Origin of the sequence: Lactococcus formosensis (assembly GCF_018403745.1) — a bacterium.
GTDB classification, from domain to species: Bacteria; Bacillota; Bacilli; order Lactobacillales; family Streptococcaceae; genus Lactococcus; species Lactococcus formosensis.
In genome coordinates, this window is the sequence record NZ_BOVP01000003.1 from 1 (window position 1) to 230,686 (window position 230,686).

Below are 230,686 nucleotides of genomic sequence, written 5' to 3' on the forward strand. Positions count from 1 at the left end.
AGCAGAGCAGAGCAGAGCAGAGCAGAGCAGAGCAGAGCAGAGCAGAGCAGAGCAGAGCAGAGCAGAGCAGAGCAGAGCAGAGCAGAGCAGAGCAGAGCAGAGCAGAGCAGAGCAGAGCAGAGCAGAGCAGGCGGTAGATTTCCGCCTTTTTCACTATGCACTCAATAGACGTCCTGGGTAAAAGGGCGTTTTTTGGCATTTTTTAATAATAAATGAAGTAGGGAGAATTAAATGAATAAAGAACAAAAAAGAAAATTGCGGAATATTTCGCTCTTAGCTCTTGTGGGCTTAATCGGTGGCACTTTTGCCTTCACAGCTTTCAACCAACAAGCCATTAACGATCGCTTGCGAGAGAATGAAGTGGATGTCGGAGGACGTGTCCACGACTACTACAACCGAGACACGGAGAACAAAGATGTCTTTGTCGAAAACTATGGGCAAGAGCCCATCATGGCACGTATTAGACTTTCAGAGTTTATGGAAATTCAAGGGCGTGGACAAAGTAGCTTTGAACCTGTCGTCCCTGATACTGAGCGAGAAACTCTAAGTACTTGGACCACTTATATCCCAAGTGCAGGTAGCATTGGAACACGTACAGGTGCTGGAGCAGCCTTTAACCAATATTCTAACCTGACCTTTGGTTGGACACGTGGTGGACAGACAGCACCTTGGTATCTGCCGACCTTTAATCACAATGATGAAGATCTTCGCACAGCTGCCGCAGGTGATGCCCGTGACTATCTTGAAGAAGGAGCCACACATCCGGGAGACGGTACAGACGCTTACTGGTCTGAAGGTGAAAGTCACGACAACAGCACGGGCACTTGGCCGGGTTCAATGGTGACACGAGAAACCGCACAAAACCTCTCGCAAGACCGTGCACCGATTACTCTTCAAACTTGGGCTGGGCTTGAAGAAGAGGAGCAAATCGGTAATTTCTGGGTCATTGACCACGAAACAGGTTGGGCCTATTGGGCTAATCAGCTTAATGGAGGACGTGCAACATCCTACTTGCTTGATGCGGCAGAAATGACTCCAGCAGCGGATGCCATCAACGGTTCATACTATTATGGTATCCATGTGGACAGTCAACTGATCAGTCCAGACCGAGAGTTTGAGGACGAGGCGGGAGCTTCTAGTAACCTGTCTGACCTCCTTGCAAGTATCAGAAACGATGGCGATGGCAATCCTTCTCCTGCAGCAGACGCTCCTGTACATGCTTTTGATTTTAATGTGATGTCTTCTGGTCGTATCTTTACTATGGCAGGCGAGCAATATCGCTACCTTGAGGATATGGGGGAGGGGAATCATATGATTATAAAAAATGATGGTAGTGCTTCAACAGGTTTTGGTGCTTCAGTAGAAATGCACGCTCATCAAGATTGGTATGATACCCTTGATGATACGGTCAAGTCTATTGTTCAACCTGTGGCAAATCCGCTTATGACAAATGTGTTTGATGCTAGAGGACTCACTTGGGAACAAAAAGACGGCAACGATTGGATACCGACTAATCTAGAGGATTTCTCGACTCAAGCAGAAGATTTGACGGTAGTGAGTCCTGAAGGACGAAGGGGAGCATTTTCTCTTTCTTTGGCAGATGTGACTCACTTATCACAAAATGGTGCCTTCAGTAACCTTGCAGACCGTACGACTTCTTCTAGCGCATCTTGGTGGCTACGTACTGGCGGAAATCCTGGACAGATGGGGCCTCCTAGTCATTTTTTGATAACTAACACAGGAGGTATAATTACTTCATATCCCGCGGTTTTTGCCTTTCGCCCTGCCCTCATCATTAACACAGAAAAATAAATAATCAAATGAAAACCGACTGAGTTGTAAATACTTGGTTTGTTTTTTCTATACGTAAGGTTACGCTATGATAGAAACAGACAATTATGGAGAAGTAGAGTAGAGCACTGACAAAGAGTCAGCGCTTTTTTTGAAAGAACTTAGTGATTTAGGAATTTAATTGGAGAATAAATGGATTTAAAAAAAGAACGACTGATAGAACGTTGGATTGGAAAAAACGTTGTACTGGACAAGTGGGAAAAAGTTTGGAAAATCAGCCGCTACCAACCCTTTGATAGATATAATGTTGAGGAACGTCAACCAATAGAGGAGCTCAATGAAGTGGAATATAAGGTGGTTATTTCTGGAAGTGCTGTCGAAGGCACAAAAAGAGTGGTAGACTACCTACTTGGTAATGATTTATCTCTCTTGCCTTCTGAAATTCTTGAGGAGATGGGACTCGAACAAATAGAAGTTTTACAAGAAATAGATGATTGGTGGCGTTAACTCTTCTATTAAAAATAAATAAAACTGTTTGAGAAAGTGATGAAAACAGATGCTCTGGGGCAGTTAACCAGAGCATTTTTTTGCGTTAAAGGAGAAAATTTTGAAGAAAACAATCGTTTGGGCACTTTTTGACTCGGGCAATGGCTGTTATAAGCAAGCCATAGAACGTTATTTTGCGGAGACTTGTGAGGTCTACTGTGTGGGTATGGATAAGGAAAATAAGCACGATCACTTTATCCATCTGAACTTGGCAGATTCCAGTGAACTTTTTGGAAATTGTTACCTGTTTGAAAAACTGGACCAACTGCCAAAGCCAGACATTATACTAGCCTCGCCGCCGTGTGAGTGCTGGTCGACTTCAACCAACATCAAGGATGGCTCTATTTACTGGAAGCGACCGGTGGTGCGTACACTTTTTGGAGAGGATCAGACAGATGACTTCGCTTTGGTTCCTCAGCGGGAGATGTGCACAAAGACATGTAATTGGGCTGCGCATCCTAAGTACAGCAAACTTGTCTATTCTCGCATCAATGGGGAGCTTTGTGCTTACAATACGACACGCATTATCAAGCGCTATAAACCTAGAGTTTTTGTGATTGAGAATCCCGCCAATGGCAAGTTGTGGCGCTATTATCGTCATATCCTCAACTTCTCAGGCATTAAAAATATCGTCTGTTATAACGATTACGAACAGGAATTTTCACAAAAGCCGACTTGTTTCTATTCCAACCTTAAGCTGAATTTGAAATTGCCACAATATTCAGAATACACCATTGGAAATACACGAACGGGGAAGAAAGCTATCTCAGGTTATAACAAAAGGAGTAATATTCCCTTGAGTTTGATTCGAGATATTCTCAGTCAATGCTTGTGAGGCTCACATTTTTAAGTTTGCAGCAGCTTAACATTGAATAAGAAATTTCACACTATATTTTGAAGGAGGTAGTGAATGGTTGAAAAACGTTATGGAAATAAAGAAGAAATCTGTCAAATTTTTGGAGTTGCAAAGGGCACACTTTCAAATGATTTAACACTGATGAGACGCTCTTCGGAATTCTCGAAATATATTCTGCGTCCTACTCATGGGCGAGTAAATATTTCAATCAATGGTTATGAAAAATTTTTGAAATCACGGTCAGAAGCACGACAAAAAAGTTTGTAAATATGTTAAAATAGAGAGAATTCTGTTTACTCTCTATTTTATTTTGATAAAAGAAAGTAGAAAGTAAAAAATGTATAAAAAACAAAAAAGCAATGGTAAATGGCGTTTTTTTGAGAAGTATCAAGATGATACGGGAAGATGGAAACAGGTATCTGTTACCAAAAACACATGTGGTCGCGAAGCTCAAAGACAAGCACGTATAGAACTTGAACTAAAAATCGAGGAAAAACTTGGAAAGAGTCAGGATCCTGTAGAGAAGCCAAAAACGGTCAACGCATGTTATGAGGAATCCAAAAAAATCCGAAAAGCAGAGTTAGCTGAAAGTACTTATTTATCTGAAACTTACAGTTTGAAAGATTTTATAAGTAAGTTTGGGGAGCGTGAAATAGCAAATGTTGCAGCAAAAGAAATGCAAGAATATCTCTTTTCAAATGAATATTCGAACACAACACGGCGCACTTTGGCTCTGCGTATAGGACATGTTTTCCAATATGCTTATTCTATGGGATTTACTCAAGAAAATATCATGAACCGTATCATGTTACCAAGGCAAAAGAAAACAGCGGCCAGTTTTGCCAAGTGGAAAGAGAAATTCTTTACCATGGATGAGATGCGCCAGTTTCTTAAAAGCTGGCGAAAATATGCGGTTGAAGAGGATGATTTTAGGCGAGCAGATTTTGTGGAATTTCTTTTTCTTACAGGTTTGAGAATTGGAGAAGCAACTGCTCTCCAATGGTCCCATGTTGATATTTTGAAGCGTGTGATTTATATTGAATACAGCTGGAATAATAATCTAAAAAAACTAGGGCCGACGAAAAATCCACAATCTGTACGTTACGTGACTTTAAATGAACGTTGTCTTCAACTTCTTGAAAATTTTCGAAATATCAAGCAAAACTCAAGGTTTGTGTTTGTGAAAACAAATGGCTATCAAATCCGTAATGCAGATGTCAATCATTATATGAAGTTAGAAGGTGCGCGAGCTGATCTGTTTGGAAAAGACTACAAACGTTTTTCTGCTCATATGTTGAGGCATTCGCATATTACCATGTTGGCTTTTCTAGGGGTACCACAGAAAGCTGTGATGGAACGTGTTGGACATTCCGATGCGCGAATTACAAACGGCGTATACACGCACGTGTTACCAGAGAATCGTCAAGATTTGCAGATTAAACTGGAAAATATGGATGTTTTAAATAAAAGGCACCAAAAAGGCACCAAAAAGGCACCATGGAAAATGAATTGGCACCATAAAAAGCACCATAACGAAGTGAATTTAGGGAATTTCTGGGAAATGAAAGTCCTCAGACAAACCCTCACAAATCCTTTAGTGGTGCGGACTGGGAAGATTTAGGAAAAATAGGGAAATTAAGGGGATAGAAATGGCACAATTGTACTTCAAATACGGCAGTATGAATTCAGGCAAAAGTATCGAAATCTTGAAAGTTGCCCATAATTATGAAGAGCAGGGGAAGCCTGTTTTGATTATGACTTCTAGTTTAGATACACGTGCTGGTGTTGGGATAGTCGCCAGTCGTATTGGTATGAGTAGCGAAGCTGTAGCGATTGACGAGACCATGAATGTCTATGAATATATCGAAAGCTTGCCGATAAGGCCTTTTTGTGTTCTGATTGATGAAGCTCAATTTCTTAATAAACAAAACATTTATGATCTGGCACGCGTGGTTGATGATTTAAATGTCCCTGTGATGGCTTTTGGCTTAAAAAATGATTTCAGAAATGAACTTTTTGAAGGCTCAAAATACTTATTGCTTCTGGCTGATAAAATCGAAGAAATTAAAACGATTTGCTGGTATTGCAGTAAAAAAGCAACGATGGTTTTACGCATGGTTGAAGGCGAACCTGTCTATGAAGGCGAGCAACTTCAGATTGGTGGTAATGAGAGTTATATTCCAGTGTGCCGTAAGCACTATTTTCACCCTTTGAAAAAGATGGATAGTAATCGTATAAAAGAAGAGATATAAAAAAGAAGTAAGGAAAAATAAAAAATGTTTGATCAACTTGAAACGATGGTAGGACGATATGAGGAGCTGGGCGAATTACTCAGTGATCCACAGGTTGTCAATGATACAAAGCGCTTTATGGAACTTTCACGTGAAGAAGCGAATCTGCGAGATACTGTAGCTACTTATAATGAATATAAAAAAGTGCTTGAAACTATTTCTGACAGTGAAGAAATGCTTGGTGAAGGTGGCCTTGATGAGGACATGAAAGAGATGCTCAAAGAGGAGCTTTCAGAAGCAAAAGCAGCTAAAGAAGAACTGGAAGAAAAGATTAAAATTCTCTTGCTTCCTAAAGACCCAAATGATGATAAAAATATCATCTTAGAAATTCGCGGCGCAGCAGGTGGTGATGAAGCAGCTCTTTTCGCTGGCGATTTGTTAAATATGTACCAACATTATGCAGAGTCACAAGGTTGGAAATTTGAAATCATGGAAGCCAGTGTGACAAGCATTGGGGGTTATAAAGAAGTTTCAGCTCTTGTTTCGGGAACTTCTGTTTACAGCAAACTAAAATATGAATCTGGCGCTCACCGCGTCCAGCGCGTGCCATCAACAGAAACACAAGGTCGTGTACATACTTCAACAGCAACAGTTCTTGTCATGCCTGAAGTTGAAGAATTCGAGATGAAAATTGAGCAAAAAGATCTCCGTGTTGATATCTACCACGCCTCAGGTGCTGGTGGACAAAATGTCAATAAGGTTGCGACAGCTGTACGTATGGTTCACTTGCCTACAGGTATCAAAGTCGAAATGCAAGAAGAACGTACGCAGCAAAAAAACCGTGACAAGGCTATCAAGTTGCTTAACACAAAGGTATTTGATTACTATCAACAAATTGAGTTGGATAAACAAAACGCCGAACGCAAGTCTACTGTCGGAACAGGTGACCGTTCAGAACGTATCCGTACCTATAATTTCCCACAAAACCGTGTGACAGATCACCGTATCGGACTGACTTTACAAAAGTTAGATACGATTCTTTCTGGTAAAATGGATGAAGTCATTGATGCACTCGTGGTTTATGATCAAACCGAAAAATTGGCGGAGCTTAACAAGTAATGACTGTATTTCAATTTGAAGGGTTTACTATTCAGCTACGGTCAGAAGAACAAAGACGTATGGAAACGGCGAAGAGAGCGAAGGACGTTGAGACAAAAGTCCTTGTCTTTGAAGTTAGTAACCAAGAAACGCACTTTGATTTGCTCTATTGCCAAGCCGTTAACCAAGATTATTGGATTACCATTGAAAATGTTGAGAGTCCTTCAAAGCATCTTCAGAGGTTGGATAGACGCGTACGGATGAGCATTGACTTTTATAAGGACAATGCTTATTGTCGTCTTTGGCAAGAGCTCAAAGAAGGAGACAATTGGAGCAAACGTAAAAAAGTTCTTTCTCTTACAGAATTTGGCAAATACAGCAGTCAATCAGTGACGGAAATTATGAAAAGCTTTGATGCACTGGCTCTAGGAAGATTGGAAAATATTGTCAATGAGAAAAATAGGACACGGAATGAAAATGGTGTCCTTTTTGAAAAAGATAATCTGAAAATCCCCATCATCATTTATTTATTGGGGCGTGTTTTCCCTCTCCTTTAAAATGAGAGGAAAGTGAGGAAAGAAAAAATGTTATGGATTGAGGCTGTGCGCCAATTATCTCAAGATTTGGAAGAGCCTTTCGCTCTGGAATTCGTCTGGAGAAATTTACACGAGATTACAAAATTACAGTGGTTAAATTTACAAAGAGAAACGATTTCAGATACGGATTTAGCTGTACTTACATCTGTCGCGCAGCGTTTAAAAAATAATGAACCGCCACAATATATTGTGGGATGGGCTGAATTCTGTGATTTAAAACTTGCTGTGGATGAGCGTGTTCTGATTCCACGTCCAGAAACAGAAGAGCTGGTGCAGATGATTCTCGCTGAAAATGAGCAAGATAAACGCGCGGTTTTAGATATTGGTACAGGATCGGGAGCTATTGCTCTAGCGCTCGCTCAGAAAAGAAAACAGTGGGACATTACTGCATCGGATCTTTCAGAAAAAGCACTTGAACTTGCTCAATTGAATGCAAAAACACATCAACTTTCTCTTAATTTCATTCTCTCTGATGTCTTTGAAAATATCCCAGGTCAGTACGATATTATTGTGTCCAACCCTCCCTATATTGCCTTTGATGAAACATATGAAATGGATCAATCCGTCATTCGCTTTGAACCGGATAGTGCACTCTTTGCTGAAAAGCAAGGTCTGGCAATTTATCAGAAAATTGCTGAAGCAGCTCGCCAATTTTTAAAGCCAGAAGGAAAAATATATCTAGAAATTGGGTATAAGCAAGGTTCAGCAGTGAAGGACTTGTTTGAGAAAGCTTTTCCCACTAAAAAAGTTCGTGTGCACCGCGATATATTTGAAAAAGACCGTATGATAAGTGTGACATAGATGGAAATAAAACGTATAGAAGTAGAGAAAGATAGATATCTTCCTTTACTTCTTTTAGCAGACGATTATGAGCATATTATGACGTATCTTGCAAAGGGTGAACTTTTTGTATTGATGAATCAGGCCGAAGTTAGGGCAGTGTGTGTGGTCAGCTCAACTCTCGAAATCGAAAATCTAGCTGTAGCTACTGCAGCACAGGGTCAGGGCTATGGCAGAGCACTTTTAGATTACCTTTTTAAAAAGTACAAAGGCCAAGGCGTTATGACCGTTGGAACCGACGAGGAATCTGGAAATGTTCTTTTTTATGAAGCTTGTGGTTTTACATACACCCATAAGATAAAAAATTATTTTATTGACCATTATAGTTTTCCTATTTACGAAAATGGGAAATTACTTAAAGATAAATGCTACTTAAGAAAGGAGCTATAAAATGACAGTTGAAAAAGCAATAGCAGCTTTAAAAGCAGGAGAATTAGCAGTATTACCAACAGAAACAGTATATGGTATTTTTGCGGATGCCACCAACGAGGCAGCGGTCCAAAAACTTTATGCTGTAAAAGGAAGGCCTGTTGAAAAAGCGTTAAATATGAACGTGTCAGACTATGATACAATTTTAAAATTTTCAGTGCATCAGCCTGCTTATCTTGAAAAACTCGTACAAACTTTTCTACCTGGACCACTGACAATTATTTTAGAAGCCAGTCCTGAAGTTCCTGAGTGGATTCATGTTGGGAAAACCACTGTTGGATTCCGTATGCCGTCTATTTCAGCTACGCAAGAAGTAATTAAAGCTTTAGGGGTTTTAGTTGGTCCATCTGCTAATCTTACGGGCTCACCAAGTCCACGTTTCTATGAGGATTTAACATCAGCTATCCTTGATAAAGCAGCTGTTGCACTTCAAGATGATAGTGTTTCTGGCCTAGATACGACGATTCTAGACCTTTCAGGTGAAAAGCCCAAAATTTTACGTCAAGGGGCAATTACAGCCCAACAGCTTCTTGATGCTGTTCCAGAATTATCTGAAATTGTCTGAACAAATAATTTGGTTCGACACTTTGCTTTAGATATAATGGAAGATGTACAAAAGCTACCCACGCAATCAAAAAAAGCTTGAGGTAAGCATCGTATAAGGCAAAGGAGACACACATGGAAATTTATAATTTTGAAGCGTTTGATCCAGAACTTTGGGCTGCTATACATGCCGAAGAAGTTCGACAACAAGAAACAATTGAGTTAATTGCCTCAGAAAATATCGTATCCCCAGCGGTACGTGCAGCTCAGGGATCTGTCCTAACTAATAAATACGCAGAAGGTTATCCTGAAAAACGTTATTACGGCGGAACTGAAGCTGTAGATGTGGTAGAAAACTTGGCCATAGAGCGCGCCAAAGAACTCTTCCATGCAGACTTTGCTAATGTGCAGCCACATTCTGGCTCACAAGCCAATGCAGCAGCTTACATGGCACTGATTGAGCCCGGAGATACTGTACTCGGTATGGACTTGAATTCTGGTGGGCATTTGACTCATGGTTCTCAAGTCAACTTCTCAGGCAAGATGTATAATTTTGTTTCTTACGGTCTTAATCCAGAAACAGAGTTGCTTGATTTTGACGAAATTGCAGAACAAGCTGAAAAGCATCACCCAGCACTTATTGTTGCTGGAGCATCAGCTTATTCGCGTATTATTGATTTTTCAAAATTCCGTGAGATTGCAGATCGTGTTGGAGCAAAACTAATGGTAGATATGGCTCATATCGCTGGTCTTGTAGCTACAGGCCATCATCCAAGTCCTTTCCCTTATGCAGATGTAGTAACCTCTACAACGCATAAAACGTTGCGTGGCCCACGTGGTGGTCTTATTTTGACAAATGATGAAGAGCTAGCTAAAAAAATCAACAGTGCTATTTTCCCAGGGTTACAAGGTGGTCCCTTGGAGCACGTTATTGCTGCTAAAGCAGTTGCTTTTAAAGAAGCTCTGTCACCAGATTTTTCAACTTATATTGACCAAGTAGTGAAAAATACTGCAGCTATGGCTGATGAATTTAGTAGAGCTGGTTTGCACGTTATCTCAGATGGCACAGATAATCATTTGTTCCTTGTTAAAGTAACAGAGCTTGGGATCAACGGTAAAGAAGCACAAAATCTACTCGATACAGTTAACATCACACTCAATAAAAACTCTGTTCCTGGTGAGGAGCTTAGTCCTTTTAAAACAAGTGGCGTACGTATCGGTGCAGCAGCAATCACTAGTCGCGGTATGAAAGAAGAAGAAAGCCGTAAGATTGCACAAGCAATTATTAAAGCGTTATCGAATAAAGATGACGAATTTGCCCTTCAAGAGGTTCGCCAATTTGCATTAGATTTGACAAAAGGGTTTCCATTAGTCTAGAATATAGGTACGACTTTTTTAACAAAATTTCCACCAACCCGAATAAAAATGATCAGTGATCAGTGATAAGTAAATAAAGGTGGAAATGCTAGAGAAGTTTTTAACATGAGATGGCATAAAATAACAACTGGAATTGAGACACGAGCCGTCGAAAAAATGATTAGGAATAGATAAATGTTGAAAATTTTGAAGCTATTCATCAAGCTTGCGCTACTGGCAGCAGTGGTTGGAGCAGGTTTTTACGTGCACAGAACTTATAAAAACGTAAAAAACGTGATGCAATATGAAAAATCGGTTGATGCAACCCTTAAAGCTCAAGGCTTGGAGGGAGATACAAAACTTGCATTAGCTATTATTTATACAGAGACAAAAGGAAATGCTGCGGATGTTATGCAGTCGAGCGAGAGTTTGAATGGCAATCAAAACAGTATTTCAGATGAAGATAAGAGTATCGAGCAAGGGGTTTCCAATCTTTGTAAAGTTTTAGAGTACGCTGAAGATAAAAAAGTTGATATTTGGACAGGGGTTCAAGCATATAACTTTGGTCAAGCATACATAGATTATGTTGCGAAAAATGGTGGAAAAAATAATTTAGAACTGGCTGAAAAATATTCGCGTACAGTTGTAGCACCTAGTTTGGGAAATACGACAAGCGCAACGTACTATCATGTCACTGTTGATTCTTTGATGAATAGCAGAGGAAAACTCTACGTTAATGGTGGAAATATGTACTATGCTGATGAAGTCAAATGGCATCTGATGCTTCTTAATCTTTTTAATTGGTAATAAAAAGACTGTTTCAGACAGTCTTTTTTTATTAATATTTAATATCGAAATTTTTAAAGTCTGGGAATTCGTCCGGATATATTTCGAGATTTGTGACTGAGGCAAAAGGAGTTGGTCCTTTACGAAGTTTATCTTCAAAATCTGATAAAGCTTTCTGGCTATTTGATTGGACATAAAGGCCCACAGTGCCATCGGAATTATTCCAAACACGACCTTTAAGATTGAGCTGACGTGCGATTTGGACTGTACCATAGCGGAAACCCACACCTTGTACTTGACCATGGGCTACCATTTTAATCTTATACATATATACCTCCTTATAGGAAAATAAAAAATCTTCATATATTCTATGTTATAATTATAGCAAATGGAAATTATTACAGCAAAAGACAATAAAAAAATAAAAGAAGCACGTAAGCTGCTGACAAAGAAAAAATACCGCAAAAATTCTTATCTTATTGAGGGCTTTCATTTGCTAGAAGAAGCTGTCAATTCAGGAGCAAAAATTTTACAAATCTTTGTGGAAGAAAACAAATATCACCAAGTTGCACATCTGGAAGAAGTTATCGCAGTGAGTTCAGAAGTTCTCAAAAGCCTATCGGATGCTGGAACACCGCAAGGTGTTGTCGCTGAGGTAGCTTTCGAAGAAGTGAAAGTTGAGTTGAAGCACGGTAAGTACTTAGTACTTGAAAATGTCCAAGATCCCGGCAATGTCGGGACGATGATTCGGACAGCTGATGCTGCAGGATTTTCAGCAGTACTTTGTCTGGGAGATACGGCAGATGTTTATGCTCCAAAAGTGATGCGAAGTATGCAAGGGAGTAACTTTCACATTCCTATTTTGTCTGTGGCAGATTTTACGGAATTGCAAAAAGCGCACATTCCTCTTTATGTTACCACTTTATCTAACCAGTCCATCAGTCATAAAGAACTTGTAGCAGAAAAGGATTTTGCCTTAGTTATGGGGAATGAAGGCGCAGGTGTCTCTGCTCAGGCAGTCGCGGTGGCCGATCAACTGGTCCATATAGAGATGCCTGGACGTGCAGAGTCTTTGAATGTCGCCGTTGCGGCGGGAATTTTGATGTTTAGTCTATAAAAAAACTGCTCATGAGCAGTTTTTTATTTTATTGAACTTTGGCTGCTAAAGTTTCTGCAAAAGCCTCAAGATTTGTAATATCTTCATCCTCAGCATTCAAGTCAACTTTGACAGAGTCTGCCCCTTTTTCAGCTCCAGTAAGTGCAAATTGTTCCTCAAACATGTCGACACAAATACAGAAATCATCATAGAAAGTATCTCCTGAACCACAAACACCGAAAGTTTTTCCGGAAAGATCAACATCTTGCAAGTCTTCATAGAAATCAACGATTTCATCTGGCAATTCCCCATCACCATAAGTATAAGTGGCAACGATACAAAGATCCGCATCTTCAAATTCGTCAGCATCAACTGAAGTACATTCGTCCAAATCTACATCAAGACCTAAATCTTCCAATTTATCAGCGACGATTTCCGCGATTTCTTGCGTATTACCTGTCATACTTGCATAAACTACTTTTGCTAAAGCCATTTTTTGCTCCCTTGTGAAATTTATATAACAGAATTATATCAAGAAATTCCAGAAAAATCAGCTCCCATGCATTTTTCGGGGCTTTCTACCACAGTATTTTTATGATAAAATAGGAGTATCATTACGATTAAAGAAATATTTAGAAGAAGGTAAAAATAGTGATTACATTAAAATCTCAACGTGAAATAGATCAAATGGATCGTGCTGGCTCTTTGTTGGCAAGCATCCATATCGGTTTGCGCGATTTGATAAAACCAGGTATCGACATGTGGGAAATTGAAGAATATGTACGAAAAGTTTGTAAAGAAAATAATACTCTTCCTCTCCAAATCGGTGTGGATGGTTCAATTATGGATTACCCCTATGCAACATGTTGTTCACTGAATGATGAGGTTGCGCACAGCTTCCCTCGTCACATGAAATTAAAAGATGGCGACCTTATCAAAGTAGATATGGTTTTAGGCATGGTTGAAGACGGCTCTATTGACGTTTCAAAACTTGATTTTGATAATGTTCCTGAGATGAAGAAATATACCGAAGGTTTCAGCGGAGCTATTGCAGATAGCTGCTGGGCTTATGCTGTTGGCACACCATCAGAAGAAGTTAAGAACCTTATGGATGTGACACGTGAGTGTCTCTATCTTGGAATCGAGCAAGCTGTCGTTGGTAACCGTATCGGGGACATTGGAGCAGCTATTCAAGAACATGCAGAAAGTCGTGGTTATGGCGTGGTTCGTGACCTTGTCGGTCATGGGATGGGCCCAACTTTCCACGAAGATCCACTTGTGCCTCATTACGGAAAAGCTGGACGTGGTTTGCGTTTGCGTGAGGGCATGGTTTTGACCGTTGAACCAATGATTTCGACAGGAACTTGGGAAATTGATACGGATATGGAAACAGGCTGGATGCATAAGACATTGGATGGTGGTTTATCATGTCAATATGAACATCAGTTTGTCATTACCAAAGATGGTCCAGTAATTTTGACAAGCCAAGGAGAAGAAGGCACTTACTAATAAGTTTCTCCTATTTATTAAGACGTAAAAATGAAAGGAGGAGAAGACCAGATGAAAGCTCTTTTTCAACGTGTGTCGTCTTGGCAAACTTTGAAGGACTTTATGAACTTTTATAAAAGTTCAGAGATGTCCTTATCAAGTATTGCTGTGGCTTATTACTTGCTTTTATCAATTTTCCCGCTGCTTTTGATTTTTGCCAACATTCTCCCCTTCTTAAATCTTGATATTGATATGATTTTGGATGTGCTTCATGATCAGATTCCGGATCAGATTTATGATATGAGTGTTGGATTTATCCGAAATGTCTTGGAAAATCCCAATACAGGATTACTTTCGATTTCCGTTTTGGCTGGTTTCTGGACATTTTCCCGTGCACTTGCGACCTTACAGATGGCTATGAATAAAGCTTATGAGGTTTCAGAACATCGAGACTTCATTCTCAGCCGAATTATTGGTTTAGTTGTTGGCTTAGGGCTTATGGTTATGCTCTCTTTAACCATCTTAATTTCAACATTTGGTCAGGTGATTTTGACCTATGTGCATGAGAATCTCTTTGCCTTTGATGATCGACTGTACCGGACTTTGCAAACAGCTACCTTACCCGTTGTCATCATTGTTGTGCTTATTTCTTTGATTTTACTGTACTTTGTCTTACCCAATGTCAAAATACATAAACTCCGCTATATTATGCCGGGGACCATTTTCTCTACCTTGGTCCTTGTGGCACTGCCTCATTTTTTTGGGGCCTATTTAAGTCGAGCTTTAGGGCAAATGCGTGACTTTAAACTGGTTGGTTCCTTGCTTATTTTTGGTTTAATGATTTGGTTTATTTTTATTGCTAAAGTTATTATCATCGGAGCAGTATTCAATGCTACTTATCAGAAAAAGTCCTTTGGTCAAATCGAAACCCGACGTGGTGAGATTGTTGCATTTATTAAAGAAATTAGAAAATAAAAAAACGCTCTGTTTTGGCAGACGTTTTTTTATTATACATTTATACTTTCGCTTTTTTACGGAAAACAATAAATTTAGAATAGAAGTAGTTCAAGACAATATTCAATACTTGGATTGCAAGTGAGAGGGCGAGAACGACTACAGGTTTTTTCAAGTGTAAGAGGTTCATCAAAATTTCCGGATGACTATCGATAAACCACCATTTCAAAACAATGGCTAAAAGCATGAAGAACAAGCGTCCAGCAGCAAAGTTAAGGAAATCACGGAAAATGTGCGTGGACTTATGTTTGAAAACCCAAATCTTATTAGTAAAGAAAGCAAAGATAATACTGATAATTTGTCCAATAGCCTCTGAAATCGCCCCAGCGTTTATTCCAGGGTGATTAAGCAGATAAAAACTCGACTGCATAAAAATGTAATAGACAAGTGTTGTCAAGACACCGAAGACAAGATAAGTAAATGCTTCGGTCTTAGCAAAGTTTTTTATTTTTTCCATAGCACCTCATTTTACCAAAATTGTAGCTTTTTTGCTAGACGATACAGGAGAATAAGATTTGTTTACCTTATATTTTTAACTCCTTAATCTTAGCAACTTTTAGTTTATCTCCGTTTGTGATAAAAGTCCAGCGTTGCTTGAAGGCATCACGTGTCATATTGTTCCCCTTAATGATACGCTGTGTATTGAGTTCAACAAGAAAATCAATAGCTACAAACGAAATATCTATTTCAAATTGAGAGCTATTTTTTTGTTTTAACCTGCTTAGACCATCAATCACAATGCTATGTGTATGATTCAGGAGTCCCTTCTGTGCCATTTTAGTTAACATCTTTTGATGTTTAGCATAGAGTGCTTCACTGTAAAGGTGTTCGACAGGTTTTAGATTTTGATGATCCCAAGCATCTTGAATAAGCAAAAAATTTGTTTCGACTTGCTCTGCAAGCGTCTCGTCGACTAGTGTTTTGTCGTGGACATAGCTTTGTCGTCCTATCATTGGTTTCTTTGATTTCAACACTATCCCACCAACTACTAAAACACCAAGGATTAGGCTAAAAGGTGAAAAACCATAAGCAGTCGAGTTGTTATAATAATGTCCTGTAGAATGATAATAAGAATTGTTATAAGTATATCTCTGATAACTTGTATGTTCATCAGACCACTGACTGGTGCGACGACCGATAGAGCTACGCGATCCTCTGCTACTGTGAAATCCACCAGCAGTTGCAAAAACATGTGGTGTAAAGGTAAAAAGAGCAAAGGAAGTAAGGATGATGATGAAGGTTTTTTGTTTTGGTTTCATATTTTAAATTTAGTCGGATGTAATGATGATTTAATTAATGAGGCTTATTTTACTGTTTGTAACACGTGTGGCAATTTTTTCACGTAAGATGTCAATCTCATCTTGAGGTTGCGGCACCCAATCGGTCACTTCAGCAATTATTTTTAGTGGTGCAGTAGAACGATAAGAACGAGTTGGATTACCAGGGAATTTTTTATCGGTCACATTGGGATCATTTTCATAAGGGCCTATTGGCTCCACTAGATAGACATGTGGCACTTCATCTTTTCCAGCAGCTATTTGTGCAGCAAAGCCAGCACCATCTTTTAAAGCTGTAAAATAGATGTGATTCATAATAACACGTGAATCATAATTAGAGGCAAAACCTGCCCTTAAATAATCGTCTACTTTGAGTTTGAATTTTGTTCCGTGATAGAAAGGACCTCGATCAATAACTTTTGCCATGGGTAATTTCCTTTCGTAAGTTGGTCTGAAATCTAGTGCGCTGCTATGACAATAATGTATTATACAGTATCTCCAACTTTTTTTCTATCAGGAAGTGAAGGAAAAAAGTAAAGTTATAGAATAAGTTTCGTTTAGCATATTTGACCTCAGTTCTTGTGTATGATATAGTTAATCTATGTTAAAGTCACGATTTTACTCTTTTATACTTGGCACAATCATTGAAGCATGGATTTTTTCTATCGCCTTTTTTCAGGCACAATGGTTTTGGCTTTTTATCGCAAGCTTCCTTTTAGGCCGCAGAATTTACGTCGCTTATAAAGTAGATAAGTTTGTAAAACTCAGCAAGATCAAATAATGGATGTTCTCCATTATTTTTTTATCGCCTATTTATAGGAGTGAGATAAGCCAGCATACTGAGTTATACCTTTAGCTACTGAATTGGAATAAAATATTACGCTCTCTTAGCTAAAGCAAAAAGGATTATTGTTTATATTTTGATATAATAAGTAGAGAAAAAGACGATAGGAGACGGTTATGACAGTCACAGTGCAAGATCTCATCAAAAAAATAAAATTTAATGTTATCTACTCGACAGAAACAGCACTTCAAAAAGAAATTACCACCTCAGATATTTTACGCCCAGGTTTAGAGATGTCTGGTTATTTTGAATACTTTACCCCTGAACGTATACAACTTTTCGGGATGAAGGAATGGTCCTACATGATGAACGAGGTAGGCGATGCGCGTTATGATATTCTTAAAAAAGTAATGACAGAGATAACTCCTGTCGTTATCGTGGCACGCAATCTTGAAATTCCGGAAGAGATGGTGAATGCTGCACGTAAGCATGATATTGTCTTATTGCAATCACGTGAGACAACTAGCCGTCTGAACAGTATTCTGACCTCTTACTTAGATGAAGAGTTGGCAGAGCGTGTCAGTGTACACGGTGTACTGATGGATATTTATGGTGTTGGCGTTTTGATTCAGGGAGCAAGTGGAATCGGGAAATCAGAGACGGCTTTGGACTTGGTAGCGCGTAATCACCGTCTCGTTGCTGATGATCGTGTCGATGTTTTCCAAAGAGATGCTTTTACTTTAGCAGGGGAACCTGCGCCAGTCTTACAAAATTTCTTGGAGCTTCGCGGTGTCGGGATTATTGATGTTATGAGCTTGTACGGTGCGCGTGCAGTCAAGGATCAGACGGATATTGATTTAACAATCTACCTTGAACCTTACGAAGTAGGCGGCGAATTTGACCGGTTGGGTAATGGTGTGAAAAATATTATCCTCGCCGATGTTGAGGTGCCACAAATCAAGATTCCTGTAAAAACAGGGCGGAATGTTTCGACTATCATTGAAGCTGCCGTGATGAACTATCGTGCCAAAGACATGGGCTATGATGCAACTGCGCTTTTTGAAGATCGTTTGACACATTTGATTGAGAACAATAGCTAAGGAGTTAAAGTGAACAATTTTCCATATTTAGCAATGAATAAGATTGCTTTAGAGTTGGGGCCTTTTTCCATTCATTGGTATGCGATTTTCATTGTGACAGGTGCTGCCCTTGGTGTCTGGCTTGCTTGTAAAGAAGCACCTCGGCGAGGATTGACCACAGATGATGTAATTGATTTTATCCTCTGGGCCTTCCCCGTCGGTCTTATCGGTGTGCGGGCATATTACGTTGCTTTCCAATGGGATTATTATAGTCAACATCCAAGTGAAATTATCGCTCTTTGGGACGGCGGTGGTGCCATATATGGGGGACTGATTGCGGGAGCAATTGTCCTGTTTGTCTTCTCTTATTATCGGATGATTAATCCTCTGGATTTATTGGATGTGAGTATTCCGGGTGTCCTTATTGGCCAAGCTTTCGGACGTTGGGGAAATTTTGTCAATCAGGAAGCCTATGGTGATGCAGTGAGCAACTTAAATTACCTGCCAACCTTTATTCGGGAGCAAATGTTTATTGATGGAGCTTATCGAATACCAACTTTCCTTTATGAGAGTATCGGAACCTTTTCGGGATTCCTCCTCATTATGATTTTTCGTCATCGTATTCCAGGGCTCAAGCGTGGGGAAATTTTTGCCTTCTATCTTATCTGGTATGGAGCAGTTCGTTTTATTGTGGAAGGTATGCGGACAGACAGTCTGATGTGGGGAGCATTCCGAGTATCACAGGTCTTTTCAGCTTTAATGATTATTGCAGGAATAGCGTTTGTACTTATCAGACGTTTAAAAAAAATTGACTAAGAAAAGAATGTAAAAGTGTATCTTTTGTAGCAAGGCAAAAGATACGCTTTTTTATATTACAAAAAAGTAAGTTTAACTTCATACCAGTACGCGTAAAATAGAAGTACTAAGAGGAGAAGAGGAGCGAAAAATGAAACGTACACTTGCACTTGTGACAACTGTTGGGCTCATCACATTTGGTATTTTTAATATACTCCATCAGCAAACAACGAAGACCGTCCGTACCATTCCCTCGGATACTCTCAGCATCCACAAAACAACTATTCCACTGAAAAAGACAAATAGAGATACACTTGACATTTATACCCCAAATATAACAAAACGAAGCGTTTCACTATATAAAGATAAAGCGCTTGACGAAAGAGGACAAAAAGAAGCGTCTATACAAAAAGGCAAAGATTCCGCAAAATTTTACAGCAAAAGCTACACTTTCATCACTGATCTTGTCAAAGAAGCTGGCAATCTCTCACATAAACTTTTACGATAAAGACGAGTTTTTTCTGAGGAAAAAATAAACAAGGGATAAAGCTAAAAATCCTCCAACACACTGATATGAGTTCCCTAATGACCTAAGGAAAAATTATGTGCCAAATTAGTTTATAAAAAATATTAATTTTGCTATAATAAAGTAAAATTACCGTTTGAATTTAAGCGGTTTCGGAGGTGAAGTATGGGAGAAATTAGTGTACAAAATATAGCCTGGCTGATCATTGCAATTGCTTTTGCAGCTTTAGTTATTTTCTTAATTGTACTTTTAGTTAAAGTTTCAAAAGTTGTTGAGGAGGCCAATCGTACGGTGAAACTCGTTTCTAGTGATGTCGATGTTTTGCTTCACCAAGCGGATGGCTTGATGGCAAAAGCCAATGTTCTTTTAGATGATGTTAATGGAAAAGTTGCAACAATTGACCCTCTCTTCGTTGCAGTAGCAGAGCTTTCAGAGAGCGTTACCGCGGTGAATAAGAGCAGTCGCGACATGGTTGAACGTTTTTCAAGAAAATCGGGAACCGTTGGTCGTTCAGCTTCAACTTTAGTATTGGCTAAAACAGCAAATAAATTTATGAAGAAGAACAAGAAAAAGAAAGTGGAGGATAAATAATATGTCTAAAAAATCAGGATTTTTAGCAGGAGCTTTGATTGGTGCCGCTGCAGCTTTGTTTTTCGCCCCTAAAAAAGGAAGCGAAATGCGTGAAGATGCGAGCAAGATGTACGACGACTTTAAAGATGATCCAGAAGCCGCATTGAACAACTTACGCGATTTTTCGACAGAAAAATTCAATGAAATTAAAGAACGTTTTGATTCAGGTGAAATTTCTGCAGATTCAGCAAAAGATTATTTGACAAGCAAACGTGATTTGATTAAAGAAAAAGTTGACTCAGGTGAACTTTCAAAAGACTCTGTTATTGAATTTTTCAACAGTACGCGCGATGCAATTGTTGATAAAATCAATCAAGCCAAGGAAGACACCGAAGAACTTTTCGATGAAAACGAATCAGAAATTACTGACGAAGTAGTGGAAAAAACTGCTGAGTTTAAAGAAAAGTTGGATGACAGTGCGGATGCAGTCGCGGACAAGGTCGAAGATGTTAAAGAAGATGCTGCAGAAGTAGTGGAAGATAATGTTGACTTTGGTAAAATTTCTGAAGAAGCTGAAGAGCTTGAAAAAAAAGCTAAAGACCTCTCAGGTACAGAGTGGTAAAAGAGATACTGTCTACGGGCAGTTTTTCTTTTTGTAAAAATGTTACAGTGTTTATTTGAGCTTTTGTAAAGAAATTGCGTTATAATAGTTTTATCAAAAATAAAAAATCGGAGGATTTACAATGACTCAAGCTAACTTTGGCGTAGTCGGTATGGCCGTAATGGGTAAAAACTTAGCCCTCAATGTTGAATCACGTGGATATACGGTTGCCTTATTTAATCGTACGACTGCAAAAACAGAAGAAGTTGTAGCTGAACATCCAGATAAAAATTTTGTCTTGACAAAAACAATTGAAGAATTCGTAGCTGCGATTGAAAAACCACGTCGTATCATGCTTATGGTACAAGCTGGTCCAGCAACTGATGCGACAATTCAAGCACTTTTACCACATTTGGATAAAGGGGACATCTTGATTGATGGTGGAAATACACATTTCCCAGATACAATGCGTCGTAATGCAGAGCTTGCAGACTCAGGTATTAACTTTATCGGTACAGGTGTTTCAGGTGGTGAAAAGGGTGCTCTTGAAGGTCCTTCAATCATGCCTGGCGGACAAAAAGAAGCTTATGATTTGATTGCACCAATCTTTGAACAAATCGCAGGTAAAGCACCTCAAGATGGTAAACCATGTGTGGCTTATATGGGTCCTAATGGTGCAGGTCACTATGTGAAAATGGTCCACAATGGTATCGAGTATGGCGATATGCAACTCATTGCGGAATCTTATGATCTTTTGAAACGTGTACTTGGTCTTGATAATGTTGAAATCCAATCGATCTTTGAAGAGTGGAATGAAGGCGAGTTAGACAGCTACCTTATCGAAATCACAAAAGAAGTCCTTAAACGTAAAGATGATCAAGGTACAGACGGTTATATTGTGGATAAAATCCTTGATAAAGCCGGTAATAAAGGTACAGGTAAATGGACGTCACAAAGTTCACTCGACTTGGGTGTTCCATTGCCATTGATTACTGAATCAGTGTTTGCCCGTTTCATCTCAACTTATAAAGACGAACGTGTGAAAGCAAGCTCTATCTTATCAGGTCCAGAAGTGAAATTCTCAGGCGACAAAGCTGAAATTGTCGAAAAAATCCGTCAAGCGCTCTATTTCTCAAAAATTATGAGCTATGCCCAAGGTTTTGCTCAACTTCGTCAAGCTTCTAAGGAATACGATTGGGATCTTCCTTACGGTACAATCGCTCAAATCTGGCGTGCAGGATGTATCATTCGTGCGGAATTCTTGCAAAACATTACAGATGCTTTTGACAAAGATGCTGACCTTGAAAATCTTCTCTTGGATGAATACTTTATCGATATTACAAAACGTTACCAAGCAGCAGTACGTGATGTTGTAAGCCTTGCTGTTCAAGCAGGTATCCCAGTACCAACATTCACAAGTGCAATCAGCTACTATGATAGCTACCGCTCAGCAAACTTGCCAGCGAACCTTATCCAAGCACAACGTGATTACTTCGGTGCCCACACATACGAACGTACAGATATGGATGGAATCTTCCACTATGATTGGTATACAGAAGACTAAGAGGGAAAACCTTGCTGAGTTAAAGTTCATGCTTTTGCAAGAACGAATCAAAAAACTACCAATGTCTTGGTAGTTTTTTAATATTCTTAAGAAAATGACGATTACTTACCACTCAACCCATCGGTAATATGCTCAATATTCCATTGGAGCATATCGTAGTAGGTATCCCCTTTCTGACCTTCGTCAGCAAGAGAGTCAGTAAAAATTTTTGAGTAGATTTTTACACCAGTTTGTCTAGAGACAGATTCCATCGTTTTTGGTGAAACGCTGGTTTCCACAAAGAGTGCTTTGACATTTTTGTCTTTGACAATCGTGTTAATGCGGTTGAGTTGGGCTGGTGTACCTTGGTTATCCGTATTGATTTCCCAGATATATTCAGCTGTCAGGCCATATTGTTTTGAGAAATATTTAAAAGCACCTTCGCTGGTCACTAAGATTCGGTCTTCCTGCGGAATGGTTGCAATCTTAGCTTTTGCTTCTGTGTCAAGCTGTTGCAATTTATCTGTATATGCTTTGAGATTTTTTTGATAATCCTCTTTATGTTGCGGATCTTTCTTTGAAAGCTCTTTTTCGATATTTTGGGCATAGATAATACCATTTTGAATGTCTAGCCAAGCATGCGGGTCTTCTTCACTTTCTTTGCCTTTTTCACTTAAGTGTATGGGGGTAACACCTTGGCTGACCATAAAGGTCGAATCTTCTTTCCGACTGTTTTTAACCAGTTTATCAAACCAGCCCTTTCCAGTTTCCAGATTGAGCCCATTGTAAAAGACAATATCGGCTTTTTCGACAGCTTGAGTGTCATTGGGTTTCGGATCGTACTGATGGGGATCAGTACCACGTGGAACCATGCTATAAACATCAACATGGTCTTTCCCGATATTTTCAGCAATATCGGCAATAATGGAATAAGTGGTTACAACCTTAAGTTTATCTGATGCCTTACTTTCTTCTTTTTTGGGCGAGCATGCTGTAAGAAGTAACAAAAGTGAGGCTAAAATGGTAATTAAAGAGAGTTGTTTGCGGTTCATGATTGAGGTCCTTTCTTAGGATAGCGGATAAATCCGTTGCGAGGGCTGAGGAAGAAGGAGAGAGCAAAGGTGAGTGCTCCAACGATTACAATAGTTGCGCTTGTAGGCAAATCATATTGGAAACTGATAATAACGCCCAAAATACCAAAGAGTACACCTAAGATAGAAGACATCGCGATCATATGTGGCAATTTATTCACCCACAGATAAGAGATTGATGCAGGTATAATAAGCATAGCAACTACAAGTACAATCCCGACTTGTGACAAGGCAGAAATTGTGAAAAGCGTCAGTAAAATCATCAATAAATAGTGATAAAAAGTATTGTTTAAACCATAAGCTTTAGACATAGTTGGATCAAAGGAAGTAATAAGCAACTCCTTGAAGAAGAGTTTGACTATCAGAACAACAGCAACTAATAATACGAGAGACTGAATAAGCTCTTGTGGTGTAACGGCAAGGATATTTCCAAAAAGTATATGGTTAAGATCTGCACCACTTTCAGCTTTTGTAATTAATATGATTCCTAGAGCAAAGAAGCTACTTAGGATGATACCAATCGAAGCATCTGTCTTCAAATTACTGTGTTTGATGATAAATTGAATCAGAATTGCGCCTAAAATTCCAGATACTGTTGCGCCAATCAAAACATTTATCCCTAGCATATAAGAAATAGCAACACCTGGTAAGACAGCATGAGATAAAGCATCACCCATGAGAGAAAGACGTCTTAAAACGATAAAACTTCCTAAAATCCCAGAGATGATTCCGAGTAAAATCGAAGCGATAAAAGCACTTAGCATAGTTACAGTAAGGCCGGTTACATCTGAAAGAAAAAATAAAATATCCACTGTGACTTAGCCCTCACTTTCCTTGATGATGATATCGCCTAGGGCTTCACCGTAAGCTTTTTGCAGATTTTCATTAGTGAAACATTGGGCTGTATAGTCAGCGCCAACTAGTTTTTTATTAAGAATAATTAGATAATCAAAATACGCTTTAACATTATGAAGATTGTGGTGAACGATGATAATCGTTTTACCGTCCCGTCGTAACTCCTCAAGTATATTAATAATGATTTTTTCGCTCATCATATCGATACCAACGAAAGGTTCGTCTAAAAAGTAATAGTCAGCTTCTTGCGCCAATGCACGAGCGATGAAAACACGTTGCAACTGCCCACCAGACAAAGCGCTAAGCTGACGATCTTTAAAATCGTCCAACCCAAGTTTATGAAGTGCATGTTCCGCTTTTTGTCTTTCTTTTTTACGGGGCTTTTGAAAGAGTTTTAAGTTGGGATACGTACCTGTCAAAACCGTATCAAAGACCGTGATTGGAAAACTGAGATCAATTTCACTACGTTGTGCAACATAAGCAATCTTTCTCTTGAAATTCTTGAGTGGAGTTTCATTGATGGTGACAGTACCGGATCTAGTCGGGATCATCTCTAAGATGCTTTTCATCAAAGTTGACTTGCCCGCACCATTAGGTCCGATAACTCCTGTACAGGAGCCTTCAGGTATGAGCAGTGATATATTTTCTAAGGCAAGGTTGCCTTTATACTCGACGGATAAATTTGAAATTTTTAACATTATTTCCCTTGTTTTTAAAGTTCACAGTAAGCTACTGTTGGCGCCCAAAATTTAGTTTGGTGTCGATAGCGTTATTTGAGTTTTGAAAATTTGGGTATATAAAAATAAGCTTCATACTGAGAGGAGTGTGAGAGATATATAGGATAACATTTCTTTCTATAAATTTTGTTTTCTTCCTGCTCTGTCTTAGCACTCAACGGAAGGGCATTAATTCTAAAAAGTAAAAAAGAATTTGTTGTATGAAGTGTTAGTTATTATTTTACAGTATGGGCTAAATAAAGTCAAATTATTTATAGGGCGACCTATAAAAATACAAAATAAAAAACTAAGGCTTGCCTTAGTTCTATTATTTGTATTTAAAGACTTTTGAGCTTACCGCGGAATTCATCAATAGATTTATAGCCTTTTTTATCCATGATTTCTTGAAGTTCTCTAATGATTCTTGGGAAAATCTCTGGACCTTCTTTGTGGAGGGCGGTCCCAATTTGGAGCATGCTTGCACCACAGAGAAGATGTTCAAAAGCATCTTGTCCTGTTTCGATACCACCTGTTCCGATGATTTGTATTTCTGGTTTAAGACGAGTATAGAAGGCACGGACATTCGCCAGGGCAGTTGGTTTGATGTATTGACCTCCAAGACCACCGAACCCTTCTTTGGGTTTAATTACAACAGCCTCCTCTTCCGTATCGATATAGAGGGCATTTCCGACACTATTGACAGAATTGACGTATGTGAGGGGGAACTTATTAAGAATCTCAGCCATTTGATCGAAATGTGCTAAGTCAAAGTATGGAGGAAGCTTTACACCCAAAGGTTTCTTGAAGAAAGCAAATACTTTTTCTAAGAGTTGCTCTGTTGCTTGGAAATCATAGGCTAGTTGAGGTTTACCAGGTACATTTGGACATGAGAGGTTCAGTTCAGTAATACCTGAAAATGCGCTTTTTTGAATGTTACCCAACATTTCAAGATTCTCTTCAGGGCTCATACCAGCAATAGAGAAAAAGATTGGGGTGTCTTGATTTTGTTGCACTTCCAAAACATAATCTAAGTAATAGCGGAAGCCTAGATTAGGAAGACCCATAGAGTTTATACTCCCCAAAGCTAAGTCGACATAACGAGGAGAAGGATTACCTTCTCTTTTTTCCAAGGTACAGCTTTTAGTGATGTAAGCTCCTGCATCAGATTTTTCTAAGTCTTGCAAATCCTTGATAGACATACAATGCACCCCCGATGCATTCATAAAAGGATTGGCAAATTTAGCGTTAGCAAAAGTTGTTTCTTGTTTCAAGTCTTTAAAACCTCTTTCATAATTTTTACTATTCTACCACGATTAGAGGAGAAGTCAAATGATTAAGCTTAAATATCATGAAAAGTATTTTATTTTGTTTTACAACTAATATGTGTTACTATATAGTTGTACTTAGTAATACATATTAGGAGTTGTAATGGAAAACAATACAGAGATGCTCAAGGGCGTTTTAGAAGGCTGTGTCTTACAAATCATCAGCCAAGGTGAAACATATGGCTATGCTATCACACAACAATTAAAAGAGTTGGGATTTACTGATGTCGCAGAAGGCACAGTATATACGATAACTTCTCGGCTTGAGCGCCAAAACTTACTGGAGACAGAAAAAAAAGCCTCAGAAAAAGGCCCGGCACGTAAGTTTTTTAAGTTGAATACTGCGGGAAAAGAGGAACTGGCAGCTTTTTGGTTACGTTGGGATTTTATCTCAGAAAAGCTTTATGAGATAAGGAATAAGGAGAAATGATGAATTTTTGGGAGAGAATAACAGGAAGAGATATGACTGTGGCAAGGGCAGACTTTGCAGAAAGAGTGAAACGTCTGCCAGAGAGTTACCAAAGCATATGGGCAGAGCTTGACGAAGAAATCCAGAGATATAGTGATTTGACAGGGAGAAATCTAATCCCTATCATGAGTAGCTTACTTGAATTTTTTGAAGAAACGTCATTCGATTACGAAGATGTATCAGCTGTGATTGGGGACGATAAGGAAGCTTTTGTTGCAGAACTGTTTGATCAGCGACGTCCTATACCCAATAAATCCTACCGGGACAAGTGCCGCGAGCAACTTAATCGTAATGTAGCGAAAAAATTAGGGAGACAATAGAATGAAACTCAAGGAGATCATTGAAGAAAAAAAAGAATGGCACGCTCTGCAAAATGCAGTGAAAGAACTACCGAAAGATTATGGGCTTGTTTATAAGGAGATTCAGAGATACTTTTTGAAGATTGGTGTATCTGATCTTCAGATTTTTGGAGAATTACTTGAAATTTTCGAAGACGGGGTGATGCGTAACCAAAAAGTTCTTGACGTTACAGGAAAAGATGTTGCTGCTTTTAGTGACAGTTTGCTCGACCAAGAAGAGAATTTTGAGCAATAAAAAATGCGTGCTACTTAAGGGTAGGACGCATTTTTTATTAATGAGCGATACGTTTACGGTTTGCTTTTTTACGACTTTCTTGTGCAAATTCCCATTTGTGTTCAATAGGATCAACAACACGTTTTTTATAGATTGCACCTGCAGTAAACAAAGCAGCCAAAGTTACAATGTTACCAGCAACGAAACCTGTGATGAGATTTTTATTCATAGATACACCTCCAAGAGTAAATTTAGTATGTTTTAACGTGCAAGGCGTTTACGTTTTGCACGTTTTTGGTTTTCTGTAAATGTGTCTTCTTTGAAGTTAGGATGCATTTCAGCATCAATCAATCCTTTATGTTTAGCAACCATGACGGCAGTACCGGCAACAGTAATTTCAATGGCTTTACCTATAAGATAGCCCTTAAGATATTTATTCATGCTTTCCTCCTTATTGTCTACAATAATCCTATGTTACTTTGATAAACTTATAAAATTATTATAACACTTGTAGGGCTTTATACCCAATATTTTAAGTTTCTTTTATTAGAAAGTATACTAAATATTTGAAAGTGTCAAAAATTATTGTTATCTTAACAGTAGAGACAATAAAGGTGAAAATATAGAGAAAAAGAGGCAATCATGAATAAGAAATGGCTGAAGACAGGAAGTGCTTTACTTGCGCTTGGAATAGTTTTCGGAGCAGCCAGCCTACTGGTGAACACAACAGAAAAAGAAAATACGACGACTTCAATGAATACTTATATTCGAAGTACAGCTGCTAAAGAAATAGAGATTGAGACAAAGAAGGAGGAGCAAGGCTATCATATCCTGATGAATTATCCCAAAACAAAAAATGCAGCGATTAATCAAAAGTTGGAAGCATTTTCTAATGAAGAAGTGTCTTCTTTTAAAGAACGTACGCCAGAGAATGATACCGCTGAGAAGGGGGCCTTATTTCAATCCTTTGAAACTTATCGGTTTTCCCCAGATATCGTGAGTTTTAAATTTAATGTGATGCGAAAAACCAATGCGCGTGTCCAAGCAGAAAACCTAGTCGTCACTAAAACTTATGATTTGAAAGAAAATAAAGAGTTACAGCTCTCTGATTTATTTCAAGATAAGGAAGATCTCAGCAGTATCGCACAAAATATATATGAGAAGATGTTGAAGATCCAAGAGAATTCAAGTCAAAGAACCAAGCAAGTATTAAGTGCAGGTTTGAGACCGACAGAGAAAAATTTTGATGCCTTTGTTTTGGATAAAAAATGTCTGGATTTCTTTTTGAGACCTGGTCAAGTCAACAGTAGCAGAGACTTATATACCAAGGTTTCAGTGCCACTGAGTGAGCTCGGAGAGATTATCAAACCACAATTTTTAGTGGGAGATTTAAAAGAAGAAGCTCAAAATTCGAAAGTAAAAATACCTTCCGCTCAGCAAGTGAAAAGCAAGTCACTGGCTCATAAGAAATTAGTTGCTTTAACTTTTGATGATGGACCAGATCCACAAACGACACCACGTTTGCTTTCCATTTTAAAGAATGAAAATGTACCTGCAACATTTTTTGTCCTGGGAAACCGTCTTGAACTGTATCCAGAATTAGTTAAAAAGGAACATGCTTTAGGATATCAAGTAGGTTCTCATACTTATAATCATGAGAATTTACCTCAGTTGCCAGTAAAACAAGCACAAGATGAAATCACAAAGACTTCAGATTTGATGCAAAAGACAGTGGGCATTCGGCCTCAGGGCTTACGTCCCCCTTATGGAGCTACAACTCCTCAAATCAATGAAATGGCACAAACTCCTATTATTCAGTGGAGCGTGGATTCTCTAGATTGGGAAAGTAAAAATGTAGACCAAATTGAGCAAGTTGTTATGAGCGAAGTTTATGACGGTTCCATTATTCTTATGCATGACATTTACGATACATCCGTCGATGGAGCAGCGAGAGTTATTCAAAAATTAAAAAGTCAAGGCTATACATTCGTCACAGTCAATCAACTGCTTCAAGCAAGGGGACATCTTGAAGATTCACACGTTTATTATAATGCAACACGATAAATAAAATCCTCATGTATAAGATGAGGATTTTTATATAGATTTATATAGATAAGAGAGTTCTTAAACGGAAAAATGTTATAATAGGAAAATATACTTTTATACATAGGAAAAGAAAGATATAAAATCAATAGAAAACAATATATGAAAAAAAATAAGGTAATAGTTGTGGTTGGACCAACAGCTGTAGGTAAAACAGCTTTGGGGATTCAGTTGGCTCAAGTTTTTGATGGTGAGATTATTTCAGGCGATTCGCAACAAGTATATCGTGGGCTTGATATTGGTACGGCTAAAGCAAGCCCAGAAGAACAGGCTGCAGCAGTGCATCATTTAATTGATGTACGAGATGTAAACGAGAATTATTCTGCCTTTGACTTTGTTCAAGAAGCTACCGTTTGTATAGAAAAAATTATTTCTCGAGGTAAGCTTCCAATTATTGTTGGTGGAACGGGACTTTATATTCAGAGTCTTGTTGAGGGCTATCACCTGGGAGGGCAAGAAAATCATGAGGCAATGATGGAACTTCGTCGAAGTTTAGAAGAGCTTTCTGATGAAGAGCTGTTTGCGCGTGTGCCACAAAATATTCCAGAAATTAATCGGAGAAGAGCGATGCGCTTTCTTGAGCTAGAAACTTTTGGTACAGGTGAAAATCAAGCATCTGACTATGAGTTTTGTATCCTCGGCCTGAATGCTGAAAGAACAACACTCTATGATCGAATAAATTACCGAGTGGATAATATGTTGAATTATGGACTACTTGAAGAAGCAAAAGGTTTATTTGAAAAATACCCAGAGGTTCAAGCTGCAAAAGGAATTGGCTATAAAGAATTTTTCCCGTATTTCTCAGGGGAAATTTCACTTGAAGAGGCAGTGGAGCTTGTAAAAAGAAATTCACGAAGATATGCTAAACGTCAATTGACTTGGTTCCGCAACCGGATGAATGTCAATTTTTATGATGTCTTTGCTGAAGATTATCCAGAAAATGCTATAATATGTGCAAAAGAATTTTTAAATATGGAGGAAAAAAGTGAAAAATAAGGAATATATTGATTTAGGTTTGAAATACGGAGGCTATATGGCTCAAGACCGTGTCTTTTTAGAAAATCGTTTAGCAAATTTAAACGATGAAAAAGAAAAAATGCTGTTGGTTACTCCACCTTCAAGTGTAATCAATGCTTATTTTGCAGAACTTTATCAAAAACGCTCTCCACAAGATGCTACAGACTATTTCTTTGCTCTGTCACGTGATTTGGATATGTTTCAAACTCAGCCGAATTTTCACCTTGAAGGAAAAGAAGGAACAGAAAACTTCCGATTCATGCGCTTAAATATTTCAGGGAAAGCTTTTGGCTTTTGCTACCGTAATGCAGAGGAAGAAGCAATTGTCTTTAGTGAGTTTCCTTTGAAAATTACAACACAAATTATTTATGAAGTTGCACAGATTTTTCCACATTATGTTTTGAAACAAGAAGACAATTATATCATCATGAAAAAAGCGAATTTTGAAGGTGCATTCACTGATGTACAAGAATTATCCGACTTAACAACTGCTGACGAAAATGATGATTATATTCGTTTGACAGGCTATAATTTTGAAGATTTAGTCCTTCAAGCTGAAAAAATTCGTTATATTCACCCTCTCCTTTATCAAGCAGAACAAAATAAATGCTTTATGTACATTTCTAAAGGACTTTGATTGGAATATTCTAAAGAATAAAGTATAATTAAAGGAAAGGAGAGTTTTATGTTAACAGTTTCACTTATTATTACAGTCCTCGTTATTATCATCATCTTGGCGAGTGCAGGAACATTGTTTTATGTTATTAAACAACAAACGGTTGCAATCATAGAACGCTTTGGGAAGTACCAAACGACTTCTTCAGCGGGTTTCCATGTAAAATTACCTTGGGGAATTGATCGTGTTGCCGCACGTATTCAACTGCGTCTTTTGCAAAACGAAATGACTGTTGAAACGAAAACAAAAGATAATGTTTTTGTGACCATGAACATTGCAACGCAATATCGTGTCAATGAAGAAAACATTAAAGATGCTTACTATAAACTGATGAACCCTTCTGAGCAAATTCAAGCTTATATTGAGGATGCCCTTCGTTCTGCTGTGCCTAAGTTGACTTTGGATGAAGTTTTCGAGAAGAAAGATGAAATTGCTTTGGAAGTGCAACATCAAGTGGCTGAGGAAATGACAACTTACGGTTATATTATTGTCAAAACCTTGATCACACGTGTAGAGCCTGATGCCGAAGTTAAGCAATCAATGAATGAAATTAATGCAGCTCAACGTAAGCAAGATGCATCACAGATGCTTGCAAATGCTGAAAAAATAAAAATCGTAACTTCTGCAGAAGCCGAAGCAGAAAAAGATCGCTTGCGTGGTGTGGGTATTGCTGAGCAACGTAAAGCCATCGTTGACGGGCTTGCCCAACAAATTATCGAAATTAAGAATACTGGGGCAAGCTTAACAGAAGACCAAATTATGTCTATTCTTTTAACTAACCAATACCTTGATACGCTTAATCAATTTGCTGATGCCGGAAATTCTACGATTTTCCTTCCAGCCAGTGCAGATGGTATAGAAGATATGCGTACACAAATCTTGAGCGCATTGAAAGCAAAATAAAAAAGTCGTCTGCGGACGACTTTTTTGTTACAACTATAGCCTTAATGATTTAGTGACAAATTGGAATCTTTCAAAACTTGAGTTCAACAGTCGAAAGCAACGCCACTCAATTCAACAGGAAATCTTATAGCTCATCACTTACTTTTTTCGGTGAAGAAGTTGGAGATTATACAGATGGTTAAAACTAACAAAAATACAATGTTTTATGCAAGTATCTCAAGAAAAAGGATGAATGAAGTTGAACAATCAGTAAATACAAAACTCAGTTAAAAAATAAATTATTGTTGACATAAGAAATATTTGTGGTATAATAGAGAAGTTGAAAAGCAGAAGCACCCGCTTCTCGCCTGAGTGGTAATAGCCCTGGGCAACAAAATGGAATTATTCACAAAACGAATGTTTTCATTAGCGGGGCGCATTATGCGTTCCGCTTTTGTTTTTCTAAAAAATTTTTTAGAAGGAGAATAGACATAGCAAAGCAAGACAACAGAAAACCTTTGATGAACGGTCAAATCCGTTCACGCGAAGTACGTCTTATCGGTGCTGAAGGCGAACAACTTGGTGTTACACCTACAGCTGTTGCACTTACTCAGGCCGAGGACCTTAACATGGATTTGGTTTTGATTTCAAATCAAGAACCACCAGTTGCCAAAATCATGGATTACACTAAATTCATGTTTGAGCAAAAGAAAAAGCAAAAAGAAGCTAAGAAGAAACAGGCAACTGTTACTTTGAAAGAAGTTCGTTTGAGTCCAGTCATTGATAAAAATGACTTCAATACAAAACTTCGTCAAGCAACTAAGTTCCTTGAAAAAGGAGACAAAGTTAAAGTTTCGATTCGCTTTAAAGGTCGTATGATTACTCACCAAGATGTGGGTCGTCAAGTAATGGATGAATTTGCTGAAGCAGTGAAAGACATCGCTGTGGTAGAGCAAAAAGCCAAAATGGATGGTCGTCAAATGTTCTTACAATTGGCACCAATCAAAAAGAACTAAGTTCTTATTATTAACCAAGGAGAATTAAAATGCCAAAACAAAAAACTCACCGCGCATCAGCTAAACGTTTCAAACGTACTGGTAATGGCGGTCTTAAACGCTTCCGCGCTTACACTTCACACCGTATGCACGGTAAAACTGTAAAACAACGTCGTCAACTCCGTAAAGGCCGTATGGTTTCAGCAGGTGACTTCAAACGTATCCGTCGTATGGTTGCGAACATGCGTTAATAACAGTCCTGTGGACTGTTATGTATGAGAGCAATTGACGCGTAGGCGGAAGCCGTACAAGGAAGAACATGCGTTAATAACAGTCCTGTGGACTGTTATGCATGAGAGCAATTGACGCGTAGGCGGAAGCCGTACAAGGAAGAACATGCGTTAATAACAGTCCTGTGGACTGTTAGGCATGAGAGCAATTGTTATCCCCAATAACTTTCCACGACTGATTAACTCATAAGCACTATATAAGACTTATAGGATTTCACTCGAAATCAATCAACCATTTAAATTAACTGTCGATGACAGGATAAAAATTTTCTAAGAAACAAGGAGAACACACATGGCACGTGTTAAAAATAGCGTTGCAACTCGCAAACGCCGTAAACGTATTTTAAAACTCGCTAAAGGTTACTACGGTTCTAAACACCGTCTTTTCAAGACAGCTAAAGAACAAGTAATGAACTCATACTACTACGCATTCCGCGACCGTCGTCAAAAGAAACGCGACTTCCGTAAATTGTGGATTGCACGTATCAATGCAGCTGCTCGTATGAACGGTCTTTCATACAGCAAAATGATGCACGGTTTGAAATTGGCTGAAATCGAAATCAACCGTAAAATGCTTGCTGACATCGCTATTGCAGATGCAGCTGCTTTCACAGCTCTTGCTGAAGAAGCTAAAAAAGCATTGGCTAAATAATTTAAAAAAACTTCCTTTTGGAAGTTTTTTTGTTTATAAAATAGAAGACAATCTGTTATACTATGGCTATGAAGTTAATCGCTTACAATGATACCTATAAACAAGCAGTTATTGATTTGATACTTTCTATTCAGAAGGATGAATTTGGAGTCGGTGTTGACTTGGCAGATCAACCCGACTTGCAAGATATTCATGCACATTACAGCCAATTTTGGCTTGCTGTTGATGAAGAGAAGGGAGTTGTTGGGACACTTGGTATTGTCAAGTTTAATGCACAGCAAGCTGTTCTGAAAAAAATGTTTGTCAATGTTGAATATAGAGGGAAGTCTGTTGCACAGCTTCTTTTGGATAATTTGTTTGAATATTGTCGCATAGAGGATATCAAAGAAATTTATCTTGGAACTGTTGAACAATTCAAAGCGGCACATCGTTTTTATGAAAAAAATGACTTTATATTAATCAATGAAAAAATGCTGCCTGAGGACATGCCAAGAATGGAGGTGGACACGATATTTTATGAAAAAATATCACGAAATTAAAAAATCGAAATGTAACCGCATACCTTGTGTAAAAAGCCTTTTAGCTTGTTTTTCACTTGAAATAAGGGCGGAAAAATAGTAAAATCATAGTGTATTAAAAAGTGCAAAAAGCACTTAAAACAATAAGGAGATAAAAATGTCAATTATTACTGATGTTTATGCTCGCGAAGTCCTTGACTCACGCGGTAACCCAACAATCGAAGTTGAAGTTTACACTGAAGACGGTGCATTCGGACGCGGTATGGTACCTTCAGGTGCTTCAACTGGTGAACACGAAGCTGTTGAACTCCGTGACGGTGACAAATCTCGTTACCTCGGTCTTGGTACTCAAAAAGCTGTTGACAACGTAAACAACGTAATCGCTGAAGCTATCATCGGCTACGAAGTTACTGAACAACAAGCTATCGACCGTGCAATGATCGCTCTTGACGGTACAGAAAACAAAGGTAAATTGGGCGCTAACGCTATCCTTGGTGTTTCTATCGCTGTTGCTCGTGCAGCTGCTGATGAACTTGGCGTTCCACTTTACAACTACCTTGGCGGATTCAACGCTAAAGTATTGCCAACACCAATGATGAACATCATCAATGGTGGTTCTCACTCAGACGCTCCAATCGCTTTCCAAGAATTCATGATCGTACCAGTTGGTGCACCTACATTCAAAGAAGCGCTTCGTTGGGGTGCTGAAATCTTCCACGCATTGAAGAAAATCCTTAAAGCTCGTGGTCTTGAAACTTCAGTTGGTGACGAAGGTGGATTTGCTCCACGTTTCGAAGGTACTGAAGATGGTGTAGAAACTATCCTTAAAGCTATCGAAGCTGCTGGCTACGAAGCTGGTGAAAACGGCGTTATGATCGGTTTCGACTGTGCTTCTTCAGAATTCTACGAAGATGGCGTTTACAACTACGCTAAATTCGAAGGTGAAGGTGGTGCTAAACGTACTGCTGCAGAACAAATCGATTACCTTGAAGAATTGGTTAACAAATACCCAATCATCACTATCGAAGATGGTATGGACGAAAACGACTGGGATGGTTGGAAAGCCCTCACAGAACGTTTGGGTAACAAAGTTCAACTCGTTGGTGACGACTTCTTCGTTACAAACACTTCTTACTTGGCACGTGGTATCAAAGAAGAAGCTGCGAACGCTATCTTGATCAAAGTTAACCAAATCGGTACTTTGACTGAAACATTTGAAGCAATTGAAATGGCTAAAGAAGCTGGTTACACAGCTATCGTTTCTCACCGTTCAGGTGAAACTGAAGATTCAACAATCTCAGATATCGCCGTTGCTACAAATGCTGGCCAAATCAAAACTGGTTCACTTTCACGTACAGACCGTATGGCTAAATACAACCAATTGCTTCGTATCGAAGATCAATTGGGTGAAGTTGCCGTTTACAAAGGTCTTAACGCATTCTACAACCTTAAAAAATAAGGTTTAGATGGTTCTATTTAGTAAAATATTACCTTGATAGATGCCTCTCTTATGTTTAAACACAAACATAAGAGAGGCATTTTTTTGTGCAATAGAACTGATGAAGCAACTGAAAGCATTACAACATAAATGTGATTTTGGTGAAGTAAAAGCTAATGCTATTGATTATGTATTGTATGTACTATAATATCTTTATTTGTGTCAAGAGGATCTTGTTCGATTTTATTTTTAGTGTTGGAAACATTGAGGAGATGTATAAAAATCTTCTCAATTGAGTTTAACGCTTCCTATTAATCTATTTACAAGTGCAGAAATGGAGAGATTATTCATCAAAAAAGAGCTAAATTATTTTAGCTCTTTTTTATATGTTAATAATTATTTTAATCACGAACTACAATAATTAGTTTGAAGTTGATCAACCAATAACTTTTTTTACTATTATCTATAATTCCGCAATACTTCGAATCTTAATATTCTACTATTGGTATAGATAATTGTAAAACATTTAATAATTTTTTAGAGAGTTATTTTACCCTAATTTTCTATAAAAAGAGGGGAGAAACTGTCGAATGTTATCAGAATTAAATCCTATAAGTAATTTAGAATCATCTATAATAATAGGGGACTTGAGCAACCCAGGGTTTCCAATGATGTAATTTATATATTCATCAAATGTCATATTATATATTGTGTCATCACTCTCACCAGATATAGTTCCTTTTTTAACTATGTCCATAAACCCTTGATCAGATAATTTTAAGATATGAAGTAATTCTTGTTTGGAGATATATCTTATGTTTTTTAAATGAACTTCAATACCTCTAGATGTAAACCAGCTAGCTGCTTTCTTATTAGTTAAATCAGTTTTATCATAAAAAAGTGTGATCATATTATACCTGTTAATCTGTAACTTATATTTATTTTTCTTTATATGGGTATTCAAAAATATTTTAACATTTATGAAGTGTGCTTAGGTATCACAAATGCGTTTGTTTTCTACCTAAAAAAAATATTTAGGTTATTATATTTTTTTTATAATGAATAAAGTACAAAAAAGAAAGGAGTTTTAGCATGAAAATTTCTCAAAAATTTGTTTGTATCTTACTTTTGGGATTATTAATATTTGCATCTGCAAATACAGTTTCCTCAGATCAAAATAAAGGAGATATAGGAAAGGATAGCATATTAAATAATGATTCTGAACTCTGTAAATTTCTTTTTTATGATAATAAAGGTACCTCTATAAAGGTAGTTTTTCCAGAAGAATTAATAAATATAATTGATATTGAAAAAACAGTTGAAAGTAATAATGAAGTAAGTTGGAGTGATACAGAGCAGATCTTTATTTTAAATGAAGAACATAATGGGACTTTTAAAATATGGTTTAAAGAAAGAATAACAAAAGACTATATAATACAAGTTATTGATAAAGAGAATAAGGAATCTTTTAAGTTAAAAAAAGACGAAGTTCAAATATGTAAGGATGTATTAGACACGGAAGAGCTTAAAGATAAGAAAACTGATAGTGATACAGCGTTAGAAGAAATAAATAGTGAAACCTCAGATAATTCTAAGTCCACAGGCAAGCAAGAAGATGGAGTTTCAGAAGTACAAGAAAATAAAAAAAGAGAACACACTGTTTCTCAAAATAAAGAAATAACATCCACTGATCGAAAAAGTCAGAACTTATCAAGTCTTATTGAGAGTGATGAAAGAAATGGCTGGTCAATAAAGAAAACAGGATTAAATAATTGGAAGCTCAAGTCTGGTAGTACATTAGAATATGGATTTGGTAAATCTTCTAATATATTTACTAATACAGTCCAATTGAAAGATAGTAATGGAAATATAATAAACTATAGGTCAACTAATGATACAGGAAATTATAAGGGAATCAGAATATACACCAATCAAGCAGATTTAATTGGTAGTAGTATTAAGGAACTACCTACAGTAAAAATTAATACAGTATTGGAAAAAAATGGAGAAGTTAGAGCATATGGTGAAATGTCACTAAAAACGAATGCTGTATGGACATACCAATTTTTAGTTACCGTAACACTTACTCCCAACAATGAGAAACAGAATATTAATATTAATTATAATTTTATTCGAGTAGATCAACCAATTTCAGATTTAAAGCCCTTTAAAGAACCATTTTATATATTGACAGATATAGAACTCAATAATCATTCAATAGGGAAGGGCTATTATATTGGTGAAAATAAAGGAATCTTCTTTAGAGATGAGAGCTATCAAGTTAATTTAACACCAAGTGGTTCAAATTCATTTCAAAGTTGGGATGTTGGGGAGGATAGTCACATTGATTGGAGTATTGGTATTCATTGGCCCTTGAGGCCGTCTGATCCTTCGGACTTTTTTAAAGGTGGTGTAGGAAAAGAAAAAGAGAATGGAAACCCGAGTCAATTAATTGGGAATTATAATGCAACTGTTGCAATGAAATGGGACTCAGAAAAAATTCAGCCAGGTAAAAATAGAGAAATATCATATGATATTATGCTGGATTCTCTTGTTAAACCAGAAATAAAAGTTAATAGTTACAAGAATATCTTAAGAAAAAATGAAAATTTAGATTTATCTGGGGCTGCAAAGGGAAGTGTTTCTCTTTTTTATAGAATAGACGATGGAAAAAGTCAAAAAATTAATATAAACTCTGATAAAGATTGGTTGCTTAGTTTACCAGTAGGCGACTTAGATCGTGGAAAACATTATATTACGTTAGTATCTCAAAATGAAAGAGATATAAATAGTGACGAAGTAAAATTACCTTTTAGAATAGTAGATGAGGAAGATAAGTGGATTATTGATACAGAGGTTCAAGCTATCAAAGGGGACTTGGATAATCTTCACTTAGGAGATGAGCTTCAATATACAATTACCTTGGAAACTTTAAATCTAGATAACGACATTATTAATCATATCAATTGGGAATATGATATATCAAACTCTTTAGAAGTAGTTAATAACCAAGTGCTATTTTCAGATAGGGTAAGTAAAGATAAGGTACTCTCCTTACAAAACAATAAAATAAATACAGGCGACTTTGTAATTGGTAGGACTGACACTGCAAAGTTAAAGTTTAATGCAGTTCTAGGTAAAAAAGCTTACGGAGTAAGAGTTAGTGATATAAGTAATTACTCTATAGTTAAAAATAGAGAAAATAAAAAAATTACAGAAGATACGTATGCTTTAACTGGTAATCAAATAATAAAAAACCATCCCCAACTCAGTTCCGTAACTGAAATAAGTAGTTCAAATAAAGATAATAGTTTAGAACAAGATAAAGAGTTTTATTTAACTACAAAAATAAAAAATAATGCTATTAATTATAACTTGGAAGATGATGAATCAGGAAATGTTGAAAACCTCATATATACAATAGATAAATTAGAAGGCCTTCAATATAATGAAGTTCAGATAAGTAAAAATGGAAAAATTGTCGGAGACGATGTCGCCTCTGTTGAAATACAAACATCCGCTACTAAACAAGAAGGAAATGAAGTATATATAAAATTTAATAAACCATTTACTCCTCAAGATGAGTTTGATATTAAGATAACAGGAAAAATTTCTGATATAGAGTCTCTTTCACCCAAAGATATAATCAATTTAAAATTAAATGGAAGAGTTGGTGCAACAAATAATGAAGAAACGATAAATTATACTGAGAAGATTCATTTACCTAAATTAGTTCCTAAGGGGAAAGTATGGATAGATTCTGTTAAAGATTCTATTAATTTAGGAGAAATAAAAAGGAGGAAAGAAGAACAAAAAGTATACACTAATGAATTAAAGGTAGATATTAAAGATACAAGATCAGATAATCAGAATTGGAAGTTATCTGTGAGTGCCCATCTCACTTCTGTAAGTAATAGTCAGGATGAGCTTCCTATATATTATGAGAACAATTCATTAAAAAATAGTGTTGAGATTATGGGTAAGGGAGATCAACATTTAGACTTTAGTAAAAAAATATACACAATCATTAGTCCAGGTAGTGCTAATGGTAGGTATGAAGGTGTAATAAACTGGGAATTGAAGGATACACCCTAAAAACGATAAATATTGTGTCGGACAGACATAATTTTATATAAAACAAAAAGAAGGATGGTTTGATTATGAAATCAAATAAATTTATGAAAATTAGTAGTGTAGCAGCTTTAGCTTTGGTATTTGGAGGAACATATTACCAAGTTTCTGCTGAAGAAAATGAGGAAGCGCCAAATGTATTAACAACTAAACAAACAGTTATTGGTACAGATATAAAGGGAGGTGATATCACGCTTGACGCCTTTGGGTCTGCTTTTACATTTGAGTTTAATCTAAATGATGCAAAAACCGGTGCAAAAAGTGAGAAAGAACTACAAGCCATTGCAGGGAATTCAAGTGACCCAGAGTCAAAAGGAAGAGATAGTTTTTCAGGACAAATTACTGACTTGAGAGGAGTAGACAGTAAATGGAAATTAGTTGCTTCATTAGATAAGTTTAAAGAATTTGGGAATAAAGATAGTATCAACTCAAGCAACGTTTCTTTTAAACTTAACGGAGAAGTGAAGACATTAAAACCAGATGGACAAAGTGTAGAGATGCTTAATGGTGGTGGTGAAGGAGCTCTCGATACGGAGGTAAATGTTACCAACACTACAATGAATATAGTTGTGGAACATGCACACAAAAATTTCTACCAATCAAATATTAATTGGGAACTTCAAGATACTCCAGAAGTATAAAAATTTCCTATACCTATATAAGAAGTAAAAATAAAAGTAAATCAGTTTTATTATTGATTTATTTTTATTTATAGAAAGATGTTAATAATGTTAAATAGCAAATCGAATAGAATATCTATGTTAATTATATTAATAATAATTGGATCTTTTGTTTTTAATAGTCAAGAAGTAAAAGCAGACGGGATGAACTTTACTGTAAACGCGCTTTTGCCTGAAAACCAAATGAGTGAGGCAACGTATTTTGATTTACTGGTTATTCCGAAGCAGGAGCAAGATATTCAGATTGAGTTAGAAAATAGTACAGATCAACTTATTGATATTGAAGTAACTCCTAGAAATGCATATACAAATGATAACGGTGTGATAAGTTATGATAAAGACAATATTAAGTTGTCTAATGATGCTCCACTTAAATTTACAGACTTAGTATCAGGAAAGCAGACTGTAAAATTAAAGCCTTTCGAAAAAACAATAGCTTCGTTTAATCTAAAAATTCCTGATATAAAATATAAAGGATATGTTTTAGGAGCTTTCTCTATAAAAGAAAAAGAAGAACACACAGGGGAAAATAAGGGTCAATCCGTTTCTATAAGCAATAAGTTTTCTTACACATTAGGTGTAAAGTTAAGTGAAGAGAGGCAAAATGTAGTTCCTCAACTAAGTTTTACAAGCGTAAGTCCCGAAAATTATCTTAATAAACCCAGCATTGTAAATACAGTATTAAATAATACTCCTGTAATTGCTAAAAATTTAGATTTTGATATAAATATTTATAAAAATAATAAAATTTTTTACCACACAGAAGAAAAAGGGAAGTCAATGGCTCCATATTCGTATTATAATATACATACGAGCACTCAAAACAAAGAATTAAAACCAGGAAAATACATGGTTGATATGAAGGTTGAAGGAGAAGGTATTTCTTTTAAAACACTAAAATATTTTATAGTTGAAAAAGAACAAGCAAAAGTAATCAATGAAAAAGCTATTGGACTAGATAAAAAGCCATTTAATCTCTTATATATAGTAGTAATTATTATGATTCTCTGTACATTGTTAGTCATACTTTTTGTTTTATTTATTAGAAAAAATAAGATATCAAAGAGTAAAAAATGATATTTTTTCAAATTAGCACTATGATATAATAAATTTATTAGGAGAATAGAGATGCTACCAAAGGATATATTATTATTGTTTGTTAATAAAAATGATGTTCGAAAATTAGTGATATTCGAATTACTAATTAAGAATAAATTTATATCATTTTCTAAAGTGAGAGAAGAATTTGATCTATCAGATAGGAATGTAAAAAAAGCGATCACCATGCTAGTAAGTGATATAGAGCAATACGATTCTCAGATGACAATTAAGTATAGCTCACAAATAATGTATTTAGTACATTCAAGAACATTTAGAGAAAACATATTAATATATGAAAAATTAAAAAAAGATTATTTAAAAGGATCAACATTACTTACTTTATTTTATAAAATATTATCAAAAAAAGAATATAAAGTTTATGACCTTTCTATAGATTTAAACTATAGCATTTCTTATTGTTATAAACTTATAAATCAATGTAATATGATATTTCGTTTGCTTAAATTGGATGTTGAATTCATAGTGCAAGAAAACAGTGTCTATGTTGAAGGTCATACTATTGATATTATTCTGTTTCGCTATTATACTTATATATTATCTGGAATCGAAGGAAATTTAGATTCGAAAGATTACAAGTATATTAGCTTAAAAAATAATGATGTTCTTTCAAAAAGTAATAAGTTTAAGATAAACAGCTTTATGTATTTTATTATAGATACAATCAATAAATATCCATTAAGGCAAGCATTAGTAGAAGAACTTTTTTATATAGGGAAGATTGGTAGTAAGTATTCAAACTCTATATGGAAAGTTCAAAGTTTATTTCCTAATTTAGAGATAGAAGGTTTTTGCTTTTTACTTATATTACATATAGCTCCTGAAGTGATATCTCTTAATGAAAAAATATCTATTGCTAAAAATATAAAAGAGAACTATATAGAGAAGCCACTTATTTATAGAGTAATTAAAATTATTGATTGTGCAAATCGGTTAGAACAATATAGTGAAGAACAATATTATCTTATTTTATTTGAGATGGTTGTTAAATTAGAAGCTGTAAGATTCTTTAAGCTTGGGAGGTTTACAACTATATCCCAAATCTATCTTCCAGATAGAAAATATCCTCAATCTATTGTAAAGTTGATTGATACAGAACTTTTAGAGGGGTTTCAAGAAGAAGAAAGAGAATTTGCAAATAGATATGTTCTAAATCTTCTGTTCGATCAATTCCATCAAGAAAATTTAAATTCTGTAAAAATATATATAGAATTCTATATAGAAACAATGTATGTTGATGTAGTAAAAAAATATATAACAGATATCTATAATCAAAATTTTGTGATGTTTACTACTAATATATATGAGGCTGATATAATTATTTCCGATATGATTCATACTGATTTCATATTAACAACACCAGTAGTTTTATTTGGAGATTTATTTGATAAACATGCTTGGAAACTGTTATCTGAATATATCCAAGATGTGTTATTTACCAATAAAGGTACTTATCTAAAATAATTTTATTACATTATCCTTGTTGAATAAAAAGAACGGTATATAATGACACAAGACAACATAGTAGAAATGCTCTGCAATATATGTTTTTTTAGACAAAAAATATTTACTTGGAGTAAATGTGGACAAGAAGAGTATGAATTACTACTTAGAGGGAAGATTAAAGGGAAGTATATATTTCCAGAGCAACTTTTTGAAGAAGTGATGGTAAATCAAGAATTTCACACGTTATACATTCGAAAAATTAGTAAAATTCTACATGAACTATGTGAAAAAGATAATGCTATATACTCGTTAAATATTGATTATCAAGAGTTGTTTTATCCAGAAACAATTGAATTTCTCAAAGCGTTTAAGTATGATGATTTTTTATTAGGGATTAATTCTTTAGGGAGTTTAATTGTTTTAGTACCTTTTATAACTAGAATTAAATTATCAGTATTAGAAATTAAGGACTTCGTTGAATCGGAAAAACTCTTTGACTACTTATTATCTATCGAAGCTATTGTTAAGCAGTTTGAGAAAGAAATTGTTATTGAAGGGATAGAAGATAAAGGTTTGTTACAGAGTTTTCCTAAAGAATGGAAACAACAAAGTTATTATTACAGTCTTCCTCATAAATTTTATTGAAAGACTAGGGTTGATGAGTTATATTAAAAATATAAAATATATATTTAGTGTTAATTATTTTTAGATAGATATCAGTAACAATAATGTTAATGATTTATGTGCAACACAAAAATACAAAGCTTTGTGAAACAAGTAAGTTTATATCCTAAATAAAGAGTCTAATTAGGATTTAGTAATTTATTTTTATATGATAATTGTTTATTTTTCTTTGAGAGAGAATATTGAATATCTAGTATTTATTAAAATAGAAGTCAACAATTTTCTAATATAAGAGATAGATATCGACGAATCCTTTTATTCTAAACAAATATGCTCTCTTTTTTTATAAAAATCTAAAAATCAGATCTTTATAAGATTTTAACGCATTCCACAACCTTAAACAATAAGGCTTAGAGAGCAACTAATGATTAAAGAAACATTTTTTCTATGTTTAATCTTTAAACACGGAAGGGGTGTTTTTTTGATTGCAAATTGAGAGGCAAGAAGCAATAGTGTGAAGGCTAGCTTATGCTATAATGAGTACATGAATAAGGTAAACGAAGAACGTGTACACGAAATATTTAATAATATATCCACTGATTATGACAAAATGAATGCAATCATAAGTTTCAAACAACATGATATATGGCGAGATAAAACCATGAAAAAAATGGGAAATTTATCCGGAATGACCGTTTTGGATTTGTGTTGTGGAACAGGAGATTGGACATTCGACCTTTCAAAAGCTGTGGGCAAGAGTGGTAAGGTTGTGGGCTTAGACTTTTCTGAAAATATGTTGGAAGTTGCTCGAAATAAACTTGACAAAAAGGGCAATACAAATATTGAATTTATTCAAGGAAATGCTATGGCTATTCCTTTTGAAAAGGAAATGTTTGATGCAGTTACGATTGGTTACGGCTTGAGAAATACTCCTGACTATCTCACAGTACTACGAGAAATTTTCCGTGTCTTAAAACCTGGAGGCCAAGTAGTTTGTATTGAAACTTCTCATCCGACTTTTCCCATTTACAAGCAAGCATTTGAACTTTACTTTAAAAAAGTGATGCCTTTTCTGGGGAAAATATTTGCCAAGTCTTTGAAAGAATATCAATGGCTTCAAAAATCTGCAGAGAATTTTCCTGATGCGAAAGCTTTGGCTCTGCTCTTTAGTGAGGCTGGATTTTCTGCTGTAAATTATCAAAAACATGGTGGCGGAGCAATTGCTACACATTTTGGGACAAAAGGCTCCGCTGGGGTAAAAGAAGAATCACAATAACTTTTAAAGCGACAAAAGACTTTGTTTACATTTGTAAACAAAGTCTTTTGCTTTCTGAATTTTAAGTGATATACTAACAACATATAAAGAACGAAGTAAAATTCAAAAGAAATGAGAATAAGTATGTACACCCAACCCTTTAAGATTAAAAATATTACTTTGAAAGCATCTAATCGACAAGTTATGCGCTATTTTTATGAAGAATTATTAGGACTTTATCCTACTGAGGAAACAGAAGATATAATTTCTTACGCGTTTAGGAAAGGAGAAGTTCCTTTTTTGCATCTTGAGTTTGGTGGAATGACACGTACAGAGAAATCGACTGGGCTTTTTCATTATGCTATTCTTTTCCCCGACCGTGCCTCAAAAGCTGGACTTATTGAACGACTCATTAAGGCAAAATATCCGATAGGAGCGGGGGATCATCTCGTAAGTGAGTCTTTCTATCTTAGTGATCCTGAAGGAAATGGAATAGAGCTCTATCATGACCGCGATTCGAAAAATTGGAACTGGGATGATGAGGGGCAGGTAGAAATGGGGACCTTTTCTGTAGATGTTGAGGCTGTTTTAGCAACAAAAAAAGTTGGAGATTTTAGTTATCCGGCAAAAATGAGTATTGGTCATCTTCATTTCACGGGAAATTCTCTCGCACTAGCTGATAAACTTTTTATTGATATGCTTCAGACGGATTTAGTTGCACGAGTAGGTAATACGGCTCATTTTTACTCGCAAAATCATTACCACCATCACTTTGCGACAAATCTCTGGGAAGGGACAAGGTTGAAAAAACGTAACTTGCAGGAAAATGGTATTTTAGCCTGGGAGATTGAAGTTGGGAGAGAATATTATGAAGCAGTTTTGGAAAGAGTAGTGGCAACGGGAAGGACCTATGAAGTTAGAAGTAAGAGCATTATCTTGGAGGATCATGTCGGTGCCCAGCTCGTTATAACTGAGATATAAAAAAATCTTGCTGGCTCATAAGAGGGGCAAGATTTTTTGTGTTCGCCTCTTAGGAAGCATTGTTGGTCTGATTCAGTGCAAAAGTATTTTTTTCTTGAATCAATAATTCAAGCAACTGAAGCACTTGGAAAAGACCAGCACGATTTTCAAACTCTTCACGCGTTTGAGGCAAGTCCATCTGACGATAATGAGAATAGGCGCTCTCTATTTTCTTTAAGAGCTCACTGCCGTCATTATGTGCAGCGTAGGTGAGTGACAGAGTTTCAAAAATATTGGAAATTTCAGCGATATGTGTGCTGTCCACATCTATTTCTTCTAGTTTCATAATAATATCTTTGAGAAGAGTAATTTGGATATGGCGCATATCGAAATAGCGTTGATAAAATGTATTATTTCTTAAAAGATTATTCTCTGATTTTTCAGTGGCGATTTTGCTGCTTGCTTCGATGAGGTCAAGCAGGTTGTCACACTGTGCAACGAGATCTTTTAAATCTTGTTTTTGATTTAAACAAATGACGAGGTGTGCTGAAATATTTTTGAATTCTTTTTCTAAAATATTGAGATTGTTTTCTAATAATCTTTCGTTGCTTGGCATATATATGTTTGCCAAAAGTGCTAAACCAACCCCAATAAACATTAATGAAAACTCATTGCCTACAAGAGGAAAAGTTATTTCTTGGGCTAAGAGGTAGTGGGAAAAAAGTACGGAGTTTACGACGATACCTTCGCTAGTATTGGTGGCGACAGAGATAGGAATAAACAAAAGTAAGAAAATACCAAAAGATAAAGGTGTAAAATTAAATAAGTTTAAAACGATGAAGGCGAGTAAAGTAGCGATGATAAGTCCTAAAACACGCATAAAGCCTAAACGTAAGGTGCTTTTCTGCGTGTTCGTAATGGAGAGAATGGCAATGATTCCTGCACTGGTCGCAGATTCTAAGTGGAAAAATTGTGCAATAATAATAGCTAGTGTTGCACAAATTGCTGTTTTGATTGTTCTTTGCCCTATTTTAATATGGCTGTAATTCACATTTTGTCTCCTTGTGATAGTATATAAGCAGTGAAAGACACATCTCAAAGACATAATGTATTTCGAGAGCTTTCTTAACTAGAGTAATTATACCAAAAAATAGGATAGAAACAGACGCAACGCTTTCAAAATTTTAGCTAAGAAGAGATTATCTTGTGTTTCAGAGCAAATGAGACGAGTGGAATTAAAAAACTGTGTATAATAGAATAAAGGAGAAAAAACAGATGAAAAAGTATATTATTGTAGGGATGTTTTCGTTCTTACTTGGAGCAATAGTTGCCTTAGGGATATCTAATATTACTCAATCACCTGCTACACCGATGGCAAAGGAAAGTTCTAGTTCTTCGACGTCCAAAACAGAGAGGAGCACTACAAATAGCTCCTCTGAAGTTAAAACAACTTCATCTTCAACTTCAACAAGCAGTAGTGAACAGTCTATCTCTTCTCTCTATCATCTTGTCCCGCCTCAAAGTACCTATAAGAACTTAATTGTAGCTAAGACAGCGGAAGCAGAGGCTTATATTCAAACCAATGGTTACAACCTCGTCAGCAAAACGAATAATGATTTGAATGAAAAATCGCTCATTAGTGAACCTTCAACAGAGTTGCCGAATCCAGTTGACATCTCCGGTAAAGAAAGCTATCTTTACTTTTGGGCAAATGATGTACAAGCAAACGAGCTTGGCGCTGTTCGAATGGATAATAAAGTTGTATTCTTTAAAGCTACAGATGATTACTTAAGTCGTTTGAATTAAAAAAGACAGGAATAAAAACCTGTCTTTTTGTAGAAAGAGAATTGATTTACATAGCCATCCAGACGGGCTCTAAGCAGTTCCCATCTGGATCTTGGACTTCCAGGCCATACATGACGTCCTCAGGAATGCCATTTTCCAAATGAAGAGATTGTCCGCCATTTTCATTGGCGAGCTTGCCAAATTCTTTAACGGCATCTGCACTAGGAAGAGTAAATGCAGCAAGGGCACCACTAACTTTATGCGTATCAGCAATTGTTTTATCACCAATAAATGTTTGGTAGCGCTCATGCGAAAGCAGCATGATATAGAAATTTTCATCCCAAACCATACAACTTACCAAATCATCAGAAAAATCGGGATTTTTCTTGAAGCCAATTTTTTCATAAAAGGCTGTAGAGACTTGGATATCAGTAACGGGGAAGTTGACGAAAACCATTGTCGACATATGAAATCCTCCTTAAAATATATTTTATGTCAGAACATTCTTAACTTTAAGCTAATTGTAGCATAAATCATATTTTTCATGGCTTGATTGGTTTGGAAAATGCTTTCAAAAAAGTAAGGTGAAAATCAGAGGGTAAAACAGCGTTTGAGACGTTTATTTAAGAGATTTTCTGTTAAAATATAATTATGATTAAAAACTACGAATTGTCAGCTGAACATCGGCTAGTCTCTACGGCAGAGATGAGGAATTTCACATATGTACTCAATCCGACACGCGAAGAAATTGGTAGTGTCTCGGAGTACTTTCAACTGCCCTTTGACTACCTTAGCGGCATTCTCGATGATTATGAAAATGCCCGTTTTGAAACGGATGATATCGATAATAATCTGATACTTTTACAATATCCAGCCTCATCAAGTTATGGCGAGGTGGGCACATTTCCTTATTCTTTGATTTGGACAAAAAATGAAGCTGTTATTTTGGCTCTGAATCACGACATTAAGGGAGAACATATATTTGGTAGAGAATATAGCTCTACGCGCTATAAGCATGAAATCATTTATCAGGTGATGTACCAAATGACACATGACTTCCATGATTATTTAAGAGAGTTCCGTCTCCGTCGTCGTCGTCTTGAAGTGGGAATTAAGAACTCAACAAAAAATGATCAAATCGTTGATATGATTGGTATTCAAGCCAGCCTGATTTATTTTGAAGATGCTTTGAACAATAATCTCGAAGTGTTGAAGAAATTTATTGATTATCTGCGTGAAGAAGATGAAGATGGCTTTGCTGATAAGATTTATGATATTTATATTGAAACAGATCAGGCCTACACAGAAACACGTATTCAGCTTAAACTTTTACAAAATCTACGTGATTTGTTCTCAAATATTGTGTCCAATAACCTGAATATTGTCATGAAGATTATGACTTCAGCAACCTTTGTTCTGGGGATTCCAGGCGTTGTTGTCGGCTTTTACGGGATGAATGTCCCCATACCTGGGCAGGAAATTAGTTGGGTCATGTGGGCCATACTGGGTTTAACGCTTATATTTTGTGGCATTGTCGTTTGGGCTTTACGCAAAAAGGACATGTTGTGATTATTTAATAATCACAAGTTATCAAAAAGGAACATTTATTCATGTATAGATTACGTATTTTTGCGCAAAATTTAGCAATCTTCCTGTCCGTAGTGATTGATATTGGAGCAATTTTAGCTTTTTATTTGCATCGCTCACCTGTTTTGAGAGAGTATTTTCCTTCCTATAGTTTCATGCCGCATTATATTTTAGGCTTTGCTTTAGGACTTTTGGGGCTTTTGGTCTCTCTCAATCTCTACCGGCGGGTAAGATCAGCTTGGATTATTACGATTGTTGTTCAATTTGTTATTTTACGGTTGAACTTTATTTCTACTCAGAGATTTTTTAGTATTGGTTCACTCCTTTCGCTCATCATTCTGGTTATTCTTGGATTAACTTATCGTGATTTTAGCCGAACAATAGACCGTAATTATGCAAAAAAAGCAGTGTTTCTCGGTTTTATTCCACTTATTTTGGCATTCTTTAATACCTTATTGAGTTTAAGTTTTTTGAAACGCGATTATTTAGGAAATCCAGATGTTTATTCTATCTTTAAACAATCCTTACATTTTCTTTTTACGATGGATATTCGACAAGCACACTTCAATTCTCATGTGCATGGCTTTTATATGGTGGGGCTTATTATCATCACTTGGATTTGTGTGATGTTGGCGCTATATTATATCTTAAAGCCATTGGTTTATTACCCGATATTAAGTGGTCGTGAAAAAGAAAAAGCAATCGCCCTTGTTGAAAAATATGGTCAAAATCCAATGGCCTATATGACTATTGATGGTCAGAAATCTTATTTCTTCAGTGTTACGGTTGAGGGGATGTTGGCGTACACTGTTGTAAACAATGTGCTCGTTGGTTGTGGAGATATCGTTTGTGCCCCTAAAGATGCTGCACGTTTTATGGGAGAACTGGTGCACTTTTCTCGCCGTAATGGGTGGAAGATTTTGTTTATGGATATTACAGAAACGATGCGCTCTGCCTATGAGTCTTATGGTTTTTCAATGATTAAGATTGGTGAGGATGCTTGTTTGCATCTAGAAGACTTTAGTCTTAAAGGGAAGAAAACAGCAAAAGTTCGTGCCAACATCAATCACGCACATCGTTTAGGCATTACTGTTGAAGAATACAAACCAACTGAAAAGCGAGATATAAAAATTGAAAATGAACTTCAAGAAATCTCAGACGAATGGTTTGGCTCTAAAGGCCCTGAACTTGGCTTCATGTTGGGAGGGTTAGCTTTAGAAAATCCTCTCGGACGCCGTTACTTTTACAGTCGTGATGCAGCAGGGAAAATGTTGGCTTTCGTAATTTTCGTTCCTTATGCTGAAGGCGAGGAAAGAGGTTATATGGCTGATGTTACGCGCCGCCGTGCGCAAGTGCCTAATGGCTCTATGGAAGTGTGCCTTCTTCAAGCCTTTGAAACAATGCGCGAGGAGGGAGTGACTTGGGGTAATCTCGGCCTCTGCCCCTTGGCAAATATTCAAGACGACGAGGACAGTAGCAAAGTTACAACACAGCTCTTCCAGTTTATTTATGAAAATATGAATGGCGTATATGGCTTCAAAGGGCTTTATCAAGCCAAGAAAAAATGGAATCCAAGTGATTGGCAAGCGCGTTATATTGCTTATGCGCCCAAACCTTTCAGTTTCAGCTATGCATACGCTATGTTGAAGGCTCAAAATCCTGAAGGGATAAACAAACTAATCCTTGAGAAACTCCGGACAAAGATTGAAAAATAAAAGCACCGCAAAAGCTGCGGTGCTTTTTCTTAATAAAAAACCTCTCAACGAGAGGACGAACGATAACAATTATTTACGGACGACAAGAGTATCACATGGTGCATTTTTAATGATATAGTCAGCAACAGAACCGATAAATATACGTTCAATGTAGCTCAAACCAGTTGCACCAAGAACGATAAGGTCAATATTTTCTTCTTTTGGAAGTGTTTGTCCCAACATAACTTTTGGTGAGCCGAATTCGACACGAGTAGTTACTGTTTTTACACCAGCGTTTTTTGCTTCATTTGCAAAGTCATTAATGAGGTTTTCAGCACCTTTATGTGTGTCATCAGCTACAACAGAATCATAAGCAGAGATGGACTGAAATGCACGTAAATCAATGACGTTAGCGATGACTAATTCGGCATCGTTACGAAGGGCAGTGGCAACAGCTTTATCAAAGGCCTTTGTTGATTCTACAGAACCGTCAAGACCAACGAGGATTTTTTTGTAATTATCGAGCATAGTGGGACTCCTTTTCTTTTTTTTACTATACTCTAATTTTACTCTAATTTGAAGCATTTGTAAAAGAAAAACTATTTTTAAGGTCTAAATACACTGTCAGATGCTCATGACCGGATAGACGATGATGATGACGAGGGAGAGGGAGAGGGAGATATAAATAGTAGTTTTAATGAAAAATTATCTTTTGATGTAGCAGACAGTCTTGAAAAGCTAATGGATGACGAGAAGAACAACTATGTGCTGTCCTCATTGCGTCTAATTTGATATAATTATAAAGATCTATTTTTAAACGGCCGAGTAAAGCAAAGCCTTATAAAAATAAATAGAAGTTGAAAGGTAAAAAAATGACTCGATATGCTGTGGTAGATTTAGAAGCCACCGATGCGCACAGCTCGCAGAATAAAATTATCCAAATTGGTATTGCGCTAGTCGAGGGTGGAGAAGTGGTAGACACTTATACGACAGATGTCAATCCACATGAGTCACTTTTGCCGAGGATTGCTAACCTTACGGGCTTGTCAGACCGCCGCTTGTCAAAGGCGCCAGACTTTTCAGAAGTCGCAGAAGAAGTGCGTCAAAAATTGGAAGGTACAGTTTTTGTGGCTCACAATGCGCGTTTTGATTATTCTTTATTAATGAAAAGTCTCTTTCCTTTAGGATTGGACTTGGAGTTACCACGTGTAGATACAGTTGAACTTGCGCGTGTTATTTTTCCTACTTTTGAAAAATACGGAATGGAAGCTCTGAGTGAGCGATTGCACTTGCAACACGACCAACCTCATGCAGCTTTATCAGATGCTTTAGCTACAGCGGAATTACTGCTTAAGATGCAAGAGAGGATCCGTAAACTCCCTCGTGCCGTTTTGGAGGAACTCATTCGCCATTCGGACAGTTTGCTCTATGAAACAAAAGAGTTCTTAAAAGAGCAGCTGCCCTATACCTCCCTCAAGGTTAATCAGCTTTATGTGGTTCACAATATTGCAACACGTAGAGAAAAAGTTAAAGATAACAGACAGCCTCTTGCCAATTCTTTTGCTAAAAATATCTCTCGTTTAGGTCTTAAAGTCCGGAAAAATCAAGAAAAGATTGCTGAGAAAATCAAAGAAGAACTGGCACAAAGTCGTCCTTCTTTCATTGAAGCACCCACTGGCATCGGTAAGACATATGCTTATCTCCTCCCCTTACTTGCAGAAGGACGGGAAATTGTTGTGTCAACGCCGACAAAAGTTCTACAAAATCAGATGATTCATGGTGTGGCACCAATTCTTAAAGAAAAATTTGGTGTGAATTTCTCCAAGATTTTAGGTACGAAGAATTATATTTCATTGGAAAAATTTTCGCGGCTTTTACTTGCAAATACGGAGGGCAAAAATTTCGAAATTTTTAAGATGAAAATTTTGGTTTGGTTGACGGAGACACTTACAGGGGAGCTAGATGAGCTCTCAAAAGTGATGACCAACGAGGAGTATTTTGCTCAGATTGCACATGATGGATATGTTAACACTAAACAGTTGCATTATGAACAGGACTTCTGGCTGAAAGCACAACGCAGGTCTGAAATTTCGCAAGTCAAAGTTGTCAATCATGCTTACCTGATTGAACGTCTTGCAGATTATCCTGAGACTTTCTTGCAGAATCGGGTATTAGTTGTGGATGAAGCACAGCAACTTTTCACTACACTGGAAAGAGCCAATCAGAAATCAGTCAAAATCTCGGAACAATTGGAAACCGTAGATACAGAAAATTCGCATTTAAATAAACGTCTTGTAGAAAGTTTGACTTTCCAGCTCAAAAATAAAAAGCTGGACAGTGAGAAAATTGCTCTTGATGCGAGAGAACTCGGCTTAAAAGAATTGGCTGATATTTTTGAACATCCTGAGCAGAACTTTATTTGGCGTGATGGGGATATTGTTCACGCTTCAAGTACAGACTTTTATAACTTTGAAAAGCTAGTGCCTTCAGAAACTAAAATATATATGTTGGGGGCAACCTTATCTCTGACGGAAGATAAGCCCATTTTCCCAGAGCTTTTGGGCTTTAAGGATTATCGTTTCTTCAAATTTGACAGTCATCCCGCTGAAAACCAAGAAATATTTATCGTGTCTGATGGGCCGCATATCAAAAATACAGGTGTTATGGCTTACGCGCATTATGTTGCGGATAGAGTTTCTGAGGTCGCTGAGCTGGGTGCTCAAGTTGTCGTTCTCTTTACGGCAAAAGTGTCCTTAACTTTTGTAGCAGAACAACTGTCCGCTGAAGGTTGGGATGTATTGGCTCAAGATATTAATGGGACCGCTGCACAAATCAAGAAAAAATTTGATAAAGGAGAAGGGCAGATCCTTCTAGGATTAGCTTCCTTCTGGGAAGGTGTGGATTTTGAGAAGCAAGATCATCTTGTTTTGATGATTCCCCGTCTGCCCTTTGCTACGCCGGATGATATTTTAACGAAAAAGTATGCAAAACGTTTTAATAATCCTTTTTACGATTTCAATGTTCCTATGGCAACTTTGAAATTGCAACAAGCTCTTGGGCGCGTCAACCGCCGTCATAATCAGTATTCTAAAGTTGTGATTCTTGATAATCGATTGGCAGGGAAGTCATACGCAAAAAGAATGCGTAAAAATCTCGCACAATCTGCGCCGCTTAAAACACTTGAAAATAGTGAATTAGTGGAAAAAATTCTTGAATTCTTGATGTAAAGTGATACCTGATACAGATAAGTCCAAGAAGAAGTTAAGAAAAGGCACCGAAATTCTTCAGTGACAAGACTTGGAAATTATGGATTTAACTTTTTCCGGCAGAAGACCTTTGTAGAGAAGCAATTTCGTTGCTTTTTTGCTATAATTAAATAGATTATCTAAAGGACAGAAAGGTAGGCTATGAGAAGAAGACGAATGACTCTGCATACACAGATTATTATCGGTATTTTAACGGTAATTCTGGCAGGTTTTATTGCGATAAGCCTCTTTATCTGGAGAGCAATCCGCCCTTATAATACAGCAAGAAGCGCTGCAATTGCTATAGCAAAGGATAAAACTGAGCTGAAAACTCCAACAGCTTTTGACATTGCAACTACAGATAGCACAGATTATTCTTTACTTGGCAAAACTGAGAAAGGCAAAGAGATAGGTGTTTTAATCCCTGAAAAAGGGGGAAATTTAACAGTTATTGACATGGCAACAGGTGTTAAGCCCGAAACGCTTCAGGCGGATACTACGACATCGATTGTCTTGGCCCTTTATAAAAATCAGCCAGTATGGCAAGTAAATAGTCGTGAAGGTTTTAAACTTTATGATTTCAAGACGGGTAAGGAGCTGTTGTAATTTATGAAAAAACTATCTGATTTTGTTTTAAATATTGAAGAGTCTGTGACTCTAGCTGCTGCTAAGCGTGCTAAAGATCTTGCAAGCCAAGGAAAAAACATTATTGACTTAACTTTAGGGCAGCCAGATTTTTCCACCCCAGAATTAATCGGTGAAGCAGCTATTGATTCTATTCATTCAGGCAAGGCAAGTTTCTATACACAAGCTTCTGGCTTACCTGAGTTGAAAAGCGCTGTGCGTAATTATTGGGATAAATATTATGGTTATGCCATTGAAGATAAGGAGATTTTAGTTACCACGGGTGCTAAATTTGCGCTTTATGCCTTCTTCCAAAGTGTTTTAGATAAAGGTGATGAAGTCATCATCCCAGCTCCGTATTGGGTGAGTTATGTGGATCAAGTCAAAATGTCAGGAGGCCAACCTGTTGTCGTCTCGACTTTGCAAGAAAATGATTTTAAAATCACAGTTGAGCAACTCGAGGCAGTAAAAACCGAAAAGACGAAGGTGCTTTTATTAAATAGTCCATCCAATCCAACAGGAATGATTTATTCAAAAGAAGAATTACTGGCTCTGGGAAATTGGGCTGTAGCTAACGATCTTTTAATCTTAGCAGACGATATTTATCACCGATTAGTTTATAATCAAAGCGAATTTACAGCTATTTCATCCTTATCAGAAGCGATTCGTCAACGCACAATTGTCATTAATGGTGTCTCGAAGACCTTTGCAATGACCGGGTGGCGTATTGGACTTGCAGTAGGGGACAGTGAAATTATTGCAGCAATGACAAAGATTGCAGGTCAAACAACCTCAAACCCAAGTACAGTTGCTCAATATGCAGCCATCGAAGCTTTTAATTCTGATGAAACGGCAGTTGAAAAAATGCGTATAGCTTTTGAAGCACGGCTAAACTTGATACACCCTATGATTAATCAAATTCCTGGCTTTGAGGCGATTAAGCCTAATGGTGCTTTCTATCTCTTCCCTAAAGTTGAGAAAGCCATGGCACTGAAAGGGTATGACAACGTTACGGATTTTGCGACAGCGATTCTTGAAGAAACTGGTGTGGCTCTTGTGACAGGTGAAGGATTTGGATCACCTGTGCATGTAAGATTGAGTTATGCTACTGACCTTGAAAGTTTAACAGAAGCTGTGCAACGGCTTAAAGACTGGATGGAACAGACAAATGATAGATAAAAAAGAAGCGAAATCAGCTTACAAGCTTCAAGAAAAGCTTGGGGCTGTTGTAGCTTATAAAAATATTTCAAAAAACAAGTTTTATCTTGATATAGCGCCAGATTTACCTGGCTTAAAAAATCGCTTTGAGTTTTCCCAAAAAACAGGTATTGGTGTTCCACTAGCTATTGACAAAGATTGGAAATCGGATGACTTTGAACTTCTAGTGCTTGAGGAGCTCAAGAAAGATGAATTACAGACACCGCAAGCTTTTAAAGAAGATTTGAAAACTTTGAGGGAAATCTGGTTAGAGAAATTTGCAGACAAAGATTTATATTAAAAAAAAAGAGAAGGAATTATTTATGAAAGACTTAGTATCAATCATCGATGTGAAAGATCACGTTGGTGAAGAAATCAAAATTGGCGCTTGGGTTGCAGACAAATCAGGAAAAGGAAAATTGCAATTTCTCCAACTCCGTGATGGTACAGCTTATTTCCAAGCTGTCGTTTTCAAACCAAACATGATTGAAAAATTTGGTGAAGAAGCGGGAGTAGAAAAATTCACTGAAATCAAACACTTGGCTCAGGAAACATCAGTAATCGTAACAGGTGTTGTAAAAGAAGATTCACGTTCAAAATTTGGTTACGAGCTTGATGTCACAGATCTTGAAGTTATCGGTGCATCTGTGGATTATCCTATCACACCAAAAGAGCACGGTACAGACTTCTTGATGGATAACCGTCACTTGTGGTTACGTAGCCGCAAGCAACATGCGGTTATGCTTGTGCGTAACGAAATTATCCGCGCGACGTATGAGTTTTACAATGCCAACGGTTTTGTAAAAATTGATAGCCCAATCTTGACAGGTTCAGCACCAGAAGGAACAACAGAACTTTTCGAAACAGACTACTTCGGTCAACCTGCTTTCCTGTCACAAACAGGTCAACTCTATGCTGAAGCGGGTGCGATGGCATTTGGTAAAGTCTTTACCTTTGGGCCAACTTTCCGTGCTGAAAAATCAAAAACACGTCGTCATTTGACAGAATTCTGGATGATTGAGCCAGAAATGGCCTTCACAACGCATGAAGAGTCTTTGGATATTCAAGAAGCATATGTCAAACACTTAATCAAATCAGTCTTGGAAAACCAACGTTACGCTTTAGAAACTTTGGAACGTGACATTGATTTGTTGGAAAAATATGTTAATGAACCCTTCAAACGTGTCACTTACGATGACGCGATTGAGCTCCTTCAAAAAGAAGAAGCGAACAATGATTACGATCATATCGAGTGGGGCGATGACTTTGGTTCACCACATGAAACATTTGTTTCTAACTATTATGGTATGCCAACGTTTATCATCAACTACCCTAAAGCGATTAAAGCTTTCTACATGAAACCACATCCAACACGTGAAGATGTTGTGATTTGTGCTGACCTCATCGCGCCAGAAGGTTATGGAGAAATCATCGGTGGTTCTGAACGTGCGACAGATTACGATTACTTGGTAGAAAAAGTTAAAGAGTTTGGTCTCTCAGAAGAAGAATATAGCTGGTACCTTGATTTACGTAAATTCGGTTCTGTGCCACATTCTGGATTTGGACTTGGATTGGAACGTGCGGTAACCTTTATTACAGGTAACCAACACATCCGCGAAGCCATTCCATTCCCACGTATGCTTGGACGTATCCGCCCTTAAGACTTAAATAAAAGTTCTCAACTTGCTTGAGGGCTTTTTTGCATAAAATCACGGGATGAAACATCCTTTTTCAGGTGAGTTTTTGATATAATAAGAGGGAGAAATAAAGGAGGAACCTTATCTATGGAACTTAAGGATTATCAAAAGGAGATAATAAAATTTGATGTCAATGGCTCTTTAGCGGACATTGAGCAGGTAAATTTTGCTTTTTTAGATAAGGTACTCGGTTTAGCGGGTGAATCAGGAGAAGTAGCGGATAAGATTAAAAAAATCATCCGGGACCAAGATGGCATAATTCGAGAGAATGACAAAAGCGCTTTGGAAAAAGAGTTAGGCGATGTCTTATGGCATGTGGCAACATGCGCGCGCTATCTGGGACTTGATTTGGAACAGGTCGCTCAAGCCAACTTAAATAAACTGGAAAGTCGTCAGCTCCGAGGTAAAATAGCGGGCAGCGGGGACGAGCGATGAGAGTACTTATTCATGCGGGCCGGCCCGCAAGCTTACCTGATGAAAGTTATGATTATTATGTCGGAATTGATCGTGGATCTTTATTTTTAATTGAAGAACAGCAAGATTTAGACTTAGCGGTTGGCGATTTTGACTCTGTAAGTCAGGAAGAATTCGACAAAATATCAGACGCTGCTTGTGAACTTGTTAAGCTGCCGGCAGAGAAGGATCAGACGGATTTGGAAGCTGGTTTAGATCAGGTGCTTTCTCGTTTTCCAGATGCGGAAATCATGATCGTTGGAGCCCTTGGTGGAAGGCTCGATCATCATTTGACCAATGTATATCTACCTCTAAATTTTGCTTTTCCCGAAAACATTACTTTAAGGGATGAGCAAAATTTTGTAAAATACCTCACTCAAGGTCAGCATAAAATCCGAAGAATTGAGAACTATCCGTACTTGGGAATTGTTCAGGTTGGTACAAAAAGAAGTTTAGAGATAAAAAACGCAAAATATCCACTTAAAGCTGAGGATAACTTTGCTGACATTTACGCAAGTAATGCTTTTATCAGTGAGACGATGGAGTTAAAAATTGATCAAGGGAAACTTATCGTCATTTATTCAAAAGACAGTTAGAGAGATTATATGATTATTGGAATAATTGGTGCAACATCAAATATCGCAGGTAAGGCCTACCTGCCCGTTTATGCAAAAATGCAAGCCGAACATCGTTTTATTTTGCATTCGCGAACTTGGGAAAAAGCGGAGGAGATTCGAAAAAAATACAAGTTTGAATATGCGACAACGGATTTAGGCGCTTTAGAAACTTGTGATATGGTCGTCATCCATGCAGCAACTGCTCAACATTTTGACCTTGCAAAACGCTATTTGAGTGCAGGCACACATGTAATGATGGATAAGCCGATTTCTGAAAACTTTGAGGAGGTCCAAGAACTTCATCGCTTGGCTGAGGAAAATAATGTCCTCTTTGTTATCGGCTTTAATCGCCGTTTTGCCCCAATGACAGACAAACTTAAAGAGGTCAACCAAAAAAACTTTATTAAGGTAAGTAAAAATTTAGCAAATAATGCCGACGAAGTACAATTTAGTTTGTATGACATCTTTATTCATCCCTTGGATACCTTGATTTACTTGCTTGATGATGAAATCGAACGTTACAGTTATCAATTAGCCATGACACCTGACAAAAAGCTTTCACGTGTGCTTGTTACACTTAGAACACAATCTTGTATGGGAATTGCCAGCATGAACTTGACTTCAGGTGCTTTTTCTGAGGAATTTACGGTTGAAGCAGGCAGTGGAACCTATCGTTTATCAGAACTTACGGAGTTAGAAATCCTTACTGGACTAGACAAGCAAAAAGTCGGAATTAATGGTTGGCAAAGTGCTACATATAATCGTGGTTTTGAGAGTTTAGTTTTTGGCATGGTTGGAGCAGTAGCTGAGTTTGACGGTCACAATAGAGACGAACTTATGAAGCAGATGAAACAAACAAATGTTTTGGATTCGCATGAAATCATCCATGAAATTTTAGATAAAATGTAAGCTATAAAGGATTGTGATGCTAAAAAAAATATTACCTTTTGCGCTGATATTTATTATTATCGTCGCAATTGCTGGCTTTGCCATTTATAATGGTTTGTCTTTGAGACATGAAAATGAAGAACGTATTACGCTACATGAGGCTAAACAAGCTGGCTTAACACTAGATATTTCTAGAAAGTACTATTCGACAGATACAATTAAAGACTTTATTGATGATATATCTGGCATCCCACACGCTTTTGTGCAACTTCACATGAGTGATGATCACGCTCTTGGAGTGGAGTTGGAGACGGTTGGACAGACAGAAGAGCAAGCAGAAATACGTGATGGCATTGCTTATAATCCTGATACAAATCTCCCATTTTTGACGAAAAATGAATTACGGGATTTGGTTGATTATGCAATAGAACATCGAGTTTTGCTTATTCCAGAGCTAGGGACGCCATCTCGTATGGGAGCTGTTCTTGAGCGCCTTGAAGCACATAGTCCTCAAAAGCGTGAAGTGGTGCGATTAGCTGAGTCTGACCCAAGAAGTTTATATATGATGGATCCTGCTAAACCAGCCAGCTTGGAGTTAGCCAAAGCTATGATTGAGGAGTATTTACCAATTTTTGCTCAACAGTCAGAGAAATATTTTCATATTGGAGGTGGCGAAGCTCAGACAACGCCCCAATCTAGTCATCCCGACTTGGTAAATTATGTGAATCAACTCAATGATTTTTTAAAGAAGCGTGGTTTTACGATGAGAATGTGGAATGATAGTATCGGAAATGGAGATGTCACACATCTCGATAAGGATATTCAGATTGCTTATTGGACGCCGAATAGTCGCGTGAACTTCTTTAGCCAGGTTCCTGCAGCGAGTTTAGGTTTTGAACATATCGCACCAGCTCAGCAACTTTTGAACAAGGGGTTTAAGTTGCTTAATTATAATGCGTACTATCTTTATCTTTTACCTTCAGAGGAGACGTTGAAAGAGGATAATTTGGCTTACTCTATTGATAGTTTGAAAAATCACTGGACCTTAGCACATTTGACCCTGAACTCCGGCATCAAAGTAAGTTCAATAGATAGTGTAATAGGCTCTTCGATTTCGATTTGGAGTGAAAACGTTGGGCAACTTATAGATAAAGAAGTTCAGCAAGGTATTCAGCCGTTTGTTGGGGCTTATCTAGAAAGTGCCAAAGGCCGTGTAAGGCCTAAAGAATAACTATTTTGTTAATAAATAAAAAGGAGCAAAGAAATGAAAGATATTTTAATTTTAACTACAAATGATGCCCCAGGCTATCGTGTTGTTGAAGTCTATGGTGAAGTTTTTGGCTTAACTACTCGTTCACGTAACGTGTTTTCAAGTACAGGTCAACAATTAAAAACGATTGTTGGAGGTGAAATCGCGGGGTATACAAAGCTTCAACATGAAACGCGTGAGAGTGCTATTGAACGTCTCGCAGAAGAAGCAAGAGATAAAGGTGCCAATGCAATTTTGGCAATGCGTTTTGACTCTTCAACGTTTGGCAATGTGGACTCAGTAGCTGCATATGGTACAGCTGTTAAATTAGAAAAATTATAAAAATGCAAACTATAGTTTGCTTTTTTATAATTAAACTGCAAAAAGGGATATTTTATCCTTTTTCTTTTGCTGCAAGTTCTTTTTCAAAGGTTTCTTTGATTGTTTTTTCTTCAATTAATTTTAATTTTTGTGGTCGCTTGAGTTTATGCTTGAACCACCATTCACATTTTAAGGCTGCTTTCTTATCTGAAAATTCAACGGCAGTAAGAAGTTGGAGCGGGCGGCGTGCTTTGGTATATTTAGCACCTTTACCTGCATTATGTGTTTCGAGACGCTTAGCAACATCATCGGTGTAGCCACAGTAAAGCGTACCGTCAGCACAATGCAAAACATAGACAAAATAAGATTTCATGATAAGGCTATTGTACCTTAAAATGTAGTATAATTGAAGTATCTTTATCGAAAATAAGAAATTCGGTCCCAGTTCTATGGGAGAGAAGTAAGAAGGGAAAAACAAATGCCCCAAGATAAAATTGTGATACATGGTGCGCGTGAGCACAACTTAAAAAATATAGATGTTACTATTCCACGTGATAAGTTGGTTGTTGTTACAGGTGTTTCAGGTTCAGGGAAATCTTCTCTGGCTTTTGAGACTTTATATGCTGAAGGACAACGTCGTTATGTCGAATCATTATCTGCTTATGCTCGTCAGTTTTTAGGTAATATGGATAAACCAGATGTGGACAGTATTGACGGATTGTCGCCAGCCATCTCTATCGACCAGAAAACAACCAGTAAAAATCCACGCTCTACTGTCGGAACAGTAACGGAGATTAACGATTATCTCCGTCTACTTTTTGCGCGTGTCGGAAAACCTTTCTGTATCAATGGACACGGAGAAATTTCAGCACAATCGGTTGAAGAAATTGTGGATCAAATCCTTGAATTGCCAGAAAAAACACGCCTACAGATTTTAGCACCAATTGTGCGTGGTAAAAAAGGACAACACGTTAAAGTTTTTGAGCGGGTGCAAAAAGAAGGCTATGTCCGTGTCCGCGCAGATGGTGAAGTTTACGATGTGACAGAAGCACCAGAGCTTGATAAAAATAAAAAGCACAATATCGAAGTCGTTATTGACCGTATCGTCGTAAAAGAAGGCATTCGTTCACGTTTGTTTGACTCTGTCGAAGCAGCACTTCGTATTGCTGAAGGCTATGTTATTGTGGATAAGATGGATGGGGAGGAACTCCTTTTTAGCGAGTTCTATGCCTGTCCTGTTTGTGGCTTTACAGTTCCTGAGTTAGAACCACGTCTTTTTTCATTTAATGCACCTTTTGGTTCTTGTCCGGACTGTGATGGTCTCGGAATGAAAAACGAAGTCGATCCTGACTTGGTTATTCCTGATGACAGCAAGACCTTACGTGAAGGCGCTATAGTTGCATGGAATCCCATATCCTCAAATTACTACCCAACCATGCTAGAGTGTGCTTGCCGAGATTTTGGGATTGACATGGATACGCCATGGGCAGACTTACCTGAGGAACACAAAGACCTTATCCTTAACGGTTCAGGTAAACGAGAGTTTCATTTTCATTATGTCGGTGATTTTGGTAATGTGTCTGATAAAGACATGGTTTTCCCTGGTATTATTAATAATATCAACCGTCGTTTCCGCGAAACTTCAAGTGACTATACACGTGAGTACTTGCGCGGCTACATGACTGAGCTGACTTGTACGACTTGTCATGGCTATCGTTTGAACGATCAAGCCCTTTCCGTTAAGGTTGATGGAAAACATATTGGCGAACTTTCTAATTTAGCTATCGGTGACGAGTTAGAGTTCGTAGCTGCACTTACTTTATCTGCAAACGATGAAATGATTGCCCAACCCATTGTGAAAGAAATCAAGGATCGCTTATCTTTCTTAAAAAATGTAGGGCTAGACTATCTGACACTTTCACGGGCTTCAGGGACCCTATCGGGTGGAGAATCGCAACGTATTCGTTTAGCGACACAGATAGGTTCTAACCTTTCAGGTGTTCTTTATATTCTTGATGAGCCATCAATTGGTCTACATCAAAGAGACAATGACCGCTTGATTGAATCCCTCCAAAAAATGCGTGATTTAGGCAATACACTTATCGTGGTTGAGCATGATGAAGATACGATGAAAGCAGCAGATTGGCTGATTGATGTCGGACCAGGCGCTGGAGATTTAGGTGGTGAAATCATCGCTGCTGGAACGCCAAAACAAGTAGCGAAAAATAAAAAATCTTTGACAGGACAATATCTATCTGGGAAACGCTCCATCCCTGTACCTGAAAAACGCCGTAAAATCGATAAAAAGCGTATGGTGAAGGTCATTGGAGCTTCCGAAAATAATTTACAAAATATCGATGCCCAATTTCCTTTAGGGATTATGACAGCTGTAACCGGTGTTTCAGGGTCGGGTAAATCTACCTTGGTTAATTCGATTTTGAAGAAAACCTTGGCGCAAAAACTCAATCATAATTCAGAAAAACCGGGCAAACATAAAAAAGTTACTGGTTATGAAGAGATTGAACGTTTGATTGATATTGACCAATCGCCGATCGGACGTACTCCCCGTTCAAATCCAGCTACTTACACCTCTGTATTTGATGATATCCGTGGACTCTTTGCGGAAACAAACGAAGCCAAAATTCGCGGCTACAAAAAAGGACGTTTTTCATTTAACGTGAAAGGCGGACGTTGTGAAGCCTGTTCGGGTGACGGTATTATCAAGATTGAAATGCACTTTCTTCCAGATGTGTATGTCCCATGTGAAATCTGTCATGGCAAACGCTATAACTCAGAGACCTTGGAAGTACATTATAAAGGGAAAAATATTTCAGAAATTCTTGATATGCGCGTGTCGGATGCTTTGGAATTCTTCCGTCATATTCCCAAAATTGAGAGAAAATTGCAAACCATCGTTGATGTCGGCTTAGGCTATGTCACTTTGGGTCAACCAGCCACAACCTTATCTGGTGGTGAAGCGCAACGGATGAAACTGGCTTCTGAGCTACAAAAACGCAGTACAGGCAAGAGCTTTTATATCCTGGATGAGCCTACAACAGGCTTGCACAGCGAAGATATCGCCACATTGATCAAAGTTTTAGATCGTCTTGTGGATCAGGGCAATACCATCGTTGTTATTGAACATAATCTTGACGTGATTAAGACGGCTGACTACATTATTGACCTAGGACCAGAAGGTGGTGCTGGCGGTGGAACTGTCTTAGCTACTGGTACACCAGAAGAAGTTGCTGAGGTTGAACAATCTTATACTGGACAATATTTAAAACAAAAATTATAACGTTTGATTTGAAAAAGAGCAAAGTCTAATCTTTGCTCTTTTTTATGTGAGAAAAGCATATTTTGAAGAAAGCGCTTTACTATAAATGTTAAAAATAATATAATGTAGGCATGTTGCTTTTATCAAGAAGCAAGAATTAGAGGAGAAAAACAGATCATGGATGAAAAGTACTATAAACTGCTAAAAGAACAGTTTGTATCCAAAGAAGCAGTTTTAACCGAGATCATAAATCTTAGTGCCATTTGTGAACTTCCTAAAGGGACAGAGCATTTTGTGAGTGACATACATGGGGAATATGATGCTTTTAATCACGTTTTGCGTAACGGCTCAGGTTCGATTAAAGAAAAACTCCGTGAATGTTTTCCTGACTTAGATCCCACAGAGGTTTCAGAGCTTGCAGCTTTGATTTATTACCCAGAAGAAAAGTTGGCTTCCAAAGAGAGCCAACTTTCACAAAATGCTTTTGCTTATTATTGTCGCGAGAACTTGATTTCCTTGTTGAAGCTCGCGCGATTTGCAGGAAAAAAATACACACGCTCGAAAGTACGTAAAGCTTTTCCAGAAAAATTCCGCTATATTCTTGAGGAATTAAAACATGAAGTTGAGTCAAGTTCAGAAAAGCGTGCTTATTTTGATTCTATCATTGAAAAACTACAATATTTGGGTGAACTTCCAAGCTTAATCATTGCACTTGCGGATAGTGTGAGACGCTTGACCGTCGATCATTTACATGTCGTGGGTGATATTTATGACCGAGGCCCTTACCCTGATAAAATCATTGATCGTCTGATGAGTATGCCATCGGTGGATGTTCAATGGGGCAACCATGATATTATCTGGATGGCAGCCATCGCAGGTTCACCGCTTGCGATGATGAATGTTATTCGTATTAGCTCCCGTTATGGTAACTTGGATATTCTTGAAGATTCATATGGGATTAATTTACGTCCGCTAATCGAGTATGCGGAGCGGTATTATGAGCCCAGTACAGCCTTTGCCCCTCGTTTGACGGAAGGAGAATATCTGTCACAGGAGGAGTGTGATTTACTCAATAAACTTCAACAAGCAACAGCAATCCTACAGTTCAAGTTAGAAAGCCAATTAATTGCAAGGCGCCCAGATTTTCATCTGGAAGAGCGCGATGTGTTGCATTTTATTAATTACGAGGAAAAACGTATCTCGCTCAAAGGCAACGAGTATGATTTGCAAGAGTTTCAAGCGCCCACGGTTGATCCAGCTCAGCCAGAGCAGTTAACAGCCGAGGAAGAACTCTTACTGAAAAAACTGCTGAAAAATTTTCAGGCTTCCCAAAAACTCAAAAAACATATTGATTTTCTTTTAGAAAAAGGCTCGATGTATCTTTCTTACAATGGCAATTTATTGATTCATGGTTGCCTACCCCTTCATGAAAACGGCGACTTCAAATGTTTCAGGCTTGAAGGAGAAGCTTACTCTGGGCGTGAGCTGCTGGATCTTTTCGAAGACCATGTGAGAAAGAGTTTGGCGCATCCTGATGTGAAAGAAGACTTATCCACAGACTTACTCTGGTATTTGTGGGTGGGGGAATCTTCATCGCTTTTTGGTAAAGAGGCGATGACGACTTTTGAACGTTATTATATCTCAGACAAGGCAACACATGTGGAAAAGAAAAATCCTTATTATCGCCTCAGAGAAGAGCCTGAGACGATTAGCCGTATCTTGAAAAATTTTGGCATGGATGAAAAAGGACATATCATCAATGGACATACGCCGGTCAAAGAAAAGAAAGGTGAAGAACCAATCAAAGCTGGTGGTAAACTGATTGTAATTGATGGCGGTTTTTCTAAGCCTTACCAAAAAGAGACTGGGATTGCGGGGTACACTTTGCTTTATAACAGCTATGGTATGCAGTTAGCAGCCCACGAGCCTTTTAAAACGATAAAAGCAGCTGTCGAAGACGGCAGTGACATTGTAAGCGTCAAGCGACTGGTTGATCAAGTAGAGGAAAGAACCTGTGTTAAGGATACTAACATCGGTCAGGAGCTTTTGAAAACCATTGATGATTTAGAGTATCTTTTTGAAAACTATGAAAAATATTGACTTGGAACACTTTAAGATACAAAGTTTGAAGAGAAAGGAGTAAGGATTGAAAACATTAAGTGAAGCAGAGTCATATTGCTGGAATCATATCCAAGATAATTTAAATCGCATTCCTAATCTATCTATCTCGATATTAGCAGCAGAATCACATGTCAGTGTTTCCACAGTTAATAGAACACTAAAAAAAATGGGCTACGATGGTTATTCTGACTTTAAACAAACTATTCGTAATACCAAAAACGAGCGCCGCAAAAATGGCTTTTCAAAAGAGGTTAATCAGGCGATTCGTAAGAACGAAATAGAAATTACACGGACCATTAATCAACTTTCCGCCGATGATATTGAAGCTGCTATTAAGTTGATTGATCATCATAGCAAAATTATGATTTTTTGTGCAGGATTGAGTGCGAATGTTGCACGGGAAATGATGGATAAGTTGCAACTTTTTGGAAAACTTTGTGTGATTCATGATGATTTTGACTATATGCAGTATTTTGCAAGTAAAGCCAATCGTGATTATCTAATCGTTGCTTTTTCTTTGAGTGGCGAAACACCCGAGATTGTACAAGCGCTACATAAAGCGAAAAATCGGGGAGCGAAGATTATTGCACTCGTGGGAGCAATGCCGAGTGCCATCGGAAGTCAAGCCGATGTTTGCATCCATGCTTACAAATCAACTCAAAAAACGATCAATTTTGGTTTAGACGTGGGGAGTCGCCTATGTTTACAAGTTGTGAATCGCATCTTGCTAGATGCTTTTGCCCTTTACAAAAATCTAGCACCAATTCGTGAAGACTAAATAAGACAAGCAGAGAAGATAAAATCTCTGCTTTTTTTGGGAAAATTTTCCACTTACATAAGGGACTTTTTGGAAAATTTTCCCCTTATTTCTGATTTATACTAAGAAAAAAGATAAATGGAGGCAAGGTATGACTTACTATATTAAAGCAGATAAATTTTTTTATCCTTATCATACGCTCAGTGGTGGTTATTTAGAAATTAAAGCGGGTAAATTTGGCAAACACATGCAAGAAGTTCCTGAAGATGCTGAGGTCAAAGATTATACAGGGTACTGGATTGCGCCAGGATTGGTGGATACACATATACATGGTTTCGATGGCGCAGATGTGATGGATGGGCAGACAGAGCTTCTTGATAAGATGAGTCAGGGTTTGCTTAGAGGAGGTGTAACTTCTTGGATAGCTACACCATTAACAGGGGAACATGAGCGCCTCAGAGAAGTCTGCGAAGTAGTTGGAAATTATAAGCCAGCAATTAAAGGGGCCAAAATACAAGGTCTTTTCTTTGAAGGACCATACTTTACTACTCAACATAAAGGTGCCCAAAATCCCGCTTATATGACAGATCCAAATGTGCAAGAATTTGAAAATTGGAACCAAGCAGCGCATGGTATGATTCGAAAAATAGCCGTTGCACCTGAGAGAGAGGGAAGTATCGAATTTATCCGAGCTTTAACAAATCGAGGAATCACGGTTGCTTTGGGACACTCTAACGCTACTTTAGCTCAAGCAACAGCAGCAGTAGAAGCAGGTGCTACTGTCTTTGTCCATACATTTAATGGAATGAGTCCCTTTAACCATCGGGAACCCGGGATGGTTGGTGCGGCACTGAGCCTTCCGAATACATATGCCGAGTTGATCTGTGACGGACATCATGTTCATCCGACAGCGGCTAAAATATTAATTCAAAGTAAGGGTACAGCGCACACGGTCCTGATTACCGATGCAATGCGTGCTGCAGGAATGCCCGATGGAGATTACATGTTGGGAGAATTTCCTGTACGTGTTGAAGGAGGCGCTGCTCATCTTAAAGAAGGAAATAGTTTGGCTGGCTCTGTCCTTATGTTAAAGGATGCGGTTAAAAATGTAGTAGATTGGGGGATTGCAACGCCGGAGGAAGCTCTTATGATGGCGACCTTAACTGCTGCCAAGTCTGTTAATATCGATGATCGTTGCGGTCAAATTAAAGAAGAGTACAGTGCAGATTTTATCGTTTTAAGCCCTGATATGCAACTTTCGGAAGTGTATGTAGACGGTGAACGGGCGATATAATCCTAAAAATTTAATTTACGCATTAACTAAACGAAAATCTTGTAAGCGGTTAATTCAGGAAAATTTACCAAAAATATAGGTCTTATTTGGAAAAATTTCCTATAATTCATAGCTTATAATAAAACTAAATTTAGAAGACAAGGAGAACTGATGAAAGCTTTAATTTCTGGGCATGCGCATTTTGCAGAAGGTATGAAGAGCGCGGTTGAATTAATTACCGGACCACAAGCAGACTTACACACACTTACTTTTGATGAAACAACTAATCTTGAAGAATATCAAAATGCTTTAAATGATTTTTGTAAAAATGATGAAGAAGTAGCCATTTTTACGGATCTACTTGGAGGGACACCTTTTAATAAAGCAATGATAGCTAAAGGAGATAGTGAGAACGTGCATATTTTTACGGGAACGAATCTTCCGATGCTGATTGAGTTTGTTTCTCAAGGAATGATGGGAACAGAGGCTGATTTAATACTTGATTTGTCTGTTTCTACAGCTAAAGATGGTGTCACTTTTGACTTAGCGCTCGGCAAAAAGGAGCAACAAGTTGAAGAAAGTGATGGCATTTAAATGACGGCACAATTTATTATCAACAGTTCACTTGTCTTTGTTGGTTTTATTCTTCTAGGCGGTGCTTTTTATAGCATTGTTAGTGGTCTGCAGTTTAGCAAGCGTAAGAAAGTTATCGCCGAGTTGCATCAGAATCTTGCTGTAGGGAGTGAGGTCATGTTTAGTGGCGGCTTGACAGGAGTTATTACTGATTTAGACGAAGAATTCTGTCGCATAAAACTTGCGGATAAGTTGGTGATTAGAGTTTCACGTTATGCTATCACGCAGATATTGTAAAACGTTCATTTTCCTAGTTTCTAGGGTATTAAATAAAATTTGAATACGAACAAACAGGTTCCTATTCTCTATTAAGAAAGGTCATTATTATGCCAAATATTTTACTTACTCGTATTGATAATCGCTTGATTCACGGTCAAGTTGCCACACAGTGGAACAGCTTTGTCGGCTCCAACCTTTTGCTTGTCGCAAATGATGATGTGGCAAGCAATCCACAGCGTCAAGCACTGATGGATATGGCTGCACCGACTGGAGTTGCGACACGCTACTTTAGTCTCCAAAAAACGATTGACATTATTAGTAAAGCTGCAGATCGACAATTGATTTTTATTATCTGTGAAAATCCTCAAGATGTGTTACGTCTTGTTGAAGGTGGCGTGCCCATTAAAAAAGTGAATATCGGTAATATGCACATGTCAGAAGGAAAACGACAAGTCGCAACTGTTATTGCTGTGGATGATGATGATGTGGCAGCATTTAAGAAACTGAAAGAACTTGGTGTTGAGCTTGAGATACAGCGCGTGCCGACGACAGCAGTAGAGCCATTGGATAAGCTCTTCAAATGATACTCGTGGTACATTTCTAATTTAGGTAACAAGAGGTTTTTGCTAGAAAATAGAGTATTTATTGTCAAGTGAATTTATTTTTCTCGTTTTGATATTATAGGCTCCCAATTTTTTAGTTAAAATCCAACAAAAAATATAAGGAGAAAAAATTATGGATGCTTCCATTTTTCAGATTATTTTGATCTTTGCAGTGACTTTTGTCGTTGCTATTGACCAATTTAGTTTACTTCAATCTTTGTACCAACCGATCGTTACCGGTTTGGTCATCGGTCTTATTCTCGGTGATGTTCAAACCGGTTTGATTGTTGGTGGTACTTATCAACTGATGACTATTGGTAATATGCCGGTCGGTGGGGCTCAACCACCAAATGCGGTTATCGGTGGTATTATGGCAACAGTCTTGGCTATCACGCTTGGTCTCCAACCCGCTGCCGCCGTTGCTACAGCTATCCCATTCTCATTGCTGGGTCAATATGGTGTAACCTTAATCTTCACAATTATGGCACCGGTGATGGGTGTCGCGGATAAATATGCAGAAGAAGCAAACCCAGCCGGAATCGCTAAAATTAACTGGTTAGCGATGTGTGCACTTGGAACAATCTTTGGTATTGTTGTAACTCTCTTCTTTATTGGAGGGAAAGCCTTTGGCGATACAGTAGTAAATGCTATTCCAGCCTGGCTTATGAGTGGACTCGGTGCATCTGGGAACATGATGCGTTATGTCGGTTTTGCAATCTTGATTAAAGTTATGGTTTCAAAAGAACTTTGGGGATTCTACTTCCTGGGCTTCGTGCTTGCTGTTATTGTTACCGGTATTGAAGCGCTCAAAGGTCCAGCATTACTTTTACTCGCCGTCATTGGTTTTGCATTCGCCTACTGGGATTTCCAAATGAATACAAAACTCAAAGCAGCAGCAGCTGCAGCACCAGCTAGTGAAGGAGATTATGAAGATGGTATTTAATATTCCTGATAATTATTCTAACCAAACGCCAGCACCACAACTTGATAAAAAAACACTCAACAAAATGGTTTGGCGCTCCGTTTACCTCCAAGCATCTTTTAACTATGAACGGATGCAAGCCGGTGGATGGCTCTACTCGATCTTGCCCGGATTGGAAAAAATCCACACGGACAAAAAAGACCTTTCAGCTTCCATGGCGCACAATTTAGAGTTTTTCAACACACACCCATTTTTGGTTAACTTTGTAATGGGAATTGTGCTTTCACTTGAGCAAAATAAAACAGATATTCAAACGATACGTGCCGTTCGTGTTGCAGCGATGGGACCACTTGGAGGGATTGGTGATGCACTCTTCTGGTTCACGCTTGTACCAATCACGGCAGGGATAACAGCCAATATGGCGATTGCTGGAAATATCGCAGCACCGTTCATCTTCCTCTTTATTTTCAATGCTGTACAGTTCGGCTTGCGCTACTTCCTGATGCATTGGTCTTACCGAAAAGGAACAGATGCTATCAGCATCATGACTGCTAATGCAAAAGAATTTACACGCGCAGCTTCTATCCTTGGTATTTTCGTAGTAGGAGCATTGACTTCAGCTATGGGAGCTACTTCAGTAAACATTGTCATTCCAAATGGTGAAGCTGAAATTAATATTCAATCCATCTTGGATGGTATCTTGCCATCAATGTTGCCGTTAGGATTAACTTTACTTTTGTTCTATCTCATGCAGAAGCACAAATGGACACCTATCCGTTGTATCCTTTTACTCCTCTGCCTTGGTATCCTTGGCTCAGGAATAGGTATCTGGCCTTCAATCTGGCCGTAAATATAAAAAAGTAAGTGTGGGACAAAGACACTTACTTTTTTATATTTCTTTTTTTCTTAGAGCATAAGAGTCAAGCAAAATCCGTGAAAGGATGGTCAGACTTAGGCGGAGTGCTACAGATTTCGGTTTCCCATGATATGACCTAAGTGATTGTTCCCTTGAAATCAGGAAAAATTTCCGTTTTGGTAAAGTCCCATTTGGAAAATTTTCCTATGGTTATCACCTTATAATAGATACCATAAGCTTAAAGAAAAATAGAAATCGAGGGAATAATATGCTTCAATTACCAGAAGAACGACTCAAAGAACTAGGTGCGGCTATCACTGTTAAAGAAACTTTAGGGCAACCAGACTTATGGCGCAAGGTTTTCGGAGAATACGCAGAAAGAAAAACAGAAATTGATGCTTTCTTAGCAAAACTTATCGAAAAACATGGCTTTATCCGAGTTATTTTCACTGGGGCAGGTAGCTCGCAGTATGTGGGTGACACGGTACTTAAAAGTTTAATTGAGTTGGGAGATACGGTACATTTCCGTTTTGAATCAATCGGAACAACAGATATCGTAGCGGCTCCACAAGCTACTTTGGAGCAGAATACACCGACCTTGTTGGTTTCCTTTGCACGCAGTGGGAACTCCCCTGAATCTGTCGCCGCAGTCAATATTGTCGAAGAGCTAGTCCAAGACAGTTATCAGTTGGTCATCACTTGTGCCAAAGAAGGCAAGCTCGCTCAGCAAGCTCTCACCATGGAAAATGCTTTGACTTGTATCCTGCCAGATGAGTCTAACGATAAAGGTTTTGCAATGACCGGATCATGCAGTTCAATGACGCTTTTATCAACGCTTATTTTTTCAACAGAAGAACTTTCGGATAAAGAAAAGCAGGTCAGCATTGCCGCGGACTTGGCCGCAGATGTTTTTCAGCGAGAAACGGAAATTGTAAGTTTTCTAAATGACGATACAGACCGTATGGTTTACGTGGGCTCAAGTACACTTTCAGGTTTTGTACGTGAAGCCCAACTCAAGGTTTTGGAATTAACAGCAGGAAAAATAGCAACCATGTTTGACAGCTCAATGGGCTTCCGTCATGGACCTAAATCTTTCATTAATGAAAATACTGTCGTTTTCGTCTTTGCTGCCAATAACGCTTATACACGTCAATATGACTTGGATCTCTACAAGGAGGTTGCAGGTGATGCAATTGCTCAGCGAACAGTCGTCATCGGGCAAAATCTTACTGAAGGCTTTACGTATAAAGAAGCGCCAGAGCTCAAAGAAGCCTATCTTGTCTTCCCAGCATTTGCATTTGCTCATGTCATTGCCTTGAATGCTTCAATTTTGGTGAAAAACACGCCTGATACACCTTCAGCATCAGGCACAGTGAACCGTGTCGTAAAAGGCGTGATTATCCATCCTCTGGAAAAATAGGAGAGCAGTAAGCCATGAGTATTTTAACAGTCACACTCAATCCTGCTATCGATATTTCATATCCATTGGAAGTCTTTCACTTAAATACGGTCAATCGTGTAGTACAGGTTGGTAAAACGGCTGGTGGTAAAGGGCTTAATGTATCACGTGTGCTAAAAGAACTAGGTGCAGAGGTCTTAGCGACAGGATTTGCTGACGATATCTTAGGTGCGCAGATTGTCGAGAACTTAAAAAGTGAAGGCATTGATAGTCGATTTACTAAGATTTCTGGAAAGACACGTAACTGTATTGCGATTTTACACGAAGGACAACAGACCGAGATTTTAGAAAAAGGGCCACGGATTTTAAGGGAAGAAGCCGAAGAGTTTATTGACAATTTTAAAGCAATGTTAGCTGAAGTTGAAGCAATTGCCATTTCAGGTTCTCTGCCTGATGGCTTACAGGAAACTTTCTATTCTGAGCTTATCGCAATTGCCAACAAGCAGGAGAAAACAGTAGTTTTGGATTGTTCGGGAAGCGCACTTGAAGCAGTGCTTAAAAACCCACATAAGCCAAGTGTAATCAAACCCAACTTGGAAGAATTGACGGATTTGTTAGGGAAAGAAGTCACCTTAGAAAATATCAAAGAAAGTTTACAGGATAGGCTTTTTGACGGTATTGAGTGGATTGTGGTTTCTCTTGGAAAAGAAGGCGCGTTTGCTAAAGTTTCGGATGACTTTTATCGTGTAAAAATCCCTAAAATAGATGTAGTAAATCCTGTCGGATCCGGTGATGCGACTGTTGCAGGACTTGTTTATGGGATAAGACAGAATGAAACGGTTGAGAATACCTTGAAAGGTGCTAATGTATGCGGCATGCTCAATGCGCAGGAGGCGAAGACAGGACATATTAATAGGACAAATTATCAAGCTTTGTTTGACCAACTCAAAGTAGAGAAAATATAAAACAAAGACGCAAAGAGGAGAAAAAATGGTACTTGTAAAAAGTAAAGAAATGATAGAAAAGGCATTTAAAAACGGCTATGCCATTGGTGCTTTTAATGCAGAAAATATGGAAATGGCGGAAGCAATCGTAGAAGCAGCGCAAGAGATGAATGCCCCCGTCATTGTCCAAACAACTTCGGGTACGCTCAATACGACACCCCCAGAAATGTTCTACCATATGGTTAAAGCAGCAGCAGACAAGGTCTCAGTACCTGTAGTGATGCACCTTGATCATGGGGATGATTTTGAACGCGTAGCACGTTGCTTGCGTACAGGTTATACTTCGGTGATGATTGATGCTTCGAAAAAACCATTTGAAGAAAATGTCGCAATAACTGAAGAAGTGGTCAAGATGGCACACTCGATGGGTATTCCAGTAGAAGCTGAACTTGGTATTGTTGGTGGCAAAGAAGATGGCAATAATGCAGAGGCGGTAGCTTTTACCGATCCAGAAGAAGCTGAAAAATTTGTCAAGGCTACAAATGTTGACTTTTTAGCTATCGGTATCGGCAACTCACACGGCTTTTACAAAGCAGAGCCAAAGTTACAATATGACGTCTTAGAGGCTGTCAAAGCGAAAACGGGTGATGTACCATTGGTGCTTCACGGCACGTCAGGAATTCCTGACGAAGATGTTTCAAAAGCTGTTGCTATGGGGATTGCTAAGGTTAACTATGCCACTGAACTTCGCGCTGTGTTCACAAATGCCATCAAATCCTACATCTCCGAAGATGAAAAAGTTGTAGATCCGAAAAAATATAACTCCGCAGCTAAACAAGCAGTCAAAGAACTTGTGAAACAAAAAATTCAAGTGCTTGGTTCTGATGGGAAGGCGGAGGAGTGATGGTACGTAGTAATCTAAGTGATTCCAGTATCTCTAAATAAAAAACAAGATAAGCAATGCCTCGTATATTACATCTCAATATAAAAAAATAACCGCTTACTTATGCTATAATAAAGCTATGAAATTTAAAGCAATTGTATTTGATATGGACGGTGTTTTGGTAGATTCAGAACGTTTTCACTCTAAGGTTTTAGATAACTTTTTCGTTGAAAATGGAATTGATGCCAGCCATTTAACGCCAAAAGATTTTGTAGGCAGTGTTTTGAAAGACATGTGGCCCAAAGTATTACGTGATGAGTTTACGGAGGCGCGTGCAGCGCAAGTGCACCAAGATTTCTTGGATTACGATGCACAATTTCCAATCCCTTATAAAGAGCTCCTTTTTCCTGGTGTCACCGATGCCTTGAAGACTTTCTCAGAAAAGGGATATAAAATGGCCGTAGCTTCAAGTTCTCGTCGTCATGAGATTGCTGAAGTCTTGGATACGCATGATTTACGACAGTATTTTGAGTTTTTCTTGTCAGGGCAGGACGAGTTTGAGCAATCTAAGCCTAACCCAGCTATTTATCTGGCTGCTATGGAAAAGCTTGGTGTAGAACCTTCAGAAACCCTGATTATTGAAGATTCCCATTATGGTATTATGGCGGGTAAGGCGGCTGGAGCCACCGTTTGGGCGGTTAAGGATAACTATTTCGGTATTAATCAAGAGCAAGCGGACCGTTTTATTGAGACACTTACGGATGCCAAAAATTTGTTGGCAGAATCAGAATAAAGGAAAGAACTTCTGCTTTTAGGAGTTCTTTTTTCTCTAGATAAAGATTAAATATTATAGTTCAGACTTTGTTATAATAGAAGAAAACATCCCAATTAAAAGGAGAAATCAATGAGAATAAGTAACTTAAAAGAAAAAATAGCGCGAGAAAATTTAGATGGCTTAATACTTACTGATATGAAAAATATCTACTATCTGACAGGTTTTTCGGGTACAGCTGGCACGATTTTCATGACAGCAGAGCATTCCTACTTTATGACGGATGACCGTTATATTGGAATTGCACGTCAAGTGATTACCGGTTTTGAAATCATCCAGACACGTGATGCCTTATCTGAAATTGCTGCCCTTGCTGAAGACCTTCAAACTATTGCTTTTGAAGATACAGTTGATTTTGCATTTTATCGTGTATTAACGGAAAAATTAAAGAAGGCAAAGCTTGTTCCTACGACAAACTTTGTAGCTGAGTTGCGCCAAATCAAAGATGCGGATGAAATCGCCACAATTAAGAAAGCTTGTCAAATTGCGGATAAGGCATTTGAAGCTGTATTGAGATATATCGAGCCAGGCAGAACAGAAATAGAAGTCGCTAATTTTCTTGACTTCAAAATGCGAGAAATGGGTGCAAGTGGCATCTCTTTTGACACAATCGTTGCTTCAGGAAAACGCAGCAGTTTACCACATGGAGTAGCAACCCATAAAATGATTGAGTTTGGAGATCCTGTAACGATAGACTTCGGATGTTACTACAATCATTATGCGAGTGACATGACAAGAACAGTCTTTGTTGGTGAAGCAAGTCCGAAGATGCGTGAAATCTATCATACAGTACGCCAAGCAAATGAAACTCTAATTACAAAAGCAAAAGCGGGCATGTCTCTTGCTGACTTTGACAAAGTGCCACGTGATATCATTGAAGCGGCCTCATATGGGGAATACTTCACACATGGGATTGGTCATGGTTTAGGCTTAGATGTGCATGAAATTCCTTATTTTGGTGCTAAAGCAAAAGGCGAACTCAAGTCTAATATGGTTGTTACCGACGAACCAGGTATCTATATTCCTGACTTTGGTGGTGTACGGATAGAAGATGATTTACTTATTACTGAGGAGGGCTGTCAGGTACTGACCCAATCGCCGAAAGAACTTCTCATTCTTTAATTTAAACTCTTACATTAAGAGCTTCATATGCTTTAAAGTTTCTCTGAAAGAAATAAACAGACATTTGAAAAAAGGGTGAATTTGTGCTAAAATGAATTGTTAAAAGCTGCCTCTTTGGGCGGTAAATAGAATATTCACTAGGAGATATATATAATTATGGTAGCAGCAAAAGACCTCAAAGCCGGAATGACATTTTTGAACGGAGACAAACTCCTCCGTGTTATGGAAGCAAGTCACCACAAACCAGGTAAAGGTAACACAATCATGCGTATGAAATTGCGTGATGTGCGTTCAGGCTCTACATTTGACGACACATACCGTCCAGAAGACAAATTTGAACAAGCTGTGATTGATACAGTAGCTGCACAATATCTTTACCAAATGGATGATACAGCTTTCTTCATGAACAACGAAACATATGATCAATATGAAATTCCTGTTGAACAAGTTAAAGAAGAATTGCTTTATGTCCTTGAAAATACAGATGTAAAAATCCAATTTTACGGTACAGAAGTAATCGGACTTCAATTGCCAACTACTGTTGTCCTTGAAGTCGCTGAAACTCAACCTTCTATCAAAGGTGCAACAGTAACAGGGTCAGGTAAACCAGCAACAATGGAAACTGGCTTGGTTGTCAATGTCCCTGACTTTGTCGAAGCAGGAACAAAACTTGAAATCAATACACAAACAGGTGAATACCTTAAACGTGCATAAGCCGTTTTGGCTAGCGCTCACACAAGTTGAGGTGTTATAAAAGCCCTGCTCCACGGAGAAACAAAAGAAAAGATAGAGGAGAGAAATATGGCAGATACAACTGTTCATACTGAAGAACTTGGTGAAATTGTTATTGCACCAGAAGTTCTTGAAGTAATTATCGGTATCACAACTGCAAAAATCGATGGTGTTTATGCATTGCGTAACAAGCACTTTTCAGATAGCCTCGGCAAAAAATCAGAAGGCCGTGGCGTTTATATCGAAAGTAAAAACGACAAAGTTGTTGTCAATATCTATGTTTACTTGGCTTTCGGTATCAACGTACCACAAGTAGCCATGAACATTCAAAAAGAAGTGAAAGAAGCAGTTGAACAAGCAACAGAAATCGTAATTGATGATGTGAACATCCACGTGGTGGGTATCGTTCCTGAAAAATTACCAAAACCAAGCTTTGACGATTTGTTTGATGAGGGTTTCTTTGATGCCTAACAAGCTAACGCAACATAGCATTCGTCAGCGCACTGTGCAAACACTTTTTGAATACGAAATCAGAAAAGCAATGTCAGAAACAGTTCTGACAGAGTTTAAAAATAATGTTGAAAAGATTAATCGTGAGTTGGCAAAACCTATTCGTTTTGATGTTGCCTATAAAGATGAACGTATCACAGTACGTGATTTTCCACGCTTTTTCACAAAACCATTAAAAGAAATTGATAAGATTTATGAAATTTTAGATATTCCAAACCGTGAAAAAACTGCTGTCTACAAAGCTTTGAGTTTTATTCGTGATTTTGGTGGTTATACAAAACGTATGACGGATCAAGAAGCTATTGATTTGTACAAAGATGTCTTTATGAATCTGAACTTGGTACGTCTTTTCAATATTGAGCTTGAAGAAGAAAATATTGCGGTTCGTGTTCGTGATTTCTTACGTGCAAGTTTCCGGTCAGAGACACCAGAGCAAAAATTAGAAGTTTTTAACCGCATTTTCTCTGACGTTCACGTAAGTGTTCGTGAGAAAATTACGGTTGAGCTCTTCAAACCTTTGACTGTTCAAAATGAAGTTGCCGAAATTTTGGCGATGACTGAGCCAAAATTTACTACGGCTTCTAAAGATATCTTAGTTCAAGCCAAAACTTTTGCCTTAAATTATGATAACGACACAGATGAACCCGTAGAAGCACCGGCTTATTTTACAGAATTGGTCGATGGCATCTTAGAGAAACAAAATGTTCTTGATGCTGCCTTATCTGAGCATTTGGCAAAAGGCTGGACTTTCTCGCGCTTAACAACAGTGGAGCAAGCCTTGCTTCGTTTAGGTGCTTATGAGATTCTCTTTACTGAAACGCCAGATTTGGTTGCAATCAATGAATCTATCGAACTTGCTAAAGATTTCAGTGATGAAAAATCAAGTAAATTTATTAATGGTATGTTGACTAATCTAATCAAAAAATAAAAATAAAAGACACAGAAAATTTACGTTTCTGTGTCTTTTCTTGATATTTAAAATTAATATTAGCAAATTTTATAGTAAAATACTATAATGAAGGTATATGAGAGTACAATAAAGTAAAAACAGTTTTAATAGAGTAGAGAGGTTAAATTTTTTATTGTGAATTTTCAGAATTTTATAATTTATAACGTTGTGAAATTTTTGTAAAAAAACCATGTAGAGTATCGAGGTTAAATGAGAAAAATTTTATTTTTAATTCTTTTAAATAAAAATTTTAGTAAAGGTTTTTGCATGGAAAGTTTTAAAGAAACTATGATAAATCAGGGGTTAATGTGTTTTTTTAATGTAAGAATAGCAGTAAAATGAGTTTTACATTAAAAACATTTGACTTTTATATTTTAATCATATAAAATTACATTAAGTTAATTAAAAATTTCTAATGATGCATATAAAGTGGAGGTCTATTATGGGAATAGAAATGCTTGGTCTAATACTTGCCGGTGGGCAAGGCACGCGTCTTGGTAAGCTGACGAAGGATGTCGCAAAGCCAGCTGTACCGTTTGGCGGACGTTACCGAATTATCGATTTTGCCTTATCTAACTGTGTCAATTCAAATGTTAAAAATGTAGGAGTAATTACCCAATACGAACCTTTGGTACTTAATGAGCATATCGGAAACGGGGCACCTTGGGGGTTAAATGGTGTAAATAGTGATGTAACAATTCTACAACCTTATTCCTCAACAGAAGGAAGCAAGTACTTTGAAGGGACCGCACATGCTATTTATCAAAATATGGCTTACATTGACAAAAAAGACCCAGAATACATCTTAGTACTATCAGGAGATCACATTTATAAGATGGATTATGAAGCAATGCTAACGAGCCACAAGGAAAATGAAGCAAGCTTGACGGTTTCAGTCATGGAAGTACCTATGGAAGAGGCCAGTCGTTTCGGTATTATGAATACAGACGATAATGACCGTATTATTGAATTTGAAGAAAAGCCAGCAGAACCAAAATCCAATCTTGCATCGATGGGGATTTATATCTTCAACTGGAAGCGACTCCGTGATGTTTTGGTGACAGGTTATGCTAAAGGCGTGGATATGGAAGATTTTGGTAGCAATGTCATCCCTGCCTATATTGACTCTGGTGAAAATGTCTTTGCTTACCGTTTTAAAGGCTATTGGAAAGATGTGGGAACGATTGATAGTCTGCATGAATCCAGTATGGAATTCCTCAATCTTGGAAATGAACTAGATATAAAGGATAAGGAATGGCGAATTTATTCTCGTAATGACAATTCAGCACCACAATATTTAACGAGAAATGCCAAGGTAAAAGCTGCCTTGATTGGAGATGGCTGTTACGTGGACGGAGAAGTGACCGATACGATCTTATCCCAGAATGTCCATGTTCAAGAGGGAAGTAAAATCGAAAAAAGTTTTGTCATGTCTGGCGCATATATCGGAAAAAATGTCACCATCCAATATGCCATTCTTGGAGAAAAAGCTAAAATTGGGGACAATGTAGAAATAATCGGAAAACCAGGTGATATTGCTGTTATTGGCCACGGAGAAGTAAGAGGGGAAGAAAATGAAGACTGAAAATAAAATTTGTGCAATCTTGTCGAATGTCACACGTAATGAAGAACTCTCTCCTCTTACTGATCAACGTCCGATTGCGACATTGCCCTTTGAATGTAAATATCGCCTGATTGATTTTCCTTTATCTTCTTTAGCCAATGCACAGGTGAGCTCCATCTTTATGACGGCAAACCAAGGAGAGACACAGTCTATCTTCGATCATATGGGCGCAGGAAGCGAGTGGGGGCTTGATAGTTTTAAAAATCGCTATTTTGTCTATATCCAGCAAGATTTTCAGCGCCTTAAAGAGCAAGGACAGCCTTATTTTAATCAGCAGATTAATTTTTTGCGGAAAGCGAAAGCAGCTTATACGGTTTTGCTGGACAGTAAATTTATCTGTAATGTTGACTTAGCAGCAGTTTTAAAAATTCACAAAGCTTCTGAAAAGCCAATTACTGCGGTCTATAAAAAAGTTTCACCAGATGTAGCAGAAGCTTCGGATACCATTATTCGCTTTGACAAAGATAATAAAGCCTCAAGCAGCTTCCTCTCTCAGCTTACGGATGTTCAAGAGAAAGAAGCGCTCAGTTTAAATATGTTTATTGTTGATACAGAATGGCTGATTGCTTTTTTGCAAAGAATGCAAGAAGAGGGGGAGTATGCTTCTAGTTCACGCCTATTACGTAAATATTTAGTGGAATTTGATATTAATACTTACGAATACACAGGCTGCATGAGCAATATCAAGAGCATCAAGTCTTACTACGATGCCAATATGCTGATGCTTGAACCAAGTAATTTTACTGCTTTGCTCTATGGGAATCATCCTGTACGGACGAAAATGAACAATGAAGTTCCAACTTACTTTTCACGGGAGAGTAATGTCACAAACAGTCAACTGAGTTCAGGATGTGTTATCGAAGGCAAGGTATCAGATTCTTTAATCTCACGTCGTTCAAAAATTGAAAAAAATGCCTCAGTCGAAAAGGCGATGATCTTTACCGATAGTGAAATTAGAAGTGGGGCAAAAGTGGCCTATGCGATTGTTGACAAGCATGTAATTATTGAAAGTGGTGTGAAAGTTGAAGGTACATCAGAGCATCCTGTGGTTATTCCGAAATATACAGTGGTGAGGGAAGACGTTATTCAAAAATAGTCTTCTTTAGGGGCAAGAGAAGTCAAAAATCATAGGATGAATAAGGAGAAAGCATGAAAGTATTATTTGCATCAAGTGAGTGTGCGCCATTTTTTAAGACAGGTGGTTTAGGAGATGTCACAGGTGCTCTTCCTAAAGAACTTGCCAAGAATCCCGATATGCAGGTCGCGGTCATCTTGCCTTACTACAAATACGGTATCGCTGAGCACTATAAAGCTCACATGAAAGATGAATTTTGGAACTATGTTAATGTCGGATGGCGTCACGAATATGTCGGCGTAAAGCGTTTAGTTCAGGATAATGTCACTTATTATTTCCTAGATAATGAGAATTATTTTGGTCGTGATGAAATTTATGGTTATGGTGATGATGGAGAGCGATGGGCCTTTTTCTGTCTTGCTATTGCGCAGCTGATAGAACGTTTAGCTTTTGTTCCCGATATTCTTCATGTCAATGATTGTCATACAGCTATGCTGCCTTTCCTCCTGAAGGAAAAATATCAGTGGATCAATGCTTATCGCGATATAAAAACGGTATTGACTATCCACAATATTGAGTTCCAGGGGATTATGCAAGGTTCAGCTTTGTCAGAACTTTTTGGTATGGGAATGGAGCGTTATCATGAAGGCGTTGTACGTCATAATGATATGCTTAATAGCCTCAAAACAGGGATCCTCTATGCGGATCGTGTCAATACAGTTTCACCAACCTATGCTCAGGAAATTCAAACACCTGAGTTTGGCTGTGGTTTAGACCCGATTTTAAGATATGTCTCTGATAAACTTGTGGGTATTGTCAACGGAATTGACTATGACGTTTATAATCCAGCCACAGATAAATGGATTGAACATCATTTTTCAAGCTCTGACTTGGAGGGCAAAGCGAAAATGAAGCAGGACTTACAAGAACGTGTAGATCTTCCTGTAGCTGCAGATAAGCCCTTGATAGGTATTGTCAGTCGCTTGACCACTCAAAAAGGTTTTGATCTTGTTTTGGAGCGCATGGATGACATTTTAAGTCAAGATGTACAAGTCGTTATATTAGGAACAGGCTATACGGATATTGAGCAAGGTTTCCGTCACTTTTCAGAAAAATATCCTGAAAAATGTGCGGCAATCATTAGCTTTGACTTGAAGCTCGCTCAGGAAATCTATGCAGCCAGCGATTTTTTCCTGATGCCCTCGGCATTTGAGCCTTGTGGCCTTTCGCAAATGATTGCCATGCGTTACGGTACTCTGCCCATAGTCCATGAAATTGGTGGGCTCAAAGATACAGTTCAACCTTATAATCCTTATACAGCCGAAGGAACAGGATTTGGCTTTGTGGATTTTACAGGACAAGTTTTGGTGGATACCATTAATCAAGCATTAAATCTATATGCGAGTGAACCAGATATTATTTATAAATTGAGAATTCGTGCGATGAAGCAAGATTTTTCGTGGAAGACAAAGGCTGAGCAATACATTCATCTTTATCAAGAAATAATCTAAAGAAAGCGTGTTTGTCTCTCAGAAAACCTTTCCTAAAGTAGGAATAGAAAACAAAAAGCGGAGTAAGATATATTGAAGCTTTCAAAAACGCAATTTAAAAAAGACTTTGAAAAAAGACTGACGTCCAAGTTTGCTACTGATGTAAGTAAGGCGGGGGTCACAGAAACCTTTGCAACCTTATCCTCTGTTGTGAAGCACTATTATACACAAATTTGGCAAGCTGATAATCAGTATAAAGATGAAGTGCAACAGAAGCAGACTTATTATTTTTCCATAGAATTTTTGCCTGGAAAAATGCTGAAAAGCAATCTTCTTAATCTTGGTATTTTAGCGACGGTTCGCGACGGTTTAGCAGATCTGGGCATTGATCTGGAAAAGGTCGCCCAAATAGAACCAGATATGGCTATTGGTAATGGTGGTTTGGGCCGTTTGGCAAGCTGTTTTATGGATTCGGCAGCTTCTACAGGTTTTCCAGTGAATGGTAATGGGATACGCTACCGTTATGGCCTCTTCAAACAAAAAATAATTGATGGTTACCAAGTTGAACTACCAGATTCATGGCTTAATAATGTGAATCCTTGGGAGGTGAGACGTGCAGATAAGGCCATCGAAGTTACTTTTGGTGGTGAAGCTTGGTTAGAAGAAGACGAGACAGGCCATCTCATCCCGCGTTATCGTAATCAAGAGCGTGTGTTAGCGGTACCTTATGATACGCCCATGGTTGGTTTTGAAAATACACGCGTAAATAATATGTGTCTGTGGCATTCCGAAGTGCCTCAAGATCTGGATGTGAAGTTCCAAAACATGGAATACATGAACCAAACTTCAATGCTTTCAGCTGAGCTATATCCTGATGATTCTAACTATGATGGCCGCCTGCTTCGCCTTAAACAGGAATATTTTTTTGTATCAGCTGGACTTCAAAGAATCATCCGACACTACAAGGCTAATAATGATGCCCCACTGATACAGATTGCAGACTATATTGCAGTGCACATCAATGATACGCACCCCGCACTTTGTGTGCCAGAGTTCATGCGTCTTCTCCTCGATGAGAATGGTCTGTCATGGACACAAGCTTGGGACATTACCGTTAAAGTGATGAGTTATACCAATCATACTATATTATCGGAAGCCTTAGAAAAATGGCCTGAAGAGATGGTACAAATGCTCTTGCCAAGGATTTATCAGATTATCAAGGAAATTGACAACCGTCGTACAGAGGAATTGACGTCTCTTGTAGGTGCAGAAGTGGTACAAAAAACAAGTATTGTGAAAGATGGTCAGATTCATATGGCGAGCTTAGCAATCATTGGTTCGCACTCAATAAATGGGGTAGCCCAACTTCATTCGGATATTCTTAAAGATGTGGAGTTACATGACTTTTACCAATTATACCCAGAGCGTTTCAATAATAAAACCAATGGTATAGCAGATCGAAGATGGCTTCAAATCGCCAATGAAGGCTTGTCAAACCTGATTGATGAAAAGATTGGCAAAGCGTGGCGTCATGACTTGAAGGAACTCGAGGCGTTAAAGGCTTTTTATGAAGATGAAGCAACGCTGAAAGAACTTTTAGCGGTCAAGTTTCAAAACAAAAAAGCCTTAGCTCTCTTGATTAAGGAAAAAAATGGTATTGAAGTAAATCCTGATGCGATTTTTGATGTACAGGTCAAGCGGCTGCATGCTTATAAACGTCAACTTTTAAATTTACTTCACATCTTGAAACTCTATTTTGATATCAAAGATCAGCCAGACATAGAAATGGTCCCACGTGTCTTTATTTTTGGTGCTAAAGCTGCGCCTGGTTATCATTATGCTAAAAGCATTATCAAAGCCATCAATGAAATTGCTGATATGATTAATTCAGACCCAGTGGTTAAGGACCGAATCAAAGTGATCTTTATGGAAAACTATAATGTAAGTCTTGCTGAAAGTATCATTCCAGCAGCAGATGTAGGAGAACAAATCTCACTGGCTTCAAAAGAAGCATCGGGCACTTCAAATATGAAATTTATGCTCAACGGTGCACTTACAATGGCGACCTTAGACGGGGCAAATATTGAGATTAAGGAAGCTTGTGGTGATGAAAATATCTTCATCTTTGGGCTAACCAAGGATAAAGTTTATGAGTACTACAAAAATGGCAATTACAATGCGCGTGATATTTACGAACAAAACCCTATTGTGCATCGTATCCTCAATGCCTTCGTTGATGGAACCATTCCTAATATTACAAATGAAGGCCCTGAAATATTTGACTCACTTACAGCCTTCAATGATGAATATTTCCTACTGCGCGATTTTAATGACTATGTCCGTGCCCAGAAAGATCTTGAAACACTCTATCGTAATCCCAAAGCTTGGGCACAAGCAAGTTTGATGAATATTGCAACTTCTGGAATTTTCTCGTCCGACCGTACGATACGACAATATGCCGAAGAGATTTGGTTTGTCAAAGAAAAAAATGAGTAAAAACATAAAATTGTGCCAGTAAAAAGGAAAGAAGTTACTCTTTCCTTTTTTACACATAGAGCATATGCAATTGAGAGGAGACTGACAATGTACTACTATAACTCTTGGGATGCAGACTTCAAACAACCTTTCGGGGCAATTCAAGTGGGACAAATCATGAAGGTCAATCTGAAAACCGACAAGGAAAATGTTACTATCAAGTTTATCATTCGACGTGACTTCGGTGCCCGCTCGGAGTTTGATATGCAAAAGTTAGGGGGAGGCATTTTTAGTGCTTCCGTCAAGTTCGATGTTGGACAAGGGCTTTACTACTATTATTTTGAAATCAGTGAACCAACGGATTGGGGCATTAAAAAGTTTTATTATGGCTGTAGCGGCCTTGGTGGTGAAGGTGTACTTTATATGAATGAAAATGATGTACGCCCCTATCAAGCAACGATTTTTTCCATGAGGGATGTCGCTCCAGCATGGTATCGGGAAGCCGTCTTTTATCAAATATTTCCAGATCGTTTTCATAATGGCAATCCAGATGGTAAAATCAATCATCCCAAACCTAATTCCTTCATTTATGCGACAAAAGAAGATACGCCGCTTTATGTCAAGAATGAAAATGGTGACGTTGTACGGTGGGATTTCTTTGGTGGGAATATTCGTGGTATTATCGAAAAGATACCTTACCTGAAAGAACTGGGCATTACCGCACTTTATCTCAATCCTATTTTTTCAGCAACCAGTAATCATCGCTACGATACCAATGACTATCTGCAAATAGATAGCATGCTAGGAACAGAAGAAGATTTTCAAGAATTAGTGGACGTTCTTCACACAGAAAATATGCGTATCGTTCTGGATGGTGTTTTTTCCCATGTGGGTAAGGATTCGCGCTATTTTAATCTCTCGGGACAATATGGAAGCGATGTGGGTGCAGCTAAAAATCCAGACAGTCGTTACATGGATTGGTTTAAATTTACAGAATATCCAATGAATTATAAATCATGGTGGGGGATTAAAGATCTTCCAGAAGTGGATAAAGACAATCCTTCATTTCGGGATTTTATCTATGGGGATACACATTCGGTCTTAGCCAAGTGGAATCAATTTGGCATAGATGGCTGGCGGTTGGATGTGGCGGATGAACTTCCGGACAGTTTTATTCGTGGCATCCGCAAAAATTTGTCCCGCTATCCAGAGACGATTCTTATCGGTGAAGTGTGGGAAGATGCCTCTAATAAGATTTCCTATGGTCAGCGGCGTAACTATATTTTGGGTGAGAGTTTACAAGCCGTGATGAATTATCCGTTTCGTGATTTGATCATTGCTTACCTTACAATGACGAAAACAGCTCAGGACCTTGCTTATCAAATGCTGGTTTTGAGTGAAAACTATCCTCATGATATTTTTTACAATAATTTTAATAACCTTGGTACACACGACACGGAACGTATCTTGACGATGGTCGGTGATGAAGCAAATGATTTGGCTGTAGGAATGCTCTTTAGCCTCCCAGGAGTACCTTGTATCTATTATGGTGATGAAGCAGGACTAACAGGTCGTAAAGACCCCAAAAATAGGAAATATTTCCCGTGGAATAATATCCATGAGCCGACTTATGGTTTGTATCGTCAGTGGATTGTCAAACGGCATTCAGAAAAGACGCTCACTCAGGGGAAATTTACTACATTTTTCCAAGGAAATATCCTGGGAATTCTGCGATACACGGACTACGAAGCTTTTATCTATGTTATTAATCCTACAGATGAAGCAGTCAAACTAACATTTGAAGACATTCATTTTCTACAAAAACTTTCTTTTGTTGAGCTATTGAGAGAGTGTCTTGATGAATTTATCCTTCCAGCAAAATCAGGACAGGATTTCAAGATTATTAGGATAAAAAATATGGTTTAAAAAGAAACACTGTCCTTAAAAAACAGTGTTTTTTTGTGTCAAGTTGAACACCAAAGAAGAAGCTGTATAATAAATGTATCAAAATTTAAAATTTATAAACAAATTTCTTTTCGATACGCTTTCATAGTGTTACAATGAATTGTAATTAATTTTTTGTTAGTCTCGAAAATTGTGTACTTTTACCTTTATTCGAGCAATAGGAGGCTTTATGTTGACAATTGAAACTCTCGCGCGTTTCCAGTTTGGCATGACCACAATCTTCCACTTTTTCTTTGTTCCCCTTTCGATAGGGTTAACATTGATGACCTTTATTATGGAAGCATTGTATGTTAAAACGGGCGATGAGAAATGGAAAACACGTACCAAATTCTTTGGTGCAATCATGCTATTATCTTTTGCCGTCGGAGTCGTGACTGGTATTATTCAGGAATTCCAATTTGGGATGAACTGGTCAGACTATTCACGATTTGTCGGTGATATCTTTGGAGCACCACTTGCTGTAGAAGCACTGCTTGCATTCTTTATGGAATCAACGTTCTTGGGTGTTTGGATGTTTGGTTGGGACCGTATAGGCAAAAAGTTGCACTTGGCGGCACTTGGCTTAGTTATGGTCGGCACTTGGCTTTCTTCACTTTGGATTTTGGCAGCGAACAGCTTCATGCAAAATCCAGTGGGCTATGAAGTTATTGATGGTCGTGCAACATTGACCAGTTTCTCAGCTTTATTGACAAACCCACAAACAACCTTAGAATTTACCCATGTTATTACAGGTTCGTTCTTGACAGGTGGATTTGCAGTTGCTGGTATTTCTGCATTCCAAATCCTCAAAAAACGTGAAGTTGATTTCTTCAAACCTGCATTGCGTTTAGGACTCTTGGTGGCCTTGATTGGTGCGATGGGGAACTTTGTAGCTGGTGACCAACAAATGTTGGAAGTTAAAAACACGCAACCGATGAAATTCTCAGCGACAGAGGGTGTTTATGAAACAACAGAGGACCCAGCAGCTTGGGACATGATTGCATTCTTTAACGAAGCTGATCACAAGTCCGTTTTCGGTGTGCGCATACCGTACGTGCTGTCAATCTTGACATACCACCGTCCTTCAGGTTCAGTTGAAGGGATGAATCAAATCAACAAGGAACTGGAAGCTAAATATGGAGATCATCTGAATTACTATCCACCAGTTACAGTCCTCTTCTATACATTCCGTATTATGGCTGGATTGAGCATGTACTTTATGCTGATTTCAGCTCTCGGCCTCTTCTGGACACGCCGTAAGAAACCTTGGATGTATGAAAAACCTGGAATGATGCGTCTTTACGGCTGGTCAATGTTCTTGCCATTCCTTGCTATCACTTCAGGTTGGTTGGTCACTGAGTTGGGCCGTTATCCATGGACTGTATATGGACTCTTTACAATCAAAGATTCTGTCTCACCCAACGTTTCAGTGGGAAGCTTGCTCTTCTCAAATATCGTTTATTTCCTTCTTTTCTGTGTTTTAGGTACTATCATGATTATCTTGACACGCCGTATTATGCGTGACAGTGCACATAAGGCAGAAACAGCTTATGTTGATTTAGATCCGTTCAGCAGCCATAATCTTGGTAAGGACAAGCATTCTAAATCAGAAGAAAAAGAAGAGGAGGCTTTGAAATGAGCGGATTACAATTATTTTGGTTTATCTTAATTGCAGTGCTCTTTGGGGGATTCTTCTTCCTCGAAGGCTTCGACTTTGGTGTAGGAATGAGCGTTTTGGCCTTGGCACGTAATAAACGTGAGGTCAACCAAGCAATTGCTACAATCGGTCCTTTCTGGGACATGAACGAAGTATGGCTCTTGACAGCCGGCGGTGCTATGTTTGCCAGCTTCCCTTATTGGTATGCTTCCCTTTTCTCTGGTTATTACAACATCTTGTTGTTAATTCTCGCCTGCTTGATTTTACGTGGGGTAACCTTTGAGTTCCGTCACCGTAGCGAATCAGAAAAAGTAGAGCGTGGCTGGGAAATTATTTTAGGAGTGACAAGCTTCTTTATTCCTTTCTTGTTCGGCTTGATGTTTACCAGCATGATTCAAGGTGTTCCAATGGATGCACGCGGTGATATCTATGCCAGCTTCACAACATACGTAAACCCACTTTCACTTGTTGGTGGTGTTGCAGTAGCTTTGATGAGCTTCTTGCACGGCTTGAACTACATTGCTTTGAAGACAGAAGGAAATATGCGCAAACGGGCGAATGACCTTGCAAACAAACTTTACTTTGTGCTTTATGCAGGGGAAGTTGTCTTTGCTCTCTTGATTGCTATGAAAACAGACTTTATTGAAAAACATGCAGCTTTAACAATTGGGTTGTTAGCTGTTATCGTTCTCTTGACTGTGTTTGCACATGTTTCGGTTGCTAAGAAACGTGAAATGTCAGCCTTCTTATCTTCTGGTTTGACTTTCCTTGCATTGGTTGCTTTACTTTTCCAAGGGTTGTTCCCACGTGTAATGATTGCTGAAAATCCAGCTTATAGCATCTTGATTAAGGATGCAAGCTCAACACACTATACTTTGACAACAATGTCCTACATCACAATAGCAATCTTGCCATTTGTGCTTGCTTATATGGCGTGGACTTACTACATTTTCAGAAAACGTATCAGTGAATAATTGATTCTAAAATTCCTTTTTTAAAGGAATTTTTTATTAGACAAAAGCGAATAAAAGCGTGAAATTATAAGCAGTTTCAAAGGCTTGATACTCATATTTTGTTATAATAAAAGTTATCATATGAATAAGAATAGGTAATAAAAAAATGATTGACAGAACTCTATTTACTCTTCCAGGAGTACGTAAGATTCTTCCCGCTCTTGGAGGGCTCGCCCTACTTCAAGCGCTTTGTATTTTAGGACAGGCTTTATTTCTGTCGCAAGCAATAACAGGTCTATGGCAAGGTCAAGAGCTCATGCAGGTTTTGATCTACATTGTTGGCTTTTTTCTAAGCTTTTTTGGGCGAGAAGTCGTAAACTTTTTACGTCAATATATGCTTGATAAGGTGTCTTACCATTTGGCAGCAGATATGCGTGGGCAGATTCTTGAAAAAGCTTTTAAACTTGGGCCGTCTGTCACACGTGAAATGGGAACAGGTAATCTGACATCAACAGTTATTTCCGGCATTGATGAGGTCGAAACTTATATCAAGTTGGTACTTTCTAAAGTCTTGAATATGATGATAATCCCGATTCTTTTGCTGATTGCGATTGCCTTTCTGGATTTACAGACAGCGATTGTGTTGGCGATTGCCTTTCCCTTTGCCATAATCTTCATGATTTTACTGGGTTATGCTGCACAAGGGCAGGCAGAAAGACAGTATAAGAGCTTCCAACTTTTATCCAATCACTTCTTAGATTCGCTCCGCGGGATTTCGACCTTAAAATATTTTGGCTTATCAAAAACATATGCCAATTCCATTTATCAAACGTCAGAACGTTTCCGTAAAGCAACAATGGCTACGTTACGTGTTGCGATTCTCTCAACTTTTGCACTGGATTTCTTTGCAACCTTGTCTGTTGCTACAGTAGCTTTGTTTTTAGGTCTTCGCTTGATGAACGGTGCAATTCTCTTGTTCCCAGCCTTGGCTGCTTTGATTTTGGCTCCAGAGTATTTCTTGCCTTTGCGTGACTTTGCCTCGGACTATCACGCAACGCTAAATGGTAAAAATGCTTATGCCAGTGTTAACGAAGTGCTGAAAACAGAAGATCATTTGACAAATGTTCTTCCTGAGCCTATCCGTTGGACAGAAGAGTCACAGCTGAAACTTCATAATTTGAGCAAAGTTTTTGATACTGGACGTGGTGTCTCGGACATTAATCTAGAGCTGCAAGGCTTTACCAAGGTAGCCATAGTCGGTGAATCGGGTTCAGGTAAATCGACATTGCTAAGTATGCTGTCAGGGTTTCTTATGCCAAGTGCTGGAGAGATTCAGCTCAATGAATATCAGATGACATCACTTAACGATGAAAACTTCCGCCAGTCTTTGCAATTTATCCCTCAAAATACTTATATCTTTGCAGGAACATTACGCGCTAACTTAGCCTTTTATCAGCCAGATGCTACAGATGAAGCAATCACTCATGCAGCTGAACTTGCCGGTTTGAAAAACTTGCTAGAAGAAATCGGGCTGGATGCAAATATTGGTGCAGGAGGCCGTACCTTATCTGGTGGGCAAATGCAACGTGTGGCACTCACGCGAGCATTTCTCTCTCAAGAAAGAAATATTCTTTTCCTTGATGAGCCAACGGCGCACCTTGATGTAGAAACGGAACTGGAGATAAAGGAAAATATTCTGCCACTCTTTGAGGACAAGCTCGTCTTTTTGGCGACTCACCGCTTGCATTGGCTGCCTCAGATGGACTTAATTCTCGTTCTCAATGAAGGGAAGCTTGAAGCTGCAGGCTCACATAAAGAACTCTTAACGACTAATACATACTATCAAGAGCTCTTGCGTGAGATGAGAGGTTAAACAGCATGATTGTAAAAACAATGGAGAAAAAATGAAGAAGATTCTTTTTAATAATGATTGGATCACACCTTTCCTGCGTAAATATCGTTTCGGAATGATTCTTGCAATTATTTTAGGGACAATAACGATGTTTTGCGCTGGCCTGCTTATGTTTTCAGCGGGCTATGTGATTTCAAAATCAGCAACTAAACCCGAAAACATTTTGATTATCTATGTGCCTGTTCTGATGGTTCGTGTCTTTGGTATTTCACGGCCTGTGGTGCGTTATATTGAACGCTTAACATCCCACAACTGGATTTTACGCATTACCAGTAACCTTCGGCGCAAGCTTTACCTCAGATTGGAAAAATCAGCGATTGGTCTGTCTGAACGCTACAAGTTAGGTGACCTTCTCGGCTTGCTTAATGAAGATATTGCAAATATTCAGGACTTGTTCTTGCGGACTCTTTTCCCTTTGATGATTGTTGGCTCTTTATCTGTAGCTCTCATCATCGCTTCAGGCGTCTTCTCGATAACCTTAGCTCTTGTAGTTGCCTTTTTCTTAGGCCTGATGGTTATCGTGCTTCCTTATGTGTCACTGAAAGTATCGGCGAAATATGACCGTGATTTGAAAAACTATCGCAACCAACTCTTTTCTAACTTGACAGATGATGTTTTAGGCTTGCAAGACTGGGTTTTATCAGGGAGAAAGGAAGATTTCTTGCTTGATTATCAAACCTCAGAAAAAGCAGCACGTCAAATTCAGGAAAAACTGTTGAGCTATGTACGGAAACGTAACCTTGTGTTGCAGCTCATCTTTGCTTTACTTGTGGTCTATCTGATTGTTTGGTCAGGTTCAACCTTAAATGCGGGAGATGCACCGAACTACATTGCCGCTGTTTCTTTAGCTGCCTTTCCTTTGTTTGATGCCTTTGCACCTTTGTCTGACGCTGTTGTTGAGACACAACGTTATGGTGATTCTGTTCAGCGTCTCAATGATTTACCTGATGTTAAGGAAGAGGTGCGACAAGAAACGATTACGGAGACAGACTTACAAATTTCTAACTTAAGTTTTGCTTTTGATGACAAGCTTATCTTTGATGACTTAAATCTCCATATCAAAAAAGGAGAGCATGTAGCGATTTTAGGTCGCTCAGGAGTAGGTAAATCAACCTTAGCAAGCCTTATCCGTGGGGATCTTATTGCACAGCAAGGGACTTTGGATTTGTCCGGAATTGCACCAGCTTATGCCAATAATGTTGAAGAAAAGATTGGTGTTATTAACCAAAGCCCATATATTTTCAATGCCAGCATCCGTTCCAATCTTAGCTTGGCTCGGCTTGATGCCAGTGACGAAGAAATTTGGAATGCTTTAGAGCTTGTAGGCTTGAAAAAAATGGTAGCTTCCCTGCCTAATCAACTCAACGAGGTCGTGGATGAAGCAGGACTACGTTTTTCAGGGGGGGAACGTCAGCGTTTAGCCTTAGCACGTATTTTGCTGTCCGATGTTGATATGGTTATCTTGGATGAACCGACGGTTTCGCTAGATCCGATTACCGAAAATCAACTGTTGCGTCTCTTCTTTGAGCGCTTAAAAGACAAAACGATTATCTTTATCACTCACCATCTGTTGGGTGTACAACACATGGATCGTGTTATCTTTTTAGAAAAAGGTAAAATCAAGCTTGATGATCAACCGGCATACCTTCTTGAACACAATGAAGACTTCCGTAAGCTTTATCAAATGGACTTAGGAACTAACGACTATTAAGAGTCGTTAGTTTTTATATTGACAAAACGAAATAAAAGTATTAAAATGTATTTTGTTAGCTTGTGTATTAGCTAAACTAAATATCAAGGAGAATAACTGTGTCAGCAGAAACAAATAAATTATTACACCTCTTTTCAAAACTACTCCATAATCCTCAACTTCTTATGGCTTTACATATGGAAAGAATGACAAGTCGACTCGGAGAAAAAAAATCACGTACAGGCGCACAAGGGCTTCTGGTTGAACTCTGGAAGGCTGATGGACTGACCAATGCTGAAATTGCCGAAATCTTGGATATCCGACCTTCAAGCGTAACAGCTCAAGTGAAGAGTTTAGAGCAACGTGGCTTGGTCAAACGTGTCACAGACGAAAATGATAAGCGAGTGAGCCGTGTTTTCCTGACGGAAGAAGGCAAGCAAGCTCAAGTTGAACGTAAAGAAAGTCAAGATGACTTATCAGAAGGCATTTTTGGTAATCTTACAGAAGAAGAACAAGTTCAACTGATTCACATTTTGGAAAAACTTGAAGAAGCTAATCCAGCTGATGAGGAATGTGATTTCCGCTTTGGTGGTGGCATGCGTCCTGGAGGCTTTGACCCACGAATGATGCATCACATGGGCAGAGAAATGGAAGCAAAAATGAGGAAAGAGATGCGACGTCAGATGCGAGATGCGCATAATCCATGGAATTTTGGGCATAATCCACGCAGCAGAAACGATGATAACTGGGACGATTTTTAAAATAAGCTTAAATCAGTCTAAGGTCCTAAGTTCTTTGGTACAATTTAAGGTATAATAGAAACATCTTTATTATTAGAAAGAAGAAATTATGCCCGTATTAGAATTAAAAAATATTAGGAAATCATACTTTTTAGGTAAAGATGAATTTCCAGTACTTAAGGGGATTGACCTTGAGTTTGAGCGTGGAGACTTTGTCAGCTTACTCGGTGAGTCTGGTGGTGGTAAATCAACCCTCATGAATATCATCGGTGGTTTGGACCGTGAATATGATGGGGATGTCATCATTGATGGTGTCGCGCAAAAGGCAAAGAAAGAAAAAGATATGGATGCTTACCGCCGGGATACGATCGGCTTTATCTTCCAGTCTTTCAACTTGATCAACTACTTGAGCGTGCTTGACAATATCTTGATTAGCTTGAAAATGACAAGCCTATCAGAAAAAGAGCGTGTCGAACGTGCGGTTGAGTTAACCAAACAAGTTGGCCTTTACGAGCACCGTAAGAAAAAACCTGCACAGTTGTCAGGCGGACAAAAACAACGTGTAGCCATTGCGCGTGCTTTGGCCAGTGATCCTGAGATTATCCTTGCTGATGAGCCTACAGGAGCGCTTGATTCGCAAAATACGAAAGAAGTATTGGCCCTTCTCCGCCAAATCGCACAGTCTGGTAAGACAGTGATTGTCGTCACTCACTCTCAAGAAGTTGCGGACTATGGCACACGTACCATTCGTCTGGCAGATGGGCAGATTATCGGAGACGAGCGTGATAAGCCAGCTTATCCTGTGCCTGATGAAGCAAAGTCTTTCAAGACAAAGGCTCTTTCTTATGGTGATGTGGTTAAAACAGCCTTTAAGCACTTTACAAATACTTGGAAAATCAATCTTCTCATTGCTATTGGTACAGCTATTGGCTTGTTCTCTGTTATTTTCTTCCTTGGTCTAGGGACTGGGGCAACAAAATATATGAATGATCAGGTGACAAGTTTGGCAAACCCTAATATTATTTCCGTGGTTCAACGCGACCCCGCAAATAATCAGGGTAAAGATAATGATGAAGCCTTCTCAATTGCGCAGCAAACAATGCTTGGTATCTCTGATAAAAACATTAACAAGTTGAAGGACTTGGATAATGTTAAAACAGTGGATGCAGGGATTACAAAAGCAGGTGCTGTGACTCTTGACTATAAGGGGCAAACAACAAGTAACCAAGCGATTATGTCTTGGACACCGATGATTCAGTCTTCAACGTTACATGCTGGTTCAGAACCTAAAGGTAAACAAATCGTTATCTCTGAAGCAGACATGAAGAAGTTTGATCAAAAAGCATATGAAGCAAAAGACTGGAAAGCTGTGATTGGTAAAACAGTCAAAGTAAGCTTCCAAACTGTGGATAAAAACAATACTCCTGTGACTATCACAGAAGATATGGAAATCTCAGGCGTCTTGCAAGATATGCCAATGGTTGGTACTTTGACTTCAACAGAGGCATTGAAAGAAATGCTTACTGCAAATAATATCGATGCGATGCCAAACACAGCCTACGTCACTGTGACAGATACAGATAAAGTTAAAGATGTAACCAAAGCTATCAATGATATCAAAGATAATGACAAACTTGTGTTTGCCTCAACAAATATCGGTAGTATGTTGGATACAATCACAGATATTACAGGGATTGTCTCAACTGTCTTGGCTGCCATTGCTGGTATTAGCTTGATTGTTTCAATCTTTATGATTGTGGTAACAACTTATATGTCCGTTGCCGAACGGACTAAAGAAATTGGTGTCCTTCGTGCCTTAGGTGGACGTCGTAAAGATGTTTCTCGTATGTTTACAGCCGAGAGCGTTATCCTTGGCTTGTCATCTGCAGTTATTGCGATTGCCCTTGCCTTTGCGGGACAAAGTATCATCAACAAAGCTTTGCATAGCTTAGTCGGTGGAAATATCGTTCAGATTACTTCTGGCCATATTATCTTTGCTGTAATTATCGCGCTGATCATCGCTTTACTTTCAAGTCTTGCACCTGCAGCACGTGCAGCACGTTTGAACACTATCGAAGCCTTGGCTGCTGATTAATATATAAGAAGAAGTTCTACGAAGAAGTAGGGCTTTTTTTGTTGCTCAATTATCCTCTGCGCATATCTTAGAAACAGAGGAGTTGTTGTCACAAGTGCTCACCCCTAATATTATTTTGAAAATCATAAGAAAAACATTACAATAATATTATATAGATGTTATTGTTGTTACTTAATGATAACAAAATACTTGACGGGGTAAAGCAGATGACTTATAATCGGTCAGCACAGCACAGCACAGCACAGCACAGCACAGCACAGCACAGCACAGCACAGCACAGCACAGCACAGCACAGCACCAGCGGTAGACATCCGCCTATTTTTACTTGCACCCAAACGCTCAGGACCCCTTGGAGCGTTTTTTGGCATTTACAATTATCAATCAATAGAATCAATAGAAATGAGGAAAACCTATGACACCAGATAAAAAACGGAAACTGCGGAATATCGCTATCCTATCTCTGCTCGGCTTAATCGGTGGCACCTTCGCCTTCACAGCCTTTAACCAACAAGCCATTAATGACCGTTTACGTGATAATGAAGTTGAAGTTGGTGGTCGTGTCCACGATTACTACAATCGTGATACAGAAAACAAGGATATTTTTGTCGAAAACTATGGTCAAACACCCATTATGGCACGTATTCGTCTGTCCGAGTTTATGGAAATCCAAGAGCGTGGTCAAGATAATTTTACACCTGTCGTAGAGGGGACGAGCCGTGAAAATACACAGGGGTGGAGTACTTATATTCCTTCTGGAACTAATCTTAATACACGTACAGGCGAAGGAGCGGATCGCCTGAATCAGTATTCGAACTTAACTTTTGGTTGGACACGTAATGGACAGACTGCACCTTGGTATCTTCCAACCTTTAATCATGATGAAGAAGATCTCCGCACAGCTGCGGCAGGCGACGCTCTTGACTACCTTGAAGACGGAGCCACACATCCAGGAGACGGTACAGATGGTTACTGGTCTGAAGGTGAAAGTCACGACAATAGCGCGGGGACTTGGCCGGGTTCTATGGTCATACGCGAAACTGCGCAAAACCTCCCGCAAGACCACGAGCCAATCACACTCCAAGCATGGGCTGCACTTGAAGAAGAGGAAAAAAATGGTAATTTTTGGGTCATTGATCAAAATACAGGCTGGGCTTACTGGGCTAATGCCCTTAATGCGGGTCAGACAACCTCTTACTTGCTGGATGCAGCTGAAATGACTCCTATAGCGGATGCCATCAATGGGACATACTATTATGGTATCCATGTGGATAGCCAGCTTATAAGTCTAGATCAAGAGTTTGAGGATGAAAATAGTGCCTCAGGGGACTTGTCTGACCTCCTCACAAGCATCAGAACTGATGCGGATGGTAATCCTTTTCCAGATACAGATGCACCTGTAAGTGCCTTTAATTTTAGTCGTATGGAGTCTGGTCGTATCTTTACTATGGCAGGAGAACAATACCGCTATCTTGAGGATATGGGTGAGGGGAATCATATGATTATACAAAATAAAGGAATATCTATGAATGAACAGATAGAGAATTGGTATGCATCCCTTGAGCAAGAAGTTCATGACATAGTACAGCCAATAACTACAGAAGTTGGTGATTTTCCAAGTAATACGATAACTTGGCAAGACGGCATTTCTGGTTGGATACCTGCTAATTTCGCTCAGAATTCAGCTCTTTTATCAACCGTCAATGAAGAGAGTGGTTCTAAACGGGCGTTTGAATTGTCATTAGCTGATGTAGCACGTTTGTCAGAAAATGGCGTATTTTCTACACCAAAAGACCGTACTATAGATGGTTCTAAACCATTATGGAGATTATCCACTTTTGCTGGAACTGCTGGCCCCGTACTTCGGATGACTTGGGCTGTGTCAAATAGTGACGGATTATTGGCTGCAATTCCAAGAAGTTCCCCAAGTTTAATAGAGTATTATATACGGCCCGCCCTCATCATCAATCCTAACTAAAATTAACAAGTGAAACCTCCCTAAGTACCCATAAATTTCTGCTATAATAAAGTAAAAAGAAGCAGGAGGTCTTTATGGCATATAAGGTTAATTTTAAAGAAGGACAGGTGGAGACGAAAGGACTGGAAAGCTCACCAGTAGCGGAAAGCCTCGCAGGTTTGCGTGCCAATGAAGCCCGTTATTTCTGGAACAAATATAAATTCGAATACATCACTTTTCCTGCTGTGGAAAAGGAAAAAGAAGTCGCTTGGCTGAAAAAATTGCTGAAAGAGGAGCGTGATCTTGAGTTTGCATCTCCCATTTTGGAAGTAGCGATTTATGAAGATGAAGACATCTACTGGCCAGAGTTTTACTTTGAAGATGGCATGGTCATTAATGTCCTCTATGAGAAAACGGCTGAGGAAGGGAAGAAGCCTAAACGTGCGGTTGGCTTCAAACTTTCAGTCGGTATGGAAATACCACAAGAGCTGGATGGGAAATTCAAGTTTGCGCGTCAGCGTTCAAAACTTGCGGGTGAGATACGTGGGTCGTACTTTGTCTTGAAGCAAGACTGGGTTTAGCAGGAATTTCAGAATGCTGTTCTCTTTCTAACTGAAAATTGCGGCGCAAAAATACCGAGAAGCATATAATCTTTTCGGTTTTTATTATCTAAAATTACATGCAGTGCTTAAAAGCTACTTTTCATATTCATTTTATTAAAACCGAGTCATCAGAACATGATATAATCAAGATAATGAAAAGATTAAGGATGATAAAGTGAAAAAAATTATTTTGCTATATTCTGCTGTTTTCCTAATCATTGGTGGTAGTGCTTATTCATGGTACAAGTCCCAATATAAGGGAGATAATTATTATGTAAGGATTTATGATGCGTATAAACCTAGTGAAAAAGAAGTTTATAAAAAAGGTAAAAAAGTAATCCAGTATACTTACACAGTACAAGGGTTTGATGAAAAGGGAGACAGTCAAATATTAAAGTTCAGTACTTTTTATAAAATAAAACCATATTCTTATTTAGAAATTTTTTACAACGAAGAAAATGGAAGTGTCGATTGGGTAGGACGTGATAGAAGTGAAATCCCCAAGAATGCTTTGGAACAATTACAATAAAAACATTTCCCTTGCTGAGTAGCTCTTTTAAAAAATAGAGTGTGATGATGTGATGCTTAATATTTCTGATTTTATATGTCAGAACAATCATAAAATGTCTGTTTTATTTCAGGGGCAACAGGAGATGTTTCGGGGAGAAAGTGTCTACTTTCCGTCCCCGCCTTGGCAGTTTTTCTGTAATACCATTTTTCCAGCGTACAAACTTTAGATTAGTTTCTAAAGTTTTTTATTTTTTCTTCGAGTTGTTTCTTATGTTCTTTCATAAAAACGAGGTGTTCGTTTAATGTCTCATCACCTTGAACACACCACTGGATAAATTTTGCGATATCTTTGATTGTGATGAAAAAGTCTCTCGAAATCCTATTCGAGAGACTTTAGACTATATGTGTTTGCACTATAACGACAGCTGTTCTGTATTAAAACAAACTGTCGCACTAAAATATCATTGTTTCTTCCAAGACTACTTTTAATAATTAAGCAAAGCTTTCTGCACGTTCAAGTGATGCATCAATATTTTTACAAATGTTGTCTCGACCTATTTTTTCAATAAAACCAGCTTTTTCCATAACATGATAGGGTTGTTCATTGACATGAGAAAGGATCAATGTCATTTTCTTCTTTTTGCAAATTTCAAAAGTTTCTTCAAGAGCTTCAAGTCCTGAAATATCCATCGCAGGTACATTACGCATCCGTAGGATCAAGACCCTTTTTCCTTCCTCATGTGTAAAATTAAGAAATTCAGTTGTAGCACCAAAAAATAAAGAACCAAATATTTCATAGACAACGGTATGTTTGGGAACCTGTTTTAAATCAATATCTTCAGAAATTTCTTCGTTGTCTAGGTTGTCTTTATCTACCCATTGACGAACTGTAGCAACATCTGACATACGTTTCAAAAACAAGAAGGCTGCTAAAATCATTCCGAATTCAATGGCAACAACCAGATCAAAAAATACTGTTAAGAAAAGTGTAATTAATAAAACTGCAATGTCACTCTTTGGTGCTTTACGCAGCATGTAAATAAAGGTGCGCCAACCACTCATATTATAAGCAACTATAACCAAAATTGAGGCTAAACAACTCATAGGGATAAGTGAAGCATAAGGCATTAAGAATAAGAGAATTAAAAGTAAAGTTAATGCATGGACTATGCCAGCTATTGGTGTACGTCCTCCATTTTTTACATTAGCTGCTGTACGTGCAATAGCACCTGTAGCAGGAATACCGCCAAACAGCGCAGACATCATATTTCCCACTCCTTGCCCCACCAATTCAGCATTCGAGCGATGACGACTCCCAATCATACCATCTGAAACCACGCATGAAAGAAGTGATTCAATAGAGGCTAAAATCGCAATAGTAAAAGCAGGGGAAATCATTTGGCGAATTAAAGAAAAGGATAGGTTTGGCATTGTGAGTGTGGGTAATCCTGCCTTGATGGTATACAAATCACCAATCGTAGCCACTGATAAATGGCCGAAACTGACAATAGCTGTTGTCACTATAATAGCAACAAGTGAACCGGGTATTTTTTGAGACACATGTGGCCAAAAAATCTGAATAAGTAAAGCAAGCATCCCAATCATTAAAGTTGGCCACTGAATTGTATGGAAGTGCTGGACATAGCTTACCCATTTTTCAACAAATTCAGCTGGAACTGCTCCCATATCAAGTCCGAACAAATCTTTTAGCTGTCCTGAAAAAATTCCTATTGCAATACCCAGTGTAAATCCTACGGTAATTGTTTTAGGAATAAATTTAATCAAGTTTCCGAAGCGGAGAACCCCCATCAGAATCATCATAATACCTGCTAGAAAGGTTGCAATTGTTAACCCACTCATTCCATATTGAGCAATAATACCATAAATAATAACAACAAATGCAGCAGTCGGCCCTCCGATTTGAACGCGACTTCCTCCTAAAAATGAAATAAAAAAACCTGCAACAACAGCTGTATAAAGTCCCTGCTCTGGTTTCACTCCTGATGCAATTGCTAAAGCGATGGATAGCGGTAAAGCAATGATTGCGACGATAATACCAGCAATAAGATCTTTGGCAAATTGCTCTCTTGAATAATCTTTAAGAACACTAAACAGTTTTGGTTTAATATATTTAAAAGTGTTCATTCTTTCCTCCTATTTCTATATACTTATGAAAAGTCAACTCTAACATTTTATCATACTCAAAATTAAAATATAGAGAATATTTAAATATTAGGATTCCAACAATGTTTTGGACTCAAAGTATGACCTCTGCTTGACTAAGATGTTGAGGATTGTTGAAATTATATAATATAACTATTTTGTAGTTTTGATTAACTTGATGCACTCAAGCTTAAATATATGATAGGTGAATAAAAATTTTAAAACAAAGCTCTGTTAAGGAAAAAATATCTTAACAGAGTTTTATTTTGTATCTTTATCCTAGAAAAAAATACTAAAAAGAAGAGATTTTGAAGTTAAACTTCTTATTTTATTGGATACAGAATTTCCTTTCTTTACGCTTTAACTATGGATGGGGCAGCCTGAAACAAAAAGTTCTTTCTGATTTATTGTTATCTACAGGCACAACTGATTTAAGATTTTTAAATGTACCCAAAGTTTTTGTAAATGCAGAAGTGACTAAACAGGCAGCAAGGATGTTCTTGAAACATGCGAGGTGTTGGGAGTGAAAAGAATAGCGCCTGTGTTTTCTTTTTAGTTTTATTTATTGATAACAAGGAGTAATAGTCTTTAGAAAAATATGTGTGTTTTAGCATAAATCATGTATAAATTTTGTCCATTATTTAGGACATGTTCTCATTTTGACTTAAAAATAAAAGCGTTAAAATAGCTATTTCATATATTAGAAGAGAGCTGTTTTATATAATGCTAGTGATTGAATAAACAATTTTATCTACGTATTCTTTGGTTTCACTTGGAATATATAACATCATTAAATTAAAATAAGATTAGAAAAATCTGTTGCAATGAGATAAGTTCACATGTTTTTATTTAATGATATAAGAGTAAAATTATAACGATTAGAGATTTAGACTTTTTGAATAATATGGTAAATAAGTGATGAAAGCGGCCGCTTACTAAAAATATAAATCTATAAAGAAAGGAGAACTTATGAAAAAATATATAAAAAATATTCAAATAAGTTTATGTTCATCTTGTATATTATTCCTTGTGGGAGGGCAAATTCCCATCATACCAAACCAATATGTCTTTGCTAACGAGAGTACCATTTCTAGTTATTCTACAGGAATAACAGGGGAGTCAGATGGGGTTATTAAATATGGTCAGCCCCAAAAAACAATACCTGGGAATGGTCAGCCATATTTAATTAGTCAAGGCCTAACAGTGTATGGTAATAAAGGATCCTCAGAATGGATATTTATTGCAGATGAAACTGTTACTATAAGCACTCTTCATGTCTTCGTTTGTGGTGTAGGGAATACCTATATTGGGTATACATTATCAATTTCAGGACCAGGAAAATATGTACTCGATGCAAGTATTTATGGTGCATTTAATCAAGGATTAGCATTAGAGATTAATAATCAACCTAAGCCTCAAGAGATGACAGGGCATGTAAATATCCATTACGTTGATGAGAGCGGGGAGCCTCTCAGCCCCCATGTCTCTCTCCCTAGCCGAACATGGTTGGAATCAGAAGCAACGCCGGAGTATCAAACTTTAGCAACCCCTCTCTACTTGACAAGTATTGAAAAAGATGGAGAAATTTATGTGCTTGATGAAAGTAAAATTCCTACCAATGCGGATGGCTCATATATAGCAGGGCAAACAGTGGATGTAACCTATGTTTATAAACTTCAAGCTAAGCCACAAGAGATGACAGGGCATGTAAATATCCATTACGTTGATGAGAGCGGGGAGCCTCTAAGACCTCAGGTCTCTCTTCTTAGTCGAACATGGTTGAAATCAGAAGCAACACCGGAGTATCAAACTTTAGCAACCCCTCTCTACTTGACAAGTATTGAAAAAGATGGAGAAATTTATGTGCTTGATGAAAGTAAAATTCCTACCAATGCGGATGGCTCATATATAGCAGGGCAAACAGTGGATGTAACCTATGTTTATAAACTTCAACAAACAAAGTTATCTTCTCCTACAATTAATGATAAACATAAATTAAAAGCGAGTGCTGACACATTATTCTTAGAAAAAAGTACATCATCTGTAAATTTAAATAAAAAAGATTTGAATGATGCTGATTTACCTAAAACTTCTGAGGCAAACCAATGGAAGTTAAGTACTTTAGGTGGATTAACACTTATTAGTTTAGTTTGTCTATTCATGCTAAAGCAGAAAAGGTAGCTCTCAATAAAATGAGTAGTTCAAATGGGCTGGAGTTCTAGAGGTTAATGCTGATTACCAGGAAAGCTGGACTTTATGGACTACATAGAAAAATAACATTTGAAGAGAAATTAAAGTTAGTGTTAGTTACAAATTCAGCTTATTTTAGGCTTTCAAATGTATCTAAATTTATAAATATTGAAGTATATGAACTAGAAAATAAAAATATTCTGAACATGTTCGAAGATATATTACTTCAGCATAAGAGCCTATAAAAAAAGTATAACTTATATAAATAAAAAGAAGACGAATATCGATTAGATATTTGTCTTTTTTGCATGAAAATTTGTCTTTATAAAAGGGATACAACTAATTTAAAAAAGTACTCGTAAAGTACAAAGATAAAAAATAAAGAAGGAGGCAAAATGCGTACCTGATATAAAAGATATTGACGAAAATTTTAGGAAATAAAAAACATACATATAATAACTTGTGTATGTTTTTGGGGTACTGTTGTGCCTGATAATGGAACTATTTTTTATCTGAGATATCAGAGGGGATTTCATAATATCTAGTGAAAACAAAGAAATAAGTTTTTTTCCATAAATATAATAGTAGTTTAGTCAAAAGTTATTGATACTCTACTTCAAAAAAATTTATTCATAAAGAGGATGTAAATTATATTTAAACTCAGTACATGGGAAGACATTGTACTATCAGAAAAAGTTATATCTAGCAGATGATGTTTTATTCCATATTATTATGCTAAAATGACAGAAGAGCGATTATTGTAGGAGTAGCAAAGTGATGTGCGAATTTTGTCCTGCAAATTTTCAACAATGTTGTGTTGTATATAGAGGGGAAGGTGTAGTATTTTTAAATTAACAAAACAAATAATTCTAGCTGTTTGTATCCTTTTCGTATCGTATGATTTAGTTCAGGGGAGCTATAGCGTTCTACCCGGAATAATAATAGCACTCATTGTAGTTCCTGAAGGGTATCTCGCATATAAAAACATAAAAAACAAAAAGAAATAAAAAAGCTTACTAACTGGCGTCATAGCCATTCAGTAAGCTTTTTTGTATTTTTATCATTGGTCAAACATTTTTTATTTTGGGATTCTTGCGCTTTATTAAAAATTTTTGAACCTTCTTTGACATATTTTATTTTGTTAAAAGAAAATATCCCATTAGTGTATGAATAATTAGCAGTAATACCTGTATAAATTTTTTTGCTCTTTATATTAATTCTGGCTGTATCCTTATAGTCGGTTTCATTATTAGTTTTTGAATAAAAGATAACAGTACTGTCTTCTATTTCCATCATCATAGTTTTTGTATAAGTATTGTGTTTATCATTATAGCAATAATAAAGACCATTCAAAGAAGACTCCGGCTTTTGCTGAGAAGTACTTGTATTATGATTTAAATTGTTTATGATTATAACGCTTCCAAAAGCGAGCAAGATAATTATAATATCTAAAATGAGGTATACTTTCTTCTTTGACAACAGCTCTCTCCAAGATTATTTTAGCATTTACCGTACATTCTATCATAGATATTTCTATGCTTTATACTATGAAGATTATGTTTTTTATAAAATTATAATAATGTTCGATATAGATGAATTATGGAACGAATATCTGAAATAAAAAGTGCTTAGGAAACCACCTGTTTTTTTCTGAGCACGCCTTGCTTACAATAAATACTTATAAATCTTTAACGATAACGTAATTAATTTCCAAAGGACCGTGAAGCCCAACTACAAGCTGCATTTCAATATCACCAGAATTTGATGGTCCAGAAATAAAATGCAGTGTTGAACCAGGCTTTTTATTTTCATCCAGCCAAGTTGCAGCTTGTGTAGAGCGTGGAACCATACGGCTAAGGGGAATCACAGAAATATAATGAGTAGGTAAAAAGTGCAAAGAACGCCCTTGACCAGCTTCTGATTCCACCACAATTGTGGCTGATTCGGCAAGGAAAAATTTAGGGACGGCTACAACAACATTCGAATTTTGAGCAGCATTAATATTTTCTTCCCGTTTTTCTTTACCAATTTTCCATTTGACCAATTGGTCTGAAATAATATTAACCCCTAGTTTTTCCAGCTTATCTGTTGAAGGAATCATGATCTGCCCACCACCAGATTTGTCAATTAAACCGTGAATTATCTCATTCATTTCTGAAGAAGTTGTTTCCACTAGGTTCGCTGAAACGCGACGCGCTTGTTCCTTGGCAAGTTCGAGTAATTCGTCAGTGCTTAAATCTGCCAAATGTGTTTGGGGAAGGTCTGAAATGAGAGTATATGGTTCAAATGGCAGTTCTACACCACCACGTTTTTTTAACAATGTGTCTAAAAATTGAGTCCGATTTTCAATAGTTCCTGTCATTTTTATTTACCTGCCTTATGTTTTTTATACCAGTGACGAAACTGTTCTTTGTGTGGAGGAGCTATAGGTAAGTCGCGAACATCCGTCCAACCTTTGGCTAGAGCAGGTGCTTTGCTAACTGCACCGTACTTAAACAAAGAACCTCCAACGCTTACTTCCTTATTTTTGGGTAACATATTGAGACCAGTATGGGCCATCTTCATTGCCATTCCAAACATTGCGGGACTACTTGTGCCTTTTCCAATCGCATTCATTTCAAAATTGACAAAAGAACCGTCGTGATGCATTGACAAATCGTCTTCCATGACTTTACGATGTTCAATTAAAAGTTCATGCAAAGGGATTTTTACGGGACAGGTTTCCGTACAAGCCCCGCATAAGGTGGAAGCGTATGGTAAATCACCATATTGTTCATAACCTCCTAGCACAGGAGAGAGAACCGAGCCGATCGGACCAGGGTAAATAGAGCCGTAAGCATGACCTCCAATTTGACGATAGACAGGGCAAACATTTAAGCAAGCGCCGCAGCGGATACACTGTAAGACGGATTCAAAAGCAGTTCCAATCGCATTTGAACGGCCGTTATCAATAATCACAACATGAAAATCCTCCGGCCCATCAGATTCGTCTTCGGCTTTTTGACCAGCGAAAGTGACATAAGTTGTTAACTTTTGCCCAACAGCTGAGCGCGCAAGCATATTGTCCAAAATTTCAGCTTCTTTAATAGAGGGAACGATACGTTCCATTCCCATTAACACAATCTGTGTTTTAGGAATAGAAATCGTTAAATCAGCATTCCCTTCATTAGTCGATAAATTAATGTCGCCAGTATTGGCGATGGCAAAGTTACACCCAGTGATGCCTACTTCCGACTTCAAGAAAAGTTTACGCATGGTATCACGCGCACATCGTGCAAGATTAACAGGGTCATTATCTCCCTTATATCCAAGTTTTTGAGCAAAAATTTCACGAATCTGGTCACGATTTTTATGTAAAGCTGGAAAAACAATATGCGAAGGCTCGTCCCAGTCCGCAACTTGTAATATAAATTCGGCCAAGTCCGTCTCCAAAATTTCCATATCATCGCCGAGTGAGACAAGCATAGGATCAATGTCTACTTCAGTGGATACCATTGATTTTGATTTGACAATCTTTTTAGCATTTTTTTCAAGAATAATACGTTTCACATACTCATTAGCTTCCTTAGCATCAGCCGCAAAGAAGACATGTCCGCCACGAGCGGCTACATTATCCGAAAATTCAGTTAAATAGTGTGGCAAATATTTTAAAGTATGTTGACGGATTGATTCAGCAATATCACGCCATTCTTGCCAATTTCCTAGTTCATCACGTGCAGATTCTCGTTTGTCCCATTGAGCATCTTGTGCTTGTGCAACCGCAGCTTTTGCAAACTGATCTTTTTTACTTTCTTCTAAACGTTCAGCGAAAGTTTTTGTACTTGTTGAAAGGCCCATTTTCTCCTCCTTTTTATTTTATAAATGCTGGATTTTTGATTGCATCTATTCTTTCTAAATCAACATTTGTGTTTAAAATTTCAGCAATATGCATGACTTTAACCTTTTTGCCATCACGATTCAATTTTCCACCGATATTCATTAAACAACCTAAATCAGCAGAAATTAAGATTTCGGCACCCGTTGATAAGATATCCCTTGTTTTTTCAGCAACCATCATTTCAGAGATTTCAGGAGATTTAACGGAGAACGTTCCACCAAAACCGCAACAATTTTCTAAATGAGGCAGCGGAAGAAGCTCAAGTCCCTTGACCTTATCTAATAGGATAAAAGGAGCTTCTCGTTCACCTAAAATGCGGGTCATGTGACAAGAACGATGGTAAGTTGCCTTCTCGCCATTAAATGTGGCACCAAGATCTTCAAGTCCTAATACTCGATAAAGAAATTGAGTGAATTCATAGGATTTATTTGCTAAATCAATTGCTTTTTGTTTATAAGGATCACCTTCATCGAACATATGTGGATACTCAGTGAACATCCCTGAACAAGAGCCGGCTATACCAACCACATAATCAGAAGATTCAAAAGCATCAATCTGGTTTTTGATGGTAGGCATGGATTCCTTAGCTAATCCTGAGTTATAAGTAGGTTGTCCACAACAAATTTGTTGTTCAGGTAGGTCTGTTTCAATTCCCAAACGTTCGAGGACTTCAACCATTGCAATTCCAACTTGTGGAAACATAAGGTCCATCACACAAGTGGAAAATATTGAAACTTTCATAAGCTCTCCTTAATATTTTTAAATCTTTATTAAAAATTCGACATTTTTAAGATATGTATGCTCTTTCATTATAAGCCGATTTTTTTATATTTTCAAAAAAAGGAGGTGTCAAAAGAGTTTGACAGCGTATTTTGATTAAAAATCATTTACGTTTAAAATTCTGTTTGATGCAGCTCAAAGGGGCAAAAGTGGCCTATAGGAGATCAGCGAAACATAACTGTGCCAAAAGGATTTTAGAATGCTATAATAAGAATATGAACACTGAAATGAGAGAAAAACTAAGAGTAGCCTCGCTCTTAGCGATGAACGCTGGATTTATGGATGCTTTTTCCTTTTTCCATTTTGATGGGCGCTTCATCGGAATGCAAACGGGGAACATGATACAGGCAGCGGTTTATTTAGCCAAAGGAGATTTTGTACGTGTAGCAGATTTTATCATTCCTGTTCTCTTCTTTTCTTGTGGGGTGATTTTTAAAAACATTTATTCTTATTACTTAAGAAAGAAGAACAAGCCAGATACGATTTATTTGCTTTTGTTACAGTGGACAGGCGTGACCGTATTTACCTTACTTTACGCTACGGTTTTAAAATTACCCGTTTCCATTTTTGTTGGCTTTTTATCATTCTTCATGGCCATTCAGCACGATACTTTCAGTAAAACAAGAGGACTTCCCTACGGAAGTATCATGATGACCGGAAATTTGAAATCAACCATGGTCAACTTAACGAATTACGCACTGACACACGAACAACGCTACCTACAAAATTTTCGCGTCTTTGCTAGTCTGGTCGGTGCCTTCTTCCTAGGGACTATTTTAGGTACTTATAGTGCCGATATCTTTGGCAACTGGACTTTGCTTGTATCCAGCACATTTTTAATTATCGTTTACTTTATGTTAAGGTTTGAAAGAGAGGAGACAATATGAAATTAACAGCACTTGGTGTATGGGGCGGTTATCCCACACGTGATGCAGGCACAACTTCTTATTTATTACAAAGTGAAGAGGGATTTAATCTTTTATTGGATGCTGGATCACGTGCCGTGACGGAACTTGAGCATGAGCTTTCACCCAATGATTTGGATGCAATCATCTTGAGCCACTACCATGAAGACCACATAGCAGACTTGGGCGCTTTACGTCAATATCGTCAGCTACAAACAGTGAAACCAGAGATGTTGCCTATTTATGGTCATCAGGAAAATGAATACGAATTTTCAAAATTATCTTTGGAAAATGTCAGTGAGGGAATTGCTTATGATGTCGAAAAGGGCACATCTGTCGGCCCCTTTGATATTCAGTTCTTAAAAACAGTGCATCCTGTTATTTGCTACGCGATGCGTATTGTTGAGAGAGCGACAGGACAGGTCTTAGTTTATACGGGAGATACGGGTTATTTTGCAGAACTTGTTGATTTTTCTAAAGATGCGGATATCTTGCTGGCTGACGTTTATTTCTTCAAGGATAAGGCCAAAATGCCGAATCACTTGTCCAGTGTAGAAGCTGGGGAAATAGCAGCACAAGCCAATGTGAAAAAACTAATCCTCACACATTTGCCACAAGTTGGTGACTTGCAAGTATTACGTGAAGAAGCGCAAGAAGCAGCAGGAAATATACCTGTTGACTTGGCTCAACCCCATATGAAATGGACGGTGTGATGGAGTTTAGTCAGCAAGAAAAAGAATATTTCATGCAGCAAGCACTGCTTGAAGCCCAAAAGGCAGCAGAAAATGAAGAAGTGCCCATCGGCGTGGTTATTGTACACGAAGGTGAAATAATTGGACGCGGCTTTAACCGCCGAGAGCTTGATGGCCGTGCTACCCACCATGCAGAAATTTGTGCGATTGAAGCTGCGAACGAAGCTGTAGGGAACTGGCGTTTATTAGACTGTGCTCTGTTTGTTACTATTGAACCTTGTGTCATGTGTGCTGGAGCCATTGGTTTAGCTCGTATTCCACAAGTATACTTTGGGGCAACAAATCCCAAGTTCGGAGCAGCTGTAAGTTTGTATCAAATCTTGGAAGATAAACGGCTCAATCATCGTGTAACTGTTGAAAGTGGCATTTTAGAAGCTGAGTGCGCCGATATCATGAAAGATTTTTTCCAACATCGGAGAAAGAGAAATAAAGAAAAAAAAGAGCAGGTGTAACTGTTCTTTTTTTAGAGGAAATTTCTGTAAGTTTTTGTTACCATAGACAAAGGATAAAATAGAAAAACGAGGACAACTCATGGACGCCGAAAAAACTCCCAAGCAGCGCTACAAAGAAGAAACAGCACCCTATCGCGCGTGGCTCAATAGTATCAGTATTCCTATTGGATTGATTGTACTTTTTATCGCTGTCTTCCTTGGATTTACGATCAATGCAGCAGGAGTAATTCTTGTTATCTTCGCGATTGTCACCCATGTTGGTTATGCAAGGATACACGCACCTAAAATCTGCCATGTAGCACCCATTCTTTATTATGTTTACAATGTATTGTCTATTTTTTATGTGATGACGCTCATTGCGCAACCCCAAGGTAGTATGCTTGTAGCTATTCTTTCTCTGATAAATTTTGTCCTACTGATTTTGGTGATTGTCTTTTACTTTATCGGAGCAAATGCTATCAAGAAACAATTTCCAACCATGAAAGAAGATTATGAACGTGCCATGGAAGTTTATAAAGAGCGGAAATCATCAGGAAAATGATAAAATTCTTTTGATAAAGTCAAAGCTTGTCAAAACAAGAAGAAGTATGTTATAATAAATTTCGGAGCAATAAGTTTCTTACGAAGCGTGTCAGGACCTGACGGTAGCAGCACTAAGTATGGAGCTTATGTGCTCTTTTTTTTTGTTGTCAAAAATAATTTATTTTAACTTCATACCGTAGTAAAACGTTATTAAAAAGCTTTTTCATTTGTCTTCGTATTAAACATAGCGTGTGCTATACTTAATGTGCAAAAAACTAGTAATGATTATAAAAAGTATAGTTATATCTGGCTATGCTTTTTTAAGTCCATCTTCCAGTTATTCCGAAAGTGAAACTAAAAAAACCACCCCTTGTAAGGATGGTTTGACTTGAAAAAGTCGAATAAGCAATATAAATTATATGCCTATTAACGAAAATCACTCCACAACAATTTGTTTAGCACTTCCCGCACTGCCCGAAAAGTCAATGCTTAGAGTGTGCGTGGTTTCATCAAAGCTTACGCCGTCACTCATCGAAAGGATATACTTGAAATCTTTTGGCAATTGGATGTGGGCAATTTCATTGGTTTGGGTGGGGTTTGCGATTGTGTATGTGGTTTGGGTTTGCTTGTTTTGTTTTAACAAGGAAATTGGCTTATCTGTGGTGATGTCTGCTATGCTTCCTCCTGTGGCAGCCCAGAAATTAATTCCTAAATAGCCAGCGGTTTCCATTTGCACAGCTTGGATACTTTCGGTGTTTGCAAGAATTTTAAGAGTATTATCTTGGGTATAATTTTTAAGCTTTTCTTGCGTTGCTTCAGGAAGAATAACATAAGAATAGTTTGCATTTTGAGGATGTTGTCCGTGGTTTATCATGAATTTGCGATATTCGCCACTATAAGTTTTGTCACTTGGAAAGGCGCTATTGATAGCGGCGTAAGTTCCTGTTCTTTTTTCACTTTGCACAGTGACGTCTGATGAAGTTGGAAAGTAATAACCAATCGAAGCATTTTGATGGTCAGACTGCAAGAGGAGCCAATCTTTTTTACTTTCTTCAGAAGCATCAGTGATATTTCCCTTATTTGAAATGACTTGATAGTGATATGCGTCATTAAGAAGACGGTTGTCCACGATTGTTTCGATGGAAGCAGTTGTGTCACCACTAATTCCCGCACCTAAGGCAATGGTCTGGTCTTCAAGAACAAACCATGATTTTTTAGCTCGAAGATTCATGGGAAGGACGGTACCGTTGTTTTTGGTGCCTTGCTTATTAAGCGCCATCCCCATCACGGCTTGATTTTCTGCAGCTGCTCCACCGCCCCATGTTTCGGGAGAAGTTACGGTAGTAAAGGATGAATTTTCATCTTGAAGCGCTACAGTATCTACGGTTGTCCCAGGTAAACGATAAGGATCAACCGTTGGCCAATAACTGTTACCAAATTGGACACCGTCGTTATTATAGAGATAAAACATGCCATCTGCTGTATGCCAACCACGTTTATTTTCTCCGTTTCCTGCTTCAAAAGAAGAGGTGCGGTTGGAGTATAGGCTCAGGCTTGTCATGTAAGTTGGATTACTTTGAACAAAACGATCCATTGAGGCAAAGACTTTTGTTCCCGTAAAGGGAAGCATATCTCCAGTGATTGCAGTATTTGTCATTAAAGAAAGTGTCAGCTGTAAGTCATTATAGTCCCTCGTGTTATTGAGATAATAATCAGGATTGGTTTGCATCCAGTATTTCACTGCTTCTTGCAGCTTCTTTTGACTTTCTTCGGATGATAAGTTAGCAACGATAAGCAAATTATACATCGTGGTTGAACCGTAGCCGACCTGTGTATCTTTCGGAGCGCGTGAGATTGATCGTCCATTGACACCTGGAAGCATCGTTCCTTGATAGATGAGAGGGATAAATGATTGTTCAACAGTAGAGACAAAGTTTGAGACAGTTTGACTGTCCATTTCAAAGCTTGAACCTTTGGTGGTAGCGAGGATTTGTCCGACACCTTTCACAAGAACATTGCCGTAAGAACCGGTATAAGGGATGTTATTGTGCTGAATAAAAGAGCCATCAGGATAAAAGCCGTCTCCCTTGGTGACTGTTTGAAAAACTTCTTTGATACTGTTTGAGGCCAGCTCGATCTTACTTTCATCTTCTTGTAAAATCCCTAAGCCAAGCACAGATAAGGCCAAGTCTGTTCGATTTGCTCCTGTGGTCGAAAAGTTTGGAATGAAAGCCAGATCAACAAATACATCCTGTGCTTTCGTATAGAGTTGCTGATAAGGATTTGGAACATAGGACTGGATTGCTTTGGTATATTCCTGTATTTTATCTGATGGTAGCTTATCACCAAGAATTATTAAGCTGCCAATAAATTTTTGAGGAATCCCAACCTGCCAATCCCACCAATTGCCATAGTATTTCTGACCATCGTATCCCTTTTGACTAACCATAAAATCAAGACCAGACTGAATATCAGCGAGCAGTTCGGGATTAAGATAGTAATCTGTTCCCTTAGTGCCATAAGCCTGTGAGAGAAGGTAGAGATTAGAGAATTGAGTCGTCAGATTTGCAGAAGGAGTATCGCCAGCTTTCAAACGCCACAACTCTTTTCGATCAGGGCTACGATTCATACTTTGGTAAAGAGTTTGAGCATTCTTAGACAAAGTATTCACATATTTGACGAGTGGAGCATTGTTAGAATCATAATTTTCAGTGATTAGTTGTTGCTTCCACTTGTCACGTAAGCTTATAAATTGCTGCGTATCTAAAACTTCAGGGTTACTGTTCACTTCGCCGGCTTTCAGTGATAAGAGCGACAGCTGACTCAGATTACCAAAAAGCCGTAAACCTGTGGCACCGGTCCAGTCCCCATCGATGGTTGAACCATCGCTGTAAGTAACTTGAGGATTGTCATAGATTATCTGGCCATTAAGATAAGCTTTAACACTCGTGCCCTGATAACGTAGAAGTAGTTTATAGGTCTGTCCAATCTCAAGACTTTGACTATGGATATCTGTTATCCATTTGCCTCCTGGCTGACCAAGCTGCCAGTTTCCGTTACTCATATAAGCAAAGGACTGATAATTTTTGGTGTTTTCTGCGCCAGCACGAAAGACAAGTCCAAAATTTGTTTGTCCCTTGTATACAAAAGTTATTTGCACATCACCAGAACTACGGTTTCCTGCATCTGTATTGAGCGAAATACTCTCATAACCTGTACTTAGCTTTTGATTAGCTATATTCAGCTGTCCTTGAGAGATTTTTCTATCGGCTTTGCCAACCAAATCTTCCCAAGTCCCAAGCTGATTGCTGAAATCAGAAGTATAGCTCTCTGCCGTAGCTCGTTGGCTGAATGTGAAACTTACCGAAATGCTCACAAGTAAGAAAGCAATAAAATAAAATAGTTTTTTTGTCATTTCATATTCTCCGTGTATTTATATTCCCAATGCTCTTTTTAAAGTACACTAAAAGAGACTTAGAACAGTTAATCTAAATCTTTCAAACGTTTACTCCTAGATTCTCCTTTACTCTATGATAAGTAGAATAATTTAACATGTTATATTATCTAAGAGTAAGTATATAGTATGTTAAGCAGATTGTCAACAAACCAGGATAACGCTTACTTTGGCGTTGGTGAGGGATAAAAAAATTTCAAATAATAAAAATATCGGCTGTGACTTTTTCTTGGACCATTAAAAATTTCTTGCTATTTTGTCAAGTAAAAGTTATAATATAACATGTTAATATATTAAGAGAGGTTGAGTTATGAATACGAATAAGAAAAAATTAATTCGGCTCGGTCAAAATATCGACCAAGCTTGGCTGGACAATCAAATAAAGAAAATAATTGTAAAAATTGAAAGAAACATGGAGCGTTTTGGCGATGATTTTCCTTCGGCTTGTGCCACCGATGGGAAATATCGTATCAAGGGGAATGACGACTGGACCAATGGATTTTGGACAGGAATGGTAGCTTTGGCTTATGAATATACAGGGGATGCAAAATTTTTACATCGTGTCGAAGCCAATATGGAAAGTTTCCAAAAGAGATTAGACAATCATTTTGTGTTAGATCATCATGATATCGGGTTTCTATATAGTCTATCAGCGGGGGCGGCTTATAAGTTAACTGGAAATGAAACTTATAAAGCGACTTTACTCCAAGCTGCGGATGTCTTGCTTCACCGTTTTCAAGAAAAAGGTAATTTTATTCAAGCTTGGGGCAAGTATGGCGATCCTAAAGAATATCGTGTCATTATTGATTCATTCATCAATCTTCCCTTGCTCTTTGCAGCAACAGAATATTCTGGTAAAGCAATTTACAAAGAAGTAGCCCTGAAGCATTATGCGACTTTGCTCAAAACAGTTTTCCGTGACAATGCGAGTACTTATCATACTTATTATTTTGATCTCGAAACAGGGCAACCAGCGTATGGAGCTACACATCAAGGACATAGTGATACGTCAACTTGGGCGCGTGGGCAGGCATGGGCTATTTTAGGAATTCCGCTTAATGAAAGTTATATTCATTCCGCTATTTTCCCTGAGGTATACCCTTCTGTGGTAGAAGTTTTCTTGAAACATTTACCTCAGGATCTTATTCCATATTGGGATTTTGATTATACAGATGCAGAGCCATCTGCTAAAGACAGTTCAGCAGCAGCCATTGCAGCGTGTGGCTTCTTAGAAGCTACACAGCAAAAAGCTTATCCAGAAGCAGAAGGTATTGCAAAGGGGCTCATTTATCAGCTGGGGGAACTTTACACAGAGGCCGCAGATGGGAATGAAGGTTTGTTGCAACATGGGGTATATGCTTTTGCAGAAGGCAAAGGTATTGATGAACCTAACCTCTGGGGCGATTATTTCTATTTTGAAGCGCTCATGCGCTTAGCAAATGACAAATGGAACCGATACTGGTAAGGAGAAGTAGTGAAAACATTTCAAGTAAAAGAAGAATTTATGCTGGATAATAAGCCAGTTAAAATAATAAGTGGTGCTATTCATTACTTTAGAATTCCCCGAAGTCAGTGGGAAGACAGCCTTTATAATCTGAAAGCACTTGGTGCAAATACTGTAGAAACTTATATTCCGTGGAATATTCATGAACCTGAAGAAGGAGTATTTGATTTTGAAGGTATGAAAGATATTCGTGCTTTCGTTAAATTGGCTGAAAGTTTAGGACTCATGGTTATTTTACGGCCTTCTGTTTATATCTGTGCCGAATGGGAGTTTGGCGGACTGCCAGCTTGGTTGCTGAAAGAATCAGAAATACGTCTTCGTTCCACAGACTCACGCTTTATGACCAAGGTGGAAAACTATTTTAAGGTACTACTTCCATATCTTTCACCATTACAAATCACTGCAGGTGGTCCTGTTATCATGATGCAAGTTGAAAACGAATATGGTTCTTATGGGATGGAGAAGGATTACCTTCGCCAAACGATGGCACTTATGAAAAAATATGGGATTAATGTACCCTTGTTTACTTCAGATGGTGCTTGGCAGGCAGCGCTTGATGCGGGTTCTTTGATCGAAGATGATGTTTTGGTTACAGGAAACTTCGGAAGCCGTTCGAAAGAAAACGCAGCAGTGCTCGCAGGATTTATGAAAGAACATGGCAAAAAATGGCCACTTATGTGTATGGAATATTGGGATGGTTGGTTCAATCGTTGGGGAGAACCGATTATTAAGCGTGATCCGCAAGACTTAGCAGATGAAGTTAAAGCCATGTTGGAGCTGGGTTCTCTTAATCTTTATATGTTCCACGGTGGGACCAATTTTGGCTTTTATAATGGTTGCTCTGCGCGTGACACGGGAAATCTACCGCAAATTACTAGCTATGATTACGATGCCTTGCTCACAGAGGCAGGGAAACCTACTGCCAAATATTATGCTGTTCAAAAAGCGATCAAAGAAGTGTGTCCAGATGTTTGGCAAGCGCAGCCTCGTGTCAAGGAGATTGCAAATCTTGGTTCTTTTAAAGTTTCAGAGAGTGTGTCTTTATTTAAGACTAAAGATAACATGATGAAGGCTTTAACAAGTTCTTATCCTCTCACTTTAGAAGCAGCAGGTACAGGCTATGGTTATATGCTTTATTCTACTGTCTTAAAAAATTATGGTAAAGAGACTAAACTTAAGATTGTTGAAGCGAGCGACCGTCTCCAAATTTATCTTGATGGTCAACATAAACACACACAATACCAAGAAGAAATTGGGCAAGAAATATTGTTGGATGTAGTGGAAAATCAGGAAGAGATTCAAGTGGACTGTTTAGTAGAGAATCTAGGTCGTGTCAATTATGGTTTTAAGTTTAATCATCCAAGTCAGCGAAAAGGTATACGTGGTGGTATGATGCATGACATACATTTTCACCAAGGTTATACACAATATCCTTTAGATTTCTCTGCGGAGCAGTTAAGTGGAATTGACTTTGGTGCAGGTAAAAATCCAGCACAGCCTTCTTTTTATCGCTTTAATATGAGCTTGGAGAAGGTGGCAGATACTTTCATCGATTGCTCGAACTATGGCAAAGGTGTTATCATTGTGAATGGTAAGAATCTTGGTCGTTATTGGAACCAAGGGCCTGTGTACAGTTTGTATTGTCCGAAGGACTTTCTCCATGAAGGAGAGAATGAAATTCTTGTCTTTGAAACAGAAGCTGTAGAAATTACCAGCTTAAACTTTTCAAGTCAACCAGTATTTGATACTCTAAAGTAAAAATAAAATAAAGTAAAAGTGGATGCTATTCGGCATCCACTTCTATTTTTGTTTTGAAGTATTTCCAATGTTTGTAGCTGACGATATATTCAGCAACACTCTTATCTACAAGATAGGTGTGTTTAACCTGCTTAACCACAGGTTCGCGGAAGCTTAAGTTGAGTGCGTTTAACAGCTCACTTTCATCTGGAAAAATAATTTCATTTGTTTCAACAGAGGACATGGAATAAAGATCGATACCAAAGTCTTTGTTCACTCGCTCATAGACACTCGAATAGTCTTCTAAATGATCTGACACAGGCTCCTTGACTAAAGTTTTTGGGAGGTGTGTAAAGTGTAAGAGAAAGGGGGTTCCATCAAAATAACGTACCCGAACGATCTTATAATAACTTTGGTCTGGAGTAAGTCCAAGCTCTTTTAGGATTGAAGGCTCATTTTCCTCTTTTATTGACAGAACTTTGACAGTTTCGTGATCTTGAGAATGTAATTCGATATCTGAGAATTTAACATTTTGGGAAATTTTCGATTTAGAAACGTAAGTCCCTTTTCCTTGGACACGGTAGAGGTAACCTGCACTTGTTAATTGGTTTAAGGCTTTCACCGCAGTGATAGAACTTACTTCATATTTTCGTTTAATATCGGCTTCTGAATAAAATTTATCCCCAGGGATAAATTTATGATTTTTGATTTCAGATAATAAGTCTTGTTTGATTTGTTCATACTTTGGAATCAATAGAAATACTCCTATCTATATAACTTATATTAGAATGATAACATGTTAAGTTGGAATATGCAAGCTGTATATACAAGGCTTTATAGCGCACTTCAGAGAGCTTTTAACAAAAAAATATGTAACCGTGTACATTTTCTCTTGACAAGCTACTTAATATGTTATATACTGATAATGCAAGAAGATAACATGTTAAATAAAAGAGCGCTTGCGTGATTGATAAGGAGTCAAATGAGAAACATAGTATTGATTAGCCATGGTTCGATGGCTGCCGGGGTGAAAGAAAGTCTCGAGATGATCATCGGACGGCAAGAACAGATGCATGTGGTATGTATGCCCGAGGATAGTGATAATATCCAATTTGAACAAGAGCTATTAGAAAAAATGCACACCTTAGAGGGTGAAACTTTAATTATTGCTGATTTACTTGGAGGAACACCTTGTAACGTGGCATTAAAGCATTTTACAGATAATGATGATGTTTCTATCATCGCTGGGATGAACCTCTCTCTTGTTTTAGAAGCAGCAGTGAGTGATACTGCGTCCGCTGATGATTTGGTTACTTCGAGCAGAACAACACTGGTTAATGCGAAAAACTTGCTGAATGAAGCAAAGGCACAAGAAGCAGTAACACTTAATATGGCAGATTATTCTGAGTATCAAGGTAAAGCAAAGATTGTGAACACGCGTATTGATGAGCGCTTGATTCATGGACAAGTGGCTGGGATTTGGTCTTCAAGCTTAGGAACACAACGCATTATTGTTGCCAATGATGAGGCCGCTGCCGATGACTTGCAAAAATCATCTTTACGCATGGCTTGTCCGTCAGCAATGCGACTCTCAGTTATTCCAGTAGCCCAAGCAGCAGAAAATATCAATGCGGGGAAATATGGCTTACAACGAATTTTTCTTCTCTTTAAAAAACCTGCCGATGTTTTAAAATTTATTCAAGCAGGGGGAAAACTTGAAAGTCTTAATGTAGGGAATATGAGCTATAAAGAAGGTTCAAAAGAAGTCACAAAGAGCATCAAAGTCATGCCGGAAGAAGAAAATATCTTCCAAGAAATTGCTGCTGGTGGCGTTAAAATCACAGCCCAATTGGTTCCAAGTGAGCCTGCCATTGACTTTATGGAAAAACTTAACAAAATAGGAGAACGATAAAATGCATTTAACAGTCCTACAAATCATTTTAATTACAATTTTTGCTTTTATTGCCATCAATGATTCATTGATTTCGAATTCGTTGACTCAGCCAGCTATTGCCGGTATGATTTCTGGTTTAATCATGGGGGATTTGAAAACTGGTTTAATGGTTGGTGGTACCCTCCAGCTTATGCGCTTAGGTATTGCAGCGTTTGGTGGAGCTTCTGTACCTGACTATTTCACAGGTGCCGTCCTTGGTACAGCCTTCGCTATTATTTCAGGGAAAGGCGCAGCTTATGGTATTGGTTTAGCTGTTCCTGTCTCACTTCTGATGCTCCAACTTGACGTTGTGGCACGTTTCTGTAATGTCTTCCTGCTTCACAGAGTTGATAAAGCTATTGATAAAGAACAATACGGCCGTATTCCACGTTTGGTTCTCTCTGGTTCATTTCTTTGGGGGCTATCTCGTGCTATTCCCATCTTACTCATGCTCATCGTTGGTGATGCTGCCGTAACAACCTTGACCAATGCAATGCCTGAATGGTTGATGACTGGTCTTCAAGTTGCTGGGGGCACATTGCCTGTTGTCGGTGTGGCGATACTCTTGCGTTATTTGCCAACGAAACAATACATTCCCTATCTTATGGTCGGTTTCTTCCTTGCAGCATATTTACAAGTTCCGATGATGGGGATTGCGATTGTCGGAGTAGTCGCAGCACTCTTGGTGTTCAAACGTGACAGCACAAAGCCTGCACCAGCTGAGGCAGGCACAACAAATGGCCAAAACTTTGAAGGAGGCTTTGACGGTGATGAATAACAATAAAGAAGTAATTACAAAAAAAGATTTAAATAAAATTAGCTGGCGTTATATCTTGGGAAGTCAGCTCAACTGGAACTATGAACGTATGATGAGTTCAGGTTATCTTTATGGCATCATGCCTGTTCTGAAAAAGCTTTACAAAGACGATAAAGAACTCAAAGATATGGCTAAAACGCATAACCAATTCTTCAATACCAATGCTATTTTTGGTAATTTGATTATGGGGATTGATGTAGCCATTGAAGAAAAAGAAGGTTATAAAGCGAAGGAAACTGTGGCGGCTTTGAAAACGGCCCTCATGGGATCACTTGCAGGTGTCGGAGATTCACTTTTCCATGTTATTTGGGGGACAATCTTTGGTTCGGTTGCAGGAACTTTAGCTCAGCAAGGTTCGACTGTCGGCTGTCTCCTCTGGATTGCTGCAAATATTGCCTTGCTCTTTGGTCGCGCTGCTTTACTTCCACTAGGGTATAAACAAGGGGTAAAATTAGTAACCACATTAAAAGATAAACTCTCTGCTTTTACTAATGCGGCAACTGTTCTGGGTGTGACTGTTATTGGTGCCTTGATTCCAACGGTTATCAAGGTAGCTACGCCACTGGTTTACACAAATAACGGTGTTAAGTTAGAAATGCAAGCAACATTAGATGGAATCTTGCCAGCCTTAATCCCAGTTTTGCTCACATTGTTAACTTACTGGATGTTGGGCCAAAAGAAATTGAACTCTACACGTGTTATTTGGTTGGTTTTAATTTTCACGATTGTTCTCAGTGCACTTGGCATTCTAGGGTTACCTGTGCCACCAGCAAAATAAAACACAACACACATTGTATAAGGCATTCGTCTTGCACGGTGTGTGAAGAATTTTCGGATGACTTACCTCACTTACACAATTCCGAGTCATTGGAAAATTTTTCATAGACCGTATAAGAACAAAAGGTTCATATTGCATATGAACCTGCTTTTTAATAAGAAAAGGAATAAAAAATGACATATAATATTTTAAAATTATTCAGCATGGAGGGAAAAATAGTCCTTATCACTGGAGGGGCACATGGGATTGGATATTCTCTTGGTATTGCTTATGCCCAAGCAGGTGCAAAGATTGTTTTTAATGCCAGACATCAAGCGGGAGTAGAAACGGGTTTAGCAGCTTATGAAAAAGAAGCCATTAAGGCTTATGGCTACGTCTGCGATGTCACAGATGAAACAGCAGTTGCGGCTATGATGCAGCAGATTGAAGAAGAAGTTGGAAGTGTAGATGTTCTGGTGAATAACGCGGGCATTATCGCACGACAATCGATGCTTGACATGACAGCGAGCGATTTCCGAAAGGTTGTAGATGTTGATCTCACAGGTCCTTTCATTATGTCGAAAGCCGTGCTTCCTGCGATGATTAAAAAAGGAGGCGGCAAGATTATCAATATTTGCTCCATGATGTCCGAGCTGGGCCGTGAAACTGTTTCGGCATATGCCGCAGCCAAGGGCGGTTTGAAAATGCTGACGAAGAATATCGCCTCTGAGTATGGTAAATATAATATTCAGTGTAATGGTATCGGCCCTGGATATATTGCTACCGAACAAACGAAACCACTGCGAGAACGACAAACAGATGGTTCTCGTCATCCTTTTGATGCCTTTATTATTGCGAAAACCCCGGCTGAACGTTGGGGGAAACCGGAGGATTTACAAGGTGCAGCTGTCTTCCTTGCTTCAGATGCTTCCAACTTTGTAAATGGGCATATCCTATATGTCGATGGCGGTATCCTTGCCTATATCGGCAAACAACCTGAATAAAGAAAACGGAGAAACAAAGAATGATAAAAATTGAACTGCTTAATAAGGACAAAGAAAATATCTCTGGTAAATTTGATCATGAGAAAGAGTACGCACCATTTATGGCTCAAGGAAACCAGCTTTGTACACTAGGAATCAAGGAATATGTGTATCAGATGGGAGATAAGATTCGTGTTACAGTAGATGAGGTTCCAGGTTATTATATGGTTCAGATGGATGAAACTCTTGCGCCATCACTCCTTTATTTTACTCAAGAAGAATGGTTATATGAAATCCCTTTAACAGAAAATCTGCGAAAGTCCTCTGTGGAGACGGCCTTCAAATCCGCACGCCATAGCTTGACCGTGCGCAAAGCCCATCCTTTTGAAATTTCAAACTATCAAAATCTTTCTTTTAATGCGCATGATCAAAAAGAAAACTCAGGCGTATATCCGCATGCTTCGGCCAATGTCGAAACACGTGATGAGTCGGTCTTTTTCGCGAAAAATGCCATAGATGGTAAATGCGCTAACCTATCACATGGTTCATATCCTTTTGCCTCATGGGGAATTAATCAGCAGGCTGATGCAGAATTAACCATTGATTTTGGCCGTCATGTTGAAGTGGATCAGCTGAACTTACTTTTCCGCTGTGATTTTCCACATGATAGTTATTGGCAAAGTGTTGAAGTTACATTTTCAAATGGTAATTGTATGAGCTTTGACACAGAAAAGCAGGCAGAGTATCAAAACTTTAAATTTCCGACACAGCAGACCACTTTTATCAAACTGGGTCATTTAAACAAGGCACAAGATGATTCGCCCTTCCCTGCGCTGACCCAAATTGAAGTTTTTGGAAAAAACAAGCCTGTTCAATAAGACTATACCTATCCCTTGCAAAGTCATGGGATATTTTCATCAGAAAAGAGATAAAATGCGAGAAAAGAAATTAAAAGCTTTAAAATGGGATTCTTATGAAGAAATCACGCAGGGATTCAAACTTATGCTTGAACCGCTCAAAGTAAAAATGAATGGTTCTGGTCATATCGACTTGGGACACAATCATGGTGCTATCTATGATCAGGAGACAAGTCAGATGGAAACATTTAGCCGTTTGGTCTGGGCGATTGGTCCTTATCTCAGTCAAAATGAAGATGTTTTTCTCACAGAAGAAATTCGTGCTTCCTTTATAGCGGGAACAAATCCTACAAGCAAGCATTATTTTGGCGCGCTCGCCAACTACGACCAAAAATTTGTCGAAATGGCAGCCTTAGCGACCTGTTTACTGCTCAATAAGGAGACCATCTGGCAAGAATTTAGTCTGCAAGAAAAAGAAAATATAGTCAACTGGCTCCTTCAAATCAATGAACAAAAAATCCCCAAAAATAACTGGCGTTTTTTCCGTATCTTGGTCAATGTCACCATGAAAAACTTGGAGATGCCTTATTCTCAAGAAATAATTGATCAAGAGTTTGCCTTCATTGACAGCTGCTATCAAGGGAAGGGATGGTATTGTGACGGTAAGGCAAGTCAGGTGGATTATTATATTCCGTGGGCATTTCATTACTATAGCTTGCTCATCTCAAAATTTTTAAATCCTCATGAAGATGCTGAACGGCTTAAAAAGATTAGGGAAAGGGCAACTTTATTTGCGCAGGATTATCAGTATTGGTTTGACCGAGAAGGACGAGCAGTGCCTTTTGGCCGAAGCTTGACTTATCGTTTTGCACAGGGCGCTTTTTGGTCAGCCTTAGTTTTTGCGGATTTGGAAGCTTTGCCTTGGTCAAAGATTAAAGCGCTCTTTTCAAATCATATGCAATCCTGGTTTCGGGAGGCAATTTTTACTGAAAATGGCATTTTAAATGTTGGTTACGCTTATCCCAATCTCAATATGGCCGAAAATTATAACGCAGCAGGTTCACCTTACTGGGCTTTTAAAGCATTTTTACTCTTGGCAGTTGACCGTCAGCATCCTTTTTGGCAAGCCGACAAACAGTTACCGCGCTTATCAAGAAAACGTCTCGCCTCTAAAGAAATGCGAGCCTTGATTGAACACAGCGCCCATTCGGAGCAGATTATGTTTTATCCAGCTGGGCAGTTCATCGAAAATCAGAGTCATGCACCAGCCAAATATGGTAAGTTTGTTTATTCAACGCAGTTCGGTTTTAGTGTACCCAAAGGCGCTTATTTTTATGCTGAAGGCGCTTTTGATAATACCTTAGCGCTGAGTGAAGACGGACTGTACTTTCGAGCACATGCCCAAGATGACTCTTTTGAAATCTTCGAAGATCGTGTGGTGCATTACTGGTCACCCATGCCAGCCGTTCACATCAAAAGTACGATTATCCCTTTAGGTCAAGCGCATCTGCGTATCCACGATATCCAAACAGACAAAGTATTGTTTGTAGCAGAAGGTGGTTTTTCCACAACGATTGAGGAAAGCTCAACTTTTTCTGATAATAAATTTGCCCAAATAGACACGCCATTAGGGAGCAGTAGTATCAGAGCGATCAAAGGCTATGACGAGGCAGACATTGTTCGGCCAGAAGTGAATACCAATGTGTTGTATCCACGCAGTATTTTTCCTTGTCTTCAGGGGAAGATTCAGCCCGGTCAACATCGCTTGATAAGTCTCATAACTGGAGCAGTGATGCAGGAGCAAGATTCAAAACGGAGCACCGTAAGTGAAAAATAACTTTTTTCTTATTATTTTTTTCAAAGTATCGTATAATAAGGGCATATGACTAAAAAAGTAACGATCAACGATATCGCAAAGTTAACTGGGGTATCAAAATCAACCATATCCAATTTTTTAAATGGTAAATTTGCAGGGATGTCAGAAGAGACACGGCAACGGATTCAAGATAAAATTGAAGAGCTAGACTATCGTCCGAATCGTCAAGCGCGTGCTTTAAAGTCCAGTTACTCTTCGCTCATCGGGATTTCCGTAACCGACATTTCCAATCTTTATACATCACGTTTATTAAAAGGGATGATGGAAAGATTGCAAAATACCAAGTACCATACGCTTATCATGAACTCGGACCTCGATGAAGAGTATGAACAATATAATATCGAAAAATTACTAGACGAGAAAGTTGACGGTATCATCCTTCAACCTCTTAAAGCTGCAGCGGCCGATTATAAGTCGATTGATTCAGACTTGCCTTTAGTCCAAGTTGACCGCTATCTTCAACCCCTTATTTGGCCAGCTGTTATCTCTGATAATAGTGAGCAATCCAAAATATTAGCGGAAAAGATTGTCAAAGAAGGGTATCAAAGGATTGTCATCTTAACTCCGCCAATGCAGAATTCTTCAACTCGGCTCAAACGCTATCAAGGAATTACTGAAGCAATAAAAGAGACAGAAATCGAACTGGAAGAAGTATTTACTGAAGAGGTTAAAGATCTCTTTACAAGTGATCCAATGATTTGGGAAAAGATCGAGCCTTTCTGTAAAGACGATAAAAAAACAGCTATATATGCCTTCAACGGAGGTCTGCTTTATGGAGCTATTAAAATCCTAAAAGATAAGCAAATTGCTGTGCCAGAACAAGTGGGAGTGGTAGGTTATGATGACGGAGCTCTGGGAGAACTGATTAGTCCAGGTCTGACTGCTATCGTTCAGGATCCCGTAAAGATAGGCTACACAGCTGCAGATCTTTTGGTCAAAAATATCGAAGCCAAAGCGCAAAAAGCAGAACTTACAGTCGTTGACTCAGATCTCAAAATCAGACATTCACTATAAAAATATTAAAGGAAAAATATCCTTTGGTATTTTTTTATTTTTTATACTTGACAAAATAACTGAAAGCGAATACAATAGATGTTAGTAAATCGGTTTAGTAAATCGGTTTATTAATTCTATAAATTACAAATAAAAAAGGAGCATCAGATGAACAATCAAACAATGGATACCCGTTACACACACTCACCAAAGGATATTGCGCATTTTACAACACAAGAGCTGCGCGAAGAATTTGCAGTAGAGACCATCTTCGAACCTAACTTTATTCATTTGGTTTATTCGCACAATGACCGCTTGATTTTTGGCGGAGTTGAACCGACAGAAGAACCTTTGGAAATTGTTCTAGATAAAGTTCTTGGGGTAGAGTATTTCTTAGAACGTCGTGAGCTTGGTGTTATTAACATTGGTGGTGATGGTAGCATTATTATCGATGGCGAAGAAGACGAAGTTTTACACCGTGATGGGTACTATATCGGAAAAGGGACAAAGGAAGTTATCTTCAAATCTAAAGATCCGCAAAACCCAGCAAAATTCTACGTGGCTTCAGCTCCAGCTCACCAAAAATACCCGAATAAAAAAATCGCTCTGGCCAATATCAATCCTTTAACACCGGGTGATGATGAACATATGAATAAACGTAAGATCAATCAATATGTTCATCCAAACCAAGTTGAATCTTGCCAACTCCAAATGGGTTTAACATCACTTGCTCCTGGTTCTGCGTGGAACACAATGCCTTGTCACACACATGAACGTCGTATGGAAGCTTATCTGTACTTTGAATTGCCAGAAGACAATGCCATTTTCCACTTCATGGGTAAACCCGAGGAAACAAAACACTTAGTGCTTCAAAACGAACAAGCGGCAATCAGTCCAAGTTGGTCCATCCATACAGGCGTAGCCACAAGTAATTACTCTTTTATCTGGGCAATGTGTGGCGAAAATATCACTTATGACGATATGGATATTGTTCCAATGAATGAACTTAAATAATAAAAATAAACGAAAAAAGAAAGAGAAGATTATGACTGAGAATATTTTAAACACCTTTTCACTTGAAGGAAAAATCGCCCTTGTAACAGGAGCGACTTACGGTATCGGTTTTGCCTTGGCATCAAGCTATGCCAAAGCGGGAGCAACGATTGTATTTAATGACATCAACCAAGAAGCAGTTGATCGTGGTATGGCAGCTTACCAAGAAGCAGGCATTACAGCACACGGTTATGTTTGTGATGTGACTGATGAAGCAGGAATTAATGCAATGGTTGAGCAAATTGAAAAGGAAGTCGGCATCATCGACATCTTGGTCAACAATGCCGGTATTATCAAACGGACACCGATGATTGAAATGTCTGCCGCAGATTTTCGCCAAGTGATTGATATTGATTTGAATGGTCCATTTATCGTTTCTAAAGCTGTTATTCCAGGCATGATGAAAAAAGGTGGTGGTAAAATCATCAACATTTGTTCAATGATGTCAGAGCTTGGTCGTGAAACAGTTTCAGCCTATGCTGCTGCTAAAGGTGGATTGAAAATGCTGACGAAGAATATTGCTTCTGAGTATGGCAAATATAATATCCAATGTAACGGTATTGGCCCAGGCTACATTGCGACACCACAAACAGCGCCTTTACGTGAGTTACAAGAAGATGGTTCACGTCATCCTTTTGATTCTTTTATCATTGCTAAAACGCCAGCAGAGCGTTGGGGAGAACCAGAAGATCTTGAAGGCCCAGCAGTCTTCTTGGCGTCGAAGGCTTCTGACTTTGTCAACGGTCATATTCTCTATGTAGATGGCGGAATCTTAGCCTACATTGGTAAGCAACCATAAAATAAAGAGCTGAACCTTGGAGAAAGAATTATGCCAAAATTTATAACAATAGGCGAGCCTCTGGTCGTGATGGCCTCACAAGATGTGGATGTTAGCTTAGATGAAGCAGTGCATTTTAAGAAATATCTTGCAGGAGCAGAATTTAATGTTGCTCTCGGTATCAAACGTTTAGGTCACAGTGCGGGCTATGTATCCAAAGTTGGAACAGATACTTTTGGACGGTTTATCACTGAGGCTGCACAAGAAGCAGAGCTGGATACGCAAAACTTGATTTACGATGAAAACTTTTCGACAGGTGTTTATTTGAAACAATGTGTGAGTACGGGGGATCCGGTTACTTCATATTTTCGTAAAAATTCAGCTGCTTCAAACTTGAAGATAGATGAGATTGATTTATCTACTTTAGCAGATGTTCAGATTGCTCATCTTTCAGGCATCTTTCCAGCATTATCGCTCAGAACACTTCAAACTTTTAGAGCGTTTAATGATAAGCTGCAGGAAAATAAAGTCTTCACGGTATTTGACCCAAACCTTCGTCCAGCGCTTTGGAAAAATCAAAAAGAAATGGTAGATACTCTCAACAACTTAGCGAAGAACAGCCAAATCGTTTTACCGGGTGTTAATGAAGGTCAGATACTGATGGGTTCAAGCCAACCAGAAGAAATTGCTGATTTTTATTTGAGACAAAGCAGTCTAACCGAAAGTGTTGTAGTGAAACTGGGCGCTGAAGGCGCATTTGTCAAAACGAAAGCTGGTGGTACTTATACCGTTTCTGGCTTTAAAGTGGACAAGGTCGTTGATACAGTGGGCGCAGGAGATGGCTTTGCTGTCGGCTTAGAATCTGCTTTACTTGAAGGTAAAACGCTGGAAGTTGCTGTACATCGTGCTTGTGCTATTGGCGCTTTGGCAGTTCAAAGTGCGGGGGATAGTGAAGGATATCCGACACGTCAGGAACTTATGGACTTTTATAAGAGTCGAAATTATCAAGGAGATTTATAATGCAAAGAGCAGAATTATTGGAAAAGGTGATTAAGTCGGGCGTTGTTTCAGTGGTACGCGCAGATAATGCCGAAGATGCCGTCAAAATAGTAGAAGCAGTTGTAGACGGTGGGATTAAAAGTATTGAGCTGACTTACTCAGTGCCGCGTGCAAATGATGTCATTGCCGATCTTGTGGCAAGATATGCTGATACAGATGTCGTGGTTGGTGCAGGTACAGTTTTAGAACCAACTTCAGCACGTTTGGCAATTATTGCCGGTGCTCAATTTATTGTGAGTCCAACTTTTAACAAAGAAGTTGCTAAAATCTGTAACCTCTATCAAATCCCTTATATTCCAGGAGTGATGACCCCATTAGAAGCACAGACAGCGATGGAATATGGCTCTGAACTCATCAAGCTTTTCCCAGGAGATATTGCAGGAGCTGCGATGATTAAGGACCTCAAAGGTCCTTTCCCTTACATCAATGTGATGCCATCTGGTGGTGTTAATGAATCAAATGTGGCAGAATGGTTTAAAGTCGGAGCGACTGCTGTAAGTGCAGGAGGTGGTGTGACAGCACCGGCATTAACAGGTGATTTTGCTGCTGTTAAATCAAATGCTGAGAAGTTTATGCTGGCCTATGAAGCCGTAGGAAAATAAATGAAAAGCTTATATCGTTTTGATATAAGCTTTTTACTTTCATTCCTTTTCTAAAAGAATCCGTTTAATCTCCCGAAGCTCTCTTTTAGTACGGCTTTGGTCAAGTGCTAATGACAAAACACCAAGAGCTAAGAAAAAATTTGCGATTTCGGATAGGATTGTAAATAAAGCATTCATAGTTTAGCGTCCATACATAAAGTCATCAAAGCCTAAGGCTGACCAAAAGCTAATAGAGCTAATGGTAATCCAATACGGTTTTGAATTTCTTTTATATGCAGCACGTGTCGTCCATCGACGACTCAAAGCTTGCATAGCTGCATATCTACCCGCAGAATAAAAACTTCTACCAATATTAATCCCTGCCCAAATAAGTGAGGCAACAGCGGCAGCAGCAGCTACAGGCGCAAGTCTCTGTCTATCGAGAAAATTTGCATATTCATCGAGTAGTTTTTCTCCATCTTCTTGTGAAATTTCTTTAATATCATGGACTCCTTTCCTAAGTAAGAAATCTTCAAAGCTTTTTTTATCTAAATTTAGATTTGTTTCATCAACTTGTGTTACCTCTGCAGTTATTTCTGGAATAACTTGACTTTCAGCAAGCCCCACTCCGGATGACGTTAATGATGAAGACAGAACTGTTGTGGCAACAAGACTAATAACTGTTTTTTTCAAATATTTTTTCTGCAATATATAATTACCTCCTAGGTTCTTGTGTAGTGTAGTCCTTTCCTTGAGCTGCAGTCTCGAATTAAAATATATTTACCTAAAATATTATCACATTTTAAGCGTCTTAATTTTTAAAAATTCATTGAAAGATGAAGAAAATTATTCTACAAATATGGAGGGAGCTAACAATATAACAGCGGGATTACTTTGTAAAGCTAAGAAAATTTTAATGTGTCGATGCGATGATTTCCGGAGTAATATTAGTAAATGAATTAACCCACGCGCCCCGCATAAACATAATATTCTTCAACATCCTCTTCTGAAACTTCCTCATCATTACTCCAAGCGAAACGTTGTGCGGCGATTTTTTTTAAGCCTTTTTTCTCGTAAAAAGGATAGTTTGAATAGCTGTCTGTCAGGAGGAAGAAGGTTTTTGCTTTCTTTTCTTTTAAATAATCAAGGAAAAGCTGATAGAGTTTACTGCCAAGACCTAAGCCTTTGTAGTTCTCATTTAAGATTAAGAGGTTTAAGGCAGCATCAAAGGTTTCCTTGCTTTGCTGTATAAGTTCCTCATTGAGCTTCATGGTTTCCAAGTAAAAGTCAAAAACGGTTTCTGGTTTTCCTTGGTTGATAATTAAACTCAGGGCTTCAAGTTGGCGGTACCTTATCCGACTTTTGGGAAGGAGATCAGGAGTGAGAGCAGCAGCGACGACGCCGATAATTTTCCCCTTATCTTTAGCGACAAAGACTTTTGTGGAGGTCAAGAGGATTGTTTCAAGAAAAAAATCAGCCATAGGCAAGACATTTTCTTGTTTATTCCACTCTTGATAAGCCCAAGTGTCGATAATTAATTGATTGATTGATATCCGCAAGTTCGGCTTCATCTATATCCACCAATTCTGTAAATATTATGTTGTCTTTATTCATATCTTTTTGCCACAATAGCGTTGGTCACAGTGACTTGTGCTACTAAAACCTCACGCGCATCTGTAAACTTCAGCTCCCACACATGTGTACGCCCACCTTTGTGCAGAAGAAGACCTTGAGCAAAGAGTATTCCTGTTGCTTTAGTTGGGTTCAAATGATTGCCATTGACCGCTTGGCCGAAAGCAAAATGTTTATCGTCAAGCAAGAGATTACTTGCCATACCAGCAGCAACCTCAGCAAAGGCCAGCGTTGCACCACCATTTAAGAAACCTTGAGGTTGCGCATGAAAGTCCTCTAAAGGCATTTGAGCGGTAAAACCTGTTGGGGTTAAAACCAGCTTTTGAATACCCAGTTGTTCAATTAAATTCATGTAAAAATCTCCTTTTTCACGGTGTAATGCTCAAGTGCTGCTTGATTGATAGATGCACCCAAGCCCTTGCCACGCGGTCTGTTCATCTTGCCTTCAATAAATTTAATCTCTGGTACGATTAAATCTTCCGTAAAATAATAGGACGAATCTGACAAATCCCCGGGCATGGCATTGTCGCTTAAAGTGGCCAGTTGTGTATGCAATATCTTGGAAATACCACTTTCGACCATACTGCCAATCCAGAAGGAAATGTTATTTTTCCGGCAAAAGGCGATAGCTTCTTTTGTTTGATAAAGTCCACCTAAGCGGCCAATTTTGATATTGAGCATGGTTTTCCCCTTAAGTTGAGAAAGGGTCTGTAAATCACTCCAACTTTGGACATTTTCATCAAAACAGATAGGTGTTGAAAGCTGCGGAAGAATGTCTTTATAATCTTCGAGATTATCAGTAGCAAAAGGCTCTTCAATGCAGACAAGTGCAAATTGATCGAGCTTTATCAGCGCTTCGATATTTTCAAGGGCATAAGAGCGGTTGGCATCAACAGCCCATTGGAGCTGAGGATAATGCTCCACAGCATATTGGACGCGTTCAAAACCATCTGTGGGCTTAATTTTAAGCTTTATTCTTTCCACACCTTGGGCGATTAAGGCTTCGATTTTTTCAGGAAGCTGCTCAAAAGGCATATCGCCCAAGACGGCCCCACGGGATAAAGTTTCTGTCAATGGCTCAGGAAATAGGGCAGCGATTGTATTTTTTCCTTGAGCTTTGTAATAAAGATCCAACAGGGCATTCTCCAAACCTGCCATTGCCATCGGTAAGGGCTGCTCAAAAAACTCATGAATCTCAAAGGGATGTGTGAAGTTTGCTGTTATTACTTTTGGAATGTAAGTCTGCGACAAGCATTCCCATGAGCTGTCAAATGTTTCTTGCGTGTAGAAAGGTGTGGTGAAGCTTACGCATTCACCATACCCTTGATGGCCGGTTTCGTCTTCGGCAATGATAATAATGGTGTCACGTTGCTTCAGCTCACCTTTGGCTGTCTTGAAGTTAAACTTCATCGGAAGTTGGACGTGATTCAAACTAATCGATCTAAGCTTCATGTTTTAAATTTTTCCTAAGGATTTTGCCTGAGGCATTTTTGGGTAGAGCATTCATTTTGATAATCTGACGGGGAAGTTTATACTTGGCCAGACGTTGACTCAAAAAGCTTGTAATTTCTTGTATATCGGGCGTCCCAGCGTAGAAAAGAAGTGGCACTTGGCCCCAAGTCTGATCTTCCTGCGGGACAAGCGCACATTCGACAATTCCCTCTAAGCTATAGAGTAAATCCTCAATCTCTTTGGGATAAATATTTTCTCCACCGGAAATAATGATATCTTTACGACGATTGAGAATATAAAGGAAATTGTCCTTATCAAGATAGCCAATATCCCCTGTGTTGAATAGATGAACGTCCTCTCGATTAAGATAGCCTTTCATGAGCATTGGCGATTTTAGATGTATTTCGCCAGCCTGATCAGCATCAGGATTAAAAATTTTAATCTCCACGCCAGGAAGTGCTTGACCGACAGAAGTCAGCTTGTCCGGATGTTCCAAAATGTTGAAGGTAACAGATTGGGAAAAAGTTTCGGTCATCCCGTAAGTCTTGTAGACAGGTAGACCTTGTGCAAAACATGCCTGTATCAAAGGTTGGGGAATAAATTCCCCCCCTAACAAGAGAACGCGAAGACTTTTGGCAGCAATTTTTTCATGAACACGTTTAAGCATGGTCGGTACCATGGAAACCATATTGACCGAGCAGTTATTAATCAGATTGATCAACTCTTCCTCATCGAAAGAAGCACGTATGGTGGCCTGGGTGGCATTATAGAGGCTGCGCATGATGATGGATAGACCACTGACATGAAACATGGGGAGAACGACAAGCCAGTTGTCTTCTGGAAGAACGCCCATGGTTGCTGCAGAAGCAGCCACATGTGCCGAAAGCATTTTCCAAGTGATAGGTACTGATTTGAACTTTCCAGTTGTCGCACTGGTGTTCATGATCACAGCAATCTTCTCTGGCGCCGGCTGCCAATTGAGCACAGCTCTGCTGGTTTCTAAAGAATGGATATCAGAGAAAGACAAGTCTGCTGGATAGGTTTGCTGGTCCGAAGCAATCAGCAGTTCCACATCAAGTTCAGTCAGTTGCTCTCGAATTTCATTAGCTGTAAGATGGGTGTTGAGCAAGAGGACTTCCTTATCCAAAGCCAACAGCGCAAAGAGCACAATTGCCATCTCTGGCGAATTTTCTGAAAGAAGAGCTAGGCGGTTGTGCCTAGCTGTTTCTTTGTTTAAATGTTGGGCTGTCTGAACAGTTTTATCGTAGACTTCTTTAAAAGTCAGTTGATTTAAGAAAAGTTTATTTGGCGATTTTTCAGCCTGTTCTTTTAACCATTTCATAGCTTATGGGAATTTAGGGAATTGATCAAAGTCAGGTTTGCGTTTTTCTTTGAAAGCATCGCGCCCTTCTTTGGCTTCATCGCTGAGGTAGTACATGAGCGTTGCATCACCAGCAAATTGTTGCAAGCCAGCAAGTCCATCAGTTGCAGCATTCATTGAGCCTTTAAGCATACGAAGTGCCATTGGTGACAAGGCAAGCATTTCTTCGGCCCATTTAACTGTTTCGTCTTCAAGTTGATCAAAAGGTACAACAGTGTTTACCATGCCCATATCCATTGCTTCTTGTGCAGTGTATTGACGGCAGAGGAACCAGATTTCACGTGCTTTCTTTTGACCAACCATAGCAGCCAAGAGTCCAGCACCATAACCAGCATCAAAAGAACCGACACGTGGGCCTGTTTGACCAAACTTAGCATTTTCAGAAGCAATTGTTAAATCACAAACGATATGGAGAACGTGGCCACCACCGATAGCAAAACCGTTGACCATAGCAATAACAGGTTTTGGTGTGATACGGATTAAGTGTTGCAAGTCTAAGACGTTAAGACGAGGGATTTGATCTTCACCAACATAGCCACCGTCGCCACGGACTTTTTGGTCGCCGCCAGAACAGAAAGCTTCCTTATCTTCACCTTGACCGTGGTTAGCACCTGTCAAAACAATGACACCAACAGAAGTGTCGTCACGTGCCACAGTAAAGGCATCGATAAGTTCCACCACTGTTTTAGGACGAAACGCATTACGTACTTCAGGACGATTGATCGTAATTTTTGCAATACCGTTATAAGTTTCGTAGATGACATCTTCGTACTTGCGGTCTAAAGCAAGCCAGTTATATTTTGACATAATTTGTCTCCTTTTTTTGTTTATTTATTCATTATAGCATGGCTGAGTCATGCAAATGTGTCTTTAAGATTAAATTAAAATGTTGAGGTAGTTCCAGATGTACATTATGCCCTGCGCCCTCCACAATCAGACTTTGCGCTTTTGGATAAGTACCGATTTGTTCAGCGATTCGTTTATATTTTTGATCCAGAGCTCCAGTGATATAGTTTAGGGGTAAGTTTAAATCTGGGAGCTTATCTGAAATGTCTGGAAGCTTTCCTTGGCTGGTAGCACGTAAAGTTTGGGCCAGGGCATGAGGTGCATTTAGGGCGCGACTGGACCAGATTTTATATTGCTCTTCCTGAGAAAGATTTTGTTGACTTTGGAAGATGGGGAGCGCGCCCCAATAATTTGCAAACCATACAGCGCCGTTTTCCTCGATTTGTTCAGCCAAGTGAAGATCAGCTTGGAGACGTTTTTCACGTTGATTACTGTCAGCTATGCCAGGGGCAGCTGATTCAATGATAAGTTGTTCAATGGGCTGTTCAGGAAAGTTCAGTGCAAATTGCAGTGCAATCCGTCCACCCATGGAATAGCCCAGTAAGCTGTAGCTTTTTTCTTGAAAAAGGTTTTGAATGATTTGTCGGAGCTGTTCACAAATGTTTACCAAACGGTAAGCATCAAGTTGTTCCGGCTTGCTGGACTTTCCATGTCCCACAAGGTCTAAAGCAAAGATTTGGTAGCCTGGTATATCTAAAGCATCCCAAGTCGAAGCAGACTGGCTAAAACCATGTAAGGCTAAAAGGGGCTTACCTTGACCATGGATTCGGACATGAAAGTTAAGTGAGTCAATCTGGATATATTTATCTTCAAATAGCATAAGTCGTATATTTTTTGTGCAAGTCTAAGCTCACATCCTTGTCCGTTTTTATTTCCAAAAGATGAATCCCCGGTTGCGCAAAACTTTGACTGAATTGGCTTTCAAAGTCTTGATAATCTTCCACGAGATGATAATCCAGCCCCACCAATTGCGCTAAGCCTCCAAAATCTAAACCGTGTGGTGTTGAGAACAGGTAGTCAAAATGCGGTTGCCCCTTTTGCGCCAAATGGTGGAAGATTCCGCCACCGTCATTGTTGAAAAGGACGATAGTCAAGTTGAGCTGATGTGTTTTACCAACGATTAAGCCATTGATATCGTGAAGCATAGAGAGATCACCGGTTAAGAGGACCGTAGGTTGTCCGCCCGTAGATATACCTAAGGCGGTTGACTCTTGTCCATCAATACCGTTGGTACCGCGGTTTCCTAAAAGACGAACAGTGGCTTGACGACTGCGCCAAAAATAATCAACATCGCGTATGGCCATCGAGTTAGAAATCAGAAGCTGTGCTTGTTCTGGAAGAAGGTCTTGCAGGCTTTGAACATAACGTCCTTCAAAAGGTGCAGTTTCCTCTTTAACTGTATCGAGTTTTTGGCGCATGGAGTGCTGATAGTCTTGCCACTGCTTGAGTGCCCTTTTACCAGAAGTTGAAGGTTGAACTGCTTCACAAAAAAGTGCTGCATCAGCCTGAATAACCTGTGTCGTTGTCTGACTTGGATTGCGATAATCAAGCGCCGAATCAACTTGGATATATTCTGCCTCAGGATTGTGAGCAATTAATTGTAAAACGCGTTTCGATACAGGAATTTGACCAAACTGAAGGAAACAGTCCACTTTAAGTGTGCTGAGGATCTCTGGTTGTGTAAGAAAAGCATCATAAGCATCAATGATATTGGGATGGCTAAAATTACGTAAATTAGACAAAGGATCCGCCAAGATAGGTGCGTGTATCTTTTCTGACAGGTCTAAAAGTGCTTTTTGATAATCCGAGTTACTATCAGGTCCTGCGAGAATAACCGCATTGCCGCTTAATTCAGGAAGCATCTGCGGCTGAATTTTCCCTTGACTGAGAGAGAAAGGCTTGCGACCTTTTTGGTAATGTTCCGGGTTGAGTTCTGGAATCAAAGGCTCACCGATAGGCACATTGATTTGTACGGCAGCAGCGGGAACATTGGTAGATGCCATATAGGCACGTTGTGCGACCTTACGTGGATAAGTCCAGAAATTATTAATATTGGGATGACTTAACTCTTCATAATGGTTAACGAATTTGCCAAAGTAATCCGCCTGATTTACGGTTTGCGCAGCGCCCACAAATTGCAAATCATTGGGCCGATCCGCGCTCAAAATAATCAGAGGTACACGACTGTGTTTCGCTTCAGTAATGGCGGGTAGATAGTGAGCAGCAGCAGAACCAGAAGTACAGATAAGAACTACCGGACGTTGTTGAGCTTTGGCTATACCAAGGGCAAAAAAAGCAGCCGAGCGCTCATCAATATTGACATAAGTGTCATATTTGCCATACTCTTCAAAAAGCATGGCAAGAGCTGTTGAACGTGAACCCGGGCTAAATACAGCTTCACGTACGCCTAGATTGAAAAATTCATCAACAAGTGGTGCTAAATATTCATTGTTCATTTTTAAAGTGCCTCGAGTATTGTTTTTAATTTTATCTTTGTTTCATCAAATTCAGCTTGACAGTCTGAAGCGGCAACAATGCCGCAACCGGCATAGGCGTAGCAAGTTTTCCCATCAAATAGTGCTGAACGAATGGCGACGATGAGTGTTCCATCTCCTTGAGCATCGATTAGACCTAAAGGTGCCGCGTAAAGTCCGCGTTCATGTTTTTCATTGGCACGGAGGAAGTCAAGCGCAGCTTTACTAGGTTGTCCGCCCAGTGCTGGTGTAGGATGAAGGTGCTTGGCCCAATCAATTAAGGAATTGGATGTATCAACCGTCGATAAGAGTGTTCGAAGATGAAAGACATTCTTCAAAGCCACTATCCCCGTTTCCCCTATCTGAACATGGGGTGACTTCTCTAACATCTTGTCCTTAATCTTTTGGACAACAATTTGGTGTTCATGAAGATTTTTCGGGTCTTGAAGTAAGCGAGTGTCGCCATGAGCGAGGGAACGGGGAAAGGTTCCAGCTAAAGCATAGCTCAGAATATGATTACCTTCTTTCTGGACCAAAATTTCAGGTGAAGCACCAAGAAATGTTTTACCAGCTTTATGATAAGCAAAAATAAAAGCTGAAGGGTTATTTTCTATCAACCGCTCAAGAATTGTCTCAATCTTAAAAGTCTGCTCACTCGTAAATTTAATTTGACGAGAAGCTACGATTTTGATTGTTTTGCCATGCGCAATATTTTCCTGTAACTTTTGGTAAAGACTTTGCCATTCTTGATAATCCGAAGCTTCTTCTGTATAGCTGTTGGACAGTTTACTTCCCTTTTCGTCCGTAATTTCTGGGAGAGAATCACAGGACAAAACATAAGACTCTGTAGGTGTCTGTACAAAGTAATGCTTAAAAGCGACAATCTCGTTTCCGAAATCTTGCCAAAGCTCATCATTTACTTCATCAAAAAAACTCTGGCTGTAAAAAACGTAAGGATAGTTTGCGATATCTTGTTCTTGCACAGCTTGCAAGCGTTGACTGGCAATAATCAACGTTTGCTTTTGGCTATCGTACCAAAAAAAACGCTCACTAGGGTCAGGGAAAGCAGACCAAAAGGCAAGCGGGTGCTCTAATTTGAGATTTATCCGTCTATAGTTCATAGTAATGAAATTATATCACAGATAGCAGAAGTAACGTGATATAATAGGCTTATTAAAAATAAGAATCTGGAACAGTGAGAATGAATATCAATGTAAAACTTGCGGAACACCAAAAGATTGAAACCAACAGGCTATGGCTTCGTCCTTTTGTCATGTCTGATGCAGCCGATATGTTTGAATATAGCTCTGATGCAAGCAATCTTCAATTTGTTTTTAATTCCCATCCAAATCTTACACATACCAGCTTTGTCATAGCCAATCGTTTCATGAAAGAGCCCTTAGGTAAATGGGCAATCGAACTAAAATCAGAGCAAAAAATGATTGGTTTGATTCAGTTTTCAAAGCTGGTTGAGCAAAAGGGTACAGCAGAGTTGTCCTATGTGCTTCACAAAAAATATTGGAATCAAGGTCTGATGACTGAAGCGCTCGCTTCTGTAACCCAAGTTTGTCTTAAAGAGCTTGGACTGAAGCAACTTGTGCTTAATTGTGATCGGGAAAATCTCAGCTCGATACGGGTGGCTCAAAAAGTAGGCTATAAGCGAATTGGCCGTTTTAAAGGTAGCACACAATACAATAAAGGACGCATCTCTGAATTCGAGGAGTTTGCTATTAAAAAAGGAAATCAAGTCTTAGGAGTATCTCATGTCTAAACACGAAGAAATTCTCACTTATATAGAAAAACTTGACATTGGAAAGCAAGTCAGTGTCCGTAGTATCGCTAATCGTTTAAAAGTAGCAGATGGCACAGCTTATCGTGCTATTAAAGAAGCAGAAAATCGTGGATTGGTTGCTGTTAATGACCGCTCAGGTACTGTTCGAGTATCGGTAAAAGGACAAAAACGTAACCATAAGTTGACTTTCGGAAAAATTGCTGAAATTGCCAATGCTGAAATCTTGGGGGGACATGCTGGTCTTGAGGTTGAATTTAGTCGTTTTTCCATCGGTGCCATGCAGCCGGAAAGTGTGAAAAAGTTTTTGATGAAAAACAGTTTGATGATTGTCGGTGACCGTAAAGACATTCAGAGTATGGCTCTGCATGGTCAAAGTGCTGTGCTTGTTACAGGTGGTTTCGATGTTGATCAAGATGTTATTGATTATGCAAATGAGATGGGCATTCCGCTTATGCGCGCGACTTACGACACCTTTACAGTTGCAAATCGTATCAGTCATGCTTTAGCAAATGAATTAATAAAAAAAGATATCATCACAGTAGCTGAAATTTCCCACGATCATCGCCCTGCATTACGTGAAGAAGATACGGTAAAAGACTTTATGGAGTTGATGAAACGGACCAATTTAAGCCGTTTTGTGGTAGTTAATCCTCATCGTGTAGTTGTTGGCGTGGTCAGTATGCGTGATATCGCTCATAAAAGTCTAGACACGCAGATTAACAAGCTGATGAACTATCCCGCTGTTGCCAAGCAAAAAATGACGGTCGCGAGTATTTCACAAAAGATGATTCATGAAGGTTATGACATCATGCCGATCGTGAATAAGGATTACACCTATGCTGGTGTGGTGACCAAGTCTGAAGTGCTAGAAAGTCTTCAAAGAAGCCAAGAAGAAAGCCAAGTGACACATACCTTTAGTGAAGACATGTCCAGTAAGATTAGTGAAAAAGGTTCTGCTTACACCGTCATGGTTGAACCGCTCATGGTCAATAATGTCGGAAATATTTCAAGTGCTGCTCTGAGTGAGATTGTCGCAATCGTCGTTCAAAGAACACTTGACAAAAGACGGCGCAGAAATGTTATCCTAGAGTCAATGAATCTCAACGTGATGGGCACGGTCGCGATTGATAATCTCTTGGAAATTTATCCCAAAGTCATCAACGAGACCCGTTTAGGCGCGGTTGTAGATATTGAAATTTATTATGTCAATAACATCATCGCTAAAGCAGTTGTGAATCTACAAATTACATAAGGAAAAAAATAATGAAAGAAATACTTACAAAAATCAAAGAATACGACACGATTCTCATTCATCGCCATAAAAATCCGGATCCAGATGCGTTAGGTTCTCAGTGCGGTTTACGTGCTATCTTAAGAGCAAATTTCCCAGAAAAGAAAATCTATGCTGTTGGGTATGATGAGCCAACACTTACTTATTTGGCTGAGATGGACCAAGTGGAGCTGGAGTCGGGAACAAAATACCTCAGTATCATCTGTGATACAGCAAATACACCACGGATTGATGATGAAAGATGGATGCAGGCAGATTATGTGATTAAAATAGACCATCATCCAAATGATGATGCCTACGGAGATTTACGTCTTGTTGAGCCAGACCGCAGTTCGGCTTCGGAGATTATTACGGATTTCGCATTGAACCATGACTTAGCTTTAAATAAAGAAGCAGCACGTTTGCTTTATGGTGGAATTGTTGGAGATACGGGGCGTTTCCTTTATCCAGCAACCTCAGCGAAAACACTCTATCTTGCAAGTAAGCTTGCAGAATTTGACTTTGACCGTCCAGCTTTAGGGCGAGAAATGACCTCATTTGATATGAAAGTCGCGCGTTTGCAAGGATATGTTTACGAAAATCTTGAAATTTCCGAAAATGGTGCAGGGCGTGTAATATTAAGTAAAGAGGTTTTGGAAAAATTCAACTTACGCGATGCCGAAACATCAAGCATCGTAGGCACACCAGGCAGCATCCGCGATGTAAAGTCATGGGCGATTTTTGTGGAACAAGCAGACGGACACTATCGTGTACGGATGCGTTCAAAAACCGTACCCATCAACGAAATTGCTAAAAAGCACGATGGAGGTGGACATGCTTTAGCTTCCGGCGCCAACTCATATTCTTTGGAAGAAAATGAGCAAATTTGGCAGGAGTTGCAAGATAATTTGGGATAGAAGCTTTTTGAATAACTTGTATTAAAGATAATGTTAAAAATCCTGACGGTACTTATACCGTCAGGATTTTTAAGTGTTTAACGTTTTGATTTACGATAGCCAGCAGCTATTGCCTGTTCTTCACTGTCAAAGTATACTGCGTTACTTGAGTTCATGTGATATCCAGCTTGTCCTGGAAGATGGTAAATTTTAGATTTTGAATTTCCAATAATTGCACCTTGGTCTTTTGTATAAATCTGCCCAGAATCTTCAATTCTATTCATGGACGCAGCCTGTTCAGCGGCGGCCTGTTCAGCGGCGGCCTGTTCAGCGGCGGCTTTTTCAGCAGCGGCTTTTTCAGCGGCAGCTTTTTCAGCAGCGGCTTTTTCAGCGGCGGCTTTTTCAGCGGCGGCTTTTTCAGCGGCGGCTTTTTCAGCGGCGGCTTTTTCAGCAGCAGCCTTTTCAGCTTCTTCAGATTTCTTTACGATTTGAGACTGTTTAGTGTCTGGCGTTGTTTTACTTCCCTCTGCATCCGTGCAGCCCGTAAGAGATACGGCCATTACAAAAGGTAAAGAAAGAGTAAGTAATACTTTGCTAAATTTTTTCATAAATTTAAATTTCCTCCCAAGCAATTATAAGCTATAAGAAATAATCTTGCAAGGGTTTCCATATAAATGATATTTGCACAAAAAAGAGAGTGTTTTACACTCTCATGATACTAATTTTCGACAAACTTCTTAAGTGCATCACCTTCTAAGCCACCATTCAAGCCAATCAAGAGTTTAATGCGTGCTTTTTGAGAATTTACTTCAGGTGCGAACATCACACCAGACTCTGCCAGCTTAGAGCCACCACCTTCATAGGCGTAGACTGGTTCCGCTATACCATTGAAACAACGGGAAACGAGAACAACAGGTATACCAAGCTTAATGATGTTCATTAATTTTTGTGCAGCTGTAGGAGGGAGGTTACCCGCACCGAGTGCTTCAATAACAAGACCATCTAGACTACTTAAATCAAACAGGTCAAAGACTTCGCCGGTCATCCCGGCATAAGCTTTAACAATCGGAACTTTTCCTTTAACAGAAGAAATATCAAGATGTTGATTTTCGCCATCTGTGTGGAAATAGAAAAGCTTGTGCTTTGTGGCTAAGCCAACGGGTCCATGCGTAGGTGTTTGGAAAGTCGAAACATTGGTCGTGTGTGTTTTGGTAACATAACGTGCGGAATGAATTTCATCATTCATCACTACAAGAACACCGCGATCGTGAGAAGCATCGTCAGCAGCAACACGGAGTGCACTGAGGAAATTATAGATACCATCTGTTCCTAATTCGTTGCTTGAGCGCATTGCTCCTGTCAGTACAATAGGCATACCACGTGGAATTGTTGAATCCAAAAAGAAGGCTGTTTCTTCAAGTGTATCCGTGCCGTGTGTGATGACAACTCCGTCAAATTCTTCTTGGTCGAAGGCTCTGTTGATACGTTTTTTAATCAAGAGCATTTCTTTTGGGGTGATGTGAGGACTAGGAAGGTTAAAAATATCTTCAGCGACCATGTGAATCGAATCAAGGTGCATATCTACCGAATTCATGGGGTTAACCGCGTTTGGCGCCACGCGACCACTGGCATCTTCCGCCATAGAAATGGTCCCCCCAGTATGCAACACTAAAATCTTTTTCATTAGTCAATTTCCTTTCAAACGTCAATAAGGTAAATTTATTATAGCATATTATAGGAGGGAATAAACAGCGACAAAGCTAAGTCCTCAACCATTTAGAAAATAATTAAAAAGAGTAGCATTTTAAATTTTGGGAACAGCCATTATTCGTGGAATTTTGGAAAAAAACCTGTATAATTAATAGGATAAGAAAGCTTAACGACGGGTTGAATTTAGCCGATAAGCAATAAACACATGAAGAATTTATGAGTATAAGGCATGGAAATGGATATAAAAGCAGTATTTTTCGATTTAGACGGCACTCTTTTTACGGGGACAAGATCAGTGGCTCCGAGTACGCGCGTTGCTATCGATGAATTAAAACGTAAAGATATATTAGTCGGGATCGCTACAGGACGAGGCCCTGCTTTTGCTTTGCCTTTGATGGAGGAACTTCATCTAGATTTTGCGGTAACTTATAATGGACAATACATTTTTACACCGAAAGCTGTTTTACATGCAGAAGAGATTGATAAGAGGACCTTACGCAAAATCGTTCGTTTTGCCAAAGATAATCATCGAGATATCTCTTTAGGAGCAGCTCATGGTGTTAACGGCTCTAAACTTTTGAAATTTGGTGAAACACGGATGGCTGGGATTATTTCAGGTATTTTACCATCAGGCACTTCAGACATTGCGCGAAACAGTTTCAAGCATGTCGTACGTCGTGTGGTTCCACAGTCTAATTTTCTAAATATCTTGCGTGAACCCATTTATCAAGTCATGATGGTCGCAACTCAATCAGAAACGGCAATGCTTGAAAAAGAATTTCCTAATTTGATGATTACACGCAGCAATCCTTACTCTGTGGATATGATTCCATGTGATTCTGGTAAACTTCGTGGTATCAAGATGATTGGTGAGCGTTATGGCTTCGATGAGCATCAAGTTATGGCCTTTGGTGATTCGGAAAACGACTTAGAAATGTTAACGCATGTCGAATATGGTATTGCGATGGGCAATGCCTCTGATCTCGTTAAAGAAAAAGCAACACATGTCACGACAAGTAATAATCATGATGGAATTGCTAAGGCACTTGCACATTATGGACTAATTGATTTTTCAACAAGCAATAATTTTATTTCACGTGATCAAAACTTTAATAAAGTAAAAGAATTCCATAAAATGATGGACGGGCGGAGTCAGGAGATTCCACGTGCTTTCCCGCCGATGGAAGCGGGGTATCGTGCAGGATTCAAAGTTGAAGAAATAGTGGAATTTCTCTATGCTTCAGCAAATGGGGATAGTGATAAGTTTGACGAACTAACGGCGAATCTACATGCAGATGTGGATAAGGCAGTCCAGAAGGTTAAACGCAAGGCAAAAGATGAAGCGCCGCTGATTGGCGAAGTCGATGCATTGATTGACTTGCTTTACTTTACTTATGGAAGTTTGGTGCTTGCTGGAGTTGACCCTTATGATATTTTCAACTTTGTCCATGCAGCAAATATGGGGAAAATCTTCCCAGATGGTCAGCCGCACTTTGATCCAGAAACGCATAAAATTTTGAAACCTGACGATTGGGAAGAAAAATATGCTCCAGAAGGAAAAATAGAGCGCGAGCTTGAAAGACAAAAGAGAATTGCCTTGCGAAAAGCGCGTGTGCGTGAAGAAAACAACAAGAAAAAATAAAAATGAAATCGCTGTGAAGCGATTTTTATGCTTTTTACCTCTGGTCACAAACTCCGCTCAAAAATATGTTATAATAAAGCAGATATAAGCAGACGATTAGGGAGTTTTAGGTGAAAATGAACAAGTTTAAAGCGGTAATTTTTGACATGGATGGTGTTCTCGTTGACACAGAACAATTCTATGCTCAAAGACGTGAAGAATTCTTTAGCAATCATAATATTTCGATTCAACACATGAAATACTCTGATTTTATCGGAGGAAATATGCGAGAAATCTGGCCGCAAATCTTAGGTGTAGATTATGACCAAGATGAAGCAGCTAAGCTACATGCAGCATATTTAGAGTTAAAAGACAATAACCCACTTCCTTATAAAGACTTGCTTTTTCCAGATGTTAGAGACGTTTTGGAAGCCTTAGAAAAAGACAACTTTAAAATCGGTTTAGCTTCAAGCTCTGCTATGCAAGATATTGATGAAATGCTAAAGGTACATGGTTTACGTCCCTACTTTAAGTCGATTCTTTCGGGCAATGACTTGAAGGCAACAAAGCCTAACCCAGAGATTTATCAACTAAGCATGAAGGCGCTCAATGTAAAACCTGAAGAAACCTTAATCATTGAAGACTCCGAAAAAGGAATTGCGGCAGGTAAGGCAGCTGGAGCTACAGTCTGGGCTATTGAAGATATGCGTTTTGGAATGAACCAATCCGCAGCAGATGTATGGTTACCAAATCTCACAGCTGTTAAAGAAAGACTAGAAGGTCTTTCCGTAAAATAATAGCTTAATGCGCTTAAAAAAATTGCCAATGTGTAAACAAAAGCATAAAAGGAGAAGGAAATGAAAAGTGTACAGAGATTTTCACCAATAACAATTGTATTAGTCATGGTTATCGTGCAAGCTCTGGAAAGTTTCTTACTTATCTTTTCGGGTTCACTGATGATGGCTGTGTTCTATCTTTTTTTGATGAACATTCTTATTACGGTCGGTATCTTACTTCAAGCTCGAAATTATCGTTTAAGAAGAGTCGAGTTTATCAGAAAAATAAATGATGAAGCAGAGAACTCACTCAACGCAACTTTAGACAATATGCCTATTGGTGTTATTCGTTATAATAAAGAAACCTACGAGCCGGAATGGTTTAACCCCTTTATTGATTTGATTTATCATGGCGATGACCGTGTTCTTGACAAAGAGGAAGTCAAGGAAATTATTCAAAAGTATCATGAGGAAAGAAATCAATTTTTTACAATTGAGAAGAAAAAATATTTTATCACCTTAGATGATGAAAAAAACCTTCTTTATTTAGCAGATGCGACTTCTGAGGCGAACAGTCGCGAGAGCCTACAGGAAAGTCGTGCTGTTATTGGAAGTATCTCGGTCGATAACTATGATGATGTTACAGATTTGATTGCTGATAGTGAGCGTACCAAGGTTAATAGTTTGATTGCTAGCAACTTAGAGAGCTTTGCAAGTAAATACGGTGTATATTTACGCCGTGTCTCAAGCAGTCGTTACTATTTCTTTTGTGATTACGGTATTTTGAACCGAATGATTGAGGATAAGTTTTCTTTATTGAAGGATTTCCGGAAAAATTCAGCTGAAAGCAAGATTCCACTCACCTTATCCGTGGGGGTATCTTATGGTTGGAATGATTTTCCAAGTATTGGTAAAACCTCCCTCAACAATCTTGAGTTAGCTTTAGTTCGTGGGGGTGACCAAGCAGTCCTTCGGGAGAACACACCGCAAGCAAAAACAATCTATTTTGGTGGTAATTCTGAAAGTCGTACGCAAAAATCAAGAACACGTGCGCGTGCTATCTCGACGGCATTACAGACAATCATCAGTGAAAGTGAAGATGTCTTTATCGTAGGACACCGCTTCCCAGATATGGATGCCTTAGGTGCGGCAATTACGATGAAAAATTTTGTCAACATGTCGGGAAAAGAAGCCTATGTGGTTTATGACCCTGAGCAACTGATGCCAGAGGTGAGCCGAGCTATTAATCTAGTAAACGAAACTGAAGAAGGTTTCGCACATATCATTAAGCTTGAAACAGCCTTTGATATGAAGACGGAAAACTCCCTACTGATTATGGTTGACCACTCAAAGACCACTCAGACACTCAGTCTTGATTTTTATAAGTCATTTAGTAAACTGGTTGTTATTGACCATCATCGTCGAGATGATGATTTCCCTGAGCATGCTTTGCTGTCTTATATTGAATCAAGTGCAAGTTCAGCCAGTGAATTAGCGGTCGAACTTTTACAATTCCATGAATATAACTCGAAAATGACGGTGACAGATGCTAGTATTGCGCTAGCTGGGATTGAGCTGGATACGAAACATTTCACCAAAGCAACAACTTCCCGTACTTTTGAGGTGGCTGCTTATCTCCGCTCACAAGGAGCTGACAATAACCTGATTAAAGGAATTTTAGCTACTGAGTTTGAAAAATATAAAAAGATTAATGAAATTATTCTCAACTCAGAATATGTTGCGCCAGGAGTCGTGGTTGCCCTAGGTAAACCCAACCAAAAATATGACAATGTTGCGACAGCTAAAGCTGCAGACACTCTGCTAGATATGGCAGATGTTCAAGCAGCATTCTCTATTACAAATCATCAAAATGGCTATATCTCCATCTCGGCACGGTCATTCAAAGATTATAATGTCCAAACGATTATGGAAGCCATGGGTGGTGGTGGTCACTTTAATGCCGCCGCAACACAAATATACGAACGAAATATCGATGAAGTCAAAAAAGACCTCATCGCATTAATTAAGGAAAGAGAGAACGAACAATGAAAGTAGTATTTTTAGCAGATGTAAAAGGACAAGGAAAAAAAGGCGAAATCAAAGAAGTACCTACAGGATATGCAAATAACTTTCTCCTTAAGAAAAATTTAGCAAAAGTTGCAACAAGTGCTGCTGTGGCAGAACTTCAAGGGAAAACAAAAGCTAAAGAAAAAGAAGAAGCTGAGGAGCTTGCAGCGGCTAAAGCATTGAAAGAACGTCTTGAACAAGATGATGTTATGGTTGAAATCAAGATGAAGGTTGGAACGACAGGTCACACCTTTGGCGCTGTGGATAAAGCTGATATCGCGAAAGCACTTCAAAGCCAATTGGATGTCAAAGTAGACAAACGTAAGATTCAATTGATTAATAAGATTCAAGCGCTTGGAATTAAAGATGTTCCAATCAAATTGCACCGTGATGTAACTGCTACAGTCAAGGTCAAAGTAAGCGAGAGATAACATGCCTGATATTGATATTATCAAAGCACCGCCACAAGATTTAGCCGCCGAACAAGCCGTTTTGGGGGCCATTTTCCTTGATAGTGACCGCTTGATTGAAGTGAAAGAATTTCTTTCTACGGATGACTTTTACAAAAACGCACACAAGATTATCTTTCGAGCTATGGAACACTTATCGGACAATCGTGAAGCGATTGATGTGTTAACTGTCCGCTCGCTTTTAGAAAATCAAAACGACCTAGAGGCCATTGGGGGGATTGCTTATATTGCTGAGCTTGCCACCGCAACACCAACAGCGGCCAATGCCTCATATTACGCAAAAATTGTTGCTGAGAAATCTTTACTGCGTCAGCTAATCACTAAACTCACTCAAAGCGTCGAGAAAGCATACAGTCAGGAAGATCCAGCCGAGGATGTTCTTGCAGAAGCTGAAAAGTCATTGATTGATGTGCAGCAAGGACGTAATACGTCAAGCTTCCGCCGTATATCAGATGTCTTGTCGATGAATTTGGATGATCTGGAAGAACGTGCTAAACAGAAATCAACAATTACCGGTATCGCGACTGGTTACCCGGCCTTGGATGCTATGACGACAGGGCTCCATGAAGAGGAACTTATTATTCTTGCCGCACGTCCAGCCGTTGGTAAGACGGCCTTTGCCTTAAATATTGCGCAAAATATTGGGACGAAGCAAGATAAAACTGTTGCTATCTTTTCATTGGAAATGGGTGCGGAAAGTCTTGTTAATCGGATGCTCGCAGCGGAGGGAACAATTGAGTCTCATAACTTACGTACTGGTCAACTTAATGACGAGGAGTGGAACCAGTATTTTATTGCTATGGGAACACTTTCGAAAGCAAGTATCTACATTGATGATACCCCAGGGATTAAAATTACAGAGATACGTGCACGCTCTCGTAAGTTAGCACAGGAAACAGGTAATCTTGGACTTATTGTTATTGACTATTTGCAGTTAATTTCGGGGACAGGACGAGAAAACCGCCAACAAGAAGTCTCAGAAATTTCACGTCAGTTGAAGATTTTGGCAAAAGAACTAAAAGTTCCTGTCATCGCTTTAAGTCAGCTTTCACGTGGAGTAGAGCAACGTCAAGATAAACGGCCTGTCTTATCAGACATTCGTGAATCTGGGTCAATCGAGCAAGATGCTGATATTGTTGCCTTTCTTTATCGGGATGATTATTATGATCGTGCCGGGGCAGATGATGATGACGATGGCTTTAATGAAGTCCCAGAAGTCGACAATAAAGTAGAAGTTATTATTGAAAAAAACCGTTCAGGAAGTCGGGGAACTGTAGAATTACTCTTCCTGAAAGAATACAATAAATTTGCCAGTATTGATAACAGATATGAAGACTAGCATTTCTAGGGGTATTCGTGTTATAATGGATAAGATTTAAAATTTATAATGGTAAGCTAGGCGGAAAACGCCTGTCTTTGCATTTCTAGAGAAAAATTGGAGAGTAAAATGGATAACCAAAATCAAAGCCAAGAAGTAGGAAAAATCGTAGATATCAGAAAACAAGTTGAAGAACATGTTGGCCAAACCATTGAAATTACATCACAATTTGGGCGTAAACGTGAAAATCGTCATAAAGTCAACTTGATTGAGACTTATGCCACACACTTTGTTATTGAAAATATCCCAGCACGTGGTCCAAAAACAACAGAGTCTTATCAATATGCTGATATTTTGACTCAAACAATTTTGATTCACTATCCAAATAAATAATTTGTTCAGTGATGTAATCTATTTGTGAAGCTTTCTATAGCACTTTGTGATGTGTGAAAGACTAGATAAAAGCTTCAGGGTGACGTTGCCGATAGCGGCACGAACACTCACTAGAAGAAAACTTCCCAAAAGCAAAACCATAAAAATCCAAAGAAAGGAGTAAATATGACATCTTCAAGCCTATCAATGATGCCTGTCAAAGGCGGTTCAGGAAATGCTTTTGTTGGCGAAAGCGACAATAAACGTGTTTTTATCAAAAAAAATTGTAGCCCTTTTTTGACAAGTGTGTATCTTGAAGGTATTACGCCACAAGTTCTATGGACGAAGCGTACAGCAGAAGGTGACATGTTAGCTGCTCAACCTTGGATTAATGGTCATACGTTGAAACCTTATGAAATGAATGATTCACGTATTGGCGAAATTTTGCGGCATTTACATCAAAGCGAAAAACTTATCGAAGCCTGTAAAAAGTTAGATAACGAAGTCATGCTTCCAGCTGATCTTTTGGAACAAGTACTGAGTAAAAGCTCAATCTTTGAAACCAACGGCTTTCTCTCAAATGTCGTTGTGGAACTCTCAGAAAATCTTCCTGAGTTAAAAGAAGAAGACGTTACAGTTGTTCATGGTGATGTGAATCATAAAAACTGGCTGGTAGATGATGACAGTGACAAAGTTTATCTTGTGGATTGGGATACGGTCCTTTTAAGTAGTCCTTTAGTGGATATAGCACATGTTCTAACCCACTATATAAAACCCGAAAACTGGGAAGAGTGGCTCCATCAAGCAGGTTATAAAACAGCTAAAAATATAGAACATGAATTAATCTGGTATGGAAAGCTTTCTTTCCTACGTCAGATTTCGGAATATATGGCAAGAGAACAAATTAAGGAAACAGAACAAGAAATTGCTCGTTTTCAAAATTTTTGTCGTTTATTTTAAAACTTAGAAAATAAAAATAGGAGGCTTGCCTTCTTATTTTTTCAATAAATAGGAGAAAAAATGCGCGTAAGAAATCGTAAAGGCGCTGCGGAACACTTAGAAAGTAACGCACATGTTGTTGTAGAAAACCCAGCAGACTTTAAAGGACGTTGGGCAGAGCGTTTTGGAAATGATCACCCGATTCATATTGAAGTTGGATGTGGTAAGGGCGGTTTTATCACAGGAATGGCTGCCCAAAACCCAGAGATTAATTATATTGCGATTGATATGCAACTGTCCGTCTTATCTCACGCTTTAGACAAAGCTTTGGAAGCCAATCTACCTAATGTGCAAATGATGTTGGTTGATGGCGCAGCTTTAACAGAATATTTCGAAGATGCTGAAGTTTCGCGTGTTTATTTGAACTTTAGTGATCCTTGGCCAAAAACACGTCATGAAAAACGTCGTTTGACCTACAAATCATTCTTAGAGACTTATGAACAAATCTTACCATCAGAAGGAGAAGTTCATTTTAAAACAGATAACCGTGGCCTTTTTGAATATTCATTGGCAAGTATGAGTCAGTATGGTATGATTTTAGAAAAAGTATGGTTAGATTTGCACGCAGATGAAGAGTTTGCCAAAGTCAATGTAATGACAGAGTATGAAGCAAAATTCTCAAGCAAAGGTCAAGTGATTTACCGTTTAGAAGCAAAATTCCCAAAGAGAGGTTAAGCTATGAGATGTCCAAAATGTCAATCTGAATCGTCACGAGTTGTAGATTCACGTCAAGCTGATAATATGATACGTCGTCGTCGTGAATGTGAAAATTGTGGAAACCGTTTCACGACTTTTGAACGGATTGAAGAAATGCCACTTTTGGTCATTAAACGTGACGAGACACGTGAAGTTTTCAATCGTGATAAAATTATCACAGGAATAGTACGCAGTGCACGTAAACGACCTGTGACGAGTGAATCCATTGAAAAATTAGTTGATCGTGTCGAACAAAGAGTTCGCCGCTTGGAAAAAAATGAAGTACGTACCGAAGTCATTGGTGAATTTGTTATGGAAGAATTAATGGATTTGGATGATATTACCTATGTCCGCTTTGCGAGTGTGTACCGTTCCTTCAAAGATGTGAGTGAAATCGAAGACCTACTTAAAAAGATTACGAAAAAAGACTAACTGTTCTAAAAAAGAGAAATAAAAGGAAAAACTATGAGACCAGGCGATTCATTTTCTATTCTAAATCGAGGAAAAATCAGCTTTGATGCCGATACTTTTTCGCTACTTTACTTGCCTATCATTGGGCGAGACGCTTTTGGCCTCTATCAACTCTTGCGCGTTTTTTCGACGGGCAAGATTTCTCATTTTTTAGAGTATCTTGACTTTGGGCTCAATCCTTTTCTCGAAGCTTTAGATAAACTCTCAGGGATTGGACTTGTGCGAGTATTTGATCAACAACCGGGGTATCTTCTAGAAGTAAAAAGTCCTTTAACTTTTGAAGAATTTTTAGCAGACGAATTTTATAAGCAATTGCTGATTTCACGTATCGGGGAAAATAAAGTTAACGCTTTGGCCAAAAAACACGAACCTGATGCTCTAGAAATTACGAAAAAGTTTCATGAAGTTTATGCCGTGAAATTCGAGCCTACGCACACTGCTATTCAAACAGAAAAATTTGATTTGAATTCCTTCAAGAGTATTATGGAAAATCAGCATCTGACTTTTGCAAATGAAAATCAAGATATCTTGACTCTGTATGGTTTGGCTGAAAAATTTGATCTCAACTGGTATGAATTATTTAAAGCAGCTGAGCAAACAGCTAATGCTGACAAAACTTTAAACACAGCCAACCTGACAAGAATGTTAGCTGGAAAATCTGAACCTTTACCTGCCTTGTCAGAGTTTCCTAAGGGATTCCAGGACTTGATTGTCATCAGTAAAGAGGTCAGCCCACGTGATTTTTTAAATAAGCTTAAACAACAAGCTGGTGGTTTTGCTTCACAGGAAGAACTTAAGATATTGAATAATTTAGACAAGCAAAATATTACGGACCAAGTGCAAAATATTTTGATACACTATGTTTTGATTCAACAAGGAAATGCTAGTCTGAATGCTCGCTTTGTTAACACTCTGGCAAATGATTGGATGCGCCATAAAGTTTATAATTCTGAAACAGCAGTAAAAAGAATACTGGAACGTCAACAACAAGCAGAAGAAAAGCAAAAAGCTAACAAAAATTATAAAAACTCAGGCAAACTGGTCAAAAAAGCGCCTGAATGGTCCAATGCCAGCTATGTAAACACGACCAGTGCAGAAGATATTGCCAAGTTCGAGCAGTATAAGGCTTCCCGCCGTAAGGACAAGAAGGAGAATTGAGCATGGAATCAATTGGAGAACTTTTGAGTAAGCGCCCAGATGTACGTGGAAATTTTGACAAGCTCGTCGCTGAAGTCATGAAAAATGAACAAGTTCAAGCTTTTATTTCTGAAAATCAAATGACCGAAGATGAGGTGCAGCGTAGTTATTCGAAGTTTTATGAATTTGTTAAAGAACGAAAAAAATTCGAAGAACATGAAAAAATGGCAGCTGATGGCTATGAACCTGTCTTGATTATGAATCATGGCTACGCAGATGTATCTTATCAAACGACAGCTGAACTGGCACGCCGTCAAGAAGCCAGCAATCAATTACGCCGCGTTCAGATTATTGGTTTACCTAAAGAAATGAAGCAAATTGATTTTTATGCGGATGTCTTCACAGACAATCAAAATCAATTTGACTTGTTCCGGAAAGTAGAAAACTTTATTGATAATTTTCCACAAGAAAAAGGACTTTACATCTACGGCGATTTTGGTGTAGGAAAATCTTTTATTATGGCTGCAATGGCAAATGAGCTCTCGAAAAAAGGCGTTTCTACTACTTTATTACACTACCCAACCTTTATCTCTGACCTTGATTTTGACAACGCCAAATATTGGGTTAATGAAATTAAAAAAGTTGAAGTCTTGGTCTTAGATGATATTGGTGCTGAACTCAATAATGCTTGGGTGCGTGACAGCATACTACAGGTTATTTTACAGCATCGTATGCAAGAAAATCTTCCAACATTTTTCACTTCAAACTTGAATATGACAGAACTTGAGCTACATTTGGCAGAAACTAAAAAAGCAGATGAAATCTGGCCAGCAAAACGCGTCATGGAGCGTGTGAAGTATTTAGCGTCTGAAGTTCGTTTAGAAGGAGTAAATCGCCGACATGAATGAAACAATTGATCTGATGATGCAACATAGCTCTGTACGTAATTTTACAGATGAAAAAATCCCAGAACATGTGTTAAAAATAATTATTAATGCGGGGCGGGCAGCACCCAACTGGAAAAACTTTCAATCTTATTCGGTTGTTCTTGTGGAATCCCAAGAACAAAAAGATGCTATTTTTGCTCAACAGCCTCAAAAAGCAATTAAAAATTGTGCTGCTTTTCTGGTTTTTGTTGGAGACCTTAATCGAGCAAAAACAGCAGTCGAAATGAACGGTGGTGAGTTTCAACCAGAAGGTGTTGAATCGCTCCTCATTACTTCAGTTGATGCTGCAGTAGCCGGACAAAATACATTACTTGCTGCCCAATCCTTAGGATACGGTGGTGTAATGGTCGGCTTGATTCGTGATCAAGCGCGTGAAATTTCTGAAATATTAAACCTTCCTGATTATACTTACCCAATTTTTGCTGTGGCTCTTGGTAAACCTGCACGTGTAAATCCAGTAAAACCGAGATTACCTTACGAAGCTGTTGTATTTCCTGAGAAGTATATTCCACAAGATGAAGAAGTACTGCACAATTACGATAAAGTTCAAGATGAGTATGCTGGAGCACGTCGTCTAAATTCCACTTGGTCAAGCCGAATGGTTGATCAATGGGGACAACCAGAACAAAAAGCATCTACAGAAAATCTGAAAGAAAAAGGACTTTTATGAAGAAAATTCTTTCACCAAAACTCCCTACTGAGTTAGAAGCTGTTGATTTTACTGCTCTAGAAGACAACGAAGCCTACCAAGTAGAGTTGAAAAATCAAGAAATCTATTTAGAGGACCGTCAGCTTTTCAGTGGATGTCGTCTACAAAATATCGACTTTGAGTTAGATGTAACTGCGGATTTAGAGTTTACGGATTGTGTTTTTGAAAAGTGTGATTTTTCTAATCTGGTCTTTTCAAAATTCGGCTTTTACCGATGTATTTTTAAAGATTGTAAATTACTGGGGACTGAATTTACCAATGCATTTTTGCAGGATATCCAATTTCAGGACTGTTTGCTTAATTACGTTAATTTTTCAAGTGCGCGCTTGAAGAATGTACTCTTTGCAGACAGTATGATGAAAGAGAGTCTTTTTATTGCTACTCAATTTAAGCAAGTGCGCTTTGAAGGGAATGACTTGGAACTTACGAATTTTTGGGAAACGTCTTTATCAGGGATTGATTTTTCAAGTAACAGTTTTGAACGCCTTGACGTGAGTCCTGAATTGGCTAAAAACATTAAAGTTAATCTAAGTCAAGCAGCTTTTTTTGCTGCTTTACATGGGATTGAGATTGTCTAAGTCTTGGGAGATTCAAGGCTTTTTATTTTAAAATAGTTTATGAGAATTGAACATTTAATTTAAAAATCGCTTTGAACTGAAGCGGTTTTTAAATTAAAAAATTTTTTTAGAAGAGTCCAACCGGCAAAGAAAACGTTTTCTTATTTTGGACCGAATAGCTTAATTTTGAAGCAAAAATTAGGCTATAATTTAATTGTGAGGAAAAAAGATGCTTAGTTATAACTTAGATATCCTTCTGTTTTCAGAAAGACGTTTCTGGAAACTTGATAAAATCCTTGAAGTTACTGGACTCAAAAACCAGGAATTTCAGAGACAACTCTTTGGGTTGAATCAAATTTTGCAAGAGAAATCTCAAAGATCACTAGAATTTACTAATAATGTATTAGCACTTCCAGAAAAATTAGAAAATTTTGAGGAGATTCGCTTTAATATCGAAGGATATGCGCTAACATTGAGTGAAGAAAAGCGAAAATGCTTGATTTATTTACTATGCTTTTCTAAACGTACAGCATTATCGATAAGTGATTTCCAGTCTCTTTTAAATGTGAGTCGAAATACCGTCTTATCTGATATTAAAAAGTTGCGTCGGCAACTGGATAATGGAGACACTAGTTTAGAATACTCCCGTAAATTAGGCTTTTACCTTGAAGGCGAGTCGAAAGAATTACGTAAAATGGCTTGGTGTTTCCTGCAAGAACTCAATGAAGAGAGTGATTACTATGTTTTGTCGAAGTATCTCAATCATAAAAATCCACTCTTTATTTATCAAGTAGGACAGAAAATTAGTCAATTAATGGCTGAATTACGTGTACAGGTCATTCATAGTCGTTATATTCCGATGCTGATTTACCTCGCTTTACTTCAATCACATCTTGGAGAAACAGATATCTTTCAGCAACATGTACTAGAAGTTGAAGCATTACTGATTGGTATGAGTGATGGCAATTTTGAAAAGTCTGGTTTTGATTTTCTTTATCGTATTGGTTTTGAGATTATGGAAAATGTAATGAAACTTGCGGCAGTTCAATTTGAGGATTTTACAAAAACTTTTGCGGCTCTGCGTGCACATCTGGTTCCTGCCTACTTTCGATTGAAATATCACTTCGAAATAGAGAATGTCCTTTTGGATAAAATAAAAACAGAATATTCCTCTCTGTTTGAATTAATGGACCTTGCTTTAGCACCATTGCGCGAAGCTTGCGGGGAAATCTCCGAAGCAGAACGTGCCTACTTTGTTATTCTCTTTGGTGGAGAAATTTATAAGAAAAAGTATACGCAAAGCTTCCGTGCTATTGTCTTATGTGTAAACGGTATAAGTTCAAGTTTAATCATGCGTAAACGATTGGAAAATATGTTTCCCAGCATGACTTTTATCCTGAGTACAGCCGCTTCTGATTTGGACAAGATTCCTGCTTTTTCTTACGATATTATCTTTTCGACAGTCCCTGTCATAACGGATAAAAAACTCTATGTTATGTCAGCTTTTCCAGACAGTGAAGAAGAGACAAGACTTTACAATCAAATCGCGCAAGATTTTGATTTGCCTGGCTTTTATAAACCAAATGCCAGGTCTATCTTACGTGCGATTGAACCTTACGTTGACATTAAAAGCAATGCGACCAAGAAGCAACTGACGCGGATTATTGACCGCAAACTTAACAATAAAAAGACAGAAAGTGAGGCATTAGGTGTAATGCTTTCAGATTTATTAACTAAAGAAAAGATTCATTTTACAGATAAGAAACTTGACTGGAAAAATGCAATTGAACTTGCGGCTCAGCCCTTACTGGATCAAGGAGAGATTGACCCCTCTTATATTTCAGCTATTATCAATCGTGTAGATGAGTTTGGACCTTATATTGACTTAGGGATGGGGATTGCTCTTCCACATGCACGTCCCGAAGATGGAGTAAAGAAGCTCGGCATGTCATTTCTCAGGTGTGACCAGCCCGTTTATCTTCAAGATGATCCTAAACATGAAATAAGGATTTTCATTGTTCTTGCAGCGATTGATAACGAAACGCATCTTCGTGCACTATCTACATTAACACAAATATTATCAAATAAAGATGAACTCAATAAAATGCTAACTGTAGAAACAGTAGCAGAACTCGAACAAATTTTTGCAGAAAAAGAAGGAGAATAATATGAAAATCGCATGTGTATGCCAATCAGGATTAGGAACAAGCTTTATGGTACAAATGAACCTCCAAGCACTTTTACAAGAAATGGGCTTAAACGTTAATGACTTTGAGCTTGATCATATGGATGTTGGATCTGCCACACCAGATTCTGCGGATTATTTCTTTGTGGAGTCCACATTAACAACAGCTTTACCTAATATACCCGAAGAAAAGATTGTACCTTTGACTTCTATCATTGATCGTGATGCAGCGCGTGAAGCATTGGTCAAAGTCTTGGATGAAAGAGGGATTGCCCACAACTAAGCAAAAACAGTACTTAAAAAGAATCGAAAATAAACTTAGGAGAACAAAAAAATGAATGGAGTTTTAAACTTTATTGTCTCTGTCGCGACTACGCCTGCCCTTCTTGTCGGATTAATTGCCATGCTTGGGTTGATTTTACAAAAGAAACCAGCAACTGCAGTTATTCAGGGGTCAGTGAAGACCTTTGCTGGGTTCTTGGTCTTGGTTGGAGGAGCTGGTATTTTAGTAGGTGCACTTGCGCCTTTTGCCGATATGTTCCAACATGCTTTTCATGTGAAAGGTATTGTTCCAACTAATGAAGGCGTTGTTGCCCTAGCTCTCGTTGAGTATGGGACACCGACTGCTTTGATTATGCTTGTTGGGATGATTGTTAATATCTTGCTTGCTCGCTTTACACGCTTTAAGTACATCTTCTTGACAGGTCAAGCCATGCTCTATGTTTCTTGTATGGCAGCGGTAATTCTTGTTTCTGCCGGAATGGGCGAAACTTGGATAACAATCCTTCTTGGGGGCATCTTTGAAGGAACGCTTTTAACAGTGACACCCGCTATTTGTCAGCCCTTTATGCGTAAAATCACTGGGACTGACAATGTCGCGATGGGACATACAGGTAACATTGGTTATGCTCTTGCAGGTTGGTTAGGTAAAACCTTTGGTGATCCTGATCCTGAAAAATCAACAGAAAAGCTAAATATTCCTAAATCATTGGGCTTCTTACGAGATTCAACAGTATCTATTTCCCTATTGATGGCTGCAGTCTACATTCTTTTAGCAATAGCTGCAGGTCCATCTTATGTCGAAACCGAGCTTTCTAATGGTACAAACTTTGTAATTTTCTCTCTTGTTCAAGCAGGAACATTTGCAGCAGGTTTTGTCGTTGTTCTTCAAGGTGTGCGTATGATTTTAGCTGAAATCGTGCCGGCCTTCCAAGGGATTGCTCAAAAACTGGTTCCCAACTCAAAACCAGCTTTGGATGTTCCGATTGTTTTTCCGTATGCACCAAATGCAGTACTGATTGGCTTCTTTGTTTCTTTTATCACAGGATGTCTATCAATGGTTGCTATGCTTCTCATGGGAACAACAGTTATCATTCCAGGTGTTGTCGGACATTTCTTCTGCGGTGCTGCAGCAGCAATATTCGGTAATGCTAATGGCGGACGACGTGGAGCGGTGATTGGAGCAATTGCAAATGGTCTCCTCCTATCTTGGTTGCCACTTTTCATTATCCCATCTTTAGGAGCTTTTGGGGCAGATGCCTCAGCGACATTCGCGGATACAGATTATCTGATTCCAGGTATCATTGTTGGGCGAGTTGGTGAAATGGGATCTGGTGCAATCGCCGCTTTAATCCTAGGATTCCTCGCTATTGTCCTGATTCTCAGTGCAGTCTTAAATGCTAGAGATAAAGCCAAAGCTTAATTGAATGTCAATGTTTACAAAAATCAGTTTTCGCTCAGGAAATCTGATTTTTTAGTAAGATGAAAATAAAAAACGTTTTCAATTATGTTATAATAAACTGTATTATCAAAAGATTAAATGGAGAAAAATATGTTTGACAACACTGATCAGTTAGCTGTAAATTCAATCCGTACTTTGTCAATGGATGCTATTCAAAAAGCAAATTCTGGGCATCCAGGATTGCCAATGGGCGCAGCACCAATGGCTTATGTTCTTTGGAGCAAGTTTTTGAATGTGAACCCACAAACAGGACGCAAATGGTCTAACCGTGACCGTTTTGTCCTCTCTGCAGGACACGGTTCAGCAATGCTTTACAGCTTATTACACTTGGCAGGCTACAAAGTATCAATGGATGACTTGAAAAACTTCCGCCAATGGGGATCAAAAACTCCAGGACATCCAGAAGTAGACTGGACAGATGGTGTAGAAGCGACGACAGGTCCTTTAGGACAAGGTATTGCTAATGCTGTTGGTATGGCGATGGCCGAAGCTCATTTAGCAGCTACTTACAACAAGCCAGATTTTGATATTGTGGATCACTACACTTATGCTTTAAATGGTGATGGCGACCTTATGGAAGGTGTTTCGCAAGAAGCAGCTTCACTTGCTGGGAAACTAAAACTTGGAAAACTTGTACTTTTCTATGATTCAAATAATATCTCGCTTGATGGTGACTTGGATAAATCATTTATTGATGATATTAAAATGCGTTTCGAAAGCTACGGTTGGCAACATATCTTGGTTAAAGATGGCAATGATTTGACTGAAATTGCAGCAGCAGTAGAGCAAGCAAAAGCTGAAACAGAAAAACCTACAATTATTGAGGTGAAGACTGTTATTGGATTCGGTGCTGAAAAACAAGGCACTTCAGCAGTACACGGTGCTCCTCTTGGTGCAGAAGGTATAGAATTTGCGAAGAAAGCTTATGGCTGGGATTATCCAGAATTCACTGTTCCAGAAGAAGTGACTGACCGTTTCCGTCAAACTCTGAACACACGTGGTGAGGCTATGGAACAAGTATGGAATGATACCTTCGCAGCTTATGCTGAAAAATACCCTGAACTTGCAGAACAATATGTAAAAGCATTTGAAAATGAAACACCTGAACTTGATTTAAGTAAACATGAACTCGGATCAAGCAAAGCCTCACGTGTAACTTCACAAGAAGCCATCCAAGAACTTTCAGCACAAATGCCAAACCTTTGGGGTGGATCAGCTGACTTATCTGCATCAAACAATACAATGGCTAAAAATGATACAGATTTCATGCCAGATAACTATGCTGGTCGTAACATCTGGTTTGGTGTTCGTGAATTTGCGATGGGTGCAATTATGAACGGTATTGCCCTTCATGGTGGTACACGTGTTTATGGTGGTACATTCTTCGTCTTTAGCAATTACATGCTTCCAGCTGTACGTATGGCTGCACTTCAAGAATTGCCTGTTACCTATGTGTGGACACACGATTCAATCGCAGTCGGTGAAGATGGTCCAACACACGAGCCCGTGGAACAATTGGCTTCAGTACGTTCTATGCCAAACTTAGACACTATCCGCCCTGCAGATGGTAACGAAGTTATTGCCGCATGGCGCCGTGCAGCTTCAAGCAAAAATCGTCCAACAGCGCTTGTTTTGACACGTCAAAACCTGCCAGTTCTTGAAGGAACAGCACAATTAGCTGAAGAAGGTCTCAATCGTGGTGCTTACATTCTCTCGAAAGAAGAAGGAGAACTTGAAGGAATTATTATCGCGACAGGTTCAGAAGTAGCGCTTGCACTTGAAGCTAAAAAAGAATTAGGAAAAGGCGTACGTGTTGTATCTATGCCTTCAATGAATATCTTTGACGAACAATCTGCAGAATACAAAGAAGAAGTTCTTCCGAAAAATGTTTGCTGCCGTTTAGCTGTCGAAGCAGGAACAAGCTTCGGCTGGGCCAAATATATTGGTTTAGCAGGCGCTACTGTAACCGTAGATAAATGGGGTGCTTCAGCACCTGCAAATGTAGTTTTACCAGAATATGGCTTTACAGTAGAAAATGTTGTTAAAACATATAAAGAAATGAAAGACAACTGTCCTAAAGATTGTTGCTAATCGAGAATCATGCGGTGAAAAAGCTTTTACTGCACTGAGACTTGCAGATTATGATATAATAAGTTCATGCGATGAGTCGATCTTCTACTTTAGTAGATTATTGAAGCACAGGAGTTCTGGAACATTAGGTTGTTCGTGCAGGAAGCATGAGAACTTGTCAGCGTGTGTGAACCGCTCTGACACAACGAAAGTTGCCTGAAAAGACCTCTCTTTTGAGAGGTCTTTTTTTGTTAAATAAAGATAGAAATGACCTGTTGTTTCCTTTAGAATTAATGATATAATAGGGGTGTGTAAATCTATCTATTATATTTTAGGAGAGACTATTGAGCGTAATGATGTACAGCCTTTTTGATGTAGAGGGTAATGCAGAAGCGATAATATCTTATACAGAAAACGCGATGAAAAAAGAAGGTAAAACTTCAGAAGAAATAGAATTGTATAAAGCTGAAGTTGAAAGCAGTGATTATCCTGTTCTTGTCAGTGTATCGGTAAGTATGCTGGATGAACTGAACGGAATGCACACCCGTCAAGAAGTTAAACATATGGGGTAAGAAAAAGTGGAGTATTGCAAAAATACTCGCTTTTTTTTATAGAAAATTAAAAATGATCTGAAAGTATAAAATACACTAAAATAAAGGTTCCTAAGGTATTCAATTTGTGAAGTTTGTGAATTCACAAACTTCACAAGCGCTTACAAAAGAAATGCGAAAGAAGTGTGCTAAACTTATATTGTAAAGATATTTACAAGCTTTTAAAATAAAAAAAGGAGATTTTCCAACATGAAAATCGTTATTATAGGCACAAATCACGCAGGTATTGCTGCGGCAAATACATTATTAGACAACTATCCTGGTCATGAGATTACTATGATAGACCGTAACAGTAACATGAGTTACTTGGGCTGTGGTACAGCTTTATGGGTGGGCCGCCAAATTGATCAACCGAATGAACTTTTCTATGCACGAGCAGATGATTTTGAAGCAAAAGGTGCTCAGGTGTTGACTGAAACTGAAGTATCGTCTATTGATTTCGAGCATAAAAAAGTGTATGCTACAACAAAATCCGGAGAAGAGCACGTAGAAGATTATGACAAACTTATCCTTGCCATGGGCTCAAGACCCATTATTCCAAAAATTACAGGGAATGAATTAGAAGGGATTCATTTTCTTAAGCTCTTCCAAGAAGGACAAGCAGTGGATGAGGAATTTGCTAAAGAAGAAGTGAAACGTATTGCAGTTATTGGAGCGGGCTACATTGGTACAGAAATAGCTGAAGCAGCAAAACGCCGTGGAAAAGAAGTTTTATTGTTTGATGCGGAAAGCACATCTTTAGCTTCATATTATGACGAAGACTTTGCGAAAGGAATGGACGAAAACCTTTCAAAGCATGGAATAGAGCTTCATTTTGGTGAAACTGCAGAAGCTTTTAAAGGAACAAATGGCCGTGTTTCTCAAATCGTGACCAATAAGGATACTTACGATGTGGATATGGTAATCAACTGTATTGGTTTTACTGCCAATAGTGCTCTTGTAGAAGATAAACTTGATACACTTCGAAATGGAGCAGTGAAGGTAGATAAACATCAACAGACAAGTAATCTCGATGTCTATGCAGTCGGAGATGTAGCTACGATTTATTCAAATGCTCTACAAGATTTTACATATATTGCTCTTGCTTCTAATGCGGTACGCTCAGGAATTGTCGCCGGACACAACATTGGCGGAACAGCCCTAGAATCAGCTGGTGTTCAAGGGTCAAATGGTATCTCAATCTTCGGCTATAATATGACATCTACAGGTTTCTCTGTTAAGGCCGCTCAAAAATTTGGTTTAGATGTTGCTTATACTGATTTTGAAGATAAGCAAAAAGCTTGGTTCCTGCATGAAAATAATGATACCGTGAAAATTCGTATTGTTTATGAAAAATCAAGCAGACGCATCGTAGGTGCGCAAATGGCGAGCTATGGGGAGATTATCGCGGGAAATATCAATATGTTCAGCTTGGCTATCCAAGATCAAAAAACAATTGATGAACTTGCGCTTCTCGATTTGTTCTTCTTGCCCCACTTTAATAGTCCTTATAACTATATGACTGTTGCTGCTTTGAAGGCAGAATAACATCAAAATTTAACGTTGATATCTAAGAATATAAGACACAAAAAATCACTAAAAGATACTTTGGTGATTTTTTGTTAAATTAAGTTGCATTTGTGCAATATTGTCTAATGTTATATAATAGAAAAAATTGACGAGAGAAATGGAGGAAATAATATTGTGTTAAAATATTTAGACGAAGATGATTTTAAAAAACTTCAAATTTTATATTATTTAGAAAATCATCATCTCTCTACGGTACTTTTTGATGACTTAATTGAAGAATTGTACCTTAATAATTATCAAGTCAAGAAACTCCTATCTGAAATACAAGCAGAGATTAAATCTTGGAAATTAGAGAATTATTACCTTATTGATCTCCAGAGGCAGAAAAGTTTCGTACGTTACGAAAGAAGAACCCAAGGAAACATCATGCTTCTCTTAAGTCATTACGTTAAGAGATCACAGATGCAAGCCTTGATTCGGGCAATCTTTACTGAAGAAGTGAACAAAATTGCTGAACTCGAAGATATCGTCTTTTTATCAAAGTCAGCCACGTATAAATTGGTGAAAAAATTTACGGATTTAACCAAGGAATATGATGTAACAATTGATAAAAATATGCGCTTTGCTGGTGACGAATGGAAGATTCGAGAGTTTCTCTATAATTTCTATCACACCTTGTATGGCGATCTTTATAAGAGTTTTTCGGAAGATGTAGCGACGGACCTTGAACAAATGATAAAAGCTTTAGAGGAGATAGAGGGTCTTTTTAGTCAGGGCTTAAGTTTAACAGATAGAACAAAATTGTTGTATCGGCTCTTTGTTATCTATACGAGAAATTATTTAGGAAATAAGGCTTCAGCGCAAGATTTCATGAAGATTGATAGTCGGTTTATTGAGCCCATAGCCCAGATTTTACGACATTATCTTGATGGTTCTAATGAAGAAGTCTTGGAAGAGACCTATGAGCTTCTTTATTTTCTTTCGAGTGAGAGCATTACGGCACATTGTGATTTTCAACTTCCAACGAACGTAAGAGACTTAACACAGGCCTTTACGGAGAGTTTCAATGCTAAATTTAAAGCACAGCAAAACGAACTAAATCAAGCAGAAGTACAAGTAGAGTTAAACAACATCCATCTTCGCTTATTGGTTTCTCTAAGGACAAACTTTGATGTATCCAGTCTAAATGATTTTAACTTCATGGTTGAAAATTATGAACATATTGAGCTTTTTTGTAATAACTTTGCAGACAAAATGTTATTGGATGCACGGTATGCGGCTTTATTTCAAGAAAAACACCAAGCACTTGTTCGTGAATATATGTTTTTAATTTTGTGTCATACCACTGCTTATCGTACGAGACGCCCAGTAAAAATTTGTGTGGACTTTTCGTATGGTATCTCTTATAACAGATATATTCTAGATAATATCAAGTCATTAGGGTTTTTGAATATTGAAGCAAGCGAAGGAAAAAATAATGAAGATATTGATATCTATCTTTCCAATCTTCCTTCCCGAGAAGTTGAAGCAGAACAAATTATTTGGGCATCACCACCCACATCTTATGACTGGGAATTTTTTGGCAATACAGTAGTTAAAATAAAAAAAGACAACTTTAATACCTAGTTGTTGTTTTTTTTTTTTTATTTTTTTTCAAAATAAAATAAAAAATGACTTCTTTACGCTTAAATGTTAAAATTACCATAACTAAGCAAATGAAAAGAGTAAAAAAGATGAAGGAAAGGAGGGAGAAGTAATGAAAACCTTTATTGTTATGCTATGGCTCTTGTCTTCTATCCAGTTAACAGAGATAGGAAAGGCAGAAGAATCTAAAGTCAACTATCGAAATGATGCGGCTATCCAGTATTCGACGGGTGAATTTTCAATTGATTTTGTCAGCAGTCTGGATTTTGGGACGAATGAAATTTCTAACCAAAATCAAGTTTATTTTGCACAAGCTCAACGTTATTATAAATCAACACTTGTTACGCCTAACTTTATTCAAATAACCGATAATCGTGGCACATTAAAAGGCTGGACACTTAAAGTTTACGAAAAAGAACAATTTAAAGCAGAAGAGTATTCTCAATATCAGGAATTAAAAGGCGCTTCTCTCTCTCTTCACAAGCCTATTTTAGTGACGAATAACAATGCCCAACAGCCCCAAGCTTACGAGGTGAAGAACTTAGTACCGGGAAGTGAGACGCTGGTAGCTCAAGCTAAAGTCGGTGAGGGCGCTGGTACCTGGATAATTCGTTGGGGAAATAAGGAAGATCTCTTTTCAAGAAACTTTTCTATGAGTGGTAAAGATATTCAAAGATATTTTACTTCGTCAGTTGGTCTTTATGTTCCTGGAGATACACCAAAAGAGGCTACAACTTATCGTACAAATTTAATATGGGTATTGAGTGAACTACCAGATAACTAATAAAATTAAAAAGGAGTATCCTGATGAAAAAAACGAATAAACGAGCATCTAAGATTACTTATTTGTTTGTTTGCGGGTTTGTATTGTTATCTTTTAGTTTAGCAGGGCCAAAGGCACAGAGTGTTTCTGAGGCAGCTGAAATTATGAATCCGCTCTCGCCTGACGATAAGGTTATGCCTCAGGAACCAGAACCCATTACAGTATCACAGTCTTCAGAAGAGGAAAAAGCTCAAACACCACCTAAAAAGACTGAATCACAAGGTGGCAGAAAAGAAGAAAGACAGAAAAAGCAAGAAAAAAAGAAGAAAATCTTTTTTGCACCAGACACAACAGTTGCACTTGAACAATCACAAAAGATTAGAATCTTGGACGGAGATACATCTACATCAACAACTACAGGAAAAGTTCTGTCCATTATGTCAGGCCGTTTGCTCTTTGGAAGTAAGTGATAACAATAATAAAAAAAATCACATCATGTGATTTTTTTATTTGTCATAGCCTCCAAATATAAATAAGAAAGACTAGAGCAAGCATCAGAACGATGAGAAGTGGCAGCAGAAATTTCAACCAGTAAGTTTTTGTTTGAGTTTGTTGGACAGCGTTTTGCTTCTCGTGGAAGGCGACTTGGTCTTTTTTTACGGGTGACTCAGTTACTTTTTTAGCAGTAACAAGTACACGATAAGGTGTTTCGGTGGCGCTGTTACAAGTGATTAAGTAGAGATAATTCGGGCCTCTATCTTGTAATTCTGAAAGATCAGTTTCTCTAATGATACGGTTGGACTCGACTTTATAAGCATAATAATTATCGAAGTAGCGAACATATACATCGGCATCACTTTCTAGCTCTTGAATGCCTCCGAAAAGAAGACTGGAGTCGTACTGTACATGATGCCCAATAATCGTCAAGCTATTGGATTCAGGATTACGATTTGGAAAGAGACTCACAGTTCCTTGAGCCATATTTTCTTGTGTCAGTCCTACAAAAATGGGTTGACTAACGGCAACACTTGGTACAACAATTTGTCCGAGAGCACTTTTATTTTGATTCGCAGAGGCCTTCAGTACATCTTTTAAGCGAGGCGTCTGAATTGGCTCAGGGTCAGCCACATATTTTGGCAAATCTGTTCTTATAGTTTCTGTTTTCATAAGTTGAGAATGGGTAGCTATACTAAAATATTTTGAAAAAGGAACAGAAAGCATGCCCAGCATTAGAATTAAGAGCAGAGTGATCAATATTTTTAAACGTTTTTTCTTCATTTTTGTTCCTTTCATATTTTTTTAATCATAGCAAAATGAAAATCTTTTGTAAATATTCTCTTTTATTTTGAAGTTGAATGTACTACTTTTCCAATAATATAGAAGTTGTATTCCTTTGATTTATAAGGGATTAGAACGTTATTTTTTTAATTTTTTTTTTTGAAAAAATATAAAAGAAAAAAGACAGTTAAATAAGATTGACTTAAGAACAAACCGTGTGATTAAATAAAGGTGTGGTTTGAAGTGAGTGACGTCTAACCTCATGACCTCAAATTAAACAAAGTTAAAAGAGTTGGAGGTGAAATGTTAAAGAAAATTTTATGTGTTATTTTTTTCCTGACGGTTACAGGTTCTCTGAGGGTGCAAGCTCAATCAGAAGATGTGACCTACAGCAATCGTGACAGTATCGGTTTTGTCGGGAAATATGATTTTAAGGATCAACAGAAAGATAACCAAGATAAAAATAACGGTTTAACTTCATCTGAAAATAGACAAGTTGGAAATATCATTCCCAATGCAGGTGATTCAAGCTCTTTACTCTATGTTGTGTTCTCTGCTCTAGGAGGACTGCTCATCGTACTTAGTACAAGAAGTATAATCAAAAATAATTACCAACATAACTTAGAAAAAAAGATCTAGAAAGATTTTAATAGGCGTACAAATTATGAATAAAATTATATTGAAATCCACTGCCACATTAGCTACTTTGATAGCAATTTCTCCACTCGCTGCCACATCAGTATTTGCAGCAGATGCCAACTATTCTACTCCAGGAGATGTAGAATTTGTCACAGGTGATACAGGCACAAAACCAGTGGACCCAGAAAACCCAGGAGCAACAGTCGATCCAGAAAACCCAGATCCCAATATTCCAGTATTGCCACCTGTAGAAGTAACAAAAGGTTTGAGCTTGGACTTTGCATCTAGTCTTTCATTTGGGCAACAAAAAATTAGTTCGACAGATGAAATTTACTATGCACACGGACAGAAGGTTCTTGATGGAAGCGGTACGGTCAGTGGTATTGTTCCGAACTACGCTCAAGTAACCGATGTCCGGGGAACTTTTGCAGGATGGACACTCTCGGTAGCGACAGATGGACAATTCAGAGAAAAAGGTACAGATATGACTGCAACACCTGAAACGGGCGCTCCTCTTGGAACATACTTGACGGGTGCCCAACTGAAGTTCAGTAAAGGCGTATCAAACGGAACAGTTACTGGGGCAAAGCCATCAAATGTTAATGCTTCAACATTCTCTTTAAGTACTTCTGATCAAGTAATCATGTCAGCTAAGGCGAATGAAGGTATGGGAACTTGGACCTATGCATTAGGAGCTACAGCGGATTATGATGCATCTGCAACAGCAAAAGATGCCGTTGCTACTCAATCTCCAATCACATTAACTGTTCCGGGAAGTACTGCTAAAAAAGCTTCAGGCTATACAACAAACCTTATCTGGAAACTTTCGGATACCCCAGGAAACTAAAAAACTGGTTGATGAAAGGCAGGTAGAATGAAAAAAGAACTCGTATATAGTACAAGCTTGATTCTGGCTGCGACAGTCTGCGCTATTACTTCAGAAAGTATTACAGCTGATTCTGTAAATTACTCATCGTTTGGTCAAGTTGGTTTTGTTGCTGGAAACGAGATAACGCCTCCTGTCAGTCCAGGCCCAGAAGAACCAGGAAAGCCGGTTTCTCCTGTATGGCCTGGAGGAGTTACACCACCACCAGGAACGTCGGGACCTCTATCCATAGATTATGCTTCATCGTTTGATTTTGGAATTAATAATATTTCCACTCAAGATAAAATTTACTATGCAAAGTCGCAAAAGTATGCAGATTCGACATTGGAAACACCAAATTATATCCAAATTACCGATAATCGCGGAACGACAGCAGGGTGGACTTTAAAAGTTCGAGAAGTAGCCCAATTTCACCAAGAAAACGCAGCGGCAAAACATCCAGTTTTAGAAGGTGCAATGCTTTCTTTAGTCCATCCCAAAGCAGTTTCCTTGAACGAGGGTACGCCGCCAACCGCACAAGAAGTACTTGATCTTGTTCCTGAAAAAGAAACCGTAGTGGCAACAGCTGTAAAAGGTGCTGGTGCGGGTACATGGATTATACGATGGGGGAATGAACTTGTAGCACAAGATACACTGAACCAAGCGGAACAAAGTGTCAAAGAGAACTTTAGTAAGGATGTTCAGCTTTTTGTTCCGGGAAAAACGGTTAAAGATGCGGCTTCCTACACCACACAACTGAATTGGATTCTTTCTGAACTTCCTCAGAATGGTTGAAATCATACAAAAATAAAGAATAAGGAAAAATAAAAATGAAAACTAAAAAGATTATTTCACTCGCAGCACTTGCTTTAGTTGCTTCATCTACTGGAGTATCAACAGTCTTTGCAGCTGACGGAGGAGTGTATAACTCTGACAGTACAATTACTTATACTCCAGCAAGTGGCCCAACTGCTCCAGTTGATCCAGGTAACCCAGGAATTACAGTTGATCCTGAAGGTCCAAAAAATCCTGGAACTGATGGTCCTCTCTCAATTGATTATGCGTCGAATTTTAATTTTGGTACGCAAGAAATCACTTCTGCTGATAAAACATATTTTGCAGCAGCAACAACACTTACGGATAAAACAACACGTCCAAACTGGGTCCAAGTTACAGATAATCGTGGAACACTTGCAGGTTGGTCCCTTTCTCTTCAAGCCTCAGAATTTACAAACGGAAAAACAGGTACAGGTTCTGTATTGAGTGGTGCTACTTTGAAACTTGAAAATGGTCATATTGTTTCAGCTTCAGATGCAGCAGCAGACAAATCAGTAGCTTCTGTAACTTTAACACCAGGAACTTCATCAGGAACAATTCTTGGCGCTACTGCCGGTAAAGGTGCAGGTACAAACTTACTTGTGTGGGGAGATGATACAACTAAGGCTTCTTCTGTTTCACTAGCGGTCCCAGGTAAAACAACAAAATTAGCTGATACTTATAAATCAACCCTAACGTGGACATTGACAGATACTCCAGCAAATTAAGTTCTTTAACTTTATGAGCAGCTTTTATGTGAAAGCACAAAAGGAAGATACATATCAAGTAAAGGCGAAACTCACAGCATTGTAAATTTTTCAAAGAATTATATTTCCCTCTCGCAAGAGAGGGAAATAAGGCATTATTTATAAAATTATTATTTATCTTCAAAATATCATAATCGAGGTTATACAAAAATGAAAAACTTAAAAAAATGGGTCGCTCTTACAGTTGCACTAACAGGAATGGTTGCCTTTGGCAAACCAGCTTTTGCCAATCAGTTTAACTTTAGCGTGAAAGCAATTCTTCCGGAAAATCAGGCAAGTAAGGCATCATATTTCGATATTCTTATGGCACCAGGGCAAGAACAGACACTTTCTGTAGAATTGAGCAATTCAACGGACAAAACAGTTACTGTTGAGCAAGGTTTAGCAAGTGCAACTACCAATCTAAACGGGGTCGTAGAATATTCGCCAAATAAAATCAAGCCCGATGCTTCATTAAAATATAATATGAAGGACTATGTCAAACTTGATCAAGAAATTGTCCTAGCTCCCAAAACGACAAAAACTGTAAAAATCAATGCAAAGATGCCCAATTCAGCTTTTAAAGGCTATATGGCTGGCGGATTGACGTATAAGGAAAAGTCAAGTGAGGACAAAACAACAGACACTAAGGGAATCAGTATTCAAAATGAATATGCTTATGTGGTTGCACTTTTAATGAGTCAATCTCAAGATAAAGTAAAGCCAGATTTGAAACTGACAAAAGTTTCTCCTGGTCAAGTTAACTATCGCAATGTCATCAATGCCAACTTACAAAACCCAACAACGGGCTATCTCAATCAAATGCAGCTATCCGCAACAGTTAAGGGACTGGATAATCCGAAGATTGAGTATAAATCAAGCAAAGAAATGATGCAGATGGCGCCAAATTCTAACTTTGACTATCCTATTTCTCTAAATGGTGAGAAATTGCAAGCAGGAAAATATCAAATCAAAATGCTGGTACATGGTCAAAAGATGAGAACGGCAAATATCTTGTTAAAGACGATAAAGGAAATGAAACAAGATATAGATATGAATGGACTTTCACAAAAGATTTCGAAATCGCAGCGGACAAAGCGCGTGAGCTTAATAAAAAAGATGTGACCATAAAAGAAGATAATTCTTGGATGAAATGGTTAATCCTTGCCTTAATTCTCTTACTTTTGATCTTTATTCTCTTCTTTATCCTTTGGAAACGTCGTAAGAAAGAAGAAGACGAAAAAGCGGCTCGTATTGCTGAGCTTGAGCAAAAATTAAATGAAAAAGAGAATAATAACTAAAAAATATTGGCAGTTTTTGATGCTTGATAGTCTAGCTGGGATGTAAGAAGAGAGGTGAAATAAATGCAAAAAAAAATCATCACACATTCACTTTTATTTTTTGTAATATTTCTGTGCGTGATAACAAGTGGAAAAAATGTCCTTGCTCAAGATATTGGTGGTGCAGATTTTTCTGCCCGCCCGATACTTGAAAAACACCAGACAAATGATAAGACAGGCTACTGGTGGCTTGATGTGCAACCTGGCGAAGAAATTAATTTAGAAATTCAGATAAATAATGGCAAGCAGAAAAATACTTTTGACATTACTTCAAATCAAGCTGTTACCAATCCGAACTTCGTGATAGACTATAGTTTAAAAAAAGAGGAAGCTCATAAGTATCTCTCTAGTACGAAACTGTTCGATTTTTATAATAATGTATTCATTGGTGATAGTAAGAAACCTGGCAGTAAAACCATTGTTTTACAAGCGGGAGAATCTAAGAAAATACCAATCAAAATTAAGATCCCTGATTCTTGGAAGAACAATATTTCGATAGGAGGAATCAATGTTACCCGCCGGGCCACAGAGGAAGAGAAAGGGCAAAGTTTAGTGAATATTTATAGCTCAGCTTTTGCGTTGATTCTTCAATCGGGCAGGCAAGACGATTCCTTTTCAGTTTCCTTATCTGCAGCTGATTTGAAAACGGATGAACAGTCTATTCGGCTTCAAAATTACAAAAATACTCTGCAAGAAAAAACAAAACTTCAGGCAACGATAAAAGATCAAAAAGGCATATTATACTCAAGTTTAGATTATAGCTCGGGAACGATTGTTCCCTATGCCAAAATTGACTTACCGCTAAATGTAAAAAAAAGAACTAAAAAAAGGGAATGAGTATGAACTGAGTATTAGGGCGACCAAAGAGGATAAAACTTTAAAGGAGACCTATCTTCTCAAAGTTGACGATAAAGGAAAGGTCCAGGTTACATCAGAGCTTACACCGCAAAAAAATAAAAGCTTTCCATTAATAATGCTTAGTCTAGCTGCTTTAGTAATAGGCGGAGCAGGAATAATAATTTATGTAACAAAGAAAAGAAAGGTAAAAAAATGAAAGGGAAAATGAGAATCCTCATCCTAATGTCCTTGATGACTAGTGCTATTTGGCAACAACACAGTACTCAGGCAGATACAGAGATAGACAAGGATAGTGGCACTGCAAATACCTATATTACTGTTACTGCACCCACAACTGATAATCTCTACCTTACACAAGCTCCAGACTTTAACTTTGCAAATACGGAAGCTTCTACAAAAGGTTCTATAACGACAGGAGGTACAGTTCCTTATAGTATAGTTAATATCACGGGGAATGCAAACGGATATAATTTGCAACAGAAAATTAGTGATTTCACAGGAACTATTGATGGTCAAGCAACAACGTTACCACTAAAATTCTTCAAAATTACTGTTGCTGACAATGCTTCGGGTACTATAAAAGGGAGTAATGCAGTCAACATTTTGGGGCAAGCAGGGCGTATTTTGACAGGGCAAACAAATGCTCAAGGAAATCAAAGCAGTGGAGCTGCAACTGCTGAAATTCAGTTGGATATAACTCAAACCATAAAACCCGGCGCTTACCAAGCTACGCTTACTAATACACTCGTACAAGGTTTATAAGGAAATAATTTTATGAAAATAAATAAAAAATATATCACTCCACTCTTGATAGCGGGTACGATTTTGACCTTAACAGTAGTAGGAGAAAAGGCAGATGCGGCAGTATTGACGGGCAATGTGGATACTTCTGGTGCAGTTACAGGGACGGCCGGTGCAACATATTACAGTACGAATAGCTGGAAGGACATGCTGGATACCTATCAGTCTGTCACTCCAACAGCTGCTTCCAATAATACGGTCTTCTTTAACATTGTTGGCGATGTTCAAGGTGAATCCTCTATTGGTGGATACGGCTATTCAAATACTGGCAATACCAATAACGGAGTTTCCATTGTAAATGGGAAAAGCTTATCCATAAATGGTAATGGTCACACACTTTATTTGGATTCTGATACCAACTATACAACTCCTGGTTCAGGAAGTGGTGCTGGTGCCGGTTATATCCGCGGCCCATTTCGTGTCCCCAATGCAGGGGTAAGTGAAGCAACAGTTCTACAAATCAAAAATGCATCAATTACAAATAATATAACTGGTGGCATCTTTCAATCCGTTGGCACAGGCGGTTCAGCACCAACTTTTATCTATGAGGATGTAAAAGTAAGTAATGGAACAGCACGTTATGCTGCTCAACCGATTCGCAATGATAATGGAAGAATATTATTTTATGGTACAAATGAGTTTAATATACAGCAAGATCATAGTATGAACAGTGTTGGACTTTTAGGTGCTGATAACCAAGGCGAATGGATACAAGGTGGAAAATGGGTTGAAGTTGTTACAGGAACAACAACACTTAATCAAACCTGGGGCTATGATCAGCCTTTCTATACATATAATAATAATTCTCATACAATGAAGGTAGCAGATGGGGCGCATATGGTTTGGAATCTGAATGACACCTATACCATGTATTATGATGATGGAAATAGTGGGCCAATGGTTTGGGATATTGGCAATGATGCTTCCTTTGATATTCTAGGAACGGCGGCTACAGCTTCACGATACAGTGGTGGTTGGTTTATGTGGATTGCAAATAATTCGTGGACTGTAAATGTGGGAAATAATGCAAGGCTTGCTGTCTCAACAGGAGGAGGGAGTATCAATCTTAACGAGTTTCAAGGTACGAAAGTTATTCGGTGGAATATTGGACAAGATGCAACGGTACTTTTGAATAATCTAAGAACATCTGGCAGCCTTGTTACAGGGGAACCAGGTTCCGGAAGTGGCATCACGCTTAATGATCCTAAAGCTTTTGTTTTGAATACGCAAGGAGGTGTGGTATTTGATTCGACTGTTAATAGGAATAACAATTTTCCGCTTACAATATCAGGGAATGGATTAAGAACACACGCTTCAACAGTAACGGCACCATTAGACCCAAATCAATTGGACTTAATAACGCCCAATCAGAATAACCTAGCAAGTAATGATATCTGGTACAGACAAAACACAGGAACAATTACTGGACTGGGAGCGACGGCAAGCTCGGCTTTAACTCCAAATAACTATACTGCGGCAGATTTGAATGCTTTAAAAAATGCCAAATATATATCATGGTACCAACCCACCGGTTATTGGATGGATGCAGCTAAATCATCCATGGCAAGAAGTTTTAATATCTCTTTAAATCCAAATGATAGCAATGGTACACCAGCTGATAGCTCTTGGTCAAATTTAATCAATGGAAATGAGACACAAACATTGGTAGTAGGGGATGATCGAGGACAAGCGCCAAACTTTAATCTTTCGGTAACAATGATGCAAAATAATTTTGCAGATAATATCGACTATTATTGGAGTAATCCTGCCAACCCAGCTGATAGCAAAACTTTAGGTACGGGCTTGGCTGTGTCTATCGCCTCAGTCACCTCAGATACAAGTTTACCTTCATTTATTTCGATGGCTAATGCAGGACAAAATTATACATTGACTGCTCCTAAAACGGCAGGAATAAAAATTAAAGCTAAAAATACACTACTGAAACAAACAGGAACACCATCTGGTATCTTTAAATATACCATCGCAGATGGACCAGCATAGGAGGAGAGGAAAAAAATGAAACGATTTTTTATAATGGGTGTAGTTCTGTCCGTAGCTCTTCCAAGCATGTTTGCAGTTAATAGGGTATCAGCAGCAGTGCCGGTTATTGCACCTAAGGCAACAATAACGATTACTCAAAAGCTTATAGCAGGAAATATTATTCTCTCAGAAAGTATGGCAAAAACGCTCACTGAAAGCCAACTTCAATCTTTGATGGAAGTAAAGGGGCAAGACTTAACAGGCCTAAAGCTTGACGGAAATACTTTAGCGACTGCCAATGCCGGGCTAGATGGTAAAGATTATATTGATATTTCAGTTACGTGGTCAACGACAAATAAAACAGCACAAGCGCATCTTGTCGTTGTTTCTGATGATGCAACCATCTCCTCTGATCGTCAGAAAGCGATCAATGCATACCCGGTAACTTTAGGGCAGGATATCGCTAATACGATTGGAGCAAACAGTGATCAGACAACACTTGATTATTATACGCAAGCAAAAGCTTATCATTCTGATGGAGCAGTTAGTTCAGCAGCTTTAGAGGATTCTGCTGCATACTTTACTGCCTTGAAGAATGCTCAATCTAATGACAATATTGATGTGACTTATAATTTTTCGAGCACAGATAAAAGCATTTCAAAAACTGTTGCCATATCTATCTTTACAGGGAGCCTGAATTTTACCAGTGCGCCATCTACAATGGATTTTGGACAGCTAAAAGTTAAAAATAGTAATGTGGTTGATTTTCCTGCCTATAATCAGGATCTTGTAGTTACTGATACAAGACAAAGCAACAAGAATACAGGATGGACAATGTTTGTAAAAGAAAGTCAGTCCTTAGTCCAAGTTGATGCTACAGGTACACCAATCAGTGGTGGTCGCTCACTGGCCGGGACTTTATTCTTTAGTGCTGATGGTAGCAACCATACCGTGATTTCATCAAGTAATGCTCAAGTACAAAGTCAGCCAAGTGGCACGAATGGTGGAACCTTTAATCTCAGCCAAAATTGGGGGAGTACAACGAAAAAAGGACTTTATCTTGATGTACCTGTGACTCAACAATATGCAGCTAAATATAAAGGTAAACTGACATGGACATTGTCTGATGTTCCGGGTAACAAATAGAAAGAAAAAGGAGATTTTAACTCTCTTTTTTTTATGGATAAGAAAACAATTAAAGTTGTCACGCAAGTCATGTTATAATAGGCTCATGTTAACTTTTTTAATACTAGTGCTAGTTCTCATTTTTTTAGTTCTTATTGTTAGCTTAGGGCTGTTCATGTTTATTGAAAATAAAAATCGCAGTATTTGGATTCAACAGCCCCAAAGCAATGATCCTCTTTATCCTGAATGGTATGCTTTTATGCAAGCCAAAAAAGAAGAGTGGTATTTACAGACACACGATGATTTAACCCTTAAGGCGTGGTATTTACCAGCTGAAAAATCGACCAATAAGACTGTTTTATTGGCAAATGGGTATAAATCTGTCCGAGACAGATATGGTGCTTTTGGTTGGCTCTTTCATGAGCTGGGCTACAATGTCCTTATGCCAGACTATCGTGCAGGTGCAAAGAGTCCAGGGAACTTCATTGGTTTTGGATGGTTAGATCGCAAAGATAACACAGGCTGGATTAAACAGATTATCGAGAAAAATCCAAAAAGTGAAATCGCAATGTTTGGCATTTCGATGGGAGCCTCTGCAACAATGATGCTTTCGGGGGAAGACTTGCCTGAACATGTTAAGTGTTTTATTGAAGACTGTGGTTATGATACGGTTTGGAACGAGTTGGCTCATAAAGCAAAGCATGATTATCATTTGCCACAATTTCCGCTGATTCACCTCCTTTCTTTTTGGTCTAAACTTTTTGCGGGGTACGATTGGAAGGAAGCCTCGTCAATTACGCAATTAAATAAAAATACGAAGCCGTTCCTCTTTATTCATGGGGATCAGGATACTTTTGTTCCCATGGAAATGGTGTACCGAAACTATGATGCTACACGGGGGCCAAAAGAAATATATATTGCAAAAGGCGGTCGACATGTGCGGTCTTACGAAATAGATAAAGAAAAATATCGCGAAGTAGTAGCAAACTTTTTAAAGACTTATTTTTAATTGAAAGAAAATCGAGGAGGTGTGATGTACATAAGCGCAGAGGAAATAGAGGACTACATAGCACAGTCGCCTAATCCACAACTTTTAAGACAAGTTACGCAGTTGGTTAAGACAGTGTTTCCAGATGAAAACTTGCGTTATTTTGATAATGGAAGAACTTTTTCCGCTCTCGCTTTGGGAGCAAATCCTCATCCAAGTCCAGGATATGAAGAAGCGGGTATGCTTAATATTTCTGCTCAAAAAAATTATGTTGCGCTCTATTTTTATGGAAGTAATGTGACTTTACAGGAGCGATTTCCAAAGTCAGTTATAGGACGAGGTTGTTTGCGGATTAAAAATCAAAAGTTTTTCGCAAAATACGAAGAAGATATACGGGAAAGCTTAAAAATGTTAAGTAACGATAAACCGCATGATATGAGGGATTGACGAATATTTGATTGATTTTTTGCTTGCTTTGAGTTATACTTATAGTAAGTATTCTCGGTAGGGATTGGAATGCCAATCCCTTTTATTACGAAATAAGAAAGGTTTTAATTAATAAATAAATGGCAGATATAAAAATTACACCCTTAGGCGGTGTACGCGAATTTGGTAAAAATATGTACTTAGCAGAGGTGAACGAACAAATCTTCGTTCTCGATGCTGGTCTGAAATATGCAGACAGTGATATGCTAGGAATTGACTTTGTTATTCCAGATATTGATTATTTAGTTGAAAATGCTGATCGCGTTGCAGGGATTTTCTTGACACATGGTCATGCTGACTCGATTGGCGCATTACCTTATATTGTCTCAGAATTACGCGTTCCTGTATTTGGAAGTGAGCTAACGATTGAACTTGCGAAGATTAATGTGCGCAATTATGATGGCAGCAAGAAGTTTAAGGATTTCCACGTGGTCAACGAAGAAACAGAAATTGATTTTGGTCAAGCTGTAATTTCCTTCTTTTCAACAACACATACGATTCCAGAATCCATGGGGATTGTCATTGGCACAGACTCTGGTAACATCGTGTATACAGGTGATTTCCGTTTTGATCCAGCAGTTGCTCCTGGTTACCGTACAAATATGCGCCGTCTTGCAGAAATAGGAAGCAGTAAAGTTCTTGCTTTACTTTCAAGCTCGCCAAATGCTTTGTCAACAGTTCAATCTGCAAGTGAGCATGAAATCTATGAAAAAATCTTTGATACAATTGATGAAGCACAAGGTCGTGTCATCATTGCTTGTAATGCGGGGAATCTCGGGCGCATCCAACAGGTCGTTGATGCAGCAATCAAGCTTGGACGCCATATCGTCTTTACTGGTCAAGATATGGACCAAATTGTCGAGACAGCAACACGTTTGAAAAAGTTGCAAATTGAAGATAAAAAAGCAATCATTAAACCAAATGAAATCAGTAAATATGCTGATGAGGAGCTTGTCATCATTGAAACAGGACGCATGGGTGAACCCTTAAAAGTTCTCGGTGATATGGCACACAAACGTCATAAATGGGTGAAAATCAAAGAAGGTGATGTAGCGTTTGCTGTAACAACTCCTTCAGTAGCTTATGAAACATTAGTGGCACGCATTGAAAATGACGTTTATCGTGCAGGTGGTGTGATGAAGATGCTGGGCGGGGATTTAAAAGTTTCCGGTCATGCCAATGCACGTGATTTGCAATTTATGATTGATATTTTACGACCTAAAAATCTTATTCCCATTCAAGGGGAGTACCGTGAGTTACGTGCACATGCTGAATTAGCCATGGAAATGGGCATGCTTCCAGAGCATATCTTTATCGCGAAAAAAGGTGAATCTGTTTCATTCAACAAAAAAGACGAAATGATTCCTGCAGGTGTCGTACCAGCTGAAAATGTTATGATTGATGGCTCAGGTATTGGTGACATTGGTTCTGTCGTTTTACGGGATCGTAAAGTTCTGTCAGAAGATGGCATCTTCATTGCTGTTATTACTATTAGTAAGAGCGACCGTAAGATTATCAGTCAAACACGTGTGCACACACGCGGTTTTGTCTATGTCAAAACATCACGTGATTTGATGAAAGATGCCGGAAATCTGGTCAACGAAACGGTTGAAAAATATCTTGCAGGAACGACTTTTGATTGGTCAGAACTTAAGGGTGCTATTCGTGATGCTCTTGGTAAATTCCTTTACAACCAAACACGTCGTAAACCAGTTGTTCTTCCTGTCGTGATGGAAGCTCGTACCCCACAAGAATTAACACGTCGTTATAAGAGCAATAAAAAGAAAGCAAATAAACCCGCTGAAAAGTCGGAATAAGACTTTTTGAAGAGGGAGTTTGCTTAAGAACGTTGAAAAATTATCATATAGTAAAGGCCTGTCTTTTGCTATATTTTTTTGATAATGGCAAGTTCTCAAAGCATAGTAACTACAGGAGAGTAAAGCAAGCGGCTTATGCAGAAAAATTTAAAAAAATTAACAGCTTTGCAGATTATTTTTATCGCCTTTTTGACCCTTGTCATTGTGGGTGGGACACTGTTGAGCTTACCCATCTCCTCCAAAACAGGACAATTTACTCATCCTGTTGATGCACTCTTTACAGCAGTATCAGCAACTTGTGTTACAGGTCTAACAGTCATTGATACAAGTGCACACTGGTCGCTTTTTGGCCAAGTTATTTTACTCCTGTTGATTGAAATTGGTGGATTAGGATTTATGACTTTGGTTGTCAGTATCTTTTTGCTGCTCAACCAGAAGATGTCGCTGAAGTCTCGTTTGATTATTCAAGAATCTTACAGCCTATCTGATATTAGCTCAGGTGTGCGTGTTGTTACCAATGTTTTAATCATTTCTTTTCTCATTCAATTTTGTGGAAGTGTTCTCTTGTCCTTTGCTTTTGTACCAAAGTTTGGACTGATTAAAGGTTTGTGGTACAGTGTGTTCCATGCAATATCGGCTTATTGTAATGCTGGCTTTGATTTGTTTGGTAATTCGCTCATGCTTTATGAACATTCTCCTTATGTCTTAATGGTCATTGCTTCAATGATTGTATGCGGAAGTTTAGGTTTTATCGTTATGATGGACTTGCTGAACTATAAAAAGCAAAGAAAATTGTCTTTACATACACGTTTGGCATTGACAACAACGACTTTTCTCATCTTTGGTGGCATGATACTCTTTTTAATCTCTGACTTTGAAAGTGTAAGTAATAATCCAGCTATTTTTACCATGCAGAGTTTATTCTTATCCATTTCTCAGAGAACTGCGGGTTTTTCTATCCAAGAGTACAACTTATTCAGTCAAGCCAGTATCTTTTTGACCATCATGCTGATGATTATCGGTGGTACATCCGGCTCAACAGCCGGTGGTTTAAAAACTACAACAATTGGTGTTTTAGCACTTAATGTTCGCTCAATCATTAAACGTGACAAGCACACAAGTTTTAAAAATAGAACAATTCCACAAAGTGTTGTCAAACAAGCTTATGAGTCTGTTTTTCTCTATTTCTTTATGATGGTTATTGCAACGTTTGCCTTGCTCTTAACCAATCCAAAATTCCGAGTGGATCAACTTTTGTTTGAAGTTATTTCTGCTCTATCGACCGTGGGATTAAGTATGGGAGTAACTCCTGGACTTAATGTCCCAGGGAAGATTATCGTAGGTATTCTTATGTTTATCGGACGCGTTGGCGTCTTTACAATTATTTATTCTCTGAATGCTAAAGACAGTCATGAGTCACTTTATAAATACCCTGAAGAAAAGGTAATGGTAGGTTAATATGAAATCATTTGTTGTTATAGGTCTGGGACGCTTTGGCTCAGCGGTTGCGAAAACAATCGCCGAAACAGAGGCAGATTTACTCGTGATTGACCAGAATGAAGATCGTGTCAATCTTTTTAAGGATATGGTTCCTAATGCCATCATTGCTGATGCAAAAGATGAACGTGTCTTAGATGAGATAGGTATTCAAGATTTTGATGTTGCTATTGTAGCTATCGGTGAAGACATCCAATCATCTGTACTTGTTACTATGTTGGCAAAAGATGCTGGAGTACCTCAAGTAATCACCAAGGCTGTAGATAAAAATCATTATCGCCTTTTGGAAAAAATTGGCGCCGATCGTGTGGTTCTTCCCGAAGTCGAAATGGGACGCAAGATTGCTGAAAGTTTAATCTTTGAGAACATCAGTAATGTCGTGGATATTGCTGAGAATATTGAGTTCGCAGAAGTAAAAGTCTGCTCACGTAAAATGAATAACCGGGTTATTTCTGAAATTGATGATTTTAATCACTATGACTTAAACATCAGTTATGTTAAGCATATCAATGGAAAAGTAGAAATAGCCTCAGGAGATACCCGACTCATGATTGGTGACTCACTCTTTGTCATTGGTCGTCCTGAAGATATCCAAAAACTTTCTGAACAAAACTAGAGCTTTTCCAACTTCTGATGGATTTAAGCCTCGGAAGAATATGATATAATAAAACTATCTGAATAAAATAATAGAACTGGAATATAAACATGGCTTTTGAAAATTTAACTGAACGTTTGCAAAATGTTTTTAAGAATTTGCGCGGCAAAAAGAAAATTACAGAACAAGATGTAGCAGAAATTACGAAAGAAATACGTGTGGCCCTTCTTGAAGCCGACGTTGCTCTTCCTGTAGTGAAAAAGTTTATCAAAGCAATCCGTGAACGTGCGATTGGGACAGAAGTTTCAGAAGCATTGAATCCTGCGCAACAAATCATTTCGATTGTTAATGAAGAATTGACTGCGATTTTGGGTGGCGGTGAAGCAGAGCTGCTCAAATCACCTAAAATTCCAACAATTATCATGATGGTTGGTTTGCAAGGGGCAGGTAAAACAACTTTTGCTGGTAAACTTGCTAAAAAACTTAAAGAAGAACAAAATGCACGCCCACTGATGATTGCGGCTGACGTTTATCGTCCAGCAGCCATTGATCAATTAAAAACATTAGGTGAACAGCTTGATATTCCTGTCTATGATGAAGGAACAGCCGAAAGTCCGGTAAATATTGTTAAAAACGGTCTTGCTCAAGCACGTGAAGAGCGTAAAGACTATGTCTTGATTGATACGGCAGGTCGTCTCGAAATTGATGATAAGCTCATGAACGAGTTGCAAGAGATTAAAGCTCTTGCACAACCAACGGAAATTCTTTTGGTTGTTGATGCCATGACAGGTCAAGTTGCTGCTCAAGTCGCGAAAACTTTTGACGAAAAATTAGACATCAGTGGTGTGATTATTACCAAACTTGATGGTGATACCCGTGGGGGTGCGGCTTTATCTATTCGTGAAATTACAGGTAAGCCCATCAAATTCACTGGTACAGGTGAGAAACTAACCGACTTGGAAACTTTCTATCCTGATCGTATGAGCTCTCGTATCCTCGGTATGGGGGATATGCTGACCTTGATTGAAAAGGCTCAAGCACAGTTTGATGAAGAGCAATCGATGAAGATGGCTGAAAAGATGGCTGAAAACCGTTTTGATTACAGCGACTTTGTGGAACAGCTTGACCAAGTGACAAACATGGGCCCAATGGAAGACATTATGAAGATGATTCCGGGAATGTCACAAATGCCAGGAATTGAAAATGTTAAGGTTGATCCGAAAGATATTGCACGCAAACGTGCTATCGTACTTTCTATGACGCCAGCTGAGCGTCAATTGGAAGTCGAACTTTCACCCGCTCGTCGTCGACGTATTGCTGCTGGTTCAGGAAATAGTTTTATCGAGGTTAACAAGTTCATCAAGCAATTCAATCAGTCTAAAGACATGATGCAAGGTATTATGAATGGCGATATGAACTCAATGATGCAACAGATGATGGGTGGCGCTGGCGGCAAAATGCCAAACATGAAGAATATGCCTGGTGGTATGCCAGACATGTCTTCTCTAGGAGACTTGCAAGGTCTTATGGGAGGAGGAGCACCTTCCGGAACACCTGATATGAGTTCTATGTTTGGTGGAGGTCTCAAAGGGAAAGCTACCCAATTTGCCATGAAACAAGCCATGAAACGGGCACAGAAAAAAATGAAAAAAGGTAAAAAGAAATAAAATATCAAAGATACATCTTAAGATGTATCTTTTTGCATGCTAAACATGGTATAATTTAGAAGCTTGAAAATGTGAAAATACAATTTTTTAATCTATAAAAATTGAAGGATGGGAATTAATGGAATACTACCAAAATTTTATAAAAAATGAAAAACTTAGAAGATGGGTCGTTTTGGCGTTTCTCATTGCTGTACTCTATTTTGTAAGAAGCATTCTCCCGCTGATGCTCTTGACCTTCGTCTTTAGCTACCTTGCTTATCGCTTTGTCAGCTTTATTGAGCGAAAAATTAAACTTCCAGGCAAAATCAGTGGTTTTATCCTATACGGTGTTATTCTTTTTTTAATCTACCTAGGCATTACGGAATATATTCCCGTATTGGTCAACCAGCTCACGCACCTCATTAATGCAGTAAGTAAGTTTTACCAGAACAACAGCAATGGCGAGAGTGCGTTGATGGATTCCATATATAATCTTTTCAAAGAATACAACTTGGCAGATAAACTGCAAAGCAGTTTGGGGACCTTGGTTGATTATGTAACCAGTTTTGGGAAAGGGTTACTTATTGTTGTTTTCGCCTTCTTAATGAGTTTCTTCTTCACTATTGATCGTAAAGAAACTAATAAATTTTCGGCTCTTTTCTTGGATAGTGACTTTGCTTGGTTCTTTGAAGACATCTATTATCTGGCAAGCAAATTCTTTACAGGATTTGGTGTTGTTTTGGAAACACAGTTTATCATTGCTCTCGTTAATACCGCTTTGACCCTTATTGCATTAAGCTTTATGGGGTTCCCAGAGTTATTGAGTTTAGGCGTAATGATTTTCTTATTAAGTCTCGTTCCAGTAGCTGGTGTTCTTGTCTCTTGTATTCCATTATCTATCATCGGTTATTCTATTGGGGGGATTAGAGATGTTATCTTTGTGTTACTTATGGTTGCTTTAATCCATGCTCTGGAGTCTTATGTACTCAACCCACATTTGATGGCCCATAAGACAAAACTGCCTATGTTTTACACCTTCGTGATTCTTTTCTTAGGAGAACATTTCTTCGGTGTATGGGGACTTATCGTGGGAATTCCAATCTTTAACTTCGCTCTAGATCTTCTCGGTGTGAAGGAAATTCCCTTTAAAAAACTTAAAAAATAAGAAAAGTGAGGCAGAATTTCTACCTCACTTTTAAACTGAAAAGACGGAGCTATAAAAATAGCTATTAAAATGTTATAATTACAATGCATACTTTTTCTCTTTTATATAAAAAGAAGAAGATGATGAATAAGAGAAGTGAACTTATTACTGATATTACTGATAAGAAAAGGATAAAAAATAAATGACACTACCTACAGTAGCCATTGTCGGCCGACCAAATGTCGGAAAATCGACGATTTTTAACCGTATTGCTGGAGAACGTATCTCAATTGTTGAAGATATTCCTGGAGTAACACGTGACCGTATTTATGCCACAGGTGAATGGTTGAACAAAAAATTCTCGCTTATTGATACCGGAGGGATTGAACTTTCGGATGAGCCCTTCATGACACAGATCCGTGCCCAAGCAGAGATTGCGATGGAAGAAGCGGATGTCATTGTTGCTGTTGTTGATGGAGAAACAGGGATCACCGATGCTGATGAACATGTAGCACAAATCCTCTACCGTACAGATAAACCAGTTATCCTCGTTGTCAATAAAGTAGATAACCCTGAGCGCCGAATGGAGATCTTCGACTTCTATTCACTTGGTCTGGGAGAACCTTATCCTGTATCCGCTGTACATGGCTTAGGGACAGGGGACGTTCTTGATGCAATTATTGAAAACCTGCCAACAGAAACAGAAGAAGAAAACCCAGATGTTATCAAATTTAGTTTAATTGGTCGTCCAAACGTTGGTAAATCAAGTTTGATTAACGCTATTCTTGGAGAAGATAGGGTCATTGCTAGCCCTGTTGCGGGCACAACGCGTGATGCTATTGATACAAGCTTTACGGACGCAGAAGGCCAAGAATTCCTCATGATTGATACAGCAGGGATGCGTAAATCAGGGAAAATCTATGAAAATACAGAAAAATATTCTGTGATGCGCGCTATGCGTGCTATTGATCGGAGCGACATTGTGCTTATGGTCATCAATGCAGAAGAGGGAATTCGTGAATACGATATGCGTATTGCTGGCTTTGCGCATGATGCAGGTAAAGGGATTCTTCTCGTCGTGAACAAGTGGGATACACTTGAAAAAGATAATTACACGATGAAAAAATTCGAAGACGATATTCGTTGGAAGTTTAAATTCCTTGATTATGCACCGATTGTCTATGTTTCAGCTAAAACGGGTCAACGTCTCCATAAACTTCCAGATATGATTAAAGAAATTCACCATTCACAAAATCTTCGTATTTCAAGTTCTGTCTTGAATGATGTTATTATGGATGCAGTAGCAATTAATCCAACACCGACAGATAAAGGAAAACGTTTGAAGATTTTCTATGCAACACAAGTTGCTGTTAAACCACCAACATTTGTGGTCTTCGTTAATGAAGAAGAACTGATGCATTTCTCTTATATGCGCTTCTTAGAAAATCAAATCCGTAAAGCCTTTGTCTTTGAAGGTACACCCATTCATTTAATAGCACGTAAACGTAAATAATAAATCATGAACTAGATACAGTTTTTATTATAAAACAAAAATATTATAAGAATAGAAATAAGACGTTCGATTTAGTAAAAGGAAAAAGCATGAAAAAAAGAAAATTTATTATTGTCGTTCTTACAATTTTTGGTATGGCAGGTGCCTTTTCGGCTAGTGCTGCCTCAGCTGCAGAAGTCAGTGTCTATCGCCTTTATAATAAAGTTTCAAAAGAGCATCTATATACTGCAAGTCAGTATGAGTACAATACTCTTCCCACGTTATCATCTGATTGGATCAGGGAGGGTGTAAATTTTAAACAGTATAATACTTCAGAAAATGGATCTCTAGCTATTAATCGTGTTTACAATCCGCAATCTGGTGAGCATATTTATACAAAAGATAATTATGAAGTTAAAGTATTAACAAGTCAAAAAGGTTGGAGATCAGAAGGCGTTGCCTTCTATGCACCACGTACAGGGTTAAAACCAGTGTACCGCTTGTTTAATGCAGCAGCTGGTTTAGGTGCCCATTTTGTGACTGCAGATGGATATGAAAAAAATGTTTTGAGTTCAATTGGCTGGAAATACGAGGGAATAGCTTGGTATCAAGCAGAGAATTCAGAAGGAGCAGGTTCTGGTAGCGGGAATTCAGGAGGCTCTGCAAATAATGCGGATTCGAGTGCAACTGTTCCTGCAGGTTATACAGCAATTCAACCTGTTGCAAATTTAAGTACATATCCTAAAAATGGGTATTACCCTTGGGGGCAATGTACTTGGTATACTTATTACAGGGCAAAACAAGTAGGGATAAATTTCAGCCCGTATATGGGCAATGGTGGAGATTGGCAAAATGCTAGTGGCTATCAAGTGACAACTAAACCGACAGTGGGTTCTGCGCTAAGTTTTAGTCCAGGACAAGCAGGGGCGGATAAAACGTATGGTCACGTTGCATTTGTGGAACAAGTTCGAGGTGATGGCTCTATTCTCATTTCAGAATCAAATGTTATGGGGTTAGGAAAACTAAGCTATCGTACGCTCACAAAAGCGGAAGCAAGCAAATTTCATTATGTTATTGGAAAATAAAAAAGAATCGGAAATCCGATTCTTTTTTAATAACCAAGAATAATATGAGCCACTAAAGGTGCAAAAATAACATACATAATCCCAGTTACACCAATAGCTAAAGCACCCATCGCACCTTGAACTTTTCCTAGTTCAATAGCAGTTCCTGTACCAACGGCATGTCCAGTGCCGCCGAGTACCACACCTTGGGCCACAGGGTCTTTAATTTTAAAAAGTTTCATCAGCGGTACGCCTAGAACACTGGTTAGAATTCCTGTAGCAACGACGACAACAACTGTGATCGTTGTAACTCCTTGCATTTTTTCTGTTATTCCAATAGCCATAGCCGTGGTTACAGATTTTGGAAAAAGAGACAAGGAAGCTAACTTAGATAAACCGAAAAATTTTAATAATAAGGCTGTAAGAACCGTATTAATAAGAGCAGCAGCAGCGATACTGATTAAAATAGATCTTGCATGATGCTTCATGAGCTGGAAGGTTTTATACAAAGGAATACCTAAGGCAACAGTTGAAGGACCAATTAAGTCGTTTAATATTGCGCCCCCTTTGTAATAATTCTCATAGGGAATTTTAGTTACCACTAAAATTAGAATAATAACTAGAGTCGCAAAAAGTAATGGATTTGTCCATGGCTTACGTATATTTTCATTAATACGTACACCAACAATGAATATTAAAATAGTAAGTGTTAAACCAAACAAAGGGCTAGAAGTAATAGCATCCATCAGTGTACCTCTCTTTTATTTTCTAATAATTCAGGCTCGAGGTAATCTCCTTCATATTTGACTTTGATAAATTGAACCAAATGGCCTAGAACAAAGACATTCACGATAAGTGCAAGAAGAACAATCAGGGCTATTTGCCACCAAAAATTAGAAATTAAAGACCATTTGGCCATGATACCTACACCCGCAGGCAAGAATAAAATTGTCATGTTATTGATTAAAAAACTCCCTACTTCATCCACATCAGTGAATTTTAAAACTTTAAATTGCAAAGCAAGGAATAAAAAAATCATTCCTAAAATACTTCCGGGAACGGGAAGATGCAAACTGTTTGACAGCGTATCTCCCACGAAAGAAAAACCAAAAATAATAAGTAATTGAAAATAAATTTTCATAATCATCTCCTATAAATTACACTCTTTTTATCATAGCCCTTTAATGTTATATTTTCAAGAATTTTCAAAGAAATTGTTGGGTGCGTTTGAAATTGCTAGGTGATTATCCTGTGTAAGTATGCCTCTTGACAAAGATTAAAAATATGCTATAATAGTCTTAAATAAAAACTACTAGAAAGGAGCGTTCGTGAGGACGCTCCTTCTGTGTTGTTTTCTGAAAGGAGAAGAGATGTCAGAAACACTTGTAAAAACAGTAGAAGAATTCATCTTGCCTCATCTACCAGAAGAGTTTGAATTGATTGACGTTGAGTGGGAAAAACTTGGCGGAGATATGGTTCTACGACTCTTGGTGGATAAGGCAGATGGCATTACGATTCAAGATACAGCAGATTTAAGTGAAATTCTTTCACCTTTGCTAGACACGATTTCGCCAGATCCATTTCCAACGGAAGGTTATATGCTTGAAGTTGCAAGCCCTGGTGCAGAGCGTCCGCTTAAAAAAGCTGAACACTTCCAAGGTGCCATTGGTGAGTATATTCTTGTAAAACTTTATCAAAAAATTGAAGGCGAAAAAGAATTTGTTGGAGATTTGGTGAAGTTTGAGGACAACACTTTAACTGTAGAATATATGGATAAAGCCCGTAAGAAAACAGTTGAAATTCCAGCAGATAAGATTTCAAAAGCAACAACTTTAGTGAAGTTGTAAAAAAATCTAAATGCTCAGAGAGTAAAACTCTCCAAAGAAAAATAAAATTAAAATATTTTCCAAAAAACTCAAGAAAGAGGAAAAAAACAAAATGAGCAAGGAAATGCTTAACGCCTTTACAATGCTAGAAGAAGAAAAAGGCATTAAACAAGAGATTGTTATCGAAGCTATTGAGCAAGCAATCACAGCAGCTTACAAACGCCAATATGGTCAAGCACAAAATGTGAAAGTTATTTTCGATGAGAAAAAAGGAAACTTCAATGTTTATTCAACACGTGAAATTGTTGATGAAGTCTTTGACAGTCGTCTTGAAATCTCACTTGAAGATGCTCAAGAATTAAACCCGCATTACGAAATTGGCGATAAAATCATGTTTGAAGAAAAACCAAAAGATTTTGCACGTACAGCAGCGGGAGCAGCGAAACAAGTTATCATGCAAAAAATGCGTGAAGAAGAACGCACAATCATTTACAATGAATACAGCCGTTATAAAGATGAAATCATCATGGGAACAGTTGAAAAAGTTGATGCGCGTGCAGTTTACGTTAACTTGGGCCGTGTGGATGCACTTTTAACAGCTAAAGATCGTATTAGTCAAGAAAATTATCACGTTGGCGACAAAGTGAAAGTTTATGTAACTGACGTTCTTTTAACACCAAAAGGTACACGTGTCTTTATCAGCCGTACAGCACCAGATATGCTTAAACGTATGTTTGAAAAAGAAATCCCTGAAGTTTACGATGGAACAGTAGAAATCAAATCTGTTGCCCGTGATGCAGGAGATCGTGCGAAAGTTATTGTCGAAAGTCATGATGAAAATGTAGACGCTATTGGTACAATGGTTGGTGCAAAAGGAGCCCGTATCCAAGGTATTATCCGTGAACTTGCGGGTGAAAAGATGGATATTATCGAATATAATGCGGATAAAGCAACACTGATTGCCAACGCACTTAAGCCAGCGCGTATCGAGCAAGTAGCTATCCGTGAAGATGGCTCTGCGATTGCAGTTGTTGCCCAAGATCAATTGTCCTTGGCTATTGGTAAACGCGGACAAAATGTACGTCTTGCTGCACACGTTACAAACTGTAAAATTGATATTAAGTCCGAAGAAGATTTCCAAAAGGAAATGGCTGAGCTTGATGCACTTGTTGAAGAAGTAGATGAAATTGTAGAAGAAGTTGCTGAAACTGTTTCAGAAGAAGCAACAACTGAAGAATAGGCCTATGAAACAAAAAAAGACTCCCATGAGAAAGTCGGTAGTTTCTGGTGAGCAAATCGCTAAACGTGATCTGCTGCGTATTGCTTTTAACAAAGAGGGACAAATCTCCATTGACCCTACAGGTAAGGCACATGGTCGAGGGGCTTATATTGCCTTATCGAATGAAGAAGCACAGCTCGCTAAGAAGAGACATGTCTTTGATCGTACGTTCAGTACAAAAATCTCAGACGAATTTTATGACGAACTAATCAGTTATGTTGAACACCAAGTTGCACGCCGAGAATTAGCAGAAGCTACCTATTCGGCAGACTTGGCACCGGACTACGACTAATATGGATAATACAAAAAAAGTGTTGAATTTACTGGGTCTTGCCAAAAGGGCAGGAAAAGTCATCACAGGAGAAGAACTTGTGGTTAAAGCCATTCAAAATGGCAAAGCCAGTTTAGTTTTTGTTGCCCATGATGCGTCAGAGAATTTGAACAAAAAAATTACCGATAAATCGAGTTACTATGAGGTAAGCGTCTTACAAACGTTCTCAGTAAATGAACTTTCAGTAGCAATTGGTGCTAACCGAAAAGTGTTGGCCATTGCTGATGATGGATTTGCAAAGAAAATGGAGAGCCTTATGACTAACTAAAAAATAAGGAGGACAACATTGTCTGATAAAAAACGAATTAATCAAATCGCAAAAGAAACTGGATTGAAAAATGCTGATCTTGTATCAGCAGCACAAGAATTGGGTTTGGCTGTTAAAGCTCACTCAAGTTCAGTCACAGATGCTGAAGCAGAAAAAATCATTGCACGTGTAAAATCAGAAACTAGTGCACCCGCAACTGAAAAAACAGTTGCTCCAGCAAAAACTACTGAGCCCAAAGCGAAAACATCAAAGAAAAAAGATGAAGCGCCACGTACATTTGCAGGAAAAGCAGTTGTCGAAGATCCTGCAATCTTGGCACGTATTAAAGCTAAGGAAGAAGCCGAAAAAGCCGCAAAAGTTGAAGCCGAAGTAAAAGCAGAGCCCAAAGCGGAAGAAGTTAAAACAGTAAAACAAGAAAAAACAGCGCCAAAAGTAGAGAAAAAATCAGAAGCTCCAGCTCCAGCAGCGAAAAAGCAAGAAGAAAAAACTACAGAGCCAGTGAAAGAAGAACCTAAAAAAGCATTGGATAAAAAACCAAGGATTCAAATCAAAGTCGTAAAACGAGCAGAAGATATTAAAAAAGAAGCAGCGAAAAAAGATGCTGCTCGTCAAGAACGTCGTCAAAATGATCGCCGTAGCAACGACAATCGTCGTGGCGGACAAGGCCGCAATCAAAATGACAACCGTCGCAATAATGACAACCAAAATCGTGGTGGTAATAAGTTTGAGAACAAACCATCAACAGAAGTATTCGCAGCACCTGCTACTTCTGGTAAAAACAATAACCGCCGTGATCGTGACCGTAAGAAAAGTGAACACGACAAAACTTCAGACGGTCGTCGTCCAGGCGGACCATTGCGTGTCAATGATAACCGTAATCAAGTACGTAATGCCCGTAATTCAAACTGGAATCAAAAAGGTCGCCGTGGCGGTAAAAACCAACAATCTGCTGCACCAGTATCTACACGTAAATTCCATGAATTACCAGAATCAGTAGAGTATGCTGAAGGAATGAACGTTCAAGATATCGCAAAAGCAATCAAACGTGAACCAGCTGAAATTATCAAAAAACTCTTCATGATGGGAACGATGGTTAACCAAAACCAATCGCTTGATGAAGATACTTTGGAATTAATCCTTATGGATTATGGCATTACGCCAGTTAAAAAAGTTGAAGAAGACCAATCAGATATCGAACGTCTTTTCGTCGAAGAAGGTTATCTTAACGAAGAAAACATGGTAGAACGTCCAGCTGTTGTAACAATCATGGGTCACGTTGACCATGGTAAAACAACCTTGCTTGACCGTTTCCGTGAATCTCGTGTTACTGAAGGCGAAGCTGGTGGTATCACACAACATATCGGGGCTTATCAAATCAAAACTGGAGATAAGAAAATTACTTTCTTGGACACACCAGGACACGAAGCCTTCACAAGTATGCGTGCTCGTGGAGCCTCAGTAACTGATATTACAATCTTGGTTGTTGCAGCAGATGATGGTGTTATGCCACAAACGATTGAAGCAATTAATCACTCAAAAGCTGCGGGTGTACCGATTATCGTTGCCATTAACAAAATCGATAAACCAGGTGCAAACCCACAACGTGTGATTCAAGAATTAGCTGAACACGGTGTTATGTCACAAGCTTGGGGCGGCGAATCTGAATTTGTTGAAATCTCAGCTAAATTCAATCAAAATCTTGATGCCCTTTTGGAAACTGTTTTGCTTGTTGCTGAAATGCAAGAACTTAAAGCAGACCCAACTGTCCGTGCTATTGGTACAGTCGTTGAAGCACGTCTTGACCAAGGACGTGGTGCTATTGCAACACTCTTGGTTCAACAAGGTACACTTCACGTTCAAGACCCGATCGTTGTTGGTAACACATACGGGCGTGTACGTACGATGACAAATGACTTAGGCCGTCGTATCAAGGAAGCTTTGCCATCAACGCCAGTCGAATTGACAGGTCTCTCTGATGTTCCTCAAGCGGGTGATCACTTCGCTGTCTTTGAAGATGAAAAATCTGCACGTGCGGCTGGTGAAGAACGTGCCAAACGTGCCCAATTGATTAAACGTCAAAGCACACGTCGTGTAAGTCTTGACAACCTCTTTGATACACTTAAAGAAGGTCAAGTTAAAACAGTTAACATCATCATCAAGGCTGATGTACAAGGTACAGCTGAAGCGATGGCTGCTTCCTTACAAAAAATTGATGTTGAAGGTGTAAAAGTTGATATCGTTCACGCGGCCGTTGGTGCAATCAGTGAATCAGATGTTTCATTAGCAGCAGCTTCAAATGCGATTATCATCGGTTTCAATGTTCGTCCAACTGGACTTGCACGTGAGCAAGCAGAACATGAAGATGTAGATATTCGTCTTCACAGCATCATCTATAAAGTTATCGAAGAAATCGAAACAGCGATGCGCGGTATGCTGGATCCAGAATACAAAGAAGAAATTATCGGTGAAGCGATTGTCCGTGAAACATTCAACGTTTCTAAAGTCGGTACAATTGCCGGATTTATGGTTATTCGTGGTAAAGTTCAACGTGATGCCAGCGTTCGAGTTATTCGTGACGGTGTAGTTATCCATGATGGAGCTATTGCTAGCTTGAAACATTACAAAGATGATGTTAAAGAAGTCGGTAATGCACAAGAAGGTGGTTTGATGGTAGAAAACTACAACGACATTCTTGTTGACGATACATTTGAAGTTTATAAAATGGTTGAAATCAAGCGTTAAAATACAAAATGCTTGAGAAAAAAAATAAAAAAGGAGAATGAGTATGGGCACTTCCTTCCGTAGTGATCGTGTGGCTGTCGAAATCCAACGTGAAATTAATGATATTTTACGTCATAAAATTCGCGACCCGCGCGTTCAAGATGTGAATATTACAGATGTTCAAGTGACAGGCGATTTGAGTCAAGCAACGGTGTATTACAGCTTGCTGTCTAATCTTGCCAGTGACAATGAAAAAGCCAAAAAAGGTCTGGAAAAAGCTACAGGTCTTGTTAAACGTGAGTTAGCACAACGTATGACAATGTACCGTATCCCGGATTTGAAGTTTGCCAAAGATGAATCTGTTGAATATGGTTCAAAAATCGACGAACTTCTCCGTAATCTGGATAAACCAGAATATTAATAAAAAAATAAGCCTCAATTGTGAGTGCTTATTTTTTTATAGAGAAACCTGCAAAAATGAAGGGACTATGCTATAATACTCATGGCAAAGCACACAAAGATATGCTTAAAGGCGGGGTTAGGTTATTGTGTTAAGATCAAAATATAAAGTTTAGTAAGGAAAAAAATATTATGGCAGAAAAAGAACATACTGGCGGCATGGGTTCTGTTATTGCAGCCCTTGGTGCCAATGTACTAGTGGCAATAAGTAAGTTTGTAGGCTATGCCTTAAGTGGTAGTGCGGCAATGCTCAATGAAAGCATACACAGTTTAGTTGACTGTGGAAATCAAGTTTTACTGCTTTTTGGTGATAAGCGGGCCAAAAGAGCACAAAGCCAAGTGCATCCTTTTGGAGAAGCGCGGGCAAAATACTTTTTTAGCATGCTGGTCGCTACTTTCCTTTTCTTTGGCGGTGGTGTTATTGGTGTAATGGAGGCTTATGACAAGCTGGTCCACCCTGCTCATGAGGTCAATAACCCTTTAATTCTGATCGCTATCTTACTCTTTGGCATGATCATTGAGGGCAGTTCACTTCGCGTTGCTTTTAAAGAAATTAAGGAGCTCAACACTGAAAAATTACCCTTGTTTAGATTCTTACATGAGAGCAGGCACAGTGAGATTTTAGTTATCTTTGCGGAGGATTTCTGTGCCATTATTGGTTTAATTTTAGCACTTGGAGGAACAGTACTCACTTTCTTTACTGGAAATCCCATGTATGATGCTCTATCAGGGATTTTGATTGGTTTATTGCTTATGGCAGCAGCTGTCTTTTTGGTGCGAGAGTTCTACAGTTTAATCGTCGGTGAAAGTGTTACTGCTTCAGATTTAGAAAAGATTACACGTAGTTTTGTTCGTGAAACAGTTAAGCAGTTGATTGATATTAAGACAATTCACATCGGTCCAACTGAGATTCTAATTGCTGCCAAGATTGATATTCCTGCTGAGTATGAAGCACACAGCTATGAGATTATTAATGCAATTGAAAAAGATATTCGAAAAGCACTACCGGATAAAAAGTCTTATATCTACATTGAAGTTGACGAATTTGATAATAATTATCAGCATTGATGCAAACAATTCTCAAGAAATTGGAGACTAACGATTGCGTTTTTATAATTTATCTGATATATTATGTTTATGAAACAACACTGGATGGACAAAATTGCAGATAAATTATACATTGATGGAGTTCATCCTTTGATTATCCTGATGGTGTGGGAAATCGCCTTGCTTGGAATTTTGGTTGTGATTATTTCTTTATTTGTCGCAGAAATTCCGAATGCTTTATCTCATATAAATTTTAAGTACTGAATAAGAAGACAAGCAATTGTTCGAAAGAAAAATCGATATACAATAAAAGAGAGAATCCTTAGAGGGAGCTCTTTTATTTTATAAAAACATTGCTTCTATAGGCAAAACAAATAGTTTTTGTGCTATAATGAACGAAGTATTATTAAACAAATGAGGAGAAACAATGTCAATAGAACCATTATTTTTAGATTCTGTATTGCAAGAGAAAATCTGGGGTGGCGATCATCTCAAATCTTTTGGCTATGAATTACCATCTGATAAAATCGGTGAATACTGGGCGATTTCAGCTCATCCACATGGTGTCTCAACAATCAAAAATGGACAGTTTGCTGGACAAAAGTTAGACAAGGTATTTGATCAACACCGTGAGCTTTTCGGCAACACGAAAGAAGAAGTCTTCCCTCTCTTGACAAAAATCTTGGATGCCAATGACTGGCTTTCAGTGCAAGTTCATCCTAATGATGAATACGGTATGAAACATGAAGGCGAGCTTGGTAAAACAGAATGTTGGTATATCATTTCAGCAGAAGAAGGTTCTGAGATTATTTATGGACATAATGCAAAATCACGTGAAGAACTTGCAGAAATGATTAATTCTGGAGACTGGGATCACTTACTACGTAAAGTGAAAGTCAAAGCGGGTGATTTCTTCCATGTACCTGCAGGAACTATGCATGCAATTGGTGCGGGCATCGTTATTCTAGAAACGCAACAATCAAGCGACACAACTTACCGTGTATATGATTTCGACCGTAAGGATGACCAAGGCAATCTTCGTGAATTACATATACAACAGTCAATTGATGTACTTCATATTCCTGGGGATCAAACACCAGAAAACAAAGTCCAAGTCGTTAAAGAAGAAAATGCAGACTTAACAACTTTAGTAAAATCAGAGTTCTTTGACGTCTATAAATGGTCAATCCACGGAATACAAGACTTTGAAGCTAAAGCAGACTATATGCTCGTGTCTATTCTTGAAGGAGAAGGACAACTTACGGTGGCTGATAAAACGTATGCATTATCAAAAGGTGACCACTTCATCCTCCCAACAGGGGTTGAGCAATGGCAACTTTCAGGTAATATGGAAATTATTGCTAGCAATCCAGTAGCACATTAAGTATAAAAAAAGCTCCTCCTTAGGGTGCTTTTTTATTTTAAAATGTATGAGTTTGGTCTTCAAATAAAGCGAGCCAAAAATGGCTCATTAAATTAATAGAATAGTATATAAAATTCAGTTTGGTTTAAGATGAGCTTGTTAACCTTTTATTAATCAAATAAAAAGGCCTTTGATGGAAGGAGAGTAAAACTTTAAAAAGGCAACTGCAAATAAAGTGTGCTGGATGAAGTGCTTCAGCGTTAGATCAAGAAAAGGAAAATTTTATGGAGAAGAAATTGAAAAAAGTTATAATTATGAGTATCTCAGGTTTAACTTTATTATCGGCATCAATTCCATCAGTCGTTGATATGGTTCAAGCGAGTAATGTGAATGTAGTGCAAGAACCAGATTCAAAAGCGTTTGATGTTCGTAATGAAACCGTACAGCTTGATATTACAGAAAAGACCAAAACTAACTTTGAGTTGTCTGATAAAGACCAAAAGATAGCAGATGCTATTACAGATTTTTACGCACTTGATGAGGAGGGGAAGATTAAATTTAATGCAACGGTCAAGAATTTAACAGACCTCGGAATTTCAGAAAAAGATGCGAAGCTGATGATTGAAGATGCAGAGGCGATACAAGATGTCCCTATGCGGTTACGTGGGTTTGTTGGTTTACATATCAATTTAGGCCCTAAGATTCGAGCGATGAATGCTTGGGCAGCAGGATTGTATGCAGGAGGGCGAGTTGGATTTGCATTAAAAGTTTTTGCAACTAACCCACATACAGCAGGGGTTGTTGCTATTATTTCGGGCAGTGTTGTAGGATCTGTCCGATGGGCAGTACAAAATAGAGTACGTCGTATAAGCGTTGGAGTTCACCTTCCACGAGTATCTCTTTCTCGAACAGTATCACTTCCATAGAGCTTATGAATAAAAATACAGAGCGTGCTTATTATGTCCTTATATTTGCGGTGAATTTCTCTGTCTTACTTTTATTTTCTGAACGGATGCCCCTCAGAGAGTTTGTTCTTCTCTTCTTTGCTTCTATTCTCATATATGCTTTGGCAATCTATCATGGTAAAAAGAGGCAAAAACATAGAGCATTGCATCGTGCAAAAAAGAAGAAGATAAAGAAAAGTTTTTAGGAAAATGGTCATATAGGGAGCGGAATGAAACAAGAGATATCAAGAAAAGAAGCTGGTTTTTGGTTGAGCTTCTTTTTTATTCAAAAAATATAGACTTGTCCAAAAGAGCCAGAAGAAATTTGAAATCGCTATCTTTTAAGAATATAATCAAATTATAAGAACAATTAGAAAAGAGGGATTGAATATGCGTTATACAAACGGAAATTATGAAGCTTTTGTTCGACCAAGAAAACCACAAGAGGCTGACAAAAAGTCTGCCTATATTGTCGGGGCAGGTCTTGCAGGACTAGCTGCGGCTGTCTTTCTGATCAGAGATGGCCAAGTCCCAGGGAATCGTATCCATATCTTAGAAGAACTTTCTCTTTCAGGTGGTTCTTTAGACGGTTCCTTTATTCCCCATGATGGTTTTGTGATTCGTGGGGGACGCGAAATGGAAAACCATTTTGAGTGTCTTTGGGATCTTTTTCATTCTATTCCAAGTCTGGAAGTAGAAAATGCTTCAGTTTTAGATGAATTTTACTATTTAGATAAGGATGATCCTAATTCTTCTAATTGTCGCATTATTGCGAATCGTGGTGAACGTGTTGCTGATGATGGACAATTTACCTTAAGTCGACAAGCCCAAGATGAAATTGTGAAACTTTTCATGGCACAGGAAGAAAGTTTGGTAGGCAAAAAAATTGAAGATGTGTTCAGTGAAGAATTTTTTGAGTCAAACTTTTGGCTTTACTGGTGCTCAATGTTTGCTTTTGAAAAATGGCACTCAGCGATTGAAATGCGACGCTATATTATGCGATTTATACATCATATCAAGGGACTACCAGACTTCACAGCACTAAAATTTACAAAATATAATCAATATGAATCTTTAGTAAAACCATTGCTTGCCTTTTTGAAAGACCATGGTGTAATCTTCCAATATGAAGCACAAGTTGAAAATATTGAAGTAGATTTTTCGAACAACAAAAAAGTAGCTAAGAAGATTATATTTGCAGATGGAAAAGTACAAGACTTGACGGAAGATGACCTTGTTTTCGTGACGAATGGTTCAATTACTGAAAGTTCAACACAAGGAAGTCCAACAGAAGCAGCGCCAATTACAAAAGATTTAGGTGGCTCTTGGAAACTTTGGAAAAATCTGGCTGCACAGTCTCCAGAATTTGGGAAACCCGAAGTCTTTTATGACAACTTGCCTGATGAAAGTTGGTTTGTATCGGCGACCGTTACTTGGAAGAATCTCAAAATACAACCTTATTTTGAAAAATTAACGCATCGTGAGTTACGTTCAGGTAAAGTTGTGACAGGCGGAATTATCACTATTAAGGATTCAAACTGGCTGATGAGTTTCACTACCCATCGTCAACCTCATTTTAAGGAACAAAAAGATGGTGAAACTGTGACATGGGTTTATGGTCTCTTGTCTAATACACCAGGGAACTATATTAAAAAACCAATTGAGAAATGTACAGGTGAGGAAATAACACAAGAGCTCCTTTATCATTTGGGTATGCCTGAAGCAGAAATAGAGGAATTTGTTAAAGAAAATACTAATACCATTCCAGTTTATATGCCATTTATTACCTCTTACTTTATGTTACGTGAGCCAGGGGATCGTCCTCAAGTGATTCCGGAAAATTCTGTGAATCTGGCCTTTATTGGGAATTTTGCTGAGACAGAGAGAGATACAGTCTTCACAACCGAGTATTCGGTGCGTACCGCGATGGAAGCTGTCTATCAATTTCTAAATGTAGAGCGTGGTGTGCCTGAAGTTTTTGCTTCGGCTTACGACTTGCGTACACTAGCTCGCTCGGTTTATTATCTTTCAGACAAAAAGAAATTGATGGAAATGGATTTGCCTCTTTTGAAAAAAGAATCTTTGAAGTTTGGTTTGAAGAAGATAAAAGGTACCTATCTTGAAGATATACTTAAAGATGCAGGACTACTTTAAAAAAAGTAACAGTGTATTTCTGTTTCAGTTTATTTTGACTTGAGCTCCTTTTAAGGAGTAAACAGTATAATACATTTATTCCAATAAAATTTTTTCATAAAACTCCTACTCTTCCATGTCATGTGGAAGAGTTTTTTAATTGTTGTTATAACAAACTACACATAAATTGGCATTTATGGCAGAGGATATGGTATAATATATTTTGAAAATTGATAATTATCATTTGGAGAATTACTCAAGAGGCTGAAGAGGTACGCTTGGAAAGTGTATAGGTGGGTAAAACCGCGCATGGGTTCGAATCCCATATTCTCCTTTATAGGTTTTATACCTCAATGGAATAAGTATAAAGAAAAAGCTTCCTTAAGGAAGCTTTTTTAATGATCCCTGCCAGGTTCGAACTGGCGATTCAGACTTAGGAGGTCCGGGTTATATCCAATTTAACTAAGGGATCAGAAGACTCCGATAAGGAGTCAATGATTAAATCTTATTTTTTATCAGCTTCAAAGACGATTCCTGCACTTTGGCGCATCATATAACTTGTTTCGGAAACATCTTGTGCCAACTGGTGCAAGTCTTTGTAGAGAGAACGAGCAGCAGGAGTTGAAATGGTTTCAATGATTTCAGCAAAGTGAAGAGCCTCATCAAAGAGAGAATGTTTTGGAGCTGTAACCTTGATGACTTCTTTACTTCCATCAAAACGAATGAATTTTGCAGAGGTTATAGCATTGACCCCATCTAAAATCAAGGTACCTTGATCAGTGTAGATTTCACTCGAGAGGTAGCTTGTGAGATTACCCGCACATTTAATTGCAACTTTGAAATCACCATAATTTAAGCTTCCGATACCAGAGATATCTACACCACTTGGGAGAACAACAGCATCGTAGCAAGCAGATTGAGGTTTATCAAACCAATAAACAGCTGCATAGAGAAGATAAACACCTAAATCTGCGAGGAGTCCACCAGAAAATTTACTGTTGAATTTATTAGGAAGTTTTCCTGCCAGTAGTGCAGGCATTTTCGAAGAATATTTTGAATAGGTAAAATCAGCACCCACAACTTTTTTATCTGCTAAGAATAAGTTGATGGTTTCAAAAGCTTGTTCGTGGATGTTTCGAGCAGCCTCAAAAAAGAGAACATTGTTTTCATCCGCTAACTTGATAATTTCAGCTAATTCATGTGGATTTGAAAATGCTGGTTTTTCAACGATAATATTGTGACCTGCTAAAATAGCAGCCTTCGCTTGTTCAAAATGAATAGCATTTGGACTGGCAATATAGATGATATCCAAATCATGTTTGAAAAAATCATCTAAATTATCGTAAAGTTCAATATCGTCAAAGTCTTCTGTGAAAGATACTGCACTCTCAAGATTACGTGAGTAGACAGCCTCAAGACTATATTTTTTTGTGAGATGGGCAGCTTCGACAAAAGATCCACTAATCCATCCTGTACCGATAATTCCAAGTTTAAGCATCATACACCCCTTTTCCTATCAAAAATTTATTAAAACCATTATAGCAAATTTTTCGGTAAAACTCATTTAAAACTTATGTATAATCTTTAAAAAATATCCCGTTGAATTTTTAAAATATAAAAAAAGATTGCTTATAAATAATTTTCAGAGCTGAAGCTGGTTGAGATTTGTGATAAAATAGGTAGAATAACATAATATCCATGAGCAATTGAAGTTTTAGTGGATACATAAAATATGGAGAAGTAATTTTGAAAAAACCATTGATTATCGGTGTAACAGGTGGCTCAGCAAGTGGGAAAACCAGCGTGTCTCAAGCTATTTTATCTATGTTTAAAGATGAAAATATCGCTATGATTGAACATGACAGTTACTATAAAGATCAATCACAGCTGACATTTGAAGAACGTACAAAAACAAACTACGACCATCCATTGGCTTTTGATACAGACTATCTGATTGCTCAACTAAAAGAGCTACAAAATGGTCGGGCTGTTGATATTCCGACCTATGATTATGCCAATCATACACGGAGTGAAAAAACTTACCGTCAAGAACCTGTAGATGTCTTGATTGTAGAAGGAATCTTGGTTTTAGAAAATGAAAAGCTACGAAACCTGATGGATATCAAGGTGTTCGTAGATACTGACGATGATGTACGTATTTTACGTCGTATCCGTCGTGATATTGAAGAACGTGGCCGTACTTTAGATTCTGTTATTACACAATATATGGATGCTGTAAAACCGATGTATCATCAATTCATTGAACCAACAAAACGATATGCGGATGTCATTATTCCAGAAGGCGTTTCAAACACAGTTGGTGTTGATATCTTAACCACAAAAATCGCCAGTATCTTACATGGAGAGTAAGAAGCAATCGAAAGATTGCTTCTTTTTATGAGGAAAAGAAGAATGCACAGAAGAAACCCTTCTATCCATAATTTCAAAAAAACGTTTACATAAGTGGGCATTTTTTGTGACATTGTGATATAATCATTATTGAAATTCTAAAAATAGTAAAAGGAAGTATTATGGAACTCTTTGAATCGCTCAAACAAAAAATTTCTGGCAAAGGCCTACAAATCGTTTTTCCCGAAGGAACAGATGCACGTGTATTAGGTGCAGCTAACCGTCTTTACGCTGATAAATTGATTACACCAGTATTTATTGGTAATATCTCTGAAGTAACAGGTACATTAATTTCTCGTGGGATTAATCCAGACGGTTTCCAAATCTATGATCCATTGAACTGTGAACGTTTTGAAAAGATGGTCGAAATTTTTGTTGAACGTCGTAAAGGTAAAGTAACAGAAGAACAAGCACGCGAAATCTTGAAAGACTCAAACTATTTTGGAACAATGCTTGTACATATGGGTATAGCTGATGGTATGGTTTCAGGTGCAGTTCACTCAACTGCTGATACTGTACGACCTGCCTTGCAAATCATTAAAACAAAACCAGGCGTGAAATCAGTATCAGGCGCATTTATCATGGTTCGTGGTCGTGATGATAATGAAAAATATATCTTTGCGGATTGTGCGATTAACATCGATCCAGATGCAAATACTTTAGCAGATATCGCCGTAGCTTCAGCGGAAACGGCAAAACTTTTTGATATCGATCCAAAAGTTGCAATGTTATCTTTCTCAACTAAGGGTTCAGGTAAATCGGATGATGTGACTAAAGTTGTTGAAGCAACGGCTTTAGTCAAAGAAGAGCATCCAGAACTTGATATTGATGGGGAACTTCAATTTGATGCAGCATTCTCTCCAGCAGTTGCCCGTCAAAAATCACCAGACAGCACAGTGGCAGGACGTTCAAATGTATTTATCTTCCCAGATATTCAATCTGGTAATATTGGCTACAAAATTGCCCAACGTTTAGGAAACTTTGAAGCAATCGGCCCAATCTTACAAGGCTTGAACGCCCCAATCTCTGACCTTTCTCGTGGCAGTAACGAAGAAGATGTTTATAAACTTGCTATTATTACAGCTGCCCAAGCACTTAAATAATATATGAGTTTAAAAAAATCATGACAAAATGTTGTGGTTTTTTATTATCATTGATTTATTTTAGTATGTTAGGCTCATGCATCTAAAGATTATAATGATGAACGGAAAGCATGTAGGACTTTGATGAGCGCTTTATTTAACTTTTAGAATATTTGTCCTACTTTAGTGTTAATTTAAGTTTATAATTATAAAATACAGTCATCAAAACAACGGAGAAAAGATGAAACGAGCGAAAATTTGTGCCTTGATCGGGAGTATTTTTACAACTCTCATTGCTGTATTAATGATGTTTGCCTTTATTCGATTCATAATTAACTGGGAAGAAAAAGATTTAGAAATGACTCTGACCATTGCAGGGCATAGTGGCCTTTTTCTATTGAAACTTTTTGCTTTAGTGGTTGTCATTGTCATGTCAATTATGATTGTAAATTGGGTCTCCTTTATTCGTATGGATCGACCAACGGGGGGGATATGGCAACTTTATCAGTTAGTTATTGGAAGTTTCTATATTCTAATTTCAATGCTAAATTTGTATGTGATGGTAGTGGCTCTGCCCTTAGGCCTTTGTTTCGTTCTGGCCTTTATATTAGCACGTATGGATAGCGTTTAAGAGAGTTTGCTTAAGCAAGCTCTTTTCTTTGTAGCCTACACCAAAAAGACTCAAAAATTTGGTATAATAACTAAGTTAATAATAAAATCTAGGAGGGTTTTTTATGTTTGAGCTTCAAAATAAGCTTAAAAATGAGTTTGGTATAAAATTTGCTGATGAAGAATTATTAGAAATAGCTTTTACTCACTCGAGCTATACGAATGAAGAACGCCTCCCAAAGGTTGCAAACAATGAACGTTTGGAGTTTTTGGGAGACGTCGCTCTGTCTTTAATCATCTCAGAATATCTTTATCGTACTTACCCAGATAAACTTGAAGGTGAACTATCGAAGATGCGTTCTAGCATTGTCCGCACAGAATCTTTAGCTAATTTTTCACGTCAGTGTGAGTTTGGACGTTTTCTACGTTTAGGGAATGGTGAAGAAAAAACAGGTGGACGTAATCGTGATACAAACCTTGAAAATCTCTTTGAAGCCTTTTTAGGTGCCCTTTTCTTAGATGCTGGCATGGAAGAAGTGCGTCAGTTTATAAATCGAGTAGTTATCCCACACGTAAAGGCTGACGATTATTTTAAAGTCATTGATTATAAGACAAATTTGCAAGAAGTATTGCAAGTTGATGGTGAGACAATCATTGAGTATAAGATTCTAGAGGAAACAGGTCCCGCACATGCGCGTGAATTCGTCGCAGCTGTTTATAATAATGGAAAAGAGCTTGGGCGTGGGCGAGGTAAATCAAAAAAAGTTGCAGAGCAAAAAGCAGCGGAAAATGCAATAAAAGGTCAGATTCATGTATCTTAAAAAAATGGAAATTATCGGCTTCAAGTCTTTTGCCGACCGTACGAAAATTGAATTTGACCAAGGGGTTACAGCTGTTGTTGGTCCCAATGGTTCTGGGAAGTCCAACATTGTTGAAGCACTGCGTTGGGCTTTAGGAGAACAATCGGCCAAGTCACTTCGTGGCGGTAAAATGCCAGATGTTATTTTTTCAGGTACAGCTAAGCGTAAAGCCCTGAACTATACTGAAGTTATTGTAACTTTTGATAATGCAGACCAGTACCTTACTGGTTATGAAGAGGATGCCGAAGTGACTGTTACACGTCGCTTATATCGCAATGGTGATTCTGAATTTTTGATTAATGGGCGTAAGTGCCGTTTGAAAGATATTCATGAACTTTTCACAGATACAGGCTTAGGGCGTGATTCTCTTTCTATTATCTCCCAAGGACGTATCGAATCTGTCTTTAACTCTAAAGCAGAAGAACGACGGGCAATTTTTGAAGAAGCAGCTGGTGTTTTGAAATATAAGACACGACGGACTGAAACAGAAAGTAAATTGCAGACAACACAGGATAATCTCGATCGTCTCGAAGATATTATCTTTGAGCTTAATGGTCAATTAACCCCCTTGCGTGCTCAGCGTGATGTTGCTTTGCGTTTTCAAGATTTAGAAGCACAACGCTCTGAGCTTGCTCTTTCTGTGTTGGTTGCTCAGCTTCTTGATGAGAAGAAAAGATATGAACAAGCGAAGCAAGACCTAAGTACAGTTGAGGCTGAGCTAAGTATTTTAAAAAATCAACAAGCAAGCTACGAAGAACAACTTCTTAATCTAAAAAACTCTCGGCTGAAAATAGAACAAGAGCAAGAGAAAGCTCAACAAGACAACTTGTCCTTAACAGAACTCAAGTCTGATTTACAACATAAAATAGATGTCTTTGACCTCCAAAAGTCTTCTTCTCAAAAATCAGCCGCAGAACGCCAAGAGCGCATCGAAGAACTTGATTCAAAATTGGTGGAAGTTTTTCAAAAGAAAAATGCATCGCAAAAGAAAAAAGCAGAGCTCAAAGAAAAAGAGAATGAAGCACAAGTTCAACTGGATGAGTTAGAAAAAGAATTAGCGCGTTTTGCTGAAAGTCCAGAAAGTTTAGCAGAGAAACTTCGCGAAGATTATTTGCAATTAGTGCAACAAGAAGCAGAGTTTTCCAATCAATTGACTAAAAATAGGTCTGAATATGAAAATATTTCACGCCGTCTGGTAGAATCTGATGAGAATGTAAAAGAAAACACAGAAAAATTTCAAACAATTTCTGCTGATCTTACAAAAGCAGAGGCTGCTTTAGAAGCGCTCAATCAAACTGCTCAAACACTTGAAAAAGAAGTGCAAGAAAAGAGTGAAGCAGAAGCAAGATACGCTGAATCAGAGCGTCAAGGTCAAAATATGATGTATGATCAAATGCAACAACTCAGCAAATATAAGGCCAATCTTTCAAGTATGCAAAATATTCGTGACAGTCACAGTAACCTGTATCAAGGGGTCCGTGCTGTCATGACTCAAAGTGCGGCACTTGGTGGTATTATTGGAGTAGTTGCTGATCTCTTAACTTTTGACAAAAAATACACTACTGCTATTGATATTGCCTTAGGTGGCGGCAGTCAAAATATCGTGGTTGAAGATGAAAACTCAGCCAAAAAAGCAATCGCTTATTTAAGAGAAAAACGCTTGGGACGAGCAACATTCCTTCCACTCACCACGATAAAACCTCGTGAATTTCGAAACTACGAACGTCTCGTAACGATGGAGGGATTCATTGATACCGCCTTAAATTTGGTTAATTTTGAACCACGGTTGCAAAGAGCAATGTCGAGTTTATTGGCAACCACTGCTATTGTTGATACAGCTGAAAATGCAAGTCAAATAGCGCGTGCAATGAACTATACTATTCGTATCGTAACTTTAGATGGTACGCAGATTAATCCTGGGGGGTCTTACTCAGGGGGAGCAGCGAAACGCAATAATACAACTTTCACCAGTACAGAAATTGAACATCTGACTGAAGTCATCGCTTTAGCAGAAAGTAAGCTTAAAGCAGTCGAAGATAAATTGCAAAAGCAACAGCTTACACGTCAATCCTTGAGTACACAACTTGAGGCGCTACGTGCTGAAATTCAAGAAAAACGTCTAACTGAGCAAAGTTTGAAGTTGCAGATTAAGCAATTATCAGAACAAAAAGCAAATCTTCAGGCATTAGTTACGGATATCGAAAATACAGAATCACATCAAGCGCTGCAAGAATTATCAGGGATGAACGAAAAACTGGTACAGCAGTTGGCTAAGATTGCTGAGGATAAGCAGGCTTTAGATGATCAACTTGAAGAAGTCAAATCTAACAGTCAAAGCTTTAATGCTCTTAAAGAGCAGAAAAACAGTGCATATCATGACACGAAATTACTTTTGTCAAGTCTGAAAAACGAGTTACGTTTTGCTCAAACGGAGCAGGAACGCTTAATGCAAGAATATGAAGTTCTAGAGGCTGAAAAAGGTAAACTACAAGCAATTGGAGAAGCACAGATTGATGAAGCGAGTCGTAATCTTTATGCTCAGCAATTAAAAGAGACAGAGGAAAAACTTCAAGAAGCTAATGTGAAGTTAGTGAGTTTGCGCTTTGAGAGGGATGACCTGCAAGCTCAAACAGAAGAACTTGAGGAGCAAAATCGTGACTTGCTGGAAAAAAATCAAATACTGAATAATAAAAAAGCGCGTTTGGAAGTAAGGATTGAACAATCAGAAAAACTTTTAAAAAATCGCCAAAATACACTTTTTACTGAGTATGAAATGAGTTTCGATGAAGCTAAAATGAAGGCTAAAACCCTTGAAAATCTTTCTGAATCAGAGCAACAGCTCAGTCTTTTAGAGCGCCAAATCCGTGCACTCGGTCCGATTAATTTAGATGCAATTACTCAGTATGAGGAAGTACATCAACGTCATGCCTTTTTGAGCAGCCAACGGGATGACCTCTTGGAAGCTAAAAATATGCTACTCGAAACGATTCAAGAAATGAATGAAGAGGTAGAAATCCGCTTTAAGACAACCTTTGAACAAATCAGAGAAAGTTTTCAATTAACTTTTTCACAAATGTTTGCAGGAGGAGAAGCCAACCTTGAATTAACGAGCACCAACTTATTGGAAGCTGGTGTTGAAATCAAAGTTCAACCTCCAGGTAAAAAATTAGCCAGCTTGAACCTTATGTCTGGTGGGGAAAAAGCATTGACTGCTCTGGCCTTAATTTTTGCTATTTTACGTGTTAGAACGGTGCCATTTGTGGTCTTGGATGAGGTAGAAGCAGCATTGGATGAAGCTAATGTTAAACGTTTCGGAGATTACATGAATCACTTTGATAACTCCAACCAATTTATTGTTGTCACACATCGCCGTGGAACAATGGCAGCAGCAGGTACAATGTATGGTGTGACGATGGCTGATGCGGGGGTTTCGAAGGTTATTTCTGTACGATTAGAGGATGAAGTTTAAACAGGTTAGCCATATGAAGCTTAAGCTTAGCTCAAGGCTCATTTGTTAGAATTATTCTCAATGTAAAAAAAGGAAATTACTCTTGTGCAAATAAAAAATAAATTGAGGCTTACCTTGAAAAAATTACTTAATAGTTTTAATACACGACTAGGTTTAGTATGCTGGTCGACCTTCTTTATTTGGGTCAAAACCATGATTGCCTACTTTTCTGTCTTTAAGGGGTTAAACTCTTCTAATATTGCAGATTATCTATTAGTCATTGTTAATCCGATAGGCTTTACAGCAATCTTCTTTAGCTTAATACTGTTTGTTAAAAGAAAACAGCTTTTCTACTTAAGCATGCTGTTGATGAACTTGATTGGAAACTTATTGGTTTATGGGAATATTCTCTATTATCGTGAGTTTTCAGATTTCCTTACGCTTAACACCTTGACTGGGGGAGCCGGAATGGTCGGGAAAGGTTTCGACTTAGGTTCTATTGCTGTTTCTTGGGTGGATCTCGTGTTCTGGATTGACATTCTCGTTATCCTTGTGCTTTTTCTTACCAAGAAGATTAAGATGGATGAACGTCGTCCTACGAATATTTTCGCCTTTAAGGTTTTCAGTGCCTCAGTCATGATTTTTGGATTGAACTTTTGGATGGCTGATCTCACTGAACATCGTCTAGTTTCACGACAAGCGCAATATGATGCCACTTATGTTGTACGTTATTTGGGCTTAGGCCCATGGTTAGCGACTAATAGCTGGTATACTCATGTGTCCAACGAAACGAGAGCTATGGCTTCCAAAACAGACTTTACAAAAGTTCAAAAATACATTCAAGAAGATCGCTATCTTGCGCCAAATGCGCAGATGTTTGGTATTGCGAAAAACCGGAATGTTATTGTGATTCACCTTGAATCACTGCAGCAAGATGTTATTAATATGAAGGTAAATGGTGAAGAAGTTACACCTTTCTTGAATTCACTTTATAATAATAATCCTTCCGTGTATTCTTTTTCAAACTTCTTTAACCAAGTTGGGCAAGGTAAAACTTCTGATGCAGAAACTATGCTTGAAACTTCAACATTTGGTTTATCATCTGGCTCACTTTTCTCAAGCCTAGGAAGTACACAGACTTTCCAAGCTATGCCGGCCATTTTGCAACAAAAAGAAGGCTATTCAAGTGCTGTATTCCATGGTAATGTTGGTTCATTTTACAGTCGTAATAACGTTTATCGTAATATGGGTTATCAAAATTTCTTTGATCAATCTTTCTATGATCTCACGCCAACCAACTCTACTGCCTGGGGTGTTAAGGATAAATACTTCTTTAAGGACTCAATCCCATATCTTGAGCAGTTACAGCAACCTTTCTATGCGAAATATTTGACGGTTTCAAATCATACGCCCTATACAGGACTCGAAGATTATGAAATGAATCCGAAATTAGTAGAAGGTGGCTCTGGAAATTCAGTCGTTGATAACTATTTTGTTACGGCTAATTATCTAGATTCATCGGTTAAAGATTTTTTCGACTACTTAAAAAAATCTGGACTTTATGAAAAATCAGTTATTGTTCTTTATGGAGATCATTACGGAATTTCTGGTTCCGATACAAAATATTATGCCCCATTCATCGGTAAAAGCGCAGACAACTGGACAGAGTATGATAATACGATGATGCAACGTACACCGTTCATGATTGATATTCCTGGTCAAACATCAGGACATATCAGTGATGAATTTATCGGGGAAATAGATGTTATGCCAACCTTAGAGCATTTGCTTGGTATTTCAACGAAAGATTATATTCAATTTGGACAAGATGTTTTTGCACCTAAACGAGAACAATTTGTTGCACTCCGAAATCGTGGTTTCGTTACACCAACTATTACGAAATCAAGCGCGACAAGTTCGGTTTATCATGATACAAAAACCGGAGAAGTTTTGAAGTTAAACGAGAGTCAACAGAAGTATGTTGATAGCATCCAAGAAAAAGTTAATAAAATGTTAGACATGTCGGATACTTTCAATACGGAAGATCTGCTTCGTTTCTACACACCACCTGGATTTAAGCCAGTACAACCGGGCAACTATAGTTACAACGTTACTTCAACAAGGAATCGTCTCAAAGAAGAACAAGATGTCCTAAAAGCACGTTCAACATCTCTTCTTTCAGAAAACCAGGGAGTATCTACAGTTGATCTCTTTAACGATCCAGTCTTAGCGGCGAAAAAAGCTCAAGAGGAAGCTGAAGCAACAGCAAAAACAAAAAATAAAGAAAAAGAAGATGTCAAAAATTCGTCTTCTGTCAGCAAAAACGAAGAGAAAGGAAAGTAAAATCTTATGAAATCAGGATATTTTCAGCCTTTAAGCAATATTTATAAAATAGCCTGGATGTGGTGGGTTATCCTTCTTTCTTTCCAACAAGTTCTTTTCTATGAAAACAATCTTCGAATGAACTGGTTTCAAATAACTATTCTTGTCTTCTTGGTTCTCGCTTTCTATTTCTTGGTGAGACAACGTCGCTTTTTTGCAGCGGAGAATGCACTTCATTTTTCTCGTGATTTTCGTTTGGGTATGCTTGAAATTGATTTCAATTATATGAGTTCAATCAAACTTACGTCAAGAACGCTTCGTTTTATCTATGTTGGAAAAGAATATCATTTTGTTGTATTGGGGAAATCCAATCAACTACTACAAAACGTTTTAAAGGAAAATAATGTTGAATACACTACATCAACACTTAAAAGATCCGCGAAAGTGTAAGATCTTTTGGTCTCTTATTTTTGGCCTCATTTGGCTTGGGACAAATATCTATGTTATTATGGAAACACCTGTTTGGAGTGAAAAGTACATCACAGCTTTTATCCTTGGGAATATCTGTATGTTTATCGCAGCAGCTTACATGGTTTTCATCTATCGTTCGGTCAAGAAAATCGACACACTTACAGAAAGTAAAATCCAGCATTACTATAAAATGTCAATGTGGATTTTAGGGCTTGCAGTATTGCTTGTGCCTTTTTTCTTTATTATTCATGTACCTGACACAGCACATGACTGGGATTTCTTCGTAATATTTAGAGATACCATGCAGCTTGGTGGTCGTTCATTTGCCAATCTTCCGATGACTGAAGATGAACTTCTCTACTTTTTACGTTATCCAAATAATCAGTTCTTTGGGATTGTCTATAACACTCTTTTTGCACCTTTCACAACCAACTTATCGAGAATTATTGCGACAACTGTTGTAGCGGCAATTCTGACAAGTATTTCTGTATTGGGTGGGTCATTGATCATTAAAAAGATTTCTAATCTTAAAATGGCCTTGATTTACAATTTGGTTGCTTTTGGTTTTATACCGTTTTATCTTTATGGAGCACAGCTCTACACAGATACAGCGACATTACCATTTGTCATTTTTGGCTTACTCTTCATGATTTATGCACTTCAATCAGAAAAGACCAGCAAGATGATCATCTGGTGGATAGCAGCATGCCTTGTTGTATTCTTTGGCTATAGTATTAAACCTACTGTTTTCATCCCAATGATTGCTGTCTTTTGTTTCCTTGTACTTAACCGTAAATGGAAAAAACTGCTCATTATGGTTCCTGTAGCAGCGTTGCTCTTTGTAGGTGTTCATCAAGGAGTTAAAGCAGTTATCGCAAACGAACCAGCTTTCTCAGAACAAGCCAATGACCGATATAACCTACCGATGATTCACTGGGTGACGATGTCTTTTGACCCTATCAATAAGTATGGAGGCTTCAATCCGGATGTCTTAGCATACTCTCAATCATTTACAGATGTAGCATCGAAGAAAGAAGGAATAAAGCATCGTTTTATTGAAAATCTCAAGGAAATGGGCGTTCCAGGTGTTCTGGTTCAATTGTGGCGTAAAATCATGTATACGTGGTTTAATGGTGATTTGAGCAATTTCTTCTATACATATCGTCATTCTAATCCCTTTATTTTCCGTTATTTTGACTGGACGAGCTTTGCTCCAGAAGAAGGGAATATTACGGGCTGGTTGTTGATTAAAGCAGCACAAACACTCTATTGGTTAGCCATTGTCCCATTGATGTGGTATGAGATTTTCCTAGGTATTTTCAAGAAACACAAGACAGAATGGTTTATTGTCGGACTTTCAATGGCAGGTTTGACAGGGTTCTTATTGCTTTGGGAAGCTAATTCTCGCTACCTTTATAACTTTGCACCAATAATGCTTATTTTGGCAACCATGGGCTTGGTAGACTTCATTCAACGCAACAGGAGGAAAAATGGAATTTCTGAATAAAAGCATGTATCGTATTTTGCTTTGGCTCTTTATGGCAGCTTTAGCTATTATGGCTGTGCAACCTTTTACGGATGCTGGTTTTGTCGAACCTATTTCAGTTGTGTTGTGTGCTAGTTTGCTCTTTTTCCTCCTCCGTTTTGCCTATCGAAAATTTCATAATATGAATAAAAAAGGCTTGAAAATGTTTATTTTCGCCTTTTTTGCAGTTTTTATTCTTTTGCAGATTTTATCTGTGACTCAAATTCATACAATGGTTTTTGGAGATCCTTGGCATATTCAGGCACAAGCTACACGAATTATGCAAGGAGACATGGTTTGGGATGTTTGGATTAGACAATATCCTAATCTCGTCCCTTTAGTTGCCTTGAATGTCGGATTTATGAAAGTTGCAGAAGGACTTCATATCTCTTACTACTTCGTTTTTTATGCATTTAATATTCTTATCAATACTAGTATTTGGGCTTTGCTGATTCGCTTCCTATGGAAAAAAAGAGCAGGTTTAGCAGCCTTTGTTACCTTTCTAATGTTAATTCTCCCAATGAATTATGATTTCTTATTGAGAGTAGGATATTCAGATGGATTTGCGATTTTAGTTTTATTGATTATTGCATTGCGCTTTGATAAGATTCAAAGTACAGGCGTGTTCGATATTTGGCAACTTATCAGTACAGTGCTCTTGTTTACTCTCGGATTCCTTGCACGTCCTAATGTGATTATCATTCTGGTTGCTTTAGCAATTTTAGGCTTAGTGGCCTTCAGTCAACGAAAAAAATATAAAAAATTATGGATTTTAATAGTTAAGCTCATTTTAGCTTCTTTTGTTGGTATTATTTTGGCAATGGGAGTAACTCGTGGATTAGCAAGCGCTATGCAGTATGATTTAAAAGGCCCAGATGTATTTCCTACTGTAAACTGGATTTATGAGGGTCTAAATACAGAATCAATGGGCGAATGGACACCCATTGATCGTGATTATACACTCAACCACTTTGGTTTTGAAACAGCAAAAGAAGCCAATATTGCTGGAATTAAAGAGCGTTTAATGCACTTAGGAAAAAATCCATGGATGATCCCAATACTCTTATTGGCGAAATTTGGGCAGCTTTGGTCTTGCGGAACGTTCGCAACGGCTACGGATTATCAGCTTTTCTCTGGTTATTACAACTGGACAAAAGCTCCAGGTTGGATCATTGATAATATCGGTGCCATTAATATCTTTATCTCAACTTACGCTAAAGCGCTGATGACCGTATTCCTCTTTGCCATTGTTTACCGCCTTTGGAAGACAAAAAAAGAGGAGATATCAGTTTTTTCTCTAGCAATTTTAACAACGATGGGAATTACACTCTTTCATACTTTACTTTGGGAAGTTAAACCTCGTTACCAATTCATGACCTTTGCTTTAATCATTCTTGCGGCTGCACTCAGCTTTGATAAAATTTTTTCGGAAAAAACTGTCTTTAAACCTGAAAAAGGGCGAAGCAAGCTTTTGAAAATAGCTTATCCAATTATGGCTTTGTTATCTTTAGGGCTGATGTTAACATTGATGCAAAAACAACCAAAACAAGCAATTGTCGTGAACGCACAGCAACATTCGGTTAATCACTTTGGTTATAGTAAAGGGAGTATTGACTTAGGTGCAGGAAAAAGTATTTCTCAGTCTTTTGACTTAACAACATCGGCTAATCGTATTGATTTCAATTCTTATGCGAATATGGAAATGAAATTAATTCTTGAGAAAAAAGAAGAAGATATATGGAAAAAAGTGGGTGAAACTCCAATCCTTGCAGAAAATGCTATGACTGTTTTGGAAACAGCTATGCCCGTTGGGCATTATCGTATGCGAGTAGAAAATATTCAAAAAGTTCCTGTTACGATGGGCTTAATGACGAATACGGAAAATCTAGATTATCCGCATCTGATTGAGTTACCCAACAGTAAACATGCTTCTTTTGGCTTCTCAATTTCACAAAATGAGCCAAAAACAAAATTTCCCTTGGGATTGATTCTCACCTTTGCGGTTATTTATATCTTAGGATATTTTGTCATTTTGACTGTGGTAAAAAACAATGATTAAATTCTTTCTAAAAAAAATTATTCTGCCCTGCTTGGTTGCAGTGGCAGCTTTTGTTATCGTTGATCATAACGCACGATTTTATCATGAACCTTTAGGCCTTATTGAGGAAGTAAAAACTGTTGAAAAGATAACTTTAAGTGATAATTTCAACAATAAAGATACAGAAATACAGCAAAATCTTAAAGTCAGGATGCTCAATACTTCACAAAAAGATCAGGTTTTAAATCTTAAAAATATCTCCAATCAGTCCCAACTCACCGGCCAGCTTTACCGTAAAAATCAAAAAATATTATTACGTGAAAGTGCGGGAACGATGCAGATTGTTGGTCAGAAGCGAGATGCATTGATAATAAGTTTAGGTATTCTTTTCATCGGACTAACCTTGAGTTTTATTCGATGGCGTGCAACACTCTTCCTCACCTTATCCCTTCTACTCAATCTTTTATACTTTGTTTTAGCGATTGCTTTTGATATTCGCTTTACTTCTGTAAATGCGCTCATCACTTTTTCTTGCTTGGCATTGGTTTTTGCGATTAGTTCATTAGGGTTCGTTTTAGGCTTTACGCGGCAAATGTTATTTACTTTGTTGACCACAGTTCTCACTAGTTTTTTGACATTCCTGCTGACTTTTTCTGTTTTAAAACTTACCGGAAATTCAGGGATTCATTTTGAAATGATGAATTATGTAACCCAAAACCCAATCTTATTTTTCTTTGTAGGTGCAATCATTAGTGTCTTAGGTGCAATTATGGATGGTACAGGAGATATTGTTGCTGGTTTATTTGGTCTTTATCGTCAAAATCAGTTTAATAAAATAAAGATGTCTCAAAAAGACTATATTAAGTCCGGTATGGAAATTGGGAAAGAAATTATTGGAACATTGACAAATGTACTCTTTATGATTTTCATGGCGGAAACGATACCCATGACTTTACTTCTTTTAAGAAATGGAAATACGTGGAATTATATCGCAGGCACAGCTCTAAATCTGGGTCTACTACAAACAATTATTTCTGCAATTGGTATTGTACTTGCAGTTCCAATCACAGCTGTAGTGACGAGTTTCGGACTAAGAAAGGAAGCAGTAAATGAATAGTTTAGTTGTTCTCTTCATTGTTTTGACTGTCTTAATTATTTTAGTTTCGGGTGTTGAAGGGATAAGAAACCTCATCGGCCTAGCGCTTAATTTCATTTTGATTTTTGCAATGATAACTCTGCTTTCTTGGGGGATGAATACCTTTATTCTCTTAAGTGTGGTGTCGGTGCTTATTCTGGCAATCGCAATATACATGTCTTCCGACGATAATATGGTAACAAATATTTCCTTTAAAACAAGCCTTATAGTTGTATTTTCTCTTCTTATTTTAGCTGTTTTGGTGCAGTACATTGGGAACCTCCAAGGCTTTGCAATTGAAGATACAGAAGAGCTAGAAGAACTATCGCTAGCAATAGGATTGAATTTCTCTAATATTGCAATTGTTGTCATGGTTATTTCGATGTTGGGTGCAGTTGCAGAAGCGGCCATGGCCTTGGTTGCCAGTTTATCTGAAGTTGTAGAACAAGATGAGCAGATGACATTGCCACAGTTTAAAGAACAGCGCTTTATAATTTCACAGCAAATTCTTGGGACCGCTGTAAATACACTTTTTTTTGGTTTATTAGGATCATCACTAAGCCTTATTCTTTGGTTTATTAGACTTCATTATAGCTTTGCTGAAATAATAAATTCTAAATTACTCATGGCTGATATGGCATCAATGCTTTTAGGAATGCTTGGAATTCTGTTTGCTATTTGGCTCTCTGGATATTTCGTTGAAAAAGAATTTGTGAAAATGTAACTCGAAGTAAAACGATAGCTCAAAAGTTATCGTTTTTTTTGAATTGTTGGTTAATCAATTTGTAACTTTAAAGAAAGTAAAGAAATGATATTGAAAAGAATTAAACTTTTTGATATATTATATGTATGAATAAAAATATATTGGATGGGATTGCAGATCGATTACACATTAAAGGTCTGAACCCTTTACTTTCATTAATGGTCTGGGAGATACTATTATTATTGGTCGTGCTTTTTGCCGTTCTATTAATCGTTTCTGTGAATTAAACAACAATGCATGAGCAGTTGTTGATTCTTTTACGTACTTTTATTAAAAAAATATTCTGAATAAAACACTTATCAATGCTAACTAAGAATATAAAATTATAATTTCCATTATACTAATGTATAAAACCATATTCCTAAGTGAATATGGTTTATTTTTTATATTACTTTTCTAATGCGGCAATCTTTGCTTCAAGAACTTTGATTTCCTTTTCTAATGTCTCTTTTTGATCGGGATTTGAGGCAGCTTGAAGCTCTTTCTTCATTTCTTCTAAAGATTGTTTTTGATAAGTAACGAGCTCTTTTTTCTTATCTGTTATTTTTTCTAAAAGCTTACTTTTATCTTCTTCATTAGGTGGAGTGTATGCTGGAAGTTTTTCATTTTGGAAATGATCAGCTAATAAACTCATTGGTGTAGTTTCTTTATCTTTCATGAGTTTCATTTTCCATGATGAATCATAATGATCTAATAAAAGACCTGCGAAAGCACCAATATCATAAGCTTCCTCTACATTTCCATTAGAAGTACCATAACCTTTGGTCTGTTTTCCTAAGGCTTGGATGGCCTGAGCGATATCCCCATCTGTGCGAAGTTGCTCTGGGAAGTAGGTATATAAGGCAACCATAATTTCCATATATTGTGCGGAACCTTCAGTACGGTCCCAATAATGTGCGTTATCAAAGTCAGTTTTATGTTTTGCCTTATATTCATTATAAGTTGCGATAGCTTGCAAAACTAAGTCCATGTCCTTTGGTTGAGCAACAGCCTTCATCAAGTTTTGAATCAATTGATAACGGATAATACGTGCTTCTGTTTCTTCTAGATGTTGGTCTTTTTCTGAGCCAATCTTGGCGGTATTAGTTTCAGAAAGCTTATTCCATTTTTCCTGTTCAAAGATATGAAAATTTTCATGTAAGACAAAGACCAAGGCATCGTAAGCTCCTAAGTGGGGATAGCGATTAAGAAGTTCCTTGTCTTTGAGTGTAGCATCATTCAGGGAAAAATACATTCCTCCGCCCTTAAGCTCCTTATCATGCACGCTATAGTTTGCATCTACTCCAAATTTTTCAAACTGCTTGCCGTAATAGCCCCAAGTACCGGGAGTCTCTGAACGTTCGACATTCATTTCCTTGGCTTCTTGTTCAGAAAAATCACTGATTTGCCCGTCTGGAGTGATTTTCCACATTTTTTTACTGTCTGTGTCTTCCAACACGACTGGAATATTTGTCACAGCACTCTTCGGCCAAATCTTTTCAGCGACTTGATTATATTTTTTGAGTTGTTGTGCAAAGATAGGGACAAAATCTTGCACTGTTTCAGGTTGATTTTTATTTGGAATAAAATTAAAAGCTGCTTGCTTTTTGTTTTCCTTACTTTGTTTAGAATCTACAGATTTTGATTTGTTTGTATTTCCAGTCGAGCAGCCAATAAGACTTGAACTTAAAATGATGATCCCTATACCTGCAGTTATTTTTACTATTATTTTTACCATGCTTTTTTCCTCTACTTGTTTATCATTTTTATCTATACAATGTTTTATGAGTTTATATAAATCCTCCTCTCTTTTGAAGACCCTTGTCCCTTGATGGAGAACAAAGCATTCAAAAAATAAAATATTAGTTATTCCAGATAAATATCATAAAAGCACTCTAAATATTAGTACGTAAATAAATCTAAAGATTCACTCAAAAAATATTTTGAATAAAAAGGTTAAATTAACGTGTTAATTATAGATAGTTTTCGCTATTAATTAAGTGTTATGAAGTTTTCTTCTTAGCCGTAGCAGCTACGAATTACAAAGGGAATAAAAGAGATGTTTTTATGAGACACTGGACTATTCTGGCATCTGAATGTAATGTAAGTAAAATAAATATCTTTTTAGTGATTCCAAAAACAATAAAGTTATATTGTTTTCTAAGTATTGATGATTGTGAGATAATAGTAATATAATTAAAATAAAATGAGAGTGGAGCACTTATGTACAAAACACCCCATCACTTTTCTAGTTCAGATGCGAGACTAGAGCGCTTAAAAAAATTTGGTAATGTGATAATGACGGCTACAGTGGCTGCAGGATTAGGTACTGCAGTAGGAATTGCTTTACCTGTTAAAAAAGCATCAGCAGATGAAGCAGGCCAAGAAATCATTGCTAAGCAACTTAGTAACTTCGCAATTTCAAATAAAGCTGATGATGCTGTCTTACGCTCAGAAATTGAACGCTCCCTTTTAATTTCAGCATCAGCTGCCATTTATGCAAACACGTCGGAAACAATAATTGATGGGTATATTGATGAGATTGTAGATACGTTATTCTATCAGCTCCGTGAAGCTGGAACACCTGTAGGTGTGAATGACATGTCGGCAGTCGTAAGCATTGATGGGCATAATGTGTCTTTTAACCTTGAAATTTTTGTCTATGATGATACGCAGGCCTTTCTGGAGGATAATCATTTTGTCCTCTTTGATCAAGCACCTGTACAGCAAGACCAGAGTGAGGAGATGAGAAATTTGGCAGGGGCTGTGACCTATAAGGTACAAACTGGAGAACTCCTCTCCACTGTAGAGCCGCAGCAGATACAGACGGTAGCACAAGCTTTTGATACACTAACCATTGTTGCGAGTGATCCAAACGGGAATGACCGTATCAATGCTACAGGTACAGCTGAGCCCTATACGACAGTTACCGTGACTTGGCCAGATGGCACACAGACGCATAATATCCCAGTAAATGCAGAAGGAAATTGGACTGTAGAAAGCCCTACATCTCAAAACACTGGTGAGCTAAGTGCTACTTTTATTGACTTGGCTGGGAATATGAGTTCGCCAGTAATTACTCAGTATGTAGACCTTACACCACCTGTTAAACCTACAGTTTTTGTTTCTAATGTAGACAATGACCGCTTCCCTACAGCCTCAGGCAGCATGTTCGGAGAGTTTCAGACTGGGACGACGATTACGGTTACTTGGCCAGATGGCACGATGACTGCTGGTATCCCGCTTGATGCAGCGGGGAACTGGACTGTTGAGAGCAGTAATCAGCAAGCTTCTGGAAATGTTACTGCCCAAGCGGTTGATTCCGCTGGAAATACAAGTCCAGAGGCAGTTGCCCCTTGGGAAGCTGACTTCTATGCAGAAATTGAATTTGATGCAGAACCGGTAAACCCGAGCAACATCATCTACAAAGGACAGTTTTTCGATGTTACAGGTACAGTCACAGATGTGGAAGATGGGCAAAGTGTTACCCTTACAATAAGTAGTGGTGGAGGAACTTCAAGGGTCTTTAGAACGATTGTCGAGAATGGCAAGTGGAAAGTTTCCGATATTGACTCCACAGACCTTAATCTTGGTTCTCTCGGTATGTCTGTTGCAACAGTTGATCAGGCGGGAAATCAAACAAGCACTGTTTGGGTGACAGCTGTCTTCACTCCTCCAAGTATTGAGATTCTTGATGCTATGACTGTTGTTGAAGGTGAAAGTAGCCAATTCGTTATTAGTTTAGAAACAGCCCTTGCGTATGACGTTGAGATTACCTACCAAACGAAGTCTGGTACAGCCAGTGAAAGCTCAGACTTTATCGGGAAAACAGGAGTGGTTGTTCTTAAGGCTGGTCAAAGTTTTGTTGTTGTTGATGTCGAGACGCTTGATGATACTTTTGACGAGGCAGATGAGGAGCATTATAGTTTGCAGTTGATTTCAGCAAAAGCACATATCGGTAACCAACTTTTAGCACTAACGCTAGGAAAGACAGAGGCCCAAGCAGCAATTAAGGATAACGATAGAGGATTTGTCGTAGACACACGAGCTGTTGTTCACATTAACCCCGTCAGTGCTATCTATGAGAGTCAGATTTTAAATCTTTCAGGCTATGTAGAAGATATCGAAGATGGGCAAGAAATCATTGTAAGACTCTCCTCTGCTCTCGGAGGCGTCAAGGAGTATCGAGTTATCATTGCAAATGGTCAATGGATAATCTCCAATATTGATTATAGTCAGTTTCTAGAGGAGCACACGGTATCAGTGGAAGTCACAGCTGTTGCTACAGATCAGGCAGGAAACACAGCATCAGACGGAGAAGTATTCGCCATATTGCCTTTACCAACGGTTCGTGTGACCGATAACCCAACAGTTAAAGAAGGAGAGCAGGCAGAGTTTATCTTTAGTCTGGATCAAGAACAACCTTATGATGTTTATTTGACATTTACCAGCTTGAGCGGTAGTGCGGGTGTAGATGAGGATTTTGAAAATCTTTCAGGCGGTGTGTGGATTAGAGCGGGGCAAAAACAGGTGACTGTCTACGTGTCTACCAAACAAGATTCGATTGTAGAGCTAGATGAAAACTTTATGGTTGTCATCTTAACGGCGCATCTGGACTTAGACGGAGATGGGACTATTTCAGAAACAGATTTGCCTATCCGTATCCTACCACCAGCCAATGAGATTATCTTAGATGACGATACATTGACAGATACGGAACATATCAACAATGTTAGGATTGAAACTGTTTCAATCGATAATCACTTGACCTTGCTTGAACAAGTGCAAGAAAAAACTGTAATTACGGGACAGGCTATTTTACCAGAAGACACCGCTGAATATACCTTGATAATTAAAATCTATAATCATACTTACGAGGCAACAGTTGCTACAGATGGTTCATGGACCCTAACAGTGCCGACGATCGATTTACTGCAAGATGATGATTTGAAGGTCGAGGCGTTTTTGATCTCTAAGGATAATGTAGGAAATAGTGCTGAAAGTTCACACTACTTAAACTATAAACTAGAGCGTGATATAGAGGCACTAGAGGGTGCTACATTAGATATACTGCATGTCGCTCAGGATGATCGTCTGTCACTCGTTGAACAAGAACAAGGTACTGCTATCATCGAAGGGATATTTAGTCTCCCACCAGATGTTAGAGAAAGTAGTCTTGCAGTTCTTGTTGGAAATACGACTTATCTTGTAAGTTTAGGAGAAGATGGTTCTTGGCAAGTGAATGTACGTATGGAGGACCTTTTGCTAGATTTAGACCGTACGGTAACTGCGATTTTAACTGTAATTGATCAATCAGGAAATAGTAATACACTTGTTAAATCTAGAGTGTACAGTATTGACACAGAACTTTTGTTATCAAAAGAAAAAAATGATGTTGGAGTGGAAAAAATAACTTCACTACCTGTTCTGCAGACGGTGCAAGTTCCTCAGGCTAATGATAAAGTATTTGCTCTTGAAGTAGTTGCTGAAGAAAAGGATAAGGTCAATGAATTACCTGATACAGGAGAAAATCTTGACTGGACACTAACTGCAACTGGAATTTTACTGCTTACTTTAGTAGCTTTCTTGAAGAAGAAACAATCTTTGGCAAAACTTTGAAAGCTAAATATTAATTAATTTTTAAAGGCAGTCTGAGAATATCAGATTGTCTTTTTTGAGGGGGAGAAATCAACAAAGAAATACGATACACTGATAAGAAATGAGGAATAATCTTTTTCAAAAACAATAGAGAGACTGTAAACTAATAATATCAATAATTAACAGCTGTCTTCTCATGGAGTATGTTATAATATAAGCATGACAAATGATGTAAAATTGATCGCTTTAGATCTTGATGGGACACTGCTGAACAGTGCAAAAGAAATTTCTGCTCCAAATATTGAAGCAATCCAAGAAGCACGTCAGAAAGGTGTAGAAGTAGTTTTGACAACTGGGCGTCCTCTTGCAGCAATTCAACCTTTTTTGAAAACATTGAAGATGTTAGATTTTGATGATTTTAGTATTACTTTTAATGGCGGCTTGGTGCAACGTAATACAGGGGAAATTCTTTCAAAAAGAGTACTGAGTTACGATGATGTTCGTCTGATTAAGCAAGAAACTCAGGCTTTAGAAATTCCTTGTGATATTTTGAGTGATGACATTGTCTATGTCACTGAGAGTGCACGACAATCCCAATATGGTTTTATCAACAGTCTTTTAGAATTTCATCCCGTAAAATTTGAAGACCTTGCTCAAGATGCAATTTATAATAAGATAGTTTCTTGCACAGATGCATCTTTTCTAGATTTACAGATTCCTAAGTTTCCCAAAACATTATTTGACCAGTTTGAAATTTTTAAAACACGTGATATTTTGTTAGAATTCATGCCCAAAGGAATAAATAAGGCCTTTGGTTTATCAAAATTGATTGAGCAATTGGACATCACACCTGAAAATGTAATGGCAATGGGCGATGAGGAGAATGATTTAAGCATGATTTCATGGGCTGGTTATGGTGTTGCAATGGGGAATGCTGTACCGACAGTGAAGAAGGAAGCCAATATCATTTCACGCTTTACAAATGATCAACATGCAGTTGCTGAAGTGATTCAAGAGTATGTTTTATAGGAGGAAATATGGGATTATTTGATCGGTTATTTGGTAAGAAAAAGGAAACCGAAGAGGTTCCTGAAGAAGTTGTTGAAGTAAAAGAACAGCCAGAGGTTGAATCAGAAGAAATAACGGACGATGTAGCTGAAGCAGAAGAACAGGTTCAGAACGAGCCAGCTGAAGAAGCTTTAACGGAAACGATACCTGAAATTGTAGCTGAATTTAGGCAAGAAACGTCAGCTAAAGAAGCTGAAGAAAAGAAAGAATTTCAAGAAGAATCTGATATCTTGGAAGAAGAAATTGAGGAGATTGAAGCAGCCGAAGTTGAAGAACTTACTCCAAAGGAAGAAGTTCTAGACGAATCTGAAACTCCAGTAGAGTCAAAAGTTCAAGAGGAAGAAAACTCTAATATTGAAGAGAAATACGACAAGTCCTTAGAAAAAACACGTAAAACTTTTGGACAACGCTTTAATGCTTTTTTAGCTAATTTCCGATCTGTAGATGAAGAATTTTTTGAAGAGCTTGAAGAAACACTAATCATGTCAGACGTCGGTGTTGACTTGGCTCTAGAAGTCACGGAAGAGTTACGAAATGAAGCTAAACTGGCAAATGCAAAATCACAAGAAGCATTACGGCAATTAATTGTTGAAAAAATTGTAGATAAGTTTGATGATGAAAAAGTACCGTCTGAGTTAAATATCCAAGATGAACTCACTGTTTTCCTTTTTGTTGGTGTAAATGGTGTAGGTAAGACAACAACAATTGGTAAACTTGCTCATCGTTATAAAAACGAAGGTAAAAAAGTCCTTCTTGCAGCTGCTGATACTTTCCGTGCTGGTGCGATTGATCAACTTGTGGAGTGGGGCAAACGCTCAGAGGTTCCTGTTGTCACGAAACCAGCAGGTTCAGATCCAGCCAGTGTAGTATTTGATGCTGTCGTAAAAGCAAAAGAAGAAAACTATGATATTCTTTTGATTGATACAGCTGGTCGTCTTCAAAACAAAGATAACTTGATGAAAGAACTGGAAAAAATAGGAAAAATTATCAAGCGTGAGTTGCCTGCTGCACCACATGAAGTGATTCTTGCTTTGGATGCAACAACAGGTCAAAATGCTATTCAACAAGCTAAAGAATTTAGCGCAGTAACACCGATTACGGGGATTGCTTTGACCAAGTTAGATGGTTCTGCAAAAGGGGGAATTGTTTTATCTATCGTTCAGAGCTTGAAAATTCCGGTAAAACTTGTCGGACTGGGCGAAGGGATTAATGATCTTACAGACTTTGATGAAGAATTCTTTGTACGTGGTTTATTTAAGGAGCTCATCTAGTAAAAAAAATGTCTATCTGTAAAAGATGGGCATTTTTTCAATTTTAGGATGAAAATGGTAAAGCCTCGGTTTAGGATAGTTTATCGGGACTTGAAAAAAAACACAATTCACGATAAAATGGAAAGGTCTAATTAGAGAACTGTTTTATATAGAAAGGCTATCATGTCGTATTCAAATTTGAAGTTATTTGCACTTTCATCTAACCAAAAGTTGGCTCATAAAGTTGCAAAAGAAATTGGTATCCAAGTTGGAAAATCACGCGTGCTCACTTATAATGATGGTGAAGTCGAAGTCAAAATCGATGAAAGTATCCGTGGAGAACACGTCTTTATCCTCCAATCAACAAGTGCCCCTGTTAATGAAAACTTAATGGAACTGTTGATTATGATGGATGCCTTAAAACGTGCCAGTGCTGCCTCAATCAATGTGGTAATGCCTTACTATGGTTATGCCCGTCAAGACCGTAAAGCACGTGCACGCGAACCAATCACATCAAAATTGGTCGCAAACATGCTTCAAATTGCTGGTGCAGACCGCTTGATTACCTTTGATTTGCATGCTGCTCAGATTCAAGGTTTCTTCAATATTCCTGTGGATCACCTTATGGGCTCACCATTGATTGCTGATTACTTCCGTCGTCACGGCTTTGCCAATGGCGATGATTTAGTAATCGTTTCTCCTGACCATGGTGGTGTGGGCCGTGCACGCAAGTTAGCGGCTTTCTTGAAAGCACCAATCGCAATCATTGATAAACGTCGTCCACGCGCCAACGTTGCTGAAATTATGAATATTATCGGTGATGTTAAAGGGAAGAAGTGTATCTTGATTGATGATATGATTGATACAGCTGGTACAATTACTTTAGCCGCAAATGCCTTGAAAGAGCTTGGTGCTACTGAAGTTTATGCTTCATGTACACATGCTGTTTTATCAGGTCCAGCTATTGAACGTATCGAAAGTTCAGGAATTAATAAGTTGGTAGTTTTGGATACTATTGAAATACCAGATGAACGTCGCAGTGATAAGATTGTTGAGATTTCAATCGCACCATTGCTTGCCGATGCCATCATCCGTATTCACGAGAAGCGTCCATTGTCACCACTTTTCGAATTACACATCCCTACGGAAAATTAAGAGCAGAGTGACCTTTAGGTCACTTTTTTGAAAAATGGAAATAGAAAAGATAAAAAAACTTTACCGCAACGTGGAAGAAGCAGAGCTTAATCAACGAGAGCGTACTTTAATAGCCATACTTTCAGAGCAGACTACTGACTTTTCGTCTTTACCTCTAGGACGTTTTCGTATCTTGCAATTTGCTGTTGCGGATTTTTCAGAACTTGTAGAAAATATAAAATTTATCTTACCTGATGTAATACGAGAAAATGCTGAAAAACAATTCGTTATTGAAGAATATACTGGGAATAATCTGAGTAAATCAGAGCTTACAGATAGTCTAAAAGTCTTGTCTCAAGATATGGGTGAGAAACTTCAATATTACCTCGGAAGCTTTGTGTCCAACGAAGAGCTCGAGCAAGTCTATCAAGAAGAAACACAGTTTTTTCAGCAAAAAGCCAGCTTTAGTGAGTCTATTCTGGCTCAGGGTCTCATGCATGTCGAAAGTTTATTATTGAATGACGTCAGACAAGAGCTTCTGCAAAGTCCGGAAGATAAGGAACTAGTGCGTGCCCTTTATACTACATATGGTAATCAAGCAGCTGCAGCAAAGCTGCTCTATGTTCATCGGAACACCTTACTCAATAAAGTAAAAAAATATGAACAGAAATATGGCTTACAACTTGTAGGCAGTGATTTAGTTTTAGCATTTAGTCTAATTGGTCATGAATAATTTTCTGCTCCAGATAAAAAGCAGCGATCTGCTTTTTTGATTTTTTTGATATAATAGAATTTGAGATTTGTAAATATAATTTATAAAAAACTTTAAGGAATGAAATATGGAATACAAACACATTGACATTGAAGCCAAGTGGCAAAAATACTGGGCGGACAATAACACTTTCCGTACAGGAACAGACAAAAACAAACCGAAATTTTATGCACTCGACATGTTTCCTTACCCATCAGGAGCAGGTCTTCATGTGGGACACCCTGAAGGTTATACAGCAACAGATATTCTGAGCCGTTATAAACGTGCACAAGGTTATAATGTTCTTCATCCGATGGGTTGGGATGCTTTTGGCTTGCCTGCTGAGCAGTATGCGATTGATACAGGTAACGATCCTGTCGAATTTACAGCGAAAAATATTGCGACTTTTAAACGACAAATCAATAGTCTCGGTTTCAGCTATGACTGGGAGCGTGAAGTCAATACGACTGATCCAGAATTTTATAAATGGACACAGTGGATCTTTACGAAGTTATATGAAAAGGGTTTGGCATATGAAGCAGAAGTAGCTGTTAACTGGGTTGAAGAGCTAGGAACAGCGATTGCGAATGAAGAAGTCCTTCCTGATGGTACTTCGGAGCGCGGAGGCTACCCTGTTGTTCGTAAACCAATGCGTCAATGGATGTTGAAAATTACAGCTTATGCGGAACGTCTACTTAATGATTTGGAAGGACTTGACTGGCCAGAATCAATCAAAGAAATGCAACGTAACTGGATTGGTAAATCAGTTGGTGCAGATGTTAACTTTAAAGTTGAAGGTAGTGACGAAGAATTTACGGTTTTCACTACGCGTCCCGAAACACTTTTTGGCTCAACATTTGCTGTTCTTGCACCAGAGCACCCATTAGTAGAAAAAATTACTACTGCTGAACAAGCTGACGCTGTAGAAGACTATAAACATCAAGCTAGCCTTAAGTCAGATTTGGCTCGTACAGACTTGGCAAAGGATAAGACTGGTGTTTGGACTGGTGCATACGCAATTAATCCAGTCAGTGGCAAGAAAATGCCTATCTGGATTGCTGATTACGTTCTTGCAAGCTACGGACATGGTGCCGTTATGGCTGTTCCTGGACATGATGAACGAGATTGGGAATTTGCTAAGGTCTATGATTTAGAAATCATCCCTGTTTTTGACGGTGGAAATGTGCAAGAAGCCTGCCATACAGAAGGTGGAAAAATTATAAATTCTGATTTCTTGGACGGTATGGAAAAAGAAGAAGCGATTGAAAAAATGGTCGCTTATCTGGAAGAAAAAGGTATCGGTTCCCGTAAAGTGACTTATCGTCTACGTGACTGGCTCTTTAGTCGTCAACGTTATTGGGGCGAGCCAATCCCAATTATTCATTGGGAAGATGGCACAACTACTGCTGTTCCAGAAGAAGAATTGCCATTAGTGTTACCAAAAACTTCCAATATTAAACCTTCAGGTACTGGTGAGTCACCTTTGGCGAATTTAACAGATTGGCTGACTGTGACACGTGAAGATGGTGTAAAAGGCCGTCGTGAAACAAATACAATGCCACAATGGGCCGGGTCGTCATGGTATTACTTACGATATATTGATCCTAAAAACAGCCAAGCCATTGCTGATCCAGAGCTGATTAAAGAATGGCTTCCTGTCGATATTTATGTCGGCGGAGCCGAACATGCGGTTCTTCACCTTCTCTATGCACGATTCTGGCATAAAGTTCTCTTTGACTTGGGTGTTGTTCCAACAAATGAACCCTTCCAAAAACTTTTCAATCAGGGAATGATTTTGGGAACTTCTTACCGTGATAGTCGTGGTGCTTTGGTTGCTACAGATAAGGTTGAAAAACGTGATGGCTCTTATTACAATATTGAGACTGGTGAAGAGCTTGAGCAAGCTCCAGCTAAAATGTCTAAATCATTGAAAAATGTGGTTAATCCCGACGATGTCGTTAAACGCTACGGAGCCGATACTTTACGTGTTTATGAAATGTTCATGGGGCCTTTAGATGCAAGTATTCCTTGGTCAGAAGAAGGGCTGGAAGGTGCACGTAAATTCTTGGATCGTGTGGTTCGTTTGCTCAGCAATAGCATAATCACTGAAGAAAATGATGGTAGCCTAGATAAAGTTTATAATGAAACAGTTAAAAACGTTACCGAGCGCTTGGATCACATGTTGTTTAACACAGCAATTTCTCAATTGATGATCTTTGTAAATGCAGCAAATAAAGCTAAAACATTACCGCTTGAATATGCGAAGGGCTTTGTTCAACTTTTAGCTCCGTTTGCACCTCACCTTGCAGAAGAACTCTGGGTTGACCTCGGTAATGAAGCAGGTATTTCTTATGTAGCATGGCCATCGTTTGATGAAAGCAAACTTGTTGAAAATGAAGTAGAAATTGTCGTTCAAATCAATGGTAAGTTAAAAGCTAAAGTCATGATTGAAAAAGATTTACCAAAAGACCAACTTGAAAAAGTAGCTTTAGAAGCAGTCGAAGTGGAAGGGAATATCGTTAAAGTTATTGCAATTCCAAATAAATTGGTAAATATTGTTGTTAAATAATCTTAAAAGAGCGAGCAAATTTCGCTCTTTTTCTGTTCATTGCAAAACATTAAAGCAAAAAAGCAGGATTTCGTCGTCTTTTTTGCTACAATATGAATAGTTTTTGCTGTCAGAAATGTACAGTAAAAGATTGAGCAATAGAAAGAAGAAACAATGCCTTTTTATACAACAAATGATGGAGTTCAGATCAATTATCATAGCTATGGAGCAACAGAAAATCAAGCAATAGTTTTTATTAACGGCTATTCGGCGAGTGAAGTCACTTGGGCTTTTCAAGTCGATTATTTTGTTGCTGCTGGCTATCGCGTTATCACTTATGATCATCGGAGCCATGGACAAAGTCAAGAAGTAGATTATGGAATGACCTTACATCGTTTGGCGACAGATTTAGAAGAGTTGATGAGCGCTCTGCAACTTGACCGGCCAATATTAGTTGGACACTCCATGGGAGCAGCAACTATTATGGCATATGAAGAACTTTTTACAGACGGAAAGTTAATGGCGATTGTAACAGAGGATCAAGCGCCAACATTTATGAAAGCGCCGGACTGGTTAGATGGACAAACAGGAAAAACTCTTTCCGAATTATCTGATTTTATTAAAGAATTTCCGCGCACAAAATTAACTCATCGTCAATTGACAGATCAAGTGAAACGTGTGCTGGGTAAGGGAATGCTCCCCTTTAATTTTCAAAAGTACCAAGCTTTACTTCAAAATGTGATTACGCAAGATTGGCGTCAGAATCTTACGCGTGAAACGGTTCCACATTTATTTTTTGCAGGTGGTCGTTCTCCCGTTTTCCCACCGGAACATGCTCAGGCAGCAAGAAACCTCCAACATAATACACAATCAGAAGTAAGTATTTTTGAAGATTGTGGTCATATCCTTCACGTAGAGAATATTGAGGCATTCAATCAAAGACTTCTTAATTTTATTCAAAAAGTGCAAGAAAAAAAGAGTTAGAAATAACTCTTTTTATTTCTCTTGTTGAGCCAGAGAAAGTTTACTTTCTTTAGCTTCTAGATATTCAATAAAAATAATTTTAAGCAAGGCTGCAATAGGTACGGCGACAAACATTCCTATTACGCCAAAATAAGCACCACCAATCGAGATAGAGATAATAACGATAATAGGGTTAACATTCAAAGCTCCACTCATTAATTTTGGGCCAATGATATTTCCGTCAATTTGTTGGAGAATGATGAGCATAACAATCGTAACGAGTCCTGCTTCCCATCCCCCAGTGAAAAAAGCGATAATCATTGCGACAATCGAGGCAAAAATTGATCCAAAATAAGGAATCATGTTGCAAATACCAATTAGCAAACCTAAAGCCACTGAGAAGGGATTATGAGCGACTCCTGTTACATGGAGGAGAAGCAGTAAGAGCGTGGATAAAACCCATATGATACATGCATCAATAAATTGTGTGGAAATAAATTTATAGAAGATAATATCTGTCTGACGAAGATAATATTTTATTGCTTGGAGATGCTCCTGCTTAACAGAAATCTTCCCAAAGCGGAAGATAATCTGTAAGATACTTTCTTTATATAACAAAAGGTAGATTGAAATGATAATGCCAACAACAATACGGAAGAGCTGTGAAGCAAGTGTAAAAGTAAAGGTACTCAGAGATTCAATGCCGCTGGTAATGTAGCGTGCGGCGTCCTGTGCACTAAACGCATTGACAAAAGAGCGAATAGATTCTTCGATTTGTAAAAAATTATCTAACTCTTGAAATTGATTACTACTGAGCCATTGATAAATATTTTGGTAAATCGTAGGTAATAAGCGTAGAAACTCGAGTAAGTTACGAACAACAATGGGAAATAGATAGTAGATAACAAAAAAGAGGAGAAGAAAGAAAATTATATAAGTGACCAAAATACTAAATTTTCTGGCATGACGCTGTACAAATTTTACATTTAAACGCCTAAAAAGCAAACTAAGCCTATGGATAGGTTTGTCTAAAAAGTATGCCACGATTGCTCCGAGAAATAGAGGAGAGAGAATTTGTAAAAAGTTGACAATACCTTTTGTAATCGGGGTGATATTTGAAATGACATTAAAAAGTAAGAAGAGTACAACGAAAAAAAGAAGTCCGTTAAGCCAAAGGTTGAAGTTGATTTTTATTTTTCCCATGGGCGAATTGTCCTTTCGGGTAAATTGATATAAAGTAGTTCCTTTTATTGTAATATCATTAGAAAATCCTGTCA

General features: G+C 38.3%; 215 protein-coding genes, 2 tRNA genes, 1 other RNA gene, 2 pseudogenes and 1 other annotated feature. Of the genes and pseudogenes, 179 read left to right on the forward strand and 41 right to left on the reverse strand.

Annotation, left to right across the window (positions count from 1 at the left end; genetic code table 11):
• The first annotated feature begins 231 nt into the window (after positions 1-231).
• From KJS37_RS03440 to KJS37_RS03500, 13 genes are all read left to right on the forward strand, one after another.
• Entirely contained in the window at positions 232-1,812 is a 1,581-nt protein-coding gene (locus KJS37_RS03440) for a hypothetical protein (protein WP_213495919.1), read from the forward strand.
• Positions 1,813-1,983: 171 nt separating this feature from the next.
• Entirely contained in the window at positions 1,984-2,298 is a 315-nt protein-coding gene (locus KJS37_RS03445; protein WP_213495921.1) for a hypothetical protein, read from the forward strand.
• 100 nt (positions 2,299-2,398) lie between these two features.
• Positions 2,399-3,172 (forward strand): DNA methyltransferase, encoded by a 774-nt coding sequence (locus KJS37_RS03450; protein ID WP_244851322.1) that lies wholly within the window; start codon positions 2,399-2,401, stop codon positions 3,170-3,172.
• A gap of 75 nt (positions 3,173-3,247) precedes the next feature.
• Entirely contained in the window at positions 3,248-3,460 is a 213-nt protein-coding gene (locus KJS37_RS03455) for a DNA-binding protein (RefSeq protein ID WP_213495923.1), read from the forward strand.
• A 70-nt stretch (positions 3,461-3,530) separates the two neighbouring features.
• On the forward strand, positions 3,531-4,814 hold the full coding sequence (locus KJS37_RS03460; protein ID WP_213495925.1) for a tyrosine-type recombinase/integrase: 1,284 nt from the start codon (positions 3,531-3,533) through the stop codon (positions 4,812-4,814).
• A 28-nt stretch (positions 4,815-4,842) separates the two neighbouring features.
• On the forward strand, positions 4,843-5,445 hold the full coding sequence (locus tag KJS37_RS03465) for a thymidine kinase (RefSeq protein ID WP_019335300.1): 603 nt from the start codon (positions 4,843-4,845) through the stop codon (positions 5,443-5,445).
• 24 nt (positions 5,446-5,469) lie between these two features.
• Positions 5,470-6,543 (forward strand): peptide chain release factor 1, encoded by a 1,074-nt coding sequence (prfA, locus tag KJS37_RS03470; protein ID WP_061414679.1) that lies wholly within the window; start codon positions 5,470-5,472, stop codon positions 6,541-6,543.
• On the forward strand, positions 6,543-7,079 hold the full coding sequence (locus KJS37_RS03475) for a hypothetical protein (RefSeq protein WP_213495927.1): 537 nt from the start codon (positions 6,543-6,545) through the stop codon (positions 7,077-7,079). Before prfA ends, KJS37_RS03475 begins: the two co-directional genes overlap by 1 nt.
• A gap of 27 nt (positions 7,080-7,106) precedes the next feature.
• Positions 7,107-7,919 (forward strand): peptide chain release factor N(5)-glutamine methyltransferase, encoded by an 813-nt coding sequence (prmC, locus tag KJS37_RS03480; protein ID WP_165713759.1) that lies wholly within the window; start codon positions 7,107-7,109, stop codon positions 7,917-7,919.
• Positions 7,920-8,348 carry a GNAT family N-acetyltransferase gene (locus KJS37_RS03485; protein WP_165713760.1) on the forward strand — a complete coding sequence of 143 codons (429 nt, stop codon included), beginning with the start codon at positions 7,920-7,922 and terminating at the stop codon, positions 8,346-8,348. It abuts the gene before it with no gap.
• Between the two features lies 1 nt (position 8,349).
• Positions 8,350-8,952 (forward strand): L-threonylcarbamoyladenylate synthase, encoded by a 603-nt coding sequence (locus tag KJS37_RS03490; protein WP_165714880.1) that lies wholly within the window; start codon positions 8,350-8,352, stop codon positions 8,950-8,952.
• Between the two features lie 113 nt (positions 8,953-9,065).
• Positions 9,066-10,307, forward strand: a complete 1,242-nt coding sequence (gene glyA / locus KJS37_RS03495; protein ID WP_165712598.1) for a serine hydroxymethyltransferase — start codon at positions 9,066-9,068, stop codon at positions 10,305-10,307.
• Positions 10,308-10,481: 174 nt separating this feature from the next.
• Positions 10,482-11,093, forward strand: a complete 612-nt coding sequence (locus KJS37_RS03500) for a lysozyme family protein (RefSeq protein WP_165712595.1) — start codon at positions 10,482-10,484, stop codon at positions 11,091-11,093.
• 31 nt (positions 11,094-11,124) lie between these two features.
• Here KJS37_RS03500 and KJS37_RS03505 read toward each other — a convergent pair whose 3' ends face one another.
• Positions 11,125-11,400, reverse strand: a complete 276-nt coding sequence (locus tag KJS37_RS03505) for an acylphosphatase (RefSeq protein ID WP_096369193.1) — start codon at positions 11,398-11,400, stop codon at positions 11,125-11,127.
• A gap of 60 nt (positions 11,401-11,460) precedes the next feature.
• Here KJS37_RS03505 and KJS37_RS03510 point away from each other — a divergent pair, with 60 nt between their 5' ends.
• Positions 11,461-12,189 (forward strand): TrmH family RNA methyltransferase, encoded by a 729-nt coding sequence (locus tag KJS37_RS03510; protein WP_213495929.1) that lies wholly within the window; start codon positions 11,461-11,463, stop codon positions 12,187-12,189.
• A gap of 28 nt (positions 12,190-12,217) precedes the next feature.
• Here KJS37_RS03510 and KJS37_RS03515 read toward each other — a convergent pair whose 3' ends face one another.
• Positions 12,218-12,661, reverse strand: coding sequence for a flavodoxin (locus KJS37_RS03515; RefSeq protein WP_096369195.1), 444 nt, complete (start codon positions 12,659-12,661; stop codon positions 12,218-12,220).
• Positions 12,662-12,819: 158 nt separating this feature from the next.
• Here KJS37_RS03515 and KJS37_RS03520 point away from each other — a divergent pair, with 158 nt between their 5' ends.
• Both KJS37_RS03520 and KJS37_RS03525 read left to right on the forward strand, forming a co-directional pair.
• Positions 12,820-13,677: a methionyl aminopeptidase gene (locus tag KJS37_RS03520; RefSeq protein ID WP_017368520.1), complete on the forward strand. Its 858-nt coding sequence runs from the start codon at positions 12,820-12,822 to the stop codon at positions 13,675-13,677.
• Positions 13,678-13,728: 51 nt separating this feature from the next.
• The gene (locus tag KJS37_RS03525) at positions 13,729-14,631 is read left to right on the forward strand and encodes a YihY/virulence factor BrkB family protein (RefSeq protein ID WP_003134316.1); all 903 of its coding nucleotides are present in this window, start codon (positions 13,729-13,731) and stop codon (positions 14,629-14,631) included.
• 40 nt (positions 14,632-14,671) lie between these two features.
• Here the strand turns inward: KJS37_RS03525 and KJS37_RS03530 are convergent, their stop codons facing one another.
• The 3 genes from KJS37_RS03530 to arr form a co-directional block, all read right to left on the reverse strand.
• Entirely contained in the window at positions 14,672-15,127 is a 456-nt protein-coding gene (locus KJS37_RS03530) for a GtrA family protein (protein WP_213495931.1), read from the reverse strand.
• A 67-nt stretch (positions 15,128-15,194) separates the two neighbouring features.
• Complete coding sequence (locus tag KJS37_RS03535; RefSeq protein ID WP_165712583.1) at positions 15,195-15,929, reverse strand: Tim44 domain-containing protein; 735 nt, start codon at positions 15,927-15,929, stop codon at positions 15,195-15,197.
• A gap of 30 nt (positions 15,930-15,959) precedes the next feature.
• A complete protein-coding gene (gene arr / locus KJS37_RS03540; protein WP_165712580.1) occupies positions 15,960-16,373 on the reverse strand; it encodes an NAD(+)--rifampin ADP-ribosyltransferase in 414 nt (137 codons plus the stop codon).
• Positions 16,374-16,548: 175 nt separating this feature from the next.
• On the opposite strand from arr, the gene KJS37_RS03545 reads away from it, so the two are divergent.
• The 7 genes from KJS37_RS03545 (at position 16,549) to gnd (ending at position 21,866) form a co-directional block, all read left to right on the forward strand.
• Entirely contained in the window at positions 16,549-16,728 is a 180-nt protein-coding gene (locus KJS37_RS03545; RefSeq protein WP_017368524.1) for a DUF3272 family protein, read from the forward strand.
• 179 nt (positions 16,729-16,907) lie between these two features.
• The gene (gene hprK, locus KJS37_RS03550; protein WP_019293392.1) at positions 16,908-17,831 is read left to right on the forward strand and encodes an HPr(Ser) kinase/phosphatase; all 924 of its coding nucleotides are present in this window, start codon (positions 16,908-16,910) and stop codon (positions 17,829-17,831) included.
• 33 nt (positions 17,832-17,864) lie between these two features.
• On the forward strand, positions 17,865-18,626 hold the full coding sequence (gene lgt, locus KJS37_RS03555) for a prolipoprotein diacylglyceryl transferase (protein ID WP_207781160.1): 762 nt from the start codon (positions 17,865-17,867) through the stop codon (positions 18,624-18,626).
• A gap of 130 nt (positions 18,627-18,756) precedes the next feature.
• Complete coding sequence (locus tag KJS37_RS03560; RefSeq protein WP_213495933.1) at positions 18,757-19,113, forward strand: hypothetical protein; 357 nt, start codon at positions 18,757-18,759, stop codon at positions 19,111-19,113.
• Between the two features lie 183 nt (positions 19,114-19,296).
• Positions 19,297-19,722, forward strand: a complete 426-nt coding sequence (locus tag KJS37_RS03565) for a DUF948 domain-containing protein (protein ID WP_003134326.1) — start codon at positions 19,297-19,299, stop codon at positions 19,720-19,722.
• Position 19,723: 1 nt separating this feature from the next.
• Positions 19,724-20,323 carry a YtxH domain-containing protein gene (locus tag KJS37_RS03570; RefSeq protein WP_213495935.1) on the forward strand — a complete coding sequence of 200 codons (600 nt, stop codon included), beginning with the start codon at positions 19,724-19,726 and terminating at the stop codon, positions 20,321-20,323.
• A 121-nt stretch (positions 20,324-20,444) separates the two neighbouring features.
• Positions 20,445-21,866, forward strand: a complete 1,422-nt coding sequence (gene gnd / locus KJS37_RS03575) for an NADP-dependent phosphogluconate dehydrogenase (RefSeq protein WP_165712574.1) — start codon at positions 20,445-20,447, stop codon at positions 21,864-21,866.
• A gap of 101 nt (positions 21,867-21,967) precedes the next feature.
• On the opposite strand, the gene KJS37_RS03580 is transcribed toward gnd, so the two are convergent.
• The 4 genes from KJS37_RS03580 to KJS37_RS03595 form a co-directional block, all read right to left on the reverse strand.
• Complete coding sequence (locus tag KJS37_RS03580) at positions 21,968-22,897, reverse strand: metal ABC transporter substrate-binding protein (protein WP_096369202.1); 930 nt, start codon at positions 22,895-22,897, stop codon at positions 21,968-21,970.
• Positions 22,894-23,748, reverse strand: a complete 855-nt coding sequence (locus tag KJS37_RS03585; RefSeq protein WP_213495937.1) for a metal ABC transporter permease — start codon at positions 23,746-23,748, stop codon at positions 22,894-22,896. Before KJS37_RS03585 ends, KJS37_RS03580 begins: the two co-directional genes overlap by 4 nt.
• A gap of 6 nt (positions 23,749-23,754) precedes the next feature.
• On the reverse strand, positions 23,755-24,489 hold the full coding sequence (locus KJS37_RS03590; RefSeq protein ID WP_017368531.1) for a metal ABC transporter ATP-binding protein: 735 nt from the start codon (positions 24,487-24,489) through the stop codon (positions 23,755-23,757).
• Between the two features lie 356 nt (positions 24,490-24,845).
• Complete coding sequence (locus KJS37_RS03595) at positions 24,846-25,778, reverse strand: dihydroorotate oxidase (protein ID WP_213495939.1); 933 nt, start codon at positions 25,776-25,778, stop codon at positions 24,846-24,848.
• 157 nt (positions 25,779-25,935) lie between these two features.
• Between KJS37_RS03595 and KJS37_RS03600 the strand changes: the two genes are divergently transcribed.
• The 3 genes from KJS37_RS03600 to KJS37_RS03610 are packed head-to-tail and all read left to right on the forward strand — an operon-like array spanning position 25,936 to position 26,895.
• Complete coding sequence (locus KJS37_RS03600; RefSeq protein ID WP_096369206.1) at positions 25,936-26,262, forward strand: PadR family transcriptional regulator; 327 nt, start codon at positions 25,936-25,938, stop codon at positions 26,260-26,262.
• Positions 26,262-26,621, forward strand: a complete 360-nt coding sequence (locus tag KJS37_RS03605; protein WP_096369207.1) for a DUF1048 domain-containing protein — start codon at positions 26,262-26,264, stop codon at positions 26,619-26,621. The genes KJS37_RS03600 and KJS37_RS03605 overlap by 1 nt, the downstream gene beginning before the upstream one ends.
• Position 26,622: 1 nt before the next feature.
• Entirely contained in the window at positions 26,623-26,895 is a 273-nt protein-coding gene (locus tag KJS37_RS03610) for a DUF1048 domain-containing protein (protein WP_096369208.1), read from the forward strand.
• Positions 26,896-26,932: 37 nt separating this feature from the next.
• Here KJS37_RS03610 and KJS37_RS03615 read toward each other — a convergent pair whose 3' ends face one another.
• Positions 26,933-27,103 (reverse strand): DUF3042 family protein, encoded by a 171-nt coding sequence (locus KJS37_RS03615; protein WP_014025228.1) that lies wholly within the window; start codon positions 27,101-27,103, stop codon positions 26,933-26,935.
• A gap of 32 nt (positions 27,104-27,135) precedes the next feature.
• On the reverse strand, positions 27,136-27,315 hold the full coding sequence (locus tag KJS37_RS03620; RefSeq protein WP_096369209.1) for a DUF3042 family protein: 180 nt from the start codon (positions 27,313-27,315) through the stop codon (positions 27,136-27,138).
• Between the two features lie 201 nt (positions 27,316-27,516).
• On the opposite strand from KJS37_RS03620, the gene KJS37_RS03625 reads away from it, so the two are divergent.
• The 9 genes from KJS37_RS03625 (at position 27,517) to eno (ending at position 35,466) form a co-directional block, all read left to right on the forward strand.
• Positions 27,517-28,938 (forward strand): polysaccharide deacetylase family protein, encoded by a 1,422-nt coding sequence (locus KJS37_RS03625; RefSeq protein WP_213495941.1) that lies wholly within the window; start codon positions 27,517-27,519, stop codon positions 28,936-28,938.
• Positions 28,939-29,079: 141 nt separating this feature from the next.
• Positions 29,080-29,973, forward strand: a complete 894-nt coding sequence (gene miaA, locus KJS37_RS03630) for a tRNA (adenosine(37)-N6)-dimethylallyltransferase MiaA (RefSeq protein WP_096369211.1) — start codon at positions 29,080-29,082, stop codon at positions 29,971-29,973.
• Positions 29,963-30,631: a hypothetical protein gene (locus tag KJS37_RS03635; protein WP_017368539.1), complete on the forward strand. Its 669-nt coding sequence runs from the start codon at positions 29,963-29,965 to the stop codon at positions 30,629-30,631. The genes miaA and KJS37_RS03635 overlap by 11 nt, the downstream gene beginning before the upstream one ends.
• Positions 30,632-30,679: 48 nt before the next feature.
• The gene (locus KJS37_RS03640; protein WP_017368540.1) at positions 30,680-31,573 is read left to right on the forward strand and encodes an SPFH domain-containing protein; all 894 of its coding nucleotides are present in this window, start codon (positions 30,680-30,682) and stop codon (positions 31,571-31,573) included.
• A 318-nt stretch (positions 31,574-31,891) separates the two neighbouring features.
• Positions 31,892-32,018 (forward strand) — a sequence feature (ribosomal protein L20 leader region).
• A 52-nt stretch (positions 32,019-32,070) separates the two neighbouring features.
• The gene (gene infC, locus KJS37_RS03645) at positions 32,071-32,568 is read left to right on the forward strand and encodes a translation initiation factor IF-3 (protein WP_003133065.1); all 498 of its coding nucleotides are present in this window, start codon (positions 32,071-32,073) and stop codon (positions 32,566-32,568) included.
• A gap of 29 nt (positions 32,569-32,597) precedes the next feature.
• Positions 32,598-32,798, forward strand: coding sequence for a 50S ribosomal protein L35 (gene rpmI, locus KJS37_RS03650; RefSeq protein ID WP_003133063.1), 201 nt, complete (start codon positions 32,598-32,600; stop codon positions 32,796-32,798).
• 331 nt (positions 32,799-33,129) lie between these two features.
• A complete protein-coding gene (gene rplT / locus KJS37_RS03655; RefSeq protein ID WP_003133061.1) occupies positions 33,130-33,489 on the forward strand; it encodes a 50S ribosomal protein L20 in 360 nt (119 codons plus the stop codon).
• A gap of 68 nt (positions 33,490-33,557) precedes the next feature.
• The gene (locus tag KJS37_RS03660) at positions 33,558-34,028 is read left to right on the forward strand and encodes a GNAT family N-acetyltransferase (RefSeq protein WP_244851324.1); all 471 of its coding nucleotides are present in this window, start codon (positions 33,558-33,560) and stop codon (positions 34,026-34,028) included.
• 136 nt (positions 34,029-34,164) lie between these two features.
• The gene (gene eno / locus KJS37_RS03665) at positions 34,165-35,466 is read left to right on the forward strand and encodes a surface-displayed alpha-enolase (RefSeq protein WP_003133057.1); all 1,302 of its coding nucleotides are present in this window, start codon (positions 34,165-34,167) and stop codon (positions 35,464-35,466) included.
• Positions 35,467-35,995: 529 nt separating this feature from the next.
• Here the strand turns inward: eno and KJS37_RS03670 are convergent.
• Positions 35,996-36,355, reverse strand: a complete 360-nt coding sequence (locus KJS37_RS03670; protein ID WP_213495943.1) for an ArsC/Spx/MgsR family protein — start codon at positions 36,353-36,355, stop codon at positions 35,996-35,998.
• Positions 36,356-36,537: 182 nt separating this feature from the next.
• Here KJS37_RS03670 and KJS37_RS03675 point away from each other — a divergent pair, with 182 nt between their 5' ends.
• The 7 genes from KJS37_RS03675 to KJS37_RS03705 all read left to right on the forward strand — a co-directional run bounded on the left by KJS37_RS03675 (position 36,538) and on the right by KJS37_RS03705 (position 45,681).
• Positions 36,538-39,540 (forward strand): hypothetical protein, encoded by a 3,003-nt coding sequence (locus tag KJS37_RS03675; RefSeq protein ID WP_213495944.1) that lies wholly within the window; start codon positions 36,538-36,540, stop codon positions 39,538-39,540.
• Between the two features lie 65 nt (positions 39,541-39,605).
• Positions 39,606-40,217, forward strand: a complete 612-nt coding sequence (locus KJS37_RS03680; protein ID WP_017368545.1) for a WxL domain-containing protein — start codon at positions 39,606-39,608, stop codon at positions 40,215-40,217.
• An 87-nt stretch (positions 40,218-40,304) separates the two neighbouring features.
• Entirely contained in the window at positions 40,305-41,333 is a 1,029-nt protein-coding gene (locus KJS37_RS03685; protein WP_213495945.1) for a WxLIP family cell surface protein, read from the forward strand.
• A gap of 51 nt (positions 41,334-41,384) precedes the next feature.
• A complete protein-coding gene (locus tag KJS37_RS03690; protein WP_017368547.1) occupies positions 41,385-42,839 on the forward strand; it encodes a hypothetical protein in 1,455 nt (484 codons plus the stop codon).
• Positions 42,840-42,881: 42 nt separating this feature from the next.
• Positions 42,882-43,466 (forward strand): EAL domain-containing protein, encoded by a 585-nt coding sequence (locus KJS37_RS03695; protein WP_244851326.1) that lies wholly within the window; start codon positions 42,882-42,884, stop codon positions 43,464-43,466.
• A gap of 523 nt (positions 43,467-43,989) precedes the next feature.
• Entirely contained in the window at positions 43,990-44,721 is a 732-nt protein-coding gene (locus tag KJS37_RS03700; RefSeq protein ID WP_213495946.1) for a demethylmenaquinone methyltransferase, read from the forward strand.
• A gap of 123 nt (positions 44,722-44,844) precedes the next feature.
• On the forward strand, positions 44,845-45,681 hold the full coding sequence (locus KJS37_RS03705; protein ID WP_213495947.1) for a VOC family protein: 837 nt from the start codon (positions 44,845-44,847) through the stop codon (positions 45,679-45,681).
• Between the two features lie 49 nt (positions 45,682-45,730).
• On the opposite strand, the gene KJS37_RS03710 is transcribed toward KJS37_RS03705, so the two are convergent.
• A complete protein-coding gene (locus KJS37_RS03710) occupies positions 45,731-46,711 on the reverse strand; it encodes an aromatic acid exporter family protein (RefSeq protein ID WP_096369219.1) in 981 nt (326 codons plus the stop codon).
• Between the two features lie 224 nt (positions 46,712-46,935).
• On the opposite strand from KJS37_RS03710, the gene KJS37_RS03715 reads away from it, so the two are divergent.
• Positions 46,936-47,466 (forward strand): hypothetical protein, encoded by a 531-nt coding sequence (locus KJS37_RS03715; protein WP_213495949.1) that lies wholly within the window; start codon positions 46,936-46,938, stop codon positions 47,464-47,466.
• A gap of 46 nt (positions 47,467-47,512) precedes the next feature.
• Here KJS37_RS03715 and KJS37_RS03720 read toward each other — a convergent pair whose 3' ends face one another.
• Positions 47,513-47,911: a VOC family protein gene (locus tag KJS37_RS03720; RefSeq protein WP_017368553.1), complete on the reverse strand. Its 399-nt coding sequence runs from the start codon at positions 47,909-47,911 to the stop codon at positions 47,513-47,515.
• A 185-nt stretch (positions 47,912-48,096) separates the two neighbouring features.
• Here KJS37_RS03720 and KJS37_RS03725 point away from each other — a divergent pair, with 185 nt between their 5' ends.
• Entirely contained in the window at positions 48,097-49,014 is a 918-nt protein-coding gene (locus KJS37_RS03725) for a magnesium transporter CorA family protein (RefSeq protein ID WP_003133025.1), read from the forward strand.
• A gap of 41 nt (positions 49,015-49,055) precedes the next feature.
• Complete coding sequence (locus KJS37_RS03730; RefSeq protein ID WP_213495951.1) at positions 49,056-50,747, forward strand: bifunctional lysylphosphatidylglycerol flippase/synthetase MprF; 1,692 nt, start codon at positions 49,056-49,058, stop codon at positions 50,745-50,747.
• Between the two features lie 69 nt (positions 50,748-50,816).
• Here the strand turns inward: KJS37_RS03730 and KJS37_RS03735 are convergent, their stop codons facing one another.
• Complete coding sequence (locus KJS37_RS03735; protein ID WP_017368555.1) at positions 50,817-51,254, reverse strand: universal stress protein; 438 nt, start codon at positions 51,252-51,254, stop codon at positions 50,817-50,819.
• Positions 51,255-51,598: 344 nt separating this feature from the next.
• Here KJS37_RS03735 and KJS37_RS03740 point away from each other — a divergent pair, with 344 nt between their 5' ends.
• The 10 genes from KJS37_RS03740 (at position 51,599) to KJS37_RS03785 (ending at position 61,038) form a co-directional block, all read left to right on the forward strand.
• Positions 51,599-53,953: a helicase C-terminal domain-containing protein gene (locus KJS37_RS03740; RefSeq protein WP_213495953.1), complete on the forward strand. Its 2,355-nt coding sequence runs from the start codon at positions 51,599-51,601 to the stop codon at positions 53,951-53,953.
• A gap of 180 nt (positions 53,954-54,133) precedes the next feature.
• Positions 54,134-54,577, forward strand: coding sequence for a cell wall elongation regulator TseB-like domain-containing protein (locus tag KJS37_RS03745; RefSeq protein ID WP_213495954.1), 444 nt, complete (start codon positions 54,134-54,136; stop codon positions 54,575-54,577).
• A gap of 3 nt (positions 54,578-54,580) precedes the next feature.
• Complete coding sequence (locus tag KJS37_RS03750) at positions 54,581-55,774, forward strand: pyridoxal phosphate-dependent aminotransferase (RefSeq protein WP_213495955.1); 1,194 nt, start codon at positions 54,581-54,583, stop codon at positions 55,772-55,774.
• The gene (locus tag KJS37_RS03755; RefSeq protein WP_096369225.1) at positions 55,764-56,093 is read left to right on the forward strand and encodes a GIY-YIG nuclease family protein; all 330 of its coding nucleotides are present in this window, start codon (positions 55,764-55,766) and stop codon (positions 56,091-56,093) included. The genes KJS37_RS03750 and KJS37_RS03755 overlap by 11 nt, the downstream gene beginning before the upstream one ends.
• Positions 56,094-56,115: 22 nt before the next feature.
• Positions 56,116-57,453: an asparagine--tRNA ligase gene (asnS, locus tag KJS37_RS03760; RefSeq protein ID WP_017368560.1), complete on the forward strand. Its 1,338-nt coding sequence runs from the start codon at positions 56,116-56,118 to the stop codon at positions 57,451-57,453.
• Between the two features lie 123 nt (positions 57,454-57,576).
• Entirely contained in the window at positions 57,577-57,924 is a 348-nt protein-coding gene (locus KJS37_RS03765; protein WP_213495956.1) for a nucleoside triphosphate pyrophosphohydrolase family protein, read from the forward strand.
• Positions 57,921-58,538, forward strand: a complete 618-nt coding sequence (locus KJS37_RS03770; protein WP_213495957.1) for a thiamine diphosphokinase — start codon at positions 57,921-57,923, stop codon at positions 58,536-58,538. Before KJS37_RS03765 ends, KJS37_RS03770 begins: the two co-directional genes overlap by 4 nt.
• A 9-nt stretch (positions 58,539-58,547) precedes the next feature.
• On the forward strand, positions 58,548-59,468 hold the full coding sequence (locus tag KJS37_RS03775; protein ID WP_017368563.1) for a Gfo/Idh/MocA family protein: 921 nt from the start codon (positions 58,548-58,550) through the stop codon (positions 59,466-59,468).
• A gap of 16 nt (positions 59,469-59,484) precedes the next feature.
• Positions 59,485-60,678: a family 20 glycosylhydrolase gene (locus KJS37_RS03780; protein WP_213495958.1), complete on the forward strand. Its 1,194-nt coding sequence runs from the start codon at positions 59,485-59,487 to the stop codon at positions 60,676-60,678.
• A gap of 33 nt (positions 60,679-60,711) precedes the next feature.
• Entirely contained in the window at positions 60,712-61,038 is a 327-nt protein-coding gene (locus KJS37_RS03785; RefSeq protein ID WP_003133007.1) for a heavy metal-binding domain-containing protein, read from the forward strand.
• A 52-nt stretch (positions 61,039-61,090) separates the two neighbouring features.
• Here KJS37_RS03785 and KJS37_RS03790 read toward each other — a convergent pair whose 3' ends face one another.
• Positions 61,091-61,390 (reverse strand): GIY-YIG nuclease family protein, encoded by a 300-nt coding sequence (locus KJS37_RS03790; RefSeq protein WP_213495959.1) that lies wholly within the window; start codon positions 61,388-61,390, stop codon positions 61,091-61,093.
• A 105-nt stretch (positions 61,391-61,495) separates the two neighbouring features.
• Between KJS37_RS03790 and uvrA the strand changes: the two genes are divergently transcribed.
• The 32 genes from uvrA to KJS37_RS03950 all read left to right on the forward strand — a co-directional run bounded on the left by uvrA (position 61,496) and on the right by KJS37_RS03950 (position 99,788).
• Positions 61,496-64,315: an excinuclease ABC subunit UvrA gene (uvrA, locus tag KJS37_RS03795; RefSeq protein WP_213495960.1), complete on the forward strand. Its 2,820-nt coding sequence runs from the start codon at positions 61,496-61,498 to the stop codon at positions 64,313-64,315.
• Between the two features lie 156 nt (positions 64,316-64,471).
• Positions 64,472-66,394, forward strand: coding sequence for a fructose-bisphosphatase class III (locus tag KJS37_RS03800; RefSeq protein ID WP_017368566.1), 1,923 nt, complete (start codon positions 64,472-64,474; stop codon positions 66,392-66,394).
• A 46-nt stretch (positions 66,395-66,440) separates the two neighbouring features.
• Complete coding sequence (locus tag KJS37_RS03805; RefSeq protein ID WP_017368567.1) at positions 66,441-67,193, forward strand: MurR/RpiR family transcriptional regulator; 753 nt, start codon at positions 66,441-66,443, stop codon at positions 67,191-67,193.
• Between the two features lie 130 nt (positions 67,194-67,323).
• Positions 67,324-68,466 carry an N-acetylglucosamine-6-phosphate deacetylase gene (nagA, locus tag KJS37_RS03810; RefSeq protein WP_213495962.1) on the forward strand — a complete coding sequence of 381 codons (1,143 nt, stop codon included), beginning with the start codon at positions 67,324-67,326 and terminating at the stop codon, positions 68,464-68,466.
• Between the two features lie 150 nt (positions 68,467-68,616).
• Positions 68,617-69,039 (forward strand): PTS sugar transporter subunit IIA, encoded by a 423-nt coding sequence (locus KJS37_RS03815; RefSeq protein ID WP_213495964.1) that lies wholly within the window; start codon positions 68,617-68,619, stop codon positions 69,037-69,039.
• Positions 69,040-69,315 carry a preprotein translocase subunit YajC gene (gene yajC / locus KJS37_RS03820; protein WP_213495967.1) on the forward strand — a complete coding sequence of 92 codons (276 nt, stop codon included), beginning with the start codon at positions 69,040-69,042 and terminating at the stop codon, positions 69,313-69,315.
• A gap of 89 nt (positions 69,316-69,404) precedes the next feature.
• Positions 69,405-69,881 (forward strand): PTS N-acetylgalactosamine transporter subunit IIB, encoded by a 477-nt coding sequence (gene agaV, locus KJS37_RS03825; RefSeq protein ID WP_165714856.1) that lies wholly within the window; start codon positions 69,405-69,407, stop codon positions 69,879-69,881.
• A 151-nt stretch (positions 69,882-70,032) separates the two neighbouring features.
• Positions 70,033-70,842 carry a PTS mannose/fructose/sorbose/N-acetylgalactosamine transporter subunit IIC gene (locus tag KJS37_RS03830; protein WP_017368572.1) on the forward strand — a complete coding sequence of 270 codons (810 nt, stop codon included), beginning with the start codon at positions 70,033-70,035 and terminating at the stop codon, positions 70,840-70,842.
• On the forward strand, positions 70,832-71,671 hold the full coding sequence (locus KJS37_RS03835) for a PTS system mannose/fructose/sorbose family transporter subunit IID (RefSeq protein ID WP_014025198.1): 840 nt from the start codon (positions 70,832-70,834) through the stop codon (positions 71,669-71,671). Before KJS37_RS03830 ends, KJS37_RS03835 begins: the two co-directional genes overlap by 11 nt.
• A gap of 274 nt (positions 71,672-71,945) precedes the next feature.
• Positions 71,946-73,097: an SIS domain-containing protein gene (locus KJS37_RS03840; RefSeq protein WP_213495969.1), complete on the forward strand. Its 1,152-nt coding sequence runs from the start codon at positions 71,946-71,948 to the stop codon at positions 73,095-73,097.
• 14 nt (positions 73,098-73,111) lie between these two features.
• Positions 73,112-74,041: a tagatose-6-phosphate kinase gene (gene lacC, locus KJS37_RS03845; RefSeq protein WP_213495971.1), complete on the forward strand. Its 930-nt coding sequence runs from the start codon at positions 73,112-73,114 to the stop codon at positions 74,039-74,041.
• A 25-nt stretch (positions 74,042-74,066) separates the two neighbouring features.
• The gene (gene fba, locus KJS37_RS03850) at positions 74,067-74,924 is read left to right on the forward strand and encodes a class II fructose-1,6-bisphosphate aldolase (protein WP_213495973.1); all 858 of its coding nucleotides are present in this window, start codon (positions 74,067-74,069) and stop codon (positions 74,922-74,924) included.
• Positions 74,925-75,042: 118 nt separating this feature from the next.
• Entirely contained in the window at positions 75,043-75,696 is a 654-nt protein-coding gene (locus tag KJS37_RS03855; RefSeq protein ID WP_213495975.1) for an HAD family hydrolase, read from the forward strand.
• A 111-nt stretch (positions 75,697-75,807) separates the two neighbouring features.
• Positions 75,808-76,857 (forward strand): M24 family metallopeptidase, encoded by a 1,050-nt coding sequence (locus tag KJS37_RS03860; RefSeq protein ID WP_213495977.1) that lies wholly within the window; start codon positions 75,808-75,810, stop codon positions 76,855-76,857.
• 156 nt (positions 76,858-77,013) lie between these two features.
• Positions 77,014-77,571 carry an elongation factor P gene (efp, locus tag KJS37_RS03865; RefSeq protein WP_003132984.1) on the forward strand — a complete coding sequence of 186 codons (558 nt, stop codon included), beginning with the start codon at positions 77,014-77,016 and terminating at the stop codon, positions 77,569-77,571.
• A gap of 87 nt (positions 77,572-77,658) precedes the next feature.
• Positions 77,659-78,060, forward strand: coding sequence for an Asp23/Gls24 family envelope stress response protein (locus tag KJS37_RS03870; protein WP_165712410.1), 402 nt, complete (start codon positions 77,659-77,661; stop codon positions 78,058-78,060).
• Positions 78,053-79,027 carry a transcription antitermination factor NusB gene (nusB, locus tag KJS37_RS03875; protein ID WP_017368582.1) on the forward strand — a complete coding sequence of 325 codons (975 nt, stop codon included), beginning with the start codon at positions 78,053-78,055 and terminating at the stop codon, positions 79,025-79,027. The genes KJS37_RS03870 and nusB overlap by 8 nt, the downstream gene beginning before the upstream one ends.
• Before the next feature lie 463 nt (positions 79,028-79,490).
• On the forward strand, positions 79,491-80,633 hold the full coding sequence (locus tag KJS37_RS03880) for a glucose-1-phosphate adenylyltransferase (protein WP_213495979.1): 1,143 nt from the start codon (positions 79,491-79,493) through the stop codon (positions 80,631-80,633).
• The gene (gene glgD, locus KJS37_RS03885) at positions 80,623-81,768 is read left to right on the forward strand and encodes a glucose-1-phosphate adenylyltransferase subunit GlgD (RefSeq protein WP_213495981.1); all 1,146 of its coding nucleotides are present in this window, start codon (positions 80,623-80,625) and stop codon (positions 81,766-81,768) included. Before KJS37_RS03880 ends, glgD begins: the two co-directional genes overlap by 11 nt.
• Positions 81,769-81,821: 53 nt before the next feature.
• Entirely contained in the window at positions 81,822-83,258 is a 1,437-nt protein-coding gene (glgA, locus tag KJS37_RS03890; RefSeq protein ID WP_213495984.1) for a glycogen synthase GlgA, read from the forward strand.
• Positions 83,259-83,330: 72 nt separating this feature from the next.
• A complete protein-coding gene (locus KJS37_RS03895) occupies positions 83,331-85,733 on the forward strand; it encodes a glycogen/starch/alpha-glucan phosphorylase (protein WP_213495986.1) in 2,403 nt (800 codons plus the stop codon).
• A gap of 87 nt (positions 85,734-85,820) precedes the next feature.
• A complete protein-coding gene (locus KJS37_RS03900; protein ID WP_213495988.1) occupies positions 85,821-87,638 on the forward strand; it encodes a glycoside hydrolase family 13 protein in 1,818 nt (605 codons plus the stop codon).
• Positions 87,639-87,846: 208 nt separating this feature from the next.
• The gene (locus KJS37_RS03905; RefSeq protein WP_014025183.1) at positions 87,847-89,295 is read left to right on the forward strand and encodes a cytochrome ubiquinol oxidase subunit I; all 1,449 of its coding nucleotides are present in this window, start codon (positions 87,847-87,849) and stop codon (positions 89,293-89,295) included.
• Positions 89,292-90,287, forward strand: a complete 996-nt coding sequence (cydB, locus tag KJS37_RS03910; protein ID WP_019294287.1) for a cytochrome d ubiquinol oxidase subunit II — start codon at positions 89,292-89,294, stop codon at positions 90,285-90,287. Before KJS37_RS03905 ends, cydB begins: the two co-directional genes overlap by 4 nt.
• Positions 90,288-90,432: 145 nt before the next feature.
• On the forward strand, positions 90,433-92,139 hold the full coding sequence (gene cydD, locus KJS37_RS03915) for a thiol reductant ABC exporter subunit CydD (protein WP_213495989.1): 1,707 nt from the start codon (positions 90,433-90,435) through the stop codon (positions 92,137-92,139).
• A 31-nt stretch (positions 92,140-92,170) separates the two neighbouring features.
• Positions 92,171-93,889: a thiol reductant ABC exporter subunit CydC gene (gene cydC, locus KJS37_RS03920; protein WP_017368589.1), complete on the forward strand. Its 1,719-nt coding sequence runs from the start codon at positions 92,171-92,173 to the stop codon at positions 93,887-93,889.
• 98 nt (positions 93,890-93,987) lie between these two features.
• Positions 93,988-94,629: a MarR family winged helix-turn-helix transcriptional regulator gene (locus KJS37_RS03925; protein WP_017368590.1), complete on the forward strand. Its 642-nt coding sequence runs from the start codon at positions 93,988-93,990 to the stop codon at positions 94,627-94,629.
• 88 nt (positions 94,630-94,717) lie between these two features.
• The gene (locus KJS37_RS03930; RefSeq protein WP_213495990.1) at positions 94,718-96,703 is read left to right on the forward strand and encodes an ABC transporter ATP-binding protein/permease; all 1,986 of its coding nucleotides are present in this window, start codon (positions 94,718-94,720) and stop codon (positions 96,701-96,703) included.
• Between the two features lie 206 nt (positions 96,704-96,909).
• Positions 96,910-97,119 (forward strand): hypothetical protein, encoded by a 210-nt coding sequence (locus KJS37_RS03935; RefSeq protein WP_244851328.1) that lies wholly within the window; start codon positions 96,910-96,912, stop codon positions 97,117-97,119.
• On the forward strand, positions 97,116-98,678 hold the full coding sequence (locus tag KJS37_RS03940; RefSeq protein WP_213495991.1) for a hypothetical protein: 1,563 nt from the start codon (positions 97,116-97,118) through the stop codon (positions 98,676-98,678). The genes KJS37_RS03935 and KJS37_RS03940 overlap by 4 nt, the downstream gene beginning before the upstream one ends.
• A 74-nt stretch (positions 98,679-98,752) precedes the next feature.
• Complete coding sequence (locus KJS37_RS03945; RefSeq protein WP_213495992.1) at positions 98,753-99,238, forward strand: DUF8821 family protein; 486 nt, start codon at positions 98,753-98,755, stop codon at positions 99,236-99,238.
• Between the two features lie 196 nt (positions 99,239-99,434).
• A complete protein-coding gene (locus KJS37_RS03950) occupies positions 99,435-99,788 on the forward strand; it encodes a YxeA family protein (protein WP_165714111.1) in 354 nt (117 codons plus the stop codon).
• 473 nt (positions 99,789-100,261) lie between these two features.
• Here the strand turns inward: KJS37_RS03950 and KJS37_RS03955 are convergent, their stop codons facing one another.
• A complete protein-coding gene (locus KJS37_RS03955; RefSeq protein WP_213495993.1) occupies positions 100,262-101,914 on the reverse strand; it encodes a SulP family inorganic anion transporter in 1,653 nt (550 codons plus the stop codon).
• A 1,047-nt stretch (positions 101,915-102,961) separates the two neighbouring features.
• Between KJS37_RS03955 and KJS37_RS03960 the strand changes: the two genes are divergently transcribed.
• Positions 102,962-104,113, forward strand: coding sequence for a MucBP domain-containing protein (locus KJS37_RS03960; protein WP_213495994.1), 1,152 nt, complete (start codon positions 102,962-102,964; stop codon positions 104,111-104,113).
• A gap of 1,035 nt (positions 104,114-105,148) precedes the next feature.
• Here KJS37_RS03960 and KJS37_RS03965 read toward each other — a convergent pair.
• The 4 genes from KJS37_RS03965 to KJS37_RS03980 form a co-directional block, all read right to left on the reverse strand.
• Positions 105,149-105,601 carry a hypothetical protein gene (locus KJS37_RS03965; protein WP_213495995.1) on the reverse strand — a complete coding sequence of 151 codons (453 nt, stop codon included), beginning with the start codon at positions 105,599-105,601 and terminating at the stop codon, positions 105,149-105,151.
• 199 nt (positions 105,602-105,800) lie between these two features.
• A complete protein-coding gene (locus KJS37_RS03970; protein WP_213495996.1) occupies positions 105,801-106,484 on the reverse strand; it encodes a LutC/YkgG family protein in 684 nt (227 codons plus the stop codon).
• Between the two features lie 2 nt (positions 106,485-106,486).
• Positions 106,487-107,959 (reverse strand): LutB/LldF family L-lactate oxidation iron-sulfur protein, encoded by a 1,473-nt coding sequence (locus tag KJS37_RS03975; RefSeq protein ID WP_213495997.1) that lies wholly within the window; start codon positions 107,957-107,959, stop codon positions 106,487-106,489.
• Between the two features lie 13 nt (positions 107,960-107,972).
• Complete coding sequence (locus KJS37_RS03980) at positions 107,973-108,740, reverse strand: (Fe-S)-binding protein (RefSeq protein WP_165714118.1); 768 nt, start codon at positions 108,738-108,740, stop codon at positions 107,973-107,975.
• Positions 108,741-108,994: 254 nt separating this feature from the next.
• Here KJS37_RS03980 and KJS37_RS03985 point away from each other — a divergent pair, with 254 nt between their 5' ends.
• The 5 genes from KJS37_RS03985 (at position 108,995) to ffs (ending at position 111,579) form a co-directional block, all read left to right on the forward strand.
• Complete coding sequence (locus tag KJS37_RS03985; protein WP_014025116.1) at positions 108,995-109,666, forward strand: YoaK family protein; 672 nt, start codon at positions 108,995-108,997, stop codon at positions 109,664-109,666.
• Positions 109,663-110,397, forward strand: a complete 735-nt coding sequence (locus KJS37_RS03990; RefSeq protein WP_213495998.1) for an MBL fold metallo-hydrolase — start codon at positions 109,663-109,665, stop codon at positions 110,395-110,397. The genes KJS37_RS03985 and KJS37_RS03990 overlap by 4 nt, the downstream gene beginning before the upstream one ends.
• Positions 110,397-110,888, forward strand: a complete 492-nt coding sequence (tadA, locus tag KJS37_RS03995) for a tRNA adenosine(34) deaminase TadA (protein WP_014025114.1) — start codon at positions 110,397-110,399, stop codon at positions 110,886-110,888. The genes KJS37_RS03990 and tadA overlap by 1 nt, the downstream gene beginning before the upstream one ends.
• Before the next feature lie 79 nt (positions 110,889-110,967).
• Positions 110,968-111,429 carry a hypothetical protein gene (locus KJS37_RS04000; RefSeq protein ID WP_213495999.1) on the forward strand — a complete coding sequence of 154 codons (462 nt, stop codon included), beginning with the start codon at positions 110,968-110,970 and terminating at the stop codon, positions 111,427-111,429.
• Positions 111,430-111,482: 53 nt separating this feature from the next.
• Positions 111,483-111,579: signal recognition particle sRNA small type (ffs, locus tag KJS37_RS04005), an RNA gene on the forward strand.
• A gap of 267 nt (positions 111,580-111,846) precedes the next feature.
• Here the strand turns inward: ffs and hylB are convergent.
• Complete coding sequence (hylB, locus tag KJS37_RS04010; protein WP_213496000.1) at positions 111,847-114,825, reverse strand: hyaluronate lyase HylB; 2,979 nt, start codon at positions 114,823-114,825, stop codon at positions 111,847-111,849.
• Positions 114,826-115,174: 349 nt separating this feature from the next.
• On the opposite strand from hylB, the gene KJS37_RS04015 reads away from it, so the two are divergent.
• A complete protein-coding gene (locus KJS37_RS04015) occupies positions 115,175-116,329 on the forward strand; it encodes a glycoside hydrolase family 88 protein (RefSeq protein ID WP_213496001.1) in 1,155 nt (384 codons plus the stop codon).
• 9 nt (positions 116,330-116,338) lie between these two features.
• Positions 116,339-118,126, forward strand: coding sequence for a glycoside hydrolase family 35 protein (locus KJS37_RS04020; protein WP_213496002.1), 1,788 nt, complete (start codon positions 116,339-116,341; stop codon positions 118,124-118,126).
• 25 nt (positions 118,127-118,151) lie between these two features.
• Here the strand turns inward: KJS37_RS04020 and KJS37_RS04025 are convergent, their stop codons facing one another.
• Positions 118,152-118,859, reverse strand: coding sequence for a GntR family transcriptional regulator (locus KJS37_RS04025; RefSeq protein ID WP_165713467.1), 708 nt, complete (start codon positions 118,857-118,859; stop codon positions 118,152-118,154).
• A gap of 228 nt (positions 118,860-119,087) precedes the next feature.
• On the opposite strand from KJS37_RS04025, the gene KJS37_RS04030 reads away from it, so the two are divergent.
• The 11 genes from KJS37_RS04030 to KJS37_RS04080 all read left to right on the forward strand — a co-directional run bounded on the left by KJS37_RS04030 (position 119,088) and on the right by KJS37_RS04080 (position 129,813).
• Positions 119,088-120,017 (forward strand): PTS sugar transporter subunit IIAB, encoded by a 930-nt coding sequence (locus KJS37_RS04030; RefSeq protein WP_165711583.1) that lies wholly within the window; start codon positions 119,088-119,090, stop codon positions 120,015-120,017.
• Position 120,018: 1 nt separating this feature from the next.
• Positions 120,019-120,816 (forward strand): PTS mannose/fructose/sorbose/N-acetylgalactosamine transporter subunit IIC, encoded by a 798-nt coding sequence (locus tag KJS37_RS04035; RefSeq protein ID WP_213496003.1) that lies wholly within the window; start codon positions 120,019-120,021, stop codon positions 120,814-120,816.
• Positions 120,809-121,633 (forward strand): PTS system mannose/fructose/sorbose family transporter subunit IID, encoded by an 825-nt coding sequence (locus KJS37_RS04040; protein ID WP_019294115.1) that lies wholly within the window; start codon positions 120,809-120,811, stop codon positions 121,631-121,633. The genes KJS37_RS04035 and KJS37_RS04040 overlap by 8 nt, the downstream gene beginning before the upstream one ends.
• Before the next feature lie 173 nt (positions 121,634-121,806).
• On the forward strand, positions 121,807-122,616 hold the full coding sequence (locus KJS37_RS04045) for a gluconate 5-dehydrogenase (protein WP_213496004.1): 810 nt from the start codon (positions 121,807-121,809) through the stop codon (positions 122,614-122,616).
• 20 nt (positions 122,617-122,636) lie between these two features.
• Positions 122,637-123,473 (forward strand): hypothetical protein, encoded by an 837-nt coding sequence (locus KJS37_RS04050; RefSeq protein WP_213496005.1) that lies wholly within the window; start codon positions 122,637-122,639, stop codon positions 123,471-123,473.
• A 55-nt stretch (positions 123,474-123,528) separates the two neighbouring features.
• Positions 123,529-125,289, forward strand: coding sequence for a DUF2264 domain-containing protein (locus KJS37_RS04055; protein ID WP_213496006.1), 1,761 nt, complete (start codon positions 123,529-123,531; stop codon positions 125,287-125,289).
• Between the two features lie 45 nt (positions 125,290-125,334).
• The gene (locus tag KJS37_RS04060) at positions 125,335-126,342 is read left to right on the forward strand and encodes a LacI family DNA-binding transcriptional regulator (RefSeq protein WP_213496007.1); all 1,008 of its coding nucleotides are present in this window, start codon (positions 125,335-125,337) and stop codon (positions 126,340-126,342) included.
• A gap of 147 nt (positions 126,343-126,489) precedes the next feature.
• A complete protein-coding gene (gene kduI / locus KJS37_RS04065) occupies positions 126,490-127,335 on the forward strand; it encodes a 5-dehydro-4-deoxy-D-glucuronate isomerase (protein ID WP_213496008.1) in 846 nt (281 codons plus the stop codon).
• Positions 127,336-127,366: 31 nt separating this feature from the next.
• On the forward strand, positions 127,367-128,173 hold the full coding sequence (locus KJS37_RS04070; RefSeq protein ID WP_165711577.1) for a gluconate 5-dehydrogenase: 807 nt from the start codon (positions 127,367-127,369) through the stop codon (positions 128,171-128,173).
• A 30-nt stretch (positions 128,174-128,203) separates the two neighbouring features.
• A complete protein-coding gene (locus KJS37_RS04075) occupies positions 128,204-129,172 on the forward strand; it encodes a sugar kinase (RefSeq protein WP_165711576.1) in 969 nt (322 codons plus the stop codon).
• The gene (locus tag KJS37_RS04080; protein WP_213496009.1) at positions 129,172-129,813 is read left to right on the forward strand and encodes a bifunctional 4-hydroxy-2-oxoglutarate aldolase/2-dehydro-3-deoxy-phosphogluconate aldolase; all 642 of its coding nucleotides are present in this window, start codon (positions 129,172-129,174) and stop codon (positions 129,811-129,813) included. The genes KJS37_RS04075 and KJS37_RS04080 overlap by 1 nt, the downstream gene beginning before the upstream one ends.
• A 180-nt stretch (positions 129,814-129,993) precedes the next feature.
• On the opposite strand, the gene KJS37_RS04085 is transcribed toward KJS37_RS04080, so the two are convergent.
• From KJS37_RS04085 to KJS37_RS04125, 9 genes and pseudogenes are all read right to left on the reverse strand, one after another.
• Positions 129,994-130,500: a hypothetical protein gene (locus tag KJS37_RS04085; protein WP_213496010.1), complete on the reverse strand. Its 507-nt coding sequence runs from the start codon at positions 130,498-130,500 to the stop codon at positions 129,994-129,996.
• A 251-nt stretch (positions 130,501-130,751) separates the two neighbouring features.
• Positions 130,752-131,406, reverse strand: a pseudogene (locus KJS37_RS04090) (GNAT family N-acetyltransferase).
• Positions 131,399-131,776 carry a PaaI family thioesterase gene (locus KJS37_RS04095; protein WP_213496012.1) on the reverse strand — a complete coding sequence of 126 codons (378 nt, stop codon included), beginning with the start codon at positions 131,774-131,776 and terminating at the stop codon, positions 131,399-131,401. Before KJS37_RS04095 ends, KJS37_RS04090 begins: the two are co-directional and overlap by 8 nt.
• Entirely contained in the window at positions 131,773-132,876 is a 1,104-nt protein-coding gene (gene menC / locus KJS37_RS04100) for an o-succinylbenzoate synthase (protein WP_213496014.1), read from the reverse strand. The genes KJS37_RS04095 and menC overlap by 4 nt, the downstream gene beginning before the upstream one ends.
• On the reverse strand, positions 132,866-134,218 hold the full coding sequence (menE, locus tag KJS37_RS04105) for an o-succinylbenzoate--CoA ligase (protein WP_213496016.1): 1,353 nt from the start codon (positions 134,216-134,218) through the stop codon (positions 132,866-132,868). Before menE ends, menC begins: the two co-directional genes overlap by 11 nt.
• A 3-nt stretch (positions 134,219-134,221) precedes the next feature.
• Positions 134,222-135,064: a 1,4-dihydroxy-2-naphthoyl-CoA synthase gene (gene menB, locus KJS37_RS04110; RefSeq protein ID WP_003135630.1), complete on the reverse strand. Its 843-nt coding sequence runs from the start codon at positions 135,062-135,064 to the stop codon at positions 134,222-134,224.
• A 31-nt stretch (positions 135,065-135,095) separates the two neighbouring features.
• Positions 135,096-135,923: a 2-succinyl-6-hydroxy-2,4-cyclohexadiene-1-carboxylate synthase gene (gene menH, locus KJS37_RS04115; RefSeq protein WP_213496017.1), complete on the reverse strand. Its 828-nt coding sequence runs from the start codon at positions 135,921-135,923 to the stop codon at positions 135,096-135,098.
• A complete protein-coding gene (gene menD, locus KJS37_RS04120; protein ID WP_213496018.1) occupies positions 135,913-137,559 on the reverse strand; it encodes a 2-succinyl-5-enolpyruvyl-6-hydroxy-3-cyclohexene-1-carboxylic-acid synthase in 1,647 nt (548 codons plus the stop codon). Before menD ends, menH begins: the two co-directional genes overlap by 11 nt.
• Positions 137,560-137,561: 2 nt before the next feature.
• Positions 137,562-138,698, reverse strand: coding sequence for an isochorismate synthase (locus KJS37_RS04125; protein ID WP_213496019.1), 1,137 nt, complete (start codon positions 138,696-138,698; stop codon positions 137,562-137,564).
• Positions 138,699-138,778: 80 nt separating this feature from the next.
• Between KJS37_RS04125 and KJS37_RS04130 the strand changes: the two genes are divergently transcribed.
• The 3 genes from KJS37_RS04130 to KJS37_RS04140 are packed head-to-tail and all read left to right on the forward strand — an operon-like array spanning position 138,779 to position 141,556.
• The gene (locus tag KJS37_RS04130; protein ID WP_213496020.1) at positions 138,779-139,348 is read left to right on the forward strand and encodes a GNAT family N-acetyltransferase; all 570 of its coding nucleotides are present in this window, start codon (positions 138,779-138,781) and stop codon (positions 139,346-139,348) included.
• Positions 139,341-140,621 carry a DRTGG domain-containing protein gene (locus KJS37_RS04135; protein ID WP_213496021.1) on the forward strand — a complete coding sequence of 427 codons (1,281 nt, stop codon included), beginning with the start codon at positions 139,341-139,343 and terminating at the stop codon, positions 140,619-140,621. Before KJS37_RS04130 ends, KJS37_RS04135 begins: the two co-directional genes overlap by 8 nt.
• 11 nt (positions 140,622-140,632) lie before the next feature.
• Entirely contained in the window at positions 140,633-141,556 is a 924-nt protein-coding gene (locus KJS37_RS04140; RefSeq protein WP_213496022.1) for a DHH family phosphoesterase, read from the forward strand.
• 77 nt (positions 141,557-141,633) lie between these two features.
• On the opposite strand, the gene KJS37_RS04145 is transcribed toward KJS37_RS04140, so the two are convergent.
• Together KJS37_RS04145 and KJS37_RS04150 are read right to left on the reverse strand one after the other, a co-directional pair.
• Positions 141,634-142,143 (reverse strand): sunset domain-containing protein, encoded by a 510-nt coding sequence (locus KJS37_RS04145; RefSeq protein ID WP_244851332.1) that lies wholly within the window; start codon positions 142,141-142,143, stop codon positions 141,634-141,636.
• A gap of 110 nt (positions 142,144-142,253) precedes the next feature.
• On the reverse strand, positions 142,254-143,219 hold the full coding sequence (locus KJS37_RS04150) for an asparaginase (RefSeq protein ID WP_014024504.1): 966 nt from the start codon (positions 143,217-143,219) through the stop codon (positions 142,254-142,256).
• Between the two features lie 261 nt (positions 143,220-143,480).
• Between KJS37_RS04150 and KJS37_RS04155 the strand changes: the two genes are divergently transcribed.
• The 22 genes from KJS37_RS04155 (at position 143,481) to KJS37_RS04260 (ending at position 166,378) form a co-directional block, all read left to right on the forward strand.
• Positions 143,481-144,887 (forward strand): Cof-type HAD-IIB family hydrolase, encoded by a 1,407-nt coding sequence (locus tag KJS37_RS04155; RefSeq protein WP_026063797.1) that lies wholly within the window; start codon positions 143,481-143,483, stop codon positions 144,885-144,887.
• Positions 144,888-145,003: 116 nt separating this feature from the next.
• On the forward strand, positions 145,004-145,663 hold the full coding sequence (locus KJS37_RS04160) for an HAD family hydrolase (RefSeq protein ID WP_017369270.1): 660 nt from the start codon (positions 145,004-145,006) through the stop codon (positions 145,661-145,663).
• 60 nt (positions 145,664-145,723) lie between these two features.
• Positions 145,724-147,691 carry a DHH family phosphoesterase gene (locus KJS37_RS04165; RefSeq protein WP_213496026.1) on the forward strand — a complete coding sequence of 656 codons (1,968 nt, stop codon included), beginning with the start codon at positions 145,724-145,726 and terminating at the stop codon, positions 147,689-147,691.
• Entirely contained in the window at positions 147,688-148,140 is a 453-nt protein-coding gene (rplI, locus tag KJS37_RS04170; RefSeq protein WP_014024508.1) for a 50S ribosomal protein L9, read from the forward strand. Before KJS37_RS04165 ends, rplI begins: the two co-directional genes overlap by 4 nt.
• Position 148,141: 1 nt before the next feature.
• Complete coding sequence (dnaB, locus tag KJS37_RS04175) at positions 148,142-149,518, forward strand: replicative DNA helicase (RefSeq protein WP_017369269.1); 1,377 nt, start codon at positions 148,142-148,144, stop codon at positions 149,516-149,518.
• 108 nt (positions 149,519-149,626) lie between these two features.
• Positions 149,627-149,890: a Veg family protein gene (locus KJS37_RS04180; RefSeq protein WP_003134126.1), complete on the forward strand. Its 264-nt coding sequence runs from the start codon at positions 149,627-149,629 to the stop codon at positions 149,888-149,890.
• A 165-nt stretch (positions 149,891-150,055) separates the two neighbouring features.
• Entirely contained in the window at positions 150,056-150,829 is a 774-nt protein-coding gene (locus KJS37_RS04185) for a phosphotransferase family protein (protein ID WP_017369268.1), read from the forward strand.
• A gap of 60 nt (positions 150,830-150,889) precedes the next feature.
• Complete coding sequence (gene trmB / locus KJS37_RS04190; RefSeq protein WP_165714937.1) at positions 150,890-151,543, forward strand: tRNA (guanosine(46)-N7)-methyltransferase TrmB; 654 nt, start codon at positions 150,890-150,892, stop codon at positions 151,541-151,543.
• Between the two features lie 3 nt (positions 151,544-151,546).
• Entirely contained in the window at positions 151,547-151,996 is a 450-nt protein-coding gene (gene nrdR / locus KJS37_RS04195) for a transcriptional regulator NrdR (protein ID WP_003134132.1), read from the forward strand.
• Between the two features lie 33 nt (positions 151,997-152,029).
• On the forward strand, positions 152,030-153,193 hold the full coding sequence (locus KJS37_RS04200) for a DnaD domain protein (RefSeq protein WP_165713446.1): 1,164 nt from the start codon (positions 152,030-152,032) through the stop codon (positions 153,191-153,193).
• Between the two features lie 2 nt (positions 153,194-153,195).
• A complete protein-coding gene (gene dnaI, locus KJS37_RS04205) occupies positions 153,196-154,080 on the forward strand; it encodes a primosomal protein DnaI (protein WP_165711559.1) in 885 nt (294 codons plus the stop codon).
• Positions 154,073-154,789: a nitroreductase family protein gene (locus tag KJS37_RS04210; protein WP_213496027.1), complete on the forward strand. Its 717-nt coding sequence runs from the start codon at positions 154,073-154,075 to the stop codon at positions 154,787-154,789. The genes dnaI and KJS37_RS04210 overlap by 8 nt, the downstream gene beginning before the upstream one ends.
• Positions 154,786-155,406, forward strand: a complete 621-nt coding sequence (locus tag KJS37_RS04215; RefSeq protein WP_213496028.1) for a pentapeptide repeat-containing protein — start codon at positions 154,786-154,788, stop codon at positions 155,404-155,406. Before KJS37_RS04210 ends, KJS37_RS04215 begins: the two co-directional genes overlap by 4 nt.
• 208 nt (positions 155,407-155,614) lie before the next feature.
• A complete protein-coding gene (locus KJS37_RS04220; protein WP_213496029.1) occupies positions 155,615-157,552 on the forward strand; it encodes a BglG family transcription antiterminator in 1,938 nt (645 codons plus the stop codon).
• A gap of 1 nt (position 157,553) precedes the next feature.
• Positions 157,554-157,853 carry a PTS sugar transporter subunit IIB gene (locus tag KJS37_RS04225; protein ID WP_003134140.1) on the forward strand — a complete coding sequence of 100 codons (300 nt, stop codon included), beginning with the start codon at positions 157,554-157,556 and terminating at the stop codon, positions 157,851-157,853.
• Positions 157,854-157,904: 51 nt separating this feature from the next.
• Positions 157,905-159,272, forward strand: a complete 1,368-nt coding sequence (ulaA, locus tag KJS37_RS04230; RefSeq protein WP_096369288.1) for a PTS ascorbate transporter subunit IIC — start codon at positions 157,905-157,907, stop codon at positions 159,270-159,272.
• A 129-nt stretch (positions 159,273-159,401) separates the two neighbouring features.
• Positions 159,402-161,402, forward strand: a complete 2,001-nt coding sequence (gene tkt, locus KJS37_RS04235) for a transketolase (RefSeq protein WP_165711554.1) — start codon at positions 159,402-159,404, stop codon at positions 161,400-161,402.
• A 335-nt stretch (positions 161,403-161,737) separates the two neighbouring features.
• Positions 161,738-161,953, forward strand: coding sequence for a hypothetical protein (locus tag KJS37_RS04240; RefSeq protein WP_213496217.1), 216 nt, complete (start codon positions 161,738-161,740; stop codon positions 161,951-161,953).
• 228 nt (positions 161,954-162,181) lie between these two features.
• Positions 162,182-163,519 (forward strand): H2O-forming NADH oxidase, encoded by a 1,338-nt coding sequence (gene nox / locus KJS37_RS04245; protein ID WP_213496030.1) that lies wholly within the window; start codon positions 162,182-162,184, stop codon positions 163,517-163,519.
• Between the two features lie 156 nt (positions 163,520-163,675).
• Complete coding sequence (locus KJS37_RS04250; protein ID WP_213496031.1) at positions 163,676-165,127, forward strand: helix-turn-helix domain-containing protein; 1,452 nt, start codon at positions 163,676-163,678, stop codon at positions 165,125-165,127.
• A 130-nt stretch (positions 165,128-165,257) separates the two neighbouring features.
• Entirely contained in the window at positions 165,258-165,929 is a 672-nt protein-coding gene (locus tag KJS37_RS04255; protein WP_213496032.1) for a WxL domain-containing protein, read from the forward strand.
• A 23-nt stretch (positions 165,930-165,952) separates the two neighbouring features.
• The gene (locus KJS37_RS04260; protein ID WP_165713437.1) at positions 165,953-166,378 is read left to right on the forward strand and encodes a hypothetical protein; all 426 of its coding nucleotides are present in this window, start codon (positions 165,953-165,955) and stop codon (positions 166,376-166,378) included.
• A gap of 43 nt (positions 166,379-166,421) precedes the next feature.
• On the opposite strand, the gene KJS37_RS04265 is transcribed toward KJS37_RS04260, so the two are convergent.
• Positions 166,422-167,186 carry a class A sortase gene (locus KJS37_RS04265; RefSeq protein ID WP_213496033.1) on the reverse strand — a complete coding sequence of 255 codons (765 nt, stop codon included), beginning with the start codon at positions 167,184-167,186 and terminating at the stop codon, positions 166,422-166,424.
• 303 nt (positions 167,187-167,489) lie between these two features.
• Between KJS37_RS04265 and KJS37_RS04270 the strand changes: the two genes are divergently transcribed.
• The 18 genes and pseudogenes from KJS37_RS04270 to KJS37_RS04355 all read left to right on the forward strand — a co-directional run bounded on the left by KJS37_RS04270 (position 167,490) and on the right by KJS37_RS04355 (position 187,106).
• Positions 167,490-167,825 carry a hypothetical protein gene (locus tag KJS37_RS04270; RefSeq protein WP_165713436.1) on the forward strand — a complete coding sequence of 112 codons (336 nt, stop codon included), beginning with the start codon at positions 167,490-167,492 and terminating at the stop codon, positions 167,823-167,825.
• Between the two features lie 25 nt (positions 167,826-167,850).
• Complete coding sequence (locus tag KJS37_RS04275; RefSeq protein WP_165713435.1) at positions 167,851-168,672, forward strand: WxL domain-containing protein; 822 nt, start codon at positions 167,851-167,853, stop codon at positions 168,670-168,672.
• Between the two features lie 27 nt (positions 168,673-168,699).
• Positions 168,700-169,485, forward strand: a complete 786-nt coding sequence (locus KJS37_RS04280; RefSeq protein WP_213496034.1) for a WxL domain-containing protein — start codon at positions 168,700-168,702, stop codon at positions 169,483-169,485.
• A 35-nt stretch (positions 169,486-169,520) separates the two neighbouring features.
• Complete coding sequence (locus tag KJS37_RS04285; RefSeq protein ID WP_213496035.1) at positions 169,521-170,234, forward strand: WxL domain-containing protein; 714 nt, start codon at positions 169,521-169,523, stop codon at positions 170,232-170,234.
• A 189-nt stretch (positions 170,235-170,423) separates the two neighbouring features.
• Positions 170,424-171,553 (forward strand): annotated as a pseudogene (locus KJS37_RS04290) (WxLIP family cell surface protein).
• 63 nt (positions 171,554-171,616) lie between these two features.
• Positions 171,617-172,429, forward strand: a complete 813-nt coding sequence (locus tag KJS37_RS04295; RefSeq protein WP_244851334.1) for a DUF916 domain-containing protein — start codon at positions 171,617-171,619, stop codon at positions 172,427-172,429.
• 213 nt (positions 172,430-172,642) lie between these two features.
• Positions 172,643-173,212, forward strand: coding sequence for a hypothetical protein (locus KJS37_RS04300; RefSeq protein WP_213496036.1), 570 nt, complete (start codon positions 172,643-172,645; stop codon positions 173,210-173,212).
• A 12-nt stretch (positions 173,213-173,224) separates the two neighbouring features.
• Positions 173,225-175,252, forward strand: a complete 2,028-nt coding sequence (locus tag KJS37_RS04305; protein ID WP_213496037.1) for an autotransporter outer membrane beta-barrel domain-containing protein — start codon at positions 173,225-173,227, stop codon at positions 175,250-175,252.
• A 33-nt stretch (positions 175,253-175,285) separates the two neighbouring features.
• Positions 175,286-176,377 carry a WxL domain-containing protein gene (locus KJS37_RS04310; protein WP_213496221.1) on the forward strand — a complete coding sequence of 364 codons (1,092 nt, stop codon included), beginning with the start codon at positions 175,286-175,288 and terminating at the stop codon, positions 176,375-176,377.
• An 85-nt stretch (positions 176,378-176,462) separates the two neighbouring features.
• Entirely contained in the window at positions 176,463-177,365 is a 903-nt protein-coding gene (locus KJS37_RS04315; protein WP_244851338.1) for an alpha/beta hydrolase, read from the forward strand.
• 24 nt (positions 177,366-177,389) lie between these two features.
• Positions 177,390-177,791 carry a hypothetical protein gene (locus KJS37_RS04320; protein WP_086582876.1) on the forward strand — a complete coding sequence of 134 codons (402 nt, stop codon included), beginning with the start codon at positions 177,390-177,392 and terminating at the stop codon, positions 177,789-177,791.
• A 119-nt stretch (positions 177,792-177,910) separates the two neighbouring features.
• Complete coding sequence (locus tag KJS37_RS04325) at positions 177,911-179,647, forward strand: ribonuclease J (RefSeq protein WP_213496039.1); 1,737 nt, start codon at positions 177,911-177,913, stop codon at positions 179,645-179,647.
• 135 nt (positions 179,648-179,782) lie between these two features.
• Positions 179,783-181,105, forward strand: coding sequence for a TrkH family potassium uptake protein (locus KJS37_RS04330; RefSeq protein WP_017369239.1), 1,323 nt, complete (start codon positions 179,783-179,785; stop codon positions 181,103-181,105).
• 1 nt (position 181,106) lies between these two features.
• The gene (locus KJS37_RS04335; RefSeq protein WP_017369238.1) at positions 181,107-181,760 is read left to right on the forward strand and encodes a potassium channel family protein; all 654 of its coding nucleotides are present in this window, start codon (positions 181,107-181,109) and stop codon (positions 181,758-181,760) included.
• 89 nt (positions 181,761-181,849) lie between these two features.
• Positions 181,850-183,406 (forward strand): signal recognition particle protein, encoded by a 1,557-nt coding sequence (gene ffh / locus KJS37_RS04340; RefSeq protein WP_096369295.1) that lies wholly within the window; start codon positions 181,850-181,852, stop codon positions 183,404-183,406.
• 118 nt (positions 183,407-183,524) lie between these two features.
• Positions 183,525-184,550 carry an AI-2E family transporter gene (locus tag KJS37_RS04345; RefSeq protein WP_017369236.1) on the forward strand — a complete coding sequence of 342 codons (1,026 nt, stop codon included), beginning with the start codon at positions 183,525-183,527 and terminating at the stop codon, positions 184,548-184,550.
• 181 nt (positions 184,551-184,731) lie between these two features.
• On the forward strand, positions 184,732-186,042 hold the full coding sequence (der, locus tag KJS37_RS04350) for a ribosome biogenesis GTPase Der (RefSeq protein ID WP_004256153.1): 1,311 nt from the start codon (positions 184,732-184,734) through the stop codon (positions 186,040-186,042).
• An 89-nt stretch (positions 186,043-186,131) separates the two neighbouring features.
• Positions 186,132-187,106, forward strand: coding sequence for a CHAP domain-containing protein (locus tag KJS37_RS04355; RefSeq protein ID WP_213496040.1), 975 nt, complete (start codon positions 186,132-186,134; stop codon positions 187,104-187,106).
• Between the two features lie 26 nt (positions 187,107-187,132).
• Here KJS37_RS04355 and KJS37_RS04360 read toward each other — a convergent pair whose 3' ends face one another.
• Positions 187,133-187,831 (reverse strand): LrgB family protein, encoded by a 699-nt coding sequence (locus tag KJS37_RS04360; RefSeq protein WP_017369234.1) that lies wholly within the window; start codon positions 187,829-187,831, stop codon positions 187,133-187,135.
• The gene (locus KJS37_RS04365; protein WP_017369233.1) at positions 187,831-188,226 is read right to left on the reverse strand and encodes a CidA/LrgA family protein; all 396 of its coding nucleotides are present in this window, start codon (positions 188,224-188,226) and stop codon (positions 187,831-187,833) included. The genes KJS37_RS04360 and KJS37_RS04365 overlap by 1 nt, the downstream gene beginning before the upstream one ends.
• Positions 188,227-188,455: 229 nt before the next feature.
• Between KJS37_RS04365 and rimP the strand changes: the two genes are divergently transcribed.
• The 12 genes from rimP to KJS37_RS04425 all read left to right on the forward strand — a co-directional run bounded on the left by rimP (position 188,456) and on the right by KJS37_RS04425 (position 199,790).
• Positions 188,456-188,932 (forward strand): ribosome maturation factor RimP, encoded by a 477-nt coding sequence (rimP, locus tag KJS37_RS04370; RefSeq protein ID WP_017369232.1) that lies wholly within the window; start codon positions 188,456-188,458, stop codon positions 188,930-188,932.
• A gap of 91 nt (positions 188,933-189,023) precedes the next feature.
• Positions 189,024-190,151: a transcription termination factor NusA gene (gene nusA, locus KJS37_RS04375; protein WP_004256172.1), complete on the forward strand. Its 1,128-nt coding sequence runs from the start codon at positions 189,024-189,026 to the stop codon at positions 190,149-190,151.
• A 4-nt stretch (positions 190,152-190,155) separates the two neighbouring features.
• Entirely contained in the window at positions 190,156-190,482 is a 327-nt protein-coding gene (rnpM, locus tag KJS37_RS04380) for an RNase P modulator RnpM (protein ID WP_017369231.1), read from the forward strand.
• Position 190,483: 1 nt separating this feature from the next.
• Positions 190,484-190,789, forward strand: a complete 306-nt coding sequence (locus KJS37_RS04385; RefSeq protein ID WP_017369230.1) for a YlxQ-related RNA-binding protein — start codon at positions 190,484-190,486, stop codon at positions 190,787-190,789.
• Between the two features lie 18 nt (positions 190,790-190,807).
• Positions 190,808-193,531 carry a translation initiation factor IF-2 gene (gene infB / locus KJS37_RS04390; RefSeq protein ID WP_213496041.1) on the forward strand — a complete coding sequence of 908 codons (2,724 nt, stop codon included), beginning with the start codon at positions 190,808-190,810 and terminating at the stop codon, positions 193,529-193,531.
• Positions 193,532-193,574: 43 nt separating this feature from the next.
• The gene (gene rbfA, locus KJS37_RS04395; RefSeq protein ID WP_003135548.1) at positions 193,575-193,931 is read left to right on the forward strand and encodes a 30S ribosome-binding factor RbfA; all 357 of its coding nucleotides are present in this window, start codon (positions 193,575-193,577) and stop codon (positions 193,929-193,931) included.
• A gap of 170 nt (positions 193,932-194,101) precedes the next feature.
• Positions 194,102-195,037: a cation diffusion facilitator family transporter gene (locus KJS37_RS04400; RefSeq protein WP_165713421.1), complete on the forward strand. Its 936-nt coding sequence runs from the start codon at positions 194,102-194,104 to the stop codon at positions 195,035-195,037.
• A 69-nt stretch (positions 195,038-195,106) separates the two neighbouring features.
• The gene (locus tag KJS37_RS04405; protein ID WP_157780110.1) at positions 195,107-195,280 is read left to right on the forward strand and encodes a hypothetical protein; all 174 of its coding nucleotides are present in this window, start codon (positions 195,107-195,109) and stop codon (positions 195,278-195,280) included.
• Positions 195,281-195,443: 163 nt separating this feature from the next.
• The gene (gene manA / locus KJS37_RS04410; protein ID WP_213496042.1) at positions 195,444-196,400 is read left to right on the forward strand and encodes a mannose-6-phosphate isomerase, class I; all 957 of its coding nucleotides are present in this window, start codon (positions 195,444-195,446) and stop codon (positions 196,398-196,400) included.
• Positions 196,401-196,675: 275 nt separating this feature from the next.
• A complete protein-coding gene (locus tag KJS37_RS04415) occupies positions 196,676-197,305 on the forward strand; it encodes a hypothetical protein (RefSeq protein WP_244851341.1) in 630 nt (209 codons plus the stop codon).
• 408 nt (positions 197,306-197,713) lie between these two features.
• Positions 197,714-199,477 (forward strand): oleate hydratase, encoded by a 1,764-nt coding sequence (locus KJS37_RS04420; RefSeq protein WP_017369223.1) that lies wholly within the window; start codon positions 197,714-197,716, stop codon positions 199,475-199,477.
• A gap of 225 nt (positions 199,478-199,702) precedes the next feature.
• Positions 199,703-199,790: transfer RNA gene (locus KJS37_RS04425), tRNA-Ser, on the forward strand.
• Between the two features lie 65 nt (positions 199,791-199,855).
• On the opposite strand, the gene KJS37_RS04430 is transcribed toward KJS37_RS04425, so the two are convergent.
• A tRNA-Arg gene (locus KJS37_RS04430) sits at positions 199,856-199,928 on the reverse strand.
• A gap of 33 nt (positions 199,929-199,961) precedes the next feature.
• Positions 199,962-200,954 (reverse strand): Gfo/Idh/MocA family protein, encoded by a 993-nt coding sequence (locus tag KJS37_RS04435; RefSeq protein WP_026063792.1) that lies wholly within the window; start codon positions 200,952-200,954, stop codon positions 199,962-199,964.
• A gap of 248 nt (positions 200,955-201,202) precedes the next feature.
• Between KJS37_RS04435 and udk the strand changes: the two genes are divergently transcribed.
• From udk to KJS37_RS04490, 11 genes are all read left to right on the forward strand, one after another.
• A complete protein-coding gene (udk, locus tag KJS37_RS04440; RefSeq protein ID WP_003135541.1) occupies positions 201,203-201,826 on the forward strand; it encodes a uridine kinase in 624 nt (207 codons plus the stop codon).
• Between the two features lie 161 nt (positions 201,827-201,987).
• Positions 201,988-202,968 (forward strand): phosphate acetyltransferase, encoded by a 981-nt coding sequence (gene pta / locus KJS37_RS04445; protein WP_017369221.1) that lies wholly within the window; start codon positions 201,988-201,990, stop codon positions 202,966-202,968.
• A 220-nt stretch (positions 202,969-203,188) separates the two neighbouring features.
• Entirely contained in the window at positions 203,189-203,578 is a 390-nt protein-coding gene (locus tag KJS37_RS04450; RefSeq protein WP_017369220.1) for a hypothetical protein, read from the forward strand.
• A gap of 103 nt (positions 203,579-203,681) precedes the next feature.
• Complete coding sequence (gene rnc / locus KJS37_RS04455; protein ID WP_017369219.1) at positions 203,682-204,377, forward strand: ribonuclease III; 696 nt, start codon at positions 203,682-203,684, stop codon at positions 204,375-204,377.
• Complete coding sequence (smc, locus tag KJS37_RS04460) at positions 204,367-207,885, forward strand: chromosome segregation protein SMC (RefSeq protein ID WP_213496043.1); 3,519 nt, start codon at positions 204,367-204,369, stop codon at positions 207,883-207,885. The genes rnc and smc overlap by 11 nt, the downstream gene beginning before the upstream one ends.
• Positions 207,886-207,969: 84 nt before the next feature.
• Entirely contained in the window at positions 207,970-210,207 is a 2,238-nt protein-coding gene (locus tag KJS37_RS04465; protein WP_213496045.1) for an LTA synthase family protein, read from the forward strand.
• A 6-nt stretch (positions 210,208-210,213) separates the two neighbouring features.
• On the forward strand, positions 210,214-210,636 hold the full coding sequence (locus tag KJS37_RS04470; protein ID WP_213496047.1) for an EbsA family protein: 423 nt from the start codon (positions 210,214-210,216) through the stop codon (positions 210,634-210,636).
• On the forward strand, positions 210,590-212,164 hold the full coding sequence (locus KJS37_RS04475; RefSeq protein WP_165714803.1) for an ArnT family glycosyltransferase: 1,575 nt from the start codon (positions 210,590-210,592) through the stop codon (positions 212,162-212,164). The genes KJS37_RS04470 and KJS37_RS04475 overlap by 47 nt, the downstream gene beginning before the upstream one ends.
• Positions 212,148-214,241 carry a hypothetical protein gene (locus KJS37_RS04480; protein WP_213496049.1) on the forward strand — a complete coding sequence of 698 codons (2,094 nt, stop codon included), beginning with the start codon at positions 212,148-212,150 and terminating at the stop codon, positions 214,239-214,241. Before KJS37_RS04475 ends, KJS37_RS04480 begins: the two co-directional genes overlap by 17 nt.
• Complete coding sequence (locus KJS37_RS04485) at positions 214,234-215,337, forward strand: YibE/F family protein (protein ID WP_165711534.1); 1,104 nt, start codon at positions 214,234-214,236, stop codon at positions 215,335-215,337. Before KJS37_RS04480 ends, KJS37_RS04485 begins: the two co-directional genes overlap by 8 nt.
• Positions 215,330-216,079 carry a YibE/F family protein gene (locus tag KJS37_RS04490; protein ID WP_165711533.1) on the forward strand — a complete coding sequence of 250 codons (750 nt, stop codon included), beginning with the start codon at positions 215,330-215,332 and terminating at the stop codon, positions 216,077-216,079. The genes KJS37_RS04485 and KJS37_RS04490 overlap by 8 nt, the downstream gene beginning before the upstream one ends.
• A 427-nt stretch (positions 216,080-216,506) precedes the next feature.
• Here KJS37_RS04490 and KJS37_RS04495 read toward each other — a convergent pair whose 3' ends face one another.
• Entirely contained in the window at positions 216,507-217,835 is a 1,329-nt protein-coding gene (locus KJS37_RS04495) for a hypothetical protein (RefSeq protein WP_213496051.1), read from the reverse strand.
• A gap of 485 nt (positions 217,836-218,320) precedes the next feature.
• Between KJS37_RS04495 and KJS37_RS04500 the strand changes: the two genes are divergently transcribed.
• The 7 genes from KJS37_RS04500 (at position 218,321) to KJS37_RS04530 (ending at position 229,430) form a co-directional block, all read left to right on the forward strand.
• Positions 218,321-221,716 (forward strand): Ig-like domain-containing protein, encoded by a 3,396-nt coding sequence (locus tag KJS37_RS04500; RefSeq protein ID WP_213496053.1) that lies wholly within the window; start codon positions 218,321-218,323, stop codon positions 221,714-221,716.
• A 198-nt stretch (positions 221,717-221,914) separates the two neighbouring features.
• Entirely contained in the window at positions 221,915-222,724 is an 810-nt protein-coding gene (locus KJS37_RS04505; protein WP_096369312.1) for a Cof-type HAD-IIB family hydrolase, read from the forward strand.
• 8 nt (positions 222,725-222,732) lie between these two features.
• Positions 222,733-224,034 (forward strand): signal recognition particle-docking protein FtsY, encoded by a 1,302-nt coding sequence (ftsY, locus tag KJS37_RS04510; protein WP_213496055.1) that lies wholly within the window; start codon positions 222,733-222,735, stop codon positions 224,032-224,034.
• Between the two features lie 162 nt (positions 224,035-224,196).
• A complete protein-coding gene (locus tag KJS37_RS04515) occupies positions 224,197-225,168 on the forward strand; it encodes a ribose-phosphate diphosphokinase (protein ID WP_004256224.1) in 972 nt (323 codons plus the stop codon).
• A gap of 34 nt (positions 225,169-225,202) precedes the next feature.
• Positions 225,203-225,880: a helix-turn-helix domain-containing protein gene (locus tag KJS37_RS04520; RefSeq protein ID WP_213496057.1), complete on the forward strand. Its 678-nt coding sequence runs from the start codon at positions 225,203-225,205 to the stop codon at positions 225,878-225,880.
• A 106-nt stretch (positions 225,881-225,986) separates the two neighbouring features.
• Positions 225,987-228,467: a leucine--tRNA ligase gene (leuS, locus tag KJS37_RS04525; protein ID WP_213496059.1), complete on the forward strand. Its 2,481-nt coding sequence runs from the start codon at positions 225,987-225,989 to the stop codon at positions 228,465-228,467.
• A gap of 153 nt (positions 228,468-228,620) precedes the next feature.
• On the forward strand, positions 228,621-229,430 hold the full coding sequence (locus tag KJS37_RS04530) for an alpha/beta fold hydrolase (protein WP_213496061.1): 810 nt from the start codon (positions 228,621-228,623) through the stop codon (positions 229,428-229,430).
• Between the two features lie 12 nt (positions 229,431-229,442).
• Here the strand turns inward: KJS37_RS04530 and KJS37_RS04535 are convergent, their stop codons facing one another.
• Positions 229,443-230,612, reverse strand: a complete 1,170-nt coding sequence (locus tag KJS37_RS04535; RefSeq protein ID WP_213496063.1) for an AI-2E family transporter — start codon at positions 230,610-230,612, stop codon at positions 229,443-229,445.
• Positions 230,613-230,686 lie beyond the last annotated feature (74 nt).

Excerpts from the sequence above, each read along its gene's own strand:
- KJS37_RS03440 (WP_213495919.1), top strand. The coding sequence starts at position 232 with ATGAATAAAGAACAAAAAAGAAAATTGCGGAATATTTCGCTCTTAGCT.
- KJS37_RS03445 (WP_213495921.1), top strand. The coding sequence starts at position 1,984 with ATGGATTTAAAAAAAGAACGACTGATAGAACGTTGGATTGGAAAAAAC.
- KJS37_RS03455 (WP_213495923.1), top strand. The coding sequence starts at position 3,248 with ATGGTTGAAAAACGTTATGGAAATAAAGAAGAAATCTGTCAAATTTTT.
- KJS37_RS03460 (WP_213495925.1), top strand. The coding sequence starts at position 3,531 with ATGTATAAAAAACAAAAAAGCAATGGTAAATGGCGTTTTTTTGAGAAG.
- KJS37_RS03465 (WP_019335300.1), top strand. The coding sequence starts at position 4,843 with ATGGCACAATTGTACTTCAAATACGGCAGTATGAATTCAGGCAAAAGT.
- prfA (WP_061414679.1), top strand. The coding sequence starts at position 5,470 with ATGTTTGATCAACTTGAAACGATGGTAGGACGATATGAGGAGCTGGGC.
- KJS37_RS03475 (WP_213495927.1), top strand. The coding sequence starts at position 6,543 with ATGACTGTATTTCAATTTGAAGGGTTTACTATTCAGCTACGGTCAGAA.
- prmC (WP_165713759.1), top strand. The coding sequence starts at position 7,107 with ATGTTATGGATTGAGGCTGTGCGCCAATTATCTCAAGATTTGGAAGAG.
- KJS37_RS03485 (WP_165713760.1), top strand. The coding sequence starts at position 7,920 with ATGGAAATAAAACGTATAGAAGTAGAGAAAGATAGATATCTTCCTTTA.
- KJS37_RS03490 (WP_165714880.1), top strand. The coding sequence starts at position 8,350 with ATGACAGTTGAAAAAGCAATAGCAGCTTTAAAAGCAGGAGAATTAGCA.
- glyA (WP_165712598.1), top strand. The coding sequence starts at position 9,066 with ATGGAAATTTATAATTTTGAAGCGTTTGATCCAGAACTTTGGGCTGCT.
- KJS37_RS03500 (WP_165712595.1), top strand. The coding sequence starts at position 10,482 with ATGTTGAAAATTTTGAAGCTATTCATCAAGCTTGCGCTACTGGCAGCA.
- KJS37_RS03505 (WP_096369193.1), bottom strand. The coding sequence starts at position 11,400 with ATGTATAAGATTAAAATGGTAGCCCATGGTCAAGTACAAGGTGTGGGT.
- KJS37_RS03510 (WP_213495929.1), top strand. The coding sequence starts at position 11,461 with ATGGAAATTATTACAGCAAAAGACAATAAAAAAATAAAAGAAGCACGT.
- KJS37_RS03515 (WP_096369195.1), bottom strand. The coding sequence starts at position 12,661 with ATGGCTTTAGCAAAAGTAGTTTATGCAAGTATGACAGGTAATACGCAA.
- KJS37_RS03525 (WP_003134316.1), top strand. The coding sequence starts at position 13,729 with ATGAAAGCTCTTTTTCAACGTGTGTCGTCTTGGCAAACTTTGAAGGAC.
- KJS37_RS03530 (WP_213495931.1), bottom strand. The coding sequence starts at position 15,127 with ATGGAAAAAATAAAAAACTTTGCTAAGACCGAAGCATTTACTTATCTT.
- KJS37_RS03535 (WP_165712583.1), bottom strand. The coding sequence starts at position 15,929 with ATGAAACCAAAACAAAAAACCTTCATCATCATCCTTACTTCCTTTGCT.
- arr (WP_165712580.1), bottom strand. The coding sequence starts at position 16,373 with ATGGCAAAAGTTATTGATCGAGGTCCTTTCTATCACGGAACAAAATTC.
- KJS37_RS03545 (WP_017368524.1), top strand. The coding sequence starts at position 16,549 with ATGTTAAAGTCACGATTTTACTCTTTTATACTTGGCACAATCATTGAA.
- hprK (WP_019293392.1), top strand. The coding sequence starts at position 16,908 with ATGACAGTCACAGTGCAAGATCTCATCAAAAAAATAAAATTTAATGTT.
- lgt (WP_207781160.1), top strand. The coding sequence starts at position 17,865 with ATGAATAAGATTGCTTTAGAGTTGGGGCCTTTTTCCATTCATTGGTAT.
- KJS37_RS03560 (WP_213495933.1), top strand. The coding sequence starts at position 18,757 with ATGAAACGTACACTTGCACTTGTGACAACTGTTGGGCTCATCACATTT.
- KJS37_RS03565 (WP_003134326.1), top strand. The coding sequence starts at position 19,297 with ATGGGAGAAATTAGTGTACAAAATATAGCCTGGCTGATCATTGCAATT.
- KJS37_RS03570 (WP_213495935.1), top strand. The coding sequence starts at position 19,724 with ATGTCTAAAAAATCAGGATTTTTAGCAGGAGCTTTGATTGGTGCCGCT.
- gnd (WP_165712574.1), top strand. The coding sequence starts at position 20,445 with ATGACTCAAGCTAACTTTGGCGTAGTCGGTATGGCCGTAATGGGTAAA.
- KJS37_RS03580 (WP_096369202.1), bottom strand. The coding sequence starts at position 22,897 with ATGAACCGCAAACAACTCTCTTTAATTACCATTTTAGCCTCACTTTTG.
- KJS37_RS03590 (WP_017368531.1), bottom strand. The coding sequence starts at position 24,489 with ATGTTAAAAATTTCAAATTTATCCGTCGAGTATAAAGGCAACCTTGCC.
- KJS37_RS03600 (WP_096369206.1), top strand. The coding sequence starts at position 25,936 with ATGGAAAACAATACAGAGATGCTCAAGGGCGTTTTAGAAGGCTGTGTC.
- KJS37_RS03605 (WP_096369207.1), top strand. The coding sequence starts at position 26,262 with ATGAATTTTTGGGAGAGAATAACAGGAAGAGATATGACTGTGGCAAGG.
- KJS37_RS03610 (WP_096369208.1), top strand. The coding sequence starts at position 26,623 with ATGAAACTCAAGGAGATCATTGAAGAAAAAAAAGAATGGCACGCTCTG.
- KJS37_RS03615 (WP_014025228.1), bottom strand. The coding sequence starts at position 27,103 with ATGAATAAAAATCTCATCACAGGTTTCGTTGCTGGTAACATTGTAACT.
- KJS37_RS03620 (WP_096369209.1), bottom strand. The coding sequence starts at position 27,315 with ATGAATAAATATCTTAAGGGCTATCTTATAGGTAAAGCCATTGAAATT.
- KJS37_RS03625 (WP_213495941.1), top strand. The coding sequence starts at position 27,517 with ATGAATAAGAAATGGCTGAAGACAGGAAGTGCTTTACTTGCGCTTGGA.
- miaA (WP_096369211.1), top strand. The coding sequence starts at position 29,080 with ATGAAAAAAAATAAGGTAATAGTTGTGGTTGGACCAACAGCTGTAGGT.
- KJS37_RS03640 (WP_017368540.1), top strand. The coding sequence starts at position 30,680 with ATGTTAACAGTTTCACTTATTATTACAGTCCTCGTTATTATCATCATC.
- rpmI (WP_003133063.1), top strand. The coding sequence starts at position 32,598 with ATGCCAAAACAAAAAACTCACCGCGCATCAGCTAAACGTTTCAAACGT.
- rplT (WP_003133061.1), top strand. The coding sequence starts at position 33,130 with ATGGCACGTGTTAAAAATAGCGTTGCAACTCGCAAACGCCGTAAACGT.
- KJS37_RS03660 (WP_244851324.1), top strand. The coding sequence starts at position 33,558 with ATGAAGTTAATCGCTTACAATGATACCTATAAACAAGCAGTTATTGAT.
- eno (WP_003133057.1), top strand. The coding sequence starts at position 34,165 with ATGTCAATTATTACTGATGTTTATGCTCGCGAAGTCCTTGACTCACGC.
- KJS37_RS03670 (WP_213495943.1), bottom strand. The coding sequence starts at position 36,355 with ATGATCACACTTTTTTATGATAAAACTGATTTAACTAATAAGAAAGCA.
- KJS37_RS03675 (WP_213495944.1), top strand. The coding sequence starts at position 36,538 with ATGAAAATTTCTCAAAAATTTGTTTGTATCTTACTTTTGGGATTATTA.
- KJS37_RS03680 (WP_017368545.1), top strand. The coding sequence starts at position 39,606 with ATGAAATCAAATAAATTTATGAAAATTAGTAGTGTAGCAGCTTTAGCT.
- KJS37_RS03685 (WP_213495945.1), top strand. The coding sequence starts at position 40,305 with ATGTTAAATAGCAAATCGAATAGAATATCTATGTTAATTATATTAATA.
- KJS37_RS03690 (WP_017368547.1), top strand. The coding sequence starts at position 41,385 with ATGCTACCAAAGGATATATTATTATTGTTTGTTAATAAAAATGATGTT.
- KJS37_RS03695 (WP_244851326.1), top strand. The coding sequence starts at position 42,882 with ATGACACAAGACAACATAGTAGAAATGCTCTGCAATATATGTTTTTTT.
- KJS37_RS03700 (WP_213495946.1), top strand. The coding sequence starts at position 43,990 with ATGAATAAGGTAAACGAAGAACGTGTACACGAAATATTTAATAATATA.
- KJS37_RS03705 (WP_213495947.1), top strand. The coding sequence starts at position 44,845 with ATGTACACCCAACCCTTTAAGATTAAAAATATTACTTTGAAAGCATCT.
- KJS37_RS03715 (WP_213495949.1), top strand. The coding sequence starts at position 46,936 with ATGAAAAAGTATATTATTGTAGGGATGTTTTCGTTCTTACTTGGAGCA.
- KJS37_RS03720 (WP_017368553.1), bottom strand. The coding sequence starts at position 47,911 with ATGTCGACAATGGTTTTCGTCAACTTCCCCGTTACTGATATCCAAGTC.
- KJS37_RS03725 (WP_003133025.1), top strand. The coding sequence starts at position 48,097 with ATGATTAAAAACTACGAATTGTCAGCTGAACATCGGCTAGTCTCTACG.
- KJS37_RS03730 (WP_213495951.1), top strand. The coding sequence starts at position 49,056 with ATGTATAGATTACGTATTTTTGCGCAAAATTTAGCAATCTTCCTGTCC.
- KJS37_RS03735 (WP_017368555.1), bottom strand. The coding sequence starts at position 51,254 with ATGCTCGATAATTACAAAAAAATCCTCGTTGGTCTTGACGGTTCTGTA.
- KJS37_RS03740 (WP_213495953.1), top strand. The coding sequence starts at position 51,599 with ATGACTCGATATGCTGTGGTAGATTTAGAAGCCACCGATGCGCACAGC.
- KJS37_RS03745 (WP_213495954.1), top strand. The coding sequence starts at position 54,134 with ATGAGAAGAAGACGAATGACTCTGCATACACAGATTATTATCGGTATT.
- KJS37_RS03750 (WP_213495955.1), top strand. The coding sequence starts at position 54,581 with ATGAAAAAACTATCTGATTTTGTTTTAAATATTGAAGAGTCTGTGACT.
- KJS37_RS03755 (WP_096369225.1), top strand. The coding sequence starts at position 55,764 with ATGATAGATAAAAAAGAAGCGAAATCAGCTTACAAGCTTCAAGAAAAG.
- asnS (WP_017368560.1), top strand. The coding sequence starts at position 56,116 with ATGAAAGACTTAGTATCAATCATCGATGTGAAAGATCACGTTGGTGAA.
- KJS37_RS03765 (WP_213495956.1), top strand. The coding sequence starts at position 57,577 with ATGGAACTTAAGGATTATCAAAAGGAGATAATAAAATTTGATGTCAAT.
- KJS37_RS03770 (WP_213495957.1), top strand. The coding sequence starts at position 57,921 with ATGAGAGTACTTATTCATGCGGGCCGGCCCGCAAGCTTACCTGATGAA.
- KJS37_RS03775 (WP_017368563.1), top strand. The coding sequence starts at position 58,548 with ATGATTATTGGAATAATTGGTGCAACATCAAATATCGCAGGTAAGGCC.
- KJS37_RS03780 (WP_213495958.1), top strand. The coding sequence starts at position 59,485 with ATGCTAAAAAAAATATTACCTTTTGCGCTGATATTTATTATTATCGTC.
- KJS37_RS03785 (WP_003133007.1), top strand. The coding sequence starts at position 60,712 with ATGAAAGATATTTTAATTTTAACTACAAATGATGCCCCAGGCTATCGT.
- KJS37_RS03790 (WP_213495959.1), bottom strand. The coding sequence starts at position 61,390 with ATGAAATCTTATTTTGTCTATGTTTTGCATTGTGCTGACGGTACGCTT.
- uvrA (WP_213495960.1), top strand. The coding sequence starts at position 61,496 with ATGCCCCAAGATAAAATTGTGATACATGGTGCGCGTGAGCACAACTTA.
- KJS37_RS03800 (WP_017368566.1), top strand. The coding sequence starts at position 64,472 with ATGGATGAAAAGTACTATAAACTGCTAAAAGAACAGTTTGTATCCAAA.
- nagA (WP_213495962.1), top strand. The coding sequence starts at position 67,324 with ATGACTTACTATATTAAAGCAGATAAATTTTTTTATCCTTATCATACG.
- KJS37_RS03815 (WP_213495964.1), top strand. The coding sequence starts at position 68,617 with ATGAAAGCTTTAATTTCTGGGCATGCGCATTTTGCAGAAGGTATGAAG.
- yajC (WP_213495967.1), top strand. The coding sequence starts at position 69,040 with ATGACGGCACAATTTATTATCAACAGTTCACTTGTCTTTGTTGGTTTT.
- agaV (WP_165714856.1), top strand. The coding sequence starts at position 69,405 with ATGCCAAATATTTTACTTACTCGTATTGATAATCGCTTGATTCACGGT.
- KJS37_RS03830 (WP_017368572.1), top strand. The coding sequence starts at position 70,033 with ATGGATGCTTCCATTTTTCAGATTATTTTGATCTTTGCAGTGACTTTT.
- KJS37_RS03835 (WP_014025198.1), top strand. The coding sequence starts at position 70,832 with ATGGTATTTAATATTCCTGATAATTATTCTAACCAAACGCCAGCACCA.
- KJS37_RS03840 (WP_213495969.1), top strand. The coding sequence starts at position 71,946 with ATGCTTCAATTACCAGAAGAACGACTCAAAGAACTAGGTGCGGCTATC.
- lacC (WP_213495971.1), top strand. The coding sequence starts at position 73,112 with ATGAGTATTTTAACAGTCACACTCAATCCTGCTATCGATATTTCATAT.
- fba (WP_213495973.1), top strand. The coding sequence starts at position 74,067 with ATGGTACTTGTAAAAAGTAAAGAAATGATAGAAAAGGCATTTAAAAAC.
- KJS37_RS03855 (WP_213495975.1), top strand. The coding sequence starts at position 75,043 with ATGAAATTTAAAGCAATTGTATTTGATATGGACGGTGTTTTGGTAGAT.
- KJS37_RS03860 (WP_213495977.1), top strand. The coding sequence starts at position 75,808 with ATGAGAATAAGTAACTTAAAAGAAAAAATAGCGCGAGAAAATTTAGAT.
- efp (WP_003132984.1), top strand. The coding sequence starts at position 77,014 with ATGGTAGCAGCAAAAGACCTCAAAGCCGGAATGACATTTTTGAACGGA.
- KJS37_RS03870 (WP_165712410.1), top strand. The coding sequence starts at position 77,659 with ATGGCAGATACAACTGTTCATACTGAAGAACTTGGTGAAATTGTTATT.
- nusB (WP_017368582.1), top strand. The coding sequence starts at position 78,053 with ATGCCTAACAAGCTAACGCAACATAGCATTCGTCAGCGCACTGTGCAA.
- KJS37_RS03880 (WP_213495979.1), top strand. The coding sequence starts at position 79,491 with ATGGGAATAGAAATGCTTGGTCTAATACTTGCCGGTGGGCAAGGCACG.
- glgD (WP_213495981.1), top strand. The coding sequence starts at position 80,623 with ATGAAGACTGAAAATAAAATTTGTGCAATCTTGTCGAATGTCACACGT.
- glgA (WP_213495984.1), top strand. The coding sequence starts at position 81,822 with ATGAAAGTATTATTTGCATCAAGTGAGTGTGCGCCATTTTTTAAGACA.
- KJS37_RS03900 (WP_213495988.1), top strand. The coding sequence starts at position 85,821 with ATGTACTACTATAACTCTTGGGATGCAGACTTCAAACAACCTTTCGGG.
- KJS37_RS03905 (WP_014025183.1), top strand. The coding sequence starts at position 87,847 with ATGTTGACAATTGAAACTCTCGCGCGTTTCCAGTTTGGCATGACCACA.
- cydB (WP_019294287.1), top strand. The coding sequence starts at position 89,292 with ATGAGCGGATTACAATTATTTTGGTTTATCTTAATTGCAGTGCTCTTT.
- cydD (WP_213495989.1), top strand. The coding sequence starts at position 90,433 with ATGATTGACAGAACTCTATTTACTCTTCCAGGAGTACGTAAGATTCTT.
- cydC (WP_017368589.1), top strand. The coding sequence starts at position 92,171 with ATGAAGAAGATTCTTTTTAATAATGATTGGATCACACCTTTCCTGCGT.
- KJS37_RS03930 (WP_213495990.1), top strand. The coding sequence starts at position 94,718 with ATGCCCGTATTAGAATTAAAAAATATTAGGAAATCATACTTTTTAGGT.
- KJS37_RS03935 (WP_244851328.1), top strand. The coding sequence starts at position 96,910 with ATGACTTATAATCGGTCAGCACAGCACAGCACAGCACAGCACAGCACA.
- KJS37_RS03940 (WP_213495991.1), top strand. The coding sequence starts at position 97,116 with ATGACACCAGATAAAAAACGGAAACTGCGGAATATCGCTATCCTATCT.
- KJS37_RS03945 (WP_213495992.1), top strand. The coding sequence starts at position 98,753 with ATGGCATATAAGGTTAATTTTAAAGAAGGACAGGTGGAGACGAAAGGA.
- KJS37_RS03955 (WP_213495993.1), bottom strand. The coding sequence starts at position 101,914 with ATGAACACTTTTAAATATATTAAACCAAAACTGTTTAGTGTTCTTAAA.
- KJS37_RS03970 (WP_213495996.1), bottom strand. The coding sequence starts at position 106,484 with ATGACAGGAACTATTGAAAATCGGACTCAATTTTTAGACACATTGTTA.
- KJS37_RS03975 (WP_213495997.1), bottom strand. The coding sequence starts at position 107,959 with ATGGGCCTTTCAACAAGTACAAAAACTTTCGCTGAACGTTTAGAAGAA.
- KJS37_RS03980 (WP_165714118.1), bottom strand. The coding sequence starts at position 108,740 with ATGAAAGTTTCAATATTTTCCACTTGTGTGATGGACCTTATGTTTCCA.
- KJS37_RS03985 (WP_014025116.1), top strand. The coding sequence starts at position 108,995 with ATGAACACTGAAATGAGAGAAAAACTAAGAGTAGCCTCGCTCTTAGCG.
- KJS37_RS03990 (WP_213495998.1), top strand. The coding sequence starts at position 109,663 with ATGAAATTAACAGCACTTGGTGTATGGGGCGGTTATCCCACACGTGAT.
- tadA (WP_014025114.1), top strand. The coding sequence starts at position 110,397 with ATGGAGTTTAGTCAGCAAGAAAAAGAATATTTCATGCAGCAAGCACTG.
- KJS37_RS04000 (WP_213495999.1), top strand. The coding sequence starts at position 110,968 with ATGGACGCCGAAAAAACTCCCAAGCAGCGCTACAAAGAAGAAACAGCA.
- hylB (WP_213496000.1), bottom strand. The coding sequence starts at position 114,825 with ATGACAAAAAAACTATTTTATTTTATTGCTTTCTTACTTGTGAGCATT.
- KJS37_RS04015 (WP_213496001.1), top strand. The coding sequence starts at position 115,175 with ATGAATACGAATAAGAAAAAATTAATTCGGCTCGGTCAAAATATCGAC.
- KJS37_RS04030 (WP_165711583.1), top strand. The coding sequence starts at position 119,088 with ATGAGAAACATAGTATTGATTAGCCATGGTTCGATGGCTGCCGGGGTG.
- KJS37_RS04035 (WP_213496003.1), top strand. The coding sequence starts at position 120,019 with ATGCATTTAACAGTCCTACAAATCATTTTAATTACAATTTTTGCTTTT.
- KJS37_RS04040 (WP_019294115.1), top strand. The coding sequence starts at position 120,809 with ATGAATAACAATAAAGAAGTAATTACAAAAAAAGATTTAAATAAAATT.
- KJS37_RS04045 (WP_213496004.1), top strand. The coding sequence starts at position 121,807 with ATGACATATAATATTTTAAAATTATTCAGCATGGAGGGAAAAATAGTC.
- KJS37_RS04050 (WP_213496005.1), top strand. The coding sequence starts at position 122,637 with ATGATAAAAATTGAACTGCTTAATAAGGACAAAGAAAATATCTCTGGT.
- KJS37_RS04055 (WP_213496006.1), top strand. The coding sequence starts at position 123,529 with ATGCGAGAAAAGAAATTAAAAGCTTTAAAATGGGATTCTTATGAAGAA.
- KJS37_RS04060 (WP_213496007.1), top strand. The coding sequence starts at position 125,335 with ATGACTAAAAAAGTAACGATCAACGATATCGCAAAGTTAACTGGGGTA.
- kduI (WP_213496008.1), top strand. The coding sequence starts at position 126,490 with ATGAACAATCAAACAATGGATACCCGTTACACACACTCACCAAAGGAT.
- KJS37_RS04070 (WP_165711577.1), top strand. The coding sequence starts at position 127,367 with ATGACTGAGAATATTTTAAACACCTTTTCACTTGAAGGAAAAATCGCC.
- KJS37_RS04075 (WP_165711576.1), top strand. The coding sequence starts at position 128,204 with ATGCCAAAATTTATAACAATAGGCGAGCCTCTGGTCGTGATGGCCTCA.
- KJS37_RS04080 (WP_213496009.1), top strand. The coding sequence starts at position 129,172 with ATGCAAAGAGCAGAATTATTGGAAAAGGTGATTAAGTCGGGCGTTGTT.
- KJS37_RS04095 (WP_213496012.1), bottom strand. The coding sequence starts at position 131,776 with ATGAATTTAATTGAACAACTGGGTATTCAAAAGCTGGTTTTAACCCCA.
- menC (WP_213496014.1), bottom strand. The coding sequence starts at position 132,876 with ATGAAGCTTAGATCGATTAGTTTGAATCACGTCCAACTTCCGATGAAG.
- menE (WP_213496016.1), bottom strand. The coding sequence starts at position 134,218 with ATGAAATGGTTAAAAGAACAGGCTGAAAAATCGCCAAATAAACTTTTC.
- menB (WP_003135630.1), bottom strand. The coding sequence starts at position 135,064 with ATGTCAAAATATAACTGGCTTGCTTTAGACCGCAAGTACGAAGATGTC.
- menH (WP_213496017.1), bottom strand. The coding sequence starts at position 135,923 with ATGCTATTTGAAGATAAATATATCCAGATTGACTCACTTAACTTTCAT.
- menD (WP_213496018.1), bottom strand. The coding sequence starts at position 137,559 with ATGAACAATGAATATTTAGCACCACTTGTTGATGAATTTTTCAATCTA.
- KJS37_RS04125 (WP_213496019.1), bottom strand. The coding sequence starts at position 138,698 with ATGAACTATAGACGGATAAATCTCAAATTAGAGCACCCGCTTGCCTTT.
- KJS37_RS04130 (WP_213496020.1), top strand. The coding sequence starts at position 138,779 with ATGAATATCAATGTAAAACTTGCGGAACACCAAAAGATTGAAACCAAC.
- KJS37_RS04135 (WP_213496021.1), top strand. The coding sequence starts at position 139,341 with ATGTCTAAACACGAAGAAATTCTCACTTATATAGAAAAACTTGACATT.
- KJS37_RS04140 (WP_213496022.1), top strand. The coding sequence starts at position 140,633 with ATGAAAGAAATACTTACAAAAATCAAAGAATACGACACGATTCTCATT.
- KJS37_RS04145 (WP_244851332.1), bottom strand. The coding sequence starts at position 142,143 with ATGAAAAAATTTAGCAAAGTATTACTTACTCTTTCTTTACCTTTTGTA.
- KJS37_RS04150 (WP_014024504.1), bottom strand. The coding sequence starts at position 143,219 with ATGAAAAAGATTTTAGTGTTGCATACTGGGGGGACCATTTCTATGGCG.
- KJS37_RS04155 (WP_026063797.1), top strand. The coding sequence starts at position 143,481 with ATGGATATAAAAGCAGTATTTTTCGATTTAGACGGCACTCTTTTTACG.
- KJS37_RS04160 (WP_017369270.1), top strand. The coding sequence starts at position 145,004 with ATGAACAAGTTTAAAGCGGTAATTTTTGACATGGATGGTGTTCTCGTT.
- KJS37_RS04165 (WP_213496026.1), top strand. The coding sequence starts at position 145,724 with ATGAAAAGTGTACAGAGATTTTCACCAATAACAATTGTATTAGTCATG.
- rplI (WP_014024508.1), top strand. The coding sequence starts at position 147,688 with ATGAAAGTAGTATTTTTAGCAGATGTAAAAGGACAAGGAAAAAAAGGC.
- dnaB (WP_017369269.1), top strand. The coding sequence starts at position 148,142 with ATGCCTGATATTGATATTATCAAAGCACCGCCACAAGATTTAGCCGCC.
- KJS37_RS04180 (WP_003134126.1), top strand. The coding sequence starts at position 149,627 with ATGGATAACCAAAATCAAAGCCAAGAAGTAGGAAAAATCGTAGATATC.
- KJS37_RS04185 (WP_017369268.1), top strand. The coding sequence starts at position 150,056 with ATGACATCTTCAAGCCTATCAATGATGCCTGTCAAAGGCGGTTCAGGA.
- trmB (WP_165714937.1), top strand. The coding sequence starts at position 150,890 with ATGCGCGTAAGAAATCGTAAAGGCGCTGCGGAACACTTAGAAAGTAAC.
- nrdR (WP_003134132.1), top strand. The coding sequence starts at position 151,547 with ATGAGATGTCCAAAATGTCAATCTGAATCGTCACGAGTTGTAGATTCA.
- KJS37_RS04200 (WP_165713446.1), top strand. The coding sequence starts at position 152,030 with ATGAGACCAGGCGATTCATTTTCTATTCTAAATCGAGGAAAAATCAGC.
- dnaI (WP_165711559.1), top strand. The coding sequence starts at position 153,196 with ATGGAATCAATTGGAGAACTTTTGAGTAAGCGCCCAGATGTACGTGGA.
- KJS37_RS04210 (WP_213496027.1), top strand. The coding sequence starts at position 154,073 with ATGAATGAAACAATTGATCTGATGATGCAACATAGCTCTGTACGTAAT.
- KJS37_RS04215 (WP_213496028.1), top strand. The coding sequence starts at position 154,786 with ATGAAGAAAATTCTTTCACCAAAACTCCCTACTGAGTTAGAAGCTGTT.
- KJS37_RS04220 (WP_213496029.1), top strand. The coding sequence starts at position 155,615 with ATGCTTAGTTATAACTTAGATATCCTTCTGTTTTCAGAAAGACGTTTC.
- KJS37_RS04225 (WP_003134140.1), top strand. The coding sequence starts at position 157,554 with ATGAAAATCGCATGTGTATGCCAATCAGGATTAGGAACAAGCTTTATG.
- ulaA (WP_096369288.1), top strand. The coding sequence starts at position 157,905 with ATGAATGGAGTTTTAAACTTTATTGTCTCTGTCGCGACTACGCCTGCC.
- tkt (WP_165711554.1), top strand. The coding sequence starts at position 159,402 with ATGTTTGACAACACTGATCAGTTAGCTGTAAATTCAATCCGTACTTTG.
- KJS37_RS04240 (WP_213496217.1), top strand. The coding sequence starts at position 161,738 with ATGTACAGCCTTTTTGATGTAGAGGGTAATGCAGAAGCGATAATATCT.
- nox (WP_213496030.1), top strand. The coding sequence starts at position 162,182 with ATGAAAATCGTTATTATAGGCACAAATCACGCAGGTATTGCTGCGGCA.
- KJS37_RS04255 (WP_213496032.1), top strand. The coding sequence starts at position 165,258 with ATGAAAACCTTTATTGTTATGCTATGGCTCTTGTCTTCTATCCAGTTA.
- KJS37_RS04260 (WP_165713437.1), top strand. The coding sequence starts at position 165,953 with ATGAAAAAAACGAATAAACGAGCATCTAAGATTACTTATTTGTTTGTT.
- KJS37_RS04265 (WP_213496033.1), bottom strand. The coding sequence starts at position 167,186 with ATGAAGAAAAAACGTTTAAAAATATTGATCACTCTGCTCTTAATTCTA.
- KJS37_RS04270 (WP_165713436.1), top strand. The coding sequence starts at position 167,490 with ATGTTAAAGAAAATTTTATGTGTTATTTTTTTCCTGACGGTTACAGGT.
- KJS37_RS04275 (WP_165713435.1), top strand. The coding sequence starts at position 167,851 with ATGAATAAAATTATATTGAAATCCACTGCCACATTAGCTACTTTGATA.
- KJS37_RS04280 (WP_213496034.1), top strand. The coding sequence starts at position 168,700 with ATGAAAAAAGAACTCGTATATAGTACAAGCTTGATTCTGGCTGCGACA.
- KJS37_RS04285 (WP_213496035.1), top strand. The coding sequence starts at position 169,521 with ATGAAAACTAAAAAGATTATTTCACTCGCAGCACTTGCTTTAGTTGCT.
- KJS37_RS04295 (WP_244851334.1), top strand. The coding sequence starts at position 171,617 with ATGCAAAAAAAAATCATCACACATTCACTTTTATTTTTTGTAATATTT.
- KJS37_RS04300 (WP_213496036.1), top strand. The coding sequence starts at position 172,643 with ATGAAAGGGAAAATGAGAATCCTCATCCTAATGTCCTTGATGACTAGT.
- KJS37_RS04305 (WP_213496037.1), top strand. The coding sequence starts at position 173,225 with ATGAAAATAAATAAAAAATATATCACTCCACTCTTGATAGCGGGTACG.
- KJS37_RS04310 (WP_213496221.1), top strand. The coding sequence starts at position 175,286 with ATGGGTGTAGTTCTGTCCGTAGCTCTTCCAAGCATGTTTGCAGTTAAT.
- KJS37_RS04315 (WP_244851338.1), top strand. The coding sequence starts at position 176,463 with ATGTTAACTTTTTTAATACTAGTGCTAGTTCTCATTTTTTTAGTTCTT.
- KJS37_RS04320 (WP_086582876.1), top strand. The coding sequence starts at position 177,390 with ATGTACATAAGCGCAGAGGAAATAGAGGACTACATAGCACAGTCGCCT.
- KJS37_RS04325 (WP_213496039.1), top strand. The coding sequence starts at position 177,911 with ATGGCAGATATAAAAATTACACCCTTAGGCGGTGTACGCGAATTTGGT.
- KJS37_RS04330 (WP_017369239.1), top strand. The coding sequence starts at position 179,783 with ATGCAGAAAAATTTAAAAAAATTAACAGCTTTGCAGATTATTTTTATC.
- KJS37_RS04335 (WP_017369238.1), top strand. The coding sequence starts at position 181,107 with ATGAAATCATTTGTTGTTATAGGTCTGGGACGCTTTGGCTCAGCGGTT.
- ffh (WP_096369295.1), top strand. The coding sequence starts at position 181,850 with ATGGCTTTTGAAAATTTAACTGAACGTTTGCAAAATGTTTTTAAGAAT.
- KJS37_RS04345 (WP_017369236.1), top strand. The coding sequence starts at position 183,525 with ATGGAATACTACCAAAATTTTATAAAAAATGAAAAACTTAGAAGATGG.
- der (WP_004256153.1), top strand. The coding sequence starts at position 184,732 with ATGACACTACCTACAGTAGCCATTGTCGGCCGACCAAATGTCGGAAAA.
- KJS37_RS04355 (WP_213496040.1), top strand. The coding sequence starts at position 186,132 with ATGAAAAAAAGAAAATTTATTATTGTCGTTCTTACAATTTTTGGTATG.
- KJS37_RS04360 (WP_017369234.1), bottom strand. The coding sequence starts at position 187,831 with ATGGATGCTATTACTTCTAGCCCTTTGTTTGGTTTAACACTTACTATT.
- KJS37_RS04365 (WP_017369233.1), bottom strand. The coding sequence starts at position 188,226 with ATGAAAATTTATTTTCAATTACTTATTATTTTTGGTTTTTCTTTCGTG.
- rimP (WP_017369232.1), top strand. The coding sequence starts at position 188,456 with ATGTCAGAAACACTTGTAAAAACAGTAGAAGAATTCATCTTGCCTCAT.
- nusA (WP_004256172.1), top strand. The coding sequence starts at position 189,024 with ATGAGCAAGGAAATGCTTAACGCCTTTACAATGCTAGAAGAAGAAAAA.
- rnpM (WP_017369231.1), top strand. The coding sequence starts at position 190,156 with ATGAAACAAAAAAAGACTCCCATGAGAAAGTCGGTAGTTTCTGGTGAG.
- KJS37_RS04385 (WP_017369230.1), top strand. The coding sequence starts at position 190,484 with ATGGATAATACAAAAAAAGTGTTGAATTTACTGGGTCTTGCCAAAAGG.
- rbfA (WP_003135548.1), top strand. The coding sequence starts at position 193,575 with ATGGGCACTTCCTTCCGTAGTGATCGTGTGGCTGTCGAAATCCAACGT.
- KJS37_RS04400 (WP_165713421.1), top strand. The coding sequence starts at position 194,102 with ATGGCAGAAAAAGAACATACTGGCGGCATGGGTTCTGTTATTGCAGCC.
- KJS37_RS04405 (WP_157780110.1), top strand. The coding sequence starts at position 195,107 with ATGAAACAACACTGGATGGACAAAATTGCAGATAAATTATACATTGAT.
- manA (WP_213496042.1), top strand. The coding sequence starts at position 195,444 with ATGTCAATAGAACCATTATTTTTAGATTCTGTATTGCAAGAGAAAATC.
- KJS37_RS04420 (WP_017369223.1), top strand. The coding sequence starts at position 197,714 with ATGCGTTATACAAACGGAAATTATGAAGCTTTTGTTCGACCAAGAAAA.
- KJS37_RS04435 (WP_026063792.1), bottom strand. The coding sequence starts at position 200,954 with ATGCTTAAACTTGGAATTATCGGTACAGGATGGATTAGTGGATCTTTT.
- pta (WP_017369221.1), top strand. The coding sequence starts at position 201,988 with ATGGAACTCTTTGAATCGCTCAAACAAAAAATTTCTGGCAAAGGCCTA.
- KJS37_RS04450 (WP_017369220.1), top strand. The coding sequence starts at position 203,189 with ATGAAACGAGCGAAAATTTGTGCCTTGATCGGGAGTATTTTTACAACT.
- rnc (WP_017369219.1), top strand. The coding sequence starts at position 203,682 with ATGTTTGAGCTTCAAAATAAGCTTAAAAATGAGTTTGGTATAAAATTT.
- smc (WP_213496043.1), top strand. The coding sequence starts at position 204,367 with ATGTATCTTAAAAAAATGGAAATTATCGGCTTCAAGTCTTTTGCCGAC.
- KJS37_RS04470 (WP_213496047.1), top strand. The coding sequence starts at position 210,214 with ATGAAATCAGGATATTTTCAGCCTTTAAGCAATATTTATAAAATAGCC.
- KJS37_RS04475 (WP_165714803.1), top strand. The coding sequence starts at position 210,590 with ATGTTGAATACACTACATCAACACTTAAAAGATCCGCGAAAGTGTAAG.
- KJS37_RS04480 (WP_213496049.1), top strand. The coding sequence starts at position 212,148 with ATGGAATTTCTGAATAAAAGCATGTATCGTATTTTGCTTTGGCTCTTT.
- KJS37_RS04485 (WP_165711534.1), top strand. The coding sequence starts at position 214,234 with ATGATTAAATTCTTTCTAAAAAAAATTATTCTGCCCTGCTTGGTTGCA.
- KJS37_RS04490 (WP_165711533.1), top strand. The coding sequence starts at position 215,330 with ATGAATAGTTTAGTTGTTCTCTTCATTGTTTTGACTGTCTTAATTATT.
- KJS37_RS04495 (WP_213496051.1), bottom strand. The coding sequence starts at position 217,835 with ATGGTAAAAATAATAGTAAAAATAACTGCAGGTATAGGGATCATCATT.
- KJS37_RS04500 (WP_213496053.1), top strand. The coding sequence starts at position 218,321 with ATGTACAAAACACCCCATCACTTTTCTAGTTCAGATGCGAGACTAGAG.
- KJS37_RS04505 (WP_096369312.1), top strand. The coding sequence starts at position 221,915 with ATGACAAATGATGTAAAATTGATCGCTTTAGATCTTGATGGGACACTG.
- ftsY (WP_213496055.1), top strand. The coding sequence starts at position 222,733 with ATGGGATTATTTGATCGGTTATTTGGTAAGAAAAAGGAAACCGAAGAG.
- KJS37_RS04515 (WP_004256224.1), top strand. The coding sequence starts at position 224,197 with ATGTCGTATTCAAATTTGAAGTTATTTGCACTTTCATCTAACCAAAAG.
- KJS37_RS04520 (WP_213496057.1), top strand. The coding sequence starts at position 225,203 with ATGGAAATAGAAAAGATAAAAAAACTTTACCGCAACGTGGAAGAAGCA.
- leuS (WP_213496059.1), top strand. The coding sequence starts at position 225,987 with ATGGAATACAAACACATTGACATTGAAGCCAAGTGGCAAAAATACTGG.
- KJS37_RS04530 (WP_213496061.1), top strand. The coding sequence starts at position 228,621 with ATGCCTTTTTATACAACAAATGATGGAGTTCAGATCAATTATCATAGC.
- KJS37_RS04535 (WP_213496063.1), bottom strand. The coding sequence starts at position 230,612 with ATGGGAAAAATAAAAATCAACTTCAACCTTTGGCTTAACGGACTTCTT.